General features: G+C 56.3%; 227 protein-coding genes, 2 tRNA genes, 1 other RNA gene, 4 pseudogenes and 1 riboswitch (1 of these 235 running past the window's edge). Of the genes and pseudogenes, 115 read left to right on the top strand and 119 right to left on the bottom strand.

Features of this window, described 5'->3' with window-relative positions; genetic code table 11:
- Positions 1–36: 36 nt before the first annotated feature.
- An RNA gene (gene rprA / locus DVA43_RS08095) (antisense sRNA RprA) lies at positions 37–147 on the bottom strand.
- A gap of 188 nt (positions 148–335) precedes the next feature.
- The gene (gene ydiK / locus DVA43_RS08090) at positions 336–1,448 is read right to left on the bottom strand and encodes an AI-2E family transporter YdiK (protein WP_114315220.1); all 1,113 of its coding nucleotides are present in this window, start codon (positions 1,446–1,448) and stop codon (positions 336–338) included.
- Positions 1,449–1,654: 206 nt separating this feature from the next.
- Between ydiK and DVA43_RS08085 the strand changes: the two genes are divergently transcribed.
- Together DVA43_RS08085 and menI are read left to right on the top strand one after the other, a co-directional pair.
- A complete protein-coding gene (locus DVA43_RS08085) occupies positions 1,655–4,711 on the top strand; it encodes an FAD-binding and (Fe-S)-binding domain-containing protein (RefSeq protein WP_114315219.1) in 3,057 nt (1,018 codons plus the stop codon).
- Positions 4,708–5,118, top strand: coding sequence for a 1,4-dihydroxy-2-naphthoyl-CoA hydrolase (gene menI, locus DVA43_RS08080; protein WP_103823867.1), 411 nt, complete (start codon positions 4,708–4,710; stop codon positions 5,116–5,118). Before DVA43_RS08085 ends, menI begins: the two co-directional genes overlap by 4 nt.
- Before the next feature lie 447 nt (positions 5,119–5,565).
- Here menI and DVA43_RS08075 read toward each other — a convergent pair whose 3' ends face one another.
- Both DVA43_RS08075 and DVA43_RS08070 read right to left on the bottom strand, forming a co-directional pair.
- Entirely contained in the window at positions 5,566–6,207 is a 642-nt protein-coding gene (locus tag DVA43_RS08075; protein WP_114315218.1) for a winged helix-turn-helix transcriptional regulator, read from the bottom strand.
- 85 nt (positions 6,208–6,292) lie between these two features.
- Positions 6,293–6,952 (bottom strand): helix-turn-helix domain-containing protein, encoded by a 660-nt coding sequence (locus DVA43_RS08070; protein ID WP_114315217.1) that lies wholly within the window; start codon positions 6,950–6,952, stop codon positions 6,293–6,295.
- Between the two features lie 503 nt (positions 6,953–7,455).
- Between DVA43_RS08070 and DVA43_RS08065 the strand changes: the two genes are divergently transcribed.
- From DVA43_RS08065 to DVA43_RS08005, 13 genes are all read left to right on the top strand, one after another.
- Positions 7,456–7,980 carry a fimbrial protein gene (locus tag DVA43_RS08065; protein ID WP_114315216.1) on the top strand — a complete coding sequence of 175 codons (525 nt, stop codon included), beginning with the start codon at positions 7,456–7,458 and terminating at the stop codon, positions 7,978–7,980.
- Between the two features lie 59 nt (positions 7,981–8,039).
- The gene (locus tag DVA43_RS08060; RefSeq protein ID WP_114315215.1) at positions 8,040–8,717 is read left to right on the top strand and encodes a molecular chaperone; all 678 of its coding nucleotides are present in this window, start codon (positions 8,040–8,042) and stop codon (positions 8,715–8,717) included.
- 42 nt (positions 8,718–8,759) lie between these two features.
- Positions 8,760–11,267: a fimbria/pilus outer membrane usher protein gene (locus DVA43_RS08055; RefSeq protein ID WP_114315214.1), complete on the top strand. Its 2,508-nt coding sequence runs from the start codon at positions 8,760–8,762 to the stop codon at positions 11,265–11,267.
- 24 nt (positions 11,268–11,291) lie between these two features.
- Complete coding sequence (locus tag DVA43_RS08050; protein WP_114315213.1) at positions 11,292–12,299, top strand: fimbrial protein; 1,008 nt, start codon at positions 11,292–11,294, stop codon at positions 12,297–12,299.
- 12 nt (positions 12,300–12,311) lie between these two features.
- Positions 12,312–12,824, top strand: a complete 513-nt coding sequence (locus DVA43_RS08045; RefSeq protein ID WP_114315212.1) for a fimbrial protein — start codon at positions 12,312–12,314, stop codon at positions 12,822–12,824.
- A gap of 22 nt (positions 12,825–12,846) precedes the next feature.
- Entirely contained in the window at positions 12,847–13,482 is a 636-nt protein-coding gene (locus DVA43_RS08040) for a helix-turn-helix transcriptional regulator (protein ID WP_114315211.1), read from the top strand.
- Positions 13,483–13,798: 316 nt separating this feature from the next.
- A complete protein-coding gene (gene sufA / locus DVA43_RS08035) occupies positions 13,799–14,167 on the top strand; it encodes a Fe-S cluster assembly scaffold SufA (RefSeq protein ID WP_039029102.1) in 369 nt (122 codons plus the stop codon).
- An 8-nt stretch (positions 14,168–14,175) separates the two neighbouring features.
- On the top strand, positions 14,176–15,663 hold the full coding sequence (sufB, locus tag DVA43_RS08030; RefSeq protein WP_114315210.1) for a Fe-S cluster assembly protein SufB: 1,488 nt from the start codon (positions 14,176–14,178) through the stop codon (positions 15,661–15,663).
- Between the two features lie 16 nt (positions 15,664–15,679).
- A complete protein-coding gene (sufC, locus tag DVA43_RS08025; RefSeq protein WP_039029104.1) occupies positions 15,680–16,426 on the top strand; it encodes a Fe-S cluster assembly ATPase SufC in 747 nt (248 codons plus the stop codon).
- Complete coding sequence (sufD, locus tag DVA43_RS08020; RefSeq protein ID WP_114315209.1) at positions 16,401–17,672, top strand: Fe-S cluster assembly protein SufD; 1,272 nt, start codon at positions 16,401–16,403, stop codon at positions 17,670–17,672. Before sufC ends, sufD begins: the two co-directional genes overlap by 26 nt.
- Complete coding sequence (sufS, locus tag DVA43_RS08015; protein ID WP_114315208.1) at positions 17,669–18,889, top strand: cysteine desulfurase SufS; 1,221 nt, start codon at positions 17,669–17,671, stop codon at positions 18,887–18,889. The genes sufD and sufS overlap by 4 nt, the downstream gene beginning before the upstream one ends.
- Before the next feature lie 14 nt (positions 18,890–18,903).
- Positions 18,904–19,320, top strand: coding sequence for a cysteine desulfuration protein SufE (gene sufE, locus DVA43_RS08010; RefSeq protein ID WP_103179326.1), 417 nt, complete (start codon positions 18,904–18,906; stop codon positions 19,318–19,320).
- 97 nt (positions 19,321–19,417) lie between these two features.
- Complete coding sequence (locus DVA43_RS08005; RefSeq protein WP_114315207.1) at positions 19,418–20,416, top strand: L,D-transpeptidase family protein; 999 nt, start codon at positions 19,418–19,420, stop codon at positions 20,414–20,416.
- 63 nt (positions 20,417–20,479) lie between these two features.
- Here the strand turns inward: DVA43_RS08005 and lpp are convergent, their stop codons facing one another.
- A complete protein-coding gene (gene lpp, locus DVA43_RS08000) occupies positions 20,480–20,716 on the bottom strand; it encodes a murein lipoprotein Lpp (RefSeq protein ID WP_001082307.1) in 237 nt (78 codons plus the stop codon).
- Positions 20,717–21,026: 310 nt separating this feature from the next.
- A complete protein-coding gene (pykF, locus tag DVA43_RS07995) occupies positions 21,027–22,448 on the bottom strand; it encodes a pyruvate kinase PykF (protein ID WP_103179328.1) in 1,422 nt (473 codons plus the stop codon).
- Positions 22,449–23,031: 583 nt separating this feature from the next.
- Between pykF and DVA43_RS07990 the strand changes: the two genes are divergently transcribed.
- From DVA43_RS07990 to fumD, 4 genes are all read left to right on the top strand, one after another.
- Positions 23,032–24,054, top strand: coding sequence for a methionine ABC transporter ATP-binding protein (locus DVA43_RS07990; protein ID WP_114315206.1), 1,023 nt, complete (start codon positions 23,032–23,034; stop codon positions 24,052–24,054).
- On the top strand, positions 24,047–24,715 hold the full coding sequence (locus tag DVA43_RS07985) for a methionine ABC transporter permease (RefSeq protein ID WP_103179330.1): 669 nt from the start codon (positions 24,047–24,049) through the stop codon (positions 24,713–24,715). Before DVA43_RS07990 ends, DVA43_RS07985 begins: the two co-directional genes overlap by 8 nt.
- Before the next feature lie 27 nt (positions 24,716–24,742).
- Positions 24,743–25,555, top strand: a complete 813-nt coding sequence (locus DVA43_RS07980; protein ID WP_039029111.1) for a MetQ/NlpA family ABC transporter substrate-binding protein — start codon at positions 24,743–24,745, stop codon at positions 25,553–25,555.
- Between the two features lie 104 nt (positions 25,556–25,659).
- Complete coding sequence (gene fumD / locus DVA43_RS07975; RefSeq protein WP_014831602.1) at positions 25,660–25,869, top strand: fumarate hydratase FumD; 210 nt, start codon at positions 25,660–25,662, stop codon at positions 25,867–25,869.
- Here the strand turns inward: fumD and DVA43_RS07970 are convergent.
- From DVA43_RS07970 to DVA43_RS07955, 4 genes are read right to left on the bottom strand one after another with little or no spacing between them, the layout of a single operon-like run.
- Complete coding sequence (locus DVA43_RS07970) at positions 25,850–26,536, bottom strand: ABC transporter permease subunit (RefSeq protein ID WP_114315205.1); 687 nt, start codon at positions 26,534–26,536, stop codon at positions 25,850–25,852. The two genes, fumD and DVA43_RS07970, sit on opposite strands and share 20 nt — an antisense overlap.
- Entirely contained in the window at positions 26,530–27,300 is a 771-nt protein-coding gene (locus DVA43_RS07965) for an amino acid ABC transporter permease (RefSeq protein WP_114315204.1), read from the bottom strand. Before DVA43_RS07965 ends, DVA43_RS07970 begins: the two co-directional genes overlap by 7 nt.
- Entirely contained in the window at positions 27,297–28,112 is an 816-nt protein-coding gene (locus tag DVA43_RS07960) for an amino acid ABC transporter ATP-binding protein (RefSeq protein ID WP_114315203.1), read from the bottom strand. Before DVA43_RS07960 ends, DVA43_RS07965 begins: the two co-directional genes overlap by 4 nt.
- Before the next feature lies 1 nt (position 28,113).
- Entirely contained in the window at positions 28,114–28,932 is an 819-nt protein-coding gene (locus tag DVA43_RS07955; protein ID WP_114315202.1) for an ABC transporter substrate-binding protein, read from the bottom strand.
- Positions 28,933–29,171: 239 nt separating this feature from the next.
- Here DVA43_RS07955 and DVA43_RS24700 point away from each other — a divergent pair, with 239 nt between their 5' ends.
- The 4 genes from DVA43_RS24700 (at position 29,172) to DVA43_RS07940 (ending at position 31,998) form a co-directional block, all read left to right on the top strand.
- Positions 29,172–29,333 (top strand): hypothetical protein, encoded by a 162-nt coding sequence (locus DVA43_RS24700; protein ID WP_168194653.1) that lies wholly within the window; start codon positions 29,172–29,174, stop codon positions 29,331–29,333.
- Between the two features lie 160 nt (positions 29,334–29,493).
- Positions 29,494–30,822 carry a sensor histidine kinase gene (locus tag DVA43_RS07950; RefSeq protein ID WP_114315201.1) on the top strand — a complete coding sequence of 443 codons (1,329 nt, stop codon included), beginning with the start codon at positions 29,494–29,496 and terminating at the stop codon, positions 30,820–30,822.
- Positions 30,815–31,426 carry a response regulator transcription factor gene (locus DVA43_RS07945; RefSeq protein ID WP_114315200.1) on the top strand — a complete coding sequence of 204 codons (612 nt, stop codon included), beginning with the start codon at positions 30,815–30,817 and terminating at the stop codon, positions 31,424–31,426. Before DVA43_RS07950 ends, DVA43_RS07945 begins: the two co-directional genes overlap by 8 nt.
- Positions 31,427–31,515: 89 nt before the next feature.
- Complete coding sequence (locus DVA43_RS07940; protein ID WP_114315199.1) at positions 31,516–31,998, top strand: heme-binding protein; 483 nt, start codon at positions 31,516–31,518, stop codon at positions 31,996–31,998.
- 117 nt (positions 31,999–32,115) lie between these two features.
- Here the strand turns inward: DVA43_RS07940 and DVA43_RS07935 are convergent, their stop codons facing one another.
- Positions 32,116–32,256, bottom strand: a complete 141-nt coding sequence (locus tag DVA43_RS07935) for a hypothetical protein (protein ID WP_032617828.1) — start codon at positions 32,254–32,256, stop codon at positions 32,116–32,118.
- Positions 32,257–32,384: 128 nt separating this feature from the next.
- On the opposite strand from DVA43_RS07935, the gene DVA43_RS07930 reads away from it, so the two are divergent.
- Together DVA43_RS07930 and DVA43_RS07925 are read left to right on the top strand one after the other, a co-directional pair.
- Positions 32,385–33,176, top strand: a complete 792-nt coding sequence (locus tag DVA43_RS07930) for an MBL fold metallo-hydrolase (protein ID WP_114315198.1) — start codon at positions 32,385–32,387, stop codon at positions 33,174–33,176.
- Positions 33,177–33,247: 71 nt separating this feature from the next.
- Positions 33,248–33,883, top strand: a complete 636-nt coding sequence (locus DVA43_RS07925; RefSeq protein ID WP_103823889.1) for a carbonic anhydrase — start codon at positions 33,248–33,250, stop codon at positions 33,881–33,883.
- A gap of 40 nt (positions 33,884–33,923) precedes the next feature.
- On the opposite strand, the gene DVA43_RS07920 is transcribed toward DVA43_RS07925, so the two are convergent.
- The 6 genes from DVA43_RS07920 to DVA43_RS07895 all read right to left on the bottom strand — a co-directional run bounded on the left by DVA43_RS07920 (position 33,924) and on the right by DVA43_RS07895 (position 40,015).
- Positions 33,924–35,090 carry a cupin gene (locus DVA43_RS07920; protein WP_114315197.1) on the bottom strand — a complete coding sequence of 389 codons (1,167 nt, stop codon included), beginning with the start codon at positions 35,088–35,090 and terminating at the stop codon, positions 33,924–33,926.
- An 11-nt stretch (positions 35,091–35,101) separates the two neighbouring features.
- Entirely contained in the window at positions 35,102–35,890 is a 789-nt protein-coding gene (locus tag DVA43_RS07915) for an HpcH/HpaI aldolase/citrate lyase family protein (protein WP_103823891.1), read from the bottom strand.
- Positions 35,883–36,599, bottom strand: a complete 717-nt coding sequence (locus DVA43_RS07910; RefSeq protein WP_246842289.1) for an alpha/beta fold hydrolase — start codon at positions 36,597–36,599, stop codon at positions 35,883–35,885. The genes DVA43_RS07915 and DVA43_RS07910 overlap by 8 nt, the downstream gene beginning before the upstream one ends.
- A gap of 11 nt (positions 36,600–36,610) precedes the next feature.
- The gene (locus DVA43_RS07905; protein ID WP_114315195.1) at positions 36,611–37,375 is read right to left on the bottom strand and encodes an SDR family NAD(P)-dependent oxidoreductase; all 765 of its coding nucleotides are present in this window, start codon (positions 37,373–37,375) and stop codon (positions 36,611–36,613) included.
- A 3-nt stretch (positions 37,376–37,378) separates the two neighbouring features.
- Positions 37,379–38,701: a histidinol dehydrogenase gene (hisD, locus tag DVA43_RS07900; protein ID WP_210406699.1), complete on the bottom strand. Its 1,323-nt coding sequence runs from the start codon at positions 38,699–38,701 to the stop codon at positions 37,379–37,381.
- 75 nt (positions 38,702–38,776) lie between these two features.
- The gene (locus tag DVA43_RS07895) at positions 38,777–40,015 is read right to left on the bottom strand and encodes an MFS transporter (RefSeq protein WP_114315194.1); all 1,239 of its coding nucleotides are present in this window, start codon (positions 40,013–40,015) and stop codon (positions 38,777–38,779) included.
- 330 nt (positions 40,016–40,345) lie between these two features.
- Here DVA43_RS07895 and DVA43_RS07890 point away from each other — a divergent pair, with 330 nt between their 5' ends.
- The 5 genes from DVA43_RS07890 (at position 40,346) to DVA43_RS07870 (ending at position 46,336) form a co-directional block, all read left to right on the top strand.
- Complete coding sequence (locus tag DVA43_RS07890; protein ID WP_114315193.1) at positions 40,346–41,416, top strand: LacI family DNA-binding transcriptional regulator; 1,071 nt, start codon at positions 40,346–40,348, stop codon at positions 41,414–41,416.
- On the top strand, positions 41,413–42,384 hold the full coding sequence (locus DVA43_RS07885) for a nuclear transport factor 2 family protein (RefSeq protein WP_114315192.1): 972 nt from the start codon (positions 41,413–41,415) through the stop codon (positions 42,382–42,384). The genes DVA43_RS07890 and DVA43_RS07885 overlap by 4 nt, the downstream gene beginning before the upstream one ends.
- Positions 42,385–42,514: 130 nt before the next feature.
- Positions 42,515–43,654 carry an ester cyclase gene (locus DVA43_RS07880; RefSeq protein WP_103823897.1) on the top strand — a complete coding sequence of 380 codons (1,140 nt, stop codon included), beginning with the start codon at positions 42,515–42,517 and terminating at the stop codon, positions 43,652–43,654.
- Complete coding sequence (gene hisD / locus DVA43_RS07875) at positions 43,654–44,964, top strand: histidinol dehydrogenase (protein ID WP_114315191.1); 1,311 nt, start codon at positions 43,654–43,656, stop codon at positions 44,962–44,964. Before DVA43_RS07880 ends, hisD (DVA43_RS07875) begins: the two co-directional genes overlap by 1 nt.
- Positions 44,965–45,022: 58 nt before the next feature.
- The gene (locus DVA43_RS07870; protein WP_114315190.1) at positions 45,023–46,336 is read left to right on the top strand and encodes an amidase family protein; all 1,314 of its coding nucleotides are present in this window, start codon (positions 45,023–45,025) and stop codon (positions 46,334–46,336) included.
- Here DVA43_RS07870 and DVA43_RS07865 read toward each other — a convergent pair.
- The 4 genes from DVA43_RS07865 to mdtK form a co-directional block, all read right to left on the bottom strand.
- Positions 46,323–47,933, bottom strand: coding sequence for an FAD-NAD(P)-binding protein (locus DVA43_RS07865; protein WP_114315189.1), 1,611 nt, complete (start codon positions 47,931–47,933; stop codon positions 46,323–46,325). The genes DVA43_RS07870 and DVA43_RS07865 overlap by 14 nt on opposite strands.
- A 149-nt stretch (positions 47,934–48,082) precedes the next feature.
- Positions 48,083–48,159, bottom strand: a tRNA-Val gene (locus tag DVA43_RS07860).
- A 4-nt stretch (positions 48,160–48,163) separates the two neighbouring features.
- Positions 48,164–48,240 (bottom strand) — tRNA-Val (locus DVA43_RS07855).
- Between the two features lie 151 nt (positions 48,241–48,391).
- Positions 48,392–49,765 (bottom strand): MdtK family multidrug efflux MATE transporter, encoded by a 1,374-nt coding sequence (gene mdtK / locus DVA43_RS07850; protein WP_103823931.1) that lies wholly within the window; start codon positions 49,763–49,765, stop codon positions 48,392–48,394.
- A 222-nt stretch (positions 49,766–49,987) separates the two neighbouring features.
- Between mdtK and DVA43_RS07845 the strand changes: the two genes are divergently transcribed.
- Complete coding sequence (locus tag DVA43_RS07845) at positions 49,988–50,632, top strand: riboflavin synthase subunit alpha (protein WP_114315188.1); 645 nt, start codon at positions 49,988–49,990, stop codon at positions 50,630–50,632.
- 32 nt (positions 50,633–50,664) lie between these two features.
- Here the strand turns inward: DVA43_RS07845 and cfa are convergent, their stop codons facing one another.
- Together cfa and punC are read right to left on the bottom strand one after the other, a co-directional pair.
- Entirely contained in the window at positions 50,665–51,813 is a 1,149-nt protein-coding gene (gene cfa / locus DVA43_RS07840) for a cyclopropane fatty acyl phospholipid synthase (protein WP_103823901.1), read from the bottom strand.
- Between the two features lie 280 nt (positions 51,814–52,093).
- Positions 52,094–53,290 carry a purine nucleoside transporter PunC gene (punC, locus tag DVA43_RS07835; RefSeq protein WP_114315187.1) on the bottom strand — a complete coding sequence of 399 codons (1,197 nt, stop codon included), beginning with the start codon at positions 53,288–53,290 and terminating at the stop codon, positions 52,094–52,096.
- Between the two features lie 115 nt (positions 53,291–53,405).
- On the opposite strand from punC, the gene punR reads away from it, so the two are divergent.
- Entirely contained in the window at positions 53,406–54,329 is a 924-nt protein-coding gene (gene punR / locus DVA43_RS07830) for a DNA-binding transcriptional activator PunR (protein WP_114315186.1), read from the top strand.
- 5 nt (positions 54,330–54,334) lie between these two features.
- On the opposite strand, the gene purR is transcribed toward punR, so the two are convergent.
- Positions 54,335–55,360 carry an HTH-type transcriptional repressor PurR gene (gene purR / locus DVA43_RS07825; protein ID WP_103179356.1) on the bottom strand — a complete coding sequence of 342 codons (1,026 nt, stop codon included), beginning with the start codon at positions 55,358–55,360 and terminating at the stop codon, positions 54,335–54,337.
- A gap of 296 nt (positions 55,361–55,656) precedes the next feature.
- On the opposite strand from purR, the gene DVA43_RS07815 reads away from it, so the two are divergent.
- Together DVA43_RS07815 and DVA43_RS07810 are read left to right on the top strand one after the other, a co-directional pair.
- Entirely contained in the window at positions 55,657–55,746 is a 90-nt protein-coding gene (locus tag DVA43_RS07815; RefSeq protein ID WP_103179357.1) for a YnhF family membrane protein, read from the top strand.
- A gap of 164 nt (positions 55,747–55,910) precedes the next feature.
- Complete coding sequence (locus DVA43_RS07810; protein ID WP_114315185.1) at positions 55,911–57,077, top strand: MFS transporter; 1,167 nt, start codon at positions 55,911–55,913, stop codon at positions 57,075–57,077.
- A gap of 38 nt (positions 57,078–57,115) precedes the next feature.
- On the opposite strand, the gene sodB is transcribed toward DVA43_RS07810, so the two are convergent.
- Both sodB and DVA43_RS07800 read right to left on the bottom strand, forming a co-directional pair.
- Entirely contained in the window at positions 57,116–57,697 is a 582-nt protein-coding gene (sodB, locus tag DVA43_RS07805) for a superoxide dismutase [Fe] (RefSeq protein ID WP_114315184.1), read from the bottom strand.
- A gap of 122 nt (positions 57,698–57,819) precedes the next feature.
- On the bottom strand, positions 57,820–58,662 hold the full coding sequence (locus tag DVA43_RS07800; RefSeq protein ID WP_114315183.1) for a C40 family peptidase: 843 nt from the start codon (positions 58,660–58,662) through the stop codon (positions 57,820–57,822).
- 336 nt (positions 58,663–58,998) lie between these two features.
- Here DVA43_RS07800 and grxD point away from each other — a divergent pair, with 336 nt between their 5' ends.
- Positions 58,999–59,346 carry a monothiol glutaredoxin 4 gene (gene grxD / locus DVA43_RS07795; protein ID WP_032617810.1) on the top strand — a complete coding sequence of 116 codons (348 nt, stop codon included), beginning with the start codon at positions 58,999–59,001 and terminating at the stop codon, positions 59,344–59,346.
- 44 nt (positions 59,347–59,390) lie between these two features.
- On the opposite strand, the gene rnt is transcribed toward grxD, so the two are convergent.
- The 5 genes from rnt to eptA form a co-directional block, all read right to left on the bottom strand.
- Positions 59,391–60,041 carry a ribonuclease T gene (rnt, locus tag DVA43_RS07790; RefSeq protein WP_114315182.1) on the bottom strand — a complete coding sequence of 217 codons (651 nt, stop codon included), beginning with the start codon at positions 60,039–60,041 and terminating at the stop codon, positions 59,391–59,393.
- 96 nt (positions 60,042–60,137) lie between these two features.
- A complete protein-coding gene (gene gloA / locus DVA43_RS07785) occupies positions 60,138–60,545 on the bottom strand; it encodes a lactoylglutathione lyase (RefSeq protein ID WP_103823907.1) in 408 nt (135 codons plus the stop codon).
- An 83-nt stretch (positions 60,546–60,628) separates the two neighbouring features.
- Complete coding sequence (locus tag DVA43_RS07780) at positions 60,629–61,726, bottom strand: alkene reductase (RefSeq protein WP_114315181.1); 1,098 nt, start codon at positions 61,724–61,726, stop codon at positions 60,629–60,631.
- A gap of 53 nt (positions 61,727–61,779) precedes the next feature.
- Positions 61,780–62,379, bottom strand: a complete 600-nt coding sequence (locus DVA43_RS07775) for a TetR/AcrR family transcriptional regulator (protein ID WP_114315180.1) — start codon at positions 62,377–62,379, stop codon at positions 61,780–61,782.
- Between the two features lie 38 nt (positions 62,380–62,417).
- A complete protein-coding gene (gene eptA, locus DVA43_RS07770; RefSeq protein ID WP_114315179.1) occupies positions 62,418–64,046 on the bottom strand; it encodes a phosphoethanolamine transferase EptA in 1,629 nt (542 codons plus the stop codon).
- A 147-nt stretch (positions 64,047–64,193) separates the two neighbouring features.
- Here eptA and DVA43_RS07765 point away from each other — a divergent pair, with 147 nt between their 5' ends.
- The 3 genes from DVA43_RS07765 (at position 64,194) to sodC (ending at position 65,978) form a co-directional block, all read left to right on the top strand.
- Entirely contained in the window at positions 64,194–64,433 is a 240-nt protein-coding gene (locus tag DVA43_RS07765) for a DUF1289 domain-containing protein (protein WP_103179366.1), read from the top strand.
- Positions 64,434–64,482: 49 nt separating this feature from the next.
- Positions 64,483–65,379 carry an aldo/keto reductase family oxidoreductase gene (locus DVA43_RS07760; protein WP_103823911.1) on the top strand — a complete coding sequence of 299 codons (897 nt, stop codon included), beginning with the start codon at positions 64,483–64,485 and terminating at the stop codon, positions 65,377–65,379.
- A gap of 80 nt (positions 65,380–65,459) precedes the next feature.
- The gene (sodC, locus tag DVA43_RS07755) at positions 65,460–65,978 is read left to right on the top strand and encodes a superoxide dismutase [Cu-Zn] SodC (protein WP_103179368.1); all 519 of its coding nucleotides are present in this window, start codon (positions 65,460–65,462) and stop codon (positions 65,976–65,978) included.
- Here the strand turns inward: sodC and DVA43_RS07750 are convergent.
- Genes DVA43_RS07750 through DVA43_RS07740 form a run of 3 tightly spaced genes read right to left on the bottom strand, consistent with a single transcriptional unit; the run spans position 65,957 to position 69,089 of the window.
- Positions 65,957–67,990, bottom strand: coding sequence for an FUSC family protein (locus DVA43_RS07750; RefSeq protein ID WP_114315178.1), 2,034 nt, complete (start codon positions 67,988–67,990; stop codon positions 65,957–65,959). The two genes, sodC and DVA43_RS07750, sit on opposite strands and share 22 nt — an antisense overlap.
- Positions 67,987–68,850: an HlyD family secretion protein gene (locus tag DVA43_RS07745; protein ID WP_210406706.1), complete on the bottom strand. Its 864-nt coding sequence runs from the start codon at positions 68,848–68,850 to the stop codon at positions 67,987–67,989. The genes DVA43_RS07750 and DVA43_RS07745 overlap by 4 nt, the downstream gene beginning before the upstream one ends.
- A 2-nt stretch (positions 68,851–68,852) precedes the next feature.
- A complete protein-coding gene (locus DVA43_RS07740) occupies positions 68,853–69,089 on the bottom strand; it encodes a DUF1656 domain-containing protein (protein ID WP_103823914.1) in 237 nt (78 codons plus the stop codon).
- Positions 69,090–69,276: 187 nt separating this feature from the next.
- On the opposite strand from DVA43_RS07740, the gene slyA reads away from it, so the two are divergent.
- A complete protein-coding gene (slyA, locus tag DVA43_RS07735) occupies positions 69,277–69,717 on the top strand; it encodes a transcriptional regulator SlyA (protein ID WP_114315176.1) in 441 nt (146 codons plus the stop codon).
- 36 nt (positions 69,718–69,753) lie between these two features.
- On the opposite strand, the gene DVA43_RS07730 is transcribed toward slyA, so the two are convergent.
- Together DVA43_RS07730 and slyB are read right to left on the bottom strand one after the other, a co-directional pair.
- Positions 69,754–71,112: a GGDEF domain-containing protein gene (locus DVA43_RS07730; RefSeq protein ID WP_114315175.1), complete on the bottom strand. Its 1,359-nt coding sequence runs from the start codon at positions 71,110–71,112 to the stop codon at positions 69,754–69,756.
- 186 nt (positions 71,113–71,298) lie between these two features.
- The gene (gene slyB / locus DVA43_RS07725; RefSeq protein ID WP_114315174.1) at positions 71,299–71,766 is read right to left on the bottom strand and encodes an outer membrane lipoprotein SlyB; all 468 of its coding nucleotides are present in this window, start codon (positions 71,764–71,766) and stop codon (positions 71,299–71,301) included.
- A gap of 285 nt (positions 71,767–72,051) precedes the next feature.
- Between slyB and anmK the strand changes: the two genes are divergently transcribed.
- From anmK to pdxY, 5 genes are all read left to right on the top strand, one after another.
- Positions 72,052–73,176: an anhydro-N-acetylmuramic acid kinase gene (gene anmK / locus DVA43_RS07720; protein ID WP_103824564.1), complete on the top strand. Its 1,125-nt coding sequence runs from the start codon at positions 72,052–72,054 to the stop codon at positions 73,174–73,176.
- 96 nt (positions 73,177–73,272) lie between these two features.
- Positions 73,273–73,596, top strand: coding sequence for a C-type lysozyme inhibitor (gene mliC / locus DVA43_RS07715; RefSeq protein ID WP_114315173.1), 324 nt, complete (start codon positions 73,273–73,275; stop codon positions 73,594–73,596).
- A 57-nt stretch (positions 73,597–73,653) separates the two neighbouring features.
- The gene (pdxH, locus tag DVA43_RS07710; protein WP_114315172.1) at positions 73,654–74,310 is read left to right on the top strand and encodes a pyridoxamine 5'-phosphate oxidase; all 657 of its coding nucleotides are present in this window, start codon (positions 73,654–73,656) and stop codon (positions 74,308–74,310) included.
- Positions 74,311–74,436: 126 nt separating this feature from the next.
- Positions 74,437–75,711, top strand: coding sequence for a tyrosine--tRNA ligase (tyrS, locus tag DVA43_RS07705; protein ID WP_103824561.1), 1,275 nt, complete (start codon positions 74,437–74,439; stop codon positions 75,709–75,711).
- Positions 75,712–75,774: 63 nt separating this feature from the next.
- Positions 75,775–76,635, top strand: a complete 861-nt coding sequence (gene pdxY, locus DVA43_RS07700; protein ID WP_103179379.1) for a pyridoxal kinase PdxY — start codon at positions 75,775–75,777, stop codon at positions 76,633–76,635.
- 89 nt (positions 76,636–76,724) lie between these two features.
- Here the strand turns inward: pdxY and gstA are convergent, their stop codons facing one another.
- The 12 genes from gstA to blr form a co-directional block, all read right to left on the bottom strand.
- Positions 76,725–77,330: a glutathione transferase GstA gene (gene gstA / locus DVA43_RS07695; RefSeq protein WP_114315171.1), complete on the bottom strand. Its 606-nt coding sequence runs from the start codon at positions 77,328–77,330 to the stop codon at positions 76,725–76,727.
- A gap of 108 nt (positions 77,331–77,438) precedes the next feature.
- On the bottom strand, positions 77,439–78,947 hold the full coding sequence (gene dtpA / locus DVA43_RS07690) for a dipeptide/tripeptide permease DtpA (RefSeq protein ID WP_103824578.1): 1,509 nt from the start codon (positions 78,945–78,947) through the stop codon (positions 77,439–77,441).
- 615 nt (positions 78,948–79,562) lie between these two features.
- A complete protein-coding gene (gene nth / locus DVA43_RS07685) occupies positions 79,563–80,198 on the bottom strand; it encodes an endonuclease III (RefSeq protein ID WP_103824558.1) in 636 nt (211 codons plus the stop codon).
- Positions 80,195–80,881 (bottom strand): electron transport complex subunit E, encoded by a 687-nt coding sequence (locus tag DVA43_RS07680; RefSeq protein ID WP_114315170.1) that lies wholly within the window; start codon positions 80,879–80,881, stop codon positions 80,195–80,197. The genes nth and DVA43_RS07680 overlap by 4 nt, the downstream gene beginning before the upstream one ends.
- Entirely contained in the window at positions 80,878–81,504 is a 627-nt protein-coding gene (gene rsxG / locus DVA43_RS07675; protein WP_114315169.1) for an electron transport complex subunit RsxG, read from the bottom strand. The genes DVA43_RS07680 and rsxG overlap by 4 nt, the downstream gene beginning before the upstream one ends.
- A gap of 10 nt (positions 81,505–81,514) precedes the next feature.
- Positions 81,515–82,567, bottom strand: a complete 1,053-nt coding sequence (gene rsxD, locus DVA43_RS07670) for an electron transport complex subunit RsxD (RefSeq protein ID WP_114315168.1) — start codon at positions 82,565–82,567, stop codon at positions 81,515–81,517.
- The gene (gene rsxC, locus DVA43_RS07665) at positions 82,568–84,781 is read right to left on the bottom strand and encodes an electron transport complex subunit RsxC (protein WP_114315167.1); all 2,214 of its coding nucleotides are present in this window, start codon (positions 84,779–84,781) and stop codon (positions 82,568–82,570) included. It abuts the gene before it with no gap.
- Positions 84,774–85,352, bottom strand: coding sequence for an electron transport complex subunit RsxB (rsxB, locus tag DVA43_RS07660; protein WP_114315166.1), 579 nt, complete (start codon positions 85,350–85,352; stop codon positions 84,774–84,776). Before rsxB ends, rsxC begins: the two co-directional genes overlap by 8 nt.
- Positions 85,352–85,933 (bottom strand): electron transport complex subunit RsxA, encoded by a 582-nt coding sequence (gene rsxA, locus DVA43_RS07655; protein WP_039029166.1) that lies wholly within the window; start codon positions 85,931–85,933, stop codon positions 85,352–85,354. Before rsxA ends, rsxB begins: the two co-directional genes overlap by 1 nt.
- A 76-nt stretch (positions 85,934–86,009) precedes the next feature.
- Positions 86,010–86,450, bottom strand: a complete 441-nt coding sequence (locus DVA43_RS07650) for a DUF2569 domain-containing protein (protein WP_103179388.1) — start codon at positions 86,448–86,450, stop codon at positions 86,010–86,012.
- 86 nt (positions 86,451–86,536) lie between these two features.
- Positions 86,537–86,752, bottom strand: a complete 216-nt coding sequence (gene ydgT, locus DVA43_RS07645; RefSeq protein WP_103179389.1) for a transcription modulator YdgT — start codon at positions 86,750–86,752, stop codon at positions 86,537–86,539.
- A gap of 202 nt (positions 86,753–86,954) precedes the next feature.
- Complete coding sequence (blr, locus tag DVA43_RS07640) at positions 86,955–87,125, bottom strand: division septum protein Blr (RefSeq protein WP_168194517.1); 171 nt, start codon at positions 87,123–87,125, stop codon at positions 86,955–86,957.
- A 233-nt stretch (positions 87,126–87,358) separates the two neighbouring features.
- Between blr and DVA43_RS07635 the strand changes: the two genes are divergently transcribed.
- Positions 87,359–88,399: an oxidoreductase gene (locus DVA43_RS07635; protein ID WP_103824550.1), complete on the top strand. Its 1,041-nt coding sequence runs from the start codon at positions 87,359–87,361 to the stop codon at positions 88,397–88,399.
- Positions 88,400–88,428: 29 nt separating this feature from the next.
- Here DVA43_RS07635 and add read toward each other — a convergent pair whose 3' ends face one another.
- The 3 genes from add to malX form a co-directional block, all read right to left on the bottom strand.
- Positions 88,429–89,430: an adenosine deaminase gene (add, locus tag DVA43_RS07630; protein WP_114315165.1), complete on the bottom strand. Its 1,002-nt coding sequence runs from the start codon at positions 89,428–89,430 to the stop codon at positions 88,429–88,431.
- 96 nt (positions 89,431–89,526) lie between these two features.
- On the bottom strand, positions 89,527–90,699 hold the full coding sequence (locus DVA43_RS07625) for a MalY/PatB family protein (RefSeq protein WP_114315164.1): 1,173 nt from the start codon (positions 90,697–90,699) through the stop codon (positions 89,527–89,529).
- Between the two features lie 47 nt (positions 90,700–90,746).
- A complete protein-coding gene (gene malX / locus DVA43_RS07620) occupies positions 90,747–92,339 on the bottom strand; it encodes a maltose/glucose-specific PTS transporter subunit IIBC (protein ID WP_114315163.1) in 1,593 nt (530 codons plus the stop codon).
- 178 nt (positions 92,340–92,517) lie between these two features.
- Between malX and DVA43_RS07615 the strand changes: the two genes are divergently transcribed.
- Positions 92,518–93,546: a Mal regulon transcriptional regulator MalI gene (locus DVA43_RS07615; RefSeq protein WP_103824546.1), complete on the top strand. Its 1,029-nt coding sequence runs from the start codon at positions 92,518–92,520 to the stop codon at positions 93,544–93,546.
- A gap of 2 nt (positions 93,547–93,548) precedes the next feature.
- Here the strand turns inward: DVA43_RS07615 and DVA43_RS07610 are convergent, their stop codons facing one another.
- Positions 93,549–94,445 carry a LysR family transcriptional regulator gene (locus tag DVA43_RS07610; RefSeq protein ID WP_114315162.1) on the bottom strand — a complete coding sequence of 299 codons (897 nt, stop codon included), beginning with the start codon at positions 94,443–94,445 and terminating at the stop codon, positions 93,549–93,551.
- A gap of 117 nt (positions 94,446–94,562) precedes the next feature.
- Here DVA43_RS07610 and DVA43_RS07605 point away from each other — a divergent pair, with 117 nt between their 5' ends.
- Together DVA43_RS07605 and DVA43_RS07600 are read left to right on the top strand one after the other, a co-directional pair.
- Positions 94,563–95,534, top strand: coding sequence for an MBL fold metallo-hydrolase (locus DVA43_RS07605; RefSeq protein ID WP_246842288.1), 972 nt, complete (start codon positions 94,563–94,565; stop codon positions 95,532–95,534).
- A 15-nt stretch (positions 95,535–95,549) separates the two neighbouring features.
- Positions 95,550–96,404: an alpha/beta fold hydrolase gene (locus DVA43_RS07600; protein ID WP_114315160.1), complete on the top strand. Its 855-nt coding sequence runs from the start codon at positions 95,550–95,552 to the stop codon at positions 96,402–96,404.
- Between the two features lie 39 nt (positions 96,405–96,443).
- Here DVA43_RS07600 and DVA43_RS07595 read toward each other — a convergent pair whose 3' ends face one another.
- Together DVA43_RS07595 and manA are read right to left on the bottom strand one after the other, a co-directional pair.
- Positions 96,444–97,997 (bottom strand): YdgA family protein, encoded by a 1,554-nt coding sequence (locus DVA43_RS07595; RefSeq protein ID WP_114315159.1) that lies wholly within the window; start codon positions 97,995–97,997, stop codon positions 96,444–96,446.
- A 98-nt stretch (positions 97,998–98,095) separates the two neighbouring features.
- Positions 98,096–99,271 (bottom strand): mannose-6-phosphate isomerase, encoded by a 1,176-nt coding sequence (gene manA, locus DVA43_RS07590; RefSeq protein WP_114315158.1) that lies wholly within the window; start codon positions 99,269–99,271, stop codon positions 98,096–98,098.
- A 199-nt stretch (positions 99,272–99,470) separates the two neighbouring features.
- Between manA and fumA the strand changes: the two genes are divergently transcribed.
- A complete protein-coding gene (gene fumA / locus DVA43_RS07585; RefSeq protein ID WP_103179401.1) occupies positions 99,471–101,117 on the top strand; it encodes a class I fumarate hydratase FumA in 1,647 nt (548 codons plus the stop codon).
- Positions 101,118–101,262: 145 nt separating this feature from the next.
- Complete coding sequence (fumC, locus tag DVA43_RS07580) at positions 101,263–102,657, top strand: class II fumarate hydratase (protein ID WP_114315157.1); 1,395 nt, start codon at positions 101,263–101,265, stop codon at positions 102,655–102,657.
- Here the strand turns inward: fumC and tus are convergent, their stop codons facing one another.
- From tus to rstA, 6 genes and pseudogenes are all read right to left on the bottom strand, one after another.
- Positions 102,658–103,587, bottom strand: coding sequence for a DNA replication terminus site-binding protein (gene tus, locus DVA43_RS07575; RefSeq protein WP_114315156.1), 930 nt, complete (start codon positions 103,585–103,587; stop codon positions 102,658–102,660).
- Positions 103,588–103,660: 73 nt separating this feature from the next.
- Positions 103,661–104,959, bottom strand: coding sequence for a two-component system sensor histidine kinase RstB (rstB, locus tag DVA43_RS07570; RefSeq protein ID WP_114315155.1), 1,299 nt, complete (start codon positions 104,957–104,959; stop codon positions 103,661–103,663).
- A 79-nt stretch (positions 104,960–105,038) separates the two neighbouring features.
- The gene (locus tag DVA43_RS07565) at positions 105,039–105,809 is read right to left on the bottom strand and encodes an ABC transporter ATP-binding protein (RefSeq protein WP_114315154.1); all 771 of its coding nucleotides are present in this window, start codon (positions 105,807–105,809) and stop codon (positions 105,039–105,041) included.
- Positions 105,806–106,849 carry an iron ABC transporter permease gene (locus DVA43_RS07560; protein WP_246842310.1) on the bottom strand — a complete coding sequence of 348 codons (1,044 nt, stop codon included), beginning with the start codon at positions 106,847–106,849 and terminating at the stop codon, positions 105,806–105,808. The genes DVA43_RS07565 and DVA43_RS07560 overlap by 4 nt, the downstream gene beginning before the upstream one ends.
- 5 nt (positions 106,850–106,854) lie before the next feature.
- A pseudogene (locus DVA43_RS07555) lies at positions 106,855–107,885 on the bottom strand (ABC transporter substrate-binding protein).
- An 88-nt stretch (positions 107,886–107,973) separates the two neighbouring features.
- Positions 107,974–108,690, bottom strand: a complete 717-nt coding sequence (rstA, locus tag DVA43_RS07550; RefSeq protein ID WP_114315152.1) for a two-component system response regulator RstA — start codon at positions 108,688–108,690, stop codon at positions 107,974–107,976.
- A 128-nt stretch (positions 108,691–108,818) separates the two neighbouring features.
- On the opposite strand from rstA, the gene DVA43_RS07545 reads away from it, so the two are divergent.
- Positions 108,819–109,154, top strand: a complete 336-nt coding sequence (locus tag DVA43_RS07545) for a GlpM family protein (RefSeq protein ID WP_103179408.1) — start codon at positions 108,819–108,821, stop codon at positions 109,152–109,154.
- Here the strand turns inward: DVA43_RS07545 and folM are convergent.
- The 3 genes from folM to ydgH all read right to left on the bottom strand — a co-directional run bounded on the left by folM (position 109,151) and on the right by ydgH (position 112,436).
- Positions 109,151–109,873, bottom strand: a complete 723-nt coding sequence (folM, locus tag DVA43_RS07540) for a dihydromonapterin reductase (protein ID WP_103179409.1) — start codon at positions 109,871–109,873, stop codon at positions 109,151–109,153. The two genes, DVA43_RS07545 and folM, sit on opposite strands and share 4 nt — an antisense overlap.
- A 39-nt stretch (positions 109,874–109,912) precedes the next feature.
- Positions 109,913–111,295, bottom strand: coding sequence for an amino acid permease (locus tag DVA43_RS07535; protein WP_114315151.1), 1,383 nt, complete (start codon positions 111,293–111,295; stop codon positions 109,913–109,915).
- A gap of 187 nt (positions 111,296–111,482) precedes the next feature.
- Entirely contained in the window at positions 111,483–112,436 is a 954-nt protein-coding gene (gene ydgH, locus DVA43_RS07530) for a DUF1471 family protein YdgH (RefSeq protein ID WP_114315150.1), read from the bottom strand.
- A gap of 536 nt (positions 112,437–112,972) precedes the next feature.
- On the opposite strand from ydgH, the gene pntA reads away from it, so the two are divergent.
- The 3 genes from pntA to DVA43_RS07515 all read left to right on the top strand — a co-directional run bounded on the left by pntA (position 112,973) and on the right by DVA43_RS07515 (position 117,129).
- A complete protein-coding gene (pntA, locus tag DVA43_RS07525; RefSeq protein WP_103179413.1) occupies positions 112,973–114,502 on the top strand; it encodes a Re/Si-specific NAD(P)(+) transhydrogenase subunit alpha in 1,530 nt (509 codons plus the stop codon).
- A 10-nt stretch (positions 114,503–114,512) separates the two neighbouring features.
- Positions 114,513–115,901: a Re/Si-specific NAD(P)(+) transhydrogenase subunit beta gene (gene pntB, locus DVA43_RS07520; protein ID WP_114315149.1), complete on the top strand. Its 1,389-nt coding sequence runs from the start codon at positions 114,513–114,515 to the stop codon at positions 115,899–115,901.
- A gap of 112 nt (positions 115,902–116,013) precedes the next feature.
- A complete protein-coding gene (locus DVA43_RS07515) occupies positions 116,014–117,129 on the top strand; it encodes a mechanosensitive ion channel family protein (protein ID WP_114315148.1) in 1,116 nt (371 codons plus the stop codon).
- 35 nt (positions 117,130–117,164) lie between these two features.
- Here DVA43_RS07515 and uspE read toward each other — a convergent pair whose 3' ends face one another.
- The 6 genes from uspE to DVA43_RS07485 all read right to left on the bottom strand — a co-directional run bounded on the left by uspE (position 117,165) and on the right by DVA43_RS07485 (position 124,036).
- Positions 117,165–118,115, bottom strand: coding sequence for a universal stress protein UspE (gene uspE, locus DVA43_RS07510; protein ID WP_114315147.1), 951 nt, complete (start codon positions 118,113–118,115; stop codon positions 117,165–117,167).
- Between the two features lie 137 nt (positions 118,116–118,252).
- The gene (fnr, locus tag DVA43_RS07505) at positions 118,253–119,005 is read right to left on the bottom strand and encodes a fumarate/nitrate reduction transcriptional regulator Fnr (protein ID WP_032617879.1); all 753 of its coding nucleotides are present in this window, start codon (positions 119,003–119,005) and stop codon (positions 118,253–118,255) included.
- Between the two features lie 184 nt (positions 119,006–119,189).
- Positions 119,190–119,705 (bottom strand): methylated-DNA--[protein]-cysteine S-methyltransferase, encoded by a 516-nt coding sequence (ogt, locus tag DVA43_RS07500; protein WP_103824528.1) that lies wholly within the window; start codon positions 119,703–119,705, stop codon positions 119,190–119,192.
- Positions 119,706–119,717: 12 nt separating this feature from the next.
- The gene (abgT, locus tag DVA43_RS07495; RefSeq protein WP_114315146.1) at positions 119,718–121,244 is read right to left on the bottom strand and encodes a p-aminobenzoyl-glutamate transporter; all 1,527 of its coding nucleotides are present in this window, start codon (positions 121,242–121,244) and stop codon (positions 119,718–119,720) included.
- A 36-nt stretch (positions 121,245–121,280) separates the two neighbouring features.
- A complete protein-coding gene (locus DVA43_RS07490; RefSeq protein ID WP_114315145.1) occupies positions 121,281–122,726 on the bottom strand; it encodes a M20 family metallopeptidase in 1,446 nt (481 codons plus the stop codon).
- Positions 122,726–124,036 (bottom strand): M20 family metallo-hydrolase, encoded by a 1,311-nt coding sequence (locus DVA43_RS07485; RefSeq protein ID WP_114315144.1) that lies wholly within the window; start codon positions 124,034–124,036, stop codon positions 122,726–122,728. Before DVA43_RS07485 ends, DVA43_RS07490 begins: the two co-directional genes overlap by 1 nt.
- 175 nt (positions 124,037–124,211) lie before the next feature.
- Here DVA43_RS07485 and DVA43_RS07480 point away from each other — a divergent pair, with 175 nt between their 5' ends.
- The 3 genes from DVA43_RS07480 to DVA43_RS07470 all read left to right on the top strand — a co-directional run bounded on the left by DVA43_RS07480 (position 124,212) and on the right by DVA43_RS07470 (position 126,989).
- Complete coding sequence (locus tag DVA43_RS07480) at positions 124,212–125,120, top strand: LysR family transcriptional regulator (RefSeq protein WP_114315143.1); 909 nt, start codon at positions 124,212–124,214, stop codon at positions 125,118–125,120.
- A 357-nt stretch (positions 125,121–125,477) separates the two neighbouring features.
- Complete coding sequence (smrA, locus tag DVA43_RS07475) at positions 125,478–126,041, top strand: DNA endonuclease SmrA (RefSeq protein ID WP_114315142.1); 564 nt, start codon at positions 125,478–125,480, stop codon at positions 126,039–126,041.
- Positions 126,042–126,044: 3 nt separating this feature from the next.
- Entirely contained in the window at positions 126,045–126,989 is a 945-nt protein-coding gene (locus tag DVA43_RS07470; protein WP_114315141.1) for a zinc-dependent alcohol dehydrogenase family protein, read from the top strand.
- 3 nt (positions 126,990–126,992) lie between these two features.
- On the opposite strand, the gene DVA43_RS07465 is transcribed toward DVA43_RS07470, so the two are convergent.
- Positions 126,993–128,030 carry an AI-2E family transporter gene (locus DVA43_RS07465; protein ID WP_114315140.1) on the bottom strand — a complete coding sequence of 346 codons (1,038 nt, stop codon included), beginning with the start codon at positions 128,028–128,030 and terminating at the stop codon, positions 126,993–126,995.
- A 420-nt stretch (positions 128,031–128,450) separates the two neighbouring features.
- Here DVA43_RS07465 and mdtJ point away from each other — a divergent pair, with 420 nt between their 5' ends.
- From mdtJ to DVA43_RS07450, 3 genes are all read left to right on the top strand, one after another.
- Positions 128,451–128,813 (top strand): multidrug/spermidine efflux SMR transporter subunit MdtJ, encoded by a 363-nt coding sequence (gene mdtJ, locus DVA43_RS07460; RefSeq protein WP_114315139.1) that lies wholly within the window; start codon positions 128,451–128,453, stop codon positions 128,811–128,813.
- A complete protein-coding gene (gene mdtI, locus DVA43_RS07455; protein ID WP_114315138.1) occupies positions 128,800–129,129 on the top strand; it encodes a multidrug/spermidine efflux SMR transporter subunit MdtI in 330 nt (109 codons plus the stop codon). The genes mdtJ and mdtI overlap by 14 nt, the downstream gene beginning before the upstream one ends.
- Positions 129,130–129,215: 86 nt before the next feature.
- Positions 129,216–131,378, top strand: a complete 2,163-nt coding sequence (locus DVA43_RS07450; protein ID WP_114315137.1) for an EAL domain-containing protein — start codon at positions 129,216–129,218, stop codon at positions 131,376–131,378.
- Between the two features lies 1 nt (position 131,379).
- Here the strand turns inward: DVA43_RS07450 and DVA43_RS07445 are convergent, their stop codons facing one another.
- From DVA43_RS07445 to DVA43_RS07430, 4 genes are all read right to left on the bottom strand, one after another.
- Entirely contained in the window at positions 131,380–132,201 is an 822-nt protein-coding gene (locus DVA43_RS07445; protein ID WP_114315136.1) for a serine protease, read from the bottom strand.
- 279 nt (positions 132,202–132,480) lie between these two features.
- Positions 132,481–132,795 carry an acid resistance repetitive basic protein Asr gene (gene asr, locus DVA43_RS07440; protein ID WP_114315135.1) on the bottom strand — a complete coding sequence of 105 codons (315 nt, stop codon included), beginning with the start codon at positions 132,793–132,795 and terminating at the stop codon, positions 132,481–132,483.
- A 150-nt stretch (positions 132,796–132,945) separates the two neighbouring features.
- Positions 132,946–134,430: a carboxypeptidase M32 gene (locus DVA43_RS07435; protein ID WP_114315134.1), complete on the bottom strand. Its 1,485-nt coding sequence runs from the start codon at positions 134,428–134,430 to the stop codon at positions 132,946–132,948.
- 73 nt (positions 134,431–134,503) lie between these two features.
- A complete protein-coding gene (locus tag DVA43_RS07430; RefSeq protein WP_114315133.1) occupies positions 134,504–135,757 on the bottom strand; it encodes an MFS transporter in 1,254 nt (417 codons plus the stop codon).
- Between the two features lie 122 nt (positions 135,758–135,879).
- Here DVA43_RS07430 and DVA43_RS07425 point away from each other — a divergent pair, with 122 nt between their 5' ends.
- From DVA43_RS07425 to bioD, 3 genes are all read left to right on the top strand, one after another.
- Complete coding sequence (locus tag DVA43_RS07425; RefSeq protein ID WP_114315132.1) at positions 135,880–136,779, top strand: LysR family transcriptional regulator; 900 nt, start codon at positions 135,880–135,882, stop codon at positions 136,777–136,779.
- Between the two features lie 127 nt (positions 136,780–136,906).
- A complete protein-coding gene (gene mlc, locus DVA43_RS07420) occupies positions 136,907–138,127 on the top strand; it encodes a sugar metabolism global transcriptional regulator Mlc (protein WP_114317096.1) in 1,221 nt (406 codons plus the stop codon).
- Between the two features lie 126 nt (positions 138,128–138,253).
- Positions 138,254–138,949, top strand: coding sequence for a dethiobiotin synthase (bioD, locus tag DVA43_RS07415; RefSeq protein ID WP_114315131.1), 696 nt, complete (start codon positions 138,254–138,256; stop codon positions 138,947–138,949).
- Here the strand turns inward: bioD and clcB are convergent.
- The 8 genes from clcB to DVA43_RS07375 form a co-directional block, all read right to left on the bottom strand.
- Positions 138,884–140,194 (bottom strand): voltage-gated ClC-type chloride channel ClcB, encoded by a 1,311-nt coding sequence (clcB, locus tag DVA43_RS07410; RefSeq protein ID WP_114315130.1) that lies wholly within the window; start codon positions 140,192–140,194, stop codon positions 138,884–138,886. The genes bioD and clcB overlap by 66 nt on opposite strands.
- Before the next feature lie 91 nt (positions 140,195–140,285).
- Entirely contained in the window at positions 140,286–141,434 is a 1,149-nt protein-coding gene (gene osmV / locus DVA43_RS07405) for an osmoprotectant ABC transporter ATP-binding protein OsmV (protein ID WP_103824510.1), read from the bottom strand.
- A complete protein-coding gene (gene osmW, locus DVA43_RS07400; protein WP_114315129.1) occupies positions 141,434–142,081 on the bottom strand; it encodes an osmoprotectant ABC transporter permease OsmW in 648 nt (215 codons plus the stop codon). Before osmW ends, osmV begins: the two co-directional genes overlap by 1 nt.
- A gap of 9 nt (positions 142,082–142,090) precedes the next feature.
- The gene (osmX, locus tag DVA43_RS07395; protein WP_114315128.1) at positions 142,091–142,990 is read right to left on the bottom strand and encodes an osmoprotectant ABC transporter substrate-binding protein OsmX; all 900 of its coding nucleotides are present in this window, start codon (positions 142,988–142,990) and stop codon (positions 142,091–142,093) included.
- 18 nt (positions 142,991–143,008) lie between these two features.
- Positions 143,009–143,719 carry an osmoprotectant ABC transporter permease OsmY gene (osmY, locus tag DVA43_RS07390; RefSeq protein WP_103824508.1) on the bottom strand — a complete coding sequence of 237 codons (711 nt, stop codon included), beginning with the start codon at positions 143,717–143,719 and terminating at the stop codon, positions 143,009–143,011.
- Between the two features lie 257 nt (positions 143,720–143,976).
- Positions 143,977–144,720 (bottom strand): YoaK family protein, encoded by a 744-nt coding sequence (locus DVA43_RS07385; RefSeq protein WP_114315127.1) that lies wholly within the window; start codon positions 144,718–144,720, stop codon positions 143,977–143,979.
- A gap of 167 nt (positions 144,721–144,887) precedes the next feature.
- Positions 144,888–145,511: a glutathione S-transferase family protein gene (locus DVA43_RS07380; RefSeq protein WP_114315126.1), complete on the bottom strand. Its 624-nt coding sequence runs from the start codon at positions 145,509–145,511 to the stop codon at positions 144,888–144,890.
- Positions 145,512–145,552: 41 nt separating this feature from the next.
- A complete protein-coding gene (locus DVA43_RS07375) occupies positions 145,553–146,554 on the bottom strand; it encodes a GlxA family transcriptional regulator (RefSeq protein ID WP_114315125.1) in 1,002 nt (333 codons plus the stop codon).
- 119 nt (positions 146,555–146,673) lie between these two features.
- Between DVA43_RS07375 and DVA43_RS07370 the strand changes: the two genes are divergently transcribed.
- Positions 146,674–147,315 (top strand): HD domain-containing protein, encoded by a 642-nt coding sequence (locus DVA43_RS07370; protein WP_114315124.1) that lies wholly within the window; start codon positions 146,674–146,676, stop codon positions 147,313–147,315.
- A 253-nt stretch (positions 147,316–147,568) separates the two neighbouring features.
- On the opposite strand, the gene DVA43_RS07365 is transcribed toward DVA43_RS07370, so the two are convergent.
- Entirely contained in the window at positions 147,569–148,480 is a 912-nt protein-coding gene (locus DVA43_RS07365; protein ID WP_114315123.1) for a LysR family transcriptional regulator, read from the bottom strand.
- 31 nt (positions 148,481–148,511) lie between these two features.
- Entirely contained in the window at positions 148,512–149,414 is a 903-nt protein-coding gene (locus tag DVA43_RS07360) for a LysR family transcriptional regulator (protein ID WP_114315122.1), read from the bottom strand.
- A gap of 290 nt (positions 149,415–149,704) precedes the next feature.
- On the opposite strand from DVA43_RS07360, the gene DVA43_RS07355 reads away from it, so the two are divergent.
- From DVA43_RS07355 to DVA43_RS07340, 4 genes are all read left to right on the top strand, one after another.
- Positions 149,705–150,727, top strand: coding sequence for an alpha/beta hydrolase (locus DVA43_RS07355; RefSeq protein ID WP_114315121.1), 1,023 nt, complete (start codon positions 149,705–149,707; stop codon positions 150,725–150,727).
- A 32-nt stretch (positions 150,728–150,759) separates the two neighbouring features.
- Positions 150,760–151,524 carry an SDR family NAD(P)-dependent oxidoreductase gene (locus tag DVA43_RS07350; RefSeq protein WP_114315120.1) on the top strand — a complete coding sequence of 255 codons (765 nt, stop codon included), beginning with the start codon at positions 150,760–150,762 and terminating at the stop codon, positions 151,522–151,524.
- 145 nt (positions 151,525–151,669) lie between these two features.
- Positions 151,670–151,966: a nitroreductase gene (locus DVA43_RS07345; RefSeq protein ID WP_114315119.1), complete on the top strand. Its 297-nt coding sequence runs from the start codon at positions 151,670–151,672 to the stop codon at positions 151,964–151,966.
- Positions 151,967–152,227: 261 nt separating this feature from the next.
- Positions 152,228–152,449, top strand: coding sequence for a hypothetical protein (locus DVA43_RS07340; protein WP_114315118.1), 222 nt, complete (start codon positions 152,228–152,230; stop codon positions 152,447–152,449).
- A 38-nt stretch (positions 152,450–152,487) separates the two neighbouring features.
- Here DVA43_RS07340 and rclA read toward each other — a convergent pair whose 3' ends face one another.
- From rclA to DVA43_RS07320, 4 genes are all read right to left on the bottom strand, one after another.
- Positions 152,488–153,813, bottom strand: coding sequence for a reactive chlorine resistance oxidoreductase RclA (gene rclA, locus DVA43_RS07335; RefSeq protein ID WP_114317095.1), 1,326 nt, complete (start codon positions 153,811–153,813; stop codon positions 152,488–152,490).
- A gap of 44 nt (positions 153,814–153,857) precedes the next feature.
- Positions 153,858–154,874: an NAD(P)-dependent alcohol dehydrogenase gene (locus DVA43_RS07330; protein WP_114317094.1), complete on the bottom strand. Its 1,017-nt coding sequence runs from the start codon at positions 154,872–154,874 to the stop codon at positions 153,858–153,860.
- A 79-nt stretch (positions 154,875–154,953) separates the two neighbouring features.
- Complete coding sequence (locus DVA43_RS07325) at positions 154,954–155,976, bottom strand: alpha/beta hydrolase (protein WP_114315117.1); 1,023 nt, start codon at positions 155,974–155,976, stop codon at positions 154,954–154,956.
- A gap of 71 nt (positions 155,977–156,047) precedes the next feature.
- A complete protein-coding gene (locus DVA43_RS07320; RefSeq protein ID WP_114315116.1) occupies positions 156,048–156,854 on the bottom strand; it encodes an SDR family oxidoreductase in 807 nt (268 codons plus the stop codon).
- Positions 156,855–157,132: 278 nt separating this feature from the next.
- Here DVA43_RS07320 and DVA43_RS07315 point away from each other — a divergent pair, with 278 nt between their 5' ends.
- The gene (locus DVA43_RS07315) at positions 157,133–158,083 is read left to right on the top strand and encodes a GlxA family transcriptional regulator (RefSeq protein WP_114315115.1); all 951 of its coding nucleotides are present in this window, start codon (positions 157,133–157,135) and stop codon (positions 158,081–158,083) included.
- Between the two features lie 3 nt (positions 158,084–158,086).
- Here the strand turns inward: DVA43_RS07315 and DVA43_RS07310 are convergent, their stop codons facing one another.
- Both DVA43_RS07310 and DVA43_RS07305 read right to left on the bottom strand, forming a co-directional pair.
- Positions 158,087–159,259, bottom strand: coding sequence for an MFS transporter (locus tag DVA43_RS07310; RefSeq protein ID WP_114315114.1), 1,173 nt, complete (start codon positions 159,257–159,259; stop codon positions 158,087–158,089).
- Between the two features lie 60 nt (positions 159,260–159,319).
- The gene (locus DVA43_RS07305; RefSeq protein ID WP_114315113.1) at positions 159,320–160,453 is read right to left on the bottom strand and encodes an alpha/beta hydrolase; all 1,134 of its coding nucleotides are present in this window, start codon (positions 160,451–160,453) and stop codon (positions 159,320–159,322) included.
- A 117-nt stretch (positions 160,454–160,570) separates the two neighbouring features.
- Here DVA43_RS07305 and DVA43_RS07300 point away from each other — a divergent pair, with 117 nt between their 5' ends.
- The 3 genes from DVA43_RS07300 to DVA43_RS07290 all read left to right on the top strand — a co-directional run bounded on the left by DVA43_RS07300 (position 160,571) and on the right by DVA43_RS07290 (position 163,187).
- A complete protein-coding gene (locus DVA43_RS07300; protein WP_103824494.1) occupies positions 160,571–161,455 on the top strand; it encodes a LysR family transcriptional regulator in 885 nt (294 codons plus the stop codon).
- Between the two features lie 353 nt (positions 161,456–161,808).
- A complete protein-coding gene (locus DVA43_RS07295) occupies positions 161,809–162,264 on the top strand; it encodes a hypothetical protein (RefSeq protein ID WP_114317093.1) in 456 nt (151 codons plus the stop codon).
- A 449-nt stretch (positions 162,265–162,713) separates the two neighbouring features.
- On the top strand, positions 162,714–163,187 hold the full coding sequence (locus tag DVA43_RS07290) for a hypothetical protein (protein WP_114315112.1): 474 nt from the start codon (positions 162,714–162,716) through the stop codon (positions 163,185–163,187).
- Between the two features lie 115 nt (positions 163,188–163,302).
- Here the strand turns inward: DVA43_RS07290 and DVA43_RS07285 are convergent, their stop codons facing one another.
- From DVA43_RS07285 to DVA43_RS07260, 6 genes are all read right to left on the bottom strand, one after another.
- Positions 163,303–163,542 carry a DinI family protein gene (locus DVA43_RS07285; protein ID WP_103179457.1) on the bottom strand — a complete coding sequence of 80 codons (240 nt, stop codon included), beginning with the start codon at positions 163,540–163,542 and terminating at the stop codon, positions 163,303–163,305.
- An 85-nt stretch (positions 163,543–163,627) separates the two neighbouring features.
- Positions 163,628–164,416 carry a phosphotransferase family protein gene (locus tag DVA43_RS07280; protein ID WP_114315111.1) on the bottom strand — a complete coding sequence of 263 codons (789 nt, stop codon included), beginning with the start codon at positions 164,414–164,416 and terminating at the stop codon, positions 163,628–163,630.
- Between the two features lie 97 nt (positions 164,417–164,513).
- The gene (locus DVA43_RS07275; protein ID WP_103824491.1) at positions 164,514–166,703 is read right to left on the bottom strand and encodes a TonB-dependent siderophore receptor; all 2,190 of its coding nucleotides are present in this window, start codon (positions 166,701–166,703) and stop codon (positions 164,514–164,516) included.
- A 325-nt stretch (positions 166,704–167,028) separates the two neighbouring features.
- Positions 167,029–168,231, bottom strand: a complete 1,203-nt coding sequence (locus DVA43_RS07270) for an MFS transporter (RefSeq protein WP_114315110.1) — start codon at positions 168,229–168,231, stop codon at positions 167,029–167,031.
- Between the two features lie 45 nt (positions 168,232–168,276).
- The gene (locus tag DVA43_RS07265) at positions 168,277–169,038 is read right to left on the bottom strand and encodes an SDR family oxidoreductase (RefSeq protein ID WP_114315109.1); all 762 of its coding nucleotides are present in this window, start codon (positions 169,036–169,038) and stop codon (positions 168,277–168,279) included.
- Between the two features lie 282 nt (positions 169,039–169,320).
- Positions 169,321–170,259, bottom strand: coding sequence for a GlxA family transcriptional regulator (locus DVA43_RS07260; RefSeq protein ID WP_114315108.1), 939 nt, complete (start codon positions 170,257–170,259; stop codon positions 169,321–169,323).
- Positions 170,260–170,320: 61 nt separating this feature from the next.
- Between DVA43_RS07260 and DVA43_RS07255 the strand changes: the two genes are divergently transcribed.
- Positions 170,321–170,464 carry a YdgH/BhsA/McbA-like domain containing protein gene (locus DVA43_RS07255; protein WP_114315107.1) on the top strand — a complete coding sequence of 48 codons (144 nt, stop codon included), beginning with the start codon at positions 170,321–170,323 and terminating at the stop codon, positions 170,462–170,464.
- A gap of 35 nt (positions 170,465–170,499) precedes the next feature.
- Here DVA43_RS07255 and DVA43_RS07250 read toward each other — a convergent pair whose 3' ends face one another.
- The 3 genes from DVA43_RS07250 to DVA43_RS07240 form a co-directional block, all read right to left on the bottom strand.
- A complete protein-coding gene (locus tag DVA43_RS07250; RefSeq protein ID WP_114315106.1) occupies positions 170,500–171,462 on the bottom strand; it encodes a LysR family transcriptional regulator in 963 nt (320 codons plus the stop codon).
- Complete coding sequence (locus DVA43_RS07245; RefSeq protein ID WP_114315105.1) at positions 171,459–171,770, bottom strand: hypothetical protein; 312 nt, start codon at positions 171,768–171,770, stop codon at positions 171,459–171,461. Before DVA43_RS07245 ends, DVA43_RS07250 begins: the two co-directional genes overlap by 4 nt.
- A gap of 251 nt (positions 171,771–172,021) precedes the next feature.
- Positions 172,022–172,558, bottom strand: coding sequence for a carboxymuconolactone decarboxylase family protein (locus tag DVA43_RS07240; protein ID WP_114315104.1), 537 nt, complete (start codon positions 172,556–172,558; stop codon positions 172,022–172,024).
- A 397-nt stretch (positions 172,559–172,955) separates the two neighbouring features.
- On the opposite strand from DVA43_RS07240, the gene DVA43_RS07235 reads away from it, so the two are divergent.
- The 8 genes from DVA43_RS07235 to atzF all read left to right on the top strand — a co-directional run bounded on the left by DVA43_RS07235 (position 172,956) and on the right by atzF (position 183,466).
- Complete coding sequence (locus tag DVA43_RS07235; RefSeq protein ID WP_114315103.1) at positions 172,956–173,546, top strand: DUF4142 domain-containing protein; 591 nt, start codon at positions 172,956–172,958, stop codon at positions 173,544–173,546.
- A gap of 194 nt (positions 173,547–173,740) precedes the next feature.
- Positions 173,741–173,839, top strand: a riboswitch (guanidine-I (ykkC/yxkD leader).
- Positions 173,840–173,895: 56 nt separating this feature from the next.
- Complete coding sequence (locus DVA43_RS07230; protein WP_114315102.1) at positions 173,896–174,954, top strand: putative urea ABC transporter substrate-binding protein; 1,059 nt, start codon at positions 173,896–173,898, stop codon at positions 174,952–174,954.
- Between the two features lie 17 nt (positions 174,955–174,971).
- Positions 174,972–175,787, top strand: a complete 816-nt coding sequence (locus DVA43_RS07225) for an ABC transporter permease (RefSeq protein WP_114315101.1) — start codon at positions 174,972–174,974, stop codon at positions 175,785–175,787.
- Positions 175,784–176,560: an ABC transporter ATP-binding protein gene (locus DVA43_RS07220; RefSeq protein ID WP_114315100.1), complete on the top strand. Its 777-nt coding sequence runs from the start codon at positions 175,784–175,786 to the stop codon at positions 176,558–176,560. The genes DVA43_RS07225 and DVA43_RS07220 overlap by 4 nt, the downstream gene beginning before the upstream one ends.
- Positions 176,561–176,564: 4 nt before the next feature.
- On the top strand, positions 176,565–177,272 hold the full coding sequence (locus tag DVA43_RS07215) for an urea amidolyase associated protein UAAP1 (protein ID WP_114315099.1): 708 nt from the start codon (positions 176,565–176,567) through the stop codon (positions 177,270–177,272).
- A gap of 8 nt (positions 177,273–177,280) precedes the next feature.
- Positions 177,281–177,916, top strand: coding sequence for an urea amidolyase associated protein UAAP2 (locus tag DVA43_RS07210; RefSeq protein ID WP_114315098.1), 636 nt, complete (start codon positions 177,281–177,283; stop codon positions 177,914–177,916).
- 151 nt (positions 177,917–178,067) lie between these two features.
- Positions 178,068–181,670, top strand: a complete 3,603-nt coding sequence (gene uca / locus DVA43_RS07205; RefSeq protein WP_114315097.1) for an urea carboxylase — start codon at positions 178,068–178,070, stop codon at positions 181,668–181,670.
- A complete protein-coding gene (gene atzF / locus DVA43_RS07200) occupies positions 181,667–183,466 on the top strand; it encodes an allophanate hydrolase (RefSeq protein ID WP_114315096.1) in 1,800 nt (599 codons plus the stop codon). The genes uca and atzF overlap by 4 nt, the downstream gene beginning before the upstream one ends.
- Positions 183,467–183,478: 12 nt before the next feature.
- On the opposite strand, the gene dmsD is transcribed toward atzF, so the two are convergent.
- Together dmsD and DVA43_RS07190 are read right to left on the bottom strand one after the other, a co-directional pair.
- Positions 183,479–184,093 carry a Tat proofreading chaperone DmsD gene (gene dmsD, locus DVA43_RS07195; RefSeq protein ID WP_114315095.1) on the bottom strand — a complete coding sequence of 205 codons (615 nt, stop codon included), beginning with the start codon at positions 184,091–184,093 and terminating at the stop codon, positions 183,479–183,481.
- Between the two features lie 35 nt (positions 184,094–184,128).
- Positions 184,129–185,154 (bottom strand): annotated as a pseudogene (locus tag DVA43_RS07190) (molybdopterin dinucleotide binding domain-containing protein); the annotation flags it as partial.
- Between the two features lie 309 nt (positions 185,155–185,463).
- Between DVA43_RS07190 and DVA43_RS07185 the strand changes: the two are divergent.
- The gene (locus DVA43_RS07185) at positions 185,464–186,804 is read left to right on the top strand and encodes a site-specific integrase (protein WP_114315093.1); all 1,341 of its coding nucleotides are present in this window, start codon (positions 185,464–185,466) and stop codon (positions 186,802–186,804) included.
- Between the two features lie 263 nt (positions 186,805–187,067).
- Positions 187,068–187,322: a hypothetical protein gene (locus tag DVA43_RS25315; RefSeq protein WP_168194651.1), complete on the top strand. Its 255-nt coding sequence runs from the start codon at positions 187,068–187,070 to the stop codon at positions 187,320–187,322.
- Positions 187,323–187,343: 21 nt separating this feature from the next.
- On the opposite strand, the gene DVA43_RS24695 is transcribed toward DVA43_RS25315, so the two are convergent.
- A complete protein-coding gene (locus tag DVA43_RS24695; RefSeq protein ID WP_168194650.1) occupies positions 187,344–187,505 on the bottom strand; it encodes a hypothetical protein in 162 nt (53 codons plus the stop codon).
- Positions 187,506–188,311: 806 nt separating this feature from the next.
- On the opposite strand from DVA43_RS24695, the gene DVA43_RS07175 reads away from it, so the two are divergent.
- Positions 188,312–188,575: a hypothetical protein gene (locus tag DVA43_RS07175; protein WP_114315091.1), complete on the top strand. Its 264-nt coding sequence runs from the start codon at positions 188,312–188,314 to the stop codon at positions 188,573–188,575.
- Here DVA43_RS07175 and DVA43_RS07170 read toward each other — a convergent pair.
- A protein-coding gene (locus tag DVA43_RS07170) for an IS3-like element ISSen4 family transposase (RefSeq protein WP_087451024.1) occupies positions 188,568–189,688 on the bottom strand; the annotation gives its coding sequence in 2 pieces (ribosomal slippage) (positions 188,568–189,430 and positions 189,430–189,688; 1,122 coding nt in all). The genes DVA43_RS07175 and DVA43_RS07170 overlap by 8 nt on opposite strands.
- Positions 189,689–189,758: 70 nt before the next feature.
- Between DVA43_RS07170 and DVA43_RS24885 the strand changes: the two genes are divergently transcribed.
- The 4 genes from DVA43_RS24885 (at position 189,759) to DVA43_RS07145 (ending at position 192,455) form a co-directional block, all read left to right on the top strand.
- Positions 189,759–190,292: a hypothetical protein gene (locus DVA43_RS24885; RefSeq protein ID WP_114315090.1), complete on the top strand. Its 534-nt coding sequence runs from the start codon at positions 189,759–189,761 to the stop codon at positions 190,290–190,292.
- 1 nt (position 190,293) lies between these two features.
- Entirely contained in the window at positions 190,294–190,566 is a 273-nt protein-coding gene (locus DVA43_RS07160) for a hypothetical protein (protein WP_114315089.1), read from the top strand.
- Between the two features lie 317 nt (positions 190,567–190,883).
- Entirely contained in the window at positions 190,884–191,393 is a 510-nt protein-coding gene (locus DVA43_RS07150) for a hypothetical protein (RefSeq protein ID WP_114315087.1), read from the top strand.
- A gap of 81 nt (positions 191,394–191,474) precedes the next feature.
- Positions 191,475–192,455, top strand: a complete 981-nt coding sequence (locus DVA43_RS07145) for a hypothetical protein (RefSeq protein ID WP_168194688.1) — start codon at positions 191,475–191,477, stop codon at positions 192,453–192,455.
- A 392-nt stretch (positions 192,456–192,847) separates the two neighbouring features.
- Here DVA43_RS07145 and DVA43_RS07140 read toward each other — a convergent pair.
- A pseudogene (locus DVA43_RS07140) lies at positions 192,848–194,263 on the bottom strand (molybdopterin-dependent oxidoreductase); the annotation flags it as partial.
- A 149-nt stretch (positions 194,264–194,412) separates the two neighbouring features.
- Complete coding sequence (locus tag DVA43_RS07135; protein WP_103824474.1) at positions 194,413–194,718, bottom strand: DUF1161 domain-containing protein; 306 nt, start codon at positions 194,716–194,718, stop codon at positions 194,413–194,415.
- A 123-nt stretch (positions 194,719–194,841) separates the two neighbouring features.
- Here DVA43_RS07135 and DVA43_RS07130 point away from each other — a divergent pair, with 123 nt between their 5' ends.
- Positions 194,842–195,534, top strand: coding sequence for a YnfC family lipoprotein (locus DVA43_RS07130; protein ID WP_168194687.1), 693 nt, complete (start codon positions 194,842–194,844; stop codon positions 195,532–195,534).
- A 38-nt stretch (positions 195,535–195,572) separates the two neighbouring features.
- Here the strand turns inward: DVA43_RS07130 and DVA43_RS07125 are convergent, their stop codons facing one another.
- Positions 195,573–195,902 carry a DUF1283 family protein gene (locus DVA43_RS07125; RefSeq protein ID WP_114315083.1) on the bottom strand — a complete coding sequence of 110 codons (330 nt, stop codon included), beginning with the start codon at positions 195,900–195,902 and terminating at the stop codon, positions 195,573–195,575.
- 149 nt (positions 195,903–196,051) lie between these two features.
- Here DVA43_RS07125 and DVA43_RS07120 point away from each other — a divergent pair, with 149 nt between their 5' ends.
- From DVA43_RS07120 to DVA43_RS07110, 3 genes are all read left to right on the top strand, one after another.
- Positions 196,052–196,378 (top strand): YnfA family protein, encoded by a 327-nt coding sequence (locus tag DVA43_RS07120; RefSeq protein WP_114315082.1) that lies wholly within the window; start codon positions 196,052–196,054, stop codon positions 196,376–196,378.
- A 109-nt stretch (positions 196,379–196,487) separates the two neighbouring features.
- The gene (gene rspA, locus DVA43_RS07115) at positions 196,488–197,702 is read left to right on the top strand and encodes a starvation-sensing protein RspA (RefSeq protein WP_103824472.1); all 1,215 of its coding nucleotides are present in this window, start codon (positions 196,488–196,490) and stop codon (positions 197,700–197,702) included.
- 11 nt (positions 197,703–197,713) lie between these two features.
- Entirely contained in the window at positions 197,714–198,730 is a 1,017-nt protein-coding gene (locus DVA43_RS07110) for a Zn-dependent oxidoreductase (RefSeq protein WP_114315081.1), read from the top strand.
- 187 nt (positions 198,731–198,917) lie between these two features.
- Here DVA43_RS07110 and DVA43_RS07105 read toward each other — a convergent pair whose 3' ends face one another.
- The 7 genes from DVA43_RS07105 to DVA43_RS24690 all read right to left on the bottom strand — a co-directional run bounded on the left by DVA43_RS07105 (position 198,918) and on the right by DVA43_RS24690 (position 206,130).
- Positions 198,918–200,201 carry a site-specific integrase gene (locus DVA43_RS07105; RefSeq protein WP_114315080.1) on the bottom strand — a complete coding sequence of 428 codons (1,284 nt, stop codon included), beginning with the start codon at positions 200,199–200,201 and terminating at the stop codon, positions 198,918–198,920.
- 32 nt (positions 200,202–200,233) lie between these two features.
- The gene (xisR, locus tag DVA43_RS07100; protein WP_032617963.1) at positions 200,234–200,485 is read right to left on the bottom strand and encodes an excisionase family protein; all 252 of its coding nucleotides are present in this window, start codon (positions 200,483–200,485) and stop codon (positions 200,234–200,236) included.
- 99 nt (positions 200,486–200,584) lie between these two features.
- A complete protein-coding gene (locus DVA43_RS07095; RefSeq protein WP_114315079.1) occupies positions 200,585–200,824 on the bottom strand; it encodes a DUF4060 family protein in 240 nt (79 codons plus the stop codon).
- Positions 200,811–201,458, bottom strand: coding sequence for a hypothetical protein (locus tag DVA43_RS07090; RefSeq protein ID WP_114315078.1), 648 nt, complete (start codon positions 201,456–201,458; stop codon positions 200,811–200,813). Before DVA43_RS07090 ends, DVA43_RS07095 begins: the two co-directional genes overlap by 14 nt.
- A gap of 34 nt (positions 201,459–201,492) precedes the next feature.
- Positions 201,493–202,536 carry a RecT family recombinase gene (locus DVA43_RS07085; RefSeq protein ID WP_114317092.1) on the bottom strand — a complete coding sequence of 348 codons (1,044 nt, stop codon included), beginning with the start codon at positions 202,534–202,536 and terminating at the stop codon, positions 201,493–201,495.
- Positions 202,537–202,550: 14 nt separating this feature from the next.
- Positions 202,551–205,829: a RecE family exodeoxyribonuclease gene (locus DVA43_RS07080; RefSeq protein WP_114315077.1), complete on the bottom strand. Its 3,279-nt coding sequence runs from the start codon at positions 205,827–205,829 to the stop codon at positions 202,551–202,553.
- 139 nt (positions 205,830–205,968) lie between these two features.
- Positions 205,969–206,130 carry a YdaE family protein gene (locus tag DVA43_RS24690; protein ID WP_168194649.1) on the bottom strand — a complete coding sequence of 54 codons (162 nt, stop codon included), beginning with the start codon at positions 206,128–206,130 and terminating at the stop codon, positions 205,969–205,971.
- A gap of 14 nt (positions 206,131–206,144) precedes the next feature.
- Here DVA43_RS24690 and DVA43_RS24685 point away from each other — a divergent pair, with 14 nt between their 5' ends.
- Entirely contained in the window at positions 206,145–206,513 is a 369-nt protein-coding gene (locus DVA43_RS24685; RefSeq protein WP_168194648.1) for a hypothetical protein, read from the top strand.
- Between the two features lie 289 nt (positions 206,514–206,802).
- Here DVA43_RS24685 and DVA43_RS07070 read toward each other — a convergent pair whose 3' ends face one another.
- The 3 genes from DVA43_RS07070 to DVA43_RS07060 form a co-directional block, all read right to left on the bottom strand.
- Complete coding sequence (locus DVA43_RS07070) at positions 206,803–207,465, bottom strand: DUF3037 domain-containing protein (protein ID WP_246842284.1); 663 nt, start codon at positions 207,463–207,465, stop codon at positions 206,803–206,805.
- 149 nt (positions 207,466–207,614) lie between these two features.
- Positions 207,615–208,735 (bottom strand): IS3-like element ISSen4 family transposase gene (locus DVA43_RS07065; protein ID WP_087451024.1). Its coding sequence is split into 2 segments (ribosomal slippage): positions 207,615–208,477 and positions 208,477–208,735, totalling 1,122 coding nucleotides; the frame shifts between segments, so codons are not numbered across the junction.
- Positions 208,736–208,966: 231 nt separating this feature from the next.
- Positions 208,967–209,359, bottom strand: a complete 393-nt coding sequence (locus tag DVA43_RS07060; RefSeq protein WP_114315074.1) for a helix-turn-helix domain-containing protein — start codon at positions 209,357–209,359, stop codon at positions 208,967–208,969.
- Positions 209,360–209,458: 99 nt separating this feature from the next.
- Between DVA43_RS07060 and DVA43_RS07055 the strand changes: the two genes are divergently transcribed.
- The 9 genes and pseudogenes from DVA43_RS07055 to DVA43_RS07015 all read left to right on the top strand — a co-directional run.
- Complete coding sequence (locus tag DVA43_RS07055; RefSeq protein WP_071687315.1) at positions 209,459–209,677, top strand: YdaS family helix-turn-helix protein; 219 nt, start codon at positions 209,459–209,461, stop codon at positions 209,675–209,677.
- 11 nt (positions 209,678–209,688) lie between these two features.
- The gene (locus DVA43_RS07050) at positions 209,689–210,243 is read left to right on the top strand and encodes a toxin YdaT family protein (RefSeq protein WP_114315073.1); all 555 of its coding nucleotides are present in this window, start codon (positions 209,689–209,691) and stop codon (positions 210,241–210,243) included.
- Between the two features lie 78 nt (positions 210,244–210,321).
- A complete protein-coding gene (locus tag DVA43_RS07045; RefSeq protein WP_114315072.1) occupies positions 210,322–211,305 on the top strand; it encodes a replication protein in 984 nt (327 codons plus the stop codon).
- 2 nt (positions 211,306–211,307) lie between these two features.
- The gene (locus DVA43_RS07040; RefSeq protein ID WP_114315071.1) at positions 211,308–212,084 is read left to right on the top strand and encodes an ATP-binding protein; all 777 of its coding nucleotides are present in this window, start codon (positions 211,308–211,310) and stop codon (positions 212,082–212,084) included.
- Positions 212,074–212,385 (top strand): hypothetical protein, encoded by a 312-nt coding sequence (locus DVA43_RS07035; RefSeq protein ID WP_114315070.1) that lies wholly within the window; start codon positions 212,074–212,076, stop codon positions 212,383–212,385. The genes DVA43_RS07040 and DVA43_RS07035 overlap by 11 nt, the downstream gene beginning before the upstream one ends.
- Positions 212,382–212,966 (top strand): hypothetical protein, encoded by a 585-nt coding sequence (locus DVA43_RS07030; protein WP_114315069.1) that lies wholly within the window; start codon positions 212,382–212,384, stop codon positions 212,964–212,966. Before DVA43_RS07035 ends, DVA43_RS07030 begins: the two co-directional genes overlap by 4 nt.
- A complete protein-coding gene (locus DVA43_RS07025) occupies positions 212,963–213,367 on the top strand; it encodes a hypothetical protein (protein WP_114315068.1) in 405 nt (134 codons plus the stop codon). Before DVA43_RS07030 ends, DVA43_RS07025 begins: the two co-directional genes overlap by 4 nt.
- A 29-nt stretch (positions 213,368–213,396) precedes the next feature.
- Entirely contained in the window at positions 213,397–213,774 is a 378-nt protein-coding gene (locus DVA43_RS07020; RefSeq protein ID WP_147271014.1) for an Insecticidal toxin complex protein tccz, read from the top strand.
- Positions 213,767–213,898, top strand: a pseudogene (locus DVA43_RS07015) (DNA polymerase III subunit theta); the annotation flags it as partial. The gene DVA43_RS07020 and the pseudogene DVA43_RS07015, both read left to right, overlap by 8 nt.
- An 85-nt stretch (positions 213,899–213,983) precedes the next feature.
- Here the strand turns inward: DVA43_RS07015 and DVA43_RS07010 are convergent.
- Both DVA43_RS07010 and DVA43_RS24470 read right to left on the bottom strand, forming a co-directional pair.
- Positions 213,984–214,469, bottom strand: coding sequence for a hypothetical protein (locus DVA43_RS07010; protein ID WP_114315065.1), 486 nt, complete (start codon positions 214,467–214,469; stop codon positions 213,984–213,986).
- Positions 214,470–214,751: 282 nt separating this feature from the next.
- Positions 214,752–215,039 (bottom strand): hypothetical protein, encoded by a 288-nt coding sequence (locus DVA43_RS24470; protein WP_147271013.1) that lies wholly within the window; start codon positions 215,037–215,039, stop codon positions 214,752–214,754.
- Between the two features lie 773 nt (positions 215,040–215,812).
- Here DVA43_RS24470 and DVA43_RS07005 point away from each other — a divergent pair.
- The 11 genes from DVA43_RS07005 (at position 215,813) to DVA43_RS06955 (ending at position 221,645) form a co-directional block, all read left to right on the top strand.
- Positions 215,813–216,052: a hypothetical protein gene (locus DVA43_RS07005; protein ID WP_039029266.1), complete on the top strand. Its 240-nt coding sequence runs from the start codon at positions 215,813–215,815 to the stop codon at positions 216,050–216,052.
- 34 nt (positions 216,053–216,086) lie between these two features.
- Positions 216,087–216,686, top strand: a complete 600-nt coding sequence (locus DVA43_RS07000) for a DUF1367 family protein (RefSeq protein WP_114315064.1) — start codon at positions 216,087–216,089, stop codon at positions 216,684–216,686.
- Positions 216,687–216,690: 4 nt separating this feature from the next.
- The gene (locus tag DVA43_RS25085) at positions 216,691–216,891 is read left to right on the top strand and encodes a hypothetical protein (protein WP_114315063.1); all 201 of its coding nucleotides are present in this window, start codon (positions 216,691–216,693) and stop codon (positions 216,889–216,891) included.
- Positions 216,892–216,893: 2 nt separating this feature from the next.
- Positions 216,894–217,499: a recombination protein NinG gene (locus DVA43_RS06990; RefSeq protein WP_114315062.1), complete on the top strand. Its 606-nt coding sequence runs from the start codon at positions 216,894–216,896 to the stop codon at positions 217,497–217,499.
- Entirely contained in the window at positions 217,496–217,636 is a 141-nt protein-coding gene (locus tag DVA43_RS06985; RefSeq protein WP_114315061.1) for a YlcG family protein, read from the top strand. The genes DVA43_RS06990 and DVA43_RS06985 overlap by 4 nt, the downstream gene beginning before the upstream one ends.
- Positions 217,633–218,415, top strand: a complete 783-nt coding sequence (locus tag DVA43_RS06980; protein WP_114315060.1) for an antitermination protein — start codon at positions 217,633–217,635, stop codon at positions 218,413–218,415. The genes DVA43_RS06985 and DVA43_RS06980 overlap by 4 nt, the downstream gene beginning before the upstream one ends.
- A 935-nt stretch (positions 218,416–219,350) precedes the next feature.
- On the top strand, positions 219,351–219,536 hold the full coding sequence (locus tag DVA43_RS06975) for a hypothetical protein (protein WP_103179507.1): 186 nt from the start codon (positions 219,351–219,353) through the stop codon (positions 219,534–219,536).
- Positions 219,537–219,697: 161 nt separating this feature from the next.
- Positions 219,698–220,021 carry a four-helix bundle copper-binding protein gene (locus DVA43_RS06970; protein ID WP_103179202.1) on the top strand — a complete coding sequence of 108 codons (324 nt, stop codon included), beginning with the start codon at positions 219,698–219,700 and terminating at the stop codon, positions 220,019–220,021.
- 533 nt (positions 220,022–220,554) lie between these two features.
- Positions 220,555–220,785 (top strand): class II holin family protein, encoded by a 231-nt coding sequence (locus tag DVA43_RS06965; RefSeq protein ID WP_051916132.1) that lies wholly within the window; start codon positions 220,555–220,557, stop codon positions 220,783–220,785.
- Position 220,786: 1 nt separating this feature from the next.
- Complete coding sequence (locus DVA43_RS06960) at positions 220,787–221,290, top strand: lysozyme (protein WP_114315059.1); 504 nt, start codon at positions 220,787–220,789, stop codon at positions 221,288–221,290.
- Between the two features lie 37 nt (positions 221,291–221,327).
- Entirely contained in the window at positions 221,328–221,645 is a 318-nt protein-coding gene (locus DVA43_RS06955; RefSeq protein ID WP_371414031.1) for a hypothetical protein, read from the top strand.
- Positions 221,646–221,800: 155 nt separating this feature from the next.
- Here the strand turns inward: DVA43_RS06955 and DVA43_RS06950 are convergent, their stop codons facing one another.
- Entirely contained in the window at positions 221,801–222,001 is a 201-nt protein-coding gene (locus tag DVA43_RS06950; RefSeq protein ID WP_114315057.1) for a glycogen synthesis protein GlgS, read from the bottom strand.
- A gap of 209 nt (positions 222,002–222,210) precedes the next feature.
- Between DVA43_RS06950 and DVA43_RS06945 the strand changes: the two genes are divergently transcribed.
- Together DVA43_RS06945 and DVA43_RS06940 are read left to right on the top strand one after the other, a co-directional pair.
- Positions 222,211–223,197, top strand: a complete 987-nt coding sequence (locus DVA43_RS06945) for a terminase small subunit (protein ID WP_114315056.1) — start codon at positions 222,211–222,213, stop codon at positions 223,195–223,197.
- A protein-coding gene (locus DVA43_RS06940) for a terminase large subunit domain-containing protein (RefSeq protein WP_114315055.1) crosses the window boundary here: on the top strand, positions 223,175–224,278 show its 5' portion. It continues 201 nt past the right edge of the window; 1,104 of the gene's 1,305 nt are visible here — the first part of the coding sequence; its start codon is at positions 223,175–223,177; its stop codon lies off the right edge, out of view. The genes DVA43_RS06945 and DVA43_RS06940 overlap by 23 nt, the downstream gene beginning before the upstream one ends.

The raw sequence follows: 224,278 nt of genomic DNA, 5'->3' as shown, positions 1-224,278 counted from the left end.
AATGCTGTCATTGCTGGTCTGATGGATGAAATCAGGATAAAAAAAAGCCCATCGTGGGAGATGGGCAAAGACTACACACAGCAATTCGTTGTTTCACTCAGGGGATTTCCATGCTTATAAATCAAGGTGTTGTTGATTCATAACCGTGACCTAATAGTAGGCATAGGGAATTTTTGCGTCGATCAGATTCGTCTCAATAGTTTAAGAAGCATGAAGAATTTATGAAGTAGATTGAAGGAATTACGAGCAGGAAAGGCTTTAGCAGCGCTTAAGGGAAATCAAATTGATAAGTGGTGCTTAATATTCTGGTGGGCGAACCCACCAGAACGGGAGCGTTACTTTTTGACCTCGTCCGTTTCGTTAAGGGCAGCAAGCAGCACATCAGGATCGGTTGGCGGCAGCGGGACCTCATGCACCCACGCGGAGAAGAGTCGCCAGGAGACGGCCAGCAGTACCGGTCCGATAAACAGGCCGATCATCCCAAACGCAATTAGCCCCCCGATAACGCCGGAGAGGATCAGAATCAACGGCAGGTCGGCACCCATGCGAATCAGAATCGGGCGGATGACGTTATCCATCGTGCCCACCACGCAGCTCCACACCAGCAGGAAGGTGCCCCAGGTGGTATCGCCGCTCCAGTAGAGCCAGACAATCGCCGGAACCAGAACCAGCAATGGCCCCAGCTGCATCAGGCAGGTTAACAGCATCAGCACCGTAAAGAGGGTGGCGTAAGGCACCCCGGCGATTGCCAGACCCACACCGCCCAGCACCGACTGCACCAGGGCCGTCACCACCACACCTAGCGCCACGGCACGCACGGCCTGCGCCGCCAGCAGCATCGCCGCGTCGCCGCGTGTCGAGGCCAGACGGGTGGCGAAATGGCGAACGCCCAGCGCTACCTGCTCGCCGCGCCAGTAGAGCAGGGCGCTGAACAGCAGCATCAGCACGCAATGGACCACAAAGCGGCCAAGATGCGCGGCGGTACCCACAAACCAGGTGGTGGTAGCGCCAATATAGGGCCGTACTTTCGCCATAATTGCGCTGCCGCCCATATCCAGCAGGTTATGCCAGCCGGCATAGAGCTTATCGCCAATCAGCGGGATATCGTTGAGCCAGGCCAGCTCCGGCAGCGTCATATCGCCGCTGGTGATGCTGGTAATGAGCGGGCCGCTGCCGTCAACCAGGCTATTGACCAGCAACGCGACAGGAATGACAAAGAGCAGGACCAGCAGTAACGTCATCACCAGCACCGCCAGCGTCCGGCGGCCAAACAGTAAGCGTTCAAGACGAATAAATAGCGGCCAGGTGGCGATAACCACCGTTCCTGCCCAGGCAAAACCGAGAATAAAGGGTTGAACAATCCATAGACACGCAATAATCATGATTGCCAGAAACAGCACCGACAGCAAAACTTGTGCGACGTCCCTGGGCTGGTGTCGATTGACCATAGATGAAATTTACCTTTTGAGAACACCGGCAAACCGGCGAGAACATAAAACCGCATCACTACAATCATTAGTGATTTCAGCCATTTTTAACAGGCAGATTCTGCCTGTAATTCTGTCGGGCGGATACGTTTAAAATGTGATACAAAATGTGAGACACAACGCAAACGATTATCTACAACTCTTAAGATTGGGCAGGGTCGACAGTAATGATCCCACAAATTTCTCAGGCACCCGGCGTCGTTCAGCTGGTGCTTAATTTTTTGCAGGCACTGGAGCAACAGGGTTTTACCGGCGATACCGCCACACGTTTTGCCGACCGGCTGACCATGGCGACCGACAACAGTATCTACCAGCTACTTCCCGATGCAGTCGTTTTTCCCCGTTCTACCGCTGATGTGGCACTCCTGGCCCGTGTGGCCTCTCAGGAGCGTTTCGCTTCGCTGATTTTCACCCCTCGCGGCGGCGGCACTGGCACCAACGGCCAGGCGCTTAACACGGGGATCGTCGTCGATATGTCCCGCTACATGAACCGCATCATCGAGATCAACCCGGAAGAGGGGTGGGTGCGGGTAGAAGCCGGGGTAATCAAGGATCAGCTCAATCAGTTTCTGAAACCTTACGGCTATTTTTTTGCCCCGGAGCTGTCGACCAGTAACCGCGCTACTCTCGGCGGGATGATCAATACCGACGCCTCAGGTCAGGGCTCGCTGGTCTACGGTAAAACCTCCGATCACGTTCTCGGCGTGCGGGCGGTACTGCTGGGCGGCGATATTCTTGATACCCAGCCTGTGCCGGTTCAGCTTGCCGAAACGCTCGGCAAGGACAACACCACCGCCGGGCGCATCTACCGCACCGTGCTGGAACGCTGCCGAGACAACCGCCAGCTGATTATTGATAAATTCCCGAAACTGAACCGCTTCCTGACCGGTTACGATCTGCGTCATGTCTTTAATGACGATCTCAGTCAGTTCGATTTAACCCGCATCCTCACTGGCTCAGAAGGGACGCTGGCCTTTATCACTGAGGCGCGTCTCGACATCACCCGCCTGCCAAAAGTGCGCCGCCTGGTGAATGTAAAGTACAACTCATTCGACTCTGCGCTGCGCAATGCGCCGTTTATGGTGGATGCCCGGGCGCTGTCTGTTGAGACCGTTGACTCAAAAGTGCTCAACCTGGCGCGGGAAGATATCGTCTGGCACTCGGTCAGCGAGCTTATCGCTGACGTGCCCGATAAAGAGATGCTGGGCCTGAACATCGTTGAGTTTGCCGGCGATGACGCAGCGCTTATCGAAAGCCAGGTTGCTGCCTTATGCCAGCGGCTGGACGAGCTGATCGCCCGGGGCGAAGGCGGAGTGATTGGCTGGCAGCTGTGTAACGATCTCGCTGGTATCGAACGTATCTATGCGATGCGTAAAAAAGCGGTGGGGTTGCTGGGCAACGCTAAAGGAGCTGCCAAGCCGATTCCGTTTGCTGAAGATACCTGCGTGCCGCCGGAGAACCTGGCGGACTATATCGTTGAGTTCCGCGCTCTGCTCGACAGCCACGGCCTGAGCTACGGCATGTTCGGCCATGTCGATGCCGGGGTGCTGCACGTACGCCCGGCGCTGGATATGTGCGATCCGCAGCAGGAGATCCTGATGAAACAGATCTCCGATGAGGTGGTGGCGCTCACCGCCAAATATGGCGGCCTGCTGTGGGGCGAGCACGGAAAAGGCTTCCGCGCAGAGTACAGCCCGGCCTTCTTTGGCGAACAGCTCTATGGCGAGCTGCGCAAAATCAAAGCGGCCTTTGACCCGGATAACCGCCTCAACCCCGGTAAAATCTGTCCGCCGGAGGGTGTTGACGCCCCGATGATGCAGGTGGATGCAGTCAAGCGCGGCACCTTTGACCGCCAGATCCCAATAGCCGTGCGCGCCTCCTGGCGCGGTGCGATGGAGTGTAACGGTAACGGCCTGTGCTTTAACTTCGATGCGAAAAGCCCGATGTGTCCGTCAATGAAGATCACCAGCAACCGCATCCACTCGCCGAAAGGACGTGCGACGCTGGTGCGCGAGTGGCTGCGTCTGCTGGCCGATCGCGGCGTGGATCCGCTGGCGCTGGAGAAAGAGCTGCCGGAGAGACGCGCCAGCCTGCGCACCCTTATCGCGCGCACTCGCAACAGCTGGCATGCGAGTAAAGGGGAGTACGACTTCTCCCACGAGGTGAAAGAGGCGATGTCGGGCTGCCTGGCCTGTAAAGCCTGCTCTACCCAGTGCCCGATTAAGATCGACGTGCCGGAGTTCCGCTCCCGCTTCCTGCAGCTCTATCACAGCCGTTATCTGCGCCCGATGCGCGATCACCTGGTCGCGACGGTGGAGAGTTATGCCCCGCTGATGGCCCGCGCGCCGCGCACCTTCAACTTCTTTATTAACCAGCCGCTGGTACGCAAACTTTCCGAGAAGCATATCGGCATGATCGACCTGCCGCTGCTCTCCACGCCCTCCCTGCAGCGTCAGATGGTCGGCCACCGCTCTGCCAACCTGACCCTTGAGCAGCTTGAGGCGCTGAGCGCGGAGCAAAAAGCGAAAACGGTGCTGGTGGTGCAGGATCCCTTTACCAGCTATTACGATGCCCAGGTGGTAGCGGACTTTATTCGTCTTGCCGAGCGGTTAGGATACCAGCCGGTGCTGCTGCCGTTTTCACCAAACGGCAAGGCGCAGCACATCAAAGGTTTCCTCAGCCGCTTTGCGAAAACCGCGCAAAAAACCTCGGACTTCCTTAACCGGGTGGCGCAGCTGGGTATGCCGATGGTCGGGGTCGATCCAGCGCTGGTGCTCTGCTATCGCGATGAGTACAAACAGACCCTTGGTGACAAGCGCGGCGACTTCCACGTCATGCTGGTACATGAGTGGCTGCCGACGATCCTCGATGCGCAACCCGCCCAGGAGACCAGCGGCGAGGCGTGGTATCTGTTCGGACACTGTACCGAAGTAACCGCATTGCCGGGCGCGCCAGCACAATGGGCGGCCATCTTCGCCCGTTTTGGCGCGAAGCTGGAGAGCGTCAGCGTTGGCTGTTGCGGCATGGCCGGAACCTACGGGCACGAGGTGGTGAACCATGCGAACTCGCTGGGGATCTATGAGCTCTCCTGGCACCAGGCGATGCAGCGCCTGCCGCGCAACCGCTGCCTGGCGACCGGCTACTCCTGCCGCAGCCAGGTCAAACGCGTCGAAGGCAACGGCGTACGCCATCCGCTGCAGGCCTTACTGGAGATTATGGGATGATCTGGAAACGTGCGGTGACGTTGCAGGCGTTAAACGCCATGAGTGACGGAAATATGGTGGGCTTGCTGGATATCCAGTTTACCCGCATCGGCGAGGATGAACTGGAGGCCACCATGCCGGTCGACAGCCGTACCCATCAGCCTTTTGGGCTGCTGCACGGTGGTGCGTCGGTGGTGCTGGCCGAAACCCTGGGCTCGGTGGCCGGCTACCTCTGTACCGAAGGAGAGCAGAAGGTGGTGGGGCTGGAGGTGAATGCCAACCATATTCGTTCCGTGCGCAGCGGCCGGGTACGCGGCGTCTGTCGCGCGTTGCATGCTGGCTCGCGCCATCAGGTATGGCAGATTGAGATCCTGGATGAGCAGAACCGTTTATGCTGTTCGTCGCGGCTGACTACCGCGGTGATATAAAGCGAAAGGCCGCAAATGCGGCCTTTTTTTCATTTTTTATCACCTTGAAATACCGACGTTTACTGGCGGGCCGCAAGAAATGTTAATTCGCGCACCCGGGTTTATGAGATTATTCCTATGCTCCTTCAAGAGCTAAGCCATATTGAGTGCCGGAGATAAGCGCCGGATGGAGCGAGAAGCCCTTAAGATTACCTCTGGTAGTCTTAAGGGCTTTCTTTTTTCCGCATTCAGTAATCGTTGTTAATGTCCTGCATAGCAGACAGGATAACCAGACCGGTAATGACGACGGCAACGATGGCGATGGTTACAAGTGCAATGAGCATTTCCCCTCCGTATGTTGCCCTTTTGCCGAAGCATAGCGCACACGGCGGCGATCGCCTCAGTCTTCCGACTGATATTCAGAATACGCCTACAAAAAGAGAACACCCTGCTGGTGGGCTGTTTTACCTAGTATCTGGCGGGGAGCTTGTTGATGCTAATTAGTCGACCCTCTTCCATTTCCACGTAACCACCAGCTTTCAGATCGGCCAGAATACGCATCACCCCGCTGCGCGAAAGCTGGGTTTTATCCCGGATGTACCTTTCAGCGGTGATCATGGCGCGAAAACTTTCGTCTTCGGCCATCAATTCCTGCAACTGCTGGCGAATTAACTCATACGCGGTGGGGGAGCCCACTGGCATAACGTGGTGATAGAGTCGGCTATAAACAAACATCAGGTGGCGGGAGACAACACTCCACAAATCTTTTTCTTTGCAGATGTCGTTAACTTTATCGGTCGCAAGCGTACCAATGACGCAAGGCTCAAGGGTTTTGAAGTAGTTGTCGAAGTAGATATCCGTCAGGTTTGCCAGACCCAAAATTGCCGGGCTGTTGGCGGTTGAAAGCAACATATCGTTGCTGCGGCGATAAATCGCCACGCTGCCCTCAATAATCAGATAAAAGACACCCTGACCATTGATACAAAGCTCGAACCGCTCTCCCCGTTGGGCGTGGTAAAAGGTCGCGTAGGGTTGCAGATGGGATACAAGCTCCTGCGCCCAGGGCGACCCACGCTGAGCCTGGCCGGGCGGCGTCGTTGGCGATGGCATAAAATGACCTGCTGGATGAGGCTGACGTAATGAGGGTTATTATAGTGCTTGTGCGCCCTCCTGGCTCCGCGTTATGGCTCCTCAATCAATATTTCAGCGGCAGATGATGAATATCAATCAGCACACCCCGCTGCATGGCGATATATCCCCCGGTTCGTAACTCCGACAGGATACGCATGATCCCGCTTCGGGACAGATAGGTCCGGCTTTTGATATAGGCTGCCGCGGTGGTGTTGAGCCGTACCGAGTCAGGCTCTTGTAACAGTTCGACTAACTGCAGACGAATAATGTCATACGCGGACATTTGCGATATCTGTGAACAGTGTTCATAGATTCGGGAAACCGTATAAATCAGCAGCCGCGAAAAGGGTTCCCATAACCCCTCATTGGCTACGATCTGATTAAATAAGGCCAGAGGCATGGGCGCCACCTCAACATCTTCCAGGGCTCTGGCGTATAAATGTTCCGAACATAGCTGGCTGCTGACGCCAATAATAAAAGGACCCGACTCAGAATTCAGCACCACGCCGTCGCCACGCCTATGCAGGGCTACGCTGCCACTTAATAACAGCCAGCACTGCCGTATCTCCCCCTCGTAATAGTGCACCACATCGCCTTTATTTATCGTCACGGTCTCGGTAAAGGGACGAAGATGGGCAATCAGTTTTTCTATATCTGCAAAAGGTTTAAACGCCAGCGAAGAGGTGGTGGGAGCGCCCTTTACCGCCGTCATTCGGGTATTCATCAGGTGACCTCATCTTACTGAAACTAACGGTGATTCTTAACCGGGCGCGATTATCGTAAAAACTATTGATGCTGGGAATATCAGTCGCGGGTCTAAAAATAGACTGGCCGTGGCTGTTTATGCTTAACGTTTTGATAAAAGTAGATTTTCTTGCTGAGTCTATTAATAGACCAGACGCTCAGACGGGGTATTCTATTCACTGAAGAACAAAAGTGAGAGCATCCCGGGTTGAATCTCTGCGTTGAAGGGCAGGCAAAAAAAAGAGTGGCGAAGTCTACAACTAGACCGAGAAATAATTTGAGTTCAGGAAAGTCTTTATATAAATTGCCACCATGTGAGTGAAATTTGACCAGGGCGCCTTATATAAAGTTACGATGGCACCTCTTTTACTCACAAAAAGGAACCAGCATAACGGGCATAAAAAAATAAAAGGTGATTCACACCTTATGGAATGCTTTTGCCCAAAAAATGGTGATGGTAAGTGTTATTAAGGACATAATTCTATGAAAAAGACTATTGTTGCGTTATCGGCTCTGGCTGCAGTCTGCACCTCTTCTGTCTTTGCGGCAGCGGGTACGGTTAACTTTGCCGGAAATATTCTGGATTCTGCCTGCGACGTTGATGTCGCTTCGCAAAACCAGACCGTAGTTATTGGCGATTTTTATAAATCTGAGTTTGCGGGTATGGGAGACCGAACCGCAGCAAAAGGCTTCGATATTATATTAAGAAATTGTCCAGATACCGTAACATCAGCAAAGGTTCGTTTTGACGGTACGCCGGATCTCGTTAACCCAAGTCTGCTGGCCATTAATACTACGGTTTCGGATGCGGCAACGGGCGTGGCAATTAATCTGATGTCAGCAGATAAAGTGGATCTGCCGCTGCATGGCGAGAATAACTATAACTATGAACTGACCAGCGACCAGGATAATACCCTGAAATTCTACGCGCAGTATATTTCGACAGCGTCAAGCGTGACGGCAGGTCCGGCAAACTCGGTCGCTAATTTCTCTGTTGTTTATAACTAATGACCTGACCGGACATCAGGTGGGGCCGGAACACGGCCCCGTTGTCACTGAGGTATGTAATGAAATTTGTTCACAAAATCCTGCTCGCCAGTCTTTTTATTGTGACGGGCGTTTCGGCTGCACAGGCAGGGATCGTTATTGGCGGAACACGGCTTATATTTGTCGGCAGCAAAAAAGAGGCCGCTATCAACGTCAATAATCCTGATAACTCACCTTATCTGGTTCAGTCGTGGATAGAGGGAGTGAGTGACAGTGCGCCGAAACCGCCTTTTATCATTACGCCACCTCTCTACCGGCTGGATAAAGGACAACAAAACGTTGAGCGGATTGTATTAACCGGGACACTGCCACAGGACCGCGAGAGTCTGTTCTGGCTGAATATCAAATCGATCCCCTCGGCAACGACCACCGAGAATTCGCTGCAAATTGCGGTGAAAACGCGAATTAAATTAATTTACCGTCCGGCAGGCTTAAAGCGCTCAACACCAGAGGAACAGGCGGATAAATTAATCTGGCGACGTAACGGCAATAAAATTGAGATCGTTAACCCCACTGATTATGTGATGAATTTTAATGAAATTACTGTTGGAGGTAAAAAAGTACCAGAGGCAACCTGGATATTGCCTCATGGACAAACGGCAATTTTCCTTCCCGCACAAACTATGGGCAGCGCCGTGGTCTTTAAATTGATTAATGATTTTGGCGGCACAGGGGACGCACATACAGCAAACCTGTGACCGCTAAAAGGTTGCAGGTGATATTCATGGAGCAGTATTAAGATGGAAATCAGCGGAAATAAAGCCACCTGGCTGGCAGGGGTTATTACCGTTGTCCTGGCCGGTGAGGTAAATAAAATTCAGGCGCGCGAATTTTTTAACCCCGAACTGATTGAACTCGATAATCCGGGGCTCGACAGAGCCGATCTGAATGGCTTTGAAACAGGTTCTCAGGCTGCGGGTGTTTATCATGTTGATATTGTTCTTGATGGGCAGCTGACGGACACCCAGGACGTTACGTTTCATAAGGTGACAGACAGTGAGGGTGAGTCGCGCCTTGAGCCCTGTCTCAGCGTCGACCAGTTGCGTCAATGGGGGGTTAAAACCGAGCGCTTTCCGGGGCTCAGCCAGCCAGGCTCGCCGTGCGCGCATCTGGCGGCTATCCCTCAGGCCAGCACCGATTTTCAGTTTGCCAGCCAGCACCTTGCCATCAGCGTTCCACAGGCCGCGCTGACGATACAGGCCAGAGGCTTTGTTCAGCCTGCGCTCTGGGATGAGGGGATCACCGCCGCCATGCTCAACTACTCGCTCAGCGGTGCAAGCATTATGAACAAAAACGGCGGCAGCGACAGTAGTCAGTACGCCAACCTGCGGCCGGGTTTGAATATCGGTCCGTGGCGATTGCGAAACTACATGACCTGGTCACGGGGCAGCGAAGGTCAGACGCAGTGGGATAACGTTTATACCTATGCCCGAAGGGGCATTGTTCCGCTGAAAGCCCAGCTGACGCTCGGGGACAGCGCGTCACCGGCAGATGTGTTTGACAGCATGCCTTTTCGCGGCGGACAACTGGCTTCAGACGATGACATGCGGCCGGATTCGCTCAGGGGCTATGCGCCGGTGGTGCGCGGAATTGCAAGGACCAACGCGCAGATCATTATTCGCCAGAACGGCTATCAGATTTACCAGAACTACATCGCACCGGGCGCCTTTGAAATTACCGATATGTACCCGACCGGCGGCGCAGGGGATCTCGAGGTCACTATTAAAGAGGCCGACGGCAGCGAACAGCATTTTACCGTGCCGTTTGCCTCACTCCCGGTATTGCAGCGTGAAGGGCAGCTGAAGTACGCCGTCACCGGCGGGCAGTATCGCTCATGGGATCATCGCGTGGATAAAACCCCGTTCAGCCAGTTCACCGGTATCTACGGTATTCCGTATGGCCTGACCCTGTACGGCGGATTTCAGGGGGCGAGTAAATACCAGTCGCTGGCCGCCGGAATGGGAAAAAATATGGGCGATTTCGGTGCCTTTTCGGCAGACATCACCCAGGCCTGGTCAACTCCGCAGGATCGCGCAAAATCGAACGGCCAGTCATGGCGGATGCGCTACAGCAAGAATTTTGTCAACAGCGGGACCCATTTTGCCATCGCGGGCTACCGCTACGCCATGCGGGGTTATTACGGGATGCAGGAGGTGCTGGACACCTATGGCAGCGACAGCGCGCTCAATGACAGGCGCCGTAATCGCGCCGAGTTAACCCTGAGCCAGACGCTTGGCAACCACCTGGGCTCGCTGATGTTAAGTGCCGTAAGGGAAGATTACTGGGATATCAGGCAACCAAAGATCTCATGGAGCCTGGGCTATAACAATTTCTGGCAGAGCGTCAGCTACGGTCTGACCTATACCCGGAGTAAAAGCGGCAGCTTCGGCACGCGTGGTGATGCCAAAGAGCAGATGGTGGCCTTGAATATCAGCGTTCCGCTGGGAGCCTTCCTGCCGCAAACCTGGGTGAATTACGGTATGAGCGCCAGTAAAAACAGCGGCACCACCCACAGCCTGGGGATGAACGGCACGGGGCTGGAAAACAATGCCCTGAGCTGGAATGTGCAGCAGGGTTACAGCACGGATAACGTCGGCTATACCGGCAATATAAACGGTGATTACAAAGGCACTTATGGTGAGGTGACGGCGGGTTACAGTTACGATCAGTACAGCGACCGGCTGAATTATGCCCTCCAGGGGAGCGTGGTCGCCCATGCTGACGGCGTGACCTTTTCTCAGACGCTCGGCGAAACCAACGTGCTGATAAAAGCGCCCGGCGCGGCAGGGATAGGGATACAAAACCAGTCCGGGACGAAAACCGATTACCGCGGTTATACCCTCTGCAGCAACATGACACCCTACCGGAAAAATGACGTTTCGTTGTTGACCGATACCCTGCCTGACGATGTTGAACTGGAACAGACGGTACAGACCGTGATCCCGACCCGGGGCGCGATTGTGCGCGCCAGCTATGTCGCCAGTGTCGGGCTGCGGATCCTGATGACGCTCACCCGGCAAAATGGTCAACCGGTGCCTTTCGGCGCTATCGCGACGGTGAACGGAGCGCAAAACACAGGTTTCATCGTGGGTGACGGCGGCCAGGTCTATTTAACCGGTTTGCAGCCAGATGTGAAATTAACGGTGAAGTGGGGCGAGGCGGCACAACAGCGTTGCCAGGCTCACTACACCCTTAATACCCAACAACCTCCCGGCGAGATAATTCGTGCGGATGTGGTTTGCCATTAATTGAATGATTGTGGATGACTCGACATGTCTATTATCAGGTGCCTGTTCATCCTGGCGGGAATACTCTTTCCACTGTATGGCTATGGATGTGATTACACCTATATCGGTGCCCCGTATAGCATTAATTACGGCAATATTATCGTTCAGCGCGATCTCCCGGTCGGGCAGGCGATCAGCAACGAAATTTATGGCTCGCTGGCGCTGACCTATAGCTGTACGCCAACGGGGAATGAAGGTTCAACCGCAGGCATGAAGAGCGGGGGACTGGCTTATGCGTTCACCACCGCCAACGGTCGCCGGGTATATCAAACCGGGTTGCCAGGCGTCGGGATCTCCGTGGGATATTATGAAAAAACCACCGCCGGGAGCGCCAGTTTTAATGGAACCACCTGGTTAGGGGCCGATCTTTTCAGCGCCTCCTGGAGCTCGAACGCCAATGAAGTACACGCCAGCAATTTCCAGCCGATTATTCAGTTCTGGAAAACTGGCGATATTACGTCGGGTTCTGTGAACGGATTACTGGCCTCCTTTGTCGCCTGGACAGAGCAATATCGGGGCGGCACGGCGGCACCGGATGTGCCCGTCTATGCCGGAACCGGCTCGATTACACAGGTAGCCTGCGCCATCACCACGCCAAATCTGGTATTCCTTCTTGGCGACGTGCCGGTAAGCCGTTTCGGCGATACGGTCGGCACCCTCCCTGAGGGGGGACAAAACACGCAAAACCTCGGCCTGAACTGCGACGCTGGGGCGAAAATTAACGTCACGCTGAACGGCATTCAGTACCCCGGACTCAGTAACAACAGCGTGCTGGCGTTAACCGGCCAAGGCTCGGCGGGCGTTGCCGACGGCGTGGGTATCCAGTTGCTTTATAACGGCGAGCCGCTGGTTTTAAACAGCACGATTGCCCTTAAACAGACGAGTGGCGGTCAGGAGAGTATGCCGATCGCCGCCCGTTACTATCAAACCAAAACCTCAGTAAGCACCGGAACCGCGAATGCCAGTGCCACCCTGATCCTCACCTATCAGTAAAAGGAACGATCGATGAGGCTGAATATTATCGGGATAGCGATCATCTGGTTGTACACCGCTGTAGCGTTGGCGACGGATGCGGTAAGCGTCTCAGTAAAAGGGAGAATTATCGCCTCTCCCTGTATTTTTAATGGCGGAAATTCAAGTGTGAACGTCAATTTGGGAAACATGCAGGCAAAGAATATGGCTACGCCGGCGTCATCCTCCACGCCTGTGCCTTTTTCGCTCAACTTCACCCAATGTCCGGCGGCTACCCAAAGCGTGACTGTCAGCTTAACCGGGACGGCAGATCCCGTGGCCGGAACGCACTATTACAGGAACAGCGGCACTGCCACAAATATCGCGCTGGGCATAATTGAAACCGGTACGGGGAATTTAAAAGGTCCGGGGAGCCGCATGACTCAAAATATTGGCGACGATCGTACTGCAACCATGAATTTGCAGGCCATTACCTATTCCGCTACCGGTGGCGTCACGCCTGGGACTATCAGCGTCGCCGTGGTCGCGACGCTGGAATACAACTGAACGAGTGAGGGAAATACCGACGATGGTCAACGTTCTTATTAATGAGACAGAGACACTTTACTGTTATGCGCTGAAAAAACTGATTGTCGATCTCTTCGGGACGCAATTCGGGTGTGAAATAGAGTTTATGACGGAATTTACCCGGGAGAATATTAGCAACGCCGATCTCATGGTGCTGTCACTCTGCCGGGGAGAGCCCTTTATCTGTACGCCAGAATTACTCGCGCGCAGGAAAGGGGTGATGATTGGTCTGGTCAATGGCGAACACTACAGTAAAGAGACATTACCGGCCTGTTTTCAGGAGATGGTTTTTGTATCGCGGGATGCGCCGCTGAGCGATTTTTATCGGGTATTCAGTTCGGCCTGGCACACCCTGCAGCGCCACGAAGAGATCAGGGTTAACCCCGTCTGCGCCGAGTGTCAGCACCGGACTTTATCTCCACGGCAGACCGTGATTATGGCGAGCCTGTACCAGGGGCTCTCGACGCCCGCTATTGCACAAAAGCTGAAGATCGACAGCAAAACGGTATATGCCCACAAGTATGATGTCATGCAAAAATTCCAGCTGGAGAGCGATCACCATCTGCAGGCATTGCTGACCCGAATGCGGGACAAAAATATGCAAATAAACCTGCTGCGTGAATGCCTGAAAGCCTGATTGTACCTGTGGCGCTCTGAAAGATGCCCGCCTGCGCGGGCGTCTTACCTGTCTGGCTATCCCAAAAATAGGCATTTTCTATACATATTTTAACTTTTGACCATTCCTACCGATTTCCTCCTGTAATTCTCAATATTATCAATCGATTAAACAATCTCCGTCAGGCCTGTTAAGCCCGTCATCAGGGTCTATGCTTAATAAAAGTATTCAAAAAGGGCGGTTAAGCCGAATGACCCTGCAAGTGAGGGGTTGAAGTGATAATCATTATCACTAACATGGTGTTATGCCCAAAGGGCGCAATACATGAGGTGGACTTATGGAACAGCATTCAGAAACGTTTGATCCAACAGATTTTGCATGGCGTGGATTATCGCTGACCCCTGCCGCAGCGGCGCACATTCGCGAGCTGGTGAGCAAACAGGCAGGTATGCTCGGCGTGCGGTTAGGGGTGAAACAGACGGGCTGCGCCGGTTTCGGCTATGTCCTCACCACCGTCAGCCAGCCGGAAAAAGACGATCTGGTTTTTGAACATGACGGCGCCCGGCTCTACGTGCCGCTCCAGGCGATGCCGTTCATTGACGGTACGGAAGTGGATTACGTGCGCGAAGGCTTAAACCAGTTATTCAAATTCAATAACCCGAAAGCCCAGAACGAATGCGGCTGCGGCGAAAGTTTTGGGGTATAGGCGGTATTATGTCTCGACATACTGAAGCAACTGACGACGTCAACACCTGGTCCGGCGGCCACATTAATTACAAAGAGGGCTTCTTCACCCAATTGCAGACCGACGAGCTGGCAAAAGGGATTAACGAAGAGGTCATTCGCGCGATTTCCGCCAAGCGTAACGAACCCGACTGGATGCTGGAGTTCCGGCTGAATGCGTTCAAGGCCTGGCTGGAGATGGAAGAGCCGCACTGGCTGAAGGCGCACTACGACAAGCTGAACTATCAGGATTACAGCTACTACTCTGCGCCGTCCTGCGGCAACTGTGACGACACCTGCGCCTCTGAGCCCGGTGCGGTACAGCAGACCGGGGCCAACACCTTTTTAAGCAAAGAGGTGGAAGAGGCGTTCGAACAGCTCGGTGTACCGGTGCGCGAAGGACGCGAGGTGGCGGTGGACGCCATCTTTGACTCCGTCTCGGTCGCCACCACCTACCGGGAAAAACTGGGCGAGCAGGGGATCATCTTCTGCTCCTTCGGGGAAGCTATCCACGATCACCCTGAGCTGGTGAAGAAGTATCTTGGCACCGTGGTGCCGGGCAACGATAACTTCTTTGCCGCCCTGAATGCGGCGGTGGCCTCCGACGGCACCTTTATCTACGTGCCGAAAGGCGTGCGCTGCCCGATGGAGCTCTCCACCTATTTCCGTATCAACGCCGAGAAAACCGGCCAGTTTGAACGCACCATCCTCGTCGCCGATGAGGGGAGCTACGTCAGCTATATCGAGGGCTGTTCCGCTCCGGTGCGCGACAGCTACCAGCTGCACGCGGCAGTGGTGGAGGTGATCATCCACAAAGACGCCGAGGTGAAATACTCGACGGTGCAGAACTGGTTCCCGGGGGATAACAACACCGGCGGCATCCTGAACTTCGTCACCAAGCGCGCCCTGTGCGAAGGCGAAAACAGTAAAATGTCGTGGACCCAGTCTGAGACCGGCTCCGCCATCACCTGGAAATATCCGAGCTGTATTCTGCGCGGGGATAACTCCATCGGCGAGTTCTACTCCGTGGCGCTGACCAGCGGGCATCAGCAGGCCGATACCGGCACCAAGATGATCCACATCGGCAAAAACACCCGGTCGACCATCATTTCGAAAGGGATCTCCGCAGGGCAGAGCCAGAACAGCTATCGCGGCTTAGTCAAAATCATGCCGACGGCCACCAACGCCCGTAACTTTACCCAGTGCGACTCCATGCTGATTGGCCCGGACTGCGGGGCGCATACCTTCCCGTATGTTGAGTGCCGTAACAACAGCGCCCAGCTGGAACACGAAGCGACAACCTCGCGGATTGGTGAAGATCAGCTCTTCTACTGCCTGCAGCGCGGCATCAGCGAAGAGGATGCCATCTCGATGATCGTGAACGGTTTCTGTAAGGATGTGTTCTCTGAACTGCCGCTGGAGTTTGCCGTGGAAGCACAAAAATTACTGGCGATTAGCCTTGAACACAGCGTCGGTTAAGGATTAAGGAAAGCACATGTTAAGCATTAAAGATTTACAGGTCAGTGTGGAAGATAAAGCGATCCTGCGCGGCCTGAGCCTTGAGGTTCGCCCGGGCGAAGTGCATGCGATTATGGGCCCTAACGGGTCGGGTAAAAGTACGCTGTCAGCGACTTTGGCCGGGCGCGAAGATTACGAAGTGGTCGGCGGTTCGGTCGACTTTAAAGGCAAAGATCTGCTGGAACTGTCGCCGGAAGAGAGAGCCGGGGAGGGCATTTTTATGGCCTTCCAGTACCCGGTAGAGATCCCGGGCGTCAGCAACCAGTTCTTCCTGCAGACCGCGCTGAATGCCGTGCGCAAATACCGCAGCGAAGAGGAGCTGGATCGCTTTGATTTCCAGGACCTGATGGAAGAGAAGATCCAGCTGCTGAAGATGCCGGAAGATCTGCTCACCCGCTCGGTCAACGTCGGTTTTTCCGGCGGGGAGAAGAAGCGCAACGACATTCTGCAGATGGCGGTGCTGGAGCCGGAGCTGTGCATCCTCGATGAAACCGACTCTGGGCTCGATATCGACGCCCTGAAGATCGTCGCCGACGGCGTTAACGCCCTGCGCGACGGCAAGCGGTCGTTCATCATCGTCACCCACTATCAGCGCATCCTTGATTACATCAAACCCGATTATGTGCATGTGCTTTATCAGGGGCGGATTGTGAAATCGGGTGATTTTACGCTGGTCAAACAGCTGGAGGAGCAGGGCTATGGCTGGCTTAGCGAACAGCAGTAACGCGCTGCAGCAGTGGCACCGCCTGTTTGAGGCGCAGGGCGGAACCCGCTCTGAACAGGCCCAGCAGCACCAGCAGCAGATGCTGCGCCTCGGGTTGCCGACGCGTAAGCACGAAAACTGGAAATATACCCCGCTGGAAGGGCTGCTTAACGGCGAGTTTGTTTCCCGGCCCGCCAGGGTAGAAGCGGCCGATCGGGATGCGCTGGCGCTCACCCTCGACGCCACGCGGCTGGTCTTTGTTGACGGACGTTTTAGTCCGGAACTGAGCGACAGCACCGACGGCAGCGGGTTTGATGTCGAAATCAATGACGAGCGGCAAAGCCTGGCGGCACCGGTTCAGCCGGAGCTGTTCCTGCATCTGACCGAAAGCCTGGCTCAGAGCGTGACGCATATCAGGGTGAAACGTGACCTACGGCCTTCTAAGCCGTTGCTCTTGTTACATATTACTCAGGGTCTGGCGGGTGAAGAAATCAATACTGCCCATTATCGTCACCATCTGGAACTGGCGCAGGGTGCAGAAGCAACCATCATTGAGCATTACGTGAGTCGCAATGAGATGCACCATTTCACCGGCTCGCGCCTGACCATGAACGTGGCGGCCAACGCCCGGCTGCACCATATCAAGCTGGCGTTCGAGAACCCTGCGAGCCACCACTTCGCCCATAATGACCTGCTGATGGCCGCCGATGCGACGGCATACAGCCACAGCTTCCTGCTGGGCGGGGCGGTACTGCGCCATAACACCAGCACCCAGCTGAATGGCGAAAATACGACCCTGCGCATCAACAGCCTGGCGATGCCGGTAAAATCTGAAGTGTGCGACACCCGTACCTGGCTTGAGCACAACAAGGGCTACTGCAACAGCCGCCAGCTGCATAAAACCATCGTCAGCGATAAAGGCCGGGCGGTCTTCAACGGGCTGATTAACGTGGCGCAGCACGCCATCAAAACCGACGGCCAGATGACCAACAACAATCTGCTGATGGGGCGACTGGCGGAGGTGGACACCAAACCGCAGCTGGAAATTTACGCCGATGATGTGAAGTGCAGCCACGGCGCCACTGTGGGGCGGATCGACGATGAGCAGATGTTCTATCTGCGCTCCCGCGGGATCGATAAGCAGGCGGCTGAGAAGATGATTATCTACGCCTTTGCCGCCGAACTGACCGAAGCCCTTGACGATGAAACGTTAAGACAGCAGGTGCTGGCGCGTATCGGCCAGCGTCTGCCTGGAGGTGTGGCATGATTTTCCCTGTAGAGAAAGTGCGGGCGGATTTTCCTGTCCTGACCCGTGAAGTAAACGGTCTGCCGCTTGCCTATCTCGACAGCGCCGCCAGCGCGCAAAAGCCCACGCAGGTGATCGAGGCCGAGGCAGAGTTTTACCGGCATGGTTACGCGGCGGTGCACAGGGGGATCCACACCCTAAGCGCCGAGGCGACGCAGCGGATGGAGAATGTCCGTACCCGCGCGGCAACATTTTTGAACGCCCGCTCTCCGGAGGAGCTGGTCTTTGTTCGCGGTACCACCGAAGGGATCAACCTGGTGGCCAACAGCTGGGGCAGCGCCGAAGTGCACGCGGGCGATAACATCATCATCAGCCAGATGGAGCACCATGCCAATATCGTGCCCTGGCAGATGCTGTGCGAGCGCGTCGGGGCGGAATTGCGGGTCATCCCCCTTAACGAGGACGGCACATTACAGCTTGAACAGCTGGATACCCTGCTGGATGAACGCACCCGGCTGGTGGCCATAACTCAGATCTCCAACGTGCTGGGTACCGAAAACCCGGTGGCGGAGATTATCGCCAAAGCCCACGTGGTAGGGGCGAAAGTGCTGATTGATGGCGCCCAGGCGGTGATGCACCATACGGTGGATGTCCAGGCGCTGGACTGCGACTTCTACGTCTTTTCCGGCCATAAGCTCTACGGGCCTACCGGTATCGGCGTGCTGTATGTCAAAGATGAGATTTTACAGGCGATGCCGCCGTGGGAAGGGGGCGGGTCGATGATCGCCACCGTCAGCCTGAGCGGAGGCACAACCTACGCCCGGGCGCCGTGGCGCTTTGAAGCGGGCACCCCGAACACCGGCGGCATTATCGGGCTGGGCGCGGCGATGGAGTATGTGTCAAACATCGGCCTTGATGCTATCGCCGAATATGAACAGATGCTGATGCGCTATGCTCTTGCGGAACTTGCCAGCGTGCCGGATCTTACGCTGTACGGCCCGGCGGACCGTCAGGGTGTTATTGCCTTTAACCTTGGCAAACACCACGCCTATGACGTGGGTAGTTTTCTCGATAACTACGGGGTGGCGGTGCGAACCGGACACCACTGCGCTATGCCGCTGATGGCGTTTTATCAGGTACCGGCGATGTGCCGCGCATCGCTGGTGATGTACAACACACTGGAAGAGGTCGACAGACTGGTGGCCGGGCTGAAGCGTATCCACCAGCTGCTGGGCTAAAAAGAGGGCAAGAGATGGCTGCATTGCCAGACAGAGATAAATTGCTGCGTAATTTTACGCGTTGCGCAAACTGGGAAGAGAAGTACCTCTACATCATTGAGCTGGGGCAGCGTCTGCCTGCCCTCAGCGAAAGCGACCACGTCCCGGAAAATAGTATTCAGGGGTGTCAGAGCCAGGTGTGGATAATAATGCACCAGAATGAAGCCGGGGTGATTGAATTAGCGGGCGACAGTGATGCGGCAATAGTCAAAGGCCTTATTGCCGTCGTGTTTATTTTATATCAGCAGATGTCCGCCCAGGATATTGTCGCTTTTGACGTCCGCCCGTGGTTTGAAAAAATGGCGCTCACTCAGCATTTAACCCCCTCCCGATCCCAGGGGCTTGAGGCGATGATCCGCGCAATCCGCTCCAAAGCCGCCAACATTAGCTAAACTATCAGGACAGCCCTCATTCTGCTCCGCGAGACGGCTCCCGCCTCGCGGATTTTTCAGCTTTCTGACGTTCTGTCAGTGAATAAGGAATCTCAGTATGAAGCGCGCGTCTTTATTAACTCTCATTCTTTTAGGTTCGCTCAGCGCGCTTAATAGCGCCCGGGCGGTGGATTATCCTTTGCCACCGGCTGGTAGTCGGTTAATCGGGCAAAATCAGACCTATGTTGTTCAGGAAGGTGATAATAACCTGCAGGCCATTGCGCGCCGGTTTAATACCGCTGCGCATTTAATACTCGAAGCCAATAATACCATCGCCCCGGTCTACCCGGCGCCGGGAACGGTGATCACCATTCCGTCGCAAATGTTGCTGCCGGATACCCCCCGGGAAGGGATTGTGGTGAATCTGGCGGAGCTGCGGCTCTACTTCTATCCGCCGGGTGAAAACAGCGTGCAGGTCTATCCACTGGGTATTGGACAGCTGGGGCTGGACACGCCGGTGACCACCACCCGCATCAGCCAGAAGATCCCGAATCCGACATGGACGCCAACTGCGGGCATCAGAGCGCGCTCGCTGGCCCAGGGGATCAAACTGCCGCCGGTAGTACCCGCAGGGCCAAATAACCCGTTAGGACGCTTTGCACTGCGTTTGGGCGTGGGTAACGGTGAATACCTGATCCATGGCACCAGCGCGCCGGACAGCGTGGGGTTGCGGGTCAGTTCCGGTTGTATGCGTATGAATGCGCCGGATATCAAAGCGCTCTTCGCCCAGACCTCTGTCGGCACACGGGTGCAGATCATCAATGAGCCGGTGAAGTTCTCAGTTGAGCCGGACGGTAAGCGCTACGTTGAAGTGCATCGCCCGCTGGCGACGATGGAAGGGGAGAATCCGCAAACGCTGGCGATTGCCCACTCCAGTGCGCTTGCATCCTTTATATCGCAGAGCGGCAGCGATAAGACATTGGTGAACAAAGCGTTGTCGCGTCGGGCGGGTATTCCGGTAGAGGTCTCGACAGGTGCCGGGGCGAATGTTAACAGTACCGGGCTCTCAGCGAAGAACACGCTTTCGCCGATGGGGCATGAACAGGCGATTCAGTAAAGTGAAATGCGGGGCAAAAAAAAATGGCGCACAATGTGCGCCATTTTATTAACACAGGTACTATTACTTACGGTATTTAGTAGCCTGGTTGTCCAGACGCTGGTTAGCGCGAGCTGCGTCGTCTTTAGCAGCCTGAACGTCGGAACGCATTGCGTTCACGTCGTTGCTCAGCTGGTCAACTTTAGCGTTCAGAGTCTGAACGTCAGAAGACAGCTGATCGATTTTAGCGTTGCTGGAGCAACCTGCCAGCAGAGTAGAACCCAGGATTACCGCGCCCAGTACCAGTTTAGTACGATTCATTATTAATACCCTCTAGATTGAGTTAATCTCCATGTAGCGTTACAAGTATTACACAAAGTTTTTTAGGTTGAGAATATTTTTTTGATGGGAATATGCCTATTTTTGATCGTTCGCTCAAAGAAGCACCTGTTTTGACTATTTCGAGGAAAATATTGTGTTAAAACAGACAATTTTCATCGGATTCATCTTAGAAAATGACCCCGTTAAATAGAAAAACCCGATTTGCTTTTTTAATAGATTTGGCTGATAGCGGAAATAAAAAAAGCGCCCCGAAGGACGCTTTTTATACAAACTAATTCGAACGAAATTATTACAGCACGTGAACAGAAGCGGTATTAGTGGTGCCGCTTGGAACCAGTGCACCAGAAACCATCACCACTACGTCGCCTTTCTGCGCCAGGCCACGTTCAACCAGCTGCAGGGCCACTTCTTTACCCAGACGGTAGAAATCGTCAGTAGAGGCGATCTCTTTTACCAGGTGTGGAACCACGCCTTTGCTCAGCACCAGCTGACGCGCAGTGGTTTCGTTGGTGGTCAGCGCCAGAATGGTGGCGTCCGGGAAGTATTTACGCACTGCACGAGCAGATTTACCGCCCTGGGTCGCAACCACAATCAGTGGCGCTTCCAGCTTTTCAGCTGTTTCTACTGCGCCACGGCATACGGCTTCGGTGATGCGCAGTTTACGGCTGTCGTTGTTGTAATCCAGACGGCTCTTCATCACGCGGTCGGTACGCTCACAGATGGTCGCCATGATGGAGACCGCTTCCAGAGGATATTTACCTTTAGCAGATTCGCCAGACAGCATTACCGCATCGGTACCGTCGAGGATGGCGTTCGCCACGTCGCCAGCTTCTGCGCGAGTAGGGCGTGGGTTTTTGATCATGGAGTCCAGCATCTGCGTTGCGGTGATAACCACTTTACGCGCGCGAACACACTTCTCGATCATCATCTTCTGCGCGAAGATTACTTCTTCAACCGGGATCTCAACGCCCAGGTCACCACGTGCAACCATGATGCCGTCAGAGGCTTCGAGGATTTCGTCGAAGTTGTTCAGGCCTTCCTGGTTTTCGATTTTGGAAATGATCTGAATGTTTTCGCCGCCGTGGGCTTTCAGGTGCTCACGGATTTCAACAACGTCAGAACGCTTACGGATAAAGGAAGCTGCAACGAAGTCAACGCCTTGCTCGCAACCGAAGATCAGGTCCTGTTTGTCTTTCTCAGCCAGTGCTGGCAGCGCGATGGAAACGCCTGGCAGGTTAACGCCTTTGTTTTCGCCCAGGTCGCCGTTGTTCAGCACTTTACAGATAACTTTGTTACCTTCGATAGCGGTGACTTCCATACCGATCAGGCCGTCGTCCACCAGAACGGTGTTACCGACGGACAGGTCGCTGGTGAAGCCTTCATAGGTCACAGCAACGATTTCACTGTTGCCGACAACAGACTTGTCTGTAGTGAAGGTGAAAGTCTGTCCCGCTTTCAGCGAAACGTCGTTGCCGCCTTCCAGTTTAATGGTACGAATTTCTGGACCTTTGGTATCCAGCAGGATTGCTGCTTTTTTACCGGTCTTGCTCATCACGTTGCGCAGGTTCTGGATGCGCTGGCCGTGTTCAGCATAGTCACCGTGAGAGAAGTTCAGACGCATCACGTTCATGCCGGCGTCCAGCATCTTGGTCAGCATCTCTTCAGATTCGGTTTTCGGGCCGATGGTGCAAACAATTTTCGTCTTTTTCATGACAGTCTTAGTCTTTAAGTTGAGAAGGATATGGAAATCTCGCTCCGTGGGCGCAGAGCCCTGGAGTCAAACCTGTGTTGCGAAATTTTTTATGGCACGCAGTAAGGATAGGTGACATCAATTGAGCGTGCAGAAGAATGTGTGCCTGTGTTTCAGCCCAGGAAGAGAGGTTAAGTTGTATGCGTTGTTTTTTGTAGTCCAAGCGCTGAAACCATTCATCAGAAGACAGGCGCGCATTATACGCTGAAAGATGCGCAAAAGGAAAATGAAAACAGCGTTTCAAAAATTATATATGCAGTTTTACAAAGGGTTGTTATCAATGCGTTAAGGTTGACTGCGTAGATGTTGCGCCCGCGAAAAACCTTCAGGCAAATGTCCCATTTTTATGCGTTTCGCCATAGCGACTTTTTAGCTATCGATTGCAGAAAATAAGCAAAGAGCCTTCTCCCCACGTGCCACGCCTCTTATCACTCAAAGTTATAAGATATTCGTTTTCATTCATTCAAAAGCTAATAACGGCTGTTTACTATCGTTTGGACATCCATACTGCTAAACCGCCACAGGCGAACGGATTACCCGAAGAATGATTGTACTCAGGAATATTTCGAAGATTTTTGACAACGGAAAAGTGGCGCTGACAGCCGTTGATAACGTGAACCTGACGATAGAGCAGGGGCAAATTTATGGAATTATTGGCTACAGCGGCGCGGGTAAAAGTACCTTAATCCGCCTGCTCAATGGTCTGGAAAAGCCGACTACCGGCAGCGTGACCATTAACGGACACGACATCTCCGCGGCGAAAGGTGAAACCCTGCGCCAGGCGCGGCTGAAAATCAGTATGGTGTTTCAGCACTTCAACCTGCTGTGGTCGCGCACAGTGAGCGAGAACATCGCCTTTTCAATGCAGATTGCCGGGGTGCCTAAAGCCAAAATCAAAGCCCGCGTGGCAGAACTGGTTGAGCTGGTGGGGCTGAAAGGCCGCGAACAGGCTTATCCGTCCCAGCTTAGCGGTGGGCAAAAGCAGCGCGTCGGCATTGCCCGCGCGCTGGCCAATAACCCGGACGTGCTGCTCTGTGACGAGGCCACCTCGGCGCTGGATCCCCAGACCACCGATCAGATCCTCGATCTGCTCCTCGACATCAACCGTCGTTTTAAGCTGACTATCGTGCTTATTACTCATGAGATGCACGTGGTGCGCAAAATCTGTGACCGTGTGGCGGTGATGGAAAACGGCAAAGTGGTGGAAGAGGGCGACGTGCTGCAGGTCTTTACTCATCCTCAGCAGCCGATTACGCAACAGTTTGTGCGTCAGGTCAGCCAGTACGTCGAAGACGAAACCTTTAACAGCGAGCTGGCAAACGAACTGGAAGGCACCGTTATTAAGCTGACCTTTACCGGCCATAGCACCCACAAGCCGGTCGTCGGGGAACTGACGCTGCGCTACGGCCTGCCGTTTAACATCCTGCACGGCAAAATGACACAAACCGCCCACGGTGTCTTCGGCCAGCTCTGGCTACACGTGGTGGCAACAGATGAACAACTGAACAATATCCTCGCCGATTTGCAGCACAGTGATATTGAAGGCGAGGTAATTAAACATGGCTGAGAATCTCTTCCCGCACCTGAAATGGGACCAGCTTTGGGCGGCCACCCTGGAGACGCTGTACATGACGGCACTCTCCGGCGTTGCGACTTTTGTGCTCGGGCTTGTCCTCGGTCTGGCGCTGTTTTTAACCGCCCGCGGTGGCATGTTCCATAACCGTACGGTCTACAGCGTCATTTCGATTGTGGTGAACGTCTTCCGCTCCATCCCGTTCATCATTCTGATTGTGCTGCTGATTCCCTTCACCAAAACCGTGGTGGGGACCATCCTCGGGGCCAACGCCGCACTGCCTGCGTTGATCGTCGGCGCCGCGCCGTTCTATGCCCGTCTGGTGGAGATCGCCCTGCGTGAAGTGGACAAAGGGGTGATCGAGGCGACGCGCTCAATGGGCGCCCGACTCAGCACTTTAATCTTTCGCGTTTTACTGCCGGAATCATCGCCTGCCCTGGTGTCAGGGATCACGGTGACGCTGATTGCCCTGGTGAGCTACAGCGCCATGGCGGGGGTGATTGGTGCCGGTGGTCTGGGAAATCTGGCTTACCTGGAAGGTTTCCAGCGCAACCATGGTGACGTCACGCTGGTGGCAACGGTGACCATTTTGATCATCGTTTTCATTATCCAGTTCTGCGGCGACATCATTACTTCCATTCTTGATAAAAGATAAACACAACAATACACAGGAACCATCATCATGAAAAAGACACTGACGTTGATCGCCGCAGCAACCCTGAGCGCCCTGAGCTTTGCCTCCTGGGCTGATACCCTGACCGTGGGGGCCTCCAACACCCCGCACGCCGAGATTCTGGAGCAGGCGAAGCCGATTCTGGCGAAACAGGGTATCGATCTGGAGATCAAACCGTTCCAGGACTACATCCTGCCGAACACCGCGCTGGCGGGTCGTGACATCGACGCCAACTACTTCCAGCACATTCCATACCTGAACAGCGTGCTGAAAGATCACGCCGGGGATAAAGAGTACGATTTCGTCAGCGCCGGGGCGATCCATATCGAGCCAATCGGTATCTACTCCAAAAAATACAAGTCGCTGAAAGATCTGCCGGAAGGCGGCAAAATTATCATGCGTGATGCGGTCTCTGAAGAGGGGCGTATTCTCTCTATCTTCGAGAAAGAGGGCGTGATCAAGCTGAAGCCGGGCATCGACAAAGTGACCGCGCGCATTAGCGACATCGTTGAGAACCCGAAAAAGCTGCAGTTCACCCCGAACGTCGAAGCCTCTCTGCTGCCGCAGATGTATAACAACGACGAGGGCGCGGCGGTTGTCATCAACGCCAACTACGCCATCGACGCCGGTCTGGACCCGGTTCACGACCCGATTGCGGTAGAGAGCGGTGAAAACAACCCGTACGCTAACATCATCACCGTTCACCGTGGCGATGAGAAGAAGAAGGATATCGTGGCGCTGGTGGACGTGCTGCACTCTAAAGAGATTCAGGACTGGATCCGCACCAAATACAAAGGCGCAGTGATCCCGGTTAACAACTGATTTATCCGTTTGATTTCAAAGCCCGGCGAGTCTCTCGTCGGGCTTTTTTGTATAACGGCGATGAATCTATTAAGCTGACATTTTAAGGCAACGGAGTGAAAGTCATGGGCAATGTAACCAAAGACGAAGCGCTGTATCAGGAGATGTGTCGCGTGGTAGGCAAAGTCGTTCTTGAGATGCGCGATTTGGGGCAGGAGCCGAAGCATATCGTTATCGCCGGGGTACTGCGCACCGCGCTGGCAAACCAGCGGGTGAAACGCAGCGAATTAACCACCCAGGCGATGGAAACCGTCGTTAAAGCGCTGGCCGGTTAAGCCGCCAGCGTTTCGCCAGCTGTTCAACGCCACAACACAGCAGGTAATAGACCACGCCAGTAAAAATAAAAATAGCCGCCGGGTAGATCTGCACCCGGTTGTTCACCTGGCCTGCCACGGTGGTCAGCTCCGGGACATTGACAATAAACGCCAGCGAGGTGTCCTTCAGCAGGCTGATAAAAATCCCCATCAGCGAAGGCAGGGTGTTGCGCAACGCCTGCGGCAGCAGGAGTAACCCCAGCGTTTGCAGCGCGCCAAACCCCTGGGCCTGCGCGGCTTCATATTGTCCTCCAGGCAACGCATTCAGCCCGGCCAGCACGGAGTGCATCACGGCGGCGGCAGTAAACCACGCCAGCGCCAGCGTAACGGTGAGCGCACCCGGCAGATCGCCGCCGGTCAGGAGCGGCAGCAGATACCACAGCCAGAAAATGACAAAAATCAGCGGGATCCCGCGGATAATCTCCGCCCACAGGAACAAGGTGTTGCGTATCGCCCCCGGAAACCGCCACGCCAGGCCCGCCAGCGCAATTCCTGCCGGGAACGCCAGCGCCGCGGCACCCAAAGCCATCAGGAGCGTCAACAGCACACCGCCGGGCTGCCCGGCCGCAGCCCGCCCCCAGAGCAGATAATCCAGGTTATCGGTAATGACAGTAAGTCCGGCTAGCATCTCTCTTCACTCCGGGTCGTCAGCGCGGCTTTACGCCGCCGTTCTGTTGAGGGGCCCAGTTTCGTCAGCAGGACGCCCATCGCCACGCCGGTAAGCAGGTACAGCACCGTGCCGATGCTGAAAGCCTCCAGCGCGTGGACGTTATAGCTCTCTGTCTGCCGCACCTGGTAGGTGAGCTCCGCAAAGCCGATGCCGCTCGCCAGCGATGAAAGCTTCATCAGATTGAGGTACTGACCCACTACCGGCTGCCAGGCGTTCGCCAGCCCCTGCGGCAGCAGGATGTACCGTAACAGCGGCCAGGGGGAAAAGCCCTGCGCCAGGGCGGCTTCCCGCTGCCCGGCGGAAACGGCACGTAGCCCGGCGGTGATCTCCTCGGTCAAAAAGGCCGAGGTAAAGACCCCCAGCCCCCAGGCGGAGCAGAGAAACTCTGGCGTAAACCACCAGACCGGACCCGGCAGCACTGACCAGCCATGATCGTCCATCACAAAGGTGCGAAACCCCTGCGGCAGCGCGTTCCAGGCGGCGAAATACCAGAACAGCAACTGCACCAGCAGGGGCGTATTGCGAAACAGCGACACCCACAGGGCGACGATATGCGCGCCGATGCGCCCCCCGGCGAGACGCAACCCCAGAGAGGCGAGAGTAATAAGGCTGGCGACCACCATCCCTGCCAGGGTCACCCACAGGGTGGTGAGAAAACCGGAGAGGATCCACTGCAAGGGCTGGCCGGTCAGCACCCCTTGCCAGTCGAGGTTCGGCATCACACCCCTCCCGGATGCAGCGGGTTCAGCACTTTCTGCAGAAAACGCTGGGTGCGCGGATGGGCAGGATGCTGGAAAAACTGCTCTGGCGGAGCCACCTCCAGAATGTGCCCGCCATCGATGAACACCACCCGGTCGGCAATCTCCCGGGCAAACTGCATCTCATGGGTGACCACAATCATGGTGATCCCGCTGTGGGCGAGGGCTTTCATCACCAGCAGGACTTCGCCAATCATCTCCGGATCGAGGGCCGAGGTGGGCTCGTCAAAAAGGATGATCTGCGGCGAGGAGGCCAGGGCCCGGGCGATCGCCACCCGCTGCTGCTGCCCACCGGATAAGGCTTCCGGATAGTGATCGGCTTTATCCGCCATCCCCACCTGCGCCAGCAGTGCATCGGCGCGGGAGTCGGCCTCTGCCGAATGCCAGCCATGGACGTGCCTCAGCGCCAGGGCGATGTTTTGTCGGGCCGTCAGATGGCTATAGAGATTAAACTGCTGGAAGACAAAACCGACCCGGCTGCGCAGCTGGCGCAACGCCTGGCGGGGGAGCTGGCGCGTCGATTTCCCGTCAATCAGGATGTCGCCGGAGGTGAGATCTTCCAGCTGGTTGATCAGGCGAATCAGCGTCGATTTACCGGAACCCGACGGGCCGAGAATAGCGACCACCTCACCGGGCGTCACGCTGAGGTTGATGCCTTTCAGCACCGGGCGATCGCCGTAGCGTTTCACCACTTCGCAAAAGGTGACGCTGGCCTGTTGCAGATGTGAAAAATCCGCGGCATGGGCCGCGGAGCGAGAGAATAAACCTGACAGCATATTACTGGACTTCTATTTTAAAGGCGCGAGGCTGCGGGGAGGGCGTCTGTGGACCAAACCAGGCATCGTAGATTTTTGCCGCGTCGCCGGTATTCTCCAGCTTCACCAGCTCATCATTCACCACCTTTAACAGTGCGGTTTCGCCTTTTTTCACTCCGACGCCAATCTCTTCTTTACTTAGCAGATCCGGGAGGATCTTAAAGTTGGCTTTATCCGGTGCCTGCGCCAGCAGACCTGCCAGAATGGTGCTGTCTTGGGTGATCGCCTGCACGTTGCCGTTGCGCAACGCCGTCAGCGCCAGCGGAATATCGTCATAAGAGAGCACGCGCGATTGCGGAAAACGCTGATGCAGCGCCTGCTCCCCGGTCGTTCCTTTCACCGCCCCGATACGCGCCTTGCTGTAGGCCTCCAGTTTATCCGCGCCCTTGGCCGGGACCAGGAACTGCTGCCCGGTCACGAAGTAGGGGGTCGAAAAGTCGATCACCTGTGCCCGTTCCGGGGTGATGGTGATATCTGCCACAATCAGATCCGCTTTCCCGGACTGCAGCAGCGGGATGCGGTTTGCCGGGTTAGTGGCGACCAGCTCCAGTTTTACCCCGAGTGATTTTGCCAGCGCTTTGGCGAAGTCGACGTCATAGCCGACGATCTCGTGGCTTTTCGCATCCACCGATCCAAACGGCGGATTGGCATCAAACGTTGCGACTTTCACCACACCCGCCGCCTTAATATCCGCCAGCTGGTCTGCCTGCGCCTGGGTGGAAACCATCCCGACAGCGGCCAGTAAAGCCAGTGCCAGCGTCCGTTTTGTGTGTATTGCCATAGGTTCCTCTGCTTCTGTTTTTATTTTGTCCCCATACGCTCCCATACCCGGCGCGGGTAGCCAAATGCCAATATTGTCTTTGCTTAACGAAAAAAAGCATGAGTGAACAGCGCGTTACCCATCAGTTAAAGCAGCGTTGCTTTTGCGCCTGGCGCAAATCCTCTGCCGGAATCGGCATTTCCACCGCCGACGGATTGCTGGTTTACTGCATTCAGGCTGAACACATGAGGAACAGGGCAATGGACACACTGATGAGTACGTTACGGCGGTTTTTTACCGCACGATCGGAAGAGAACAGCGCGCAGCGTATTATTGAATCCATTCTGCCTGTCGCCAGCCTCTATGGTGTGGATATCGCCAATATTGACCCGGAGTGGTTCCATGACCAAACGCCACGCTGAACACCGCCTGGTGCGGGAAACATACTGGAATGAGGTGTGCGATCTTCACCGCGCCCTCTGCCATTCTGGACGCTAACATCCAAAAATCGCCGCAAGTTTTGTCCACGGCTTAGCTTCCTGCTAAGGTCTCTGGCGTCTTTTTCCTGCGCCAGTTAAATGAATGAACAGCAAAAACTATCTACAACGAGGGCTCCTGATTTGGCTCACGCTCTGCCTGCTCAGCAGCGTGCTGCTGTATGCCGAGCAGATCCGCCGTCAGTACTGGGCACTCGACCGGGAATTTGCCACGGCGTTTACGGAGATCGGCGCGGTTCTCACCCAGAATGAGTCAGTGCTGCCGCTGTTGAATGGCGATGAAGATCTGGCGGCGCTGCGTAAAAAATTCCCGCAAATACTCGACCTGCAAACCACCTCTGGTCGCGCTCTCGACGCCGCCCGGGTGGAACCCCTGGCGGGCACGCAGTACTGGCTCTATAACCCCTGGCGACAGATACGGGTGCTGATTGACCCTTCGCCGGTTCTCACCGCCTGGCCCCGCTTTTCCCGCCTCACCCTGAATCTCTCCGGTGAGATGCCGCCACCGCCAACAGAGGCTTTCTGGCACTGGCAGCGACAGTTTTCTCAGCATACCCAGCCGTTTATTCTGCTGGCCGAGGCCCAACCGGCGTGGCTGAGCGTGGCGCTGCTGCCGTTTGTCCTGCTGTTTGCGGGCTGGGCTATTGTGGTGGCGGCAGGTGGCGTGATCCTCTGGCAACGTAAGCAGCGCCAGAACGCCGACCAGCGCGCCTGGTACTATCAACATGCCCGGCTCAATACCCTGGGGGAGATCACCGCGGGCATTGTGCATGAGATCAACCAGCCTCTCACGGCGGTGCAGACCTGGATCCAGGGGGCGCAGCGCCAGATGCGCCAGGATAACCCTGCGGCGGTTGCTCAGGCGCTGGGCTCGGCGCTGGTGCAAACCCAGCGCATTAGCGCGCTGCTGACCCGCTTTCGTGAGCACGTTACCCAGGAGGCTGTCACCTTAGGGGCGGTGGATCTGGCCGAGTGCTGGCGGCATGTCAGTAACCTGCTGGAGCATGAGCGCACCGCCAGTCCTGTTCGACTTACCCATGATTTCGCCGCCGATGCCCGCACGCTCTGCGCCGACCGGCTGTGGCTGGAACAGGTGCTGCATAACCTGCTCAGCAACGCTATTCAGGCCCAGCAGGAGCGCGCCGCGGGTTGGGTGCATATCCGCAGCCACCGCGAAGGCGAACGCATCCACATAGCGATCACCGACGGCGGCCCTGGCTTTACCCCGGAAGCACTCCACAACGCCTTTATGCCTTTTTATAGTGGGCGAGAGGGCGGCACGGGGCTGGGAATGACCTTAACGGAGTCGTTGGTCACCCGGATGAATGGCACGCTCGCTCTGGATAATGCCCCGGAGGGCGGGGCCAGGATCAGATTACAGTTTGCTCACCACGGGGGTCAGGTAAATGGATAACGTCATCTGGTTGATTGATGATGATGCGTCAGTCAGGGAGTCGCTGGTTTTTCTTTTCACAGGTATGAACTGGCATGTGGAGCCTTATGACAGTATTGCCGCGTTTACCGCGGCTCAGAGTGGGGAAAAATCCCTGACCGGCTGTCTGCTACTGGACATGCGCATGCCGGGCAAAGGTGGGCTCGCCTGGCTGGAGGAGGGCGCCTGGCCGTGGCCGCTGCTGCCGGTGATCCTCATGACCGGCCATGGCACCATTGATGCCTGCCGCCGCGCGTTTCACAATGGCGTGTTTGAATTTTTCACTAAGCCGCTGGATGCCGACACGCTGATTGAATCCATTACCGCCGCCCTCGCCGAGAGCCAGCGGCGCCTGGGCGTCTGGCAGGAGGCCACGCGGGTCCGAGCGCGGTTTGAACAGCTCACCACCCGGGAGCACGAGGTGCTGCTGGCGCTTATGGAAGGCAGCAGTAATAAAGAGGTCGCCGCCCGGCTGAATCTCTCCCCAAGGACAGTGGAAGCGCACCGGGCGGCGGTGTTCGTCAAGCTGGGCGTCTCAAGCCTGGTGCAGGCCATCCGGGAATACGACAAATTACAATCCGTATAACTACCAGGATCACCGCGTAGTCAACCGAATAACATTTCATCGCCCGCTTCGATACGCTGCAAGGGTTCCCACTTACAAGAGGATGTGCGATGAAAAAGTTAATGATGGCGGCAGTGTGTGTAGCAGGGATGGTCAGCGTATCGGCGCATGCACAGTCTGTAGCGCAAAAAAATCTCTCCCTGACTCAGGCGAATGCGTTAGCCAGTGCGGCGATCCAGGCCTGCATAGCAAAAAATTATCAGGTCAGCGTCACGGTGGTGGATCGCGCCGGGGTAGTAAAAGCGGTGCAGCGCACGGATAACGCCGGTCCGCACACCCTGAAAGCCAGCGAAATGAAAGCCTCTACTGCGCTCAGCACCAAAAATGCTTCGGGTAAAGTGATGGAGTCTGCGCAAAGCAACGCGGGCGCGCAGAACCTGCGCGATATCCCGGGCCTGCTGCTGCTGGCCGGTGGTTTGCCGGTCAAAGAAGGGGATGAGACGATCGGTGCCATCGGCATTGGCGGCGCGCCGGGTGGGCACCTGGATGAAGCCTGCGCGCAACAAGCCATTGATGGGCTGAAGAAGTCGTAAAAACGCCCTGCGGCGCTGCGCTTACGCGGCTCTGAGGGAAGGATGTTGTAGGCCGGGTAAGCGTAGCGCCACCCGGCATAAAACTAAAAACCCCGGCGCTAGGCCGGGGCTTTTTTATCAGATCTTGCAGGCGTCGCCGCAATCATCATCCGCCACGATCGCCTGGGCTTTTTTATCCGCATCTTCAAGGCGTTCAGCGTTACGTTCTTCGGCTTCGTCCAGCCCGTCAAACACCAGATTGTTGAGATCAATTTCCATCGTTTACCTGCTTTGTTCGGTTTTTGTTCCAGGTCGTATTATAGAGCAAAACAAAGTGAGGAGGCACCCCAGCGCACATAAGGATAATCCTTGCCATACTGATGACTCACCCGGACTCAGGAGGCGTTGTGATCGTCTTATGTAAAACCTGCGGCACGTCTTATGACGCCGACCGCGAACCGCAGCACTGTGCCATTTGCGAAGATGAGCGCCAGTATGTACCCACGACGGGCCAGGAGTGGCTTGATTTTTCCGCCCTGACCAACACGCACACTAACAAGTGGCAACAGCTTGAACCCGACTTATTGGGCATCAAAACCGTGCCCGCGTTTGCCATCAACCAGCGCGCGATCCTGCTGAAAACCGCGCAGGGTAATGTGCTGTGGGACTGCATCGCCAATCTCGATCCCGCTACCCAAGCGCTGGTGACCGCGCTGGGCGGGATCGACGCCATCGCCATCTCTCACCCGCACTACTACACCACCATGCAGGACTGGGCATCGGCATTTAATGCGCCAGTATATTTGCATGCCAGCGATCGGCAGTGGGTGATGCGGGACAGCCCGGCGCTGCGCTTCTGGGAGGGGGATTCGCTGGAGATCGCCCCTGGCGTGACGCTGCACCGACTGGGCGGCCATTTTGCCGGCGGAACGGTGCTGCACTGGCACCGCGACGGCGGTATTCTGCTGGCCGGAGATATTCTGCAGGTCACGCCGGGCAAAGATGCGGTGTCGTTTATGTGGAGCTACCCGAACATGCTGCCGCTCCCGGCAGGCGTCGTGGCTGAGATCGCCGCCCGGCTGGAAAAGGTTTCCTTCGAACGCCTCTACGGTGCCTTTGAAGGCCAGAACATTTCCGCGAACGCGCGGGCGATTGTCATGCGGTCGGTCCAGAAATATATTGCTTGTCTGAAGTCGTGACCGGTGGGTAAACTCAAAAAACCGTGATCTCGATCATGCCTGTAACAATCACAAAAAAATGAGACATTGCTATGCAACATATCATTGAAGGTTTTCTCAGCTTTCAAAAAGAAATTTTTCCGCAACGTAAAGACCTTTTCCGCAGTCTGGCCTCCAGCCAGAATCCCAAAGCGCTGTTCATCTCCTGTTCTGACAGCCGCCTGGTGCCGGAGTTAGTGACCCAGCAGGAGCCGGGACAGCTCTTTGTCATTCGCAATGCTGGCAACATCGTTCCGCCTTTCGGGCCGGAGCCGGGCGGTGTGTCCGCCACCATCGAATATGCGGTGGTCGCCCTGGGCGTGACCGATATCGTGATCTGCGGCCACTCTAACTGTGGCGCGATGAAGGCGATTGCCGACAACGCCAACCTCGAGCCGATGCCTGCCGTCTCTCACTGGCTGCGCTACTCCGATGCGGCGAAAGCGGTGGTGGAAAAGAAAACCTGGGAAACCCCGACCGACAAGGTCAACGCCATGGTGCAGGAGAACGTCTTCGCCCAGCTGAGCAACATCAAAACCCATCCTTCAGTGGCGGTCGGCCTGCGTAACAACGCTATTCGCCTGCACGGCTGGGTGTACGATATCGAAAGCGGCGAAATTCGCGCCCTGGATAAAGAGACGAAAACCTTCGTTTCGCTGTCCGATAATCCTGGCGTCTACTTCGAGTAACACGCCGCATTCAGGGCGGGGGATCCCGCCCTGATTCCGTTTACGGTAGCGCCTCAAGTTTCAGACCCGCGCGCTTCGCCGTTTCCGGCAGCAGATCCGCCGCCGTGACGTACCCGTCCGGATCCAGACAGCGGTTTGCCGCTCTCGCCTGTTGCAGTATCTCTTCATCCCAGTAAACGCGCTTACGCTGATCGCCTTCGGTGGTCAGAATGCACTCCATGTCGCCATCCAACGCGCGATAACGCCGCCAACTGTTCGCCGGAACCGAAATGACCGAACGCTCAGGGGCGACAATGCTCACCTCTTCGCCCTCTTTATTCCAGGTCACCTCTAGCGTGCCTTTAAAGACCATGATCACCTGCACGTCCGGGCAGAGGTGGCGACCCACCACATGCTCCGCGGCCAGGCGCAGCCACTCAACGGAAAAACCGTGCGGGTTAACGATAGCTGGCGCGGCGTGTTTATCCTGGCTGATACCAAAGCCGATCACCGGGGCGATCTCGCCGCCGTGGCCGGGCAGGACCGAATCGAGTAACCCCGCCGCCGACCAACGCCGATCATCTCCGGTCACCGCCCGCTGGCGCATCTCCTCTACGGAGTAGTGGCGCAGGGCGGCAATCTCTTCTGCAGGCAATGGCGCCAGCAGTCCTGCCGGTTCCGGGAGGGTATCGCCCGCATTTACGTCGATAAGCATGTTGTCTTTGCTCAGATAGAGGCCATACTCGCTGGCCGCGTTCAGAATCGACGGATGCCAGATAATCCCCCCGGTGTTATTCCCCCCGAGCACCGTGTAGACCATTCCGCTGGTCTCTTCTTTACTGACGTTGGTAAAGCCGCGGAAGATCCAAGTGGGAATGGAAAGAATGGCCGGGGCGCTGAACTCGGCTTCATTTTCCCCGTTGGCTCCCCAGCGAAAACGCCAGGTGCCCTCGTGAATCAAGAACACTTCGGCGGTGAAATGCAGATGAAGGTTATTGGTCACCCCTTTTGGCATCGCCGCGGCGCCGATATTAAAGCCGTGCGGTTCCGGAATATTGACCACCTGAGCGGAGGACTGGGTAACGCCCGGGCCAATAAAGGAGTAGTTCTGTTTCAGGTGGGAGCCGGGAAGCTTGCAGTCGATAAACGCCAGATTGCATGACACCATATCTTCAGGGGCAACCAGACGGCTGCGGGCCAGTTCGGGGCTAATGTGACGTGCTTTCATCTTTTCTCCTGTTAATAACCTGATGCGCCGGTAGTGGGGAGTGCATTGCCCCGCGCCAGGGCGATGGCTTCGCGTGAGGCGCGGCCAAGTTGCATGACATCGTTCGCCGGGGTGACAAACTGAAAACCTTCGCTAATGCGCCGGGCGGCAGCCTCACCCGAGGTGCAAAAGATCCCGGCGATTTTTTGCCACTGACGACACCGGCTGACGACCCGCTCAATGGCAGCCAGCATCTCAGGGTGACGCGATTCGGCGCTGGCGCTGCCGGTCAGGGTCAGCGACAGATCGTTCGGGCCGATAAAGACCCCGTCCAGCCCGTCGGTGGCGAGGATTGCATCCAGGTTCGCCAGCCCATCACGGGTTTCGATCATTGCCAGGGTCAATATTTCGTCGTTGGCGTGCTGCGGATAATCCGCGCCACCGTAGAGCAGCCCCCGGGCAGGGCCAAAGGAGCGGTTGCCCAGCGGCGGATAGCGGCAGGCGGCCACAAAGCGGCGGGCCTCTTCAGCCGTGGAGATCATCGGGCAGATAATGCCGTAGGCACCCGCATCCAGCATGCGCATGATCTGCGCCGGATCGTTATCCTGCACCCGCACCAGCGGTACCGCCGGGGTAGCGGAGAGGGCCTGCAGCATGGAGAGCGCGCTGGCGAAGTCAATCATGCCGTGCTGAAGATCGACGGTGACGGCATCAAAACCCTGATGGCCGGCGATCTCCGCGCTGTAGCCCGATGGGATGGCCAGCCAGCCGTTAATCACGGCGCTGCCGTCGGGCATTGCCTTGAGTCTGTTTTTACGCATCTAAACACTCCTGGATCCAGTGACGTAGCGGGTGAGCGACCTCATCCGGCGCTTCCAACAGGGTGAAATGCCCGGCTGAGGCGAGGGTGACAAGCGTCGCCTGAGGCGCACTCTCAATAACCCGCTGGTGGTGAGACGGCGTGCAGATGGGATCGTGCAGGCCGTTGATAACGACGATGGGGCAGGCAAGGGCCGGGAGCGCCCCGCGATTATCCCGCCGGGTAATGGCGATTTCGGTCTGCGTCGCCAGGGTATCGGGCCCGCATTCTCTGGCCATCTGGCAAATCAGATCGTGCAGGGCGGCATCCTGCGTGCGCGTTGGGGCAACGTATTTCGGCCACAGGCTGGCGGAGAGCCAGTTCGCCACACCCTGCTGTCGCGCTACGCGTACCGCCTCGCGTCGGGAAGCCGCATTTTCTGGCGCATCGGCAAGGGGATTGACCGACAGCAACGCCAGCCCGGCGACACGCTGTGGCGCGTCGGCGACCATCTGCAGGGCCACAATCGCCCCCAGCGAAAAGCCAGCCAGCAGGAAGTGTGGCGGCAGTTCGTGCAGCAGGTTTCGCGAGGCGTCTGCCGCCGACGTCGCGTCGGTCAGCGTAATGCCGATCACGTCAGAGAGATTGAGTCTGTCGAGCAGCGGCTGCCAGAGACGCGCGTTACAGAGCGTGCCGCTAATCAGCACCAGCGGCAGGGCGTGATTATCCACAATCTTACTCCTCAGGTTGCGGTCCAGCCGCCGTCGACCATCAGCGCGCTGCCGGTGATCATCGCTGCGGCGCCGGAAGCCAGGAACACCACCGGACCCATCACATCTTCGACGGTACCGGTGCGTCCGAGCTTGATATTCTCCAGCACGTAGTGGCGAAAGGCGGGGTCGGCCAGCGACGATGCGGTCAGCGCCGTCTCAATAAAGGTCGGGCAGAGGGTATTAACCCGGATCCCCGCCTCGCCAAGCTCCAGCGCCATGGCTTTGGTTAACCCTTCCAGCGCAAATTTCGACGCGCAGTAGACGCTGCGCTTAGGGCCGCCGACGTGCCCCATCTGGGAGGAGATGTGGATGATCGAGCCTGCTATTCGCTCCTCACGCATCCGGGCGGCGATCCGCTGGCTGACAAAAAAGGTCGCCCGCAGGTTGATCGCCATCACCGCATCAAAGTTCGCCTCGCTGACCGCCAGAAACGGTTCGTGGCGAGCCAGCCCGGCGCTGTTGACCAGAATGTCGAAGGCGGGCAGGGCTTCGGTGACGGCCTCCACCTGGGCGACATCGGTTATATCCAGCGCCACCGGACGCAGCAGCAGCCCGCGTTCGGCGGCGAGGGTGGCAGCCGCATCCAGCGCCTGGCGATCCCGGGCGGCAATCCACACCTCTGCGCCACTCTGCGCCAGGGCGACAGCGCAGGCGAATCCCAGTCCGCGGGAGCCGCCCGTCACCAGGGCCCGCTTTCCGTGCAGGCCGAAGGAGGGCATCTCAGGAAACGCCATGACTTACACCTTCTCTCTGATCGGCGCCGGGGTGGCGTAAGGCACCTCCACCTGGCCGTAGCGGCGGACGCGGATATTGGCCTGCTCAGCATGTCCGGCGAAGCCTTCCAGCAGCGAGAGGCGCGAGCAGTAGCTGCCGATCTCAGTGGTGGCTTCATCGCTGAGGACTTTCTGCCAGGTGCAGGTTTTCATGAATTTCCCCACCCACAGGCCGCCGGTGTAACGCGCCGCTTTTTGTGTGGGCAGTGTATGGTTGGTGCCGATCACCTTATCGCCATAGGCAACGTTGGTGCGTGGGCCGAGGAACAGGGCGCCGAAGTTAGTCATGTTGGCCAGGAACCAGTCGTCCCGGGCGGTCATGACCTGAACATGCTCAGAGGCGATGCGATCGGCTTCCGCGAGCATCTCTTCGTAGCTGTCGCAGACGATGATCTCCCCGTAATCGCGCCACGCCTGGCGGGCGATATCAGCGGTGGGCAGTTTTTCCAGCAGGCGATCGATCTCGCGCAGCGTCTCTTTGGCAAGGGCCATCGAGTTGGTCAGCAGAATCGCGGGGGTGGTCACACCGTGCTCGGCCTGTCCCAGCAGGTCAGTGGCGCACATTTCGGCGTCAACGGTCTCGTCGGCAATCACCAGTGTCTCCGTCGGACCGGCAAAGAGGTCAATCCCGACCCGGCCAAAGAGCTGGCGTTTGGCCTCCGCTACAAAGGCGTTACCGGGCCCGACCAGCATATCGACCGGCGAGAGCGAATCGGTGCCCAGCGCCATCGCGCCGATGGCCTGAATTCCCCCCAGCGCATAAATTTCCGTGGCGCCAGCCATTTTTTGCGCCGCGACGATTGCGGGTGCCGGTTCGCCGCCGAACGGCGGGGCGCAGCTTACGATACGGGAGCAGCCCGCCACGTTGGCCGTGATAATCGACATATGCGCCGAGGCCAACAGAGGATACTTTCCGCCCGGGACATAACACCCCACCGCATTAATGGGGATGTTTTTATGCCCGAGAATCACCCCCGGACGGGTTTCAATTTCCAGATCCCGCAGACATTCTTTTTGAGCGCGGGCGAAATTAAAGACCTGCTCCTGTGCAAATTCGATATCGTGAATATCCTGGCGGCTTAATTTATTGATGCAGGCATTAATTTCCGCGTCGCTCAGGCGATAATCCTGCCGATCATAGCGATCAAACTTAATGGATAATTCGCGAATAGCTTTATTACCGCGTTTTTCAATATCCGCCAGAATAAGCTCTACCGTTTCCCTTATTTGACGCTGCGCATCCTGACGTTCCTGAACCGGTTTACTGGTTTTAAGCATATAAGCCACAATCTCTTCCTCGCATAATTAAGATGACAACTGTCCTCCCGGCGGGCCGGGATAAATGTTTGGGTGATTAAAAAATTACTGGTCGCGCGCGGGCGCGAGTGGGGCGTTAAGGGATAATTCCGCAGACGGCGGCATTTTACGGCTATTCACCCAGCGCACGGAGAGCGGGGTGGCAATGGCCGCGATAACCGACAGGCCAGCAATAAAGAGATAGCCGGACGACAGATTAATGTGCTGCATCATCACGCCCATGATCACCGGCCCGGCAAACATCCCGCAGGAGTAGATGGTCTGGAACAGACCCATGCGCGTGGATTGCTCATCAGAGGTAGTATTGACCACGCTCAGGGACATAAAGGCCGCGAACGCCATCCCGAACGAGAAGCCCGCCAGCGCCTGTAACAGATAGATGACATACATATTGCTGGTGAAGGGGATGCCTAAGGTCGACACCACCTGCAGGACAATGCCCAGCACCGCCGTCTTCATCAGCCCAAGGCGCTGATAAAAGAGGCTGCTGCACAGGGCGATGGCGAGGGCGTAGAAGATCAGATGGATGTTGCTCAGCAGGGTTAAGATCCCGGCACGCCCGCCTAACTGCTCGGCATAGATCGGCGTCAGCGTATCGCGGGTAGCAAAAGGCACCAGGATAACGAGGGTCGCCAGGATACCGATCAGCCACACCGAACGGTCGGCCAACTGCAGGCGGGCACCGGCGATACAGGCTTTAAGCGTCGGGGCTTTGACCGGATCGTGTACATCCTGGATGCGGGTGGTGAGAAGCAGCGCCACCAGCGCCGAGACGCAGGAGACGAAAAATGCGATGTTGTTCTCAAAATAGTGAATCAACAGACCCCCAATGCAGTTGCCGAGAAACACCCCCAGCGGCCCTGCCAGCGCCAGAAAGGCCACCGCAGCAGGGGCATCTTTGCGGTCAAAATAGCGAATAAAGAGAATGTTGTAGAGCACCCAGGTGGCAGCGGTGACGCCGTCAGCCGCCTTCGCCAGATAGAGGGTGAGGGCGTTAGGCTCCAGCCACGCCAGCGGCCAGGCGATAATCGGCAGGACCAGCGCCCCCTGGATAAAGATTTTTCGACTCTTCACCACATCGGAAACAATCCCAAGCGGAAAGCGGATCAGCAGCGTGGCGAGGCCGCTGGCCCCCATGATGATCCCCATCACCTGCGGCTCCATCCCCTGGTTGATCATCATCGGTGCCAGGAACGCATCAATGCTGTGAATACAGATAAAAAACAATACGCTGATGATAAAAAAGAGCCGGGCTTCGGGTCGGCGTAACAGTGCTCGAAACATGGTTGTGAACCTCTTAAAACGTAATGGGTTAAAACCAGTCAAGTACAACGTTTACCGGCTCAATCCCTTTGGATACTGACCAGGCTGCCCGGTACAATTGACGGTGTGAATATTGCTCTGCATACGTATTCAAAAATTGAAGTTACGAAAAGGTTTCAAATTTGTAAAGGTCGTTTATCACCATTGTGAAAAAAATAATTTAGGCTGTTGCATACGCATGCAAACATGGTGTAAGTATAAAAAGTACCCGCTTCCTGCGGCGCGGTGACAGGGAATAGCCCTGCCACAAGTGCCGATGAGGGGAGTCACAGGGATAAGGAACTCACGGTAATGAAACGTAAGACTTTTACAGCGGTGACCTCTCAGCAGGTGGCGCAGCTGGCGGGAGTATCACAATCGGCGGTGTCCCGCACCTTCACGCCGGGGGCGAGCATCTCACCGGCAACGCGTGAGAAGGTGCTCAAGGCGGCGCGTGAGCTGGGCTATCGGCCTAACGCCATCGCCCGCTCGCTTAACACGGCCCGCTCGCGGATCATCGGCGTGGTGATCTCCTATTTTGATAACCAGTTTTACCCCCAGGTGCTTGAGGCGCTGGCGCAAAAGCTGGACACCCTTAACTATCACCTGCTGCTGTTTGTCGGCGATCGCGACGGGAATGTTGACCGGATTTTCGACCAGATCATGCAGTACCGGGTGGACGGCATCGTGCTGGCTTCGGTCACCCTGTCGCTTGACCTCTCCCAGGAGTGCCTTGCCGCCGGGATCCCGGTGGTGCTGTTTAACCGCAGCGAAGAGAGCGGGATGGCATCGAGCGTTAACAGCAATAACGAGGCGGCATCCCGCCAGATTGCCGAATTTTTACTGGCGGCAGGACATAAACGCTTTGCCTACGTAGGCGGGGTGGCGGACTCGTCCGTCAACATTGCCCGTCAGCGCGGGTATTTGCAGGCTTTGCAGGAGCAGGGCATTGATGATGTCCGGTTGGTGAACGGCAATTACGATGCCCAGGAGACAGCCCGTGCGGCCTATGCGCTCTTCTCTGCATCCCCCGCGCCGGACGCCATTTTTGTCGCCAATGACCATATGGCGGTGATCGTCATGGATGTGGCGCGCTACGAGTTTGGCCTGCGCATCCCTGAAGATGTCTCTATTGTGGGTTACGACGATATCGGCCCCTCCGGCTGGGCATCCTATGCATTAACTTCCGCGTCACAGCCCGTCGAGGCGATGGTCAGCGCCACGGTGGAGCTGCTGATGAAGCAGATCGACAGCGGTACGATCGAACCTGAACAAATTACCGTGCCGGGCAAACTGGTGGTACGCCACTCCGCGCGCCGACCGCATGCGGGGGCTATCGACGCCAAGGGTTATTACATGTTCCAGACGCAGGAGGACAAATGAGCAGATTGCCGGGCTTCAGCCCTCAGTTCGATTCTATCCAACAATTCATTCTCACCCTGACGCATGTGGTCTGGGAACAAAAGGATATCGGCCAGCTTGCCGACTTCTACGCTACGCCGGTGGTCTTTATCACCCCGGAAAAACAGCTAACCGATCTGCCGCAGTTTATGCGCCTGACCCTGGAGGCGATGCACAGCTTTCCCCAGCGCACCGTGCTGACCGAGGACATTCTGGCAACCGAGAATCCCGGCAATGAGTACTACGCCGCCCAGCGTACCATCGCCTGCATTCGCCATATGGGCGAAGGCTTCTTCGGCGCACCCAGCGGCAAAACCCTCTGGGTGCGCACCTGGGCCGACCGTATCTGTGCCGACGGCGCGGTGCGCCAGGAGTGGCTTTTGCAGGACAGAGCGGCGATTGTCGCTCAGCTCGGACTCAACGTGCAGGAATTTGCGCGCAATCTGGCGGGCATGCAGGAGCAGCTGGGTATTCCCCGGGCGACCGCCGAAACGCTGGACGCCCGCTGGGCGGGTGGCCCGGAAGGGGATGATGTCGAAGGGCCGATTGCCGGAGTAGTAGAGCGCTATCTCACCATGTGGGCGGGCGGTAACAGCGGCACCGTGCCGGGTCTGTATCATCCTGCCGCCACGCTCTATGCGCCGGGCCACTGCAGCGGCACGGGAGAGCAGGAGATTGCCGCGCTACTGTCGGGATACCGCGCCTCCTTTGCCGACAGCGAAGTGCAGCTGCACCACCTTATCGTGCGCCGGGACCCTGGCGAGCCGGTGCGCATTTCGCTGCGCTGGTCGCTCCTGACCTGGCACGACGGATATGGCAAGTTTGGCGTGCCGACCCGTAAGCCGGTATCGATCACCGGTATCAGTCAGCTTGAATTACGCGATGGTTTAATTATTCGCGAATATCTTGGTATTGATGAATTAGCTATCTGGTCGCAAATCGTCAATTAACCGGAGGTCCGCCTCCGCTATATTTCTTACCTGAACGTTTTTAAATCCGCCGCAATAAGTATTGCGGCTCCATTCTCCATCCATTCCGGGTGCGGGATCGTATTGTCTGAAAACAGAAGCAGGGGTTTATATGTCTTCAACTGAAGCAACAAATAAAGCACCAGCCGTACCTGAAAAAAATAATAAGCTCACCCGTGATGAACCGGTATTACAGGTTGAGCGTCGCGACTTTATTGATTTAGTGCCGGAGAAACGTCCGCGGGCGCAATCATTACGCGGGTTCGATGAGTGTTATACCGATATTGTCGATTATATTGTTCGCTGCACCCATAAAATATGGGATGAACGCGACGTAGGATTAATTTACACCCACTATACGCACAACTGCGTCTTATATAACGCGCTGGGTACTCTCTATACCCGCGAGCAGGTGGTGCAGGATACGCTGCAACGCCTGGTGGCTTTTCCGGAGCGCCGAGGCATGGCGACCCAGGTGATCTGGAACGGTAACGACGTGGACGGTTTTTACACCTCGCACCTGGTGACCGGCAGCGGGCGCCATACCCAGTTCAGCCACCTTGGCAAACCGACTAACCGAACGTTCGTCACCCGCACCGTGGCCGACTGCATGATCCACGAGAATAAGATCTATCGCGAGTGGGTGGTGAGCGACAACATGTCGCTGATGAAGCAGCTGGGACTGAACACCGATGAAATCGCCTTTAACATGGCGAAAGAGCAGTTCGACAAGGGCTTTCGCGTTACCGACATCGGTGAAAACGGCCGCATGCTGGGGCAGTATCCGCCGGAGATGGTCTGCGATGTCTCCATTGCCCATACCGACACCGAAGAGCAGTGCCTGCGCTGGATGCACGAAATCTATAACCGCCGGATGCTCGGCAAGATCAAAGAGGTCTACGCGCCGAACGTTCAGTGGCACGGCCCGCTGATGAAAGAACTGTACGGCACAGCGTCGGTGACCCACCAGACCCTGGCCCTGATCGGCATGATCCCTGACGGCGCCTGGCTGCCGCAGCACATCTGCTCCAACCCGTGCGACGAAGGCGGCACGAAGGTAGCGATACGCTGGATCATCGAGGGCCACCACCTGGGCTACGGCGAGCTGGGTAAACCGACCGGTAAACGTCTGTTCGTGATGGGGATGTCTCACTACCACATTATTAACGGCAAAATTGTCGACGAGTGGGTGCTTTACGATCACCTGGCGCTGCTGGCACAAATCAAACTGGGTCAAATGGAGGAAGCATAATGTCTGTACAGTCAATTGTTGATCAGGTGAGCTGGATCAAACGTCCCCAGGGGCAGGATGCGCAGGCCGACAAATCGTTAACCGACACGGTCGGTGGCATTATTGCGCGGGTAAAAGACGAGGGCGACGCGGCCCTGAGAGATTTCTCGCGGCAGTTTGATAAGGTGGTGCCCGCGCAGTTTGAAGTCACGGCCCAGGAGATTGAGACCGCGCTGCGCGAGATGGACCCGCAGACCCGCCGCGACAGCGAGTTTGCCATCGCCCAGGTCAGGCGCTTTGCCGAGGCTCAGCTTGCCACCATGCAGCCGCTGGAGGTGGAAACCCTGCCTGGCGTGCATCTGGGGCACCGGATTATTCCGGTTCAGACGGTGGGGTGTTATGTGCCGGGGGGCCGCTATCCGATCCTCTCCGCGCCGGTGATGTCCATCGTGCCCGCCACGGTTGCCGGATGCGAACAGATCATCGCCTGTCTGCCGCCCGCGGCGCACCCGTCGATGATTGCGGTCTGTCACCTGGCCGGGGCGCACCGGATCTTTAAAATTGGCGGCGCTCAGGCGGTGGCAGCCATGGCCTGGGGAACGGAGAGCGTACCGGCAGTGGATAAAATTGTCGGACCGGGCAACGCCTTTGTGAACGAGGCCAAGCGCCAGGTGTTTGGTAAAGTGGGGATTGACGCCCTGGCGGGGCCGAGCGAGATCTTCACCGTCGCCGACGACAGCGCCGATGCGCGCATCATTGCCGCCGATCTACTGGCGCAGGCCGAGCATGATGTCCACACTCGCGTCGGGCTGGCAACCACCAGCCGGGCGATCGCCGAGGGGGTACTGTCAGAAATTGAGCGCCAGCTGATGACGCTGCCTACCGCCGCGACCGCGGGGGAAGCCTGGCGTCGTCAGGGTGAAATCGTGGTCTGCGACAGCGAAGAGCAGCTGATCGCCTTTGCGGATCATATGGCGACCGAGCATCTGCAGGTCCATACCCGCGACCCGCACAGCACGGCGGCGAAAATCCGCAATTACGGCTCGCTGTTTATCGGCCAGAACGCCAGCGTGGTCTTCTCGGACAAATGTTGCGGCACCAACCACACCCTGCCAACCATGGCGGCAGCACGTTACACCGGCGGGCTGTGGGTGGGGGCTTACGTTAAAATCTGTACCCATCAGTGGATCGATGAGCAGGGCATCACGGCGATTGCGGAACCGGCCATTCGCCAGAGCCGTACCGAGGGGATGCAGGGGCACCGCCGCGCCGCGGAGATCCGTCTGCATCCGGAAGCGCTGGATGCCATCACCTCCGGGCTGCGGGACTGATTGCAACGGGAGGTCAGCGCGCTGCGCTGGCCTCCGGCATGACTGTGAAGAGGACGATATGCAAAAGAGTCGGTTGATTCCCCCCAGGGATGCCCCCGAAGAGATAGCCCGACGGCTGGCGATCATCGCCGGGCAGCCGCAGCTGAACGCAATCCTCGGCATCAATCCGGAGGCGCAGGCCCAGGCGCACATCTGCCAGTCGCTGCGGCGTCGCGGCCAGCTACTGGGGCCGCTGCACGGCGTACCGCTGATCGTCAAAGATAATATCGCCTGCGCCGGACTGCCGGTAACGGCAGGGTGTCAGGCCCTGGCCGCACTTCGGTCCACAGGGGATGCGCTGGTGGTGCGCCGTCTGCGGGCTGCCGGGGCGATAATTCTGGCCCGGGCCAATATGTCCGAGTTTGCCTTCGACGTCCGCTCCCGCAGCTCCCTTGGCGGCGATGTACATCATCCGCTTTTCCCAGGCATCACGGCAGGCGGCTCCAGCGGCGGCAGCGCGGCGGCGGTGGCGGCAGGGATGGCAGAGGGGGCGTTAGGAACCGATACCGGCGGCTCGATCCGCATCCCGTGCAGCTATACCGGGCTGGTGGGGTTAAGACCGCGGGTGCGCAGGGAGCAGATGGAGGGCATCGCGCCGCTCTCTCTCAGTAAAGACACGGTGGGGCCGATGGTACATAGCGTCCAGGATGCGGCCCTGCTGCACTGGATTATTCACGGCCAGACGCCACGGACCCTTGAACCCGTTTCGCTGAAAGGGGTGCGTTTTGGGGTGATCCGCACCCTGGAAGGGAGCGACTCACACCTGGGAGAGGTATGGCATGCCGCCCTCGCGCAGCTTGCGCGTCACGGCGCAACGCTTACGGAGATCGACCTGCCGATACTGCGCGACGTGGAGGGAGCAACCTGCCTGAGCCTGTTCGAATTTCGCGTGGGATTCGATGCCTGGTTAAAGCAGCATCCGGGGGCGCCGACGGATCTGCATGCGATTGTAGCATCCGGGCAATTTTTGCCGGAGTTTTTGCCGCTGCTGACCCGGATGCTCGCCTGCGACAAACTGAAAACCCCGGCGTGGCGCGCCGAAAGAGAGCTGCGGCGTCGGCTGCGCCACACTCTTGGGCAGGTAGCAGAGCAGGCGGGGGTCGACGCGTACCTTTACCCAACGGTGTGCCGTATACCCGACAGTCTGGAGAAGATGCCGCCCGGATGTGCACCTGAGCTGGCGGCCATCAGCGGTTGCGCCGCTATCACGCTTCCTTGCGGCAGAACGCGCAGCGGCTTTCCCGTGGGGCTTGAAATTCTCTCTCCCGTAGCCGATGAATCTCCGCTGCTGGCGTTGGCCGCCGCCTGCGAAACCGCCTTTACTCCGCCATAAACGGCAATCGCCTGCGTACGCGCGAGGCGGGCTGAACGGCGGCTTTCGCCATTGCTTCGCCGATCTCCGCGCAGGCCACCAGGCCCTGGACAAAGGGACGATCGTGCATCAGATAGGGCAGGGCGCCGAAGGCGATGCGCCCGCGCAGGTACTCCGGTGCCAGCAGGGTGTAATCGTCGCCGACGTCGGGGATATCTTCTCCCGCAGAGACAAGCTGTTCGCGCAGGGAAGGGAACGGCAGGTCTTTGCTTTTCAGCGCTTTTTGCCCGCGGGCATCGATAAAGGTATCAAAGATCCAGCGTTTACCCTTGGCGTGAATGACCGTCCGGTTCCCTTCTGCGGCCAGTTCATACTCATTGCCCAGCGCCTCGATGCTGATGATGCCCGCCTCGCGCAGGGCCAGCAGTCGGCGCACCGACCGTGAGGGGATCGCCGCATAATTGTCGATAAACACCCGCGCCAGCCCCGTTTTGAAACGTTCTCTGTCGGTCTCATCCAGGTAGGGCACAATCTTCTCCACGGCCTCATGCAGCCGCAACACGGTGTAGCGCCACGGCAACGTGCGGCGGTCCCGCTTGTTGCGCTCCACTTCATCCAGGTTAGAGACCGACCAGCGGAACGGGCCATGCTTCTGGCGGTCGGCAAACCAGGCGTCGCGGATGCTGTCGGCGGTGAGGGTGTCCAGAGCGATCGCCTTGCTCCACTGCGGGTCGGCTTGCTTCAGCTCTTCAACCATCAGCCTGAACACCCGATCGAGCAGGCCGGTGGTGCCCTGCTGGATCGCCGCCTCGATAGCCGTTTCCGTAACCACGGTTAACGGCTCGTAAGGGATAGGGCAGTAGAAATCGGCTTCGGGCAGGATGCCAGAGCGGGACATCAGCACAATCTTCAGCGCCTCGCTCTTGTCATCGAGCCGGTAGTGGATCTGCTCGTCATCGGTCTCAATGAATTTGCCATGCTGTACGGCGACGGCCATTGCCGCGTCCAGCCCGCTCAGGGAGGTACCTAAAATGCCCACCTTGCCCGCGCCGATACTGGCCTCCATCAGCCCGGACCAGGGGCTCGGGAAGAAGTCGCGTGGAGAGGTATCTTCGTCCGGCCAGACGTGGCCGGTGGCGATCACCGCCAGCTCGAACTGGTCAGGAGTGAGTTTGCCGTCGGTCCAGATGCTCACCCCCTCGGCGCTGGCCAGCAGATCGCTCACCTGACAGGACTCGTGGACGGTGATCTCGAAGCCCTGTTTTCGTGCCTGTGCGATGAGCGCCTGGAACTGGTCACGGAAATACTGGCCCAGCAGAATGCGCGGCAGGAACTGTCGGTCGTGCAGGGTGGATTTCTGCACGCCGTAGCGCGCAAGATGCGCCTCGCTCTGGGTGCGCAGCCACGCGAGGTAGGTGGAGAAAAGGGGCGGGATCTCAATGCTGGCGATGTTGGCCAGCATCATGCGCGAGTTATCTTCATCGCTATAGGGCATCCCGACGCCGGCCTCTTCAGCCTGTTCATAAACGGTGACGGAAAGCGGTGTATTCAGTTTCAGAAGAGAAAAGAGGGTATAGATCCCCGTGGGACCTGCTCCGACAATGGCAATTTTTTTCATTGTGTTTACCTGCTGTTTTTTTTACCGAATCCATGGGAAAAATGCTATGCAGGTTAAGTGTGGTAGAAAACGGGTGATGAGCAACTCAGAAACGAAGCGAAAGTGATAAATCAGAGAAGAAGAGGGATTGCACCATTTCAGAACTGAAATGGTGCGTCCGAGTGGACTCGAACCACCGACCCCCACCATGTCAAGGTGGTGCTCTAACCAACTGAGCTACGGACGCAGAATGGTGCGTTCAATTGGACTCGAACCAACGACCCCCACCATGTCAAGGTGGTGCTCTAACCAACTGAGCTATGAACGCATTGTTGTGTGTGACAACGGGGACGGATATTAGCGGCAGTGGTCGCATGAGGCAAGAGGCAAACCGCAATTTTCTTTCAGATTTCACGCGATTGCTCTATTCCCGCGCAAAATGAAGAGAAAGTAGCCGCCCGCAGGCGGCTGGCGGGTGATTAACGTGCAGCGCGTTGCAAAATCACGCTGGATGGCTGGCGCTGTAAAAAACGCATGCGCAGCATCATCATAACGGCGGCGGAGGTCAGACCGATGATAAAGCCCATCCAGAAACCGGCCGGGCCCATACGATCCACCACCAGATCGGTGAGCGCCAGAATATAGCCGCTCGGCAGACCCAGCACCCAGTAGGCGATAAAGGTGATAAAGAAGATCGACCGCGTATCTTTATAACCTCGCAGCACGCCGCTGCCGATCACCTGGATTGAATCGGAGAGTTGGTACACGGCCGCGAGCAGCATCAGATGGGAGGCCAGCAGCACCACTTCCGGGTTGTCGTTATAGAGCAGGGCGATCTGCTCGCGCAGCGTGACGGTGAACAGCGCGGTGCAGACGGCCATGCACATGCCTACGCCAATGCCGGTCCGGGCCGCGATTTGCGCATCCAGCGTAGAGCCCTGACCGAGGCGATAACCGACGCGAATGGTCACCGCGGCAGCAAGCGACAGCGGCAGAACGAACATCAGCGAGCTGAAGTTAAGGGCGATCTGGTGCCCGGCTACATCCACAATCCCCAGCGGGGAGACGAGCAGGGCGACCACCGCGAACAGCGTCACCTCGAAAAAGAGCGCCAGCGCGATAGGCAGGCCCAGCTGCACCAGACGTTTGACCACCTCCATGTCAGGCTGGCTGAAACCCGCTTTGTTACGGATATCACGCATGGAGCGGGCGCGCTTCACATAGGAGAGCATGCCGAAGAACATCACCCAGTAGACTGCCGCTGTGGCAACGCCGCAGCCGATGCCGCCCAGTTCAGGCATGCCGAAATGACCGTAAATAAAGATGTAGTTCACCGGAATATTGACCAGCAGGCCGATAAAGCCCATCACCATGCCCGGTTTGGTCTTCGCCAGACCTTCGCACTGATTACGCATCACCTGGAAGAATAAATAACCCGGCGTCCCCCAGAGAAGGGCGCGTAAATAGCCGACGGCTTTATCCGCCAGGGCCGGGTCAATATTGCGCATGGCGTGAATAATATAGCCCGCGTTCCATAGCACCAGCATGATCAACACCGAGACCAGACCGGCCAGCCAAAAGCCCTGGCGGATCTGATGGGCGATACGATCCCGCCGCCCGGAGCCGTTAAGCTGGGCAATCACTGGCGTCAAGGCCAGCAGCAGGCCGTGGCCGAAGAGAATAGCCGGTAGCCAGATAGAGGTACCGATGGCTACCGCGGCCATATCGGTGGCGCTGTAACCACCCGCCATAACCGTATCGACGAACCCCATTGAGGTCTGGGCGATTTGCGCGAGTATCACCGGGATTGCCAGAGCTAATAACTGACGCGCTTCACTCATGTACTTCTGCACGTGAACACCTTTGGTTTTGTTGTTATTTGAATGCAAAAAAAGCCGCTGCGAAAAACAGCAAGAAGAAGATGCGGGGAATTCCAGCTATTGTAGCGGGGATAAGCTAATTATCTAGTGAAAAAATCGCCAGAAAAGGTGGGTACTGGCAACCTCTATTTTCAACTGTTATTGTGGTGAGATTAAACGGTGTTAACACCGAAGGAACAAACAGGAGTCGTAAGCATGTTTACTGGTATTGTGCAGGGCACCGCGAAACTGGTGTCCATTGATGAAAAACCCAACTTCCGCACCCATGTCGTCGCCCTGCCGGATGAGATGCTTGATGGGCTGGAGACCGGGGCATCGGTTGCACACAACGGTTGTTGCCTGACGGTGACCGAAATTAACGGTAATCTCATCAGCTTCGATTTAATGAAAGAGACGCTGCGCATTACCAATTTGGGCGACCTGGTTGAGGGCGATATTGTTAACGTGGAGCGCGCCGCGAAATTCAGCGACGAAATTGGCGGGCATTTAATGTCAGGCCATATTATGACCACCGCGGAAATCGCCAAAATCCTCACCTCAGAAAATAATCGTCAAATCTGGTTCAAGGTGCAGGATCCGTCATTGATGAAGTACATCCTCTATAAAGGTTTTATTGGCGTGGATGGCATCAGTCTGACCGTCGGTGAAGTAACGCCTACCCGATTCTGCGTCCACCTGATCCCCGAGACGCTGCAGCGCACCACCCTCGGCAGCAAAAAGCTGGGTCACAGAGTGAATATCGAAATCGATCCGCAAACCCAGGCGGTGGTCGATACCGTAGAGCGCGTACTGGCGGCAAAAGAGGCCGCCGCTATCCAGCAGACGCTCAACGACGCATGATAAAAAAAGACCCCGGCAAGCCGGGGTCTTTTTTAGCGGGCCACCCGCAGGCCGTGCTCCACACCGCGGCTGAATACCACCTGCCACAGCTGAATATCACGGGCGCGAAACGCACCGGCACAGGCATTCAGATAGTAGCTGAACATCCGTTTAAATCGTTCAGAATAGTTGTCGGCGATCTCCGGCCAGCTGGCAATGAAGCGCTCATGCCAGGCCATCAGCGTGGTATCGTAATCAGCGCCAAAATTATGCCAGTCCTCCATCACAAAATGGGCTTCGCTGGCGTTGGCAATCTGGCGAACTGAGGGTAAACAGCCATTCGGAAAGATGTACTTGTCTATCCAGGGATCGACGCGATGGTCGGTTTTTCTCGAACCAATGGTATGCAGCAGGAACAGGCCATCCGGCTTCAGGTTACGATCCACCACCTCAAAATAGGTGTTGTAGTTTTTCGGCCCCACGTGCTCAAACATCCCCACCGAGACAATGCGGTCGAACTGATCGTTCAGATCGCGGTAATCCTGCAACAGGATAGTCACATCCAGCCCGGCGCAACGCGCCTGCGCCATGCGTTGCTGTTCCGCTGAAATGGTCACACCGACTACGCTCACGCCATAGTGCTGCGCCATAAACTCTGCCAGACCACCCCAGCCGCAGCCGATATCCAGTACCCGCATACCGGGCTGTAGCTGCAGTTTTTCGCAGATGAGGCGCAGTTTATCCTGCTGCGCCTGCTCAAGCGTGGTGGCCTCTTTCCAGTAACCGCAGGAGTACTGCATCGCCGGATCGAGCATGCGGCTGAACAGGTCGTTGCCAAGATCGTAATGCTCTTTGCCGACAATCCAGGCGCGCTTTTTACTTTGCAGGTTGAACAGGCGGGCAGTAGCAATGCGAAGGGTATCCTTCAGGTGGCTGGGCAGCTGTGATTCAAGACCCGCGCGCAACACCTTGTGGAAAAAGATGTCCAGCCGTTCGCACTCCCACCAGCCGTCCATATAGCTCTCGCCGAGACCCAGCGAGCCCTGCTTCAGGACGCGTTTAAAAAAATCGGGGTGTTTAATTTGTAGATCGGAGGATGCCGGGCCGTTGATGGTGATACCCGCGCGGCTCAGCAATTCATTGACTATCCGGAACCAGTCATCATTCCGGATGCTGACTTCTTCTATACACGATGAACTCATAGCTTCTCCATCACCTAATGTGATCAGAACCCATAAACAGCGTAGACGCTCTTTATGGAGAGTGAGAAATTTCACGGTGTGACCCGTGAGGCTAATATCCGACGTAGAACAGAGGAAGGGAGAGGACCCTTGCCGAAAGGCCATCCATGGTAAAACGGGAGCACTCCGGCTCCCGTTAACACTTAATATTTGTAGTATTTATCAGAACGCTTCAGTCAGTATAGGACTGATATCATGGTGATTCAACAGGATATTGTTAGCGCGCTAATTAACTCTCCTGTCAGGCGTGGGAAGATTCGGCCTGCGGGCGCTCATCCTGCTGGCCCGCGGGGAGATACTGCATCCGATAGCCAAGCGCAGCCAGCACGACGGTTGCGACCATTACGCTGGTGGTGGTGAGCAACGGGGTGGCAATCAGCCAGGAGACCAGCAGGCTGGCGAGGAAGCAGAGTCCCAGTTGCAGGGTGTTCTGCAGCGCCGCCGCGCTGCCGGTCGCCTGCGGGAAGGGACGCAGCGCCTGCGCCACGACGATAGGGTAGATGGCACCGTTCGCCACTGCCATCAGGCAGAAGGGGGCCAGCAGCGCCGCCAGGCTGACGCCCGGGATAAACCCGACCGCCCAGGTGCCGATCACGCTGACGGCAAACAGGCCCAGCAGCCACGGCAGCATTTGGTGACCCTGCCATTTTTGCAGCGCGGCGCGGCAGCCATAACCCCCAATCAGGAAGGCGATGGTCTGCGGCACATAGCTCAGGCCAATTACCGCCGGGCTGTAGCCCATCTCGTTGAGGATAAACGGCGAGCCGGTCAGCCAGGCGAAGAAGCTGGCAGAACAGGCAGCGTAGATCAGCACGTTACCGCGGTAGATGCGGGAGCGAAGCAGGGTAAAGAAGGTCACGCGGGAGGTTGGCTGCGCCTCTTTTACCGTCACTGGCTTCAGGAAAAAGGCCGGGATCATCAGCACCAGGGTAATGGCAAACAGCACCGCAAAAATGGCCTGCCAGCTGAAATGGGCGAGGATCCAGCTACCGAGCAGCGGTGCCAGCGCCGGCGACAAGCCAACCAGCGGCATGATGGTGGCGAAAATGCGGTTGGTTCGCGATGCCGGGTAGTAATCGGTCACCAGCGCCTGCCATGTCACCGCCGCGGCGCAGACGCCCACCGCCTGGATGAAGCGTAGCACCAGCAGCCAGGTGGCGTCGCGTACCCACAGCATGCCGAGGCAGCCGAATGCAAAGATGGCTAAGCCAGCCAGCAGCACCGGCTTGCGTCCGAAGCGATCAGACATCGGTCCCCAGAGCAGCTGCGCGAAGGCAAAACCGGCCAGGAAGAGGCTCAGGCTGGCGCTGATGGCGGCAGCCGGGGTTTGCAGATCCGCCTGCATGATGGCGAACGCAGGCAGATACATATCGGTGGCGAGAAAGCCCAGCACGCTCAGGCCGCCGAGCCAGACTAAAAATCCTTTCCCGGGTTGCATTGTTTTATTGTCCTTATGGATGCAGGTTTAGGTAGCCGCTGAGTGTAGGCAGTGCAATCCCGCTTGTGAAACGCTAATATTTGGCGGTTGCATTCAAATTTTTTGCAGGCAGAAAATGTGGTCAGAATATTCCCTTGAAGTGGTGGATGCCGTTGCGCGTAACGGCAGCTTCAGCGGCGCAGCGCAGGAGTTACATCGCGTCCCGTCAGCCATCAGCTATACGGTGCGTCAGCTTGAGGAGTGGCTGGCGGTGCCGCTGTTTGAACGGCGTCACCGTGATGTGGAGCTGACGCCTGCCGGGCTGTGGTTTCTGAAGGAGGGGCGCTCTGTTATCAAAAAAATGCAGATCACCCGCGAACAGTGTCAGCAGATCGCCAACGGCTGGCGCGGGCATATCTCCATTGCGGTGGATAACATTGTACGTCCCGAGCGCACCCGTCAGATGATTGTCGACTTTTATCGCCACTTCGCTGACGTTGAGCTGCGCGTCTCCCAGGAGGTCTTTAACGGTGTCTGGGATGCGCTGGCGGACGGCAGGGTGGAGATGGCGATCGGCGCGACCCAGGCGATACCGGTGGGGGGACGCTACGCGTTTCGCGATATGGGGATGCTAAGCTGGGTCTGCGTGGTGGCCAGCCACCATCCGCTGGCCGCGCTTCCCGGCCCGCTCAGCGATGACACTCTGCGCAACTGGCCGTCGCTGGTGCGGGAAGATACCTCCCGCTCGCTGCCGAAACGGATCACCTGGCTGCTGGATAACCAGCGGCGGATCGTCACCCCGGACTGGGAATCCTCTGCGACCTGCCTGTCTGCCGGGCTGTGCGTGGGGATGGTGCCGGTCCATTTTGCCCGGCCGTGGATAGACAGTGGCAAATGGGTGGCGCTGTCGCTGGAAAACCCCTTCCCGGATGCGGCCTGCTGCCTCACCTGGCAACAAAACGACATGTCACCGGCGCTGGCGTGGCTGCTGGATTATCTGGGGGACAGTGAAACGATGAACAGGGAGTGGCTGCGGGAGCCAGAGGTACTGGCTCCCTGAGCGGATCAACGGCGGTAGTCGCGGAACGGGCCATCGGCGACAGAGCGGCGTTCGATCAAACGCGGATGCACTTCAATAGACTGCGACTCTTCACGTTTGTTGACGATACGGTCGAGCAGCATGTTGAAGGCGGTCTCGCCCAGCGAATCTTTTGGCTGGTGGATGGTGGTCAGCGCCGGGGTGAAGAAACGGGCGTTGCGCACGTTATCATACCCGATCAGCGAAACGTCCTGCGGCACGCGCAGCCCCATCTCGTCAGCGGCACACAGGGCACCCATCGCCATCACATCCCCGCCGCAGAAAATAGCGGTTGGACGCGGCGTCTGGGAGAGGATCTGCTGCATGGCGCGATAGCCGGACTCCGGCTCAAAGTCGCCCTGGACGATCCAGTTTTCTGGCACCGTGATTAAGGCCTCTTCCATCGCTTTCATAAAACCGGCCAGACGACCGGCGCCGGTGTTGCGCTCCAGCGCCCCCGGGATGACGCCGATATCGCGATGACCGCGTTCGATCAGATAACGTCCGGCCATGTAGCCACCTTCAAAGGCGTTATCAATGACCGAGTCGGTGAAGTCGGCTTTCGCTTCGCCCCAGTCCATCACCACCATCGGAATGTTGCGATACTCTTCCAGCATCTTCAGCAGCGGCTCCGGATATTCCGAGCACATCACCAGCAGGCCGTCGACGCGCTTTTGCGCCATCATCGACAGATAGGCCCGCTGCTTCTCCAGGCTGTTCCAGGCGTTGCCGAGGATCAGGGTGTAACCTTTCTGGAAGCAGTTTTTCTCTACCGCTTCAATAATTTCTGCGAAGTAGGGGGCTTCGCTGCTGGTCGCCAGCAGGCCGATCGATTTGGTGTGGTTCACCTTCAGACTACGGGCGACGGCGCTCGGAGAATAGTGCAGCTCTTTGATCGCTGCCCAGACGTTGTTACGCGTCTCTTCCGCCACAAAGCGGGTTTTGTTAATAACATGTGATACGGTTGTAGTGGAAACGTTTGCGCGTTTCGCTACGTCTTTAATTGTTGCCATCAGATGTCACTCCAGACCATATCTTAAGCTCCTGAAAAACCAATAGGTAAACGTTTGCCTTCACTCGCCCTAATTGCGCAATTTGAATTGCGGTACGCCGGGAAAACGACACAGGACGTCAGGAGGGGGTCAATGGCCGGTACGCTAATAAATTTAGCGTGGAATTTTGGCTGATCTTGACCAAAAGGGGAAGAGTAAAAATCGATATCATTCTAAATCCAGCAAGATTTTTACCCTGAACTGTGCAAAAATGAGCAAGCTCACTCTTCGTAGGGTGATTAAAAGGAGAAAAATTGATGAGTACCGATCTTAAGTTTTCGCTGATTACCACCGTTATTGTTCTGGGTCTGATCGTTGCCAGCGGTCTGACGGCTGCGCTGCACTGATATTTGTGAGGGAGCTCATGCTCCCTCGTCTCCCTTCTGCTATTGTTACGCTTCCTGCAAAAATCTTTTGCCAAATTGTTAACTTCTCATTTTTTGTGATTGATGTCATGCTTTCGCCTTCATTGTTCTGTGTCGCCTGACGACACGGTATCCGGAGTTGAAGTATGAAAATCAATTTTCCGCTGCTGGCCCTGGCCATTGGCGCATTTGGCATCGGCACCACCGAGTTTTCTCCAATGGGACTGCTACCGGTTATCGCCCGGGGTGTGGATGTCTCTATTCCTGCTGCGGGCATGTTAATCAGTGCTTACGCTATCGGGGTAATGGTAGGAGCGCCGCTGATGACCTTGCTGCTTTCCCATCGCGGCCGTCGTAATGCGCTGATCTTCCTGATGGCGATTTTTACCGTCGGCAACGTGCTGTCGGCGCTCTCCCCGGATTACACCACCCTGATGCTGTCGCGTATTTTGACCAGCCTTAATCACGGCGCCTTCTTTGGCCTCGGGTCGGTGGTCGCCGCAAGCGTGGTGCCGAAGCATAAACAGGCCAGCGCCGTAGCAACCATGTTTATGGGGCTCACCATCGCCAATATTGGCGGCGTACCTGCCGCAACGTGGATGGGCGAAGCTATCGGCTGGCGGATGTCCTTCCTGGCGACGGCGCTTCTGGGCGTGGTCTCGATGGTCGCGCTCTTCTTCTCCCTCCCAGCGGGCGGCGCGGGCGAAAAGCCGGAGGTGCGCAAGGAGCTGGCAGTGCTGATGCGCCCGCAGGTGCTTTCCGCCTTGCTGACCACGGTGCTGGGCGCCGGAGCGATGTTCACCCTCTATACCTACATTGCGCCCGTTCTGCATGACATTAACCAGGCGACACCTGTTTTTGTTACCGCGATGCTGGTGCTGATTGGCGTCGGTTTCTCGCTCGGCAACTTCCTGGGCGGCAAGCTGGCGGACCGCTCCGTAAGCGGTACCCTGAAAGGCTTTTTAATGCTGCTGATCGCGATTATGTTGGCGATCCCGTGGCTGGCACGTAATGAAGTGGGGGCGGCGTTCGCGATGGTGGTTTGGGGGATGGCGACCTTTGCGGTGGTACCGCCGCTGCAAATGCGCGTGATGCGCGTGGCAAGCGATGCGCCAGGGTTGTCCTCTTCCGTCAATATTGGGGCGTTTAACCTGGGGAATGCGCTGGGTGCGGCGGCAGGTGGTGCGGTGATCTCCGGCGGGCTGGGGTACAGCTTTGTTCCGGTGATGGGGGCCATCATTGCCGCGCTGGGGCTTCTGCTGGTGCTAATGGCCGACAGAAAACAACCTGAACCGGTTTGCGCCGCCGAATAACACCAAAAAGCAGAAGGCCCGGCCTTCTGCTTTTTTCGTTATGCTGCGAAGTTCTTCGCAACAAATTCCCAGTTTACCAGCGCCCAAAAGTGCTCAAGGTAGTTCGGGCGCGCATTACGGTAATCGATGTAGTAAGCGTGTTCCCATACATCCACCGTTAACAGCGGGGTAGCGTTGCTGGTCAACGGCGTGCCCGCATTGGACGTGGAAACGATGGCCAGTTTCCCGTCCGCCTCTTTCACCAGCCAGGTCCAGCCCGCGCCAAAGTTTTTCACCGCGGCGTCGGTAAACTTCGCTTTAAATTCCGCAAAGCTGCCAAAGGTGGCGGTGATGGCGTCAGCCAGATCACCCGTCGGTTCGCCACCGGCCTGTGGCGCCAGGCAGTGCCAGTAGAAGGTGTGGTTCCACACCTGGGCGGCGTTATTGAAGATGCCGCCCTCAGAGCTACGCACGATCTCTTCCAGGGTTTTCCCTTCAAATGGGGTGCCGGCGATCAGGTTATTCAGGTTGGTGACATAGGTCTGGTGGTGTTTGCCGTAGTGATACTCCAGGGTTTCCGCAGAAATATGCGGGGCCAGGGCGTCTTTTGCATATGGTAATGCAGGTAATTCAAACGACATTGCTTCTCTCCTTATTATAGTGAACCATCCAATAACCATATTGAATGTAAGGATAGAGTAGCAAATTGAAAGACCCTACAAAAGAGGAACTTACCCCGCAGGCTTACCTACGGGGCAGGGGGTTAACGCAGCGTGCTGGGCTTCATCACGCGGCGAGCGCCAACGTAATGGCGCTGCCAGTAGTCTTCGCTCAGGGAGGTGATCTGAATATCCTGGCCGGTACGCGGCGACTGAATAAATTTGCCGTTGCCAACGTAGACACCAACGTGATCGGCGGTGCCGCGACCCTGGGTGCGGAAGAACACCAGATCGCCGCTTTCGAGCTCACCGCGATCCACCGGGGAGGCGTCACGCAGATGGTACATTTCGTTGGCGGTGCGCGGGATGCGGAACTTCACCAGATCTTTATAGGCGTAATAGACCAGACCACTGCAGTCGAAACCGGTACGCGGTGAGCTGCCGCCCCAGCGATACGGTTTACCAATCTGGCCCATCAGCTTATTTAACGCCGTTTTCTGCGCTTTTTGCACCCGGACTTTGTGCGCTTCGGCAAGGGTCGTGGTCTTGCTGGTTTTCACGCACTGCGCTTTACGTCCTTTACGGGATGTACATTTTTCTGTCACAACGCGGGAAGCGGTTTGAGTTGTACGGGGCGCGCTGCGGGAGGAATTTTTGCTTTTCTTACTGGAGGTGGCTGGCTGTGTTTTAGCGAGGCTGCTTTTTTTGCTGCTGCTCTTTTTACTGGCGGTGCTTTTTTTACTGGCGGTGCTTTTTTTGCTGGTGCTCTCTTTTTTCGTGGTTTTGCCGGTGCTGCTTTTTTTCTTCGGTTCGGTGGCTTTCGCCAGATGCGTTTTGTGGGCGGCAGAAGGCCGCGCCTGCTCTGAGGCATTTGCCACCGGCGTGAAGGTGAGAGATGAAAACAGCAAAGCACAGAGCGTGATCGAGAATTTATTTATTCGCGCCACTGGGCATTCCCCTGGTAATAGCTGGATATAAATTATCCTGCGTCTGATTTACAAAACTTGTCGATTCTAATCTATAAAAAGCCTCTGCGTTAATAAACTTTTTGCATCTAAAACTGCGTTTCGTTAGCAAGTGCAAAAAATCGGAATTTCAACCGGTTGATTTGTACATTCGCTGAGCAAAGCCGCAGGGGAGAGCGGGATAAGGTAGTTTTACAATGCAACTTTACGCCACGCGCGGTAAAATCATATACGTGACGAAAATGTTATTTTCCGTAGTCGGCCTGAAACGCTACAATGTCAGACTATTGCCGTAACAGAAGTAAAAGGAAGCAAGACATGAGCACTACTATTGAAAAAATTCAGCAGCAGATTGCTGAAAACCCGATCCTGCTGTACATGAAAGGTTCTCCGAAACTGCCTAGCTGTGGTTTCTCCGCTCAGGCGGTGCAGGCGCTCTCTGCCTGTGGCGAACGTTTTGCTTACGTTGATATTCTGCAGAACCCGGATATCCGCGCTGAGCTGCCAAAATACGCTAACTGGCCGACCTTCCCGCAGCTGTGGGTTGACGGTGAACTGGTTGGCGGTTGCGACATCCTGATTGAGATGTATCAGCGCGGCGAACTGCAGCAGCTGATCAAAGAGACGGCTGCGAAGTACAAATCTGAAGAGCCAGGCGCCGAGTAATCTTGCGCACGGTAAATAAAAAAGCGACCTTCCGGTCGCTTTTTTTATGCGTTGTTGCCAACATCTGGCAGCGGCCAGCCGCCGAGACGCTTCCAGCGGTTAACGATTTCGCAAAACAGTTCCGCCGTGCGTTCGGTATCGTACAGGGCGGAGTGCGCCTGTGTGCCGTCAAAATCGATACCGGCGGTAATACAGGCTTTCGACAGCACGGTTTGCCCCAGCGCAAGCCCGCTTAAGGCCGCGGTATCGAAGGTCACAAACGGGTGAAACGGATTACGTTTCAGCGACGCCCGCTCGGCGGCAGCCATCATAAAGCTGTGATCGAAGGTGGCATTGTGCGCCACCATGATTGCGCGATTACAGTTCTGCTCTTTCATGCCCTTGCGCACCATTTTAAAGATGGCATGCAGCGCGTCATATTCACTCACTGCCCCACGCAGCGGGTTATGCGGATCAATGCCATTAAATGCCAGCGCCTCAGGCTGCAGGTTCGCCCCTTCAAAAGGTTCAACATGAAAATGCAGCGTGGAATCCGGCAGCAAATTGCCCTGTTCATCCATCTTCAACGTGATGGCGGCAATTTCCAACAGCGCATCGGTTTTGGCGTTAAATCCAGCGGTTTCGACATCAATCACGACAGGATAAAAACCACGAAAACGGTCGCACAGACCGGTAAGTTGAGCGTTATCGGACATCTGGATCTCTTACAAGGGGAAAAAAGCAGTGCGTATTATGGCAAATTTTGAGGCGAGATGCAGTAAAACAACGGGCGCATGGCGCGCCCGTCAGGATCAGTTGCCCAGACCGCGACCGGCGTCTTTGGCTTCGATCAGTTCGATTTTATAACCGTCCGGATCTTCAACGAAGGCGATCACGGTGGTGCCGCCCTTAACCGGACCCGCTTCGCGGGTCACGTTGCCGCCATTGCTGCGGATACGCTCGCAGGCTTCTGCCGCGTTATCCACTTCCAGGGCGATATGGCCGTAGGCTGTGCCCAGCTCGTAGCTATCCACACCCCAGTTATAGGTGAGTTCGATAACCGCTTCGTCGCTCTCCGGGCCGTAACCGACAAAGGCCAGGGAGTATTTGTATTCCGGGTTTTCGCTGGTGCGCAGCAGGGTCATGCCCAGCACGTTGGTGTAGAAATCGATGGAACGTTGCAGATCGCCAACGCGCAGCATGGTGTGAAGTAGGCGCATATTATCCTCTTAGCTTTTATCATCTTGAACAGAAACGATGTTTTAGTATAGCGGCGAAGTGTCGCCGCTATCAATGCGAGGGCTTATAAAGAGGGGTAATCGGTGTAACCTTCCGCGCCGCCGCCGTAGAAGCTCTCCGGACGCTGCGGGTTCAGCTCGGCTTTGCGCTGCAGACGAGCCACCAGGTCCGGGTTGGCGATATAGGCGCGGCCAAAGGCCACGGCATCGATCAGCCCTTTGTTAATCAGATCTTCGGCTTTCTCCGGTGTATAAGCCCCGGCACCGATGATCACGCCCGGGAAGCGATCGCGCACTTTCTGACGGAAGGCGTCGGTGTATGGCTCGCCGCCAGCCCAGTCTGGCTCGGACATGTGCAGATAAGCGATGCCGCGTTTTGCCAGCTCTTCGATCAGATACAGCGCGTCGGCTTCTTCGTTCGGGCCGTTATCCACGTTCTGGAAAGAACCGATTGGCGAAACGCGAATACCAATACGATCCGCGCTCCACTCTGCAGAAACCGCATCAATCACCTCGAGCACCAGACGGGCGCGATTCTCAACGCTGCCGCCATACTGGTCAGTACGCTGGTTAGAGGAAGGCGACAGGAACTGGTGCAGCAGATAGCCGTGGGCCCCGTGCAGTTCAACCAGATCGAAACCGGCTTCGCGGGCATTGGCGACGGCCTGGCGGAAATCGTTCACGATCCCTGGGATCTCGTCCAGCTCCAGCGCACGTGGCGTGGTGGTGTCAACGCGAATGGCGTTGCCATTCTCATCGCGCAGGGAGGTGCGGGTGCCCGCATTGATCGCAGAGGCAGACACCGGCGCCTGGCCGCCAGGCTGGATGCTGCTGTGGGAGATACGGCCGGTGTGCCACAGCTGAACGGCGATGCGGCCATCTTCAGCATGCACGCCGTCGGTGATTTTCTTCCACGCCGCGATCTGCTCCGGGCTGTGCAGGCCAGGGGCGCCGGCATAACCTTTTGCCTGAGCAGAAATTTGCGTGGCTTCGGAGATGATCAGTCCTGCGCTCACGCGCTGGCGATAGTATTCGCCCATCAGCGGCGTCGGGATATCACCCGGCTCAATGCTGCGCAGGCGGGTGAGGGGCGCCATAAAGACACGGTTTGGTGCTTCGATCGCGCCCACCTTAAGCGGGGTAAACAATTTTTCAGCTGACATAAAGGCTCCTGAGTAGACCGGTCGTCTAGTAATTTGCGAAATAAAAACGCCTGTTAACTGCCAGGCGTAGCAATAATGGTTTTGACATGATCCAGGGCGCTTTCAAGCGGCAGCGCGCTGCGGGACATTTTGGCCTGCAGATTGGCCCCCAGCCACAGGGAGTAGAGCACCTGCGCCTGGGTGAGCGGTTCCCCGACGAAGGCCAGGGATTTCTCCTCGCGCCCCTTCGCCAGCGCCTGCGCCAGCAGGGTGATGACACCCGTGGCCCCTTTATCCATTGCCGTGCGCATATCTTCCGACAGATCGCACACTTCAGCAGAGAGTTTTACCGTCAGACAGCCGCTGATAATGCCCTGGGCACAGAACTGGGCCAGCGTCTCCTGATAATAAGCCAGAACACGATCGCGATAATTGCCCTGACCGCTGGCGAAATGGTTGGCCAGACGCTGATGGTAATCCGCGTAATGCCGCTCCAGCAGCGCCACGCCAAACGCCTCTTTTGAGCGGAAGTAGTGATAAAACGACCCCTTCGGCACATCGGCGGTTTTCAGCAGCTCGCTCAGACCCATCCCGGTGAACCCGCGGTGCATACAAAGACGCTCGCCGGTCGCAAGGAGATGTTCGCGTGTATCGTGTTCAGTGTGCTTATTCATGTCGACAATGTAATAGACCAATCGGTCTATTGCAAGCCTTACGTTCGACGACAGGCAGTAAGCAGGTCCATTTGCGGCTGATAAACGGAGGTGCGAATGTTCATCATCCCCAGCACCGTGGAGAAGAGATTATCCTGCGACACCGCCTCTTTCGCGGCCTGGTTACGCAGGCACTGCGCATCCACGCCAAAGTTCTTTTTATAGTCCTGCGAGAGCCAGAACATAAACGGAATGTGCGTCTGCTGCGAAGGCGCCAGCATGTACGGCGTACCGTGCAGGTAAAGACCGTTTTCCCCCAGCGATTCTCCGTGATCGGAGAGATAAACCAGCGCCGTGTTCATCGCCGCCTGACGCGCCTTCAGGGCGTCGATGGTTTTACTTACCACGCTGTCGGTATACAGGATGGTATTGTCATAAGTGTTCATCAGCGCCTGGTGATCGCAGTCCTGGATCTGGTTAGTGTCACAGGTCGGCGTAAATTTGCGGTACTGCGCCGGATAGCGCTGATAATAGGCCGGGCCGTGACTGCCCATCAGGTGGATCACCAGCACTGTATCCTGTTTTAGCCCATCCAGGGTCTCATTGAGACGATAGAGGTTAACGTCATCAATACAGGATTTATCCTTACAGAACTGATCCAGCTTCCACTGGGTCATGTCGGTATGCGGGATGCGATTACAGGCCCCTTTACAGCCGCCATCGTTATCCCGCCACAGCAGGTTTACCCCGGCGTGCGCCAGCACATCGAGCAACCCTTCCTGATGATGGGCCAGATCGGCATCATACTTTTTGCGCGGCATTCCTGAGAACATGCACGGCACGGAGACGGCAGTTTCCGTGCCGCAGGAGGAGGCCTGCGGGAAGTTGATCATCTCCTGCTTTTCCAGCTCAGGGTTAGTGTCACGCCCGTAACCGTTGAGGGAGTAGTTTTCAGCCCGGGACGCCTCGCCAATCACCAGCACCAGCACGGTTTTTTTCTGCTGCGCCAGCAGCACCGGGCCTTTACGCGCGTCTTCCCCGAGGTGGATGAGAGTCTGGTCGCCGGCAAACCAGCGCGCCTTGCTGTACTTGACGATGGCGCTGACGTAGTTTGCTGGCGTCACCATTTTGACGATGCCTTTGTTATTGCGAAACAGCGAGGCGTAGTCCTTATAAAAGAGCGCGGCCACCAGAAGGATCACCACCAGGCTGGCGAGGATGGCCGCCACGCGCATCAACAGCGTCTGCCACCACTTACCCGGACGAATACGAATCAGCGCCAGCACGGCGGCTGGCACCAGCCCGGCGATCGCCAGCCACAGCATCAGCTGCGGGGTGATGAGCGCCGTGGCCTCCTGAGAGTTGGTCTCGAAGACGTTAACCATCATATTCTGGTCAATCACCGCGCCGTAGGTAAACATGAACCAGGTCGCCGCCGCGCATCCCAGGGTGAGCAATACCAGCAGCGGTTTACGGATAAGTGGAATATTCAGAATGCTGAAGACAATGACCCAGCCGCAGAACAGCACCAGCGGCACGGTCAGGGCAAAAACAAAATCATGCAGCCGGACGGGGGCGATGACCTGCCAGCTACGGTGAATAAAAAGGGCGTTTAACAGGGTAAACAGGAGCGCGCAGCCCAGCGTGAATCGCGTGTCGTTACACTGTAACTTTTTTAACATCTGCATCATCGTCAACCAGCAAGAATAGTGATGAGGCGAGTATAGGGAGCGAAGATTAGTGAAACCTTAATGCCACAATTCTGTGGTTGACCTCTTGCGTAACCCCGGCTTAAGGTCTTCACTTTACTGAATCTTGGGTTTCGGGAGGTGCGTGTGGCTGAACAACTGGAGTTCTTTCCTGTCCAGAGCCCGTGCCGCGGTATTTGCCAGTCGGATGAGCGAGGGTTTTGTCGCGGCTGTATGCGCAGCCGGGAAGAGCGTTTTAACTGGCAATCAATGAGCGATGCCCAGAAACAGGAGATCCTGCGCCTGTGCCGTCAGCGTCTTTTGCGCAAATTGCGCGCAAACAAGCCCCCTGAAGCTGAAGAACCTCAGCAGCCCTCACTTTTTTAGCGTCACAAACGCGTATACTCTCCCCAGACTTTTTTTAAAGGAAATTGCTATGGTTCAGCGTATTACCCTTGCCCCGCAGGGCCCGGAGTTTTCTCGTTTTGTGATGGGCTACTGGCGTCTGATGGACTGGAACATGTCCGCCCAGGAGCTGGCCAGTTTTATTGAAGAGCATCTGGATCTGGGGATCACCACTGTCGATCACGCCGATATTTATGGCGGCTATCAGTGTGAAGCCGCCTTCGGCGAGGCGATGAAGCTCTCTCCCGCGCTGCGTGAGCGTATGGAGATCGTCACCAAATGCGGTATCGCCACCACGGCGAAAGCGGAGCATGCCCTCGGCCACTACATCACCGACCGCGACCACATTATTCGTAGTGCAGAACAGTCCCTCACGAATCTGGCGACCGATCGCCTTGACCTGCTGCTGATCCACCGTCCCGATCCGCTGATGGACGCCGATGAGGTTGCCGAAGCCTTCCTCGCCCTGCACCAGAGCGGCAAGGTGCGCCATTTTGGTGTCTCTAACTTTACGCCAGCCCAGTTTGCCCTGCTGCAGTCGCGTCTGCCGTTCACCCTGGCGACTAACCAGGTTGAAATTTCACCGGTTTATCAGCCGCTGCTGCTGGATGGTACCCTCGATCAGCTCCAGCAATTGCGTATTCGCCCGATGGCCTGGTCCTGCCTCGGCGGTGGGCGCCTGTTTAATGATGATGCTTTCCAGCCGCTGCGCGATGAGCTGGCGAAGGTAGCCCAGGAGCTGAATGCCGAAACCATCGAGCAGGTGGTCTATGCGTGGATTTTACGTCTGCCATCCCAGCCGCTGCCGATCATCGGTTCCGGCAAAATTGAGCGTGTACGTTCGGCGCTGGCAGCAGAGCAGCTGAACATGACCCGCCAGCAGTGGTTCCGCATCCGCAAAGCTGCGCTGGGTTACGACGTGCCGTAATTCTCTATTTGTCTGACTTTCCGGTTAAAACGTTGCCCCTGGTATAAACTTAAGGGGCAAAAAATAACCAAGGAGGTCATATGAAGCGATTTACTCTGGCAGCGTTGACGCTGGTGGTTTGTGCAGGTGCGCAGGCTGCCAGCGAAGAAGTAAAGATGAACCTCGTCACCTCTCAGGGGATCGGCCAGTCCATCGGGACAGTCACCATCACTGAAACCGATAAAGGCCTTGAGTTTTCCCCGGATCTTAAAGCCCTCCCTCCGGGCGAACACGGTTATCACGTCCACGCCAAAGGCTCCTGCGAACCGGCCATGAAAGATGGCAAACCGTCCGCCGCTGAGGCCGCGGGTGGACACCTCGATCCCCATAACACCGGCAAACATGAAGGGCCGGAGGGGATGGGCCACTTAGGCGATCTGCCAGCGCTGGTGGTCAATAATGACGGTAAAGCGACCGACCCGGTCGTTGCCCCGCGCCTCAAAAAGCTGGATGAGGTGAAAGGCAAAGCGCTGATGATTCATGTCGGCGGGGATAATATGTCGGATCACCCTAAACCTCTGGGCGGTGGCGGGGAGCGCTACGCCTGCGGGGTGATCTGATCGCTCAGGGTGCCCGGTGCGGGTGCCTGTTCCAGCTGGGATAGCGAGCAGTGCAGCCGCCAGATCATGGCTGCAAGCTCCTGTCCGGCGGGCTGTGGATGATGCGCCAGGGTGTCACAGATACGCTGAAGCTCATCCAGCGTGGCGGCCAGGGGACGCTGCTGTACGCCGCGTTCGCTCATAATGTCACGCAGCAGTGAGACGGCGACGTCGCGCACCCGGGCCAGCGGATCCGAGCGCGTCTCCCAGTCCCGTAACTGCCAGACGACATGGCTGCAGTTCAGCAGCACCACTCCCCAACGCAGCAGCCAGCGTCGCGCCAGTGCATCCTGACTGTTATTGAGCTGGTTCACATGGTGATAGACCAGCGATTCGTAGCCATTCTCGCTGAGCCGCGGCCTGCGGCTCAGCTGATCGACAAATCCGCGCCGCAACTCGCGAATGTGACGACGGCTCTTGCGCGCATCCGATCCCGGACGCAGCACCGCAAAGGCCAGCCACGTCAGCCCCACACCAAGAATTTTTGCCAGGTTGTCATTGAGAAAATCGGCAAAGTCATACACCGGCGGGTTGGTCACCGAAATAAATGAACCCATAAAGACAATAAGCTGGCCCCACAGACCGGCGAGGGCGGGCATCTGCTGCTTCAGCAGCTGCATGGTGGTCAGCAGCGGGAAGAGAAACAGCAGGAACAGCCAGAGGTCCGAGATCTGCACCATCAGGCCAAACTTGACCACAAAGCTGAAGAGCGAGAGCAGGATCAGGGTGCGCAGCAGCAGGGTGAGCGAGTTAAAGGGCGAAGCCGCCACCGAATAGAGCACGCTGCTGATCGCGGCCAGGGTCAGGGCCGCTCCCCCGGCTTCCCACTGGGCGGTAATGGTCCAGGCGCCCACCAGACTGAGAGCGCAGAAGGTGCGAAACCCGCTCCACAGCGCTTCCAGATTATCGGTATGCCGGGCCAGCGCCGGGCTGCGGGGAACGATAAACTCTGTTATTGGCGTCGCGGTTTCAACGGCTTTTATCCAGCGGCTGCTCTGTAGATAAAGCCGGCAGAAATAGCGTAGCCGCTGCCAGAAAGCACGATGGCGGTAATCCGCGTCGTTGCCTGGCCTCAGCGGAGCAAGGATCCGCGCCACGGTATAAAAATCGGCGTCAGGCCGGGCAAGGGTGGCGAGCAGCTGGTCAATGACCTCCCGGGTGTGGGCGGGCGGATTGGGCCAGTTCAGCAGCATGCGGCGAAGACTGGAGATGGCGCTGGTCATCCGAAGCTGCTGGTGGAGGAGATAATTGAGCAGGGCATTCTGGCGGCGAAAACGGTAGTGGCTCCAGAAAGCCTGAATGCGCAGCAGGTTCATGGTCAGGATCTGGGCGATAACCTTTTCGTGGGCCAGGCGAATGGCATCGTTACTGTCGGGCTGCCACAGCAGGCTGGCGTGCTCCAGCAGCCGGGTGTGCATGGTTTTCAGTGCGGTAATAAGGGCTTTGCCGTCGGAGGTGCTGGGCAGGATCATCATCATTACCCCGCCGCTAAGGATGCCAATAATGACCTCGCAGACGCGGGCCTGGGCGATATCCCACAGCTGGGTGGTGTCGAGAATATCAATGACCGGAAAGGCGATGATCGCCGCGGTGTATCCGGCCAGCTGGAAGGCATAGGCGACGTTATTGGTGAAATGGGCGCAGGCCCAGGTGCAGAGCGCCAGCCAGGCCGCCATGCTGAACAGAAATAGCCACGGGTCGTTGAGCGTATGACCGGCAATAATCAGCGCTGCGGTGGCACCGAGCAGGCTGCCCGCCACCCGGCCCAGACTTTTACTGATCACCCCGCCAACGGTCGGGAAGCTGACCACCGCCGCCGAGGTCATCGCCCAGTAGGGTTCGTCGAGGTTAAGACAGTAGGCGACAGTGAGGGCCAGGCACATCGCTATCCCGTTGCGCAGGGCGTAGCGCCACTGCGCCGGAGTCGCCTTTATCCATGGCAGGTTGCGCCAGGAGAAAGCGGGCAGGTTCACCGGGCGGTTCCCACAGAGACGGTGCAGGTCGTGCCGGAGACCAGCGTCAGGTCAGGCGGCAACTTGTCAAAACTGATGCGCACCGGGATGCGCTGCGCCAGCCTCACCCAGGGAATATTGGGTTTCACGTCGGGCACCAGTCCTGAATCGGTCTCCACGCTCTGATCGTAGATAGCCCGGCCAATACTCGATACGTGACCCTGTAACTTTTGCGAACTGCTGTAGAGTACGATCTGCGCCGGTGCGCCTTCGCGGATATGCCGGAGCTTGGTCTCTTCAAAATAGCCCACCACGTAAAAGGAGTGGCTGTCGACCAGGGCGAATACCGGCTGGCCGGTGGTGGCGTAATCGCCTACCCGGGTAGAGAGATTGGTGACCCAGCCGTCCACCGGGGCTTTAACCACCGTCTGAGTCAATTGCCACTGCGCCTGTTTTAGCGTGGCTTCAGCCACCGCTACGTTGGCCTGCATCGCCTTGACGTTGATATTGGCGGTATCCAGATCTTCAGCAGAAATATAGTTTCGCGACAGATGGCGACGTCGGTTTGCTTCGTTGTTCGCTTTCGCCAGATCGGACTGGGCTTTAGCCAGCTGCGCCTCGGCGTTGAGCACCGCAATATGGAAAGGGGTTTCATCAATTCTGAAGAGCACCTCTCCCGCATGGACAAACTGGTTATCCTTAATGTGCAGGGTGGTAATGGTGCCGGAGACCTGGGGCGTCACGCTGACCTGTTCGGCGCGCACCTTTCCATCCCGGGTCCAGGGGGAGTGCATATAATAATTCCATAGCCACCATCCGGCGATGATCGCCACGGCAAGAAGCAGTAATGATGAAAAATATTTGATTGTTTTCATAAGTATAGTCACCACACAATGAGCAGAACCAGTCCCAGGCAAACTGCAAGGACGAACAGCGAAAGATCCATCAGCATGGGGTGCCAGATTTCACCGGAATAGATCCAGTCGCGCAGCAAGCGGTGGGTGACAAGCCAGAGAATAAAACCCAGCATCACCGCTTTGAACAGAGGGGGAAAGTAAACCGAGGCACCTACTATCAGATCCTGAAGCGGTAACCCCGAGGCGTTAAGCGTGAACGTCACGTGCCGGTTCCTTTGCAAATGGGGAGTGGCCAAAAAGCGCGGCCGCATAACGCGCTGGGGCGTCACAACAAAGTGTAAATCAGACTCTCATCAAGGATGTATGCAGTATTGCATTTGTTTTGGCAATATAAATGCTGCACACTATTCTAAAATCAGTATAATAACTTAGCAAGCTAATTATAAGGAGATGAAATTGGAATCGCCACTAGGTTCTGATCTGGCAAGGTTAGTACGCATCTGGCGTGCTCTGATTGACCATCGCCTGAAACCTCTGGAATTGACACAGACGCATTGGGTCACGCTGCATAACATCCATCAGCTGCCACCCGACCAGTCACAGATCCAACTGGCAAAAGCGATTGGCATCGAGCAGCCATCACTGGTACGTACGCTCGATCAACTGGAAGAGAAGGGGCTGATCTCACGCCAGACCTGCGCCAGCGATCGTCGTGCCAAGCGGATTAAACTCACAGAGAAAGCCACCCCCATCATTACAGAGATGGAGGCGGTGATCAGCAAAACGCGCGGTGAGATCCTCTCCGGGATCACGCCCGCCGAACTGGAACAGCTGATCTCGCTGGTAGCCCGGCTAGAGCACAATATCAATGAGCTACAGTCCCGCGACTAACCTTTAAAAAAGCCTTGCGAACGCAAGGCTTTTTCTTTACTGGAACACGACCACCCGGTTACGCCCGCTCTCTTTCGCCTCGTACATCGCCTTATCTGCATGTTCGACGCACTCTTCAGCGCTGATTTTCCCTGTGGCGGTAAACACGCCCATACTGATGGTGATGGGCTCGGGAAGTTGTCCGTCAGAGCTGGCTTTATCGAAGCTGCTCAGTTTTAAGCGTATCCGCTCCGCAACCTGGCGCGCCGCTTCAGGGGGAGTATGGGTTAACAGCAGGACAAACTCTTCTCCTCCGATGCGCGCCGCAACGTCCTGTGGCCGGACGGAATCCTTCAGCAGCTGAGCGACAAACTGCAACACTTTATCCCCCTGCAGGTGCCCGTAGCAGTCGTTGATACGCTTAAAACGATCGAGATCGCTGACGATAACCGAGACCGGCTCCGTCGATTTTACCGTACGAAGGGCGTGGTTCAGGGCATCATAAAAATAGCTGCGGTTGTAGAGCCGTGTCAGCGGATCGCGAATGGAATTCTGGTAAGACTGTTGATACTTCAGATGCGATTCACGATAAAGATTAAATACGTCGTACAGCAGGACAAACATAATCAGCAGCGTGGCGACAGCCTCAAATAACCGTGCGCGATACCACGAGATATCTTCTGCCTGCCCGCCCAAAAACAACATGGCTAGCGTGGCGATATAACAGAGGCATATGAAATTACCGCCAATCCAGAACAGGTTGCGTACCCGCGTGGTACGCAGCAGCGCGGCTAATGCAATAACCCAGAGCGTGATGAGCGTAATGTTAATGGGCCGTTTCCACAGCAATAGATATTGCCGGGTTTCGTTGTCGACCAAATGTAATGATAATAACGCAACATTGCTGGAGTAGAGCCAGGCCAGTATCAATATCAGGGCCGTAAATATAAACATGCCTGTAATGACAGAAAGATGGAAAATCCGTGACAGCGGCCGGTTACGGATTGCATACAGCACAGCCGCAACGATAAACAGTACGCCCATCAACAGATGACGGAACGTAAAGTAAATCATGGCGTCGTTATAGTTAATGACACTGTACCGATAGATATCCAGCCACGCCGGGAAGCTGGAGAGCGTGCCTACCATCAACAGAGCGGAGCCGATAAAGGCGAATGCAAAGCACATCAGATATAAACGCATTCTGTCGCACCAGTATTTCATTACCATAAAACAGGCAATAAACAGGTGAAATACCAACAAAAATATGGTGAGCATGGGAAAAAGAAGCGGTGAAAATGATGCGGTCTTTTCAACCACTCCAAAAAAGAGAGAATGTAAGATCCCGATGACAATAAAGCAGCCCAAAAAGAACTGCACATACTTGTTCTTAATATAATGATTTATCGCAAGCATATATTTTTCAAATGAAGAGGAAAAAGGATTTGCGAATGATCTCATATGCGCAGATGGAATACTTTGCGCAGGAACAAGCAGTATGAAAATTAAATATAAGCGGCGTGAATGTATCTGGTGAATATATTTGTGGGGATGATGCTTAATGGAATAGGGCGTGGTGAGATGACCACGCCCATAAGGTTATTAACGAGGGGAGACGGTGACCTGGCTGCCGTTGCTGGCCAGTACCACACGTTGACCAGCAGCAAACCGGGTGTTGCCCTGTTTCTGGACCACCATAATGGTGCTGCCGTCATCCTTGCGGATCTCTAACTCAACGCCCTGAGATTTGTTCATCGCACCCTGGACGCCCTGACCCGCAACACCACCGGCTACGGCACCCGCCGCGGTTGCCAGGGAGCGACCTGTGCCGCCACCCACGGTGTTACCGAGGAAGCCACCCAGTACCGCACCGCCAAGTGCGCCGATCACGTTGTTCTCATCACCACCCTGAATCTGTACCGGGCGCGCGTTCACGATGGTGCCGTAAGTGACATTCTGAACCTGTTTCGCCTCAGAGGCACTGTAAACAACCCCGGAAAGGGAGTTGTCATTAACACAGCCAGCCAGAGTGAATCCAACCAGCGAAACGGCCAGTACACGTAAAATCATTTGAATCTCCTGTTCACCAAAAACGCTCGTTGAGCATCCGTTATGGCTAAATTATATGGCATCGGATGCCATAAATCCTATATTTGCTCAAACACAATCAGAATGGTACTCGATTCTCACTCAACCATAGCTATACAAGCGACGATGTCACCCTGCAGGCGATACGGATTATTCCTGGAATGACGCCCAGCAACAGCTATTGTTAAAAAGTATGAGTCCGCCGTAGCATTGATAATCGGTTTATGGTGGAGTGAGTTATCAGCCCAAACGGATTAAGGAAAACGGATGAAATCGGGTCGCTACATTGGCGTAATGTCAGGAACCAGTCTGGATGGTGTGGATGTCGTCCTGGCGGCAATAGACGAGAATATGGTTGCCCAGCAGGCAAGCCTTAGCTGGCCTATTCCCCAGGAGACGAAACAGGCGATCCTGAATATCTGTCAGGGCCAACAGCTGACGCTGTCGCAGCTGGGACAGCTTGATACGCAGCTCGGACGCCTGTTCGGCGATGCGGTGCTGGCGCTGATGAATCAGGAGAATCTGCGTCCGCAGGATGTGGTGGCGATCGGCTGTCACGGGCAAACCGTCTGGCATGAGCCTGGCGGCGACGCGCCGCATACCTTGCAGATAGGCGATAACAACCAGATCGTCGCCAAAACCGGGGTGACGGTGGTGGGGGATTTCCGCCGCCGCGACATGGCCCTCGGCGGGCAGGGTGCCCCGCTGGTTCCCGCGTTCCACCACGCCCTGCTGGCGCATCCGACGGAGCGCCGCATGGTGCTCAATATCGGCGGCATCGCCAATCTTTCTTTATTGATCCCAGGCCAGCCGGTACGCGGGTTCGACACCGGGCCGGGAAATATGCTGATGGACGCCTGGATCTGGCGTCAGGCGGGTAAAGCCTACGATAAAGACGCTCAGTGGGCCTGCAGCGGTAAAGTCATTATCCCGCTGCTGCAAAGCATGCTCTGCGATCCCTATTTTGCCGCACCGGCGCCGAAAAGCACCGGACGCGAATACTTCAACTACGGTTGGCTTGAGCGTCAGCTGGCGAACTTCCCGGGCCTGGCGCCTGAGGATGTACAGGCCACGCTGGCAGAGCTTACTGCCGTTTCGGTGTCGGAACAGGTGCTGTTGAGCGGGGGCTGCGAGCGGCTGCTGGTGTGCGGCGGTGGCAGCCGTAACCCACTGGTGATGACCCGTCTCGCCGGTCTGCTGCCGGGCACGGAGGTGACCACCACCGACAAGGCCGGGATCAGCGGCGATGACATGGAGGCGCTGGCCTTTGCCTGGCTGGCGTGGCGCACGGTGGCAGGCCTGCCGGGGAACTTACCCTCGGTAACCGGCGCGCGCGAAGCGAGCGTGTTAGGTGCTGTTTTTCCAGCGAATCCGCGGCAAAATCAGAGTTAACCGAATTTCACTTAAGCCTGGTGTGGGTGAGAATAGCCGAAAAAACGGGAGGGCCTTCGCGCCCTCCGGGACCAGGAAAGTCTTCGGAATTTACCCATGAAAAAACTGCTTCTTGTTTTTACTCCCTTTCTGCTGGCGAGCTGTAGCGTTTACAACCAGTTCGTCGAGCGCATGCAAACCGACACGCTGGCCTATCAGTGCGACGAAAAGCCCCTTACCGTTAAGCTCAACAATCCCCGTCAGGAAGTCAGTTTCGTGTACGACAATAAGCTGCTGACGCTGAAACAGGGAATGTCCGCCTCCGGGACCCGCTACAGCGACGGGGTTTATGTCTTCTGGTCGAAAGGCGACAGTGCAACGGTCTACAAGCGCGATCGCATTGTGCTGAACAATTGTCAGATCGAAAATCCGAAGCGTTGAGATTTTGCAGGGGGCGGCGCACAATAGCGTCACCCATTGTCAACGTCAGTTAACGCCATGCCAGATAACGACGAATTGCAGAAAATTGCGCACCTTAGGCGCGAATATACCAAAGGCGGCCTGCGTCGCCAGGATCTCCCCTCCGAGCCGCTGGTGCTATTTGAGCACTGGCTGAAACAGGCCTGTGAAGCACAACTGGCCGATCCCACCGCGATGGTGGTTGCCACCGTCGATGAAAATGGCCAACCCTACCAGCGCATCGTGCTACTCAAGCATTACGACGACAAAGGGCTGGTGTTCTACACCAACCTCGGCAGCCGTAAAGCGCAGCATCTGGAAAATAACCCGCGTATCAGTTTGCTCTTCCCGTGGCATATGCTGGAGCGCCAGGTGATGGTCACCGGTTCCGTTGAGCGTCTCTCTACCCTTGAAGTGGTGAAGTATTTCCACAGCCGTCCGCGCGACAGTCAGATTGGCGCCTGGGTCTCTAAACAGTCGAGCCGCATCTCTGCCCGCGGCGTGCTGGAGAGCAAGTTCCTTGAGTTGAAACAGAAATTCCAGCAGGGCGAAGTGCCACTGCCAAGTTTCTGGGGCGGCTTCCGCGTCTCCGTACAGCAGATGGAGTTCTGGCAGGGCGGTGAACATCGCCTCCACGACAGGTTTATCTACCAGCGCGATAACGGCGCGTGGAAAATCGATCGGCTGGCACCGTAATCCCCGAAATTTGTTCTCTTAAGCGCTGGCGCTACGTTGGTCAGCGCTTTATTCTATGTACCTTTCGCGTCTGGCGAAAAGTCGTGTACCGGCAAAGGTGCAGTCGTTTTATACATGGAGAATTTGATGGCAAGCAGTAACTTGATTAAACAATTGCAAGAGCGGGGGCTGGTAGCCCAGGTGACGGACGAGGAAGCGTTAGCAGAGCGACTGGCGCAAGGCCCGATCGCGCTCTATTGCGGCTTCGATCCTACCGCTGACAGCTTGCATTTGGGGCATCTGGTTCCTTTGTTATGCCTGAAACGCTTCCAGCTGGCTGGCCATAAGCCTGTGGCTCTGGTCGGTGGCGCAACGGGTCTGATTGGCGACCCAAGCTTCAAAGCCGCTGAGCGTAAACTGAATACGGCGGATACCGTAGAGGAGTGGGTCGCGAAAATTCGCAAACAGGTCGCGCCTTTCCTCGACTTTGACTGTGGTGAAAACTCCGCGATCGCTGCGAACAACTACGACTGGTTTGGCAGCATGAACGTGCTGACCTTCCTGCGTGATATCGGCAAGCACTTCTCCGTTAACCAGATGATCAACAAAGAAGCGGTGAAGCAGCGTCTGAACCGTGACGATCAGGGCATCTCCTTTACCGAGTTCTCCTACAACCTGCTGCAGGGGTATGACTTTGCCTGTCTGAACGAGCTGCACGGCGTGTCGCTGCAGATTGGCGGCTCCGATCAGTGGGGTAACATCACCTCCGGTATCGATCTGACCCGTCGTCTGCACCAGAATCAGGTCTTCGGTCTGACCGTTCCGCTGATCACCAAAGCCGACGGCACCAAGTTCGGTAAAACCGAAGGCGGCGCGGTATGGCTCGATCCGAAGAAGACCAGCCCGTACAAGTTCTACCAGTTCTGGATCAACACCGCAGACGCTGACGTTTATCGCTTCCTGAAGTTCTTCACCTTTATGGACATTGAAGAGATCAATGCTCTTGAAGAAGAAGACAAGAACAGCGGTAAAGCACCACGCGCCCAGTACGTGCTGGCCGATGAGGTCACGAAGCTGGTTCACGGCGAAGAGGGCTTAGCGGCGGCCAAGCGCATTACCGCCAGCCTGTTTAACGGCAACCTGAGCGATCTGAGCGAAGCAGACTTCGAACAGCTGGCGCAGGATGGCGTGCCGATGGTGGAGATGGACAAAGGTGCCGATCTGATGCAGGCCCTGGTCGACTCTGAGCTTCAGCCGTCCCGCGGCCAGGCGCGTAAAACCATCGCCTCCAACGCCATCACCATTAACGGTGAAAAACAGTCTGACGCGGAGTACGTCTTCGCTGACAGCGATCGCCTGTTTGGTCGTTATACCTTGCTGCGTCGCGGTAAAAAGAATTACTGTCTGGTTTGCTGGAAATAATCATAAAAGCACAGGGGCGTGGGAAACCACGCCCCTTTATTTTTTCAGGGTTGTGGTAAGAAAATGAAGAATATCCTCGCCATCCAGTCCCACGTTGTTTTTGGGCATGCTGGCAACAGCGCCGCAGAATTTCCGATGCGCCGTCTCGGGGCCAATGTCTGGCCATTAAATACCGTTCAGTTTTCCAACCATACGCAATACGGTAAATGGACCGGTTGCGTGATGCCGCCCGCTCATCTCACAGAGATTGTTCAGGGCATCGCTGATATCGACAAACTCAAAACCTGCGATGCCGTGCTGAGCGGTTATCTGGGGTCAGCCGAGCAGGGCGAGCATATTCTGGGCATTGTCCGCCAGGTGAAGGCGGCGAACCCGGCGGCGAAATACTTCTGCGATCCGGTGATGGGCCATCCGGAGAAAGGCTGTATCGTGGCCCCTGGCGTGGCGGAGTTTCACGTGCGTCACGCTTTACCGGCCAGCGACATCATTGCCCCAAACCTCATTGAACTGGAGATCCTCTGCGAACATCCGGTAAACAGCGTGGAGGAGGCCGTTGCGGCGTCCCGTGAACTGATTGCGATGGGGCCGGAAATCGTGCTGGTGAAACATCTGGCCCGCGCCGGAATCAGCCCGGATCGCTTTGAGATGCTGCTGGTGACCAAAGATGAAGCCTGGCACATCAGCCGTCCGCTGGTGGATTTTGGCAGCCGTCAGCCGGTGGGTGTGGGCGATGTGACCAGTGGTCTGCTGCTGGTGAAACTACTGCAGGGGGCAACGGTGCGTGATGCGCTTGAGCACGTCACGGCGGCGGTGTATGAAATTATGATCGCCACCAAAGCCCTGCAGGAGTACGAGTTGCAGGTGGTGGCGGCCCAGGATCGTATCGCGAAGCCAGAACACGTTTTCAGCGCGACCCAGCTATGACATCAATGCCCGGCGGCGCTGCGCTTGCCGGGCCTACAGAGCTCGTAGGCCGGGTAAGCGCCAGCGCCACCCGGCAATAAACCGCTCTCTTACTTCAACCCTTCCGCTTCCAGTGCTGCCGCTACGGCAGGACGCTCCGCCATACGCGCCATATAGGCGTCAATATGGCTTAATCCTTCCATGTTCAGCTTCACGGCCCGCGCCCAGCGCAGGACGGTAAACAGATACGCATCGGCAATGGTAAAGCGCTGCCCACAGATCCACTGATCGTCTTTCAGCGACGCGTTCACATACTGCAGTTTCTTCTCCAGCAGGGCGCGAACGGTCGGCTTGTACTCTTCCGGGGTGTCCGGGCGGAACAGCGGGGTAAAACCTTTGTGCAGTTCGGTGGCGATGTAGTTCATCCATTCAATGGTTTTATAGCGGGCGATAGTGCCGGCTGGCGCCAGCAACTGGCGATCCGCGACGCTGTCCGCCAGGTACTGCATAATGGCAACACCTTCGGTGAGCAGGGTACCATCTTCCAGCAGCAGGGCCGGAACCTGGCCTTTAGGATTCACCGCGAAAAAATCATCGCCGTTTTCCAGACGCTTTTGCATCAGATCAACACCGTTGAGGGTGAAGTCTTTACCGCTCTCGCGCAGCGTAATATGGGAGGCAAGAGAGCAGGCGCCTGGTTTATAGAACAGTTTCATCGGTCACTCCTGTTTACGTAGGTTTACCCTATGTTAGTGCGCCCCATAATAAAAAAAAAGCCGCTAACGCACAGTTAGCGGCTTGTATTCAGTCGTTTCCCGATGACATTACACGGCGGCGGTGCTGCTCGCTTTAGCGGTAGTGTCGTCGTCCTGAGTCATGCGGTTCAGTTTTGGTGCAGTCAGCATCATCAGCACAGCGATAACCGCAGTGGCAATACCAATCTGCAGGAACACATCACCATAGACATGCAGAGACTGCAGCGGATCGGTCACATCAGAAGGCACAGCCATCAGGTTGGCGATCTTACCGGCGATGATGGCAGCACCCGCAGTGGTCAGGAACCAGCTACCCATGATGAAGCCCATCAGGCGCTGTGGCACCAGCTGCGCAACCATCGCCAGGCCCAGACCGGAGATCATCAGCTCACCGATAGACTGCAGCGCGTAGCTCAGGATCAGCCAGTTCACGGAGACGATACCCGCGTCGCTGGCGAATTCCGCGCCCAGCGGCAGTACCAGGAAGGCACCAGAGCAGAGCACCATGCCCACCGCGAACTTGTGCGGCATTGGCAGGCGGTCGCCCATCTTGTTGTAGATGGCAGCCAGGATCGGGCTACCTACCATGATCCAGAACGGGTTCAGGGCCTGGAACTGCTCAGGCTCGAACGCGATACCCAGGATAGAGTGCTCAACGTTACGGATCGCGAAGAAGTTCAGAGACGTTGGCATCTGGCTGTACAGCACGAAGAAGACAATCGCTTCAACCATCAGAATGAAAGCAACCACCATCTTACGACGCGCTGCGCCCTGCATGGCAAAAGCTTCTTTGGCGAAGATGCAGACGATACCCAGCGCAACCACGCCCAGCACCGCACGTGCGATACCCTGGTTGTGCAGCAGCCAGGTGGCGATAGCAACCAGCACGACAACACCGACCAGCGTCGCCAGCAGTTTACCCATCTGTACTGGCGCAAAGTCAGGTTTTGAACCGTAATCTTTCACCCAGCTGCGGCAGAACAGGAAGTTCACCACGGTGATCAGCATACCGACGAAGCTCAGGGCAAACGCCACGCTCCAGCCGAATTTTGCTGCCAGCCACGGGGTCGCCAGCATGGAGAAGAAGGAACCGATGTTGATGGACATGTAGTACATGGTGAATGCACCGTCCAGACGCGGGTCATCTTTCTTATAGCAGGTAGAAAGCAGGGCAGACGGGTTCGCCTTGAACAGGCCGTTACCCACCGCGATGGTCGCCATACCCAGGTAAACCACGCCGGCATCGTGACCAGACCAGGCTACCAGACCATAACCGATCGCCAGAACGATGGCGCCCAGCAGAATGACACGTTTGGTTCCCAGCACTTTATCGCCCAGCCAGCCGCCAATTGCGACCAGACCGTAGACCAGAGCACTGAAAGAAGAGAACAGGGTGATGGAATCGGCTTCGGACATACCCAGTTGTTTCACCAGGTAAACCGCCATGATCCCTTGCAGACCGTAGTAACCAAAACGCTCCCACAGCTCAATAGAGAATATGAGATAGAACGATTTCGGTTGTTTGAAAGCGTTAAGACTTACGCTCTCTTCAGCTGGTTTATTGTTTGCAGTAGACACATATACCTCTTTTTTTACATCCCATATTAACGGGGGTGTTCATAGCGTGATGACCGTAGTCCATCCGCTTTATAGTTATAGTGGGAGGGGAAACGGCGGGTAATGTTCACTATCCTGACCCGTCTGGCAAGACGTTTGTAATAGTCTGTTACATTTAACTCCTGCCCTATAATGCGCCAGAAACCTAAATGTTATTTAGCGTTAAATTTTACCGTTTCGTTGAAACTGGTTTTTTTCACTGTCTTTCAGGAGAAAAAATCGCCATGTGGCGATATGTTCTGCTGTAAAAGGTGTTGGGCAGTGATATGGCCTATATTCTGAAAAATAACCGGACATATCTACGGGTGGGGAGGGGGTATTTCTTGATGCTGTAGTGCTTTAGTAGCCATTTTGACACATAAAATTAACAGTGTGTGAACAGGGTGATCGCGATCACATTTATATAGAAAATTTTGCTGACGAAAAAACAATTAACCTGTTTGATTGTTATATAGCCGCACAATGCACGAACCCTAAAGTTTAGCTCAGACAGAAAAACTGCAAAAGGTGAGCCTGGTAGATAGTCATGCTCGCTATAAGGATTTTGCGTTATGAAAAAACCGTCTGATGACGGTTTTAGTGGTCTGTTTTCTCTTTATATTCACAGAGATCTTCGATAATACAGGAGCCGCAGCGGGGTTTACGCGCAATGCAGGTATAGCGCCCGTGGAGGATCAACCAGTGATGGCAGTCGACCTTAAACTCCGCAGGAACCACTTTCAGCAGCTTATCTTCTACCTGCTCTACGTTTTTGCCGGGGGCGAAGTTCGTTCGGTTGCAGACGCGGAAGATATGGGTGTCCACGGCAATGGTCGGCCAGCCAAAGGCGGTATTCAGCACCACGTTAGCGGTTTTACGGCCCACGCCGGGCAGCGCTTCCAGCGCCGCGCGATCTTCCGGTACCTCACCGCCGTGCAGCTCTATCAGCATCCGGCAGGTCTTGATCACGTTCTCGGCTTTGCTGTTAAACAGGCCGATGGTCTTGATGTAGGACTTTACCCCTTCAACGCCAAGCTCCAGCATCGCCTGAGGCGTATTGGCGACAGGGTAGAGCTTCGCGGTGGCTTTATTGACGCTCACGTCGGTGGCCTGCGCGGAGAGCAATACCGCGATCAGCAGTTCAAACGGCGAGGTAAAATTCAGCTCAGTGGTCGGGTGCGGGTTATTCTCCCGCAGGCGCTGTAAAATGGTTAAACGTTTCTCTTTGTTCATGAGGCCTTCTCAGGGATCCCTTCCTCTACGCTGCGCGTGGCAGCGCGGCGTTTACGTTTCTCATCAATGAGGTATTTCACCGCCAGCATCATCCCCAGGCCAATAAACGCGCCAGGGGGCAGCATCGCCAGCAGGAACGGCGTATCGGTGTGGAACACTTCAATACGCAGGACTTTGGCCCAGCTGCCCAGCAGCGCATCTGCGCCATCGAACAGGGTACCGTTGCCAAGGATTTCACGCATGGCGCCCAGCACAAACATCGCCCCGGTTGCCCCCATACCGATGGCAAAGCCATCAAAAGCTGAAATCAGCGGATCGTTTTTCACCGCAAAGGCTTCGGCGCGGCCCACCACGATACAGTTGGTCACAATCAGCGGGATAAAAATCCCCAGCGACTGATAGAGGCCAAAGGCGTAGGCGTTGATCAGCATCTGCACGACGCTCACCACCGAGGCGATAATCATCACGTAGATCGGAATACGAATCTCTGAAGGCGTCCAGCGGCGCAGGGCAGAGATCGACAGGTTGGTCAGGATCAATACCAGGGTGGTGGCAAGGCCAAGGCCCAACGCGTTGGTCACGGTGGAGGTGACGGCCAGCAGCGGACACATCCCCAGCAGCTGTACCAGCGCGGAGTTGTTTTTCCACACCCCCTGAACAAAAACCTCTTTTACCTGGCTCATGAACGCTCCTCACAGGCGGGCAGATTGTTAAGTTGTGCAGGCAGCGATTGTGCGTAAACCCCCGCACGTTTAACGGCGTTCACTACCGCTCGTGGGGTGATGGTCGCACCGGTAAACTGATCGATATCACCGCCATCTTTTTTCACCGCGAACGCCGGATCGTCAATACCGTGGATCACTTTGCCCGCGAAATGCAAAATCCAGTCGCTTGAGCGGGTTTCGATCTTATCTCCAAGCCCTGGCGTTTCGTGATGCTCGGTCACGCGCGTACCCAGCACGGTGCCGGAAAAATCGGTGCCCACCAGCAGCCTGATAGCGCCGGAGTATCCATCCGGCGCGGTGGCTTCCATCACCACGCCGGTCGGTGTATCGCCTTTACGGGCGATAAAAATACGGTGGGTGCCTTTGCCAAGCGCTGGCGTCTGGACAAGATAACAGCTCTTCTGCAGATCGTTATCGTAGATATCTGCCGGGATCACCTGGTCAAACAGCGCTTTTTGCTGACGGGCCGCCTGTTCATCAATGGTGGATTTGGTTAAGCCGTTGACCAGCGCGGTCATGCCGGTGAGCACGGCGGCAAAGAGCGCCAGCGTCACGCCGTGTTTTTGCATCGTTTTTAACATGGCGAGATCCTTAGCGATGGCCGTACACGCGCGGACGCGTGTAGTAGTCGATGAGCGGAACGGTGATGTTCGCCAGCAGCACGGCAAAGGCCACGCCGTCCGGGTAACCGCCAAAGCTGCGGATCAGCCACACCAGCAGACCCGCCAGCGCACCAAAAATCAGGCGCCCACGGTTGGTGGTGGAGGCCGTTACCGGGTCGGTAAGAATAAAGAAGGCACCCAGCATGGTGGCGCCGGAAAGCAGATGGATCTGCGGTGACGCCAGCGACTCCGGCGAGAAGAACCAGCCCAGGCCGGAACAGACGGCAAGCGTTATCAGGAAGCTCACCGGGATATGCCAGCGGATCGCTTTCTGCCACAGCAGGAACAGGCCACCGGCCAGATACGCCAGGTTAACCCACTGCCAGCCCGCGCCTGCCAGCACACCGCTGTATATCGGATATTGCAGGATCTGCTCCACGCTATGACCGGCGTGCAGGGACGTTTTAAAGGTATCAAGCGGGGTCGCCTGGCTAATACCGTCGACGCCCATCCGCAGGGTGTTCATATCCGCGCCGCTGGCGGTATGGCCGGAGAAGATCACCTGCACGGCATCCATAAAGCCTGGCACCGTCGCGGCAATCTCATGCGGCGGCAGCCAGCTGGTCATCTGCACTGGGAAGGAGATCAGCAGCACCACATAGCCAATCATTGCCGGGTTAAACGGGTTATGCCCGAGGCCGCCATACAGCTGCTTGGCGATGATCACCGCGAACACGGTACCGAGCACCACCATCCACCACGGAGCGAACGGCGGAATACTGATGGCCAGCAGCAGGCCGGTGAGCAGGGCGGAATTGTCCGCCAGGATTTTGCCCACTGCGATTTTCCGCAGTTTAAGTACCAGCGCTTCGGCCGCCAGCGCGCTCACACAGCCAAGGATAATCTGCAGCAACGTACCCCAGCCGAAGAACCAGAGCTGTACGGCAATACCCGGCAGCGCGGCCAGGCAGACCAGCATCATAATGCGCGATGTCTTGCGCTGGTTATGGGTATAAGGGGAGCTTGCGATTCTGAAAACCATTTAATCCTCGTTAACTGCCTGCTGTGCGGCTCTCTTCGCCTGTACCCGCGCGATGGCGGCAGCCACTGCCGCTTTGCGTGGATCGTCATTGGCTGCCGGCTCTTCTTCCTGTTGCGCCGCCTTGCGCGCTTTTGCTCTGGCAATAGCGGCTTCGACCGCCGCTTTACGCGGGTCGACGGAGGCGGGTTCTTCCTGTTTTGCTTCCGGTGGCGCGGCTTTTCGGGCTTTGGCCCGGGCAATCGCCGCTTCGACGGCGGCTTTACGCGGGTCGACCGGAGCCTGTTCAACCTGAATATCGTCCTGCTGCGCCGCTTTGCGGGCTTTCGCGCGGGCAATTGCCGCTTCGACCGCCGCTTTACGCGGATCGACTGGCGCTGGCTCGCTCTGGTTCTCTTCCGGTGGCGCCGCTTTGCGGGCTTTTGCGCGGGCAATGGCCGCTTCGACCGCGGCTTTACGCGGATCCACCGGAGCAGGCTCGGCCTGAGTCTCTTGCGGTGGCGCGGCTTTGCGGGCTTTTGCGCGGGCAATCGCCGCTTCGACCGCCGCTTTACGCGGATCGGTTTCTGTTGATGCGGCAGCAGCCTGCGCTTTTTCCGCCTGACGGGCGCGGGCCTCTGCTTTGCGCGCTTCGCGGGCGGCAATCATCTCGCTGTTATCCGGGCGCTGACCCGCCGGGATCACCACATCTTCTGTCGCGGTGGCTTTCTTCTCACGCACACGCGCCAGGGCAGCATTAATGGCATCCTGGTCTTTCGCCGCAGGCTGAACTGCCGCTTTCTTATGGCGCTCTTCGCGGGCGGCTTTCTCGCGCTCAAGGCGCTGCTGGCGCGCTTCAAACCGTGCTTTGGCTTCGGCAGCGCGTTTCTCTTCCTGGGCGATGGCGTAAATTTCGGCTTTCTCGACACGGAAATACTGCACCAGCGGAATATTGCTCGGGCAGACCCAGGCGCAGGCACCACACTCAATGCAGTCGGCCAGGTTATGGGATTTCGCCTTATCGTGGATCTGCCCTTTGCTGTACCAGTAGAGCTGCTGAGGCAGCAGATCCGCCGGGCAGGCATCGGCACAGGCGCTGCAGCGAATGCAGCCTTTCTCTTCCTGCTTTTCGCCCATCTCGCTGACGGACGGGGCCAGCAGGCAGTTGGTGATTTTTACCACCGGGACATCCAGCCACGGCAGGGTAAAGCCCATCAGCGGCCCGCCCATAATCACCATTTGCTCGGCGCTCGGGCAGAACCCGGCCTGATCCAGCAGATGACGAACCGGCGTACCCAGACGCGCCCAGACGTTGCCGGGACGGCTAACCGATTCACCGGTAAGGGTAACGACGCGCTCGGTAAGCGGCTCGCCGTCAACAACCGCACGTTTAACGGCATAAGCGGTGCCGACGTTCTGCATCAGGACGCCAATGTCAGACGAACGACCGCCGTGCGGGACCTGCTTGCCGGTTAAAATCTGGGTCAGCTGCTTGGCGCCACCGGAGGGGTACTTGGTGGGGATAACGCGCAGGCTGATATCATGGCTGCCCGCCAGTACCGCACGCAGCATGGAGATGGCCTGCGGTTTGTTATCTTCAATGCCGATCAGCACTTCCTGCGGCTGCAGAATGTGCGCGAGGATGCGAATACCCTCGACGATCTGCGCGGCGCAGTCCTGCATCAGACGATCGTCCGCGGTGATGTACGGCTCGCACTCGGCGGCGTTGATAATCAGGGTTTTGATCTTGTTGCCGCCGCCCTGCAGTTTGTTGCCGGTCGGGAAGCCCGCGCCGCCCAGACCGGCGACGCCAGACTGGTGAATGCGTTCAATCAGCGCCTCGCGGCTGTGGCTGCGGTAGTCGCTCCAGCCGTCGCGCTCAATCCAGCGATCTTCGCCATCGGCGTCGATGATGACGCACAGCTCAGAGAGGGCGGAAGGGTGGGCAACGGTATGAGGCGCAATCGCCACCACGGTGCCGGAGGTCGGGGCATGCACAGGCAGCATACGTCCGCGTCCAAAGGTCAGCGGCTGGCCGCGTAACACGCTGTCGCCAGGTTTAACGCACAGCTCACCCTCAGCACCGATGTGCTGTTTAAGGGGGATAATAAAACGGTTGGCCAGCGAGATCTGGCGCAGCGGCGTGCCGCTGGACTGGGTTTTCATCTCTGGCGGATGAATACCGCCATCAAAATCCCAGATCTTCTCTTTTCTGAAGGCAGAAAATAACTTAAGCATGTTGTTCCACAGGAATAATGCGCACCGGAATGGTCTGAAGATCCCATTTCCAGCTATCGGTCGTGGTGGCTACCGGGCGTAACTCAATGCACTGGGTCGGGCAGGGGGCGACACAGAGGTTACAGCCGGTACACAGGTCTTCCATCACGGTATGCATGGCGCGCGTGGCGCCCACAATGGCATCTACCGGGCAGGCCTGAATACATTTGGTGCAGCCGATGCAGTTGGGCTCATCGATCACCGCCAGCATGCGCACCGGCTCCTGTGCGCTTTCATCACCATCGACCGGCTGAGGGTCGACGTTCAGCAGTCCGGCAATCTTCAGCATCACCGCTTCGCCGCCAGGCGCACAGCGGTTAATTTTTTCGCCGCCGTTGCCCACCGCCTCTGCGTAAGGGCGACAGCCAGGGTAGCCGCACTGCCCGCACTGGCTTTGCGGCAGCAGCTCATCAATTTTTTCGACAATCGGGTCATCCTCCACCGCGAAGCGGCGTGAGGCGTAACCGAGAATGATGCCAAACAGCAGCCCCAGAACACTGAGGGCAGCAATGGCAATCCAGATTGCATTCATTACAACTTCACCAGACCACTAAAGCCCATAAAGGCCAGAGACATAAGACCGGCGGTAACCAGCGCGATGGCGTTACCGCGAAACGGTGCCGGAATATCCGCCGCGACCAGGCGTTCGCGGATCGCCGCAAACAGCACCATCACCAGCGAGAAGCCGACCGCGGCGGAAAAGCCGTACAGTGCCGACTGCAGGAAATTGTGCCCAAGGTTAATGTTGAGCAACGCCACGCCGAGCACCGCACAGTTGGTGGTGATCAGCGGCAGGAAGATGCCGAGCAGGCGGTATAATGCCGGGCTGGTTTTACGCACCACCATTTCGGTGAACTGCACCACCACAGCGATAACAAGAATAAAGGCCAGCGTACGCAGATAGGTCAGGCCGAGGGGGATTAAAATCCAGGTATCCACCCACCAGGCGCAGATCGAGGCGAGGGTCAACACGAAGGTGGTGGCCAGCCCCATCCCCATTGCCGTTTCGAGCTTTTTGGATACGCCCATAAATGGGCACAGGCCAAGGAACTTCACGAGAACGAAGTTGTTTACCAGCACCGTGCCGACAAAGAGCAGTAAGTAATCGGTCATTATTCAGCCTGACATAAAAAAGCCGCCTATTATCGGATAAACCGGCGCAGGCGACAACAGGTTAACTGTAAGGTTATTACGGGTTCACAAAGGTGTTCTTTACGCGGGCCGAGCGCTTAAAGTACGGCACGAACAGCGCGGTCACCAGCAGTGGGAAGAGGAGTTGACGCACTGCCAGCGCATCGGAAACCGGCGAAAAGGCGAAGGCTTTCACGGCCAGCAAGACAGAGACCAGCAGCCAGATAATATAGTGCTTAGGCACGCTGCGGCGGCGTTTAAAAAACGCGATGGTCAGCCACAGCGTGTAGTACCACATGGCAATCGCAAAGGCGAAAGAAATAAACCACATAACGATAGCGGAGGTATTTTGCGCGCCCAGCGTTTTAAGTGCATGCGGCGTAATTAGTGCAGTGGAATAAAGTACCAGCGCCAGCGAGGCACTTAATAATGCAACCAGCAGCCAGGCGAGCGGAGCAAGTAACCAGCCGCCAATTTTTTCTCCAGCCGTTGTGGTCATGTTCTCTCCCGATAGTCAGCGAAAAGCGCGAACTGCAAATTAGCAGGGGCGAGAGTATATAACATTTCCGGGCAATGGGTACCCTTTTAGAGCACGTAACGCCACACCGACTTAGGCACTTCGCCAATGTTGAACAGGCGTCCGCCAGAGACCAGCTCAGCGCGGCGATGGTCAGCGGCGCGGTACATGCTGATAATATCCTGATTGTCACTCAGGGTGTAGTTCAGGTGGTCAAACAGCTTTTCCAGGCTTTCAAGGGAATTAATTTTGCGAAATTTTAATAAATAGTCCTGAACTGTCATTTTAATAATTTTCCATATAAGAGTGAGTAATGCCAAAGGAGTAATTCGGTCGAATAATAAACGGTTCAAATAAGACGTAAACGGTTTGCCAAAGCGCACCGGCAAAAATAAGACTTTTCTTGACTGATGAAATCAAGCGTCGGTCGACGCCTGGCGAAGAAGGTTAACGCTGTTCATGACGGCTGGCAATAAGCAACTGACATCATATGTCACTATTTTTGATGAGCGTATGAGGCTTGGCCTGGTTGACCGTATTTACCGGCTCAGGGGGCTGGTAGTTATCAATATGACTGGCAATGGCGAGCAGTATCACCGACACGCCCAGTACTATCCATCCCGCTAACTCGATAATGCGATTAATTATTGTCGTCATGATTCTTGGTAATGTTTTATCCATAAATACAGATCCAGAATTTTACAGCGCGATATGCCGCTGAGCAAGCGCTTTACATGGATGTTTTGCGATTGTATTCAGCGAGTTATAAAAGTTAATCAGAAATTACTGATTGCTTCTCTTGCTTTAGGGCAAGGTCCGCCAGATTAATCTATTGTGACGGGAGAGGAGATAGTGTGAAATATGCAGGTCAAAAGATGAGAGGCGATTTCATGAGCGACAAAATCCGTGTGGGATTAATAGGTTATGGTTATGCGAGTAAAACGTTTCATGCCCCGCTGATTGATGGCACCCCGGGGATGGAGCTGGCAGCAATTTCCAGCAGCGATGCGACGAAAGTCCATGCCGACTGGCCAACCGTGCCGGTGGTTTCTGAGCCGAAGCATCTGTTTAACGATCCCAATATCGATCTGATTGTTATCCCGACACCGAACGACACCCATTTCCCACTGGCAAAAGCGGCCCTTGAAGCGGGCAAGCATGTGGTGGTGGATAAACCCTTTACCGTGACACTGTCACAGGCGCGGGAACTGGACGCGCTGGCGAAAAGCCTGGGTAAACTGCTCTCCGTCTTCCACAACCGCCGCTGGGACAGCGACTTCCTCACCGTTAAAGCCCTCATTGCCGATGGCTCTCTGGGGGAAGTGGCATTCTTCGAATCACATTTCGACCGTTTCCGTCCGCAGGTGCGTAATCGCTGGCGTGAGCAGGCGGGTCCGGGCAGCGGCATCTGGTACGATCTGGCCCCACATCTGCTTGACCAGGCCGTTAACCTCTTTGGTCTGCCGGTGAGCCTGAACGTCGATCTGGCCCAGCTGCGCCCTGGCGCACAGGCCACGGACTACTTCCATGCGGTGTTGAGCTATCCGCAGCGGCGCGTGGTACTGCATGGCACCATGATGGCGGCGGCGGAATCTGCACGTTACATCGTGCATGGCTCCCGCGGCAGCTATGTGAAGTTCGGTCTCGATCCGCAGGAAGATCGTCTGAAAAACGGCGAACGTCTGCCGCAGGAAGACTGGGGCTATGACATGCGTGACGGCGTGCTGACCCGCGTGGAAGGGGAAGAGCGTGTGGAAGAGACCTGGCTGACGCTGCCGGGCAACTACCCGGCCTATTATGCCGGTATTCGCGATGCGCTGAACGGCGACGGGGAGAACCCGGTTCCGGCAAGCCAGGCGATTCAGATTATGGAACTGATTGAGCTGGGTATCGAGTCCGCGAAACATCGCGCGACCCTCTGTCTGGCCTGAAAAAAAGCCCGGCATTGCCGGGCTTTTTCTTATCCGCGTGCGACCTTGTCGCGCAGCGCCTGCTTCTCGGCAGGCGTTAAAAATGCCATCTCCAGACCATTGATCTGCGCCTGGCGAATCTGCTCGCGGCTCAGTCCGGCCTGCGGGGCGGCCACCGTGTATTCGTGAATAATATCGACTCCCTGAACTGCCGGATCGTCAGTGTTCAGCGAGGCCATTACCCCGTGCTCAAGGAAGGTTTTCAGCGGGTGGTGCGCCAGCGTCGCCACGGTGCTGGTCTGAATGTTGGAGGTCAGACAGGATTCGATCCCGATGCGTTGTGCCGCCAGGAAGTCCATCAGGGCGCGGTCTTCCACTGCCTTCACCCCGTGACCAATACGCTCGGCACCCAGCTCGCGGATCGCCTGCCAGATGCTCTCCGGGCCCGCCGCTTCACCGGCATGGACGGTGATGTGCCAGCCTGCGTCACGGGCGCGATTGAAGTGGGAAAGGAACAGACTGCCCGGGAAGCCCAGCTCGTCACCCGCCAGATCGACCGCAGTGATATGTTCCCGGTGAGCCAGCAGGGCTTCGAGTTCCTGAAGGCAGGCGGCTTCGCCAAAGGTACGGCTCATGATCCCAATCAGACGGGCTTCCACATTAAAGGCTTTACAGCCTTCGCGAACGCCAGCGATCACCGCCTCTACCACACCGTCAACCGGCAGGTTGTGGGACATCGCCATATAGCCCGGCGAGAAACGCAGTTCAACGTAATGCAGACCGTTGCGCGCGGCGTCCTCAATATTCTCGAAGGCAACGCGACGGCAGGCTTCCAGCGAGGCGAGGACTTTTACCCCCCAGTCGAGCTTGCTCAGGAAGCTGACCAAATCCGGTTCATTTTCTGTTACCTGCACATGCGGGATCAGCGACTCAAGGGTTTGTGCGGGCAGGGTTAAATTATACTGACGACCCAGGTCAAGGATGGTCTGGGCACGAATGTTGCCATCAAGGTGGCGATGAACGTCAGTTAACGGGAGGGTGGTATCAATCATGGTCGCACTCTTTATTAGGTAAAGTGCGACACATTATAAAAATAAAACGGAGCAAAAAGCTAATTGCGCAAAATAAATATCCGTTGCGCAATGCTATTACCGCAGGGCGTGAATCCCGGCAATCAGTCGTTCCACCCCTTGCTCCAGTTTACTGTGCGGGCAACCGGCATTGAGGCGGATAAAGCCGTTACCCTCTTCGCCATAGGTATATCCTGGCATAATCGCTACTTTTTGTTGCTCAATCAGCACGTTTTGCAGCTTTCGGTCGTCGATATTTAGCGGTCGCAGATCGATCCACGCCAGATAGGTCGCCTCTGGTGGCTGCCAGTTTAACGCGGGAAAGGCACCATTGAGCCTGTCGGCTACATAGTGCAAGTTGGCCTCCAGATAATTGCGCAGCGCATCCAGCCAGGCTTCACCCTGTTGGTAGGCGGCAATATGCGCTACCAGGGCAAGCACCGACGGCGAAGAGAGGCCGTCGCGCCCCTTTAGCGCCTGCAAATAGTCCATGCGGCTGGCTTCATCACCGATCAAACCGTATGCGCCGGTAAGGGTAGGAATATTAAAGCTCTTGGAGCCGGAGGTGAGAAGCGCCCATTTTCCCTGCGCCACTTCGCACCAGGGGATATGCTGATGGTTGCCCCATACCATATCCATATGAATTTCATCGCTTAACACCGCCACGCCGTGACGCGCACAGAGTTCAGCCATGGTCGCTAACTCGTTCTGGGTCCAGACCTTGCCGGTCGGGTTGTGCGGGCTACAGAGCAGCAGGATCTTGTTCTGCGGCTGTGCCAATATCGCTTCCAGTTCGGCCATATCGCACTGCCAGCCCGCCGCCGAGTGTTGCAGGCCGACGGAAACTACCTGACGGTCATTACCGGCAATGGCATTGTAGAACGCGTCGTAGGCCGGGGTGTGGATCACCACCCCGTCGCCTGCCTTGGACCACTGACGAATCAGCTCTGAGACCATATAGATCACCGAGGGGCCATAGACGATGGCGCTGGTATCGATGGAACTGTTAAAGCGCTGCCGGAACCAGTGCGCTACCGCCCCAAGGAATTCGTCGTTTTTCCAGCGGCTGTAGCCAAACACTCCGTGGCTGATGCGCGTTTGCAGGGCCTCGATGATGCAGGGCGCCGTGGCAAAATCCATGTCCGAGATGGTAAACGGCAGCAGATCGGCGGCGCCGAAGCGGTCAGCAACATAGTCCCATTGAGTACACCAGGTGCCGTGACGATCCACGACGGTGGAAAAATCAAACATAACGTCTCCTTAAAAGAGAACCCCCTCCTGGGGAGGGGGCTGGGGCATCAGGCTTCTACTGTTCGCATCAGGGTCGCCAGCTCATCTTTCACTGACTGTACCTGCGGGCCGATCACCACCTGCAAATTGTGCTGGTTGAGCTGAACCACGCCGATGGCGCGATTGGCCTTCAGGGCGTTGGTATCCACTTTGGACATATCCGCCACCGACAGGCGCAGACGGGTAATGCAGTTATCGAGAGAGGTGATGTTATCCGCACCGCCCAGCGCCGCCAGGATCGCTGGCGTATTGTAGCCGGATTTGCCGGTCACGCCCGCCACCGCCTGCTCCACGCTCGCCGCGCTCTCAATATCGCGTCCCGGCGTTTTCAGGTTAAAGCGGGTGATGGCGAAGCGGAAGATCCCGTAGTAGACCGCAAACCAGATCGCGGCCACCACCGGCACCAGATACCACTTGGTCGACAGGCCGTGCAGGATGCCGAACACCACAAAATCAATCACGTTGCCGTCGGTATTACCGATGGTGACACCCAGCACCGCCATGAGGGTAAAACCCAGGCCGGTCAGCACGGCGTGAATGAGATACAGCACCGGTGCCACGAACAGGAACAGGAACTCGATCGGTTCGGTGGTGCCGCCCACCACGCAGGCGATAACGCCGGAGATCAGCAGGCCTTTAATTTTATGACGGTTTTCCGGACGGGCGCAGTGGTACATCGCCAGCGCCGCACCCGGCAGGCCGCCGAGGAAGGCTGGCATTTTCCCCTGGGAGAGGAAGCGGGTCGCGCTCTCCGAGAAGCCGTGGGTGGTCGGGCAGCTTAACTGCGCCTGGAAGATGGTCAGCGCGCCGCTCACGGAGTGGCCGCAGACATCCATGGTGCCACCGGCTTCGGTGAAGCGGATCAGCGCCACCAGGATGTGTTGTAAGCCGAAAGGCAGCAGCAGACGCTCACCGGTACCGAAGATCATCGGACCAAAATCACCGGCGCTGTTGATAATACGGCCAATACCGGTAATGCCCATGGCAAATACTGGCCAAATCAGCGGAATGATCAGACCAAACAGGCCCATCACCACCAGGGTTACAATCGGCACAAAACGGGTGCCGCCGAAGAAGGCCAGCGCATCCGGCAGGCGGATATTGTGAAAACGTTCATGCAGCATCCAGATGATCACACCCGCGATCACGGCCCCGAGGATGCCGGTATCAATCGACTGAATACCAATTACACTCTGAATGTTGTTGGCTTTCAGCACCGCCGCGTCGGTGGTGGGCAGGATGCCCTTCGCAGTCAGCCAGAAGTTAACCGCCAGGTTCATCACCGCGTAGCCCACAAACCCGGCAAAGGCCGCCACGCCTTTGTTTTCGCGGGCCAGCCCCAGCGGGATGGCGATACAGAACATCACCGGCAGGAAGCTAAAGGCAAAGGAGCCGACCTTGCTCATCCAGATAAAGATCGCCTGCAGCACGGGGTTGCCGAGGAACGGGATCAGGGTGATAACATCGTGGCTGCTGAGCGAACTGCCGATACCCAGCATGATCCCACAGAAGGAGAGCAGAGCCACGGGCAGCATAAAGGTTTTACCCAGTTGCTGGAAAAACTCCCACAGCGAGATTTTTTGTGCTGCTTTCGCCGTCATGAAACGACTCCTTTATTGTTAAAATAGATTTACCTGCCTCAGTGCTGCGAGAAGATAAAACGTTTTATCAAAGTTTAGTGCGCGCTAAATCACATTCTCAGGCTTTGGCAGAGGGTATAAAGATAACGTATTGATAAAACGTTTTACCGATCTCATTATCAGGGAGACACCCCCACACATGGCTGTAGCGAAAAAAATTACCATTAACGACGTCGCGCTGGCGGCGGGTGTCTCCGTGAGCACGGTTTCACTGGTTCTGAGCGGGAAAGGGCGCATCTCCCCTGCGACGGGGCAGCGCGTCAACGAGGCGGTTGAGCAACTGGGATTTGTGCGTAACCGCCAGGCCTCGGCGCTGCGGGGTGGGCAAAGCGGGGTGATTGGCCTGATCGTCCGCGACCTGACCTCGCCGTTCTATGCCGAACTGACGGCGGGCCTGACGGAGGCGCTGGAAGCCCAGGGGCGGATGGTCTTTTTACTGCATGGCGGCCGGGAGGCGGATCAGCTGCTCCAGCGCCTCGATATGCTGCTGACGCAGGGGGTGGATGGGGTGATTGTTGCCGGGGCCTCCGGGGTAAGCAATGAACTGTGCGAGCGCGCGGCAGCCAAAGGGGTTCCGCTGGTGTTTGCCTCCCGCGCCAGCTATCTGGACGAAGCGGATACCCTGCGCCCGGACAACATGCAGGCGGCACAAATGCTGACCGAACATCTTATTCGCCGCGGCCATCAACGGATTGCCTGGCTGGGCGGTAAAAGCTCGTCGCTGACGCGCGCCGAACGGGTGGGCGGCTACTGCGCGACGCTGATCAAATATGGCCTGCCTTTCCACAGCGAGTGGGTGGTGGAGTGTGAATCCCGCCACAAGCAGGCGGCAGAGGCGATCGGCAACTTGCTGCGCGCCAGCCCCACTATCAGCGCCGTGATTTGCTATAACGATGTTATCGCCATGGGCGCCTGGTTCGGCTTAATCCGTGCCGGGCGCCAGAGCGGGGAAGGCGGGGTCGAAACCTTCTTTGGTCATCAGGTGGCGCTGGGCGCCTTTGCGGATGTGTCAGAGAACGCACTGGACGATCTGCCGATTGTCTGGGCCACCACCCCGGCGCGGGAAATGGGCTACACGCTGGCCGACCGTATTATGCAGCGGATCGATAAAGCCGACGTGCAGGCGGGGCATCAGATTGTATCGGCCCGCCTGGTGACGGTGAAATAACTTTACCCATGCGGCGTGAGCGGGTTACGCGCCAGCCGCGCCTCCAGTGCCTCGACAAACTTGCGCACCTTAAGCGGAATCAACCGCGACGTCGGGTAGACGGCCCAGACGGCCAGCGCTTCCGGCCTGGCATCCTCCAGCGCGATCCGCTTCACCAGGCCCTGCACAAAGGCGGGCTCGAGGTACCAGCGGGACAGGTTGGCAATGCCCATGCCGCCCAGGCACGCCTCAAAGATCGCCTCGATAGAATTCGCCGAAAACCGCCCCGATACTTTCTGTTTGCTTCGCTGTCCCCCCTGGTCGAACGCCCAGTGGGTGGTGTCAGTGGTGGTTAAGCAGCTGTGCGCCGCAAGATCGCTGAGCGTTTTCGGATAGCCATGCTCCGCCAGATACGCTGCGCTGGCGCAGAGGTCACGGGGGTTATCACAGAGGCGATGCGCCACCAGACGGTTGTCCCGCAGCGGGGCGATACGTAACGCCACGTCTATTCCTCTGCCGACAATATCAACCTGCTCATCGGTAGCGAGCAGATCGACCTGCAGGGCGGGATGCTGGCGCATAAAGTCGGGCAGCATCGGGGCGATGATTTTACGGCCAAACGCCGCCGAGGCGGTAATGCGAAGCCGCCCGGAAAGGGAGGCGCCATCAGGAAAGAGGTCGGCCAGGGCATTGGACTTATCTTCCAGCAGCGCCTGGGCATGGGGTAAAAAGACCTCGCCGTCGCTGGTGGGTGAAAGGGAGCGTGTGGTGCGATGCACCAGCCGTACGCCCAGCTCCGCTTCCAGATTATTCAGGCATCGCGAGGCCGCCATGGCGCTCATTGAGAGCCGCCGGGCGGCACCCGCCAGGCTTCCCGCTTTTATCGCTTCAACGAACACTTCCACATCGTCCAGTCTCATTATCTCGCATCCCGTTATACTGGCCTATCAAATTACACATCTACACTAATTGTCGTTATAGCGCCATAGTCACTCCACATCCTGATAAACAGTGAATTCGGAGTAAAGATGAAAAAGATGACAACGGTTCTAGCGCTCAGCGGCCTGATTTTGGCGGGCTCCGTCTGGGCAGACGCTCCCGCACAGGTGCGCCAGCAGGTGCCGGGTTATTACCGCCTGGCGGTGGGGCAATATGAGGTGACGGCGCTTTTCGATGGCTACAACGATCTCTCGCCGTCGCTGTTAAAAGGGCTCTCAGCCGACAAAATTCGCGACCTGCTGGCGCAGCATAAGATTGATGCCGAGCGCATGCCCACCTCCTTTAACGTCTTTCTGGTGAATACAGGAAAACATCTGGTGATGATAGACAGCGGGGCGGGCCACTGCGTGCCGCAAACCGCAGGGCAATTGATTCCCAACATGCAAGCCTCCGGATATCGTCCTGAGCAGGTTGATACCATCTTCCTGACCCACCTCCACCTTGACCACGTCTGCGGCCTGAGCGACGCCTCAGGTAAGGCGCTGTTCCCGAATGCCACCGTCTGGGTGCCGCAGGCGGAAGCTGACTACTGGCTGGATCCGGCGAAAGAGGCCAGCGCCCCCGCCAATGCAAAAGAGTATTTCGCTATCGCCCAACACGCCCTGGCCTCCTATAAAGCGGCGGGACGCCTGAAAACCTTCGTGCCGCCCGCCTCGCCGATCCCTGAAGTCCAGACGGCTTACGCACCCGGCCATACGCCCGGCAGCACGGTGTATCGTTTTGCCTCTGAGGGGAAAGGTATCAACTTTATCGGCGACCTGATTCACGCCCCTGCGGTGCAGTTCCCGCACCCGGAAGTATCGATTCGCTTTGACGTGGATGCGAAAAAAGCCACCTCATCACGTGGGCAGGAGTTCAACGCTCTGGCAAAAGATGGCGAATGGATGGCGGCAGCGCACCTGGCGTTCCCGGGCATCGGGCACATTACCGCCGACGCTCAGGGTTACAGCTGGAACCCGGCGATTTACGGCCCGTATCAACGTGCGGCCGACGTGCCACTGCTGAAATAAGACGAGGAGATCAGAATGAAAAGCTACACCGTAACAGCTAATGGCATCCGTCAGTTTGTGGTTGAAGAGGGGGAAGGCGCACCGGTGATCCTGCTCCACGGCTTCCCGGAAACGAACTACGCCTGGCGCTATCAGATCCCGGTTCTGTCTAAGCATTACCGGGTGATTGCTCCGGACTTGCGCGGGTACGGAGAAACGGATAAACCGGCCTCCGGCTACGATAAACGCACTATGGCGCGTGATATCCGCGAGCTGATGCGCGTCCTCGGCCTGAAGAAAGTGGTGCTGGTGGGGCACGACCGCGGCGCGCGTGTCGCCACCCGCTTTGCGAAAGATTATCCGGAGCTGGTGGATCGCCTGGTGGTGATGGATAACGTGCCCACGCGTATTGTGGCGCGCGATCTGAATGCCTCCATCGCCCGGGCGTACTGGTTCTTTCTGTTCCACCTGGTGCCCGATCTGCCGGAAGCCCTGATTGCCGGTCGGGAGCATATCTGGCTACGCCACTTCTTCTCGGACTGGACTTACGATCCTTCCACCATCATCGGCGAGGCGTTTGATACCTACGTCCGGGCCTATCAGGCACCCGGTGCCGTGCGGGGGGCGATGGCCGATTATCGCGCCAACGCGGATGATGTGGCGCAGGATCTGGCGGACGCAGAGGTTAAAATTGCCTGCCCGGTGATGTCGCTGTGGGGTAATGATTTTCACGCCGTGGGTAAGCTGTTTGATATGCAGAGCGTCTGGGCGGAAATGGCGGACGATCTGAGGGCGTATGGTATTGAAGAGTGCGGGCATCTGCCGCAGGAAGAGCAACCGGAGAAAGTGAACGCTCTGCTGATGGACTTCCTGACCGGCTGGAAAGGATGACTGGCAATAAAAAACCCCTCCGCAGAGGGGTTTTGCTGTTTACTGCTGAGGAACCGCAGGCGCTGGCGGAGCAGCCGGTGCTGGCGGAGCCGCAGGTTCATCCGGTACCGCCAGGTTCAGGGCCGGTACGCCAAACATGCCGACAAATTCCTCCAGCGGCATCTTCTGGCCATTCAGGGTCACCTGACCATTGCTGTACTGCAGGCTGGTGCCGATCACGTTATCTTCCACGGTGGTGATGCGGAACATCTGTCCCATCGCCGCCAGGCCTTTCACCTGCTGGCTGGCCAGCTTGCCGGCGTCATCTTCGTTATAGCCTTCCAGCTTCGCAATCTGGGTCATGAACTCGGTCGCCATGTCCATCGGGATGGTCAGCTTGCTCTCCAGCGATTTCACGCTGCGATCCACTTCCTGCGCCAGGGTCTGCGCTTCACCGGTGGCGGTGGCGGGATCCTTCATGAACAACGACAGGTTGAAGTTGGTTTCGCCTTTGCTGTTTTTCCAGCTCAGCGGCGCGATAGTCACCACCGGCTCGCCTTTGAGCAGGATCGGCAGATTACCGAAGAAGGCTTCCGCCGCTTTCTGCTGATAGAGCGCCGGATTGTTGGTCATCAGCTCTTTATCCGCCAGCAAGGCCTGGCTTTGAGCGCGATATTGCTGGCTGAACTGGTGCCATGCCTGACCGTCAATATTGCCGATCTTCAGGGTCAGCTTGCCGGTACCCAGATCCTGATTCTGCACTTTCAGGCTCTTCAGGTTGTAATCCAGCTGGCTATTGATGCTCTTGCCATCTTTAGACAGATCCGCGGTGGCTTTCAGATCTGTGCCTTCCAGCACCGCCATCTCTTTGCCTTCAATGGCGATAGCCATTTTATCGAGGGTCAGTTTCTGATCGCCGATGCGCTCGTCAAAACTGGTCAGACGGCTGTTGCCATCAATGCTCAGGTTATTAAAGGTCAGCTGGACTTTCTGATCGTACTCGTTCACCGCGTTGACCCGGCCGCTTGCCGCTTCACCTTTGAGCGAGACGTTTTTGCCGTCGCGATCGGCATCAAGCTGGAAGTTACCGCCGCTAAAGGCCACCTGCTCGTCGCCATTTTCATAATTCAGGGCTTTCAGGGCGATATCGGAACGGGTATCACCGGCATAGCTGATGCGCGTATTGACCTCAAAAGGCGACTCATTCTTCGCCAGATCGAACAGCGGCTTTGAGGCTTCGTTATTGACCAGCGTCGATTTGACCGAGGCCATGGAGGGGATGAGGTTGAAGGATTTCAGCTGGGCCAGCGGGAACGGACCGTGGTCGACATCTTCGTTCAGCACGAGGCTCTGTCCCGGTTGCAGCCACGGATTTGTGATTCCTGCTACCGGCTTAACGACCATCTGCAGATGGCTGCTCAACACGCCGCGCTGATAATCCTGATAGCTCAGCTCCAGCCCGGCTTCCGGCGCGGTACGCTTAAGTTCACTGTTCGCCTGGGCCACCATCTCACCCAGACGGCTCTCCAGCTGTTTCCCGGTGTACCAGGCCGCGCCCGTCCAGACCAGCCCTAATGCAACAATAACGCCTGCAGCTATAACCGATTTTTTCATCGTGATTATCCATAAAATGAAACCGAGCGGTGAAAACCGCCCGGTGAGGTCATAAGGTTAGCAATAGCTTAGCAAAAATTGTTAAAAAATTCAGCAGGTCACTGGAGCTTGTTGAATACCCGCGCCAGACGCCCAACGCCGCTGACGCTAACCGGGGAATCATTCGCGGCAATAAAGGCCGACTCACCAGGCTTCAGCACCAGGCGCTCCTCGCCCTTGCTCAGCACCGCTTCACCCTCAACGCAGAAGAGAATAGCCGCGCTCTGCTGGGCAATCCGGGTCTCTTCGCTGCTGAGATCGTGCAAGGAAAACGCAAAGTCTTCCACCGGGATGGGGAAGTCCAGCTCTGCGCCGTTTTTAACCGGCTGGGTGAGCAGTTCAGCTGCCGGTTTCGCGACGAATTTGACGTTGGCCACCAGTTCAGGGATGTCGATGTATTTCGGCGTCAGCCCCGCACGAAGTACGTTATCGGAGTTAGCCATTACCTCCAGCGCCACCCCTTGCAGGTAGGCATGCGGCGTTTCGGCAAACAGGAACATCGCTTCGCCCGGCTCCAGTTTCACCACGTTCAGCAGCAGTGGAGAGAAGAGGCCGCTGTCGTCCGGGTAAAATTCCGAAATCACGCGGATGGTCTCCCACGGCTCACCCTGCTGGCTGTTCAGGGCCGCTTTCAGCACCGCCAGCGCACGGGATTTTTCTTCGCCCTGCATATTAAGCAGGCTGGCGAAGAGGTGGCTCAGGCGATCGGCGTCCGGTTTTTCGAGGAAGTGGGCAATGGCGCTGTGCGCCCCGGCAACCGGCTGCAGCAGGGAAACGATCTCGGAGAACTCGCGGAAGGCGTTCATCGCCAGGAACGGCGTCAGGGCAAAGACCAGTTCCGGTTTGTGGTTCGGATCTTTATAGTTACGCTCGGCGGCGTTCAGCGGAATGCCTGCCGCGTTCTCTTTCGCAAAACCCGCTTCGGAGGCCTGCTTGTTCGGGTGAACCTGAATGGAGAGCGGCTGATCGGCGCAAAGTACCTTGAAGAGGAAAGGGAGTTCGCCAAAGCGTTCGGCGACGGCGCTGCCCAACAGCGTGGCTTTATCACCCTCGATAACGTCACGCAGGGAGCGTTCGCCATGGGCATCGGTAATTTTTGAGCTGCTCTTCGGGTGTGCCCCCATCCACAACTCTGCCATCGGCAGGTTGTCCGGGTTGGCGATACCGTAGAGATCCGTTAACGCAGTTTTACTTCCCCAGGCGTAGTTCTGCACTGAGTTGATGAGTTTTTGCATTATCAAGCCCTGTTTCATATGTGGAATTATCTGCCCGTATTAAAGCAATAAACCGTGCGGATGTAACCTGCGCGCGGAAAAAGTCGTACTAGTCTCAGTTTTTGTTAAAAAATTGTGTAGGATAGGCTGACTCGCTTTTAAGCAGGGCAGCGGAACATCTGCTCTAAATAAACAGACCGAAGCAGTAAGTGAGAGATCAATGTCGAATAAACCCTTCCATTACCAGGATCCTTTCCCGCTGGCCAAGGATCAGACCGAATATTACCTGTTAACCCGCGACCACGTTTCTGTCTCTGAGTTTGAAGGCCAGGAGATCCTGAAAGTTGACCCGCAGGCCCTGACCTTACTGGCGCAACAGGCGTTCCACGATGCCTCGTTCATGCTTCGCCCGGCGCATCAGCAGCAGGTGGCCGACATCCTCAGCGACCCGCAGGCCAGCGAAAACGACAAGTACGTCGCCCTGCAGTTCCTGCGTAACTCCGATATCGCGGCGAAAGGCATTCTGCCGACCTGCCAGGATACCGGCACCGCCATCATCATGGGCAAAAAAGGCCAGCGCGTCTGGACCGGTGGCGGCGACGAAGCGGCCCTGGCGCACGGCGTGTATAACACCTATATCGAAGACAACCTGCGCTATTCACAAAACGCCCCGCTGGATATGTATAAAGAGGTCAATACCGGCACCAACCTGCCGGCGCAAATCGACCTCTACAGCGTGGATGGCGACGAATACAAATTCCTCTGCATCGCCAAAGGCGGCGGTTCAGCGAACAAAACCTATCTCTATCAGGAGACCAAAGCGCTGCTCACGCCGGGCAAGCTGAAAAACTACCTGGTGGAGAAGATGCGTACTCTCGGCACCGCCGCCTGTCCGCCGTACCACATCGCCTTTGTGATCGGTGGCACCTCGGCGGAAAGCACCCTGAAAACCGTCAAGCTGGCCTCGACCAAATACTACGACAATCTGCCGACCGAAGGTAACGAGCACGGTCAGGCGTTCCGCGACGTTCAGCTTGAGCAGGAACTGCTGGTGGAAGCCCAGAACCTCGGCCTTGGCGCCCAGTTTGGCGGCAAATATTTCGCTCACGATATCCGCGTGATCCGCCTGCCGCGCCACGGCGCATCCTGCCCGGTGGGGATGGGCGTCTCCTGTTCGGCGGACCGCAACATTAAAGCGAAGATCAACCGCGACGGCATCTGGATCGAGAAACTGGAGAATAACCCAGGTAAGTACATTCCGGAAGCGCTGCGCAAAGCGGGCGAGGGTGAGGCGGTACGCGTCGACCTGAACCGTCCGATGAGTGAGATCCTGGCCCAGCTCTCTCAGTACCCGGTCTCCACCCGTCTGTCGCTGAACGGCACCATTATCGTGGGCCGCGATATCGCCCACGCGAAGCTGAAAGAGCGTCTGGATAATGGCGAAGGGCTGCCGCAGTACATTAAAGATCATCCGATCTACTACGCGGGCCCGGCCAAAACCCCGACCGGCTATGCCTCCGGCTCCTTAGGGCCAACCACCGCCGGGCGTATGGACTCCTACGTCGATCAGCTCCAGGCCAACGGCGGCAGCATGATCATGCTGGCGAAGGGCAACCGCAGCCAGCAGGTGACGGACGCCTGCCACAAGCACGGCGGCTTCTACCTCGGCAGCATCGGCGGCCCGGCCGCGGTACTGGCGCAGGGCAGCATCAAGAGCCTCGAGTGCGTGGAGTATCCGGAGCTGGGGATGGAAGCGATCTGGAAAATTGAAGTGGAAGACTTCCCGGCGTTTATCCTCGTGGATGACAAAGGCAACGACTTCTTCAAACAGATCCAGTCCTCCCAGTGTTCGGCCTGTGTGAAGTAGTTTGTGAACCTGCCGGGTGGCGCAGCGCCACCCGGCAAAGCCGGGCAAAAAGAGCGCACAAAGCGCCATACCCTTTTTCTTATCTCATCAATACTTGTTTCTTTGAGCTGTGAGCAATCCACTTCAGTGTTATCAAGGAGAAAGTATGACCACCTCACGCAGTGAGAAAGATTCGATGGGTGCCATCGACGTTCCTGAAGACAAACTCTGGGGCGCACAAACCCAGCGTTCGCTGGAACATTTCCGTATCTCCACTGAAAAGATGCCGGTCTCGTTGATCCAGGCCCTGGCGCTGACCAAACGCGCCGCGGCGAAGGTCAACCAGGATTTAGGCCTGCTCTCCGGGGAGAAAGCTAATGCGATCATCACCGCCGCCGATGAGGTGCTGGCGGGGAAACATCCCGATGAGTTCCCCCTCGCCATCTGGCAGACCGGCTCCGGTACCCAGAGCAATATGAACATGAATGAGGTGCTGGCGAACCGCGGCAGCGAACTGCTCGGCGGGGTGCGCGGCATGGAACGTAAGATCCACCCCAACGACGACGTCAACAAAAGCCAGAGCTCCAACGATGTCTTCCCGACGGCGATGCATGTGGCGGCGCTGATCGCCCTGCGCGAACAGCTTATCCCGCAGCTGAACGTGCTGAAGCAGACCCTCAATGACAAAGCCCAGGCTTTCGCCGATATCGTCAAAATTGGCCGTACCCATCTGCAGGATGCCACGCCCCTGACCCTTGGCCAGGAGATCTCTGGCTGGGTGGCGATGCTCGATCACAACCTGCGCCATATCGACCACAGCCTGCCACACCTGGCGGAGCTGGCGCTGGGTGGCACCGCAGTGGGCACCGGCCTCAACACCCATCCGGAATACGCGGTACGGGTGGCTGAAGAGCTGGCAAACATCACCGGGCAGCCGTTTGTCACGGCGCCGAATAAGTTCGAGGCGCTGGCGACCTGTGATGCCCTGGTGCATGCCCACGGGGCGCTGAAAGGGCTGGCGGCCTCGCTAATGAAAATCGCCAACGACGTGCGCTGGCTGGCTTCCGGGCCGCGCTGCGGCATCGGCGAAATCAGCATCCCGGAGAACGAGCCGGGCAGCTCCATTATGCCGGGTAAAGTCAACCCGACCCAGTGCGAAGCCATGACCATGCTCTGCTGTCAGGTGATGGGCAATGACGTGGCGGTGAACATGGGCGGGGCCTCGGGCAACTTTGAGCTGAACGTCTACCGTCCGATGGTGATCCATAACTTCCTCCAGTCGGTGCGTCTGCTGGCGGACGGGATGGAGAGCTTTAACGAGCACTGCGCGGTAGGCATTGAGCCGAATCGCGAGCGCATCTGCCAGCTGCTCAACGAGTCGTTAATGTTGGTGACGGCGCTCAATACCCATATCGGCTATGACAAGGCGGCGGAAATCGCCAAAAAAGCGCACAAGGAGGGGCTGACCCTGAAAGCCTCCGCCCTGGCGCTGGGGTATCTCACCGAGGCCGAGTTCGACAGCTGGGTCCGCCCGGAAGAGATGGTCGGCAGCCTGAAATAGTTACTCCGCCACGTACAGGTGCAGCCGCGGGATAATTAAGCGCAGCGGCTGTGCCTGCGGCTTATAACGGTGCTGAACGTTGTCGGCATCGTAATTGAGCAGTTCACCAATATCCGGGATCACTGCCCCCTGATCGGCGTCGTAAAGGGCGAGCAGCGGCGTCGGGCAGGCGTATTGCACCTGCTTTTGCTGCCCGGCATACCAGACGCGGGCGATTGGCTGCACTTTTACCGGCCGCTTGATCTTCAGCCGCGCCTGTGCAGGCAGAGAGTGAATGGCGGTATATTCTGCCTCCAGCCGCTCCACCCACTGATCCCGCGACCAGGGCGCTACGGCGCGCGGCGACTTGAGGCTTTTCTCCAGCATCGCCAGCACCTCATCGCGGGTGAAATTTTTGATGATGTGCTTATTGGCCCAGCCGAAGCGCAGGGTGGCGGGGTGGTTGATCACCGTTAACGTGCGATAGGCGTTGAGGGTAATCAAACCCGGCAACTGGTGATGCACCCACTCAAAGCGGGCGGCGGGGGCCAGGCCTGACTCCTCGGTGACGATTTTTTCAAACTCCGCTTTTAAGGCATTAATAGTCGCAATGCGGTCGGTGAGTTGTTCCCGATGCGCGGCGTCGCTCTGCAGGCAGATCACCCCCGGCAGGCGCACGGCGGCCTTGCTACTGCGATTCTCGGATTGCTGCTGGATAAAGAGATGACGATAGTGTTGCAGCGCCATCGTCAGCGCCTCCTGGCCGAGGTGCTGCTTCACCGTAATGGCGTTGAGCGGATCGTGCTCGGCGCCTTTGGCGACGTCCGGCAGGGAGAAGACGCGTCCGGCTAGCAGGCGACAGGCCTGTAGCTCAGGGGTTAACTGCGCCAGCTCGTGCTCCATCTGGCGAAAGGTTGTATTTAAGCGTTCGATAAGATCGTAAGTTGCCATAGCGCACCACATTAGTTACAACATACTTAGGTTATAGCACAGCACGCCGGGTCAGGCCAGCGTGCGGTTTAGGTCAGTCAGGGATGGGCAGGGCGATATGATGCCAGACGGGCCAGTTGAAGCAGAAACGGGCGCCGCCGAGGTCGCTGGCTTCGCAGCTGACGTCGCCCCCCAGCGCCTGGGCGATAGAGTGGACGATCGCCAGCCCCAGGCCGCAGCCGCCGGTGGCGCGGTCCCGGCTCGGGTCGAGTCGGACAAAAGGCTCAAATACCCGCTGGCGGGCCTCTGGCGCAATGCCCGGACCATCATCTTCCACCGACAAACTGGCGCGGCTGCCGTTCAGCGTCAATGCGATCCGCAGTTGGTTATCGCTGTAGCGCAAGGCGTTGTTGACCAGGTTATCCAGTACCCGCTCCATCAAACGCATATCCAGCGCGCCGTAATCACCCTCCACGCTGCTGATCAGCAACGTGCGCTGCGGGTTGACGCTCTGCACATCCTCCACGTAGCTGCGCAGCCATGCGGGCAGGTCCGGGGTGGTCAGCTTAAGTTCGTTCTGTGGACGGTCGAAGCGGGCGTAGGTCAGCAGCTCTTCTATCAGCGCCTCGAGCTGGCTGATATCGCGATTCAGCGCCTGCGACTCTGTTTCGGTCAGGTTTTCACTCATCTCCAGCCGGTAGCGCAACCGTACCAGGGGAGTGCGCAGCTCGTGGGCGATACCGTCGATCAGCTGTTTTTTGCTGGCGATCAGGGCGTTGATATTGTCAGCCATCTGGTTAAAGGCCACCCCCAGCCGCTCAAAGCTGGAGCCGCTGTCGAAGTGGATCCGTTCGGTCAGATGCCCGTCGCCAAAACGCTGGGCGGCGGCCTCGAGGCGCAGCATGTCCTGCCAGTGGGGGCGCATCCAGATAAACACCGGGAAGGCCAGCGAAATGGCGATAAAGGCCAGCAGGGCGATATCCAGCAGGCGCATCTGATGCAGGAAGTAGAGATAGGGCACAGGGCCGACCGCCAGGACGTAATGGCTACGTGGAATACGCTGAATAAAGGTGTACTGATCGTCCAGCGCCACGATATCGCCTTCGCGAAGCCGCTGCATGGTCGGGGCATCCAGGGTGTATTTCTTCAGCGGCTCAATGCGCAGTTTGAATGACAGGTTCAGATCCAGCTCTTTGATGGTGCGAGCCCAGTCGTGAGGGGGGATCTCACGCAGTTCGCTGCGCATCAGATAGAGCGAGCTTTTCATCAAATCATCCAGCGACTGTCTGCCCGCCCGCTCGGCGGTGAACTTATAGACCAGCCCAACCAGCATGGTCATCACCAGAAAGCAGACGAACAGCAGGAGGTAAAACTGCACAAACAGTTTTTTCATGAAATATCACCCAGCTACAACGCGTTAAAGAGGCTGCCCGAACGTAAGATTGACTCGCTAAGAACGGGCATCGCCTACTTTACGCAATGGGCTGCCGCATGGCATAGCGAATGTTGAAGGTTTTGCCTTGTTTCATGACGTCCGCTTGCACATGCCAGGCGTCTTCAATCAGAGCAGGGGTCAGCACCGCATCAGGCGGGCCGCTGGCTATCACGCTGCCGGATTTCAGCAGGACCAGCCGGTGGCAGTAGTTGGCGGCGAGATTCAAATCGTGCAGGGCCACCACCACCGTAATCGGTAGCTGCGTAATCAGCGTCATCAGCTCCAGCTGATACTCGATATCCAGATGGTTGGTCGGCTCATCGAGGATAAGCAGCCGTGGCTGCTGGGCCAGAGCGCGGGCGATCTGGCAGCGCTGTCGCTCTCCGCCGGAAAGCTGCCGCCACAGCCGGTGACGCAGCCCGGCAAGTTTCATCAGGCGGATAGCGTGCTCAACCGCCTGGTCATCCTTTTCACTCCAGCCAAAAAGCCCCCTGCGGTGCGGCGTGCGCCCCAGCCGGACAATCTGCTCCACGCAGAGATCGCCATCCACTCCGGCATGCTGGGGAACAAAGGCCAGCTGTTTGGCCCGATCTCTCACGGAGATTTTATTGAGCGGGGTGCCGTTCAGCTGAATATGGTGCGCATGACGGGGGAGTAACCCGGCCAGACAGCGCAGCAGGGTCGACTTTCCCGAGCCGTTCGGGCCTAACAGGCCGACAATTTCACCCGCCTCCAGTTGCAGACTGATGTTGTTCAGCACCTGGCGGGACTGGAAGGTGACCTGCAATCCGCTTAATGAAAGGGTCATACGTTTTTCTCCCGGCTGCGATAGAGCAGAACCACAAAGGCAGGCGCGCCGACTAACGCGGTGACCACGCCAATGGGCAGGACCTGATGGGTGATGAGCGTGCGGGAAACCACATCGGCGAGGATCATGAAATGACTCCCGACCAGGAAGGTCAGGGGGATTGAGCGGCGATGCCCGGGGCCGCACAGCATCCGGGTAACGTGCGGGATCACCAGCCCGACAAACCCCACCGCGCCAATGATACTGACCATTACCGCCGTCACCAGCGCGCAGGTGAGCAGCAGGATAATGCGCACCAGGGTGACCGGCACGCCGAGGGTAGTGGAGACCTCATCGCCAAAGGTGAAGGTATCCAGCGCTCGCGAAAAGGCGAAGATCACCATAAATCCGGCCAGCACGACCGCCAGAGCCAGAATGGCATCCGGCCAGCGAACCCCGCTCAGGCTGCCCAGCAGCCAGAACATCACGCTGCGGGACTGCTCGGCATTGGCGGAGGTGCTGACAATGTAGGCGGTCAGGGCGTTAAAGAGCTGCGTCCCGGCGATGCCCGCCAGCAATATCCGTGGCGGGCTGTCGGTCATGCCGTGGGTGATAAGCATGATAAGCCCGAACGCGCAGCAGGCGCCGATAAAGGCACCACCGCTGATGCCCAGCGTGCTGCCGCCAATCCCCAGCAACATCACACAGACGGCCCCCAGCGACGCACCGGAGGAGATCCCCAGCAGATAGGGCTCCGCCAGCGGGTTTCGCAGGATGGCCTGCATTACCAGGCCGCAAAGCGCCAGCCCCCCTCCGCTGGAGGCGGCCATCAGGGCCCGGCTCATGCGGTACTGCCAGACAATGCCTTCCTCAACCCGGGGCAGCACATAGCTACCCAGACCCAGACCGTTGAGAATGGCTTTACCTGCGTTCGCATACGACACCGGCATATCCCCGACGGTGGCAGCGAAAACCAGCATCAACGGCAGCGTCACTATCCCGACGGCCATCAGGCTATGCTGCCGCCAGCGCGGCAGTGTAAAGGGGGCGCGGAGAGTCATGATACTCATTGCTCAGCCCGGAACGTTGCCAGTTTTTCGCCGATCGCCTCAACGGCATCGACATTACGCAGGGAGGGGTTGAGTGACATTGCAGGTACCACCACGATCTGCCCCTTTTTCACGGCGGGGATGTTTCGGGTCACCGGATCGTCGTTTAAAAAGGCCTTTTTAACCGCCACATCATCCGCAGGGTAGAGACGGCGGGACATCTCAGCGATGACGATCACGTCAGGCTGCGCCTGGGCGATATGCTCCCAGGTTACGGCAGGCCATTCGTCATGGGAATCAATGATGTTTTTCAGCCCAAGCGTGTTGCTGATCCAGCCCGGCGCGCCGTAATCGCCAGCCACCCAGGGATCGCCTTTCAGACGGCTGCTGGAGAACCAGAACACCACTTTCAGGGGACGAGTCTGTTGCGCGGCAGCACGGGCCTGTGCCTGCTGAATACGCTGTTTCAGCGCCTCGTTAAGCGCCTTACCCTGCGGCTGAACGTCGAAAATGGTCGCCAGTTCATCGATTTCGCGTTCGATTTCGGCGATGGAAAACGGTGCGCTCCGCGCCCCGTCGCCGTTCGAGCTGTCGGTGACGCTTTTGCCGATGCAGTCGGCAGGGGAGATCCAGGTCGGGATGCCCAGTGTGGCGAACTGTTCCCGGGTGCCCGTTTCCCCCTGCGGCCCGATATGCCAGTGATACTGGGCCAGCACCAGATCAGGACGCTCCGCGGTGACCGCTTCAAAGGAAGGGGCGTTATCCGCCAGCTTTTTCAGCCCGTTACCCTGTTTTGCCAGCGCATCGGGCAGGGGGCCAAACCAGACTGAGGTTGCGCTGATCTTCTTTTCGAGCCCCAGCGCCAGCAGTAATTCCGTCTCGTGTTGCCCCACCGTCACCACCCGTTGCGGGGCCTGAGTAAAGGTCTCCTTGACCCCGCAGTTCTCTACCGTCAGCGGATAAACCGTGGCGGCGAATAGCGGCTGCACGAATAAAGTAAGGACAAAAGCCAGCGCCCTGTTTTGATTAAACACGTTCTCACCCTCATAAATGTTATGTTATAACATAATACATATTATGCAGGCAGGCGCAAAAGGTTAATCATCAGGAGTAAAAATGGGCGGCTGTCGCCCCTGCTATACGTCCCAGGCGTGGGGCGCGAAAAGGTAGCCTTTGTTACGCACGGTTTTAATGCGGAACGGCTCGGTAGCGTTATCCAGCAGCTTCTTGCGCAGGCGGGAGATGGCCACGTCCACGCTGCGGTCCAGGCCATCGTAGCTGACGCCGCGCAGGTTTTTCAGCAGCGCGTCCCGATCCATAATCTGTCCGGCATGGGTTGCCAGCTCCCACAGCAGATCGAAATCTGCCGTCGACAGCGCCACCTGCTCGCCGGAAAGCAGTACCTGACGATTAACCGGATCGATGGAGAGTGTGCCAAAACGCAGCGCCTTGTGTGGGGTGAGCTGCGGGGCCGGGGTGTCGCTGGATGCAGCAACGTGCTGGCGCAGATGCAGGCGCACGCGCGCCAGGAGTACAGCCGGTGGGGTGGTTTTCAGGATGTAGTCGTTTGCCCCCATCTCCAGGGACAAAATGTGGTTCATGTCGCTGTCGAGGGAAGTAAGCAGCACAATCGGCCCGTTCCAGCGGGCGCGCAGATCCCGGCACAGGGTCATGCCATCTTTACCCGGTAGCATAATATCCAGCAGCACCAGATCGGGTTTTTCTCGCGCCACCACCTCTTCTGCGTGGTCGCCGCGCGGTTCGACGATGACCTCAATATCATGTTTACCCAGATAAGCGGCGATCAACTGACCGACTTCGGGTTCATCCTCAACGTATACGATCTTGTTCATAGCAAGGCTGTGTCTGCGGAAAACGCCAACATACACCGCGCAACCTTAACCTTCCATTAATCATTCGCAAAATGTTGCCGTTCCGTTATGCTGCCCGACATTGTTATTGTCTTGTTAAGGGGAGAAGGATGGGGCTGGTAATAAAAGCGGCGTTAGGTGCGCTGGTGGTGTTACTGATTGGGGTACTGGCGAAAAGCAAAAATTATTACATTGCCGGATTGATTCCGCTGTTTCCCACTTTTGCCCTCATTGCCCACTATATCGTCGCTTCGGAGCGGGGTATTGAGGCGCTGCGGGCGACCATCGTGTTTGGCATGTGGTCGATTATTCCCTATTTTCTCTATCTGCTTTCGCTCTGGTACTTCACCGGCATGATGCGTTTGCCCCTGGCGCTGGGCGGGGCGGTACTCTGCTGGAGCCTCAGCGCCTGGGTGTTAATTTTCTGCTGGAGCCGCTTTCACTAACGTAAAGGACGTCCGCCATCCACGCCAAAGGATCGGCCCGTGACGTAGCAGCTGGTCAGAATATAGTCGATCAAATCAATCACCTCTTTTTCTCCCGGGGCGATTTTCATCAGGGACTTATTCAGCGCCTTCTGGCGATAGTCGGCATCGTCATGTTCGTTAAACATGATCAGCGACGGCGCGATGGCGTTGACTTTCACCTCCGGGGCCAGCTTGCGGGCAAACGAGCGGGTCATGTTATCCAGCGCGGCTTTGCTGGCGGCGTAAGCAATGTGCTTATCGCTGCCGCGCTCAACCACGTAGTCGGTAAAGTGGATGATGTCGCTGGCGGCATGGCCGTGGCCGCGCAACAACCCCTGCAGGGCGTGGTTGAGCAGGTAAGGGGCATGGACGTGGATTTGCAACATGCAGGAGAGCGTGTCGCTGAGCGAGTGCTCCGGGGATTCCGCCATCCATGCGCTGGCATTATGGATGATGGCGCGTAAGCCGGTGGTTTCCGCTTTTACCTGGTCGGCAAAGGCCAGAATGCCCTCGTCAGAGGAAAAATCCGCCTGAATACAGGTTGCACCCGCCTCGCACAGGGTCTCAATCGCCGGGTATTTTGTGCGATAGCTGACAATGACAGGCTGGTGAAGATTCAAGAAATGGTGGGCAAGCGCGAGGCCGATACGACGACCTCCGCCAGTAATCAGGATCGGGAGCGGTTTTGCCTGTCCCATCGTGTTCTCCTTATCCGTTCGACGATGGGACGCGGTTGCTTATCCCATCAACATCCACGTTGCCGGTAGTGCGGCAACCAGTAATAAGCCAATCAGCACGATTTCACGGCGCTTCAGCGCGTGCTGGAGCTGGTGCGTGCGACGGGCATAAATAAACACCAGCAGTCCCGGCGCATAGAGCACGACGGAGAGCAGCAGATGCATCGGTCCGGAGGCATACAGCAGCCATAAGCCGTAAATACAGGCGCCCATCCCCACGACGGTATGCATCGGTCGGGTAGCTATTTTTAACAAATATGCGCCCACCAGGAAATAGGGTACCAGAATCATCTCGGAGGCGATGGTTAACAACGTGTTATAGTCTGAACCTGTGAGCCAGATCAGCACCAGACAGATCTGCACGCTGATGTTGGTCAACCACAGCGACGCGGACGGCGCATTGTTTTTGTTCTGTTGCGCGAACAGACGCGGGAAAGCTTTATGGGTTGCGGCCAGGAACGGCACTTCGGCCGCCATAATGGTCCAGCTCAGATAGGCGCCGCATACGGAGACGATCAGACCGGCGGCAATCACCACCTCGCCCCAGGAACCCATCATTTTCACCATCAGGCCCGCCATCGAGGGGTTACGCATTTCCGCCAGTTCCGGACGCGCCACCACGCCCAGGGAGAGCAGGGTGACCAGCAGATAGACCCCTAATGCGGCCAGTACGGCCAGCAGCGTGGCGCGGCCAACATCGTGCTTATTACGCGCTCTGGCCGAGACAACCACCGCGCCTTCCACCCCGATAAAGACCCACAGGGTGATCAGCATGGTGTTTTTCACCTGCTCCCAGACCGGGACACCCAGCGCCACGCCGGAAAAGTCCATGCTGAAGAGATCGAGACGAAACGCAATAAATGCCAGCACGATGAAGAGCCCCAGCGGCACCAGCTTCGCAAGTGTTGCGACCAGGTTGATACTGGCCGCGGTCTGGACGCCGCGCAGTACCAGGAAATGCACGACCCACAGCAGCACCGAGGAGCCGACAATGGATTGCCAGGTATTGCCATCGCCAAACAGGCGCAGTTCAGGGGAGTCGGTAAAGAAACTGAGCGCAGAGAAGACGATCACCAGATAAGAGACGTTGGCGATCACCGCGCACAGCCAATAGCCCCAGGCGGAACAGAAACCCACCAGCTCACCAAAGCCTTCACGGGCGTAGGTAAAAATACCGCCGTCGAGGTCGGGACGAATGCGCGTCAGCAGCAGCATGGCAAAGGCCAGCAGCAGGATCCCGATGCCGGTGATCCCCCAGCCGATAAGCAGCGCAGACGGGCTGGCGACGGCCGCCATATTCTGCGGCAGACTGAATACACCTGCACCGAGCATGGAGCTTAAAACAAGCGCAGTCAAAGCGCTCAGGCCAAGTTTCTTTTCCATTGGCATCCTGTTTAAAAAGGGGTCGGTTCCAGAATAATTATTTCGTCGAAGCGCATAAAAATGGTGAATAACGCTAAGGCGCGGGATTTTACGGAGTGTTACGAGCGCATGCAATGAGGAAGGGCTGAATTGTGGCGGTAAAGCGAAAAAAAAGGCGGCATAACGCCGCCTGAGTGAACCCGGGTACTTATTTGTACAGGTCAGCGCTGATGGTCATGTTATTACCGCGCTCCTGCCACTGGCGGGTGATGTGGTAATACTTGGCCCCTTTCTTCGCCGCACGCTTCGCCACCTGGTAAGAAATTTCGGTCATGTTGCCGTAGTTACCGGTGAACTTGATGCTGTCGAACGGAATCATTTGCGCGGCAGTGGCGTTGTTCAGCTCTTCAATTTTGGTGCCGTCATTGAGCGTAACGCTGTAGCGACCACCTTTGGTGGTCTGGGTTTCGAAGAAACGGCCCACACCGGCAACGGAAGCGCCTGGTGCAGCGCTGGTCGCCACGCCCGGGATTTCCACTTTCTTCGCTTCTTCGCCGCCTTTGGCAATGGCTGCGCGGCCAGCATCAGAGTCAGCCGGGATGGCATCCGGACTCTGCAGGACACGTTTTTTCGCGTCTTTTTTATAGATGTAAGCAGTGATGCGCTGGTTGCCGCCCTGGTTAGCATCGATCTGGCGAACGATGTAGTAGGCGTCAGCCCCTTTCGCTTTTGCGGCTTTGGTGATGGCGTCGTTCACTTCCGGCTGGCTGCGGTAGAAGCCCTGAATGGTGACAGTATCATAAGGCTCAAGCAGAACGGCCTGATCTTTCGGCAGCTCCATCACGCCGTTAATCACACGGTTTTTCACCTCATCCGCTTTCGGGGCATCGGCTTTATAGAGTGCAACGGTGACGCGCTGGTTGCCGCTGCTGCCGTATTCGGAGTTATCCACGACGTAGAATGCGGCGGCGCCCTCTTTATCGGCACGTTTGGAGGCGGCATTAACTGCATCGCCAATTGCGTTAAAACGACCTACGATCGTAACGTGATCGTAAGGTTTCGTTGCAGCCGCTTGCTCCGGCGTTAACTCTGTCGCGGCATTGGCAGACAGAGCGGTCGCAGCAAGGAGTGCGGACGCCAGGAGAGTGTTCTTAAGCTTCATAAAAATAATCCTTCGCCTTACGCAAACCAGGTACTGGTGTAGTTGTTAATTTGAAAACGTTGACGATTATTGCATTTAACACCCTCTGCTGTCTGCGCCATTTTTTACAGCGCGCAGCAGGGGGGCGATCAATTTCCATAACCTTTAGAGATATGTTGAAAAAATACCCGTTTGACCACTAAAACTAATAAAGCATATAACTTTCACAAGTTGATTTAATGTTAATAAGTTGTTTCTAGCTGGCGCTATATCGTGTTTTTACCGCTTCGACTGAGCTAAACATCGGCCCTGGCGACGAAATAAAGGTAGATATGCCTGTCAGAGATGCAGATCACTTATTTTTGACAGTTAAAGGCATAAAAAGTGTTTTCTTGCTGTGGATCACAGGCGGTATTTTCAGTAGGTTATAGAAAGTTTGTTACTGTTTTATTTTCTGCGGATAGTCGTGAGCGGCAGGTTAACGCCTGTTGCTGTCGTTATATATCCGTGATGAATATTCGACAAACCATCATCAAAAACCGATGGAAGGGATTACTATGCGTATTGGGGTACCAAGAGAACGGTTTGCCAATGAAACCCGTGTAGCAGCGACACCAAAAACGGTGGAACAGCTCCTAAAACTGGGTTTTACCGTCGCGGTTGAAAGCGGCGCAGGCAAGCTGGCAAGTTTCGATGACGAGGCGTTTGTTCAGGCGGGCGCAGAGATTGTAGACGGCGCAAACGTCTGGCATTCGGATGTCATTCTGAAGGTCAATGCACCAGAAGAGGATGAAATCGCGCTGCTCAATCCGGGCACCACGCTGGTGAGCTTCGTCTGGCCAGCCCAGAACCCGGAACTGATGGAGAAGCTGGCGGCGCGCGGCGTCACCGTCATGGCGATGGACTCTGTGCCGCGTATCTCGCGTGCGCAGTCGCTGGATGCCCTGAGCTCTATGGCGAACATCGCCGGTTATCGCGCCATCGTCGAGGCGGCACATGAGTTTGGTCGCTTCTTTACCGGCCAGATCACCGCTGCGGGTAAAGTCCCACCCGCGAAAGTCATGGTGATTGGCGCAGGCGTTGCCGGTCTGGCCGCCATTGGTGCGGCGAACAGTCTCGGCGCGATCGTTCGTGCTTTTGATACCCGTCCGGAAGTAAAAGAACAGGTGCAGAGTATGGGCGCCGAGTTCCTGGAACTGGACTTCAAAGAAGAGGCGGGCAGCGGCGACGGCTACGCCAAAGTGATGTCCGAAGCCTTTATTAAAGCCGAGATGGCGCTGTTCGCCGCCCAGGCGAAAGAGGTGGACATCATTGTCACCACTGCGCTCATTCCGGGCAAACCGGCACCGAAACTGATCACCCGCGAAATGGTCGACTCCATGAAGGCCGGTAGCGTGATCGTCGATCTGGCCGCGCAAAACGGCGGTAACTGCGAATACACCGTTCCGGGTGTGGTCACCACCACCGCTAACGGCGTGAAGGTGATCGGCTATACCGATCTGCCGGGCCGCCTGCCAACCCAGTCCTCCCAGCTCTACGGCACCAACCTGGTGAACCTGCTGAAGCTGCTCTGCAAAGAGAAAGACGGCACGATCACCGTTGATTTCGAGGACGTCGTCGTGCGTGGCGTCACCGTGGTCCGCGAGGGTGAGATCACCTGGCCGGCACCGCCGATTCAGGTTTCCGCGCAGCCGCAGGCCGCCGCCAAGGCTGCCCCAGCCCCGAAAGAGCCTGAAAAACCCGCTTCGCCGTGGCGTAAGTACGCCTTGATGGCGCTGGCCATTATTCTCTTTGGCTGGCTGGCAGACGTGGCGCCGAAAGAGTTCCTCGGCCACTTCACCGTCTTTGCGCTCTCCTGCGTGGTGGGTTACTACGTGGTGTGGAACGTTTCCCATGCGCTGCATACGCCGCTGATGTCGGTTACCAACGCCATCTCCGGGATCATCGTGGTCGGAGCATTATTGCAGATTGGTCACGGCGGCTGGGTCAGTTTCCTGAGCTTTATCGCGGTACTGATCGCCAGTATCAATATTTTCGGTGGTTTCACCGTGACTCAGCGCATGCTGAAAATGTTTCGTAAGGGATAAGGGGTAACCTATGTCTGGAGGATTAGTTACCGCTGCATACATTGTTGCCGCGGTCCTGTTTATTTTCAGCCTCGCGGGGCTTTCAAAGCATGAAACGTCGCAGCAGGGCAATAACTTTGGTATCGCCGGGATGGCGATTGCGCTGATTGCCACGATTTTCGGACCGGACACCGGCAACGTCGCGTGGATCCTGGTGGCGATGATCATCGGTGGTGCGATTGGTATTCGTCTTGCCAAACGCGTTGAAATGACCGAGATGCCGGAACTGGTGGCGATCCTGCACAGTTTCGTCGGTCTGGCGGCGGTACTGGTTGGCTTTAACAGCTACCTCTATCACGAGCCGGGGATGGATCCGATTCTGGTCAATATTCACCTGACCGAAGTGTTCCTTGGCATCTTCATCGGGGCGGTGACCTTTACCGGTTCTATCGTGGCGTTCGGTAAGCTGCGCGGCAAAATCTCCTCTAAACCGCTGATGCTGCCAAACCGTCACAAGCTGAACCTCGCCGCGCTGGTGGTGTCGTTTCTGCTGATGGTAGTTTTCGTGCGCACCGACAGCGTGGGCTTGCAGGTACTGGCGCTGCTGGTGATGACTATCATCGCGCTGGCATTCGGCTGGCACCTGGTGGCCTCTATCGGGGGTGCCGATATGCCGGTGGTGGTTTCCATGCTGAACTCCTACTCCGGTTGGGCGGCGGCGGCGGCGGGCTTTATGCTGAGCAACGACCTGCTGATCGTCACCGGTGCGCTGGTGGGTTCCAGCGGTGCGATCCTCTCCTACATCATGTGTAAAGCGATGAACCGTTCGTTCATCAGCGTGATCGCCGGGGGCTTTGGTACCGACGGACAAACTTCCGGCGGTGACGAAGAGGTGGGTGAGCATCGTGAAATCAGCGCGGAAGAGACCGCTGACATGCTGAAAAACTCGCACACGGTTATCATCACCCCAGGCTACGGCATGGCGGTAGCGCAGGCGCAGTATCCGGTTGCGGAAATCACCGAACGTCTGCGTGCCCGCGGCATCAAGGTGCGCTTTGGTATTCACCCGGTTGCCGGGCGTCTGCCGGGCCACATGAACGTGCTGCTGGCAGAGGCGAAAGTGCCTTACGATATCGTGCTGGAGATGGATGAGATCAACGACGACTTCTCTGACACCGACACCGTGCTGGTTATCGGCGCCAACGACACCGTCAACCCGGCGGCACAGGACGATCCGAAGAGCCCGATCGCCGGTATGCCGGTTCTGGAAGTGTGGAAGGCGCAGAACGTTATCGTCTTTAAACGCTCCATGAACACCGGTTACGCAGGCGTCCAGAACCCGCTGTTCTTTAAAGAGAACACCCACATGCTGTTTGGCGATGCCAAGGCCAGCGTGGATGCGATCTTAAAAGCGCTGTAAGCCTCTCTTATCCACATTGATCAAACCGCCCAACAGGGCGGTTTTCTTATTTCTGCCGCCAATGTATTCCATCTGTCTATACTTTTAACTTTGTGTAAAGGGAGGAGAGATAATGCGGTTTTTGTCCCACTTCGATTTTCTGGCGCTCATGATGACCCCCACGTTCTGGATTGGCTTTGGTACCGTGGTGGTGGTGACGCTTCTGGTTTACTGGCTGTTGAAGCGCATCATCACCTTTGTACACAAGGGGATCACCAACTGGGGCGATAAGCATCCCACCACACGCCGGATGCAGCTGATCCTCACCGAGATGCTGAACAGAACCAGCCGGGTCATGCTCTTTGTGGTCGCTTTTCTTATCAGCCTGCGCTTCGTGGAACTTCCTGACCGCCTCTCCGGCACTCTCAGCCACGCCTGGTTCCTGGTGCTGGCGATTCAGGTGGCGCTGTGGATGGATCAGGGGGTAGTCTCCTGGCTACGACACGTGATGCTGGCGCCGGGAAGCCATAAAAATCCTGTGACGCTGGTGATCACCGGCCTGATCCTGCGGGCGATTGTCTGGTCAGTGATGCTGCTCTCTATTCTTGCCAATGCGGGCGTTAATATCACGGCGCTGGTTGCCAGCCTGGGGGTGGGGGGTATCGCCATTGCGCTGGCGGTGCAAACTATCCTGAGCGACGTCTTCGCTTCGCTATCGATAGGGTTCGATAAACCCTTTGAAATTGGCGATTTCGTGGTGTTTAACGACGTGGCCGGGACGGTGGAGCATATCGGTCTTAAAACGACGCGTATTCGCAGCCTGAGCGGGGAGCAGATTGTCTGCGGAAATGCGATCCTGCTTCAGCAAACGCTGCACAACTATAAGCGTATGCAGACGCGCCGTATCGTCTTTACCTTCGGCGTCGCCAGCGATACGCCGCCTGAGAAGCTGCGCATCATTGGCGATAACGTGAAAAAAATCATCACCGATATCGGCGAAACGCGTTTCGACCGTGCCCATCTGCTCGGTTTTGACAAAGACCGTCTCACCTTTGAGGTGGTGCATATCGTCAACACCGCGGATTACAACAAATACATGGATATCCAGCAGGAGATCAATATCCGTATCCTGGAGAGCCTGAATGAGGAGGGGGTAAAACTGGCCCTGCCGAGCATGGTGCTGCATGCGCCGTGGATGAAAGAGGGCGACAGCGCACAGCCTTCGACACAGCCCGCCACCGAGAGTTAGAAAAAAAGCCCGCCAATTGGCGGGCTTTTTTACATTTAGTCGTCTTCATCGTCGTCGAGTTCGACCGGGGTTTGGTACTGATCGGGCTTGATGACCAGGAGGTCACAGCGCAGATGGTCGATCACCTGTTCGGCGGTGTTGCCGAGGAAGGCGGCTGAAATACCGGTGCGGCCAATAGTGCCTAACACCACGATACCGGCCTGCAGATGCTCGGACAGGTCGGGGATCACCTCTTCAGGCAGCCCTTTTTCGACATGGGTCAGTTTTTCATCGATACCAAATTTTTGCCGCAGGGATTTCATCGCCAGCAGATGCTGGCCGCGGATGGCATCGTTATAAACGGTTGGGTCAAATTCCGGGAGTTCGATGGCAATGTTGATGGGCGTAACCGGATAGGCACCAACAAGGTGGACTTCGGTATGGTTGACCTTCTCGGCGAGATAGAGCGTCTCTTTGACCAGCTTCTCGTTGAGGGCGTTGTGGTAGTTCTCTTCGCTGGCAAGATTGACCGCCACCACCGCTTTACCGCCTTCCGGCCACGGCTGGTCTTTAACCATCCACACCGGGCACGGGCATTTACGCAGCAGGTGCCAGTCGGTCGGCGTGAAAATCACCGCTTCCAGCTTGTCGTGCTGGTGGGCCATTTTCAGGAGCAGATCGTGTTCGCCGCTCACCACTTCCTGGATGATGGCTTCAAACGGACGGTTATGCCACACCACCTTAATCTCAATGGGTACACCGGCATCAAGATAGAATTTTGCCTGTTCGCGGATCCAGGCCGTACGCTGGCTGATCACGCCCTGACGCATAGCGGTACGTTCGTCAGGCGACAGAAGGGTGGTCATTTCGTAAGAAAAGTCATATATCGGCAGAAACGCTTTGATTCTGCCACCAATCCGTTGATGTAAATAGACAGCTCGTCGTAACGCCGGTTGATCGTCCTGATTAGGATCGATGGCCACCAGCATGTTTTGATACTTTGCCATACAGGTCTCCTTACTACTGTCACCACAGTCTGTAAGTAAAAGAGTAACCTATATATATAAAATGAAACAGAGGGGAAGTTTTGCCAGATCAATAAATCAGTAAAATTACCGATCTGGCATACAGCAGTCAGATGAATTTATGCGACGTTACGCGAGTGGCCCGCCAGCACCGCCAGCGCTTCACCATTCTCAATGGTGATGTATTTACCTTTTACCGCCAGCATGCCGCTTTTCTGGAAACGACCCAGCAGACGGCTGATGGTTTCAACGGTCAGGCCCAGGTAGTTACCGATATCACCACGGGTCATGGTCAGACGGAACTCACGCGGTGAAAAACCACGTTCGGCGAAACGACGGGAGAGGTTATAGATAAACGCGGCCAGGCGTTCTTCTGCATTCTTTTTGGAAAGCAGCAGAATCATATCCTGATCGCCTTTGATCTCACCGCTCATCAGACGCATCATCTGCTGACGTAGGTTAGGCATTTTGCCTGACAGATCGTCCAGGGTTTCAAACGGGATTTCGCAAACCATTGAGGTTTCCAGCGCCTGGGCGAAGCTCGGATGGTTACCGGTGCCGATAGCGTCAAAGCCGACCAGGTCGCCCGCCAGGTGGAAGCCGGTGATCTGCTCGTCGCCCTGTTCGGTGATGGTATAGCTCTTGATGGTGCCAGAGCGGATAGCGTACAGCGACTTCAGTTCGTCTCCCGCTTTGAACAGCGTCTGCCCTTTCTGAATCGGCTTTTTACGCTCGATAATATTATCAAGCTGATCAAGCTCGTGCTCATTCAGGGTAAACGGGATACAGAGCTGGCTGATGCTGCAGTCCTGACAATGGATAGCACAACCGCCAGACTGAATGCGTCGAATAATTCGCTTTTCCGGGATCATAGGTATGCTCAAGCCTTAATTGATATTGGTCAATTTTAACATCTTTTTTGACCCTGCGTAAGCCTGGGGGAAACCATCAATAAGGACAAGGAGCGTGAATGTGTTAGCATCTTCTTGAAATTCCACAACTTGGTTGCGGATATTTCGACTAACTTAAGGAATATTAAGCACTAAAAGCCTGGAACTACAGCAGTAAATAGCCTTCATGACGCAGTAACCACTCTTTGCGCTGCACCCCGCCAGCATAGCCGGTGAGGGTGCCGTTACGTCCGATAACGCGATGGCAGGGCACCACAATACTGACCGGATTGGAGCCGTTTGCCGCCCCGACGGCACGCGCCGCGCCCGGGCGACCAAGCTGTGCGGCCAGCTGCCCATAATGCATCACCTGGCCGCAGGGAATGGAACGCAACGCCTGCCACACCTCACGCTGAAAAGGGGTGCCTGCGGTGGCGGTTGGCAGGGTGTCGATAATGCTGAGATCGCCCTCGAACCAGGCGGTGAGCTTTTCGCTCAGCCCGCCCGGATTACTGGCGCTAATACGCTCGTAGCCTTGCGCCCGGTAGTGGATATTCAGCAGCTCCACCATCCGGTTGCTGTGCTCCTCCCACTCAACGGCGCGCAGGTTGAATTGCTCATCGGCAATGACCCACAGCGGCCCGAGGGGCGTTGCAATTTTGTCTTCGAGTAATCTCAGCATCTGGCACATTCCTTAGTTCAGTCGCGGGTAGACCCCTGGCCCGATAGGCAGGCCGACAAGATACCACGCCACCAGCATCAGCAACCATACCCCTAAAAAGATAAGCGGATACGGCAGGACCAGCGAATAGTAGGTACCCAGTTTCGCCTCGGGCTTATAGCGCTGCAGGAAGCCTAAAAACAGCGGTACAAAGGGGGAGACCGGCGCCAGCGGGATCACCGATGAATCCGCCACGCGAAACAGGATCTGCGCAAACGCCGGATGGAACCCTAGCAGCATAAACATCGGCACGAAGATGGGGGCCAGAATCGACCAGATGGCCGAACCGCTGGCGATAAACATGCACAGCAGTGACGACAGCAGCGCCAGGCCCACAAACGCCGGCACGCCGCTCAGCCCGGCACTCTCCAGAATATCGGTCAGGCCCACCGCCATAAATTTGCCCATATTGCTCCAGTTAAACATGGCGACAAACTGCGCCAGCGGGAACACCATCACGATAAACCCGGCCATCTCCTTCATCGGCTCAATCATCAGCTGAGGCAGATCGCCCTGACGACGCACCTTGCCCGTGGCGATGCCGTAGGCCAGTGAGACGACAAAGAAGAAGAGAATGATCAGCGGCACAATACCTTTAATAAACGGCGAAGGCAGCACGGTATGCTTCACCGGATCGCGCAGGATGCCGCTTTCCGGCACCACCATCAGCGCGATGGCGGCGATAAACAGCAGCGACACCACCCCGGCCACCCGCAGCCCCCGGCGCTGCTCTGGCGTTAACGCTTCCAGCTTTTCATCGCTGCTGCCCTGCCATTTGCCGAGACGCGGCTCAACGATCTTATCGGTGATCAGCCCCCCGACAATCGTCAGCACAATCACCGAGCTGGCCATAAAGTACCAGTTGTCGATCACGCTGACGTGCATCGCAGCATCGATGGATTTTGCCGCTTCGGTGCTAATGCCCGAGAGCAGCACGTCGGTGGTGACGATCAGCAGATTGGCGGTAAAGCCACAGCCGACCCCGGCGATGGCTGCCAGCAGACCCGCCACCGGATGCCTTCCCACCGCAAGGAAGATCAGCGCTCCCATCGGGGGCATGATCACCAGCGCGGCATCCGATGAGATATGGCTGAAGAAAGCAATAAACAGCACCATATAGCTGGCGTAACGCGCGCTGACGTGGGAGGCCATCTTGACCATCAACGCAGGCAGCAGGCCGGAACGTTCAGCCAGACCCGCCCCCAGCACCAGCGCCAGGATGGCCCCCAGCGGTGCGAAGCCGCTGAAGTTTTTGACCACGTTCGGTAAAAACCAGTGCAGACCTTCAATGCTGAGCAGGTTCTTTACCGCCACCATGCTGCCGTCAGCCGGATTACGGGCGCTGACGTTAAAAGCTGACAAAACGGCGGTTGCGACCATCAAAATCACAATCAAATAGACAAATAGCAGGAAAGGATGGGGCACTTTATTGCCGATCCTTTCAACCCAACCATAGAGCTTGCCGGTAGGGGAATGCGAAGGTATGGATGACATACTCATGGGCGTTCCTCGGGAGTGTTGTGTTGTTGTGTTTTATTATTTTAAAGGTGACGGTGTCACGTTTTCTGGGATCGGGCAAACGTACGGTTTTTCAGTTATTTGTTGAGTAAACTCCTCGCGGCAGGCGGCCAGCAGCGCCGGATCCTGAAGAAGCGCCAGGGCGGTTGCGCCCATCACTTTACCCGCCAGCAGCATCCCTTTGTGGGCGATGGAGGTGCGGCCCTGGGCAACCAGCTGCCAGGTATGGAGCGGTGTGCCCACGGTAAAGCAGGGGCTGAAGCACTGGGCAACCGGCATTTTCCAGCTCACATCCCCCACGTCGGTGGAGCCCGCCAGCACGTTATCGGTGATGGCATAAGGAGCCACCTCGTCAATCAGCAGGGTCTGCTGATGGCGGCGGGCAAACGCTTTACCCGCTTCACCCCCGGTTGCGGCGATATTTTTCAGGCTGTTCTGCAGATCGTTGTCGCTCAGCGTGGCGCGGATCTCCGCCGCGAAGGCGCGCTCCTCGTCGCTCCACTCTGGCGTAGCGTAATGCTGAACGGCGCGGTACATGGCCGCCTCCAGCGTCCGGTTAGGCAGGTAGCTGGAACAGGCCTTTTCAAAGCGTCGCTCCACGGTGGTTTCGGTCATCAGCGCCGCGCCCTGGGCAATCTTTTCGATACGCTCATAGATCTGCTGCGCGTCGGCCATCTCCGGGGCGCGGATCAGATAGAGCACTTCCGCCTGCGCCTGCACCACGTTCGGGGAGATGCCGCCGGTATCGGTGATGGCGTAATGGACCCGGGCTTTTTCAATAATGTGTTCATTAAGGAAATTGGTGCCGGTAGTCATCAGGGTGACGGCATCCAGCGCGCTACGGCCAAGATGCGGGGAGTTGGCCGCATGGGCCGCGGTGCCGTGAAAACGCCATGCCACCTGGATGTTGGCCAGGGTGCTGACGTTAAACATGCCTGCGAACGCTTCGGGGTGCCAGGTAACGGCGGCATCCACATCGTCGAACAGCCCCTCGCGCACCATAAATGTTTTTCCCGATCCGCCTTCCTCGCCGGGGCAGCCGTAAAAGCGCACGGTACCGCTGCCGCCATGCTGCTCCAGCCAGCTTTTTACCGCCACCGCGGCCGCCAGCCCGGCGGTGCCGAGCAGGTTATGCCCGCAGCCGTGGCCGTTGGCCCCCGGGGTGTCGCTTTGCGGGGTGGCGCAGTGCGCCTGCTGGCTTAATCCTGCCAGGGCGTCATACTCACCGAGAATGGCAATAACCGGTTTCCCCTCGCCGTAGCTGGCAATAAAGGCGTTCGGTATGCCACCTGCCTCGCGGGACAGGGTAAAGCCCGTCTCTTCCAGGGCGCTGGCAAGCCGTTCGGCAGACCAGAACTCTTCGAAACGGGTTTCCGGGTGATCCCAGATCGCATCGGCAATGGCGGTAAACTGCTGCGCGCGGGTGTCGATGGCATCCTCAACAAAACGGTAAATTGACGACATTACACACCTCGCGTCCACGGAAAGTTAAGCGCGGTACGCGCCAGGGTTTCGATGGCAATCAACATCACCGTCTCATCGAAGTCGAATTTTTCGTTGTGATGTCCGGCGCTGAGGGTGGTGCCAAATACCATATAGGAGGCAAGCCCGCCGTTTTGCTGGACCCGGGCCATCATCAGGGTGGCATCTTCCGAGCCGGCAGGGGCTATCACCTTATCGATGGCCTGCTCAACGCCAGCCACCTGTTGCGCCTGCTCGCGTAAGTAGTTCACCCATGCCGGGGACGGCGTGCTGGAGGTGGCTGCACCCATCAGCCGCAACTCGCTGCTGACGCCATACATCGCCGCTGCACCGTCTATCACCGCTTTGGCGCGCGCAAAGACGTAGTTGTTAATCGCTTCGCTCTCGCCGCGGGTCTCTACTTTCAGCAGGGCGCTGGCGGGCACGACGTTACGGCCGCTGCCCGCCTGCATCACGCCGACGTTAACCCGCGACGCACCTTCGCTGTGCGGGGCGATGCTGTGCAGGCCAATCGCCGCCTGGGCAGCGGCCAGCAGGGCGTTGCGTCCCTCTTCAGGTTTGCCGCCCGCATGTGCCGCCACGCCGGTAAAGCGCACGTCGAATTTGGTGGTGGCCATAAAGTTATCGCTGCCGCAGATGACGGTGCCCGCAGGGACGCCAGTACCAATGTGGATGGCGGTGAAATAGTCCACGCCGTCGAGCGCGCCGGCTGCCACCATCGCCCGTGCGCCGCGGGTACCCTCTTCGGCAGGCTGGAAGATAAGTTTGATAGTGCCGTTGAGCTGCTCGCGGTACTGCATTAGCAGATGCGCCAGTCCAAGGCCAATGGTGGTATGCCCATCGTGGGCGCAGGCGTGCATCATGCCCCCGTTACAGGAGGCAAAACCTTCCCGGAAAGGTAGATGGTCGTTGTCGCGGGCTTCATCGAGATCCAGCGCGTCCATGTCCACGCGAAACGCCAGCGTCGGCCCGGGGCGGCCCGTTTGCAGCGTGGCGACAATACCGGTAAACCCGCCTTCGAAGGCGCCAAGCCATTTTTCAGGCGCGCCTTGCTGACGGGCGCGGGCAAAGGCTTCTGCCAGGATGGCATCGTCAGGCAGGCCCATCCGGCTGTCGGCATCGACCACATCCCGGCCCATCGCCAGGTCATAGCCCAGCTGATCCAGTATCTCTGCGACCTTTGCCGCGGTGCGGAACTCCACCCATCCGGATTCAGCAAAATGGTGAAAATCGCGTCGCCACGCGATGAGTTGGGGGGAGAGGGCCTTCAGGTCCTGCGCCAGTGTATGCATATCGTTTCCTGTCATCATTAGAATATGTGAACTGCTTCACACTGTGATAGTTTTTACTTATCACCAACCGTTTTTTCACAGATTTAACCGTTCGTGGCTTACCCTGGCACAATCAATTCCATTACAGTAGATGACAGTTTCTTTTCTCTGATAAACAACGGTTATCGGTGCCGACATGACATTTCAGGTTAAATTTCACCAGTTGCGGGCGTTTGTGGAAGTGGCAAAACAGGGAAGCATTCGGGGAGCCAGCCGGGTACTGAACCTGTCGCAACCGGCGCTGACCAAATCGATTAAAGAGCTGGAGGAGGGCATCGCGGCGCAGTTGTTCATCCGCCGCAGTAAAGGGGTGACCCTCACCGAGTGCGGAGAGAGTTTTTATCAGCATGCCAGTCTGATCCTCGAAGAGTTGCGCAGCGCCCAGGATGATATTCGTCAGCGACAGGGCCAGCAAGCGGGGCAGATTAATATTGGCATGGGCGCCAGTATTGCTCGTTTGCTAATGCCCGCGGTTATCACCCGCTTCCATCAGCAGCACCCCCAGGTCAAAGTGCGAATTATGGAGGGACAATTAGTTTCGATGATTAATGAATTACGTCAGGGCGAACTCGATTTCACCATAAATACCTATTATCAGGGGCCTTATGATCATGAATTTACGTTTGAAAAATTGTTTGAGAAACCGTTTGCGATATTTTGTCGCGAAGGTCATCCGGCGACTGGCGCTAAATCAATTAATGAGTTACTGAAATACAGCTGGACAATGCCAACACCCCGCGGCAGTTATTATAAGCAGCTGGAAGAGATGTTTTCTCATCGCGAACAGATCCCGCATATAGGCGTGGTATGTGAAACCTTTTCGTCAAGTATCAGCCTGGTGGCGCACAGTGATTTTCTTAGCATTTTGCCGCAGGAGTTAGGCTGCGACCCGCTGCTGGCGCAGCGTCTGGTCATGATCCCGGTTAAAGAACCTCTACCAAAAGCCACCTATTACCTCATTCAAAGAAGGGATTCACGACAAACGCCGTTGACTGCATCTTTAATCACACAATTCAGACGCCACGCCCGGCAGGTTATTTCTTAACCACATTAAGGTTAAAAAAATGGAGCCTGTCGACATCCAACAGACCCCACAGTACACACAGCATTGCTCCACATGCGACTCTGCTTATTGTTTCCATAGTGCAGATACCTTTGTATATATCATTTCCTGACAATAATACAGATAAGAAAGCGCCTGGTTTTTAAAAGTTTTACCTAAGTCATAAACTTTACCATTAATAAAAATAAACTTCAGGCAGGTTTAATTACCAATTAAAATAACTGTATTTATTATTATTTTCTTATCGGTTGTCTTTAGGCCGTGCAGACAGGGCAACGCCGCATTGAGCCAGGGTAAGGGGGGAGGTATAGTAGCCTGTCAGCTAAGCAGGAGGATGCCATGAACCCAGAAGATAAATCGCTTTTTCTCGATGCGATGGAGGATGTCCAGCCCCTCAAGCGCTGTGCTGAGGTCCACTGGCAGCCAGCGCGGACCACGCGCACCCGCCAGCCTGTGGATACTACCCAGCTTGATAACTTTCTGACCACCGGCTTTCTGGATGTGATCCCTCTGGCCGAGCAGCTGGCTTTCCATCGTGAAGGGGTACAACAGGGGGTTATCGACAAGCTGCGCTCGGGTAAATATCCGCGTCAGGCGAGCTTGACCTTGCTGCGCCAGCCCGTTGAGCAGTGCCGCCAGCAGCTTTACACCTTTATCCGTCAGGCGGAGCGTGACGGTCTGCGCAACCTGATTATCATTCATGGTAAAGGGCGCGACGACAATTCTCACGCCAACATCGTGCGCAGTTATCTGGCGCGCTGGTTAACGGAGTTTGAAGCGGTGCAGGCCTTTTGCGTCGCCCAGCCGCACCACGGCGGCAGCGGCGCCTGTTACGTCGCGCTGCGTAAATCAGGTGAAGCGAAGCAGGAAAACTTTGAGCGTCACGCCAAACGCAGCCGTTAGCGTATGGAAAACACCGCTTTATGCTATCGCCAGTTTGGTGAGCCTGAGACTGTTCTGCGGCGGGAAACGGCGATAAAAGCGCCGCTGCAGCCGGGATATCTTCGGGTGCAGATGCTGATGGCGCCGGTCAACGCGTCGGATCTGATCCCCATTACGGGCGCTTACCGCCATCGCATTACCCTGCCTGCCGTTGCCGGATACGAAGGCGTAGGGCGAGTGATTGCCGCGCCGGACAGCGCGGCGGCGCTTATCGGCAAGCGGGTTTTGCCCCTGCGCGGGGAAGGCACCTGGCAGCAGTATGTGGATTGCCCGGCGACGCTTGCGATCCCGGTTCCGGATACCATTCCTGACTCGCTGGCGGCGCGGGCGTTCATCAATCCGCTGGCGGCCTGGCTGATGCTCAGTCTCTATCCCCCACAGGGGAAACGGGTGCTGTTGACGGCCGCTGGTTCGGATTGCGCCATTTTGCTGGGGCAGTGGGCGCGGCGGCAGGGCGCAACCGAGGTTTATGGCATTCACCGCTCGGCGGTACACGCAGATCGGCTGCGGGCGATGGGGATTATCCCCGTTGCCCAGCACGAGCTAGACAGCGTGCGTGCCCTCGCTGCGGCCAGCGATATCGTCTATGACGCCACCGGCGGCGAGCTGGCGCTGGCAATCCTGGGGGCGATGGACAAAAGCGCCGCCTTTATCTGCTACGGTTTGCTCTCCGGTCAGCCCTTTGCATTACAGCGTCACTTTCCGTCGGTGCACTGGTTTCATATCCGCAACTATCTGGATGCGCTCGCACCTGAGGCGTGGCAGGCCACATTTCGCGATATCTGGTTATGGCTTGTCGCCAGCCATTACAGTGACACGACGCTACTGCCTTTTACCGACTGGCAGTCGGCGCTTGCCCATTACCGCCAGGCGGGACGAACCCGCAAGCCGGTGCTGGAGTTTGGCTAACCGTCACGTTTCCCGGCTCATATCGCTGAGCAGCAGGGCAATGCTTTTGCCGCCCTGAGTCTGCTCCAGCGCAATCTTCGCAATAATGGTCAGGGGCACCGACAGCAGCATGCCAACCGGACCCAACAGCCAGCCCCAGAAGATCAGCGACAAAAAGACCACCAGGGTGGAGAGACCCAGCCCGCGGCCCATCACGCGGGGCTCGAGGATATTGCCGAAGATCAGGTTCAACAGCAGATAGCCTGCCAGCAGCACCAGCGCAGCGTAAAAACCGCTGAAGACCAGCACCTGGGCAATAGGGGGAATGGCGGCCAGCACCGAACCGATGTTGGGTATATAGTTCAGCGCAAAGGCCAGCAGCGCCCAGACGAAGGCAAACCGTACTTCCAGCGCCGCCAACATCCCCCACACCACCAGCCCGGTCACCAGACTGATGGCGGTCTTCAGCACCAGATAGTGCGACACGCTGTCAAGGGCGCGCTGGATGGCAGCCATGCCTTCCACCGGCCGGGTCATCAGCGGCTGGAGTTTCGCTGGTAGCTGCGGCACCTCCAGCAGCATAAAGACCACGGTCAGCAGCAAAAGAAAAATGGAGGTCATGGCGCTGGAGAGCTGGGCCAGCAGGGCAGTTACCAGCGTCATGGCGGCATTGGGGTCAATATATTTCAGCAGCTCTTCCATCGACACTTCAATCCCGGCCCGCTGTAGCCAGGGTTCAAGATGCAGCAGCGGAACGGCCAGCGAGGTGCGATAGTGCGGCAGGGTGCGGGCCAGTTCATTCAGCGAGGTGCCAAGATAAGCCACCAGCAAAGCCATCAGCACCACGATAAGCAGGATCGGCAGGGTGATAGCCAGCACGCGTGGCAGACGAAGCCGCACCAGTCTTCGCACAACAGGCTGAAGCACCACGGCGATAAACAGCGCCAGGATAAAGGGCACGATAATATCCGCCGCGAAACGGATCCCGGTCAGTACAATCACCAGCATGCCAAGCATGATGACTATTTTTAATCCGTTGAGGGTAATAATGGGTTTCGCCATGCTGGCTCCTGATAATGTCCTTTATATTTATTCTAACGGTGCAGCACGTTTAATAAATTAACCAAACGCAAACGATGAGGGTAAAGAAATGAAAAAACTTTGAGTAAAATCCTGGCTTATGGTAGAAATCAGCTGTGTTTAACTACCGGAGACAATTTTCATCTGCAATGACGAGAAGCAACACCGCAGATAATTGTAATTTTATGGACAATCTGTTCAGTACCGTTTTATCAAAAATCACTCCCGCTCTGTTCTCCTCTTTTTGCCTTATGTCTGGCGAGCAACACTGGCGCAACGCGCTGTAGACCCTCTCTCTGCCTGAGCTGGCGCATTGCGTCCGGCTAATCTGTTACGTTTTTTTTATCCGGCTGCCGTTACTGGCGAGCCGCGAAGGATTATATTCTCAAGCAGGAGAAAAAGATGTTTTACTGGATCCTCTTAGGTCTTGCTATCGTTGCTGAAATAACCGGCACCCTCTCCATGAAATGGGCCAGCGTGACCGGCAGTCACAGCGGCTATATTTTAATGCTGTCGATGATTGCGCTGTCCTATATTTTCCTCAGTTTTGCGGTTAAAAAAATCGCCCTGGGCGTGGCCTATGCGTTATGGGAAGGTATTGGTATTTTGTTAATTACGTTGTTCAGCGTGATGCTGTTTGATGAGTCGCTTTCCCTGATGAAAATGGCCGGTCTGACGACGCTGGTGGCGGGCATCATATTAATTAAATCCGGCACCCGAAAACCGGCAAAACCGCGTGCGGAGGTGACCCATGCAGCAGTTTGAGTGGATCCATGCCGCCTGGTTAGGCTTTGCTATCGTGCTCGAAATTATTGCCAACGTTCTGCTCAAATTCTCAGACGGTTTTCGCCGCAAAACCTACGGCCTGCTGTCGATTGCCGCGGTACTGGGCGCCTTCAGCGCGCTGTCACAGGCGGTGAAGGGGATTGATCTGTCGGTTGCGTATGCCCTGTGGGGCGGGTTTGGTATTGCGGCAACGCTTGCCGCAGGCTGGATCCTCTTCGGACAGCGGTTGAATCAAAAAGGGTGGATTGGCCTGGTGCTCCTCCTCGCCGGAATGATCATGATAAAACTGGCCTGATAACGTCGCTGCCTGTCATTACAGGCAGCGAAATTTATCTCCTGTATTACGCTTAGACGGAGGGCATAAAAAAGGACGGTGACTGAATGCGTAACCCTTTAAGCTGGCATAAAATTCCTTCTGCCAGGACCTTGTTTGCCATGATCTTCATGGCAGGGGTCGGCTTAATTTTCTCTGTGGTCGCCTTGCTCTATCTCTCCCTCAACCTTATCAGCAGTAAAGCCAACGAAATCGACGAGCAGCGCACCGCGCTCTCGGTAGAGGGCGCGATTCAGACATCGGTGAACCGGGTCTGGTCGCTGGTGATTGATAACGCGGTCTGGGACGATGCCGTGCGGGAGGCCTATCGCCCGGCGCTCGACATCGACTGGCTCTACAACACCTGGGGCGCGGGCTATAAGGTGAATAATCTCTATGACGGCACCTTTGTACTCGACGAACGGTTTCGGGTGCTGTGGGGATCGTTCCAGGGCCAGCCCTTCGCTGAAAAAAACCTCGACTTCTTTGGCGACGGTTTAAAATCGCTCATCCTTATGCATACCAACGCCCTGCGCTCAGATAAAAATATCTACGCCGGGATCACCCGTACCCGGGCGGGGATAGCTTTTGTTGGTGTTGGCCTGATCCGCCCGACGATTGGCAGCCTGCGGGTGGGGGATAATACCCGTCGTTTTCTGGTGATCACCCGCCACATTAACCCACAAATCCTGCGCGATCTCGGGAATACGTTTCAGATCGACAACCTGACTTTTACGCCAGAGCGGGTGAGCGACGTCAGCGTGCCGCTAAAAAGCTCGTCCGGGGAAGTGCTGGGCTATCTCTCGTGGCAGCCGCGCCTGCCGGGGGCCGCAGCGGCGAAAGCGGCCTCCCTCGACATCACGCAGATCGTCTTGCTCACCGCGGCGCTGATTTTGCTGTTTATCCTCTTCAGCTGCGTGGGGCTGTATAAACTGGCGCGGGGGGAGACGCTGGCGCGATCGGTGGCGCGCACCGACTGGCTGAGTCATCTACCCAACCGCCGGGCGCTGATTGAAGAGCTGGAGCGGGTGAGCCAGCGCGGCGATACCGACCGTAAAAGCGTGGTGTTTATCGATCTCGACGGCTTTAAGGACGTCAATGATATCTATGGCCATGAGGTGGGCGACGCGCTGATCGTCATCATCGCGGGCGCGCTGCGCGACAATGTGCCCAAAGACGGCATGCTGGCCCGGATGGGCGGCGATGAGTTTGCCATGACTATCGGGGGCGACAACGCCGAAGCGCTCGCCTCGGCGTTTGCCGGCTTTGTGCTTGATTATCTCCACTCGCCCATCATTGTTGGTGAGCGTTCCATCCACATTGGCGCCAGTATCGGCATCGCCAGCGGCACGCTGGTGGAGTGCACCAGCACCGAGCTGTTCCGTCGCGCCGATATTGCTATGTACCACTCAAAAATTACCGGCAAGGGGCGGGTGACGCACTATGATGCCGAGCTGAACAACGTGCGCGAGCGTCGGCTGGCGATTGAGGGGCAGATCCGTCATGGTCTGGAACATAATGAGTTTGACGTCTGGTATCAGCCGATCATCGATGCCCGCAGCCAGAAAATGGTCGGCGTGGAAGCGCTGGTGCGCTGGCCGCGGCGTCCCCAGGGGCCACTGGCGCCGGATGAGTTTATTACCGTCGCCGAAACCAGCGGTCTGATTTATGGCCTGGGGCAGTTTGTCCTCAGCCGGGCCTGTCAGGACCTGGAGCCGTACACGGATTTGAAACTCTCGGTCAACATCTCCCCGGCGCAGTTTCGCGATCCCGAGTTTGAAGCCAAAGTGGAAGGTGCGCTGGCCCTCAGCCGCTTTCCCCCTACGCGCCTGCAGCTGGAAGTAACCGAAACCTACGTGCTGGAAAATCCCGAGCGGGCACGCTCAGCCATCAATAATCTTAAGGCGCAGGGTATTGCGGTGGCGCTGGACGATTTCGGTACCGGCTACTCCAGTATCGGCTATCTGCGCCGCTTTAACTTCAATACCATCAAGATAGATAAATCCCTGGCCGGGCTGGTGGATCATGACGAACAGGCCTCGGCGCTGGTGAGCGGTACGGTGCGCATTGCCACCGCGCTGGGGATGACGGTGGTCGCAGAAGGGGTGGAGAACGAAAAACAGATGAAGCTGCTGCGTCTGGCGGGCTGCGATCAGCTCCAGGGCTACTGGTACAGTCAGCCGATGCCGATAGAGGCGATTATGGCGCTACGCCAGCAGCGCCAGTGTTAAGTCACTCCTGAGCCAGCTCTGACAGCTTGTCGCGAAAACCGGTGATCGACAGGGCGCGGTTATCGGCCCGCCAGCGATCTTTCGCCGCCGGGGCCGAACTCTGAACGCCGATAAGCTGCCAGCCTGCGGCGGTATTCAGCATCAGCGGCGATCCGCTGTCGCCGGGCAGGGTATCACACTGATGGGACAGCACGCTATTTTGCGCCCAGCCGGTGACGATACAGTCCTGATGGGTGTACAGCACATCCAGATGATCTTCCGGATATCCCGCCTGGCTCACCTTGCGATCGGCCTCTTTCAGGGCGGCAGTCAGCTCCGCTTTATCCCCGGCAAACAGTGGTAGCGGGGTGATACCCGACGGCGGGTTGCGCAATACTACGAGACCAAAATCCCACGAGGCGGCAGAGGGCGGCACAATCCAGCCATCGCCGTCGGCTTTCAGCCGTCTGCCTAACGAGGCATCGACGCGGCCTTCAATGCCGTGGATCTCATAACGCCAGCTCCCCTTTTGCGAGATGAAGCGCAGGGCAACGGCCCTATCCGGTTTACCTTTCGGCGGCACCAGCAGACAGTGTCCGGCGGTCAGCGCCAGTCGAGGGGTGATGAGGGTGGCGGTACAGAGGTTTCCGCTGGCCGTCTCCAGCTGGCCAATGGCTTCCCACGGCGCGCGGGACGGATCGGCGACACGCGTGCGATCGTCATGACCAAAAAACAGCGTTTGAATTTCTTTGGCGTTCGCGGCCTCGTTGTCGCCATCGTCCGCATGACTTAATCCAGAAAAGAGAAAAAATGTTCCCAGCACAATCGCAACAGATTTACGCATATCACACTCTAAAGGGATTAATTATGATTATTAAATATGAACCCTGGTAATTAACTATAGACGGGACAGCGCGAAAGCGGGAGTAAAATCAGCGTACTACAGTCAGGAAATATAAAACACACCCGCGACAAGTGCGCATAAAATAAGCGTGACAAGAATTAACTCAAACCGATAGCGCTGCAACATAACGCCCTCCGGATAAAAAAACGGCGCTGCCACCTTGCCGGTACAGCGCCGATGACCAACGTGCCCGTCGCGGACACGTTAAGCTAAGCGGGCTTATGCAGCCGGTTTTGCGGTTGGAGCAGCAGCTTCGTGTTTCACTGCTTTTTTATGGTGTTTTTTCGCAGCCTGCGCTTTCTGGGCTACAGGTGCGGCCTCTTCTTTTTTCACAGCTTTCTTGTGGTGCTTTTTAGCCGTCTGCGCTTTTTGTACAGCGGCTTTTTTGTGTTTTTTATGCTGCACGGTTTTCGCCGCCAGAGCCGCGGTAGAGGTGGCAGCCGGAGCCGCGGAGTTGGCAACAGCGTCAGCGGCGAATGCAGCAGAAGAGAGACCCATAGCAGCGGCAACAACCAGAGCTAATACCTTTTTCATCATCTTACCCTCGAATTGGTTTTTTCATTTAACCCCACTGCGGGGCCGTTGAAAGAACTATATCCCTGAAATTTCGGGGCTTCCGTGAGTGATTGGTATCGGCGTGTAACCATATGTACAACGCCGGGTCGATGACCCGGCGTAGGGGGATTACAGATAGCGCGAGGTCAGATGATCGCGGAAGTAACGGCTGTTGAGATCTTCTCCGGTCGCCTGCTCAATCAGCTGGGCGGTGGTGAAGCGGCTGCCGTGCTGCCAGATGTTCTGGCGCAGCCAGTCGAACAGGGCGCTGGAATCCCCGGCGGCGATGGATGCGTCCAGCCCCGGTAGCGCGGTTTTGGCCGCACTGAACAGCTGCGCGGCGTACATGGCACCTAAGGTGTATGACGGGAAGTAGCCAAAGCCGCCGTCGGTCCAGTGGATATCCTGCATACAGCCGTTGCGGTAGTTATCTTTTGTTGATAAGCCCAGCCAGGCCTGCATCTTCTCATCCCACAGCGCCGGGATGTCCTCCACCTCGATTTCACCGTTGATCAGCGCCCGCTCAATTTCATAGCGCAGCACCACGTGTGCCGGATAGCTCACTTCGTCGGCATCCACGCGGATATAGCCAGGCTTCACCCGCTGGTTCCAGGCGACAAAATTCTCAGGTGTAAAGGCCGCCTGGGTGCCGAAACGCTCATGAACGGCCGGGAGCAGGTGGTTGAGGAACGCCTTGCTGCGTCCGAGCTGCATTTCAAAGAAGAGGCTCTGGGATTCGTGGATAGCGGTAGAACGCGCCAGGGCGATGGGCTGACCAAGCCAGTTGCGCGGCAGGTTCTGTTCATAGCGCGCATGGCCGGTTTCGTGGATCACGCCAAACAGGGCGCTCAGCAGTTCGTCTTCGTTGTAGCGGGTGGTGATGCGCACGTCTTCCGGCACGCCGCCACAAAATGGGTGAGCGCTGACGTCCAGACGGCCCGCGTTAAAGTCGAACCCAAGGCTCTTCATCGCCTCCAGCCCCAGCTCACGCTGAATGGCGGTCGGGAACGGGCCCTGCGGCGGCACGAAGGATTGCTGCGCCTGCTTCTCGACCACCTGCGCCAGCAGATCCGGCAGCCAGGTTTTGAGATCGCCAAACAGCTCGTCCAGCCGGGCGCTGGTCATGTCCGGCTCGAAGATATCCAGTAGCGCGTCGTAAGGGGTGCAGCCTTTGGCCTCGGCGCGCAGACGGGCCTCTTCCCGGCTCAGTTTCACCACCTCTTTCAGGTTGACGGCAAAACCCTGCCAGTCGTTCGCGGGACGTTGGGTGCGCCAGGCATGCTCGCATTTACTGCCCGCCAGCGATTTGGCTTCAACCAGCGATTCCGGCAGCAGCGCAGCCTGCTGATAGTGGCGTTTCATCTCTCGCAGGTTGGCCTGTTCAACGTCGTTAAGATCTTCGCTTTCGGCGTTATGCAGCCAGTCAGCCACGTTTTTATCGGTCAGGATTTGATGCTGCAGGACGCTCAGCTCTGCCAGCGCTTCACCCCGCGCGGCGCTGCCGCCTGCAGGCATCATAGTAAGCATGTCCCAGCCGGCGATGGCGGAGAGATGGGAGAAGCGGGAGAGACGCTGGAAGGTGCGGGTGAGTTGCTGATAGTTATTCTTTTCCATTAAGACCTCGTGTCTGCATCAACTGATAGCTAAAAGTACCATCAGGTTGGGCGAAACACGAGGTCACGTCACATTAATGCAATCGTTTGTGCAGATTAGCCCCCACCACCAGCGCCCCACATAACATCAGCGCAATAAACCCGCCTACGCCATTCCAGTCATACTGATGCCAGAACACGCCGCCGAGCGTCCCGGCGATGCTGGAGCCGAGATAGTAACTGAACAGATACAGCGACGAGGCCTGGCCCTTGGCGCGACGGGCGCGCGGGCCGATCCAACTACTGGCGACCGAGTGAGCGGCAAAGAAACCGGCGGAGAAGAGCAGCATCCCGGCGAAAATCACCCACAGGTTAGCGAGCAACGTCAGCAGAACCCCGGCCAGCATCACGCCGGTGGAAACGATCATTACCGGCCCACGCCCGAAGCGGGTGGTCATCGCCCCGGCTTTTGGGGAGCTCCATGTGCCGGTTAGGTAGGCCACCGAGAGCAGGCCCACCAGCGCCTGGCTCAGATGCCACGGCGAGAGCATCAGCCGGTAGCCGATATAGTTAAAGAGGGTGACAAACGAGCCCATCAGCAGAAAACCGGTGAGGAACAGCAGGGGCAGCCCCCGATCCCGCCAGTGCAGGCGGAAATTAATCAGCAGCGTTTTGGGCCGCAGCGCGGTGGGGCGAAAATGGCGCGACTCCGGCAGGATCTTCCAGAACATCAGCGCGGAGGCCAGGGCAAAGCAGCCGATTGCCGCCAGCGCTATTCGCCAGCTAAAGAAATCGGTAAAGACCCCGCTCAGCAACCGCCCGCTCATGCCACCGATGGAGTTACCGCTGATGTAGAGCCCCATCGAGAAGGCGACAAAGCTGGGGTGGATCTCCTCGCTGAGGTAAGTCATGCCCACCGCGGCCACGCCGCTGAGGGAAAGCCCGATCAGCGCGCGCATGATTAAAATCCCGTGCCAGCTGGTCATCATCGTCGACAGCAAGGTACAGACCGACGCCAGCAGAAGTGCGGTGACCATCACCGGCTTACGTCCGATAGCGTCCGAGAGCGGCCCGGTAAAGAGCAGACCGACCGCCAGCATCCCGGTCGAGATTGAGAGGGAAATACTGCTGCTGGCCGGGGAGACGCCAAACTCCTGGGATAGCACCGGCAGGATCGGCTGCACACAGTAGAGCAGGGCAAAGGTGGCTAGCCCCGCGGAGAAAAGAGCCAGCGTGACGCGCATAAACTGCGGGGTGCCGCGTTTGATAAACCGAACCGGTTGCGCGTTGTTGGGTGAGAGTTCGATATCATTGATTGGGGCGATATCAGCCGTTGTTGTACGACTCACGTAAGTTCCTTGCTTCAACATCCCCGTGATTTCTGGTGACGGGTATGACCACAGGGATCAGGGTAGGAAATTGTAAATATTCTGTCTAATATATTAATAATCTCAAATGATACTTTTAAAATATGAATATCGAACTGCGTCATCTGCGCTACTTTGTCGCCGTCGCGGAGGAGCTGCATTTTGGGCGCGCGGCGGCGCGGCTCAATATCTCTCAACCGCCTCTCAGCCAGCAAATCCAGGTTCTTGAGCAGCAGGTAGGCGCTCGCCTGCTGGCGCGCACCAACCGCAGCGTCGGGCTGACCCCCGCAGGGCGACAATTTCTGGCGGACAGCCGCCAGATCCTGAGCATGGTGGAAGAGGCAGCTGCCCGGGCAGAGCGCCTGCACCATGGCGAAACCGGCGAGCTACGCATCGGATTTACCTCCTCCGCGCCCTTTATCAGCGCCATCTCCCAAACGCTGTCGTCGTTTCGCCGCCTGTCGCCGGATGTGCATATCCAGACCCGAGAGATCAACACCCGGGAGCAGATTGTCCCCCTCAGCGAAGGCTCGCTCGATCTCGGCCTGATGCGTAACACTCAGTTGCCGGATACCCTGGCCTGGCAGCGGGTGCTGCGCGAACCGCTGCTGGCGATGATCCACCGGGATCATCCCCTGGCGGCAAGGCCTGAAATCTCGGTGACGGAGCTGGCGCAGGAGCCGTTTGTCTTTTTTGACCCGCACGTTGGCACCGGTCTGTACGACGACATCCTGGGATTACTGCGGCGCTATGGGGTAAACCCGGTGATTACCCAGGAGGTGGGCGAGGCGATGACCATTATCGGACTGGTGGCGGCGGGGCTGGGGGTATCGATCCTTCCGGCCTCGTTCAGACGGCTGCAGCTCCATGAGATGCGCTGGGTGGCGCTCGCCGAACCGGACGCGGTTTCAGAGATGTGGCTGGTATGGTCAAAACACCATGAACTCAGCGCGGCGGCACAGCGGTTCAAAGATCTGCTTATCAACGCGGCAATGGGTCGCTGACCGGCAAAAAAAGCGGGTAAAAATGTGCTGTAAATCACAAGGCTAAGTAAAAATTTGACGATTACTGTAGAAGTGCTTCACCATAGCCCACAGTTTATTTCGAAGCGCGAAAATAAGGGAGTACGTGGTGGTTGCTGATAGTCAGCCAGGGCATATCGATCAGATTAAGCAGACCAATGCAGGTGCAGTATATCGCCTGATTGATCAGCTTGGGCCGGTCTCGCGCATCGATCTTTCTCGGCTTGCGCAACTGGCGCCTGCCAGTATCACCAAGATTGTGCGTGAGATGCTCGAAGCTCACCTGGTGCAGGAAACAGAAATTCAGGAGCCGGGCAGTCGTGGCCGTCCGGCCGTTGGGTTGGTGGTGGAAACCGAAGCCTGGCACTACCTCTCATTGCGCATCAGCCGCGGTGAAATTTACCTTGCGCTGCGCGATCTCAGCAGCAAGCTGGTGGTAGAAGATCGGCTGCCGCTGGAGCTGCAAGCTGTCCAGCCGCTGGAAGTGCGGATCACCGCCCTGATCGACCAATTCTTCATTCATCATCAGCAGAAGCTGGAACGCCTCACCGCCATTGCCATCACCATGCCCGGTATCATTGATACGGAAAATGGAATTGTCCACCGGATGCCGTTCTACGACGACGTCAAAGAGATGCCGCTGGGTGAGGTGTTGAAAAATCACACCGGCGTGCCGGTCTATATTCAGCATGATATCAGCGCCTGGACGATGGCCGAGGCGCTGTTCGGCGCCTCTCGCGGCGCCCGGGACGTGATTCAGGTGGTGATCGACCACAACGTGGGGGCCGGGGTGATCACCGATGGCCGCCTGCTGCACGCGGGCAGCAGCAGCCTGGTGGAGATTGGGCATACCCAGGTCGATCCCTATGGCAAGCGCTGTTACTGCGGTAACCACGGCTGTCTGGAGACTATTGCCAGCGTTGACAGCGTGCTGGAGCTGGCCCAACTCCGGCTCGGCCAGTCGATGAGCTCCGCGCTACACGGCCAGCCCCTGACGGTCGAGTCGCTCTGCGCCGCTGCGCAGCAGGGCGATCTACTGGCAAAAGATATTATTACCGGCGTCGGCACCAACGTCGGGCGGATCATTGCCATTATGGTTAACCTGTTTAATCCGCAGAAAATCCTCATTGGCTCGCCCCTGAGCCAGGCATCGGATGTGCTCTTCCCGGCAATCGCCGACTCCATCCGCCAGCAGTCCTTGCCGGCCTACAGCAAGCACATCATGGTGGAAAGTACTCAGTTCACCAATCAGGGCACGATGGCCGGCGCGGCGCTGGTGAAGGATGCGATGTATAACGGCTCACTATTGATTCGTCTGTTGCAGGGTTAACTGTTTTTTTACAGTCTTACCAAAAATTGCGCTATCTCAAACCGGGCAGATAGCGCATGCCTTAGACTTCCTCCACTGAATTATTTCCTTCATTTATATTTTCAGAGCATAACGGTGGAGTAAGTGATGCTTAAGCGTTTCTTTGTAACGGGTACTGATACCTCCGTCGGCAAGACGGTGGTGTCCCGCGCCTTGCTGCAAGCCATGATGGCCAGCGGAAAGCGTGTTGCAGGGTACAAACCGGTAGCCAAAGGGAGTAAAGAGACGCCAGAGGGATTGCGCAATAAAGATGCGCTGGTGCTGCAAAGCGTCTCCTCTTTAGAACTTCCTTATCATGCCATTAATCCCATTGCGCTTAGCGAAGATGAGAGCAGCGTGGCGCACAGCGGGCTGGTGAATTACACCCTGTTATCGAACGGGCTTGCCAGCCTGAGCGAAAAAGTGGATCACGTGGTGGTCGAAGGGACCGGCGGCTGGCGCAGCCTGATGAACGATCTGCGCCCGCTGTCAGAATGGGTGGTGCAGGAGCAACTGCCGGTGCTGATGGTGGTCGGTATTCAGGAGGGCTGTATCAACCATGCCCTGCTGACCGCACAAGCTATCGCCAACGACGGCCTGCCGCTGGTAGGATGGGTAGCGAACCGCATCAATCCGGGCCTGGCGCACTATGCCGAAATTATTGATGTGTTAAGCAAAAAGCTGCCTGCACCGCTGGTGGGTGAACTGCCGTACCTGCCGCGCGCCGAACAGCGTGAGCTAGCGCAGTATATCGACCTCTCTGCTTTCGGCCGGGTGCTGACCGTAGATCGAATCATGGCGTAACGTTCGCGACAGCACGGACGCCACCACACAGGCAATCAGCAAACCGGGCAGCAGAACGTACTGCCCGGTCATTTCACAGACCATCAGCGCCGACATGATTGGCGCGTGCGTCGTGGCGGCGAGCAGCGTCGCCATCCCTGCCAGCCCCAGCAAAATCGCGGTTTCAGAGCCGGGCAACCACAGCATAAAGAGCTGGGCAAACAGCATGCCGGTCGCCATGCCGACAAACAGCGTTGGCGTAAAAACCCCACCTGGTGCGCCCGAGCCGCTGCTGGCCAGAACCGCCAGCAACTTGCAGATAAATACCCCCGCAATGACCGACAGCAGCGGCGGCGCCAGCAGGAACCCCTGTACCACGCTGTAGCCATTCCCCCAGACCTTAGGTGTCAGCAGCGACAGCAGACCAACGATGAGGCCACCCAGCGCAAGCTGCCACGGTGGAGAGAGCTTCAGGCGCAGAAACAGGGAATGGCTGAAGGCCATAAGCCACATCAGCGCCGGGCCACAGATGCCCGCCAGCAGGCCCATTCCCACAATCAATGAATAATCCACCCCGGTCAGCGTGTCGCTGAGGTGTACCTCATACAGCGTATTCGCGCCGGGGCTGAGCAGACGGGTGGTGAGCAGGGCGACCACGGCGGCAATTACTACCGGGCCGAGCGAGGCCAGCATCAGGGTGCCAAATAAGATCTCGGCGATGAACAGGCTTCCGGCTAACGGGGCATGGTAGGCGCTGGCCATCCCGGCGGCGGCACCGCAGGCAATCCACAGTTTCCATTCCGTTTTGGGGGTAAAGCGCTGGGCGAAAAAGGAGGCGGCGAGGGCGGCCAGCAGGATCATCGCCCCTTCCCGGCCAATGGCGCTGCCGCTGGCGACGACCAGCAGCGACGCCAGGGATTTGACCAGGCTGGCGGCGTAGTCAAACTGTCCGTCGCCTGTCTCCAGCGCCTCCATATAGTCGGTGGGGGCATGGGGCCGCTGGGCGGTCATTTTCTGCCATCCCCACAGCAGCAGCCCGGCAGCCAGCCCGCCGAGAGCAGGCGTCAGGACGCGTCGCCAGGGCGACAGGACGCTGGCGGCATTCACCAGACTGCCGCTTTCGTTACTCAGAAACAGCCACTCCAGTAAATAGAGAGCATGGCGGAACAGGGCCACGGCCAGTGCCGCCAGCACGCCGGTGACGCTGGCAATCAGCAACCGGCGAAACATCGCGCGGATGTCAGGGTAAGCATGGAGTCGATGCATGGGTTACGCGTAAATGGGGAAGATACAATATTTTGACGGGAAAACGCGGGGTTAGCAATGCGAAGAGCCGGGCAATGCCCGGCTTACAATATTAACTGTCGCTGTGAATATTCAGCGCCCGGCGCGTGCGGCCGGAGCTTAAGTATTCCGCAATATAGTCCTGAGAAATTTCGCCGTTATAGCGCCCCTCTTCATCGACAATCGGCATCCAGCTGGTGTTGCTCTCATACAGACGCGACAGCACCACGCGCAGGTTGTCCTCCGCTTTGCCGGTCATGCGGAACGGGTGGAGCAGATCGGCGCAGGTGCCGGTGGCATTGCGCGCTTCCCGGCGCTTCACAAAGCCCAGCGGTTTGCCGTTTTCATCCACCACGGTGACGGCGCGAATGTCGTTGTCGTCCATGATGGCGAAGGCTTCCGGCAGCGGCGTGGCTGGTCGCACGGTCAGGGTTGGCTGTTGATCCGTGACATCGCCCGCGGAGACCAGCAGCAGACGCTTCAGGGTGCGGTCCTGGCCAACGAACGAGCCGACAAATTCATTGGCCGGTTTCGCCAGCAGTTCGTCCGGGCTGGCGCACTGGACAATGCGCCCCTGGCGGAAGACGGCGATACGATCCCCCAGCTTCAGCGCCTCGTCGATGTCGTGGCTCACCAGCATCACCGTTTTTTTCAGCTTGCGCTGCATCTCAAGGAACTGGTTCTGGATCACCTCGCGGTTAATCGGGTCCACCGCACCGAAAGGCTCATCCATCAGCAGTACCGGAGGATCCGCTGCCAGGGCGCGGATCACGCCGATACGCTGCTGCTGACCGCCGGACATCTCCCGCGGGTAGCGGTTGAGGAACTTATGCGGATCCATTGCCACCATATCCATCAGCTCTTCGGCGCGGGTTTTACAGCGGGCTTTATCCCAGCCCAACATGCGCGGTACGACGGTGATGTTCTCTTCGATGGTCATGTTCGGGAACAGGCCAATCTGCTGGATCACGTAGCCGATGTTGCGGCGCAGGGTCACGGTGTCCATCTCGCTGGTGTCCTGGCCATTAATCTGGATGGTGCCGCTGCTCGGAGTAATCAGCCGGTTAATCATCTTCAGGGTGGTGGTTTTGCCGCAGCCGGACGGGCCGAGCAGGACGCACATCTCCCCTTCGGGCACGTTCAGGTTGACGTTATCTACGGCCTTAAAAGTCTGGCCGTGCTTCTGTGAAAATTGTTTGGTGAGGTTTTCCAGTTTTATCATTATCGAATCCCCTTTGGAGTCAGAACGATCTGCAGACGGTGCAGTAACCAGTCGAGCACAATCGCTAAAAGACAAATCATCAGCGCGCCGGCAATCAGCATACGAATATCACTCCCGCCGATGCCGTTTAGCAGCAGCAGGCCAAGCCCGCCCGCGCCGATGACGGCGGCAATGGCCATCACGCCGATATTCATTACGACCGCGGTGCGGATGCCGCCAAAAATCACCGGCAGCGCCATGGGAATTTCTACCCAGCGCAGGCGTTGCCAGAAGGTCATGCCGATGCCGCGACCCGCTTCGCGAAGGCCCGGTGGCAGGCTGTCGAGCGCGGTGTGGGTGTTACGCACAATCGGCAGCAGCGAGTAGAGAAAGACTGCGGTAATTGCGGGCAGGGCGCCAATACCCTGACCGATCATAGAAAAGAGTGGGATCATCAGGCCGAACAGAGCAATAGACGGGATGGTCAGCACGATGGTGGCAATCCCCAGCACCGGCGTCGCCAGCCATTTGTGACGGACAATCAGAATGCCCAGCGGAACGCCGATAATAATTGCCAAGCCCACCGCCAGCGCCACCAGCCACAGGTGCTGGAAGGTCAGGGTCATGATGTAACCCCAGTTCTCAAGGATGTAATGAATGGTATCCATAGCGCCTCCTTACAGCAGCTGCTTGCTACGCAGGAAATCACGGGCGACCTGCTGCGGTGACTGATGATCGATATCCACCTTCTTGTTCAGCTCGGTGATGACGTCGTTATTAAGCTGGGCGGAGAGGGTATTCAGCGCCTCTTCCAGCCCCGGGTTGGCTTCCAGCGTATCCTTGCGCACCACCGGGGTCACCGCGTAGCTCGGGAAGAAGCCTTTGTCATCTTCCAGCACCTTCAGGTCGAAACCTTTTACGCGTCCGTCAGTGGTGTAAACCAGCCCGGCATCGACAAAGCCGTCGCGCACCGCGTTATAGACCAGGCCGGGATCCATCTGGCGAATTTGCGGGCGATCAAGCTCCATGTTGTAGGCCGCCTGCAGCGGCTTCATGCCATCGCTGCGCCCGGAGAACTCCAGATCCAGACCCAGCATCCAGTTGTTATCCGGGTCGGTTTTGCGCACCTGCTCAATCTTCGCCACCAGCTCTGACATGGTGTTGATATTTTCAGCCTCGGCGCGCTTACGCTGCATGGCAAAGGCGTAGGTGTTGTTCATGTCAGCAGGTTTGAGCCACACCAGTCCGTGCTTCGCATCCAGGCGTTTCACCGTCTCGTAAGACTCCTCTGGCGACATGCGTTTATTGATGTGGTTAAAGATGATCAGCGAGGTGCCGGTGTACTCCCAGGTCATATCGATCTGCTTGTTGATCATCGCGTTGCGGGAAATGACGGTGGCAATGTTGGTCTGCGGCCTAACCTCAAACCCTTTCTTTTGCAGATACTGCACGGTCATCGCCGAGAGAATATGCTGTTCGGTAAAGCTCTTGGTCGCCAGGATCAGGGGCGCTGCGAGCGCCTGGCTGGTAAAGAGCGCGGCGGTACAGAGCGCCGCCAGGCCGGTAAACAGTCTCATAGAAGCTCCTTATTATTGTTATCGTGCGAGATGCGGGCTCATCAGACGGCCCAGCGCCGCCAGCAGCGTATCCAGAATCAGGGCGAACAGGGCGGTGGCCGCCGCACCCAGGATCAGCGTCGGGAAATCATTCAGGTAGATGCCGGGGAAAATCAGCTCGCCGTAGCTGCTGGCGCCAATCAGGAAGGCCAGCGGTGCGGTACCGACGTTAATGGCGGTGGCGATACGAATACCGGAGAGCATCACCGGCCAGGCGTTAGGCAGCTCCACCTGGCGCAGACGCTGCCATTTGGTCATCCCGATGCCGTTTGCCGCTTCCAGTAACGATGCCGGAACCGAGCACAGTCCGGCGTAGGTGTTACGCACAATCGGCAGCAGCGAGGCGAGGAACAGGGCGATAATGGCAGGCGTATCGCCGATGCCAATCACCACCATTGCCAGGGCCAGAACCGCCAGCGGCGGCAGGGTGTTGCCGACGTTAAAAATCTGCATGACGTATTCGGCGATACCACGCGCGGCCGGACGGCTCAGCAAGATACCGCTGGGGATACCGACCAGCAGGGCGAAGAACATGGATGAGAAGACTAAAATCAGATGCTGTTGCCCGAGATAGACCAGGTCAACCTGGCGCGCTTTGATCGTCTCCAGCCCAATTCCCCAGACGAGGAGGGCGACGACCACAATAATGGCGCCGACAAAAAGCAGCGAGCGTTTGAGTAATGGATGCATTGCAGTGTGTCTCCCTGTGCGCATGCGTTATAGCAACCACCGGTTGCCTGTTGTTATGCCATGTTTTGGCAGGGGTACTGGAGCTATAGCAAGGGTTTGGGAAGGGTTCCAGCGAAGCGGTATTATCTCTAACCTTATGAATATTGTGGGTATATGAGGTTAAGCCTTATGGGGTAAGGGCTGGATACTGGCAGGCAGAATAGTCTTAAAGATAATTTCATTAAGTGACACCGTCACTTAATGAAAAGTGGAGTCTGTTATTTGCTGAGCGCAGCACGGACCTTTCGCACGCGCAGCGAGGTGCTGATGATGGAGAAGGTGGCGACGAAAACCAGCATTACGCCCAGGGCCAGCATCGCAGTAAACCCAAACCACCTGAACAGGACCAGCCCGGCAATCCCTCCCGTGATAAACGAGAAAAGGGTGGTGAGATGGGTTGTCAGCTGGCTGGTTTGTGCGGCGGTATCTTTGGAGTAGTCGCGGCGTAGCATCGCCACCACCACGGAGGCCAGCGAAATGCCTGCGTCGGTTAACGTGCCGGTAATATGGGTGGAGCGTACCCGCCCGCCGGAAAGTTGAGTGGAGGTGGAATTATGAATACCCATCAGCCCGCAGAGAAAAACAATAATTTCCCGGTTAGTCGTGAAGGTATGAAAATAGATTTCATGCAGAGAGACGCCGGCCAGTAATAACCCTTCAATAAACAAAACCTGACAAAAAATGAGCCGCACATTGTGCATGATGCCCCATAAGACAATAATCCGCGCAATAATTGCCCCGGTTACAAACGACAAAATAATGGTGGCGAAGAAAATAATATCGTTCAGATCCGTTGAGGAAACTTCGCTGGAAAATTGTGAGGTATTACCTGTCATATGGGAAGGAAAGAAGCCGAAAGCCCCCAGCGCAATGGCATTCAGCAATCCTGCGGAGGTCGCCAGCCACAGGGCAAGACGACGATCCTCCTGATGGGTTCGTTCTTTCTTAAGTTTAATCAGCAAAGAATACCTCCGGTTTGAGCTTTGCCTGAATAATCAGGCTAGCAAAGCCTGGTCATGGATTGTCCAGGATAGTACTTAATTATTAAGGCACCGGAGGTGGGCGAGAATTAAGTAATTAAATAAAATAACCTTGATAACAAAGTGCTTATTTACCCGGTGCATTATGCTCAAAGCATGCCATTATTTCCGTGGCGCAAAAACGCCGGGCGCTGATTTAAACGTTCAAACCAGGCCTCGATAGCGGGCACCGGTGGATGCTCAAAAGGGGTCATCTTCCAGCGGTTCACCGACAGCCCCAGTACCACATCGGCCAGGGTAAAAATGTCGCCCGCCACCCATGCCCCGGTGCGTTGCAGCTGCTGCTCAAGGATCGCGATATGGTGGTTCCACTCTTTAATTCCTGCGGCAATTCGCGCCGGATCGTTAAAGTCCGGGTTTTTACGCCCCAGGGCCGGGAAAACATACCGCCAGGCGTTGTTAAATTCCGAAGCCTGCCAGTCCATCCAGCGTTCGACGTTAGCGCAGGCCTGCGGATCTGTCGGGAGAAGGTCGTCGCGCCCGGCCTTACGCGCCAGATAGCGGCAAATGGCATTGGATTCCCAGAGCACGAAATCATTGTCGATCAGCACCGGCACCATCGCATTCGGGTTCAGCGCGCGGAAGGCATCCGTTTCCGTTGAGGCAAAGCCGCTGCCGTAATCTTCCTGCAGATAGTCCAGACCTACTTCTTCACAGGTCCAGAGCACTTTGCGCACGTTAATGGAGGTGGTTTTGCCGAGGATTTTTAGCATGATGCAGGTGTCCTTTGTCGGGTGAGTTAACAACAGAGCCGTTATTCAGTGAGTTTAGGGCAAACTTTGGTGGGGAAGTCTTCCTGTTGGCCTACCATCTTCCGATAGGCGGCAGGCGTCATGCCTGTGAGTCGACTGAACACACGCCGCATGACATCCGGACCTGAGAAACCGCATTCTGCGGCTATTTTTTTCGCGGGCAGCTTCTCTTTTTCAATCAGCAAGCGCGCTTTCGACACACGTTCGCGCTCCAGCCATTGAGCCGGGGTCAAACCGATCTCCTGGCGAAATATACGCGTAAGGTGCCTCTCACTAAGGTTGATGTATTGCGCCAACATGGAAACCGAGCCAATCTCTTTAATATTCTGAATTGCCCAACGCTGAAGATCCTGGAGCGCTGAGCGCCCGTTCAGGGAAAGTTGGCTTCGTCTGACAAAGTGAGACTGATTAACAGGCCGACGAAAGAACATCACTAACTGATCCGCAACCTCGGCCGCAATTTCCCGACCCAGATCTTCTTCTACCAGCCTGAGTGCCAGATCGAGGCCGGATGTCACACCGGCGGCAGTACGCACCCTACCATCGGCGATAAACAGCGCATCGCTTTCCACAACTATTTCAGGATGTCTGATAGAAAGCAGTTCCGCACAATTCCAGTGGGTGGTGACCTGCTTACCGTTGAGTTTTCCGGTAAGCGCCAGCAGCAGCGCGCCAGTACATACGGATCCAAACCGCTCACTTTTTTCGCATAAGTCGGTAATACCCGCCAGGACATTGCTCTCTGGCGTATAACCAGACATACCTGGTGCGCCCGCAATGAGAAACGTATCAGGAACGAGTTCTGAAATATCCGTGAGTGAAAAATCTGCCGTAAGCCTGACGCCGGACGAGGCCTGTACAGCAGAGCCACTGACGGAAACGACATACAGACGGTAAAATTGACGTCCCAGGATTCTGTTAGCCTCAGCAAAAACATCTATAGGCCCGCCTACATCAAGCAACTGCACGCCCGGTACCGCCAGTATGGCTATGGTATGACTCATTTTCTTCTCCCGGCGTCTGAATAAATCCAGATGTCCATATTCGTCGTAAAAGTACGGTAGCAGACATGAATGATAAACCCTAATTTAGAGGCACACCATAGCCATCTAAGGAGTTATTCATGCGTTCTGCAATTAAAGGTATCAGCGTCCCGGACAGCCGTATGGCCAGAGAAGCCACGGAATTTATCAGGGACACCGAAACAGAGCTGCTGTTTAATCATTCAAGCCGGGTTTATTACTGGGCGGCCCTGGCCGGACAGGAAAGGGGCCTGAAAGTAGACAGTGAGCTGCTGTACATTGGCTGTATGTTCCATGACATTGGACTCACCCATGAGCATTGCAGCTGTGACAAACGTTTTGAAGTAGACGGTGCCAATGCAGCGCGTACCTTTCTGGAAGGATATGGTATCGCGCCTGCCGACATTGATAAGGTATGGACAGCCATTGCACTCCATACCACACCCGGCATACCTGAGTTCATGGCACCAGAAATAGCCCTGGTTACCGCAGGCGTGGAAATGGATGTGCTGGGAATCGATTATGAAAAATTCTCAGAAGAAGATATTAAAGCGGTTACGCAGCAGTATCCCCGTACGCCAACATTTAAAGAGGATATTATTCAGGCATTCTATGACGGTATAAAACACAAGCCGCAGACGACATTCGGTAACGTAAAGGCTGACGTTATTAAGGATAAAGAACCCGGTTTCACTCCTTTTAACTTCTGCAATATTATCCGGCAGTCACGCTGGCACGGCTGAACCGCCGCAACGCAAGCGCAGCAGTGAAATATCAGGGATGATCTTCAGCTTAAATATGGATGATGCCTTCACAGGCGGCGCATGACGTTTAGCTGAAGACGTCATGCGCCTTTTTGCGGCAGTTAACGGTTGGCGCATAGATAGATTGAGCCAGACCTATGCAGCTGTTTTTAGCGGGGGCAGATCTATCCGCTGCTCTGCCATGAACCCTGCCAGGGATAATTCCCGGGTCATCAGTCATTGAACGGTGGGTCTATGTAACATCCTGGACTGCTGGCTCGTATCGCAACGTCTCAATAATCATCGAGAGTGCTGGCAGGAGCTGGCGCTCGCTGGCGTAGAAAATGTGGAACCCCTGGCGCAGCGGGCACCACGCCTCAAGCACTGATCGAAGACGGCCCTGATCCAGCCAGGGGCGGGCGAGGCTTTCCGGTACAAAAGCCAGACCATATCCCGCCAGAGCTGCATCGAGCGCCGCATATACCGAGTTAAAGATCAAAGGGCCATCGACACGACAAGCCTCCAAGGTGTCACCCTTTTTGAGTTCCCAGGGGCTGATACCCTCTTTCATGGAGTAGCGGGTATTGATGCAGGCGTGTCGGGCCAAATCCTCCGGCGTGAGCGGCAGCTGTCTTGCAGAAAGATAATCAGGGGAGGCCACAATGACGTTTCGCCAGTCGGGTGAAACCCGCACGGAAGCCATATTTTTGCCGATCCTGTCGCCTGGCCTGATACCGGCGTCAAAGCGATCGGCAACAATATCGGTCAGGGCCGGATCGTTCGATACCTCCAGTTTAACGTCAGGATAGTACAGCAAAGCAGCGGAAAGGCGCGGCCAGACAAAGGTGTTCCAGGCGAAATCCGACGCCGTGATGCGGACCGTCCCGGCGATCTTGCTGCCCAGCTCGCTCAGGGAGGCCAGTTCCCCGGCAATGACATCGAAGCGGGGAGATACCCGCTCAAGCAAGCGCTGCCCGGCCTCGGTGGGAGAGACGCTGCGCGTGGTGCGGATCAGCAGTCGTAGCCCCAGCCGCGCCTCCAGATTACGGATGGTATGGCTTAACGCCGACTGGGAAACGCCCAGTTCGGCAGCAGCCCGGGTAAAACTGCGTTCCCGGGCAATAGTAATAAACGCCACAATATCCCTGAAGATTTCGCCTGACATATTCCGCCTCGGTTATGCGTGAAACACGCCGTTATGCCTGATTCTCATGGAAACGCAACGCTTCAACCATTAGCGTCATGGCCCGGGAATGCTGGCGCCGGTTAGGGTAATAGAGATGCAAGCCCGGCCAGAGCGGGCACCATGCTTCGAGTACCGACACCAGCTCGCCTGAATCCAGCCAGGGCTGAACCATATCCTGCGGCAGGTAGGCGAGCCCCAATCCTGCTTTTGCAGCTTCGAGAATGTCGTAAGCGTTATTACAGATGACGGGGCCGCCGATCCTGACGGAGAACTCACGCTGACCCTCGGTAAATTCCCAGTCGTAAAGGCCGCCATAAGTAGAGGTGCGCAGCCGAATGCATCTGTGCTGGTCGAGTGCCTCAGGCCGCACGGGGACTGGAAATCGCGTAAAATAGTCCGCCGATCCGACCACCGTATTCTTCACATCCGGACTGATACGCACGGAGATCATGTCCTGCGCCAGCTCCATGCCGAATCTGACACCGGCGTCATAGCCTCTGGCGGCAATATCGACGCTGGCATACTCGCTGATCAGCTCAACGGTGATATCGGGATACTGCTGCAAAAAGGGGGAGAGTTTAGGCCACAAAACCTGGCGAATGGCATAGTCAATGGCGGTGATGCGCAGGGTGCCGGTCGGCTTGTCCCGCAGATCGTTCAGCGATTCAAGCTCTTTCTCAATGTAGGCAAATTCGGGCACGATCCTGTCCACCAGATGTTGCCCCGCCATGGTCAGGGATACCCGACGCGTGCTACGCAGCAACACGCGTACGCCGAGCCGCTCCTCCAGACCGCGGATGCTGGCGCTCAGGGCGGGCTGGGTAACGCCCAGCTGCGCCGCTGCCCGGGTAAAACTCCCGGTTTGCGCTACCGCAATAAGCGCTAATAAATCGCTGAAACCCTCACGAGCCATTTCTTCCTCACACGGACGCGACACAGGAGATAAGTCAGGTTTAAAAACATTAATGAATTTTGCTTATAAATGCAAGAAACGGGCCGCGCTGGTCTGGGTTGACTACGTCAGGTATATTTATTTGCAAGCAAACAAGGATGGGAAGAAATAATTTCCGTCAGGCGTAATCAAGAAATAATTGAAAAGAAATTGAACGGCGCGGGTGGATATTTTTCATCACGCTGAAGGTTCACGAAATTACCATTAAAACAGATCAATCATGCTGATAGAAATATCGGACAGGAGGCGTTATGTCATTATCTAAAGTTTCATTATTGCTGGCATCATTATTTGTTGCCAACGCTGCATATTCTGAACAATCCCAGCCAACTACCGTTGCCGAAGGTATTAATGCCATGAACGCACAGAAAGTGTCGTTTCAGAATGGTGATGTCAAAATGGCGGCCAATCTCTACCTGCCGCCTGATTACGATAGCGCGAAAAAATACCCCGCCATCGTCGTTTCTCATCCTTGGGGCGGCGTAAAAGAACAGACCTCGGGTCTTTACGCCCAACAGCTGGCAAAGCGCGGATTTATTACTCTGGCCTATGATGCTTCTCACTACGGCGAAAGCGGCGGTTTGCCGCGTGACCTGGAAAACCCGGCAGACCGGGTACAGGATATTCGCAGTGCGATTGGCTACCTGAGCAGCCTGCCGCAGGTTGATGCCGCACGCATCGGGGCGCTGGGCGTCTGTGCTGGTGGCGGTTATACCCTCCACGAAGCGCAAACCGATCTGCGGGTGAAAGCGGTCGCCGGGGTCGTGACCTACGACATCGGAGATGCGACCCGGAACGGTATTGAGGGGGCGCCGGTCTCGGCTGCCGACAGGCTGAAATTACTGCAAAGCGTCGATGCGCAGTTAAATAAAGAGGCCGCCGGTGCCCCGCTGAAGGTTGAACAGCTCCTCCCGGCGCGGGATAGCTTCGATGCCAGTACGCCGAATTTTGTGCGGGAAGCGACGGAATATTATCTCACCCCGCGGGGCGCGCATCCGAATGCCCGAAACCGCTATGTCGTGACCAGCCCGGGGCTGCATATGGCCTATTACCCACTGGAGCATATGGAGAATATTTCTCCCCGGCCGGTATTATTAATTGCGGGCGAAAAAGCAGAAACTCGTAAATTTAGCCAGCAGGCTTTTGATAATGCAAAACAGCCGAAGGAATTAATGATCATCCCTGGCGCATCGCATTTTGATTTATATGACAAGCCGCAGTACGTCACTCCGGCGGTGGATAAACTCGCTGCGTTCTTCGGTAAACATCTTTGACAGCCAGCTTCTATTCAAACAGGAAAAATATTATGACCTATTCACTCAATAATAAAATTGCCTTAGTGACCGGAGCCGCTTCGGGTATTGGTCTCGCCACCGCCCAGGCCTATGCTGAGGCGGGTGCATCCGTCGTGCTGGCTGATATTAACGCCGGGGCGGTGACGCAGGCCGCTGAATCGCTGGTGGCTTCCGGCTATACCGCTAAAGCGGTGACCTGCAATGCAGCGGATCTGGATGACGTCGCCGCGATGGTGCAAGAGACCGTCGCGACCTTTGGCCGCCTCGATATCGCCTTCAACAACGCCGGGATCCAGAATGTGCTGGCAGAGATTGCGGATGCGACAGCAGAAGATTTCGACCGCGTCACGGCGGTCAACCTGCGCGGCGTCTGGGGCTGCATGAAGTACGAACTGCAGCAGATGCGTAAGCAGGGAAGCGGCGTGATCGTGAACTGCTCATCTATCGGCGGGATTGTGGGCGGTGCAGAACGCGCTAACTACCACGCCGCCAAGCATGGCGTGCTGGGCCTGACCAAAAGTGCTGCGCTCGAGTATGCCGCGCGCAACATTCGCGTTAACGCCGTCTGCCCGGGGCTTATCTGGACCCCGATGGTTGACGCCATGGTTGCCTCAGGCCAGAAAGAGGCGCTGGAGGCGATGGTGCAGGGCGTTCCTATGCAACGTCATGGCAGGGCTGAAGAAATTGCGGATGTGGTGCTTTGGCTCTCCAGCGATGCGTCATCCTACGTGACAGGCCAGTCCATATCCATTGATGGCGGCCTGACCATGCGTTAAGCCATCATCTGGCCAGATGCCAAAGCAGGCGCTGGCCGCTTCAAGCTTAAGAATGTCTTACTATTTCAGTGGTGCTGTATTCATTTATTATATTTGTTGCAATATGACCGATTTTTAAAGTTTCTAACCTTCTCGAGGGACAATAATGGAAAAAAATTTCACGCCAGAACAGATTGAAATGATCAATCGTATTGTCTTTGCACATATTGATCGGATGAACGAGAAAGCGGCTGAAATTGTTGAAGAAACAGAGAGAGCAGCACATCATGAACTTCAGGAGAACGGGATCGATATGACTGATTTCTCTCCTGCTAACAAGAGTTTTTTGATGGTTACGCTCATCCAGAACCTGATAGATCGTGTTCACGGCGGCGATATGACGGTTGCCCAAAGGTTGATTACGATGGAAGCCAAAAGGCTGAATGTCAGCGTAAATGAATAATGTCCACTTCAGGTAGATAGAGAGATTGCATGCCTGTTTCATTTAAAAAGGCATTCAATTATTCCTCTGACACCCACAGATGAGTAAAGTGAGCACGATAGGTACTGCATCCCAGCGCACTGAGCAGCACCACATCTGCCAGAGTGGCTTGCCGGATTTATAGCGTCATAAGCTCCCGTCCTGATGAAATTCACGATTCAGGCACTATACCTAAACAGCCAGTGATAAAGAGGCAGGCAAACATATTAAAGGATTATAAATATGCAGATTGTTTTTGTGCCCGCCTTAATCGTCGTCCTGATTGATAAAGAGCAGGAGCTGGGGCGAGCGTTAACACAGGAAGAGGTAGAGGCAATCCGCGATGGCGCTACGGCCATCCGGCTGCCGGACGAGGCGGCCAAGGACATGATCAGAGAGCGCGGCTACCGCGATATTGACCCAGAAAATGTCTGGCAAGAGTGGGTGGCGTATAAAGCAGGCTGACGCCATCACGTCAGGTCAGCCTGTCTGAGGGATAGCGCCTATTTCACCAGAGCAAACAGATCGTTCAGCGATTCGCTCATGGTGGGGTGGGTGAAGATCTGATCGCGCAGCACCGTGTACGGCAGCCCGGCATCCATGACCGTTTTTACGATGTTGATCACCTCATGCGAATCTGCAGCCAGTAACGACACGCCCAGTATCTGCTGAGTGTCATTATCGACCACGGCTTTCAACATTCCCCGGGTATCGTTGATAACGCGTGCCCGCGGGATCGCCGCCACCGGCAGTGACACCACCTGAATATTTTTTCCCTGCTCCCGCGCCTGCGCTTCCGTTAAGCCGATGCGCGACAGTGTAGGGGTCATAAATACCGAATAAGGGATATTCAGCCGATCGTCCGTGTTACGCGTCCCATTACCCAGCAGCTGATCGTGCACGATGCGGTAATCATCGAGGGAGACATAGGTAAACTGCGGCCCGCCGGTGACATCGCCCATCGCCCAGATGTGGTCTGTCGAGGTTTTCAGTCTCTTATCAACCTGGATGGCGCCGCGCGCGTCCGTTAAGACTCCGGCATTTTCCAGCTTCAGCGCCCCGGTCGCAGGACGGCGGCCAGTGGCGACCAGCAGGAGATCCATCTGGCGATCGCCCTGCGGGGTGTGCAGCGTAACGCCCTCACTGCTGCTGGTAACGGCGTCAACCGCCGCGTTCAGCTCTATTGTGACACCCTGATCCTGCAGGATAGTGGCGACCGCCGCGCTGATGTCGCTGTCTTCCCGCGCCAGAAATTGCGATGCGGTTTCAAACAGCGTGACTTTGCTGCCGAAACGCGCAAACATCGACGCAAATTCAACGCCAATATAGCCGCCACCCAAAATACCCAGACGCTCTGGCAGGCTGGATAAATTCAGAATGCCGGTGCTGTCAACAATGCGTGGCCCGGCGATCAACCCTTCAATCTGTGGGAAGCGGGCTTCAGCGCCGGTATTAATGAAAATACGGTCTGCACTGAGCGTGCGGATCGCCTCTCCTGACGTGATTTTCAACGTATGAGGATCAAGAAATTCCGCCTGCCCGTCGATGACATCCACTGACTCGAGATTCGCCAGATTGAGATAATTTTTTTCACGCAGGAATTCAACCACTGATGCTTTCCGCTGCGCAGCCTCAGTAAAGTCAGTGGCGGCCTGCGCATCATGTACCAGCGCTTTGGTGGGAATACAGCCGATGTTAATGCAGGTGCCGCCATACATGGTTTTCGATTTTTCCACGATCGCCACACGCCAGCCAGCGCGGCCCAGCGCCGCCGCCAGCGTTTTGCCCGCTTTACCAAATCCGATGATTGCTGCCTGATAATGGTTCATCTTACTCTCCGCGATAGAAGCGTTAACCGGGTTTTCGCCTCTGGCTACCATTCAACAGTGATTTTCCCGAAGTGCTTTCTGCCGGCCATGTGACTGAATGCTTCACCAACAGAAGCCAGACCTTCAAAACGGTCGGAGATGACGGGACGGATGCCGGTTTGATTCAGGGCTCTGACAAACTCCTGTTGCATACGATTGCTGCCGACCACCAGCCCCTGAAGACGGGCCTGTTTTGCCATTAGCATCGCGGTCGGTATAACGCCTTCCATACCCGTCAGGACGCCAATCAAAGCAATATGGCCTCCAATGCGCACTGCTTCTATCGACTGCGCCAGCGTACCCGGCCCGCCGAGTTCAATGACAACATCCGCACCGCGACCACCCGTGATCTCCCGGACCCTTTCTCCCCACTGCGGCGTTGAGCGATAATTGATGACGTGATCGGCTCCCAGCGCTTTTACCCGCGCCAGCTTCTCATCAGAAGAGGAGGTGACAATCACGTTCGCCCCCATACTTTTGGCTATCTGTAGAGCCGTAATCGACACGCCGCCGGTCCCTAACGTCAGGACCGTATCGCCCGCCTTTAATCCTGCATCAACGACCAGGGCTCGCCATGCCGTCAGGCCAGAGGTGGTCAGCGTGGCGGCTTCAGCATGACTCCATCCGGCAGGCGCAAGGGTAAAATGCGAGGCCGGGCGCACAACATATTCCGCGGCAAATCCCTGGGCGCCATCGCCTGGGGTCTGCCCGAAGTCACCGACTGACGCTATGACATCACCTTCTGTCCACTGAGGGAAAAAGGTGGATACCACCCTGTCGCCCGGTTTGAAATCAGTGACACCTTCGCCGGTCGCGTCTACCACGCCCGCGCCGTCAGCCATCAGGATGCGCCGATCGGCGGTCGGCACCTTGCCGCTGGCGACGAGTAAGTCGTGGAAGTTTAAAGAGGTGGCATGGATTGCCACGCGGATCTGGCCCGGACCAGGTTGTCCAGGATCGGGCAGATCGGTTAATGAAATATGATCGAGCCCACCGGGGGCGTTCAGCACTATCGCCTTCATAATATCGCTCCGAACAGAAGACGGTTCAGTCACCGTCATAACCGTAAATGAAGGCCAGCGACCCTGGCTGGCCACGGAATTACTGCAGATGGATTTTGAGCTGGGAAGCCGCCTGGTTGATTGCGGTTCTCACCGCTGGTTCTTCGCTCAGGGCATTCAACAGGCCATAGTCATGGATCAACCCGTTATAGCGCGTGACGGTAACCGGCACCCCCGCCTTATCGAGATTGCGCCCGAACGCTTCACCTTCATCACGCAGCACGTCCAGTTCGGCGGTCTGAATAAGGGTAGGCGGCAGCCCCTTGAGCTCTTCAGCTGTCGCGCGTAAAGGCGAGGCCAGAATCGTATTTCGCTCTTTATCCGAGGTGGTGTAGTTATCCCAGAACCATTTCATCATGTTCCGGGTAAGAAAATAGCCGTCAGCGAATTCATTATAGGAAGCGGTATCAAAGTGCGCGTCCGTTACCGGCCACAGCATGACGTTATAACGGATCGCTGGGGTGTTAAATTGTTTTGCCTGCAGCGCGACGGCAGCCACCATATTGCCACCGACGCTGTTTCCTGCCAGCGCCAGGCGTTTTCCGTCAACGCCGATTTCTGCGCCGTGTTCAGCCACCCATTTCGTGGCCTCATAAGCCTGCGTGATGGCAACAGGATAGTGGGATTCAGGCGAAGGATCGTAATTGACGAAAACAGCCGCCGCGCCCGAAGCGTTTACAAGATCCCGGACCAGTCGTTCATGTGTTGGATAGTCTCCCAGCACCCAGCCACCCCCGTGAAAAAACATGAACACAGGCAGCGTCTGCGTTCCGCTGTTTTCGGGCTTTACCACCGTCAGATTCAGGGGCTTGCCGAGAACGGTAATCGTTTTTTCGCTTACCTGCGCCGCTGGCAGTTTAGCCCCTTGCTGGGCTGAGACCAGCACCTGGCGCGCTTCCTGCGGGGTTAAGGCCTCCATCGGTTTTCCGCCGCTGCTGTTCAGTACCTTGAGAAATGAAGCCACCCCGGCAGTAGGCTCTGGCCTGTTTTGTACGGGCGCTGCCCATGCGGCGGTGACCTGCGTCGCTAATAACAGGGCACTGACACTCAGTTTCGTTTTCATTATTTTTTCCTGGGGAATAGTTGATGGTGAATATGCGATGAAAAATACTGATCACTCTGTTTCTTCAGGCATTACACCTTTGAAGAAGGCCGATAGCGCGCCGCAGGTACATTGTGAGAGAAGTCTTCAATGATCGCCTGACGCGCCTGCTCCCACTGCTGAAGACGGTTTTCGTCATGCAGCGAAGGGATAGTAATAAGCTCCCCGCGCTGGAACCCGACCAGCGCCGCATTAACCATATCTTCGGCCTGCATAACGATACCCGGGTCAAGTTGGCTCAGCGGGAGGCCTCCGTTATCCCAGAATGGCGTCGCCGTTGCGCTGGGCAGTACAGCCTGAACCTGAATACCTTTGCCAGCTAACTCCCGGTGCAGAGAGCGGGTGAATGCCAGAACATAGGCTTTACTGCCGCCATATACGCCATTCAGCACTTCAGGCGCGATACCCACAATGGAGCCAATATTGATGATGGCACCCCGGCCACGCTTAACGAAGCCGGGAACCACGGCGTAAGTCAGTCGGGTAAGGGCAATGACGTTCAGGTTGATCATGCTCGTCATCTGCTCAACGTTACTATCAACGAGCTGAGTATGGGTACCCATTCCCGCGTTATTCACCAGCAGCGTGATGCTCGCATCATTACGCAGCTTCTCCTCGAGGGCGGCCAGCTGCTGCGGATCGTTCAGGTCCGCCGCCACGACCTCCACGTTACGTTCGCTGTCGGCGGTGATATGGCTTGCCATCTGATTGAGCCGGTTATGATTGCGGGCAACAATGATCAGGTCGTAACCCATTCTTGCAAGCCGGGCAGCATACAGCGCGCCCATGCCGGTTGATGCACCTGTTACGACCGCCGTTCCTTTCACTGAATCACTCATTTAAATCACCTCGATAGGGTGTAAGGGATGAATTGAGATTACGTGAAGACGCCAGAGAGAAAATGACGTAAACGGGCACGATTTCGGACATTTTGCGTCGGTGTGTTTTAAATCCAGTAAAAACTGCGTCGCGCCAGGTAATTAACGTATTGCCTGATGAATCGTTTTTTTGGTAAATCTTCCGGGTGAGAAAATAATGACAACAGACGTCCAGCCAGGGGGCTGGGAGCCCACTATAGACAGGGTGATTAAGATTTTACTGAAGAAGGATTAATGACATGCATCGGGTAGGGCTCCTTATTTCCGACCAGTTCCAGTCTCTTGCGTTATCGACGCTGACAATTTTTGAATTTGCTAACCTGGTATTAGGCGAACCCTTCTACTACTGCACGGTATATTCAGAAAAGGGAGGAGAGGTGGCCTCGTCTTACGGGATAAATGTCATCACCCAGCCTCTGTCTGAAGAGAGCCAGGTTGATACCTGGCTTGTGGGTGGCGTACTCACCCCCGTCGCCTTACCGGCAACCGCGGGGGTGATACATTTTTTGCAAAATCATGCGTCCGGCGCGCGCCGTATTGCCGGAATTTGTACCGGTGCCTTCGTGCTGGCTCAGGCCGGGCTATTGCAGGAGAAACGCGCCACGACACACTGGGCTTATACCCACAGCCTGAAAGTCCTTCACCCCACCATACGAACCGAAGAGGACCTGATCTACATTATCGACGATCAGATCTGGACGTCGGCTGGCATGACCGCCGGGTTTGATATGGTCCTGGCGATGGTTGAAAAAGATCAGGGTACCGATGTTGCACGCAATATTGCCCACCGTATGGTCATGAATCAGCGCCGGACGGGAGGGCAGCGCCAGCATTCAGAGCTGCTTGCCATATCCCCTAAAAGCGACCGCCTGCAGCTGGCGATTGAGTATGTCCGGCAAAATCTGAGCAAAACGCTTACCGTTGAGCATCTTGCCCATGCTGTACATCTGAGTGCCCGTCAGCTCAATCGCCTGTTTTTAAATGAAACGGGTAAATCCCCGGCGCGGGTGATAGAACGATTGCGGCTTGAGGCTGCACGACTGATGATTGAGAAGAGCCGCTTACCGCTGGAGGTGATCGCCCGTGAGTCAGGCTTCCGGGACCGACGTCATATGCGCAATGTCTTTATGCGCGGATACGATATTCCACCGCAGTCGTTACGCACAGGGAAAGGCACGCTGGCCTCCTGATGTTCAGCGCTTACGTGCCGTGAAAAACGTCAGCACGACCGCGCTTAGCAGCAAAATAGCACTCATGCCAAAGGTGCTTTGCCAGCCAACGTTATCGAACACCATGCCACCCGCCGTGGAGCCCAGGGCGATAGAGAGCTGGATCACCGCCACCATCAGTCCACCGCCGGCCTCTGCATCCTCGGGCAGAGTACGGGCGAGCCACGTCCACCATCCCGTTGGCGCTGCGGTTGCCAGCAGACCCCAGAGACCCAACAGCAGGGCGACGATCCAGACGCTGTGCCCGGTCAGGATCAACACTCCGGCAATGATGGCCATCAGCAGGGGAATCGCCATTAACGTCTGGTAAAAGCGTGCATTTAAAAAGGCGGCGATAATCAGCGTGCCAACAAATCCCGCGATACCGATGGTAAGCAGGATCAGCGACAAGCCGGAGGCGCTGACCTGGGTGACGGTTTCGAGGAATGGGCGCACGTAGGTGAATAACGCGAACTGTCCCATAAAGAACAGGCCGCAGGCTAACAGGCCCACGCGCACCACAGGCTGGCGGAAAAGGCGCAATACCGTACCCTGTGCCGCCCGGTCATTCTCCATCTTCGGCAGGCTAAAGCACTGCCAGATGAACGCGATCATTGCCACCGGAACCAGGCACAGGAAGGCTCCGCGCCAGCCGATGGTGGTTCCGAGATAGCTGCCGAGCGGGGCGGCTACCACCGTTGCCAGGGCATTACCGCCGTTGAAAATCGCCAGCGCACGGGAGACCTGATGTTGCGGCACCAGGCGGATGGCCGTTGCGGCAGACATAGACCAGAAGCCACCGATGGCAATCCCGATCAGGGCGCGCCCGACCATATAGACCAGGTAGCTGGAGGCAAAGGCAATAAGCAGCCCGGACGCCGCCATCAGCGCCGTCATACCCAGCAGAAGCGTTTTACGGTTCATATTCCCGGCAATACGGGTCAGGCTCAGGCTGGTCAGGACCGCCAGCGCGCCGGAGATGGCAATCCCCTGGCCGGCCAGACCCTCGGTGACCCCTAAATCGCGGGCAATGGGCGTCAGCAGGCTGACCGGCATAAACTCCGAGGCAATCAGGACAAATACGCACAGGGTCATGGCAAAAATACCGCCCCAGTACGCGCGTTCGTTACTCTGTGTGGTTTGGCTCAGTGTGGACATAATCAGATTTCACGAAGGGGGAAAACAACGCCACCTGCCAGGGACAGGTGGCGGAGAGGATTACTTCAGGCTGGTTTTGAAGAACTGCTCAAACTGCGCAAACGGGATCTTACCGGCGACGTTGTCGTAGAGATCGACATGGTTAGCGCCCGGGACGACCACCAGCTCTTTCTGCTTGCTGCCGACGGCTTTGTAGGCATCTTCAGCAAAGTAGCGCGAGTGCGCCTTTTCACCAGTGACGATAAGTGTCGGGATGGTGATCTCTTTGGCATAGCTCAAAAGCGGCATGTTCATAAACGACAGTGGCATGGTCGCGGTCCATGCGCCGGTGGAGTTTACGGAGCGCTCGTGGAAACCACGCGGCACCCGGTAGTAATCAAAGAACTCTTTCAGTACCGGATGCGGATCGGCAGGTAACGCTTCCGGCAGAATACGATCAGCGGCGGTCGCTTTGCCGTTTTCGACATAAATATCATGTCCGGCATGGGCAAAGGTGCCGCTCTCTGCGTCTTTCCAGCGCTGCTCGTTCAGATACTCGAGAACAGCATGGCGATCGGCTGCCGAGTAGCGGTCTTTACCATCGCCCACGCCGTGGCCCATCGCCCGGCTCATGTCGTACATTACGCTGGTGGCGACCGCTTTCACGCGGGTGTCCATGGAGGCTGCGTTCAGCGCCATGCCGCCCCAGCCGCAGATGCCAAGGATACCGATGCGGTTACGATCCACCTCTTTTTGTAATCCGAGGAAGTCCACCGCGGCACTGAAATCTTCGGTGTTGATATCGGGAGAAGCGACGTTACGTGGCTGGCCGCCACTTTCGCCGGTGTAAGAGGGATCGAATGCCAGGGTGACAAAGCCCTTCTCCGCCAGGGTCTGGGCATAGAGGCCGCTGGACTGCTCTTTCACCGCGCCGAACGGTCCGCTGACCGCGATCGCCGCCAGCTTGCGATCGCCCCGGTCTTTCGGCAGATAGAGATCGCCCACGAGCGTAATGCCGTAGCGGGTCTGGAAGGTGACTTTACGGTGATCGACCTTTTTGCTTTCAGCAAAGGTTTTGTCCCATGTGGTGACCATCGATACCGGGGCGTTCGGATTGGTTGTCTCTGCATAACTCATGGTTGTTACTCCACTTAAAGAGGCGCATAGCAGCATTGCAGGCATGGCCGCTGACAGTTTTTGGGTGAATGTTTTCATAAGAGGTACCGGGCTGTGTTGTGATGTTGAGGCCAGTATAGTTAGCAGAAATAGTGATGATTAGAGGGCGAAAACTGCTAGGATTCATACCATATTGTTATAAATTGGTGGGGCATGATGGCGAAGCGGGAAAATTACAACGAACTGTATCTGTTTATGCAGGTGGCGCGAGAGGGCAGCTTTACCGCTGCCGCCCAGCGGCTGGGGCTGGCGCAGTCGGGGATCAGCCGCTCTGTTCGCGACCTGGAAGAGCGGCTGGGCGTGCAACTGCTGGTGCGCACCACGCGCAGACTCTCCCTGACCCAGGCGGGGGAGCAGCTTTATCAGGCGACAGAATCTGCCTTCGATGCTCTGGATACCGGGCTTGCCACACTGGCGCACTACCGCGAAACGCCTTCCGGGACGGTACGCATTAACGCCAGCCAGCATGCCATTGATAAATGTCTGTTGCCAAAGCTGGCGGTATTTAAGCAGCGTTACCCCGATATCCGCCTGGAGCTGATGAATGAGAGCCGCTTCGTCGACATCATTGCCGAACGATTCGATGCCGGGGTCCGGCTTGGGCCGGAGGTGGGGCAGGGGATGGTCGCGGTGCGCATTACGCCCGACATGGAGATGGCGGTGGTCGGTACTCCCGATCATTTGCGTCGCTACGGCTTTCCGCAAACGCCTGCGGATTTAGCGGCCCACCCCTGCATTGCCTACCAGTTTGCCGACGGCAGCCTTTACCAGTGGGAACTGGTTCAGGAGGGTAAGAGCGTCAGGCATCGTCCCGAGGGGCAGTGGGCTCTGTCCGACAGCTACATGGAAGCCGAGGCCGCCCGGCTGGGCCTGGGTCTGGCTTACGTGCCGGTTGAGCTGGTGGCAGATGATTTAGAACGCGGGACGCTGATTCGGGTGTTGCAGCGCTACAGCCTGCGCATGGACGGGCTCTTCCTCTATTATCCCCATCGCAACGTATCGCCCGCTTTAAGAGCGGTGATCGATACGCTGAGAATGTAGATTTCCAGGCCGGGGTTGCGAAGCGCCGCCGGCAAACCATTTCTGGAAGGCGCCTCGCAAACCCCAAATTAACCCTGTGTAATTCAGGATTAACTCTTTTCTTCACGTAATCAGGGCCGTAAAGTCTTTGCATTGCGGCATATCCGCAACCGGGCGTAGGAACCCGTGGGCATAAAGCGATCGTGTTTTGTCGCCACAGCGCATTCCCCTTTTAAAATCATGGTGGCGCTGGCGGAGCAGCTGTATGGCTGGCCGTTTTCTATGTGGGCGGTATTCCTACCTCCGTCAGCGCTACCCCCGAGCGTAGGAACTAACGGGTGGTTAACAAAACAACATATAGAGGAAGTTTTATGATGGCTACTGTTCCAACCCTGACTCATCTGCAGTCTGACGAAAGCGTTATTCAGCAACTTATTACCCACCCGGTGCCGGCCGATGCGGACCTTTTCGCAACCGTCGATCGTTGCGCCGCCCTGGTGAGCGTGCTGCTCGAAACCGATGATGCCGCAACCCGCGCTGCACTCTGTGAACGCCTGCTGCAAACCCTTCGTCAGCTGCGACACCTCAGTGACGCCGACCTTCCGCCGCACCTGATAGCCCAACTTATCGAAGGGGAAAAACTCGCCTCCTGCGTGCCGGACTGCTGGCAGGAGACCGCGATCCAGGTGGATTATGCTCTGGACCTGACGCAAGCGATTATGTGCGGAACCCTTCCTGCCAGCGTCGCGAAAGGGCTGACCGGTCTGCTGCACGATCTGGTCTGGTTGCTGGCTGCGTTTGTGAAAGAGCCCTATATTACGACGCACTGATTGCAGGCGATGTCTTAGGGGCTTGCCGCCCCTTTGATGACACTATTCAGCACTTCCCAAACGTTTATTACTGTGTCGAGCAATAACCCTAAAGTGCAGGCAAATAATGATTATGCGCGAAGTAAAGCGCGACACCTTATGAGGTTATTGTCCAGTCATCCATTACGGTTCTCCGATGCCGGGCAGGTAGCCAATGCTGAGCATAATGCTCTGGCACATAAGCTAACTAATCAGAGCTGATATCTCCAGGAAATCGGCTATATCAGGCCGTTCATCTATAATGACTATTGCAGTTGAAATTGCACAGGAAGCTGCACCCTGGTCAACACTCAGCTGAAAGCGTTCAAATAACGTGGCCATATAAATAAGTCAGTGAGGCCGAGAGGGACTGACTTGCCCCCAATAACACTTAAGAATTAATAAAATTCTGTTTATCCGGGAGATTGATAATGAAAATAACCAGGTTTGTATATTCCGCTTTAATTGGCGTTGTCGCCAGTTGCCGTTCTATGACGCCGATGGCGGCCCTCGCAGCAGCACGCCTTGCCAGGCGCGACACACCGGGGAGCCTCATGCTGTTGGACCGTCCGTTATTCAAATTTGGCGCGTTAGCGATGGGGGCAGGTGAGCTGTTTGGCGACAAGATGAAGTCAGCGCCAGACCGCACCGTGTTTTTGGGCTTGTCAGCGCGTGTGGCCAGTGCAGGAATTGCGGGCGCCGCGTTGGCACCCAAGGGAGAAGAAAAAACCGGGGCAGCAATCGCTATCTCTGCCGCTGTGCCACTTGCCTATGCCACACTTGCGGCACGCAAAAAAGCCATAGCAGAAATTGGGCAGACCAGAAGTGGCATAATTGAAGATACGCTCATCGTCGCTATCGGAGCAGCGGTTGTCTACTTCGCAACACGGCCAAAACGTCTTTAAACGTTCTCAATCTTAAAAGGTTTATAACCGGCAGGTCATAATGAAGGGGCCAGTAACGGCTTCTGGCACGAAGCGGTCTCCGGCACCTGCTATGATTATGCGCGGCTTTCTGAGCTTAATCGGCAACCAGCCACATATCGGCTTCTTCAAACATCTCTTCGAGCATACGGTTCAGCTTTTCCCGATCGCTTTTACTGGCATCGCTATTCAGACCGTTCGCCTGCATCGGCTTAACCTTTACCTCGGCATCCGGAAAGATCCGATGCACTCGCTTCGTCAGTTCAGCCAGGATGATCTCCCTGGCGCCCGGAAGCCCGGCAACATTTCGTTTGTCGTACACCAGTTCAACGAACATCACATACCCCTTATCAATACTGTTTTAATGTACAGCATTTTCACCGGGGTAATGATGCCTGTCAAGGTCGCCCGAATGACTGTATTCATAATCGTCGTGCGGTGTCCTCTAACCAGTCAGGAAGGTGTGATTGATACCAGGTTTGATACAAGGAGAACGCGCTCTTTTGCCGCTCGTAAAGTAACACAATGACTTCCGTGACAATCCATGCCTTAGCGATGGCAATTTCTCTCGTTAATTCATTGACACTATGGTGATACGTTAACGTGCAGTAGCGTTCAGCGAGGTCTGCATACGCGCGCATCGTCCCCATTCCCTTTATAAGTGGGGCAAGGTCGATAGCAGGAGTCCCTTTTCCAAACCGTTCCCAGTCGAACAGCACGACCCCACCATTTTCTCTTCTTCCCCAGTTACCCGCATTGCTGTCCCCTGAAATCAGACGGTGGCCGCTAAACAGCACATCACTACGCTGCTGAAATTGCTGAAGCTGCCGTGCGCTTTGTTCAGGTAACGCCAGCAGGATGAGCGCTTTTTCGAGCGCCCTTTCTGACCATGAGTGCGGGTGGTAGTGCCATGCGGTATTCACTGGATAACGGTGCAGACGTGCCAGCATCGTGAGAACCTCATCACTGGCGACATTAGACTGTTCAACCGGGTAAGGAATATACTCCATGCATAATTTGCGCAGGGTGGCATCGGCGGAAAAGAGCGCCGGGGTCGCAATGCCCACCTCGTTAAGCGCCGTGGCAGCGTTCTGATAGAAACCAAACTCCACCGCGCCAACAGGAGACTTTTCAATAACGGCCTGACCGCTATGGCTGACCGTTAGCGCCACGTTGGCGGCACCCATTCTGGATAAATCCCGTGCAGGCATACACGATCCTCTCAGCAGTAGCGGGTGGGTTGCTCAGGATCCAGAGTGTAACGTAAAAGGGCCGAACTGCCGCCCGCATTGCAGGCGGCATTTACTATCAGAACAGAACCGAGTAGTTCAGGCCAAAGGTACGGCCACGGCCTTTGTAGGTATAGAGGTTTTCAGCACCGTAGGTTGGGCTATACAGACCCGGTGCGCGCTGGCCCCATGCGGTGGTGTAATCTTCATCCAGCAGATTTTCGACGCTGAAGCTCAGCTTACCGACCGGCAGAAGATAACTGCCTAGGAAGTCCACGGTGTTATAACCATCGATCTTCTTACCGGCTTCATCAGACAGATCGAACGTCTGGGTGCTTTGCACACGCAACGTCCAGTCGCCCGGCGCCCAGGTGACCCATGCGCTCATTTTGGACGGGCTGGCGCTGTCTACCGTCAGCTTCTCCCATTTTCCGTCGACGCGGGTTTCCGATTTGATGACGTTGAAGTTTGTGCCGGTGCTCCACTCGCTGTCAGTGAAGAAATAGTCGATCTGGCCTTCAACACCGTAGATACGACGTTCGTCATCTTCAACGTTGATGGTCATGTCGCTTTTATTAATGTTGATGGTTTTGTCAGACAGAGAGTAATACCCGGCAATCTGCGTACGCAGGTTATCCCCGGTGTAACGCCAGCCCAGCTCGTAGGCATCAACCTTGATCCCATCGAGTTTTGAGTCGTTCACGTTCACGCTGTTGACCAGGCGATAATGGCCGTTCACCAGCTGATAGGTGCCGGAGCCGTAATATTTCGCCAGATCCGGGATCTCAAAGCCCTGGGAGAAGTTAAACCACAGCTGCTGGCGTTCGGTCAGATGACCCAGAATACCGGCGTTAAACAGCAGGTTGTTGTAATCCGTCTTGCCGCCCGGCACGGCGTCTGCGGAGGTCGCTCTGCCTGTGGCAATGGCCTGCTGCTGCGTGTAGCCAATAAAATCATCGACCTTGTTTTCCGTGTACTGATAGCGCACGCCACCGCTCAGGGTGATCGCGGAGAAGTCGTAGCTACTTTGCAGGAACGGGGCGAGGTTAGTGATGCTGTAGCCCGGATAGCGTCCTACGTTATAGGCATTATCCAGCTTCATTCCCCCGCTGGCCGCCGCTTTGTTGAGGTCGAAAAATTGCTGGTTGGCGTCGAAAGTTTCATGCTCGGCATCCACACCCCATGTCAGCGTCAACGCCTCCACCGGCTTGCTGTTGATGGTGAGCTTGCCGCCGTAGAAATCGGTTTTTTGCTGCGACGCGCCAATGCTGGTGACCCGACCGCCGGAAAGGGTAGGGAAGGGGTAATAGGTCAGGCTCTCATCGCGGTAGTAAATCTGGGCGAGCAGATCCTGGCCCCAGAAATCGGTATTGGAATATTGCAGGTTAATCAGGTGACGTTCGGTGCCGGGAATACGGTCGGAGTCGAGATTGTTTTTGTTATAGGCGTTGCCCGCGCCCGTTACTGCCGAGAAGTTCTCGCCCAGATAAAGGCCGTGCTTACCGTCAGATTCACTTTTGTAATACTGGGTGGTGAGCTGCAACTGCTGATGATCGTCGATATTCAGCGTGCCGGTGCCCATCACGTCCAGACGGTCAGAGTATTGCAAACCGGTCTGGGTGTTATCAATGATCACCTCATCGCCATTGCCATCGTACCAGCCGCCAAAGCGCTGATAAGCCACTGAAAGACGTCCGGAAGCGTTATCGTTACCACCGCTGACCGCCGCTGCGACGTTCTCGTCATTATCGTTATGGCTGTTAAAGCCCGTTTTCAGGCCGGTCTGGAACTCCACTTCCGTTTCCGGCTGGCCCTTTTTGGTCACGATATTGATTAAGCCGCCGGTGCTGCCACCGCCGTAGAGGGAGGTGGCGCCGGAAATGACTTCGATGCGGGAAATATTAAACGGATCGATAGAATCCAGCTGGCGGCTGTCGCTGCGCGAGGAGTTTAAACGCACGCCGTCCACCATCACCATCATGGATCGACCACGCATATTCATCCCGTAGTTGGTGCGCCCCTGGCTGCTGACGTCCATGCCGGGAATTAACTGCGCCAGCACCTCTTTGAGCTCCTTACCCCCCTGAACCTGCTGTTCAATTTCAGCCTGTTCCACAACCCAGGTGGTCTGTGCCATGTCGGCGATGCTGTGATTGGTACGGCTGGCAGCGACCACCAGCGTCTCATCTTTTTGTACTTCAGCAGAGGCATTGGCGGCCAATGTCATGAATAAACATGAACTTAGCGCGCGATAACTGTGCGATTTCATTATTGTGATCATCCTGATTTTTCAACGTGCCGGAGGCATGGACGCCCCGTAGCGCAAAAGCATCACCGCAGAGGTGATAGTGATTATCAAGATGATATGAATAATCATTTCAATGTAAACAGGTAATGTTAAAAATTGTTTCTATAATGGCATGATATTTATGGGGTTTTTGTAGATGAATGGAAGCTCGAACCCCTGCTTAAGTGGGGCAATATCAGAGGTTGACCCACGCGTGTCGCCGTCGTCACGACAGTAACCGCTTGCTATGGTGATGAATCATACCCGCCATTATCTGGAAGGGATCTCAGCATCGCTGATCCTGCGCTCAGGCTTCATTTTTACAGGGCTCAGCGATTACCACAGGTTTTCTGAGCTTTTCTGACAACAACAGGCTCATCAGCGCCAGCAAAATAAAGGAGATTGATATGCCGACCAGCCCGTAAAACCCCGCCAGGGGATAAACCCACGAGGCTACTGCCGAGCCAAAGCCGATGCCGCCGAACATAAAGGCGCTGGTCAGCGCCAGAGCGATACCACGGTGGCGGACAGACGACAGTTCAACGATCCTGCGTTGCTGACTGGGCCAGAGCAGATCGGTGGCAAAGGCCCAGACAACGAGCATCACCAGCAATACGCCCAACATTTTCGGCAGCAGGGCAATCAGCACGGTGTCTACAACCAGCAGCGTCATGCCCGCCATCAACAACCTTTCAGACGTGAAGCGCGCGGCGGCTCGGGTGACCCAGAGGTTGCCCAGCACGCCAGCGATGCCCAGTACCGCAAGCGCTGCGGAGAGAGCCTGTGTCCCGCCGGTGTAGGTATCGCGTATGAGCGGGGCGATGAACGAATAAAAGCTGTAAACGCCGGAGGTAATGAAAAACACTACCAGGAATGCCGTCAGGTATTTGCCTTGTGACAGGACGCTGACCATCTCAGTGAGACGGATGTGCGACCCTGCGCTCTCATCCGGCACTGTCAGGAGAATATTCAGCCCGCTCAGCAGACTTACCACGCCCACTAGGGCAAAAAGCGCTTTTGCTCCCCACAGGCTGGCAATCCACGCGGCGAGGGGAATACCGGCGAGGCTCGCCATCGATACCCCCAGCAGTACCATGCCGATCGCGCGACCGCGTTGCTCTTCATGAACCAGCTCTGCACCCAGCGCAACCAGCACCGGGCCGATAAATCCTGCCCCTGCGCCCATCAGTATGCGGGAGGCGAGGAGCGCATCGTAGGAGGGTGACAGCGCAAACGCGAAGGCGCCAGAACCAAAAAGCCCGATGCCCGTGAGCACCAGCTGACGGCGGCGCCAGTGACCAAACATCACCTGAACCTGCGGGGCTGCCAGGGCAAAGGTCAGGCCGAAAATACTCAGTAAGCGTGCGCTCTGTGCATCGGTCAGCTGCCAGGCGGCGGAAATAGCGGGCAGGCTGCCCGCGACAGTGAGCGCACCGGTCGCCTGGACAAAATAGGCGATGCTCAGCGCACGCAGGGCGCGGCGCTGGGAAGCGGTGATAACAGCGTTCATGATCCATCTCCGGAAAAGAACAGGGGCGCGAGGCCCCTGCAGAGCTTACTGAACAGGGATTGGGTTATCCGCGACCGACTGGTTGAACTGGTTCACCAGGGCATGTTCGTTTGCACCCGGGTTATCGCGCACAGGCAGCACACGATCGACGATAGCTTCAATGGTGTCTGTGCCGAGCTTGTCAAACGTCTCGCTGATGAATGCATCCAGCGGCACGGCGCGCGGGTCACCACTTTTGTAAATCAGATCCGTATCCACCCACGGCGGGGAAATTTCGATGACCTGTACGCTGGTGTCGCGCAGCAGGAAGCGCTGGGAAAGGGTGTAGGAGTGAATCGCGGCTTTCGTCGCTGAATAGAGCGCGTTGGTGGCCAGCGGCAGGAAGGCCAGCACCGAGCTGTTGTTGATCAATACGGCGTCCGGCTGCTGTTTGAGGTGTTCAATAAACGCCGCGCTGACGCGCACCGGCCCCAGAATGTTAGTGTTCAGCAGCGTAACCGCCTGGGCGTCATCCAGCTCGCCTGCCGCATTGTCAAACGGCATGATACCGGCGTTATTGATGACCACGTTCAGGGCCGGATAGCGCGTCAGCACCTGTTCTGCGGCGGCCTGAATGCTGTCGGCGCGGGTCACATCCAGCACCACATAATCCATGCCCGGACTGGCGGCGGTGACATCTTTCAGCAGCGCCTCCCGGCGCCCGGAGATGATCACCTGGTTACCCAGCTGATGGAATTTTTCTGCCATCGCGCGGCCAATGCCCGAGGTACCGCCGGTAATGAAGATAGTGTTATTGGTCAGTTTCATGGTCTTACTCCTTCGCAGAATCGTTAAGGGACGGAATGGTAATGCGTGGGTCGCGAGCAAATCCGATGAGCGCCATTGTCACAGCACGGCGTGGCGGTGGCGCGGACCAGGTGGGTGTGCTGCGTCATGTTGTTCACCTTGTCAGTTATCGGGTTGGTGAATACATATTACGCAGTCAGGCGCCGACGTGGCTGACGAGAAAGGTCGTGATTTCGGACATCATGATGGCCGGAGAGCGGCCATCATGCGTGGAGAGGGAGAGGAGCCAGAAAAAGAGGACGATCAGGCTTTGCCGGTACGCAGCGACTGGGGCGGAATGCCGTAACCCCGGATGAAGACCTCGCGCATATGGCGGCGATCGCGGAAGCCGGATTCACGGGCAATGACCTCCATCGACAGCTTGCTCTGCTCGATCAGCAGTCGGGCATTTTCCAGCCGCAGTCCTTCAATCGCTTTGGCTGGCGATTTTCCCGTTTCAGTGCGGAACAGGCGGCTGAGCTGCCGCGCGCTGACGTGGACCGCATCCGCAATGCTCTCGATGGTCAGGGGTTTGCTGAGGTTGTTACGCGCATACTCCAGGGCTGACTGCAGACGGTCGCTGCGGGGGGCGAGCATCAGCATCTCAGAGTGCTGCGTCTGCCCGCCGGAACGCCGATGGTGCATCACCAGCAGATGGGCCACGCTACGGGCCACCTCGGCACCCAGGTCTTTCTCAACCATGCCCAGCGCCATGTCCAGGCCGGCGGTAAGCCCCGCAGAGGTCCAGATATAATCGTCAATGATAAAGATGCGGTCCTCTTCGACGCGGGTAGTGGGATGCAGGGTCTTGAGACTCTGCGCGTGCACCCAGTGAGTGGTGGCGCGACGGTCAGATAACAGACCCGCCTGACCCAGCACGAACGCCCCGGTACAGATCCCCGCCACCCGTCTCGCCCGGGGGGCGTGCGTCTGCAGAAACTCAACGATACCCGGTGATGCTGGCAACTCCAGGGGCGTTAACACGCCCGCCACCAGCCAGGTATCAATCTCCATGTTGGCAGCGACTGGCTGGCTGTCAACGCCAAAGCCGTAAGAGGTTTTCACAGAGCCGCCGCGCTCTGAATAAACGTTACAATCATAAAAAGGTTCGCCAGCTACCTGGTTCGCAAACTCAAAGATACTCAGCGTGGACAATCCCAGAACCTGAAAATGATCGGAAATCAGTAAGCCTACCCGGTGCATCATTGTCTCCTGATACTCCTTTGACCAATACGTATCTGCGGTCACTCTGGAAGAAACCAGGATGAACACAGACGTTGACGGCGTGTTTCCGGATGATGCGGAAGCACACATTGCCCGCCAGGCACAGCAGGCGGGGGCAGAATATAAAATCACCGCAAGCGATAGCGGCAATCAGGTTGATATGACCGCAACGCTGTCAAAATAAGCCCAGTAAGGCCATTTCCCTGAAATGGCCTTTTATCAGGCGCTGTCCGCGGGTTGCGCATCCTGAGCACCCGGCAAAAAAGCAGGATGAGTGTGCATCAGCGCCGTGATAGCTTTGAGTTTTTCATGCAGCTGCGCATGTAGCTCGCGTATCGCAGGCGAGAACTGTTTACGGTGAGGGCAGATAAGGTTAAGTGGCACCGCCTCCCCAGGCTGATCCGGCAGCAACACCTCAAGCCGGCCTGCCAGCACGTCGGCGCTGACATCGATCCAGGATTTATAGGCAATACCCATTCCCGCCACGGCCCAGCGACGGGCAAGATCCGCATCGTCACACAGCATCCGGCTGCTCACCGTCAGCTGGCGTTTGCCGCCCCTTTCCGGGAAGGTCCATTTGTCATAAACATGACCGTTCAGCGTATAAAGCAGACAGTGATGCAGAGCCAGATCGTCGAGCTGTCGTGGGCGGCCCTTCTTATTCAGATAGGCGGGAGAGGCGACCAGCACGCGCCGGTTATCTTCCGCCAGAGGCAGCGCAACGTAGCTGCTGTTTTCCAGAAAGCCATAGCGGATAGCCACGTCCACCGGATCGCGAAACACATCGCTGACGTTATCGGACATGAATATGCGCAGCGATACTCCGGGATGCTTCTCGCAGAACGCGGTGATCACCGGCAGTAAAACGTTACGCCCGAGATCTGAGGGGACGGAAATTTTTAGCTCACCCTGGATTTCATTTTCTCCGCTCTGAAGTCGCTCCGCGCCCGCCTGAAGAATATTCAGCATCTCCTGCGCATAGGGCAGCCAGGCTTCCCCTTCGGCGGTGAGACGCAGGCTGCGGGTTGAGCGGGCAAACAGCCGTTTATTCAGATCCCGCTCAAGGCGATTGACCGCCGCGCTGACCTGGCCGGGGAGAATATCGGCTTCACGCGCGGCGCTGGAAAAACTGCCCAGCGCGGCGGAACGGACGAACAAGGTCACATCTTCAAGACGTATCATGCAGGCTCCAGAGTAGAAAAGGTTTTCAGTTCCACGCTGACAGAGGGCTTATCGTTAGCGGGCAGGGTAGACCAGATAATGTCAGCCATCACGTCGCGGTTCTCTCCGGCGTCCTCTTCAGAAATGTTAAGCCCTGGCTGCGCCACAATTGCGCTGCGGAAGTTGCGCACAAGGGTCAGCGCTTCGACAGGCTCGCGGGAGGCGTTAACCAGAAAACAGCCGTCAAAGGCGGGGTTGTTGAAGGGCGCAGCCAGCAGGAAGGCCTCATATTGTCCCAGCCATGCGGTTGTTTTTGCAGCAAAAACCAATCGTTTTAATATGCGTTCTGCGCATCAAAAAAGCCAGACTCCAGAAAATAAAAAAACCGATCGGTTTAAAATGCCTTGCTTGTTGAGCAAGGCCGCGCCGGGCCTGGCAAAACCTGTTGCAGGGGGCGCTCCCGCCACATCTTCGTTAACGAAAAAAGGCCCGGCGCTTCACGCACCGGGCCCGTTAAAAAGTAAAAAAATCAGGAGAGGCGCGGGGTTACGCTCTCCTGCGTCGCTGACGTTATGAACCCTCAGCTCACTTTGGGAAAATCGACGACGGTGTCGTTCACGCGGTTAACCATATTGGTAAACAGGATGGCGCTAACGGCACCGATAGTTTCCACGACCTGCTGCTCGCTGAATCCCGCCTGACGGAAGGTCTCGACGTGCTCAGCCGCCACGGTACCGCGGGATGAAACCAGGTACTGAACAAACTTCACCAGCGCATCAATGTGCGCATCCTCGCTGAAGCGGGCTTCGCGTAATTCATGCGTCTGATCGTCAGTGTATCCGGCCTTTTTTGCCATCAGCGTATGTGCCGCCAGGCAGTAGTCACAGCCAGACTCTTCGCTTACCGCCAGGTTAATGGCTTCCAGCTCACGCGCACTGAGACTCCCCTTATGCAGTGCGGCGTTCAGTTGCAGCATCTGGCCCAGTATTTCCGGGGAATGCGTGCCAATGGTCAGATAAGCATTCGGTACTTTACCCATGCTGCCTTTGATAGCGCTGAACAGCTGTGCGGTTTTACCGGTTGCTTCGCCTTCGGTGATGGCATGTAAGCGGCTCATCATTTGCTCCTGATTTCATTGCGGTAAGTGTCAGGTGACAGAACGCGAATTGTTTTGTCACGCCGGGTTCAGGAGCACACTACTGCGCCAGAAGAAGAGGAAAAAGACCGCAGCCGAATTAAGACTTTCTCTCGAGGAGGTTAAATGGAGCTGATTACAGGGTCATAAGCATTACGTTGCATCTTATCGTACACCGTCAGTAAGACCCCAGGCAGCTTGAGCCAGTAGCGTAATCGTTGCTATACACCCGTAAACCCGGCTGCGGTAAATATTCCCATTAAATCAGGGGGAGGAGAATCATCCCCTATACTGACAACTGCGGTTGTCATTTCCACAGGAGGCGACGCGCGGTTAATGACCTGACATCAATCTTACCTATGACCATCAGGAGAACTCTATGCAGAAACGTAATAACCTGAAAATGCTGCTGACCGCATCGGCAGTAGCCGCGATGTTCTGCACCGTCGGTGTGCAGGCCCAGTCGACAAGCGCCGCTCAGAGCAGCGCCACAAGCCAGACTGCAGCGGGCGAAAAGCTCAGCTCGGGTGACGAAAAAGCGTTGAAGGATATGGCCCAGGCCAATATCAATGAGGTTGCCGCCGCTAAAATCGCGCTGAGCAAGGCGCAGAGCAGCGACGTTAAAGCCTTCGCCCAGAAGATGGTCGACGACCACGGTAATGCCCTGACTAAAGTGCAGGGCGTCGCCGAGAAAAAAGGTGTGACACTGCCAACCGAGCCGGACGCGCAACATAAAGCGATGGCAGATAAGCTGGAAAAAGCGAGCGGCGACGACTTTGACAAGATGTATATGGAAAATGCCGGCACCAAGGATCATAAGATGGTGCTCTCTAAGCTGCAAAGTGACGCCAAAAACATCAAGGATCCCGATGTGAAGGCCCTGGCCGACGAGCACACCCCGGTGGTGGAGCAGCACCTCAAGTCAGCCGAGCAAATGATGATGGATTCAGATAAGAAAGATAACAAGTAACCCGATAGTCCGGAGGGCGCGGCTATTCAGCGCCCTCCAGGGCACCACCACAGTGCACCATCCCCGTACGCCCTCCCCAAAACGGTGAAGCCTGAGGCTTACAAAACGCCAACCTGTTAATAAACCTCATAAAAAATTTCTGGCACACCCTTTGCTTTAACCAATGTGAAAGGGCAGTGCACCACACAATCTGAAAAATAGCTGGCTAGGGTTCCGGTTCACGTATGTGGATGACTGGTCCAAGAGCTGGCGACCTCTGAGAGGTTACACGGCGGGACAAAAGCCCGGGAGACAGCAGCACCCACGGTGTCGCGCTGCCCCCTAATTTTGTGCCACTCAGAGGTCAAGCATGAAGAAAACGCCATTACTCCGCACCCTTGTATTGTCGCTGGCGATGCTGGTCAGTCTCCCCACCTTTGCCGCCGTCAAAAAAGAGTTCAACGTCTGCTGGACCATCTACGCCGGGTGGATGCCCTGGGGCACTATCAGCACCAGCAAAATCATCGATAAATGGGCCGATAAATACGGCATCAAGATCAACGTTGTACAGCTCAACGACTACATCGAATCCATCAACCAGTACACCGCCGGCCAGTTTGACGGCTGCACCATGACCAACATGGACGCCCTGACCATTCCGGCAGCGGGCGGCGTGGACACAACGGCGCTGATCCTCGGCAGCTACTCGGAAGGCAACGACGGCGTGGTAATGAAGGGCGAGGGCAAAACCCTCAATGAACTGAAAGGGATGAAAATCTACCTGCCGGAACTCTCCGTTTCCCACTATCTGCTGGTGCGCGGGCTGGAGAAGGCCGGGCTGGCAGAGAAAGATGTCACCGTGGTCAACACCTCGGATGCGGATATCGTCTCCGCCTTCGGGACCGACAGCGTGCAGGCCGCCGTCGCCTGGAATCCGCAGCTCTCCGTTATCAAAGGCACGCCAAAAACCACCGAGGTGTTCAGCTCCTCCCAGGTGCCGGGTGAGCTGATTGACATGATGGTGGTCAACAGCGAAACCCTGAAGGACAACCCGGCGCTGGGCAAAGCCCTTACCGGGGCGTGGTACGAGATGATGGGGTTGATGAAAGCCCAGAATGCGAACGCCCTGAATGCGATGGCGGCAGCGTCCGGCACCGATCTGACGGGCTATCAGGCGCAGTTGAAAACCACCCACCTGTTCTACACCCCGCAGGAGAACCTGGCGTTTGTCACCTCACCGGAGCTGGCAAAAACCATGCAGCGCGTGGCGGCGTTCTCCTTTGATAAAGGGCTGCTGGGTGAGGGGGCACAGAGCGCCGATTTCATCGGCATGCGTTTCCCGGGGGACGTTACTCAGGGCGATGCGGGCAACGTAAAGCTGCGCTTTGATGACAGCTTCGTGAAAATGGCCGCCGCAGGCCAGCTGTGATGACGGACGGAGTCTCCATGCGACAGATTAATCGCCATCCCTCCTCCGGCATGCGGCTGATGCTTGTGATGTTGCCGTTTGTCCTGCTGCTGGCGGCCTACTTTTTTGGCTCGGCGGTGCGGCTGGACGCCAACCCACACGACAAGCTGCTGCCCGGCCTGCAACAGATGCTGGATGCGATCTCCCGGATGGCCTTCACCCCGGACAAGCGCAGCGGCGAGTACCTGTTCTGGGTCGATACCCTGGTGAGTCTGGCCCGGCTGCTGGTGGGGCTGGCGATTGCGTCGCTTATTGGCCTCTGCATTGGCGTGACCGCAGGGGTCTTTCCCATGTGGCGCGCCTCGCTCTCGCCGCTGATGACGGTGCTGTCGATGATCCCGCCTCTGGCGATTCTGCCGGTGCTGTTTATCGTCTTCGGCCTGGATGAGCTGTCGAAAATAATGCTGATTGTAATCGGCATTACCCCGATGCTGGCCCGGGATCTGGAGCATCGCGCCTGTGAAATCCCCCCGGAAATTCTGATCAAAGCCCAGACGCTGGGGGCCAACAGCTGGACGCTGGTGTTGCGGGTAGTACTGCCGCAGCTGCTCTCGCGCCTGCTCACCTCCCTGCGCCTGCTGCTGGGTTCCGCGTGGTTATTCCTTATCTCAGCGGAGGCCATCTCTTCGACTGCCGGGCTGGGATACCGCATTTTCCTCGTGCGCCGCTATATGGCCATGGATGTGATTATCCCTTACGTCCTGTGGATCACGCTGCTGGCCTGGCTGATGGATCTCGCCCTGCGCCAGCTGCACAAGCGCTGTTTCCCGTGGGCAGAAGGAGGCAAAGCATGAGTTTTATTACCATCGACAATATCTGGCAGGAGTATGGCGACCACGTGGTGCTGGAGCGCCTGAATCTGCAGATCAAAGAGGGCGAGTTCTGCTCAATGGTCGGCGCGTCCGGCTGTGGGAAATCGACCTTTCTGCGCCTGCTCCTCGGCCAGGAAAAACCGAGCCGGGGCACTATCACCCTCGACGGTAAACGCCTGGTCGCCGAGCCGGACAGTCACCGGGGCGTGGTGTTCCAGCGTTACTCCGTCTTTCCGCACCTCAGTGTGCTGGATAACGTCGCTATCGGCCTCGAACTGCCGCAATCTCCGCTACTCGGACGGCTGTTTGGTGCGAAAAAACGCGCTGCCCGGGAACAGGCGGCAGAGATGCTGAAAAAAGTGGGGCTTGGCCATGCGCTGGATAAATACCCGGCGCAGCTCTCCGGCGGGATGCAGCAGCGCCTCGCCATCGCCCAGGCATTCATTATGCAGCCCCGCGTCCTGCTGCTGGATGAGCCCTTTGGCGCGCTCGATCCGGGCATCCGCAAAGAGATGCATGCGCTGCTGCTGCAGCTGTGGGGCGAAACCCGCATGACGGTCTTTATGGTCACCCACGATCTCTCCGAAGGTTTCAACCTCGGCACCCGCCTGCTGGTATTCGACAAAGTGCGCCTCGATCCGCAGGCCCCGAATGCCTACGGGGCGCGCATTACCTACGATATTCCGCTCAACGAGACACGGCTCTCCAGCCTGAGCGGTTCAACTCCCGACAACGTTTATGCCTTAAGGGGTTAACGCTATGACGACTTTACGTGAAGAGATCCTGCCGGGCGGCGGTCACCTCTCCTTTGTGCTTAAGCGCGGGCAGATCCTGCGCATGACCGACCCCGACGGCGGGGCGAACGTCAGCCTGATGTTGCTCAACGCCCATGAGAAGAGCGAGCGCCTGAACCTGCCGGATACCCTGAAAGGCCAGCACACCGCGCGCTTGACCGCCGGGCACTGCTTCTACTCCGACATGGGCCGCGTCCTGGCGGGCATCATTGCCGATACCTGCGGCTGGCACGACCCGTTTGGCGGCGTACTCAACGCCGCCGAAGCCACCGAGAAATATGGCCAGGGGCGCTATCAGGAGCTGCGCAACGGCTTCTTCCGCAACGGCACCGACAACCTGCTGGTGGAGATGGGCAAATGGGATCTCAACCTCGAAGATCTGCTGATGGTGGTCAACTTCTTCAGCAAAGTCACCGTCGACGATCACGGCCAGTTCAGCTTCCACAGCGGCCATTCACAGCCAGGCAGCTACGTGGAGCTGTTCGCCCCGATGGACACCCTGGTGGTGATGACTGCGCTGCAACATCCGATGGATCCGTCCAGAGAGTACGCTCCGCGTCCGATGCAGCTGAGCTGGCGACAGGCGGAAGATGAAGAAGCGGCGATAAACGCGCTGCTGACGCGTCCGGAAAACGGTCGCGCCATCACCAACACCCAACTTTTCGCCCTGTAAGGAGCCTGATGATGACCGTAGCCAGCGAAAAAGAGGCGCAACACGCCAGCTTCCGCCATGTGATCCCGGCGGGGGAGCCCTACCTGTTTGAAGTGAAAAAAGGCCAGACCCTGCGCCTGCTGGATCTGGAGGGCAATCAGGCGGTGGATACGCTGTTCTATAACGCCGATAACCCGCGGGAGCGCTACGATGCCCAGCGCACCCTGCGCCGGCAGAACAACGCGTATCTGACCACCGGGAGCGTGCTCTACTCCAACCTCGGCAACCCGCTGCTGACCATCGTGGCGGATACCTGCGGACGGCACGACACTCTCGGCGGCGCCTGCGCCCAGGAGAGCAATACCGTGCGTTACGCCCTCGACAAGCGCCATATGCACAGCTGCCGGGATAACTTCCTCTGTGCCTGTCTGCACGATGGCCGCCTGCAAAAGCGCGATATCGGGGCCAACATTAACTTCTTTATGAACGTGCCGGTAACCCCGGAGGGCGGGCTGACCTTTGCCGACGGCATCTCCGCGCCGGGGAAATATGTTGAGCTGAAGGCAGAGTGCAACGTCATCGTGCTGATCTCCAACTGCCCGCAGCTGAACAACCCCTGCAATGGCTGGAACCCGACCCCTGCGGAGGTGCTGATATGGAACTGACGCCGACACGCTGGCAGCGCCTGCGCCAGACGATCTATCGCCTGTTTGAACTGCGTGCCGGACGGATCCTGCCGTAAATCTTTTTCCCCGTGGACGACCATGCGGTGAGCCAGTTTCCGGCGGGACGACCCGCCACCATTGAGTCTGAACTATGTTGACGAAACTCCTGATTGCCAACCGCGGGGCGATTGCCTGCCGCATCCTGCGCACGCTGCGCGCCATGAAGATCGGCGGCGTGGCGGTCTATTCCGAGGCGGATATCAGCAGCCTGCATATCCGCGAGGCCGACGAAGCCCTGAGCCTTGGCGACGGCCCGGCGGCCAATACCTATCTGGTCAGCGAAAAAATCATCGCCGCGGCGAAAGCGACCGGTGCTCAGGCGATCCATCCGGGCTACGGTTTTCTCTCGGAGAACGCCGCCTTTGCCGAGGCCTGCGAAGCGGCGGGCATTGCTTTTGTCGGCCCTACACCGGAGCAGCTGCGCCTCTTTGGCCTGAAACATACTGCCCGCGCCCTGGCGAAAGAACATGGCGTACCGATGCTGGAAGGCACCGGACTGCTGGCGGATGTGAACGCGGCGCTGGAGGCAGCGGAGCAGGTTGGCTACCCGGTGATGCTGAAAAGCACCGCCGGCGGGGGCGGGATCGGGATGCGTGTCTGCTATACCCCGGCGGAATTCTTCGAAGCCTTCGACGCGGTGGTGCGGCTGGGGAAAAACAACTTCAGCGACGCAGGTGTCTTTATCGAGAAATACATCGAGCGGGCGCGTCATCTGGAAGTGCAGCTCTTCGGCGACGGCAAGGGGGAGGTGATCGCCCTCGGCGTGCGCGACTGCTCGGTACAGCGGCGTAACCAGAAGGTGCTGGAGGAGACCCCGGCGCCCAACCTGCCAGAGGGCATGGCGGATGCGCTGTGTGAGGCGGCCATTAAGCTGGGTAAAGCGGTCAACTACCGCAGCGCAGGCACGGTGGAGTTCGTCTACGACAGCGACGCCGCCCGGTTCTACTTCCTTGAAGTGAATACCCGGCTGCAGGTGGAGCATGGCGTCACCGAGCAGGTGTGGGGTGTCGATCTGGTGCGCTGGATGATTGAACTGGCGGCAGGAATTCTGCCTCCGCTGGCGGCTCTGCGTGATGGCCTGACTCCTGCGGGCCACGCCATCCAGGCGCGGGTTTATGCCGAAGATCCGGGCCGTCAGTTCCAGCCATCGCCCGGCCTGCTTACCGAAGTGGTTTTTCCGGAAGATAACCGCCGCACGCTGCGCATCGACAGCTGGGTGGAATCGGGCTGCGAAGTCCCGCCCTTTTTTGACCCGATGCTGGCAAAAATTATCGCCTGGCAGCCAACACGCGAGGCGGCGATTCAGACCCTTCACGCGGCGCTGGGTGAGACGCGTCTCTACGGCGTGGAAACCAACCGTAGCTACCTGCAGCAGATTTTAACCTTCACACCGTTCGCCAGCGGCGAGCCCTGGACCCGCTGCCTGGAAGGGCTGGACTACCACGCCGCCACGCTTGAGGTACTCAGCGCCGGGACGCAAACCACGGTGCAGGACTACCCGGGGCGCGTGGGCTACTGGGCCGTTGGCGTTCCCCCCTCCGGGCCGATGGACAGTCGCGCGCTGCGTCTTGGCAACCGGCTGCTCGGCAACGACGAAGGGGCCGCCGGGCTGGAGATCACCCTCAGCGGCCCGACGCTGAAATTCAACTGCGATGCGCAACTGGCAGTGACCGGGGCGGAGATCGCCCTTACCCTGGATGGCGAACCCCTTGAGACCAACCGGGTCTACCGGGTGCAGAGCGGCATGACCCTGCGGATGGGGGATATTCGCGGCGACGGCGTGCGCAGCTATCTCTGCCTGCGCGGCGGATTTAACGTGCCGGACTATCTCGGCAGCAAAAGCACCTTTACCCTGGGTCAGTTTGGCGGCCACGCCGGGCGCGCGCTGCGTACCGGCGACGTGCTGCACATTTCGCCCTTAACCGCCCCATGCCCGGCGCAGACGCTGCCCCCGGCGCTCTGCACCACGCTTGAGCCTGTGCGTACCCTGCGGGTGATCTATGGCCCGCATGGCGCGCCGGAGTATTTCACCCCGGCTTACATGACCACCTTCTTCGCCACCGACTGGGAAGTGCACTTCAACTCCAGCCGCACCGGGGTGCGCCTGATCGGACCTAAGCCTGAGTGGGTGCGCGAGAGCGGCGGCGAAGCGGGACTGCATCCGTCGAACATCCACGACAACCCCTATGCTATCGGCGCGGTGGACTTTACCGGGGATATGCCGGTGATCCTCGGCCCGGATGGTCCAAGCCTGGGCGGGTTTGTCTGCCCGGTCACCATCATCGAAGCCGATCTGCATGCCATCGGGCAGCTAAAAGCGGGGGACAAGGTGCGCTTTGTTCCCGTGGATATCGCCACCGCCCGGCAGCTTGCCCAGGCGCAGGCGGCCCAGATCGCCAGCCTGCATCCGCTGGACGTGGCGTGGCAGCCCTCCGAACCCGCCTCGCCGGTGGTGCTGGAGCAGGGGCAGGCTGATAAACGGCTGGTAGCGCGGCTCTCCGGCGATACCCATCTGCTGCTGGAGATTGGCGATCCCGAGCTGGATCTGGTCCTGCGTTTTCGCGCCCACGCCCTGATGCAGGCTCTGGAGGCGCGGGCGCTGGATGGGGTTATCGACCTGACGCCAGGCATCCGCTCCCTGCAAATTCACTACCAGCCGGAGGCGCTGAGCCTGGCGAGCCTGCTGGATACCGTGGCCGGGCTGTGGCAGGCGGTGTGTGAACAAGATGCGCTTGAGGTGCCGTCGCGCATCGTCTGGCTGCCGCTCTCCTGGGATGATCCGGCCTGCCAGAAAGCCATCGACAAGTATATGACCACCGTGCGCCGGGATGCGCCCTGGTGTCCAAGCAACCTGGAGTTTATCCGTCGCATTAACGATCTGGCGAACGTCGATGAGGTCTACAAAACGGTGTTTGACGCCAGCTATCTGGTGATGGGGCTGGGGGATGTCTATCTCGGCGCCCCGGTGGCGACCCCGCTCGATCCGCGTCATCGTCTGGTCACCACCAAGTACAACCCGGCCCGCACCTGGACGGCGGAAAACTCGGTGGGGATCGGCGGAGCCTATCTCTGCGTCTACGGCATGGAGGGGCCGGGCGGATATCAGTTTGTCGGGCGCACCTTGCAGATGTGGAGCCGTTATCACGCCGTAGAGGATTTCGGCGGCAAGCCCTGGCTGTTGCGCTTCTTCGACCAGATCCGCTTCTATCCGGTCTCTGCTGAGGAGCTGCTCACCATCCGGCGCGATTTCCCGCTGGGGCGCTATCCGCTGCGCATTGAGCACACCAGCCTGAAGCTGGCGGAGTATCAGCAGTTTCTCGCCGACGAAGCGCAGGAAATTGACGCGTTTCGCGCCCATCAGCAGGGAGCCTTTAACGCCGAGCGCGAGCGCTGGATTGCCAACGGCCAGGCGCATTTCGACAGCAGCGATGTGCTGGCGGATGAGGGCGATGATGCCCCGCTGCAGCCGGGTCAGGCGGGCATCGACAGCCCGGTTTCCGGCAACCTGTGGCAGGTGAGCGTGGAGGTGGGCAAAGCGGTCCGCGAGGGGGATGTGCTGGTGGTGCTGGAGTCGATGAAGATGGAGATCCCGCTCCTTGCCACCCAGGATGGGATTGTCAGTCAGGTGCGCGTTCAGCCGGGCTCCCCGGTACGGGCGGGTCAGTGTGTGGTGGTCCTGGAGAAAACAGTATGAAGCATCCCTTTGATTTACGTCTCGATGTACTGACGCAGGCCTACCGCGAAGGCCGCCTCACCCCGCGGGAGGTGATTAACACCCTGCGCGAGCGGGCGCTGGCGCTAAACCCTGAGTTCAACGCCTTTATTTATCTGCTCACGCCCGAGGAGCTGGAGCCGTATCTGTCGGCGCTTGAGGGCCACTCTCCGCAAACGCTGCCCCTCTACGGCGTGCCGTTTGCCATTAAAGACAATATCGATCTGGCGGGCATCGTCACCACCGCCGCCTGCCCGGCGTTTGCATACCGGGCTGAGCAGGATGCCACTATCGTCGGCCAGCTGATCGCCCTGGGGGCAATCCCGCTGGGGAAAACCAATCTCGACCAGTTCGCTACCGGCTTAAACGGCACACGCTCGCCGTATGGCGCGTGTCGTAATAGCGTCAACGCGGATTATCCATCCGGGGGCTCCAGCGCGGGGTCGTCGCTGGCGGTGGCGCTGGGGATGGCGAGTTTTGCCCTCGGCACCGACACCGCCGGGAGCGGGCGCGTTCCGGCATCGCTCAACAACCTGGTCGGGCTTAAGGCCACCAAAGGGTTAATCTCCACTGCCGGGGTAGTGCGTGCCTGCCGCACCCTGGACTGCGTGACCTTCTTTACCGCCACGGCGGAAGAGGCGAGCCAGCTGCTGGCACTGACGGCGGTGAAAGATCCGCGCGACGACTACAGCCGCGCCAATCCAGCCTGGAACGGCGCCCAGGCATTTGGTCTGCCTGAGGCCGGGTTCCGCTTCGGCGTACCGGATCGGCTGGAATTCCTTGGTTGCACCGAGAGCGAAGCGCTCTATCACGCCGCAAAAGCGCGGTTGATAGCCCTCGGCGGCGTGCCGGTGACCATCGACTTTTCGCCGTTTCAGGCAGCGGCGACGCTGCTTTATAACGGCCCGTGGGTGGCGGAGCGCTATCACGTGGCGGGGAAACTGATTGAGCAGCAACCGGATGCAGTACTGCCGGTGATCCGCGATGTGCTAAGCAAAGCGCCCGGTACCGATGCGGTCGCGGCCTTTGACGCGCAGTATCAGCTTCAGCATTTCAAACGCCTGTGCGATGAGGTCATGGCGACCCTTGACTGCGTGCTCACGCCCACCTATCCACGCCCGGTGACGCTGGCCGAGCTGGCGGAGGAGCCGGTAAAGCGCAATTCCGAGCTGGGGGTTTATACCAACTTTATGAATCTGCTGGATTATGCCGCCGTGGCGGTGCCTGCCGGGTTCATGGCGAATGGCCTGCCGTCAGGCGTGACGCTGTTTGGCCGGGCCTTTACCGACCAGTATCTGTTGAGCCTTGCCGGGGCGTTACAACGTCACCAGAATCTGCCGCTACCCGGCGATCGTGCGTTACAGGCGACGGCACCCCTGACCACGGCCAGCCACGATCGCCTGCCGGTGGTGGTGTGTGGGGCGCATCTGGACGGCCTGGCGCTGAATTACCAGCTTCGCCAGCGCGGGGGAACCTTGCGCGAAACCACCCGCAGCGCGCCGCATTATCGCCTGTTTGCCCTCGCCGACGGGAAACGGCCCGGCATGGTGCGCGACCGCGAACAGGGGGCAGCAATTGCCGTGGAAGTGTGGGAGCTGCCCCATGCCGAGGTGGGATCGTTTCTGGCGGGCATTCCGGCGCCACTGGGACTCGGGAAAGTAGAGCTGGAGGACGGGCGCTGGTTAACCGGGTTTATCTGTGAGGAGTACGGCCTGCAGGGGGCACAGGATATTACCGCTTTCGGGGGCTGGAGAGCCTGGCTTACTCATCAGAAGTAAGCCAGGAGAGGGTTAACGGTAGAGCGGTTTTTCGGAGACCGAGGTCAGCAAGCCGGATTGCCACTCTGCCAGCGTCAGCTGTGCCAGTTTGCCCAGCGCACGGTAGAACGGGTGGCCTGCGTTTTCGATAAACACGGAAAGAAAGCGCGTGCTCCAGGGCAGCAGATGCCAGGCCAGCAGCTGGTCGCGCTCTGCATCCCGACCCGTTTCTGCCAGCCATGCCGCCATCAGCAACAGGGTGCCAACGTGATCTTCCGGCTCGTTGTTTGCCATCTCAAACACAATGCCGTTTTCCCGCATCCACTGGCGCAGCGCCAGGGTGGAATCCCCGAACAGTACGCTCTCGCGATCCAGCCAGACCGAGCCCCACGGCGGCGCGGGCAGCGCCCACGGGCCCAGAAACAGCCGCTGCCAGGCGGTACGCAAGGGTTCATCGGCAGGCTGGCGAAGTTCGTCGGCAATGGGGGCCAACAGGGACTCATCCAGCGGCCAGTCCTGCTGCCAGTCGTTGTGGGTTAAGGCCGTGACCAGCGGCGCGGCTTCGGGGCTATCCGGAGCGTAGTAAAACAGCGCGCCCAACACTCGGGCAGTAAAGGCAAACGACTCTCTCATGACTTCATCCTTCATTTGCGCGGGTTGCCCCGCGCTGAAACATTAATTGGCTACGCCTTTTCAATTTGCACCAGATTGGTGTGCTGCGGATTGCCCTTCGCCAGGGGGGATGGGCGATGGGTGGTCAGCGTGTTAATACAGGAGCCGTGGTCAATGCGATCCCCGGTCATGTTGGCATCGTGCCATGCTCCCTGGCCCATCGCGCTGACGCCCGGCATAATGCGCGGCGTCACTTTCGCCGGAATGCGCAACTCACCGCGGGCATTATAAACCCGCACCATGTCGCCGTTTTTGATCCCGCGCGACGCAGCGTCCACCGGATTGAGCCACACCTCCTGACGGCAGGCGGCCTGCAGCACATCGACGTTGCCATAGCTGGAGTGGGTGCGGGCCTTGAAGTGGAAGCCAAACAGCTGCAGCGGAAACTGGCTGCGGTCAGGATCGTCCCAGCCTTCGAAGGTGGAGGCGTAGACCGGCAGCGGGCTGATGGTTTCATCCTTCTCCAGCTGCCAGGTGCGGGCAATATCGGCCAGCCTGCTGGAGTAGATCTCGATTTTGCCTGACGGCGTTTTAAGCGGATTAGCGACCGGATCGTCGCGGAATTTTTTGTAGGCGACGAAATGCCCGTTCGGATCTTTACGCTTGTAGATGCCCATCGCTTTTAATTCCTCGTAAGAGGGAAGCTGCGGATCTTTCGCCACCATCTTCGCGTAGAGGTACTGCAACCATTCGGCCTGGGTCCGGCCTTCGGTAAAGCGCTGATAGACGTTCGGGCCGAGGCGCTTCGCCACCTCGCTCATGATCCAGTAGATGGGCTTGCGTTCGAATTTTGGCGCGGTCACCGGCTGGAGGAAGATGAGATAACCCATGTTCCCGGCATAGTCGTTGGGAATGATGTCCTCCTGCTCGACCGTCATCAGATCCGGCAGCAGCAGATCGGCATATTTCGCCGAAGAGGTCATAAAATTGTCAATCACCACAATCATTTCGCATTTACTTTCGTCCTGCAAAATGTCGTGGGTTTTATTGATGTCCGAATGCTGGTTAATGAGGGTGTTACCGGCATAGTTCCAGATGGACTCCATTGTCAGACGGATGGACGGACTTGAAGTAGTTGACTTAACGCTACTTAAGGTCCTGATATGACTGACATTAACCATGATAATACTGTATATCCATCCAGTTCTTTCTCTGGGTCTCCCTATCTGTATAAGCAAGTCTACACCTCAAGTCCTGACACAAGGCTGACACAAATCAAGGAGCTGGCAGTCCCTCAGATAGTCCGCAGGGCCAATGGTCGATATACTATCCGCTTCAGACTCAAGGGAAAGACCATCTCGTTTCTTTCAGTATCGACCCGCAGCACAGACAGGAGAGTCGCTATCATGCGTCAGAGAGAGCTAGCCGCCACAGCTAAGGCATTCATGCTGGATAAACCTGAAGTCTCGCTACAGGAGCTTAAAGAGCACCTGAGGTCTATGGCTGAGCAGTTCCTGACAGACGCTAGTGATGATTATTGGAATGGGCTTGAGGTCGCTACTCTGGTCGACGAGAAGTCGAACCTGAAGGAGCTAGCCGCTACGCAAGCCTTGAGTCTTGACCAACAGAAGGGCATACGGCTTGCGCTGGAAGTCCTGACCGCAGCACAGCAGAGAGTCGACACTGGTGATACCTCTGGTCTATTGGCTGTGATTGATAATAACCCTATAAATCACTCAACTATAAGCGACGCTACGTCAATTCTGAGTAACGAGCAGGGGGATAGACCAGAAGTATTCACACAGGAGCGCCAACCTGAGGCTGCTATCTGTAGTTTTTCTGAGCTTGTATCCTCACTGCTGGCTGAGAAGGTCCAGACCCTGAAGTCATCCAGTTACAAGGACCTCTCGTCCTCACTGAATACCGTCTCCCGGTTCCTGACTTCCAGCATGGACCTGATGTCCCGCTCTGAGTGGCTGGCTGTGAGAGACGCTATGCTGGCTGCTGAGGTGAGACCATCGACGATTAACAAGCTGCTGACAAAAGCTAAGATGTGTCTTGATTACGGTCTGATGAATGGACAGCTAGAAGGTCGCAACCCGATAGAGCGGCTGAAGCTGACCAAGGATATCGACTCCAAGCGTAGAGCATTCACTGACGAGGAGCTGGGTAGACTTCTGGTCCGGGTAGAGGCTGAGTATCAATTCACACGACACACCGCTCACACGACCTCTGAGGCTCGTAGATGGGCGACACTGGTATCTGTGGTCACTGGCGCTCGGTCTGCTGAGGTCTGCCACCTGACAAAACGTGACATTGTCACATTAGATAACGGTGCTGTGTGTATCGACATCAACGAGAACGGGGACGGGAAGTCGGTGAAGAATAAACATTCCGTCCGACTTGTACCGTTGACCAGCGGTGCCTATGGGTTCGACCTGAAGTCCTTCCAGCAGTGGGTTGACCAGCAGCCTGAAGAAGGTCCTCTCTTCGGGATGACACCGAGCGCCTACTCAAGCTGGTTTAACTCAAGGGTGTTGACTGAGGCCCTGCCAGACGCTGATAACGTCTCACTTCATAGCCTGAGGCATTGGCTGGCGACCCGCATGAAAGAGCGTGGAGTCAATCTGGTGGACGCTCAGGGCATCCTTGGCCATAGCTCGCAGTCAATCACTTTTGACCTGTACGGGAAGGGACACGCTGTGGGACGTCTGGCTGATGCGCTAAAGGTGAGCCTCTGTGACTAACTGTCACATAGTCACTAGACGTCATTTAGACGGTTAAGCTGACCGATAGTCGAGGGTACTCTGTAGCTAAAAACTCTATAGTCATTGTCGTTCAAAATGACCGATAGTCGACTGTAACGCCTTTTTAATCAAAGACTTAAAACGTCTCGACGTAAAGTTTACGTCAAGTCTAAAGGACTCGCCGGGGCTAAGCTGGACGTCATCATCGTCAGCAAGCTGACATTGGTCATCCAGACTTTGAGCTGCTGTTCGTAGCGAGCCAAGTGGCTGCGGCTGCTGGTCTGAATGCTCAGGCCGTTACCGATACGGTGAAGCGTACTACTGGGCAGGGCTGCATCACCCTCAAAGACTTAAAGGTCCTGCCACTATCAATTAATCTCATTGATAGTCTGACCGATAGTAAAGGCCGCAAGATGAGCCACTTGGCAAGGCTGTTCGACGAGCCTACAGTCTACAAGATGTTGCTGCGCGGTCATGCTCCTCAGTCCGAGCCTTTCCGCAAGTGGCTAGCTTGCTAGCGTGGGTTACTGGGGAGGTCCTTAGTCTTTTGTTGTAAGGCTGGTTAGCTGATTTTTCAGCTTTTCATTTTCTGCCGATAGCTGCCAGTTGTTCCATTCAAGCTTTTCTATCCTCTTTGTCTGGGACCATATCTGCCCAAGTAAAGCCAGCAGGATGACACCCAATCCAATTATTTCGACCATGATGGACTCGCTTAGTGTTTGAAATAAAAGTCATCTTAGCTCTCTCTACATGATGCGTTACCCTCTGTCAAGTAAATCATCTGCCCTTACTACAGGGGGACTAAACTATCACTATAGGGAACACGGGCAGACACTGAACCTCTATCAACCAGCAATGGGGGGTAGGGGGGCAGACCATAGATGCCGACCTAAAGTTAAGACTTAAAGCTACAGACTTCAGTTATTACTTTAAGCTCCCACTTCAGTTCATTCTTATGATTGTGGTAACACAATTCATATAACTACCTATAGTCCAGACTCCAGCAACTATGGGTCTTCCTGCCACCAGTCTTCAACCTCAAGTCTTGGGACCTTGTACACAGTAGGTCGGCTTCCGGCTGAGGACTGGATATATGACCAGTTGTCAGGACTAAACTATCACTGTTAGGAGACTAGCCTCCGCCTCTGGGTCGCTAGCAAGCTAGCTGTCTGATGCGTCAGAACATGCGGTCTGGTCCCGACATTAAGTATCTCTCCTCTTTATATCAAGGCCAGCAGACAGCCTCTGTCAGACCCCAGCTCGTGAGCGTTCTTTAGTTCGTACCGTGGACAGCATCCACAGTCATGACTTAAGTCTATCACCGCTCACCAACTGGACGTCTGACATGCTGTCTTGCACCTTTATCATCACAGGTCCTCACACGACCTTATCATCACCTCAAGTCTTTCTGTATGTCTCCTGTTGCCTGTGAGTCTCCCTTTACGTGGGGGCTTGAGTAGGCTTACAGGGTGTGACTTCAGGAGGCATAACAAAAGGAGTACACGTAATGAATCAACAACCATTAATGAAGCATGAGGTCGTTCTTCCGGTAATCGTTGACGGCTACCACTGGACCTGTAATCAGGACCGCATGTGGAACCTGAACGAGCTGCATAAGACGCTTGAGCTTCCGCCTGCTAAGGAGCCGGGTCAGTGGCGTAGCTCTCTAAAAGACAAGCTCGTTAAAGATGCAAATTTGCATGTTTTAGCAGGACGCTCCGGTGGCACACTGGCTGACCTGCCCCCACGATTAGATACAACACTCAGTTAGTAACGTCGGAATCTTCATTCTCAGAATGACCCTTTCTCCAGCCCGCTGCAAATTCAGACGGTGTCTGATAATTCAGCGTGGAGTGCGGGCGGCATTCGTTATAATCCTGCCGCCAGTCATTAATAATTTTCCTAGCATGAACGATATCGCTGAACCAGTGCTCATTCAAACATTCATCGCGAAATCGTCCGTTAAAGCTCTCAATAAATCCGTTCTGCGTTGGCTTGCCCGGCTGGATTAAGCGCAACTCAACACCATGCTCAAAGGCCCATTGATCCAGTGCACGGCAAGTGAACTCCGGCCCCTGGTCAGTTCTTATCGTCGCCGGATAGCCTCGAAACAGTGCAATGCTGTCCAGAATACGCGTGACCTGAACGCCTGAAATCCCAAAGGCAACAGTGACCGTCAGGCATTCCTTTGTGAAATCATCGACGCAGGTAAGACACTTGATCCTGCGACCGGTGGAAAGTGCGTCCATGACGAAATCCATCGACCAGGTCAGATTGGGCGCCGCCGGACGGAGCAGCGGCAGACGTTCTGTTGCCAGCCCTTTACGACGTCTTCTGCGTTTTACGCCCAGGCCACTGAGGTGATAAAGCCGGTACACGCGCTTATGATTAACATGAAGCCCTTCACGGCGCAGCAACTGCCAAATACGACGGTAGCCAAAACGCCTGCGCTCCAGTGCCAGCTCAGTGATGCGCCCTGATAAATGCGCATCAGCAGCCGGACGGTGAGCCTCATAGCGGCAGGTCGACAGGGATAAACCTGTAAGCCTGCAGGCACGACGTTGCGACAGACCGGTCGCATCACACATCAACATCACGGCTTCCCGCTTCTGGTCTGTCGTCAGTACTTTCGCCCAAGAGCCACCTGAAGCGCCTCTTTATCCAGCATGGCTTCGGCAAGCAGCTTCTTGAGTCTGGCGTTCTCTTCCTCAAGCGACTTCAGGCGCTTAACTTCAGGCACCTCCATACCGCCATACTTCTTACGCCAGGTGTAAAACGTGGCATCGGAAATGGCATGCTTGCGGCAGAGTTCACGGGCGGGTACCCCAGCTTCGGCTTCGCGGAGAATACTGATGATCTGTTCGTCGGAAAAACGCTTCTTCATGGGGATGTCCTCATGTGGCTTATGAAGACATTACTAACATCGGGGTGTACTAATCAACGGGGAGCAGGTCATGGCTACTGAGGAAGCGGCTATTGCCTATGCGATGTGGGTCTCTGACGATTTCTACCTTAAGGTCATCCGTGCTTTCATCGCTTTACGTAACGACAAAGTGTCAGAAGCTAAGGCGCTGGCGCAGGACTCCAAGGAGCTTAAGGGCCTCAAGCCAATAGCCCGTAACTGGCTGGAAAAGCTGGATAACCCGAAGCAGGGCCAGACCCTGACAGAGTGTCTTAAGAATCTGGACTTCAGGTTAGGAACCAAACAGGTTTCAGCTAAGGCCCTCAATGGCGTGCTGAAGTCGGGACGTATAGCTAATCCCTTTTACAGTCGCAAGATTGATGGTCGGGGACAGCCTGTATTTGACATCTCGTCAGGTGGATGGATGACCAGCTTCAATCCGAAGGGTCTGGAGAATGGCTATTACCGCCTTCAGGCTAACCACTACAACGGTCAGGAGGGGCTTAAGGTCCTCACCAAGGGCTACGAGTGGCTGAAGTCCAACAAGGTCGAGCTGGTTCGTCTGTGCGCTAAGGGAGGACTCTGATATGTACGCAGATGACACAAAGCAGCAGCGGCTTACTGATGCGTTGATTATTCAGCATATAGAGCAACTCCGTATGGTCGCTGACCGTTTCTACCGAGACGACCCGGCGTTACATGCAATCGTGCTGGCGGACTTCCTGTCCAAGGTTCACGAGGAGCTGTGTCTGAGAGCAGACGATAAGCTGGAGCTATCCCTGCCTGAGGGTCTGCCTGACTTCCGAGCGCCTGTGACCAGTGCCTATGATGTCGACGATTGGCCTGAGGAGGGATTCTAAGATGGACTCTAAACCGATGATTGACCCACGCACCAAGACCGGACGTTTGACTCTCCGTTACCGTGGTCTGCCTACAAGCCTCCTCCTGAAGGAGCTAGGTCTGGACCCTGAAGATAAGGGCCGAGAGTACCGGACCAGAGACGACCTAATCGCTGAGCTGGTCGCTATGAAGTTAGCCGCCTAATCACCAATCCTATTTAAACCTTTTGAGATGACCGATGCGGGGAGACCGTAGGCCCAACCATGCCTGCGAGACCGATAGTCTCAACGCTGTGAGCTTTCTAGCGAGCAGCTAACACTCAAGAGGAGTATTTACTATGTCTAGCAAAGCTAGTGCGTTATTCAATAACCACGACTGGAAGCTGTCAGTCACCGACATCAATCTCTATGAAAACACCGTGAGTCTGGACGGTCAGTCCTATCCGCTGTCGCTCGCTATTAAGACCCTCATTCCGGGCTACCTGTCAGGCCTGCCGTCTACCAGCCGCGAGGCGATGGAGTTACTGGAAGCTCTGGCTGATGCTGGCGTGACCATTGGTAACTTCTTCAGTAATGACCTGATGACCGCCTACCAACGCCGCCAGATGAATAAGCGTGTCGAGGCTGAGCGTATCGCTAAAGAGCTGGCGTCTCAGAAAGACCGTACCCGCGAAATGTTCATGACCGAAGACGAATGGCAGAAAGAGCTACAGCGCCGTGAACAGGTCAAAGCTGAACGCCGGACCTATGGTGAGAACTTCCGCAGTTCTACCCATTCCGCTGGTCGCTCCCGTGCCGCTATTGTCGCTGACCTTGAGTCAGGCGGTAACTGGATGGACAGCCTGTAAAACACACAGTCCCTGACCCGATGTTAGGGACTCCTCAGTTTTGAGGATTTACAGTATTTAAACTAATTTAGGAGATTGATTATTATGACGATTAAAGACGCTTTCCAGTTCGGTATTGAGCCAGTACGTATCACCGACACCGACAACATTCAGGTCAATGAAGGTCTGCCTACTAACGCTGACCCGCAGGTCTATGCCCTCCAGTTAGCTAAGACGGTTAAGGCTATGCTGAACGGTGTACTTAAAGACGCTCAGGAAAACATTCCGTTCCCTGTAGAAGTCCTGCCGACCCGTAACAGCTTACCGACGCCAATCATTGCTCACACTCTGGCTGACCGCTCTGTGGTCGTTCCTGTCCGTGGCGGTAAGGCTCCCGCTGTAGTCACCGCTGCTGCTGGTAGCGAAATTACTGTTGAACCTATCGAGAAGGCTATTCTCGTCAGCCATCAGGCGAAGCTGTGGGACTCCAAATCCTCCACTGGTTTCACTGTTGGTACGCTCCAGCAGGATGCGCTGAACATCTGCGAGAATGTGGTCCGTACAATCAACGCTAAAATGGTCGATGTATTACTGACCTCTAAGCTGTTGAAGACCGTGGATTATCCGAAGCTGACCGGGAGTCTCCTGCCACGAGCAGAGGCTATCGTAGACGCTTTGTTCGAGAGCACCGAGTCCGCTTATGGCTCTGAAGTGTCCAGCTACGGCATCCTCGCTCATGAGTCCCATATGTCCGCTCTTTCCCGCCTAGCCTTGAAGAATGGCTTTGGTGGTGAGGAGGCAGTCAAGGACATGCTGGGTACAGACATCGCGTATTACAACGGTGTAGACCGGGGCTTGTTCATGATGGCTAAGCACTTCACCTGTCTGTCCTTTGGCTGTCTGCGTCATGATGGTGAACATATCACCGTGGTCCTTTCGCGTGATGGTAACAGCCAGTCTCATGACCTTGAAATCTTAGGTAAAGTCTTTGTGGTTGCTGAAGCTGCTACGACCATCAAGATGAAGACGGGTAGTGCTACTGCGGTGTTACCAGTGGTTAAGTGCCTGAGCTTTACCAAGTAACTAACTATTGGTCAGACTTCCGTAACTGGATGTCTGGCCTTTATCTAATGTTATGTTATCACATATCAAATAAGGAGGACCTAATGGACCTACACAAAGTCTATCTCGTGGTCTTCCTGATGAAGCTGGCTCTGGTAGGCGTGCTGATGGTCGCTCGTGGCTCTAACGAGTAACTGGCCTAAAGTCCGATGAGTTTTGACTGAAAAATGTGAGACACCATCTAATACAATGAGCCTGACGATTTACCCCGTAGGCCCTACCTGTGGTCTATGACTCCGGGTGACTGCTAGCTTGCTAGCGCGGTCTATGACACAAGGCTGACACAAAGACTGACACAAGGGCTTGACTCAATGCAGGACCTCAGGTGTAATGCGGTCTCGCTTCAAGTCCTTGAAGTTCCAGATGAACTTGATCGGCACGTCGAGCTTATCCTTGCCGCGCACTCCGTCGCGGGTGGCGGTCATCTCCGGCCCGCGGGCGATGGCGTCGGTCCAGCTGAAGCAGGAGATCTGCGTTTTGACCGGGTTCTCCGGCAGCGGCATCCGCTCAATGGTGATGGTGTAAGTGGATTCACGCGCGCCGCTGTTGCCGCCGTTAATACCGACGTTGCCAGTCAGGATAGGGAGCATGGCGATGGCGCGGGAGGTGAGCTCGCCGTTGGCCTGGCGCTGCGGCCCCCAGCCCTGGCAGATGTAGGCCGGTTTCGCGGTGCCAATTTCCCGGGCCAGCTTAATGATGCGATCGGCGGGAATGCCGGTGATGCGCGAGGCCCACTCCGGGGTTTTGGCGGTGGCATCATCACCCTGGCCCAGAATATAAGCCTTGTAATGACCATTCGCGGGCGCGCCTTCCGGCAGCGTAGTTTCGTCGTAACCGACGCAATATTTATCGAGGAAGGGCTGGTCGACGAGGTTTTCGTTAATCAGCACCCAGGCGATGCCCGCCACCAGCGCGGCATCCGTTCCCGGCCGAATCGGGATCCACTCATCTTCACGCCCGGCGGCGGTGTCGGTGTAACGAGGATCGATGACGATCATGCGCGCATTCGAGCGTTCGCGCGCCTGTTCAAGGTAATAGGTGATCCCGCCGCCGCTCATGCGCGTTTCCGCCGGGTTATTACCAAACATCACCACCAGCTTGCTGTTTTCGATATCCGAGGTGCTGTTGCCCTCGTTGCTGCCGTAGGTGTAGGGCATCGCACAGGCGATCTGCGCGGTACTGTAAGTCCCGTAATGGCTCAAAAAGCCGCCGTAGCAGTTCATCAATCGGGCCACAAGCGAGGCGTAAGGTGATGAGCGGGTGATGTTACCGCCGACAATACCGGAAGAGTAATTAATGTAGACCGCTTCGTTGCCGTATTTACCCACCACGTTGCGCAGGCTGGTGGTGAGCAGATCCAGGGCTTCATCCCAGGAGATGCGTTCAAACTTCCCTTCACCGCGTTTGCCCACGCGTTTCATGGGATAGTTCAGGCGATCGGGATGGTTGATGCGTCGACGAATCGAGCGTCCGCGCAGGCAGGCGCGCACCTGATGGTTGCCATAGGTGTCGTCGCCGGTGTTGTCTGTTTCAACCCAGTACACTTCATCGTCACGCACGTGCAGCCGCAGCGCGCAGCGGCTGCCGCAGTTGACCGAACAGGCGCCCCAGACCACTTTATCTGCGCGTGCCTGCTGCACTGCCGCGGCTGCGGGACGTAAACCAAAGGGTAATGACAGGCCGCCCGCGGCAAGCGCAAGGGATCCGATGGCGGTCGATTTGACGAGGGTACGGCGGCTGATCCCGCCGCTATGCTCACTATCTGACATGACTCACTCCATTACGTTCGTCGTTTGAAAACTGATTTCAGCCGTGATGACGATCGGGCTAATGGAGGGGAGTGTTACCCATTAAGTAGGGGGTGGTATTAATGTATATCAAAACAAACGAAATTCCCCCGCGCTAACGGGGGGAATATTCACTGCGGCTCGCGAGGTGCAGGGGCCTGATTGCCGCCTCCGCTTACCGGATAGTTGCCGCTGCTGGTGCGGGTATAGAGGATTTTAAGAGTGTCATTGGCGCAGTGGCCTACCACTTCGGCGTCAGGTTTGTCGGCCTGATCGTTCGGCACGATGTTCAGCATAAAGCCGCTCTCCGGCACGCCGTTATTGATGATCCGCTGCTGAATATCGCTTTTGATGCGCTCGCAATTATCGGGTGCCGCCAGCGCGGCCGGGGCAATGCCCGCCAGCAAAAGTGCAGTAATCCAGGGTAACCGTTTCATATCTGCCTCCTTACGACTGTGTATGACTATAATAGTAGCAGGGATAGTGTAAACGTTTGTATTTGCTACACTGCCCGGGATCCTCTTCTGCTATTGGTAGGTCATGTGAATAAACACGCGCTTATGGTTGTCCTGGCGGCTCTGTTGACGGGGTGTGATAACTCCGCCGCGCCGCTGTCGTTTACGCCAGAGATGGCCAGTTTTTCTAACGAATTTGATTTTGATCCCTTGCGCGGGCCGGTGAAAGATTTCAGCCAGACGCTGTTCAATGATAAAGGGGAAGTGGCCAAGCGCGTCAGCGGCACGCTCTCTACGGAGGGCTGCTTCGACAGCCTGGAGCTGCACGATCTGGAGGCGAACACCGGCATCGCCCTGGTGCTGGACGCCAACTACTATCTGGATGCGCAAACCCAGCAGAAAAAGCTGCGGCTACAGGGCAAATGCCAGCTGGCGGAACTGCCCGCATCGGGAATTTCATGGGATACCGATGACAACGGTTTTATCGTCAGCGCCCACGGCAAAGATATGGAAGTGAACTATCGCTACGATGCAGATGGTTATCCACTCGGTAAAACCACCGTCTCCGGGGAGCAGCAGCTCTCCATTACGGCCACACCGGCGGCGGACAAGCGTAAGAAACTGGACTACACCTCGGTCAGCCAGCTAAACGATAAGCGGCTGGGCAAGGTGAAGCAGACCTGCGATTACGATCGTCACGACAACCCGGTGGCGTGCGAGCTGGTGGTTACCGATGAGAGCGTGAAGCCGGCGGTGTCGCGCAAGTACACCATCAAAAACACGATTGAGTACTACTAAGCACCGCGCAAGAGCCTGCACGGTGCTTAAGGGAACAATCAGGGGGCCAGGGCACGGCCAGTGCGGCGGTCAAGGCAGCGCAGGGTGTTGGGCTCCCAGTAGGCGTTCATATTGGCGCTCTGCTGGCATTTATCCCGGGCGTCAAAAGCGACGTCTTCTTTATCCCACTCTTTTTCCACGCGGCTGTTCACCTTATGGCGCAGGCTGCGGGTATCGTTCCACTGCTCTTTATCCATGGCGGCATTTTGACGGCTCTGGGCGCTGTCGCCAGATTCAATAATCAGTTTGCTGGTGTTGGCGGATACTGGCGCGATGAAAACAGCAGCCAGCAGGGCAGCCAGGCAGAGGCGTGTGCTCATTTTACGCATAGCGATTTCCTTGTAGACGGTGGACATTCGATAATTCCACCGGAGTTGTTACATCAGTCCATTTTGAGGGCATACCCACATCAGGCGTGTGGAAGGGTTCCTTTCACATTCAGGTATGATACCTCATCACACATCAGACAACGTTAAATATGTTTAAAACAACTTTGCTCTTTTTTGTCACCGCATTGTGCGAAATTCTCGGCTGTTTTCTGCCCTGGCTCTGGCTGAAGAAAGGCGCTTCGATACTGCTGTTGATTCCCGCGGGCGTGGCACTGGCGCTGTTTGTCTGGCTGCTCACGCTACATCCCGCGGCAAGCGGGCGCGTCTATGCCGCTTATGGTGGGGTCTACGTCTGCACGGCGCTGTTGTGGTTGCGGGTGGTCGATGGCGTGAAGCTAAGCCTCTACGACTGGGCCGGAGCGCTGGTGGCGCTGTGCGGCATGCTGATTATCGTGGCAGGCTGGGGGCGCGCCTGAGCGCCCAATCTGTGATCCAGCGAAGGTTTTTTAAACTTCATACTTGTATGGTAGTAGGGTAATTGCGTAGATTTCCGGCATCACAGTAAAAGATGTAAGGAACCGGAAAATGAAGATTGTAGGGGCTGAAGTATTTGTCACCTGTCCAGGGCGTAACTTTGTCACGCTGAAAATCACTACCGACGAGGGAATTGTCGGCCTGGGTGACGCCACCCTTAATGGCCGCGAGCTTTCCGTCGCGTCATACCTGAAAGATCATCTCTGCCCGCAGCTGATTGGCCGTGATGCCCACCGTATCGAAGATATCTGGCAGTTCTTCTATAAAGGCGCCTACTGGCGTCGCGGTCCGGTCACCATGTCGGCGATCTCCGCTATCGATATGGCGTTGTGGGACATCAAAGCCAAAGCCGCCAATATGCCGCTGTACCAGTTGCTGGGTGGCGCCTCCCGTGAAGGGGTGATGGTCTACTGCCACACCACTGGTCACACCATTGACGATGTGCTGGAAGATTACGCCCGCCATAAAGAGATGGGATTCAAGGCCATCCGCGTACAGTGCGGTGTGCCGGGAATGAAAACCACCTACGGCATGTCTAAAGGGAAAGGGCTGGCCTATGAGCCTGCCACCAAAGGCAACTGGCCGGAAGAGCAGCTCTGGTCAACGGAAAAGTACCTCGATTTTACGCCAAAACTGTTTGACGCCGTGCGTAACAAATTTGGTTTCAATGAACACCTGCTTCACGACATGCACCACCGCCTGACGCCGATCGAAGCCGCGCGTTTCGGTAAGAGCATTGAGCAGTACCGCATGTTCTGGATGGAAGACCCGACCCCGGCAGAGAACCAGGAGTGCTTCCGCCTGATCCGTCAGCACACCGTGACGCCGATTGCGGTGGGCGAAGTGTTCAACAGCATCTGGGATTGCAAACAGCTGATCGAAGAGCAGCTGATCGACTACATCCGCACCACCATCACCCACGCGGGCGGCATTACCGGAATGCGTCGAATCGCCGATTTCGCCTCTCTCTACCAGGTACGCACCGGCTCACACGGCCCGTCGGATCTGTCGCCAGTTTGCCACGCGGCTGCGCTGCACTTCGACCTGTGGGTACCAAACTTTGGTGTACAGGAGTACATGGGCTATTCCGAGCAGATGCTGGAGGTCTTCAACATCAACTGGACCTTTGAAGATGGCTACATGCATCCGGGCGATAAACCGGGCCTGGGCATCGAGTTTGATGAAAAACTGGCGGCGAAATATCCCTACGATCCCGCTTACCTGCCTGTTGCTCGTCTTGAAGACGGCACGCTGTGGAACTGGTAAAGGAGCAAAAAATGAAAAGTATCGTTATTCAACAACCGAATTCGCTGGTGATCGAAGAGCGTTCGCTACCCGCGCCTGCACCAGGCGAAGTGCGCGTCAAAGTGAAGCTGGCCGGGATCTGCGGTTCCGACAGCCATATCTATCGCGGCCACAACCCGTTCGCCAAATATCCCCGTGTGATCGGCCATGAGTTCTTTGGCGTCATCGATGCCGTCGGCGAGGGCGTCGACACCGCACGCCTGGGCCAGCGCGTCTCGGTTGACCCGGTGATCAGCTGCGGCCACTGCTACCCGTGCTCGGTCGGCAAACCGAACGTCTGCACCTCGCTGGTGGTGCTGGGCGTGCATCGTGACGGCGGCTTCAGCGAATACGCCGTGGTACCGGCTAAAAATGCCTGGGTCATTCCGGATGCCGTCAGCGATGAACATGCGGTGATGGTTGAGCCATTCACCATCGCGGCCAACGTCACCGGCCACGCCAGCCCGACAGAGCAGGATGTGGCGCTCATTTACGGCGCTGGTCCGATGGGGCTGGTCACCGTCCAGGCGCTGAAGGGCGTCTACAAGGTGAAACAGGTCATTGTGGTCGATCGCATCGACGAGCGTCTGGCGATGGCCCAGCGCAGCGGGGCGGACTGGGTCATCAACAATGGCAACCAGTCTCTGCAGGCGGTGCTGGAAGAGAAGGGCGTTAAACCGACGCTGATTATTGATGCGGCCTGTCACCCTTCTATTTTGCAGGAAGCGGTCAATCTGGCTTCGCCGGGCGCGCGCATTGTGCTCATGGGCTTCTCCAGCGAACCGAGCCAGGTTGCGCAGCAGGGGATCACCGGTAAAGAGCTTTCCATTTTCTCGTCACGTCTGAACGCCAATAAATTCCCGGTGGTCATCGACTGGCTGGAGAAAGGGCTTATCGACCCTGACAAACTGATTACTCATCGCTTTGAGTATCAAGACGTTAAAGACGCCATTGAACTGTTTGAGAAAGACCAGCGGCAGTGCTGCAAGGTATTACTGACGTTCTCTTAATAATAATACTGAATGCGGTTTAGCGGTACGCATCTTACCCTTTCGAGATAGCCAATATGACTCAACTACAACATGAAAGATCCACATCTGACCTGATAAAAGCCGCCGTATCCGGTTGGCTGGGTACCGCGTTAGAGTTCATGGATTTTCAGCGCTAAGAGGGGTATGTCTAGGATATATAAAGATATTATGCAGCAGTCCTGTCACTGTGGGGCATGGTTGGGGCAAAGTCGCTTAATTTTGAACTCAACATGGCGATCTGGTCCAGGTTGTTTTCCTCCATCCACTTCCCGTAAACCTGAAATACCATCTGGGCATCGGCATGCCCCATCTGGTTAGCAATGAAGTTCGGGTTTGCTCCTGCAGAAAGGGACCAGCACGCATAAGTGTGTCTCGACTGATACGATTTCCGGTGGCGAAGCCCGGCTCTTTTCATCGCCGCATCCCACGAGTTCCCTATTGAGTTGATGGAGAAGTGCTTGCCGTAATTCCCGGCCCTGGCTGTCAGTGACGGCAGGAAGACAAACGTGCACTTATTGAACTCTTTCTTTCCATACTCCCTGAGCTTAACAGATACGTTATGCTCCTGAGAGAGGCGGGTCATTTCATACTGGCTTTTGAAGGCCTCGAGTGCAGGCTCGATCAGGTGCACAACCCGGTTAGTGCCGGCATTGGTTTTCGGCAGCGTGAAGATCCCTTTCTGCGTCAGGCTTCTTCTGACGGTGATTGTTCCCGCTTTCAAGTCCACATCCTCCCAGGCAAGTCCGCACAGTTCACCCGGCCGCAATCCGGTGTAAACGGCGATAGCCCACAGATTCTTGCTCTGCTGATGGTGGCAGGCGTCAATCAGGCGAGGGAACTCTTCTCGGGTGATGGGGTCAGGATCCGGACGGGACTCTCGCAGAGGTGCCACACCGTTCATTGGTGACTTTGAAATGTAGCCATTTTCAACCGCAAACTGGAAGATACCGAACAACACGGTCATGTAGTTGTTCACAGTAACTGCGGATCGTCCTCTCTTGGCAGTTTTATGTCCCTGCTTCATGACCTGGAAACCGGTCAGCAATTCCTTACGGACTTCCAGCATGCTCTCTTTGGTGATTGAGGAGAGAAGGGTGCCAGGCCCAATAATAGCCATGACATTTGCAATGACTCGCCCATAAGTGTTGAGCGATGATTCAGCCACCTCCATCTCCTTCAGTGCAAGCCATCTCGCGGACAGCTCCCCGATTGTTACCTCTTGCCTCGCCTCCCCGAACCGCGCCAGGTTCTGGGAGGAGGGGAACTGCTGGGCATAGTTGAAGGTTCCGGTTTTGATGGCATAGCAGATCGACGTCCGTAACTCGCCGGCCACTTTTCTGTTTTTGGGGGTGTCAGCCACCCCCAGGCTTTCACGCACTCTGACCCCTTTGTAGATGAACCACAGCCTTAGCGTGCCGCCGTGGTTTTCCACTCCTGTTGGGTATTTCATAACGATTCCTCGTTGGTTGATGGTCAGAGTATTTAAGCAGATTGTCGCCGCGGTTTCGCTGAGGCCTGACGCTCAATCCAGCGGTCGATCTCATCCAGGTTGTAAAAACACGGGCTGTTATCCCACGGGCTACAGTCAAAAGAGACGTGTTTGTATTCCTTCCCCTCCAGAAAAGTCTTCTCACGCGCCTTCTTTAGCGTCCCCTTTTTAATCCCCTTCAGGGCTATCAACTGCTCCTCAGACACCCATTTCCCGGGCGATACCATCATGATTACTTCGCTCATACCTTTCTCCACTCAAACTTAATGCCGGGGCGAATTGGCTATTTCTCCGCACCCGGCACAGCCTTCAGCTGTTTTAGGTTGCCCGGTGATATTTCGATATCAGGCGACCTGCCCGGGTAAGGATCGCAGGCGGCGCATGCCGGTCATTGCCGTGGCCACGTAGCTCGCCTTACGGTTCACTACCTCCACCCAGACCTTCACGCCTTCCACCCGCACCGTGTACGTCTCTTTCATCCGGCTGCGCCCGTAGTTGCCGTAGCGCTCCTGATGGGCCGCCAGGGCGATGTCGCATGCCTGGCGCGCCAGCGGTGACTGTGTGCTGCGGTTAATCAGTTTCATGGTCATCACCTTCGATACGCTTAAACTCGATCACCCAGACCCAGGGGTTGGCCTGCCAGCTGTCGTTGCCGTAGATGTTTTTCCAAAGGCTACGGAAGCCAAGGAAGTGCTTATCACCAATGACACAACATTCAGTCGGTGCGCCCTCAGCTTTCGCATCTTCTTCACTGATGCTGTTCAGCCGCTCGACCCGCACATCGGTAATCTCCAGCAGAATCCGGCTGGCACAGCGCGGCATGTGAATGCTGGGTGTCCAGCGGATCTCCTCAGCTGGTGGCACGTTCTCGTAATGCGAAGGAACATGCGCAGGGTAATTCGCCCGGTAGAGCTTCAGATCCGGCGCCCCGGCACCTGCTTCCGCCCATGTCTCGCGCACCCAGATGCGATCGCCGACGCCACCGTATGGGCAAGAAAACGGCTTTGAGCGTGCTTTAATTCCTCGGGCGTCGTCTTGAGACCAAAAATACATTCCGATCTCATTGGCTATGGATGACTCAATAATGCGTCGTAAGCCAAACTCGGGAGTGTCTGGCTGGACCTTCATAATCCGTCGGGTCTGCATCTTCCGGCCATCCAGGAGAGCACGCACCATCTCAGCGTTGAAAATCATTCCGCGTTCTGTAATTTTCGTCATGTCGTTACCGGGAGGGCGAACCCTCCCGCCTCCCTTAGGCCACGTATTCCGGTTTCATATCTGCCAGGGTGATGCTGAACTTATCGTGCAGCTCCTCACTCAGGTGGCGCTTCGCCGTTGCCAGCAGGCGTTCAGCTTCCGCGAACCGCTCAGTAGCACCCGGCTCGCCAGGCTGCGGAAGGGAATTAATAGCTGCGTCAACAGCATTGTGGTGCTTCACCAGGTGATAACGGCGCGTCGCCTTATTCTTCAGCTCCGTGAAAAGGGTGGTTCCGAGAGCGGCTTTCGAGTCGTTGATTTCATTGCCGACGCTGGTGGCTTCATCGAGTGTTTCTGCCTTCTCAATGCGATCCCGGAACTCATCGGCCAAGGCATCGATATTGGCGGCCGATTCCTGCGCGCTGTGAGTGGCAGTTACGGTGTCACCTTTGATATCAGCCAGGCTGACGCGCTGGGCGGGGGCCGGGTTGATCTCTTTCTCGGTGCGTAGCTCGACTTCATCAGGGCTGTAGACGCCGAGGATGACCTCAGGGCAGTACAGACGCGCCCAGTACTTCACCGCGAGGTAGGCTATCTGCTGCTTGGGTGCCGTTTTCCACAGCGGCGAGTTCCGGGTGGTGATATCAGCCAGGTAGATGTTCTCACCCCAGGTGATATCGGTTTCGCCGCGCAGGACAGCGCCAACCCGGACAAACAGGCCCAGCTCATCGCGGCCGTCTTTCTTACCGGCGATCTTTTCCCAATCGCCGCCATATTCGTAATGGAAGCGGCCCACGATGGCGCTGGAACTGGAGATAACCGCGTTAACCAGCTGCGCTTCGTAACCCAGCACACCGTTGACCAGGTGCGTTTTCTGCGCGACGGCGTAGGGGTTCATGCCCCACTGCATAGCCTGCATAACGATCGCCATACAGTCGGCAGGTTTCCCCGCCAGGTGCTTCGGTACGGTCACAGCAGACTGCGCCATCAGCTCAGCAAAGGCGGTCAGCTGGCCGAGTGCCTGCACGTTGAATACTGCGTTGCTGGCTGAGATGGTGTTCGGAGTCTGCTCAGCAGCGATGATGTTGGTGTTTTGCATGGTCATTCTCTCCATTAAGCCAGGCGCAGCGCTTCAAGGCGGCGCAGGTCGAAGTCGTTCAGTTCGTCGGTGTAGTCTTCGGTGATCGGCGCTGGCCACTCGCCAGTGTCGAACGCGTTTGCGATGCGGTTCATCGTCTGGCGATACTCCAGCATCCCCAGCTCAATCAGCTCTTCGCTGGTCTCTACGATGGCGATCCAGTGATAACCCTCGTCTTTGTTGACGAAAATCCAGAAGAACTGGTCCAGTGCAGCGGTCTGCATGTACATGGCCGCGCTGAGGTGATAATCGCGGTCGATGATTTCACGGTGCAGTCGGGCGCGCAGGCCAGACTGCTTCACGTTCCACATGCTGATGGTTTTCAGGTCGGCTCCGACCCGTACACCGTCGATGTCGATTTCCAGATCCGGGCGCACTCGGATTTCCAGCCCGGTCTCTTCGTCGATGCCGAAATAGCTCGTCTCGACAGCGCGATCAGGGTGCAGCAGCAGTTTTCCTGCGGTCGGGTGCTCGTGCAGCGCTTTCTGAATGGCCAGCGCCGTTTCCATCTGTTGGTGGGTCACCAGAATCTTGTCGTCCGGGTTGTCGCGCCATGCATCCAGCAGTTCGTCAGCGAATACCGCTTCTGGCTTCACGGACTTCACCGCCTGGATCATCTCCGCTTTGGTTCCGGACACTTTCAGCGGTGCCGGTTTCTGCGCTTCCTGCGCCACCAGGTCAGGATTGATGATCGCCAGCTGCTCCAGCAGCGAGTCGCGGCTGCCGCTGGTTTTCACCGGCGCGGGCAGGGTGGCGTTGTACTCTTTGATGCAGGCCTTCATCGCGACAGCGGTCTGCTTCTGGTCTGCCTCGATACGCTGAAACTCAGCTGGCAGCGTCATATAACTCTGCGCTGTTTCTTCCAGGCTCCCGCCCATCGGCACCTGCGCGGGCAGGGTGGCGTTGTGCTCTTCCAGCAGCGCTTTAATATCGTCAGCACTCAGCGGCGCCGGCAGGCTGGCGTTGTGTTCATCGATAAAGGCGCGTAGGGTCGCCGCGGTGGTAAAGGCCCCTTCCGGGATCACCGGCTCCACGCTGAACTCTTCATCGAGGTTTTCCGGCTGCAGCGCCAGCGCATGCACCAGGTTCCCCATATCCAGCACTTTGGAGCCTTCACGCGGGATGGTCTTGGCGACGTGCCGCGCGTTGAAGTACATCAGGCTGACGCGCGCATCTTTCACCTGAGTGCTGCTGATCCCGTTCGCTGCGTGATAAACGTTATTCGGCAGGCCTTCATAGCGGCCCGGTTCGAAGTACGCTGGGTATTCCGGGGCGCTGGCGGTTTCCTCCGGCGCTTCGGTGGTTACTTCCGGCGCAGTGGCGTTCGCCAGCTCCGGCGCCGCGGCGGCCAGCACCTCAGCCGCGTTCAGGGAAGCTGTTTGCGGATCAGCTGCATCAGTGCTTTCGCCTGGTGGAACCGCGTCAACACTTTCTCTTTCCGCCGGGTCAGTCGTTTCCATCTGCACATCGCTGGTGGTCTCCTCATTAACCGGTGAACGGTCATCATTTTCTGTTTGTTTTTCGTTCATCAGGCCTTCGATGGAGAACATGCCGCCGCCGAGGTTCGCGACCTGCGGCTGGCTGGTGGCGGCGTTCGCCCACTTCGGCAGGGTATGCATTTCAACTTCACTCTCATCAGCGAGCTGTTGCTCGCCCGCCTCTGCCCATTTCGGCAGTGGATGCTCTTCGGCAGTTTGGGGTTCTTCTGGTTGTGCGGCCGGGAGAGGCAGCAATTCAGTTGCAGCATTGAATTCAGCTGTCATCGTCTGGTTCACGAATTCTAGATGCGCAACCGGCGTCAGGTGGATATTCTCCGGCGCGATACGCACCAGGTTGAAGATGGCCGCGCGGTTGACTGCCAGAACGCCGGGCTGGTTGCGCAGGATTTTGCTCCATGATTTCCATGGCTCTTCTTTGCTCGCGACAATCTCCTTGGCGCGGCGGTGAATGCTGCCCGGGATTTCCAGATGGTTGAAATCCATCGGCAGCAGGGCGCAGGCGATTTCCAGATCGAGGGTGTCCAGGTTGTGGTGTGCGCCTTCGCCACGGTCAGTTATATACCCGCCGTCGGCATTGGTGCCTGCGTCAGTGCGCTGTACATGGTTAATGCGATTGCCGGCGGCCCATTCGCGTGTCAGGATGCCGCGGTCAATATATGGAGTGGCTACCCAGGCCTTTGTGAACTGCAAAAGCAGGCCCAGCTCATGGCGCTTTTCCATGCTGAACACTTTGCGAATGGCGTTCGTGTAGCGCCAAAGGTCTTTGGTGTCGAAAGCTTTAACTTCCGGAAAATTTTCAGCAGCGAGCAGAAGATCCTGGACATAACCATTATCCGTATCTATTTCCAGCGCGTGCAGCTCCGCATTATCGCTGCGGGTGATGTGATGGCGCAGTTCGTCTACGGTCAGTTGGGCAAGCAGCTGTTTGCGGAATGGCATTTTGCAAACGGGGTAGTGGGCACCACCATCATCGTGCTCGCTGATTTTCAGGCCATGCTCATACAGAGATTTTGGGGTCTCATCCTTGGCCGGAAGCTTTCCATTCTTCCAGTCCTCAACCAGCTGGTTGCGGTCATCGGCTTTAATCCAGGCTGACATGAAGGCGGCCATCTGCGCAGATTCGTGCACTTTGTCCTGTGGGAAAACGTCTTTGACGGCCTGCACCAGTTTCCACTCAGCATGCAGACTGAGTTCGCCAATATCAGCAACGTCATTTTTGGCCTGCAGCAGGGTCTGGAAGTAAGCATTTCCCTCATCAGTCGCCAGTTCGTTGGCAACGATTTGCTGCTCCTTGCTAATCTCCGAAAGGTATTTGTCACCCAACAGATGGACGGCGAAGCGGACTGCTGGGGTGCGATTTTCCAGCAGGGAGGTTTTGCTGGCGTCTGCGGTATCAGTGGAGGTTACCGGCGAGGCAGGCTGTTCCGCATCGCTGGTGGTCGCCGGGGTAGGGGTGGCTTCGCCCTGAGACGCGGCGCCGGGGATCACGTTCCAGGTGCGCTGGTCATCGGCCAGGGTGTAGCGCTCGCACCAGGTGTAATCGATGGTGCTTTCTTCCGGCAGGTCATTGAACACCGGGAAGTCGGTACGTACAGGCTTGGCGTAGTCTTTACCGCGGCCAGTTTCGATGCCAGCCTCCTCCAGCTCAACATCGAGCGTCAGGGCGGCGCGTGCTTCGCTTTTCGCAGTGAACCAAATCACTGCATCTTGCTTGCCGGATTTCTGAGTGGCCTTAACCACGTAGAAAAATTCCATGTCAGATCCTCATTTTTGGATGTAAGATCCCCGGGCCAGAGATAGCGCCCATTGGGTGAGTTTTTGGTTTTGGTAAAAATTCCGGTGTAACTTTGGTCGGTGGCACCGGACGTAGACCCCGCCTTGCGCGGGTTTTACGTTAGGCTTCGTGGGCCATCTGGTCGTACGAAGCGCAACGCTTGGAGCAATAATCGAGTTCTTCGCGTGCCAGCTGGGCGCCGCGGATGAAGAGCAGTACGTTTTTAACTTGCTTGCCTTGCTCGATTGGTTTGCGGCAGTACGCGCATTTCTTCTCTTGCATGACTCCCTCCGTTAATGGCTAAGGCCATTCCCCACGCCATTCAGAAAAACTTCGACCAGCAGATCGGTGGTGTAAGTGCGCTCAATACCACGATGCAGGTAGAGCTTTCCGCGCTTATTGGCGGATGCCGTCCAGGTGCCGTCTTTGTGCTTAACGAGCATGCCGGGCAGAACTGCGCCGCGGTTGACCGTCTGGGTGCCATAGTGTTGATGAACCATGATGATTCCCTCTTTTTTGCCCTTGTCGCCAGGCTGGCGGAACGTTTCTTTAACCTGATGCGCGTTAATCACTCCACCTCATCCGACTATTCCTATGCCGTCGGCGGCTACTTCGTGGGCTCCATGCTTGGGTGGTTCGTGGTGCGTCTTGGTGAGACAGATTAAACACAATGTTTAAACTCATGTCAACTAAATGAGTAATATCAGATAAACAAAAAGTTTAATGTCAGGTCGCTTGAGAGAGAAACTGTGAGTTGCAGGCAAAAAAAACCCGACGCTAAGGTCGGGATCGGGGAGTTCGGAGTAGTGGCTTGGGGTGGCGCTGGTGAGTAAAGGGGTATAAAAAACCCGGCTCGGTGGCCGGGTACTGAAGGTGCTCGTTACATTTCTAAATTAAGAGTGGTGCTGTTGCACAAAGTCACGAAAAGCCTAGTTTGGTAACGAGGTTAGGATATTAGTGGGAGTGGATACCTCTTCCAGCTGCATCCATCATATGTTCAAAATATGCCGACATATCACTATTACTTAGCAGGTTGTACATTTTATCGGCATAATTATCTACCATATTAATTTGTTGCGCATACTTCCTTTCTTGAGAAGGGTCTGCTGCATATACTAGGAATGTTTGAACTTCGTTGCACCAAACAGTTTTAGCCTTATTCATAGTGATTGCTTTAACCGCAGTATCACCAAGCTTCTGTTTAAAGTTAGTGCTTCTAAAATCAAGGGTTTCTGTTAAGTGATATATTCCATTTTTCAGAAGGAGTTCCGCATACAAACCCTCTTCTTCCGACAATGGGAAACCCTGAACCACTTTATGATCATGTATTTCGTTAACATTCTTACCCATTATCCCAAAACGTTCAAACTCATCTTTAAGTTCAGTAATAATACGTTTTTGACTAACAGTGGATCGTTTCTTTGATTTAATAGGCGTTATATATAGCCTGTTAATTTCTTTGATTTGTTCATCATATTCATAAGCATTTTCCGCAGCGAATGTTCCGATGGGCGAAAGAGTTATACTTCCCTGGAAGAATGCAGTGGCCTGTTCTAAGGTCAGGCAGTCAGTAAGCATTTTTTCTATCTGAGTTTTTAGTTCATCGAGATTTTGCATGGAGTAGTCACTGGTGACTGCCTTTATCTTACTGAATGACTCGAGAACGCGAACATCCGCAACTCCATGTGGGGATGTTATAGCAAATCCTATATTAATGGACTCAGCCCTGACAGGATTTGACCTGCCCCCACGATTAGATACAACACTCAGTTAGTAACGTCGGAATCTTCATTCTCAGAATGACCCTTTCTCCAGCCCGCTGCAAATTCAGACGGTGTCTGATAATTCAGCGTGGAGTGCGGGCGGCATTCGTTATAATCCTGCCGCCAGTCATTAATAATTTTCCTAGCATGAACGATATCGCTGAACCAGTGCTCATTCAAACATTCATCGCGAAATCGTCCGTTAAAGCTCTCAATAAATCCGTTCTGCGTTGGCTTGCCCGGCTGGATTAAGCGCAACTCAACACCATGCTCAAAGGCCCATTGATCCAGTGCACGGCAAGTGAACTCCGGCCCCTGGTCAGTTCTTATCGTCGCCGGATAGCCTCGAAACAGTGCAATGCTGTCCAGAATACGCGTGACCTGAACGCCTGAAATCCCAAAGGCAACAGTGACCGTCAGGCATTCCTTTGTGAAATCATCGACGCAGGTAAGACACTTGATCCTGCGACCGGTGGAAAGTGCGTCCATGACGAAATCCATCGACCAGGTCAGATTGGGCGCCGCCGGACGGAGCAGCGGCAGACGTTCTGTTGCCAGCCCTTTACGACGTCTTCTGCGTTTTACGCCCAGGCCACTGAGGTGATAAAGCCGGTACACGCGCTTATGATTAACATGAAGCCCTTCACGGCGCAGCAACTGCCAAATACGACGGTAGCCAAAACGCCTGCGCTCCAGTGCCAGCTCAGTGATGCGCCCTGATAAATGCGCATCAGCAGCCGGACGGTGAGCCTCATAGCGGCAGGTCGACAGGGATAAACCTGTAAGCCTGCAGGCACGACGTTGCGACAGACCGGTCGCATCACACATCAACATCACGGCTTCCCGCTTCTGGTCTGTCGTCAGTACTTTCGCCCAAGAGCCACCTGAAGCGCCTCTTTATCCAGCATGGCTTCGGCAAGCAGCTTCTTGAGTCTGGCGTTCTCTTCCTCAAGCGACTTCAGGCGCTTAACTTCAGGCACCTCCATACCGCCATACTTCTTACGCCAGGTGTAAAACGTGGCATCGGAAATGGCATGCTTGCGGCAGAGTTCACGGGCGGGTACCCCAGCTTCGGCTTCGCGGAGAATACTGATGATCTGTTCGTCGGAAAAACGCTTCTTCATGGGGATGTCCTCATGTGGCTTATGAAGACATTACTAACATCGGGGTGTACTAATCAACGGGGAGCAGGTCACAGTTATCAAAGGCGGCCAGTTTTTCGCCTGACGCGCTGTGTGTTTCTTAGCAAGTGCCTAAAATATGGCAATCGTGTTTTGCAGCTTTTTACTTTACCACCCGATTTTTTAGTGCCTCTTTATCATTCTTTTGCCAAGAGATTTTATGGTGAAAAGTGTTCATTCCTTCGGCGTTCTAATCCTTCCCTTCATGTACTTCTCATATAGCTCATCCAGCTCTTTCAAGCGAATAGCAAAGATGCGGAGCATGTTCTGTTGCTCTTCCTCAGGCAGTTGGCGGTAGAGTTCCAGCAGGCGTTGTTCGTCCGGCTTGAGCCCGTCTTTCTCGCTAACTTCTTGGCCAAGAATCCACTCAAGGCTAACCCCAAGCGCATCCGCCAGCTTTATGGCTGAACTTTTCCCAATCGTCCCACGAACGAACCAGTTATTGACCGACTGAGCACTGACGCCACAAATGCGGGCCATGTCTGACTTGGTCAAATTCTTAAGCTCAAGGATCTCATTAAGTCTTTGAACTTGTGGGTGGTTAATCTGATGAGTTTTTTCTTTCATGGACGAATTCTAAACCAAAAGTTTATTAGCTCAATATTCAAAATGTTGACTTATACATAAACATTTTGTTTAATTGAGCCGTTGCCACTGGAGCTAATTATGAAAGCTATTGATAAAGCCATTACCAAAGCAGGAACCGCCACCCGCTTAGCCGAATTACTAACCGTAAGCGCCATGACTGTCAGCCATTGGCGGAATCGCTATCGAGGTGTCGTTCCTGCAGATCGCGTCCTGCAAATTTATGCAGTCACCGGCGTCACTCCCCATGAACTCCGCCCTGATCTCTACCCAAACCCCACTGATGGTTTACCTAAGTAGGAGCACTAAAAATGCAAACACTTTCTTTTCAACAGAATAACAGAGCACCGACAAAGCGCCTGATATTCCAGTATCACTCCAGCGAAGAGACAACTGGTAACGTTGACCATCGTAATTTATGCGCAGCTGTCCGCGCCTGGGCAGCAGACGAGGGGCGCCTGGTCGTTGCACTGCACATCAAGGAAATGGCGGAGGAGATGATGATTGAAGGCATTGATCTCAACATTCAGCCGGGCGTTTGGAACGTGAAGATGTTTCGTTGGTTAGACAACAAGGAGAACTCGGCAGCATACCGGGCGAACGTCGAACTGCTGGCGCCGGCGATTATCTCGGCGCTGCCCTTGGCATATCGCGATCGCGTCGTTCAGCTCGATGATGTTGCGCTTCGGATCGCTAAAACGGTGAAAGAGGACGCTGAGGCTATACAGGCTGTCATTCTCAAGGCGCCAAAGCAGGTTCGGCTGAAAGAGATCAGCGAAAAGATTGTCGCCAGTTTCTACCTGGATGGCCCGGACTCTGTGGCGCCATTGATGGCCATGGTTACAACGATGCTGGGGGCTGTATGACGGGTTCTAAAAAGGCGAAAGCCGCGGTGCTCGAACACCAGCGGCTTTCTGGTGCAAATACGGTAGGTAATTGCGGAGATCAGTATGTCAAATACCGCTGAAATATTCAAATTCCCCACTCAGGAGGGGAAGCAGGAGAGTCGCATGGCTGAACTGGAGAACGGCTATTTGCGTTTAGCCAACCAGATTCAGGATGCCCTGTGTATCGTTGAGCTATCAGGCCGCGAATTCCGCGTTCTGAACGCTATTGTCCGTCTGACCTATGGCTGGTCCAAAAAGTCGGACAGGATCGCCAACAGCCTCATCGCAGACAAAACGGCGCTGAAAGTGAAGCATGTTTCTGAAGCCGTGCTGAATTTGGCTTACCGGAACATCATCATCCTGCGTCGGATTGGGCAAACCAGATACATAGGGATCAACACCAATCTGGATAAATGGGCTTACGCAAAGCCAAATTGCACAAGATGCCCGGCGGCTTTCCCGGCTGCTGAAGCTGTCACATGGGTTGTCTCGATCCCTGAAGTCAGTCTTTACAATCCCCAAAAACAGGGATGGTTATCCCCGAAAACAGGGACGGCTATCCCTGAAAACGGGGATGGCAAAAATACCCCTCAAACCATCCCTGAAAACGGGGATGGTTATCCCCGAAAACAGGGAAAGGTATCCCCGAAAACAGGGAACACCAAAGACATTCTTCCAAAGACAAATATAAATACAGATCTAACCCCCTCTAATCCCCCAAGGGGGAAGGTGAAGTTTGACCCGCTGAGCATACCGGTTCCTGAATGGCTGGATGCATCGTCCTGGAGTGAGTGGGTCGCCTATCGCCAGCAGTCTGGCAAAGCCATCAAAACCGAGATGACCGTTACCAAGGCGTTCAGCTTGCTGAAACAGTGTCTGGACGAAGGTCACGATCCGGTAGCCGTAATCAATGCCAGTATCGCCAACGGGTACCAGGGACTGTTCAAGCCAAAATTCGGCCTGAGCAGCCGCAATGCGGGGCGGGATGTTAATCACATATCCAAGCCAGACAAGAAAATCCCAACGGGTTTCAGGGGGTAGCGATGAAAAGCTTAATCGGAACTGGCAGCGCACTTGAGCGCCTGAAGAAGTTCATCCCGGCCAGCGTACAGCCGAAATTTAACAGCGTCGAAGAGTGGCAGGCATGGCAGGAAGCTGAGGCGCGCAAGCGTTCTGAGGAGATCGACAAGCAGAACCAGCGTACGCGCTCGGAGAAGATTTTTGGCCGCGCAGGCATCCAGGCTCTGCACCGCAGCTGCTCGTTCGCAAACTACCAAGTGTCGAGCCCGGAGCAGCGCCAGGCGTACAGCATGGCGAAGAGCTACGCGCAGAACTTTGGGGGTGGCGGGTTCGCAAGCTTCGTATTCAGCGGCGCGCCGGGGACCGGAAAGAACCACCTGGCGGCGGCGATCGGTAACTACCTGCTGGCCGCTGGCCACTCCGTTCTGGTGGTGACCATCCCTGACCTGATGCTCCGAGTACGCGAGTGCTACGACGACGGTCAGTCCGAATCGTCGCTGCTGAACGACCTCTGCAATGTCGACCTGCTGGTGCTGGACGAGGTGGGGATTCAGCGCGGCTCTAGCGGTGAGAAGGTGATCATCAATCAGGTCATCGACCGCCGTCTTTCCGCCATGAAGCCAGTAGGCATCCTGAGCAACCTGAATTACGACGAGCTGGTGGCTACCCTCGGCGCGCGGGTCATCGATCGTCTGCGGATGGACTCGGGCGTCTGGGTCAATTTCGACTGGGCAAGTTATCGCGGGAACGTGTCACACCTGCGTGCCGTGGGTGGCCAGGGGGCTACAGATGGCAAGTAACAACCTCTGGGCAATCATCCGCGCTATCCAGCACGGCGGCGAGATCACCCCGCGTCAGGTTCGCCGGCTGCTGGGGTGCGACAGCAAAAAGGCCTGTCGCCTGCTGGAGCATCTCGTTTCTGCTGGTGCTGTGAAGAATATCGGCCAGCGCCGCCACCCGGTCTACGTCATGCAGCCGGGCGGAGAGATGCGCATTAAGCCACTGCCGGTGATGCGCCATAAACCCAGCATCGCAGACGTATGCCGCCAGAACTGGCAGGGCTATCAGATCCACAAAATTATCGGGAGTGCACGGGCATGAGTGATTCACTGAACAACAAAGAGCTGGTGGCTGTGGGCCATCAATTTGCGAAGGCGATGAGCAGCGACACGCCGATCATCGACATTGCGAAGATGCTGACTCGTCTGGCCGAACGTCTGGACTGCACCACCGCGGCGCTGCATGCCACGCAAGCCCAGCGCGATCAACTGGCTGCGGAGAACGCGGCGCTTAAGTCGAACCTGATGTTTTGGGATGCTGAAGACCCAGAGGCCCCATATGACACTCCGGAGGAGATTGCTGAGGCATGTACGCTCGACTACAACGACGAGTTCATTGTGCAGGTTGCCAACCGGCTACCGAACCGCACCTATCGTGTGTGCGAAAGCCGGGAGCATGAATGCAAGGTTGAACTGGTAGCAGGCGGTGAAGTTAAAACCCCAGCCACCGACGCCTTCTTGGCTGAAATGCGATCACGTGGCCTGGATGAAATGGCGATCGCATATCGAAAATTTGCAAGCGAGGATGGGTGTTCCTGCAACATGCAAAGCAGTTACAACCTGACTGCTGAGCGAGCCGAAAGCTATGCAGCCTACGTTCGTCGCCAAGGAGCAACCCTATGACCATCAACAAAGCCTTTACTCCGACCGGACTGGGCGGCGATCACCCGGCCAACGGCCCGCTTAGTGTCGAGCGCCTGATCCGCGTTCGTGATGAACTGGCGTCATCGCTGGAGTATGCGGAAGGGAGCAATCGAGATCGCATGATTGCCGATGCGGTAAAGGCGATCCACGAGTTGCTGGCTCTGCGGTCAGTTCCGTTAATGCCTGATGGTTGGGCGGCTGTGCCGGTTGAGCCGACAGAAGACATGGTGATTGCTGGTTTCGAGGCAGAGCTACGTGAGGAGTTCCGCGATCCAGAAGCGTGGGAGGCATTCGAGGCTATGAGTGGCTGCGAGCAGGCAGCGCACCAGGCTAAGTTGTGCTGGTCTGCGATGATTGCAGCAGCACCTCAGCAGGTGTGATGTATAATCCTCTTCAATATGGAGGGGATATGAAATTAAAGGTATGTATTTTGATATCAGCAGCGCTTGTCTCCGTGAGTGCGAGCGCTGCACGCAGTGGCTTGGAATTTGCTGTAAACGGGAAAAATTACGCATTCATGCCTGATTGCATAAAGGAAATTAATTATACGGGAAAGGATGAGGGAGAAAGTTTATCCATCAACTTTACCGATTATTGTGCGAATAGGATTCGATCCATTTCTAAGGAAAATATGGGTGGCATGATGGATGTTTCATATTTAGGAAACGTTTTATTTAGTGGCCCAATCTTAACACAGATTAGCGATGGGTTTCGTTTCTCGACAGAGCGCACTTCAAGGGTTGTCTTGGGACGTATTCTGAATGATTACGAAGTAATCGATGATTAATCACAACATTGCAGAAAAACCACAGGAAGACTTCGACAAGGGGAACATTGACCTTGCAGCTTCCGTAGTTGCGTACAAAGAGCGCCTGAACATGCCGGTGATCGTTGAGGCGCTGGTGCGGGAAAATTTGCCGGAGCTATGTCAGTCAAAACAAATTGCACCTGGCCTATAATCCCCTCAATGCTGAGGGGATTATATTAGTAATCAGATTATTTTTTTGTTTCCCTTTTTGGAAAGGGAAGCTTCAAATATTCCATGTCATAGTTAATTTCTACTTCATTGACCCATTTCCACCACTTATCTCTATAATCAGCAGCAAAACAGTGCTCTTCAGCATCCTGAAGGTTATCTAATAATTCTTCACTCAGTTCAGGGTGTATTTTAATGAAATCGTTGAGGTTTTTTTCAAAAATACAAGAACGAATAACCATGCAATAGAATACTTTTCGCATTTCTGCTAATTGTGCCTCATATGCTTTAATTTTTTCTTGATATTGAGATTCCATAGCATTTTTTTGTCTTCTCAGCTTCGAAAGAGCGGCATTCGCGTCCAAACGCTGAGTCTGTAAATCAAGTTCGTGAGCTAGTTTTTCTTTATGAGCAGCCTCGCTTGCTCTGTGTGCGTCTCTATCCCTTTGCGCGGCATCGAAGTCGTGGTTAAAAAATGGATTATTACCTTTTCCCCAGAAACCCATAAACATATCCTCAAGTTAATGTGCGTGAACCCGCCGAGACTGTCAGTCTCATCCTCCCAAAATCAGAGTTATATGGCAACCGAAGCGACCTCCTTTCGCTGACGCGCTGGTATGTGCAAACCTGCGGGAGATGTGCGGGCAGCGGGAGAGGGCTGCTTAAAAAACATGCTAACAAAAGTACTTATTGAGGACAGGCTTAAAGCAACAGGAGCTGGCATGATCCAATGTCGGCTTGAAAATGCCGGGATAATTCCCGGCGTAGTATGTGAGGCGATACGTGTTTTAAGCCGAAATCATCACTTGATAAGCAACAAACAGGCAAATACCAATAATTACAATGGCTGCAATCACATTGAAAATTATTTCACCAGTAGTGGCTGGCAGCTTCTTCCCACCATATACATTCCCGCCCCCGTGGTTGTCTTGATATGGATTGCTTGGTGGTGATGGATGTCTGTAAGTGGTGGGGTTGGGAGTAAAATCAAACCTAATCTTGGATCGCTCTTCCTCTTCACAGTGAGGGCAATGGTGATTAGTAATAGTTCTGAAACATTTTGAGCAGGTAGCCATAGAAACACCTTTTAAGGGAGTGGAACAACAATAGAACCTTCTACTTCATCTTTTTTTAGTTTTTATTTAATTCCCTGTTTTGCTTAGCTTCTGTTTGCCTTCCTTAGGCGTAACTTTAAATTTTACAAAAGTATCTGGGCCTTTCAATCCTCATTTTTAGTGGTGGTTTAGTCGCCTCGGGCCGTAAACAGATCATAAAAGCGATATAGGGATTCCCATATCGACAGCCAGGGCCTCCCCGGAGGCCTTTTTCTCGCCTGAATAACCACCCCGGCGCACCCGATCGATAATACCGATCGATACCAGAATATTGAACTATGAAATCGATTAGATAATAGCCACAGCACAGCAACAAATTATCAACCTGACATTAAGTGTCAGCGTCGCAATATACCCTCAGGTCCAGGCCTGCTCTACGTTTATCAGGGTTGAGGGTTTTCTAATCAGATATTTACCCCAGTACTTTTAGCCCCGACTAAGTGTTAAAAATAACGGTCAGTTTTTACATGGAAGTAGCGTAAAAATTTATTCAAATCAATGAGATGAATGGACTTGCACAGACATGCATTTCATGTGCATACTTAAGCCAAACGGATAATTACTGTTTATATATACAGTGTTTTGTTGTATGGTTTAAGTGCTACAGAAAAAAATGAATTTTTCTTCCGGCGAACCTATTAGGAAATTTGCGCCATTTGTTATTTTGGCTCTGTGGAGTGGAGTTCTCCCCGCCGGGAGAGGGTATTTGGTGATAGCAAAGTGAGGAGGTCGATGTGAAAGAAAAGCAGGAGCAGGGTGACTGGTACGACATTATCAGGCGTTCAGACGGCAAGCTTATTGGTTCAATGCCGTTTGAAAGCCGATGTCTCGTTTACACCAGGAATGGCATGGTGTCGTGCCGCCCGCTGCTGGAGGATGAAGGGATTTTTAATCTTTCTTCCGGAACCCGTTTTCTTCGCCGCCTCGGCTACCACGTCAATCAACCCTCTGATATTATGATATCAACGGACTGAACACCCGTTGACCTGATGCGCCACGGAGAACACCATGGCGCAGTTACAACTCATCAAGAATTCTGCAGGAACCCTGATCCCCGCCTCGCCGGAGACCAGCGAATTACTGCAATCAAAAATCAAGCTCGGCGCCGTGCTGGTGGCCGACTTCAAACAGGTCCGTAACCCGGCCTTCCATCGTCGTTTCTTTGCTCTGCTGAATCTTGGCTTCGAATACTGGGAGCCAACCGGCGGCGCTATCTCCTCCAACGAACGCAAGCTGGTGACCGGTTACGCGAACTTCCTGGCATCATTCGGCGGGAGCGAAGCCGCGCTGCTGGATGCTGCTGAGCAGTATCTTAAGCAGGTGGGCAGCCGCCGCATCACCAATGGCATCAGTCTGTGCAAATCCTTCGACGCCTACCGCGCCTGGGTAACCATCGAATCCGGGCACTACGACACAATTCAACTGCCTGACGGCACCCTCCGGAAGCATCCCCGCAGCATTGCCTTTGCCAATATGGACGAGACCGAGTTTCACCAGCTCTACAAAGCCGCGCTCGATGTTCTCTGGCGATGGATATTGTCGCGCGCATTCAGGGATCAGCGCGAGGCTGAGAACGCCGCTGCGCAGCTGCTGAGCTTCGGGAGCTGATCAGATGGCTAAATCATGGTTCCACTACACCGAATGCACAACCGAGCAGGCCGAGGAACTTCAGCGGCAGTACCAGCGCCGGGGCGTAGCCGTAACGCGCAGCCTCAATCCTGGCTACCAAACATGGACCGTCAGCGTAGAGCGGCAGGAGGTGAAGTACCTCGAGCCCACGCCGCGTACGTTCCGCCAAAAGGTCTGGGGGTGAGCATGGCTAAGAAACCCCGCCGCAAGTGCGCAAACCAGAGCTGCCGTGAGTGGTTCCACCCGGCCCGTGACGGACAGGTGGTCTGTTGTTACGAGTGCGCCACCGCCGTTGCCAAAGCGCAGACTGCGAAGACCCGGGCCGAGGCTCAGCGTGCTGATAAGAAGCGCCAGCGTGAAGAGGAGAAGGCGCAGCGTGCGCGGCAGGCTGAACGTCGCCAGGCAGTGAAGCCGTTAAGTTATTTCCGCGACCAGGCACAGCAGTCTTTCAACGAGTTCATCCGGTACCGGGATCGGCATCAGCCATGCATCAGTTGCGATCGATACCATGACGGGCAATACCACGCAGGACACTTCCGCACTACCGGCGCTAACCCGGAGCTGCGCTTCAACGAGGACAATTGCCATAAGCAGTGTTCGGCCTGCAATAACCACCTCTCCGGCAACCTGACGGCATACCGCCCGGCGCTGATCGCCAAAATCGGCCAGGCCCGCTTTGACGTCCTGATGGGCCCGCATGAATTACCGAAATGGAAGCGCGACGACTACATCCGGATCCGCGATGAGTACCGCGCAAAGCTCAAAAAACTAAAACAGCAGGTGGCTGCATGAAACCAGAACTAATCGAATCTCTTCGCATGCGCTGGTCGCGCCTCCGTATTTATCGCCGCCCCGGAACGGTGCTGGTGGACTACCGCATTCTTCGCAACTTTATTCGCATTTACCAGATGGCAGGAGCCGCAGCATGAACCTCGAAAACACCGTGAAATACCACTTCGCAAAATCCACGATGATCAGCGACTCCCCGCGCGCCACTGCATCAGATGCACTGACCTGTACAGATATCATGGCTGCCATGGGCATGACGCAGGAACGCGCCGCCATGGGGTACAGCGCTTTCCTCGGAAAGATGGGGATCAGCAATAACGACAGGGAGCGGGCGATCGCGCTGTTGGCCGATTACGCGCTGAGCAAATGCGATAAGGTCGCCGCGCTGCGCAAGCTGGATGCCGCGGTTAAGCCGCTGGTGGTGCGCCAGCTGGCCGCCTTCGCTTTCGAGGATTATTCCCGTAGCGCCGCCAGCGTTAAGCAGTGCGATTGCTGCGCGGGGCAGGGGTTCATTGAGGCTGATGTTTTCACCAATAAATACCGCAAGCCGGAAGGTAAGATGATCGTGGCCGGCATGGTGAAGGTTCAAGAGACCGTTAAAGTGCTGTGCAAAAAATGCAATGGCGCAGGTCAGGTCAGCGCAGCATGCAGTGACTGCCGGGGGCGCGGTAAAGCGGTAAATCAGAAACTGACTGAGAAGCAGGGCATGCCGGTCCTGGCCGACTGCAAGCGCTGCGGCGGGCGTGGCTATGAGCGGATCCCTTCAACTGAGGCATATGCGGCTGTTTGCCAGATTACCGATGCGATCTCTGTTGCTACTTGGGAAAAGTCGGTTAAGCGGTTCTACGACCAGCTGATCACTAAATTCGACATTGAAGAGGCGTGGGCAGAGGCGCAGCTGAAACAGATAACGCGATAGCGCTCACGGAAATAGCTTACGTTTCAAGCGAGGGCTATTTACTTTTCCGGAATCTGTGTTAATTTCTTACTAACGATGGGCTTTATATGTCCAGAGTTAAAAATCCTGAACCTCGCTATGGCGGGGTTTTTTATTATTAAGTAACTTGTAAGTTAAATGTATCTTTTAAGGCGCAAGCAACGTAGAGTGCCCGGGTGGTGAATCCCCCTCAGCGGTGGGGCGGCTAGGCAAAACGAGTCGGGTTTGTAAACGCGGTTCTGTGGTCTAGCACAGGGTCACCGGGAGGCACCCGGCACCACGACCTCCGTATCATCTCTTCCCAGGGCTGTCGATTGGCGGCCTTTTTGTTTTACATGATTCTGGTCTTCATAGTATCGCCGGTCTTTTTCGTTCATACCGAATAAATAAAAAGATAAAGTTAGCTTTATCGCAGGAAAGCGATTAGGCTGCGCCTGTGGTGAATCCCCCTAAGCGGTGGGGCGACTAGACTGGGAGGTGAATGACGCGATTCTGTGGTCTAGCATAGAGTCACCGGGAGGCACCCGGCACTACAGTTCCATTACCACAGTTTTTAAGGCTGCCGATTGGCAGCCTTTTTGTTTTACCTGACCCTAACCAGCACAGCACTGCTGGTCTTTTTGTTCATACTGAATAAATATACAGATATAAATAGCTTTATGGCAGGAAGAAGACTAGGCTGTGCCTGTGATGAATCCCCCTATGCGGCGGGGCGACTAGACTGGCAGGTGAGTAGAACGCGGTTCTGTGGTCTGGCGCAGAGTCACCGGGAGGCACCCGGCATCACACCCACTCATGCACTTCTTTGTCCGGCCCTGATGTAAGTTATGTGGCGCACAGCAAGCCTGGATTCCGGTTTACATATCAGATAATGTCATCTTGATGAGTTCTGTCAGAGCTTGCAGAGGACAATGATTATGGAGGAAGGATTTTACTGGATACAGCACCAAGGGAAGGTCCAGGTTGCCTACTACACCCACGGAGAAACCGAAGACCTTGAAACGGGTAAGACCGTAACCGGTATCTGGCACCTGACGCAGGGGGATCCCATTTGTGATAATGGTGAAGCAGAAGTTCTGGAAGGTCCTCTTACACCATCATGAGATCGTTAGTCGTTTCGGAATTTGATGAAGGTAGTCGTTATTCGAATGCGTTCCCTGTAATTACAATTTAGGCGAATTTGGAATAACGCTCCTATTAACTGGCATCATCGCACTCCTGTAACCAGACTTAGTTTTCTGCTTACGACTGAAAGGAGCGAAATATGCCAATTAACCATGCTGAATGCATCGAGGCCTGCTACAAATGCGCGGCTGCCTGTGATTATTGTGCTGCTTCATGTCTGAAAGAAGAACAAGTGGATATGATGCGTGAGTGCATAAGACTCGATATGCAGTGCGCGAATATTTGTCGGCTCGCAGCGCAATTTATGACCTTTGATAGTGAATTTGCCAAATCGCTATGCCGTGTCTGCGCAGAAGTCTGTCAGAAATGCGGTGAAGAATGTGGGAAGCACGAAGCAGAACATTGTCAGAAATGCTCTGAAGCTTGCCTTCGTTGCGCAGAAGCGTGCCGCTCGATGGCTTAATGGAACTTGCTTCCAGTTTTCTGTTTGAGCATCGACACTTTAGAATTCTGACAAACTTTTGCTATTGTTAAGAGTCAGGTGAATCCCCCTGTGCGGCGGGGCAATCCAGTTAACTGCTAAGTGCAGATATGCTTGCGGCTCGTATAACTGGTAACGAGTTACCGGGAGGCAACCGGCACTTATCTTAGTATCCATACCTGATTTTAAATTTTGCCTGCTTGTAATAGCAGGCTTTTTTATATGCGCTTCGTTAGTAGTGCTATTATTAAATCGTGAACCAGGCCATAACCATCAACCGGACATCCTGACCGGTAAATGACGCTGCTCGACACGGCTGTTATACAGATGATGGCCTGGTATCATGCCTACCTACTTAGATTAAAAACTCAGTTTGGCCTGCTGAATAAGCGGGCCTTTTTTTTATCTCAGGCTTCCGGAACCCCCATCAAAGGTCTTGTCATTAATTCATCCGGAGAGCCTGAGCCCTACCCACATAACACCCGCATCCAAGCGAGGTGAGAGAAATGTCCCGTATGAGCAAACTTGTCACCGGAGTCGCCCTCGGCACCTCAGGAGGAACCATCCTGAACGGCGTCCTCACTAAACTGAGCCCTGACGAATGGAGCGCCATCGGCGTACTGGCTGGTATTGCCGGGATAATCGTTACAGGGCTCATTAACTGGTACTTCAAACGCAAGGTCGCCAATGCGCAGGTTAAGGCGCTGGAGAAATATGGCCCGGCGGTAAAAGTTGGAGAAGACTGATATGCCGATGACCAGTAGCTTTCGCAATAAACTGATCGCAGCAGCTGGTGGCGGTGCAATGCTGATAGCCTCGCTGTTTCTCGGTGGGAAGGATGGCGTTGAAGGACGTAAGTATGAAGCCTATAAAGACGTCGCCGGGGTGTGGACTGTCTGCGACGGCCATACAGGACGGGATATTGTCCTCGGGAAAAAGTATACCGATCGTGAATGTGACCAGATGCTGTGGAAAGATCTGCAGCCAGCAAAGCGCACGGTAGATAACCTGGTCAAAGTACCACTGGGCGAATATCAGCGCGCCGCGCTCTACAGCTTCGTCTTTAACGTTGGTTCTGATGCGTTCTCGAAGTCCACTCTGCTGCGTAAGCTGAACAAAGGTGATCACGACGGCGCGTGTGAAGAGATGCGGCGCTGGGTTTACGCTGGTGGTATGAAGTGGAAAGGCCTCCAGAACCGGCGAGAGATGGAGCGATCCATGTGCCTGGCGGAGAGCAGTAATGACCTTTAGCATACGAACGATTCTGTTGATCGCCCTCGTGGCCGTAATGCTGATAGGTAGCTATGGCGAGCTACGTTACCGGAATGGCTGGTACGCCCACTCCGACCATATCAACGTGCTGGCTGCCGATAAGCGCGCCAAAGCAGAGAAGGCGATTCAGCCTGTTGAGCAGAAGGCCGCTAAGGCCAGCGACGAAGGCAGGATCATCTACCGAACCATAACCCGCGATGTGGTGAAATATGTCCAGGATCCGAATCGTACCGTTTGTGATTTTGATGATGAGTCTGTCCGGCTGCGGCAACAGGCTATCGATGCTGCCAACTCCATCAGCGGATTTGATGCAGGAGCCGTGCAGGGGAAGTAACGCTGGCGCCAACAGCGACGAAGATCTGCAGGCTGATATTGAAACCGCCCAATGCCTGCGTCAGCTGCGGCTCAACACGTATCGCTGGCAGGCCTGGTATAAAGTGTTACTTTAAAGTGAGTGCCGGGCAGCTGACACCACCCGGCCCGTGCTTACTACTGCAGTTCCTTTTCTTTTAGCTGTTCAACGTAAAAGTCATAACGTTGAAGGAACCACAGCCGGCAGTCTTCATCCATGTTGCCGGTTAATGCATCCGTGCAGAGATGTCGGCCTTGCAAGTGCATCCGGGCAAAGCTTGAGGCAAGAAAATCTAAATCCCGGGAAGACACGACACCATTCTCACTTACTAACTGCATACATTCCTCCTCTGTTTGATGAAACAAAAAGAAAAATGCGGTTGTTACAAGTATGGCTCAAAAAATCGTACTCGTGGTTCTGAAGATGTGCATCGCTACGTTCAGACAGTAGCCATTACAAAGCTCATCTGCTGGTGGGCTTGATAATGGTTATCCCCTTGAGCGGATAAACCAAAAATACACCCTATAGGGGATAAATGGAGTGACCAATGGCAAAACCGGACTGGGGCGTGCTTCAGCAACGGTTCCTGTCCGATCATGCCGAAACCGGCGTATCACCGAAGGAGTGGTGTGAAGCGCAGGGACTAAACTACGCGACCGCACGTCGATATCTCAAAAAGCCAACTGCGCAAAATGCGCAAAAAACTGCGCAGAAGAAAATGCGCACTGCGCAGAAAGAACAAAGCGCAGAAGAGCTGGTGGACATACAGCTAAGCACGAAGGTAAAGCGCTTCATTGCTGAATACCTTAAGGACAATAACGCCACCGCCGCCGCTGCACGTGCTGGTTATAGTGACCCAAACTACGGTCGTCAGCTCATAACGAATCCTAACGTTGCGCAGGTCATTGCGCAGCAGCAAAAAGCCTCCATTGAGCGCAGTCTCGGCAGTGCCGATGAAGTCCTTGCCCAAATGTGGCAACTCGCCACGTTCGACGCCAATCAGCTCTCACAATATCGTCGCGGCGCCTGCCGCTATTGCTGGGGCTTCGGTCATCACTACCAATGGCGCGATGCGGTTGAGTTCGACGAAGCTCTCGCAAAGGCTGAAGGCAACGAACGAGCAAAACTCCCGGAAGACCCTGGAGGTTATGGCTATGACCACAATCGCGAGCCTAACCCTGAATGCCCACGCTGCAATGGCGACGGAATAGGACAACCATACTTCGCTGACACCCGAAAACTTCCTCCTGATGCGGCCCTGGCTTACTCCGGCGTGAAGCTGGGCAAGAATGGCGTTGAGATAACGGCTATTAGCCGTGAGCGTATGTATGAAGCAGTGATGAAGCGCCTGGGCCTGGCCGATAGCGAATTTGCGCAGCGACTGCAGCAGATTGAAATTGAGCGCCGGCAGCTGGAGGTGGAGAAACTGCGGAAAGAGCTGGCGACCGATCCTGATGATGATGTTCCTGCACCAGTTGCAATCAACATTAACGTGGTAGACGCGAGGGTTCGTGATGATAGCGCCGACGCTTAACGTTCCCCAGGCGCGTTTCCTCGCTATGCCGCATAAGTTTAAGGCCTACGTTGCCGGGTTCGGTTCCGGTAAGACGTGGGTTGGCTGCGGCGGCATCTGCAAGGGGATGTGGGAGTTTCCCAAGATCAACCAGGGCTACTTCGCGCCGACCTATCCGCAGATCCGTGACATCTTCTATCCGACAGTGGAAGAGGTGGCCTTCGACTGGGGGATGAACGTCAAAATCAACGAGGGAAACAAAGAGGTTCACTTCTACGCCGGACGCCAGTATCGCGGTACGACGATTTGCCGCTCAATGGAGAAACCTGGATCTATCGTCGGCTTTAAAATCGGCAACGCGATGGTTGATGAGCTGGACGTTATGGCTGCCGCTAAAGCGCAGCAGGCATGGCGAAAAATCATCGCTCGTATGCGTTACAAGGTTGACGGCCTGCGTAACGGCATCGATGTGACCACCACGCCGGAGGGGTTTAAATTCGTCTATCAGCAGTTTGTTAAAGCCGTGCGGGATAAGCCTGAGCTGGCTACGCTGTATGGGCTGATTCAGGCCTCAACGTTCGATAATGAGGCTAATCTTCCGCACGATTACATCCCGTCGCTGATGGACTCCTATCCGCCAGAACTGATTAAGGCGTACTTGCGTGGGAAATTCACCAACCTGACCAGCGGCACCATCTATCACCAGTTCGATCGCCAGCTTAATGGCTGTACCGATGAGGAACAGGCAGGCGAGCCGCTGTATATCGGCATGGATTTCAACGTCGGGAAGATGGCAGCCATCGTGCATGTGCTGCGCGACGGAGAGCCACGGGCTGTTCGTGAGCTGGTGAAGGTCTACGATACCCCGGCGATGATTAAGCGTATCCAGGAAGAGTTCTGGCGCTATGAGGGCGGTCGTTATGTCTCTTCTCGCCAGATTTACATATACCCCGATGCTTCCGGTGATTCGCGCAAATCGAACAATGCCAGCGCCACGGATATCGCGCAGCTTAAACAGGCTGGTTTCAGCGTGGTGGTGAACGCCGCCAACCCGCCGGTGAAGGATCGCATTAACTCCATGAACGCGATGTTCTGCAACGGC

The organism is Leclercia sp. W6, from assembly GCF_003336345.1.
GTDB lineage: Bacteria > Pseudomonadota > Gammaproteobacteria > Enterobacterales > Enterobacteriaceae > Enterobacter.
The sequence above is the reverse complement of the archived record's forward strand: the minus strand, read 5'-3'. Positions and strand labels throughout refer to the sequence as shown.

What these genes read in the sequence shown, in the direction of transcription:
- ydiK (WP_114315220.1), bottom strand. Translation starts at nt 1,448, where the DNA reads ATGGTCAATCGACACCAGCCCAGGGACGTCGCACAAGTTTTGCTGTCG.
- DVA43_RS08085 (WP_114315219.1), top strand. Translation starts at nt 1,655, where the DNA reads ATGATCCCACAAATTTCTCAGGCACCCGGCGTCGTTCAGCTGGTGCTT.
- menI (WP_103823867.1), top strand. Translation starts at nt 4,708, where the DNA reads ATGATCTGGAAACGTGCGGTGACGTTGCAGGCGTTAAACGCCATGAGT.
- DVA43_RS08075 (WP_114315218.1), bottom strand. Translation starts at nt 6,207, where the DNA reads ATGCCATCGCCAACGACGCCGCCCGGCCAGGCTCAGCGTGGGTCGCCC.
- DVA43_RS08070 (WP_114315217.1), bottom strand. Translation starts at nt 6,952, where the DNA reads ATGAATACCCGAATGACGGCGGTAAAGGGCGCTCCCACCACCTCTTCG.
- DVA43_RS08065 (WP_114315216.1), top strand. Translation starts at nt 7,456, where the DNA reads ATGAAAAAGACTATTGTTGCGTTATCGGCTCTGGCTGCAGTCTGCACC.
- DVA43_RS08060 (WP_114315215.1), top strand. Translation starts at nt 8,040, where the DNA reads ATGAAATTTGTTCACAAAATCCTGCTCGCCAGTCTTTTTATTGTGACG.
- DVA43_RS08055 (WP_114315214.1), top strand. Translation starts at nt 8,760, where the DNA reads ATGGAAATCAGCGGAAATAAAGCCACCTGGCTGGCAGGGGTTATTACC.
- DVA43_RS08050 (WP_114315213.1), top strand. Translation starts at nt 11,292, where the DNA reads ATGTCTATTATCAGGTGCCTGTTCATCCTGGCGGGAATACTCTTTCCA.
- DVA43_RS08045 (WP_114315212.1), top strand. Translation starts at nt 12,312, where the DNA reads ATGAGGCTGAATATTATCGGGATAGCGATCATCTGGTTGTACACCGCT.
- DVA43_RS08040 (WP_114315211.1), top strand. Translation starts at nt 12,847, where the DNA reads ATGGTCAACGTTCTTATTAATGAGACAGAGACACTTTACTGTTATGCG.
- sufA (WP_039029102.1), top strand. Translation starts at nt 13,799, where the DNA reads ATGGAACAGCATTCAGAAACGTTTGATCCAACAGATTTTGCATGGCGT.
- sufB (WP_114315210.1), top strand. Translation starts at nt 14,176, where the DNA reads ATGTCTCGACATACTGAAGCAACTGACGACGTCAACACCTGGTCCGGC.
- sufC (WP_039029104.1), top strand. Translation starts at nt 15,680, where the DNA reads ATGTTAAGCATTAAAGATTTACAGGTCAGTGTGGAAGATAAAGCGATC.
- sufD (WP_114315209.1), top strand. Translation starts at nt 16,401, where the DNA reads ATGGCTGGCTTAGCGAACAGCAGTAACGCGCTGCAGCAGTGGCACCGC.
- sufS (WP_114315208.1), top strand. Translation starts at nt 17,669, where the DNA reads ATGATTTTCCCTGTAGAGAAAGTGCGGGCGGATTTTCCTGTCCTGACC.
- sufE (WP_103179326.1), top strand. Translation starts at nt 18,904, where the DNA reads ATGGCTGCATTGCCAGACAGAGATAAATTGCTGCGTAATTTTACGCGT.
- DVA43_RS08005 (WP_114315207.1), top strand. Translation starts at nt 19,418, where the DNA reads ATGAAGCGCGCGTCTTTATTAACTCTCATTCTTTTAGGTTCGCTCAGC.
- lpp (WP_001082307.1), bottom strand. Translation starts at nt 20,716, where the DNA reads ATGAATCGTACTAAACTGGTACTGGGCGCGGTAATCCTGGGTTCTACT.
- pykF (WP_103179328.1), bottom strand. Translation starts at nt 22,448, where the DNA reads ATGAAAAAGACGAAAATTGTTTGCACCATCGGCCCGAAAACCGAATCT.
- DVA43_RS07990 (WP_114315206.1), top strand. Translation starts at nt 23,032, where the DNA reads ATGATTGTACTCAGGAATATTTCGAAGATTTTTGACAACGGAAAAGTG.
- DVA43_RS07985 (WP_103179330.1), top strand. Translation starts at nt 24,047, where the DNA reads ATGGCTGAGAATCTCTTCCCGCACCTGAAATGGGACCAGCTTTGGGCG.
- DVA43_RS07980 (WP_039029111.1), top strand. Translation starts at nt 24,743, where the DNA reads ATGAAAAAGACACTGACGTTGATCGCCGCAGCAACCCTGAGCGCCCTG.
- fumD (WP_014831602.1), top strand. Translation starts at nt 25,660, where the DNA reads ATGGGCAATGTAACCAAAGACGAAGCGCTGTATCAGGAGATGTGTCGC.
- DVA43_RS07970 (WP_114315205.1), bottom strand. Translation starts at nt 26,536, where the DNA reads ATGCTAGCCGGACTTACTGTCATTACCGATAACCTGGATTATCTGCTC.
- DVA43_RS07960 (WP_114315203.1), bottom strand. Translation starts at nt 28,112, where the DNA reads ATGCTGTCAGGTTTATTCTCTCGCTCCGCGGCCCATGCCGCGGATTTT.
- DVA43_RS07955 (WP_114315202.1), bottom strand. Translation starts at nt 28,932, where the DNA reads ATGGCAATACACACAAAACGGACGCTGGCACTGGCTTTACTGGCCGCT.
- DVA43_RS24700 (WP_168194653.1), top strand. Translation starts at nt 29,172, where the DNA reads ATGGACACACTGATGAGTACGTTACGGCGGTTTTTTACCGCACGATCG.
- DVA43_RS07950 (WP_114315201.1), top strand. Translation starts at nt 29,494, where the DNA reads ATGAACAGCAAAAACTATCTACAACGAGGGCTCCTGATTTGGCTCACG.
- DVA43_RS07945 (WP_114315200.1), top strand. Translation starts at nt 30,815, where the DNA reads ATGGATAACGTCATCTGGTTGATTGATGATGATGCGTCAGTCAGGGAG.
- DVA43_RS07940 (WP_114315199.1), top strand. Translation starts at nt 31,516, where the DNA reads ATGAAAAAGTTAATGATGGCGGCAGTGTGTGTAGCAGGGATGGTCAGC.
- DVA43_RS07935 (WP_032617828.1), bottom strand. Translation starts at nt 32,256, where the DNA reads ATGGAAATTGATCTCAACAATCTGGTGTTTGACGGGCTGGACGAAGCC.
- DVA43_RS07925 (WP_103823889.1), top strand. Translation starts at nt 33,248, where the DNA reads ATGCAACATATCATTGAAGGTTTTCTCAGCTTTCAAAAAGAAATTTTT.
- DVA43_RS07920 (WP_114315197.1), bottom strand. Translation starts at nt 35,090, where the DNA reads ATGAAAGCACGTCACATTAGCCCCGAACTGGCCCGCAGCCGTCTGGTT.
- DVA43_RS07915 (WP_103823891.1), bottom strand. Translation starts at nt 35,890, where the DNA reads ATGCGTAAAAACAGACTCAAGGCAATGCCCGACGGCAGCGCCGTGATT.
- DVA43_RS07905 (WP_114315195.1), bottom strand. Translation starts at nt 37,375, where the DNA reads ATGGCGTTTCCTGAGATGCCCTCCTTCGGCCTGCACGGAAAGCGGGCC.
- DVA43_RS07895 (WP_114315194.1), bottom strand. Translation starts at nt 40,015, where the DNA reads ATGTTTCGAGCACTGTTACGCCGACCCGAAGCCCGGCTCTTTTTTATC.
- DVA43_RS07890 (WP_114315193.1), top strand. Translation starts at nt 40,346, where the DNA reads ATGAAACGTAAGACTTTTACAGCGGTGACCTCTCAGCAGGTGGCGCAG.
- DVA43_RS07885 (WP_114315192.1), top strand. Translation starts at nt 41,413, where the DNA reads ATGAGCAGATTGCCGGGCTTCAGCCCTCAGTTCGATTCTATCCAACAA.
- DVA43_RS07880 (WP_103823897.1), top strand. Translation starts at nt 42,515, where the DNA reads ATGTCTTCAACTGAAGCAACAAATAAAGCACCAGCCGTACCTGAAAAA.
- hisD (WP_114315191.1), top strand. Translation starts at nt 43,654, where the DNA reads ATGTCTGTACAGTCAATTGTTGATCAGGTGAGCTGGATCAAACGTCCC.
- DVA43_RS07870 (WP_114315190.1), top strand. Translation starts at nt 45,023, where the DNA reads ATGCAAAAGAGTCGGTTGATTCCCCCCAGGGATGCCCCCGAAGAGATA.
- DVA43_RS07865 (WP_114315189.1), bottom strand. Translation starts at nt 47,933, where the DNA reads ATGAAAAAAATTGCCATTGTCGGAGCAGGTCCCACGGGGATCTATACC.
- DVA43_RS07845 (WP_114315188.1), top strand. Translation starts at nt 49,988, where the DNA reads ATGTTTACTGGTATTGTGCAGGGCACCGCGAAACTGGTGTCCATTGAT.
- cfa (WP_103823901.1), bottom strand. Translation starts at nt 51,813, where the DNA reads ATGAGTTCATCGTGTATAGAAGAAGTCAGCATCCGGAATGATGACTGG.
- punC (WP_114315187.1), bottom strand. Translation starts at nt 53,290, where the DNA reads ATGCAACCCGGGAAAGGATTTTTAGTCTGGCTCGGCGGCCTGAGCGTG.
- punR (WP_114315186.1), top strand. Translation starts at nt 53,406, where the DNA reads ATGTGGTCAGAATATTCCCTTGAAGTGGTGGATGCCGTTGCGCGTAAC.
- purR (WP_103179356.1), bottom strand. Translation starts at nt 55,360, where the DNA reads ATGGCAACAATTAAAGACGTAGCGAAACGCGCAAACGTTTCCACTACA.
- DVA43_RS07815 (WP_103179357.1), top strand. Translation starts at nt 55,657, where the DNA reads ATGAGTACCGATCTTAAGTTTTCGCTGATTACCACCGTTATTGTTCTG.
- DVA43_RS07810 (WP_114315185.1), top strand. Translation starts at nt 55,911, where the DNA reads ATGAAAATCAATTTTCCGCTGCTGGCCCTGGCCATTGGCGCATTTGGC.
- sodB (WP_114315184.1), bottom strand. Translation starts at nt 57,697, where the DNA reads ATGTCGTTTGAATTACCTGCATTACCATATGCAAAAGACGCCCTGGCC.
- grxD (WP_032617810.1), top strand. Translation starts at nt 58,999, where the DNA reads ATGAGCACTACTATTGAAAAAATTCAGCAGCAGATTGCTGAAAACCCG.
- rnt (WP_114315182.1), bottom strand. Translation starts at nt 60,041, where the DNA reads ATGTCCGATAACGCTCAACTTACCGGTCTGTGCGACCGTTTTCGTGGT.
- gloA (WP_103823907.1), bottom strand. Translation starts at nt 60,545, where the DNA reads ATGCGCCTACTTCACACCATGCTGCGCGTTGGCGATCTGCAACGTTCC.
- DVA43_RS07780 (WP_114315181.1), bottom strand. Translation starts at nt 61,726, where the DNA reads ATGTCAGCTGAAAAATTGTTTACCCCGCTTAAGGTGGGCGCGATCGAA.
- DVA43_RS07775 (WP_114315180.1), bottom strand. Translation starts at nt 62,379, where the DNA reads ATGAATAAGCACACTGAACACGATACACGCGAACATCTCCTTGCGACC.
- eptA (WP_114315179.1), bottom strand. Translation starts at nt 64,046, where the DNA reads ATGCAGATGTTAAAAAAGTTACAGTGTAACGACACGCGATTCACGCTG.
- DVA43_RS07760 (WP_103823911.1), top strand. Translation starts at nt 64,483, where the DNA reads ATGGTTCAGCGTATTACCCTTGCCCCGCAGGGCCCGGAGTTTTCTCGT.
- sodC (WP_103179368.1), top strand. Translation starts at nt 65,460, where the DNA reads ATGAAGCGATTTACTCTGGCAGCGTTGACGCTGGTGGTTTGTGCAGGT.
- slyA (WP_114315176.1), top strand. Translation starts at nt 69,277, where the DNA reads ATGAAATTGGAATCGCCACTAGGTTCTGATCTGGCAAGGTTAGTACGC.
- DVA43_RS07730 (WP_114315175.1), bottom strand. Translation starts at nt 71,112, where the DNA reads ATGCTTGCGATAAATCATTATATTAAGAACAAGTATGTGCAGTTCTTT.
- slyB (WP_114315174.1), bottom strand. Translation starts at nt 71,766, where the DNA reads ATGATTTTACGTGTACTGGCCGTTTCGCTGGTTGGATTCACTCTGGCT.
- anmK (WP_103824564.1), top strand. Translation starts at nt 72,052, where the DNA reads ATGAAATCGGGTCGCTACATTGGCGTAATGTCAGGAACCAGTCTGGAT.
- mliC (WP_114315173.1), top strand. Translation starts at nt 73,273, where the DNA reads ATGAAAAAACTGCTTCTTGTTTTTACTCCCTTTCTGCTGGCGAGCTGT.
- pdxH (WP_114315172.1), top strand. Translation starts at nt 73,654, where the DNA reads ATGCCAGATAACGACGAATTGCAGAAAATTGCGCACCTTAGGCGCGAA.
- tyrS (WP_103824561.1), top strand. Translation starts at nt 74,437, where the DNA reads ATGGCAAGCAGTAACTTGATTAAACAATTGCAAGAGCGGGGGCTGGTA.
- pdxY (WP_103179379.1), top strand. Translation starts at nt 75,775, where the DNA reads ATGAAGAATATCCTCGCCATCCAGTCCCACGTTGTTTTTGGGCATGCT.
- gstA (WP_114315171.1), bottom strand. Translation starts at nt 77,330, where the DNA reads ATGAAACTGTTCTATAAACCAGGCGCCTGCTCTCTTGCCTCCCATATT.
- nth (WP_103824558.1), bottom strand. Translation starts at nt 80,198, where the DNA reads ATGAACAAAGAGAAACGTTTAACCATTTTACAGCGCCTGCGGGAGAAT.
- DVA43_RS07680 (WP_114315170.1), bottom strand. Translation starts at nt 80,881, where the DNA reads ATGAGCCAGGTAAAAGAGGTTTTTGTTCAGGGGGTGTGGAAAAACAAC.
- rsxG (WP_114315169.1), bottom strand. Translation starts at nt 81,504, where the DNA reads ATGTTAAAAACGATGCAAAAACACGGCGTGACGCTGGCGCTCTTTGCC.
- rsxD (WP_114315168.1), bottom strand. Translation starts at nt 82,567, where the DNA reads ATGGTTTTCAGAATCGCAAGCTCCCCTTATACCCATAACCAGCGCAAG.
- rsxC (WP_114315167.1), bottom strand. Translation starts at nt 84,781, where the DNA reads ATGCTTAAGTTATTTTCTGCCTTCAGAAAAGAGAAGATCTGGGATTTT.
- rsxB (WP_114315166.1), bottom strand. Translation starts at nt 85,352, where the DNA reads ATGAATGCAATCTGGATTGCCATTGCTGCCCTCAGTGTTCTGGGGCTG.
- rsxA (WP_039029166.1), bottom strand. Translation starts at nt 85,933, where the DNA reads ATGACCGATTACTTACTGCTCTTTGTCGGCACGGTGCTGGTAAACAAC.
- DVA43_RS07650 (WP_103179388.1), bottom strand. Translation starts at nt 86,450, where the DNA reads ATGACCACAACGGCTGGAGAAAAAATTGGCGGCTGGTTACTTGCTCCG.
- ydgT (WP_103179389.1), bottom strand. Translation starts at nt 86,752, where the DNA reads ATGACAGTTCAGGACTATTTATTAAAATTTCGCAAAATTAATTCCCTT.
- blr (WP_168194517.1), bottom strand. Translation starts at nt 87,125, where the DNA reads ATGACGACAATAATTAATCGCATTATCGAGTTAGCGGGATGGATAGTA.
- DVA43_RS07635 (WP_103824550.1), top strand. Translation starts at nt 87,359, where the DNA reads ATGAGCGACAAAATCCGTGTGGGATTAATAGGTTATGGTTATGCGAGT.
- add (WP_114315165.1), bottom strand. Translation starts at nt 89,430, where the DNA reads ATGATTGATACCACCCTCCCGTTAACTGACGTTCATCGCCACCTTGAT.
- DVA43_RS07625 (WP_114315164.1), bottom strand. Translation starts at nt 90,699, where the DNA reads ATGTTTGATTTTTCCACCGTCGTGGATCGTCACGGCACCTGGTGTACT.
- malX (WP_114315163.1), bottom strand. Translation starts at nt 92,339, where the DNA reads ATGACGGCGAAAGCAGCACAAAAAATCTCGCTGTGGGAGTTTTTCCAG.
- DVA43_RS07615 (WP_103824546.1), top strand. Translation starts at nt 92,518, where the DNA reads ATGGCTGTAGCGAAAAAAATTACCATTAACGACGTCGCGCTGGCGGCG.
- DVA43_RS07610 (WP_114315162.1), bottom strand. Translation starts at nt 94,445, where the DNA reads ATGAGACTGGACGATGTGGAAGTGTTCGTTGAAGCGATAAAAGCGGGA.
- DVA43_RS07605 (WP_246842288.1), top strand. Translation starts at nt 94,563, where the DNA reads ATGACAACGGTTCTAGCGCTCAGCGGCCTGATTTTGGCGGGCTCCGTC.
- DVA43_RS07600 (WP_114315160.1), top strand. Translation starts at nt 95,550, where the DNA reads ATGAAAAGCTACACCGTAACAGCTAATGGCATCCGTCAGTTTGTGGTT.
- DVA43_RS07595 (WP_114315159.1), bottom strand. Translation starts at nt 97,997, where the DNA reads ATGAAAAAATCGGTTATAGCTGCAGGCGTTATTGTTGCATTAGGGCTG.
- manA (WP_114315158.1), bottom strand. Translation starts at nt 99,271, where the DNA reads ATGCAAAAACTCATCAACTCAGTGCAGAACTACGCCTGGGGAAGTAAA.
- fumA (WP_103179401.1), top strand. Translation starts at nt 99,471, where the DNA reads ATGTCGAATAAACCCTTCCATTACCAGGATCCTTTCCCGCTGGCCAAG.
- fumC (WP_114315157.1), top strand. Translation starts at nt 101,263, where the DNA reads ATGACCACCTCACGCAGTGAGAAAGATTCGATGGGTGCCATCGACGTT.
- tus (WP_114315156.1), bottom strand. Translation starts at nt 103,587, where the DNA reads ATGGCAACTTACGATCTTATCGAACGCTTAAATACAACCTTTCGCCAG.
- rstB (WP_114315155.1), bottom strand. Translation starts at nt 104,959, where the DNA reads ATGAAAAAACTGTTTGTGCAGTTTTACCTCCTGCTGTTCGTCTGCTTT.
- DVA43_RS07565 (WP_114315154.1), bottom strand. Translation starts at nt 105,809, where the DNA reads ATGACCCTTTCATTAAGCGGATTGCAGGTCACCTTCCAGTCCCGCCAG.
- DVA43_RS07560 (WP_246842310.1), bottom strand. Translation starts at nt 106,849, where the DNA reads ATGACTCTCCGCGCCCCCTTTACACTGCCGCGCTGGCGGCAGCATAGC.
- rstA (WP_114315152.1), bottom strand. Translation starts at nt 108,690, where the DNA reads ATGAACAAGATCGTATACGTTGAGGATGAACCCGAAGTCGGTCAGTTG.
- DVA43_RS07545 (WP_103179408.1), top strand. Translation starts at nt 108,819, where the DNA reads ATGGGGCTGGTAATAAAAGCGGCGTTAGGTGCGCTGGTGGTGTTACTG.
- folM (WP_103179409.1), bottom strand. Translation starts at nt 109,873, where the DNA reads ATGGGACAGGCAAAACCGCTCCCGATCCTGATTACTGGCGGAGGTCGT.
- DVA43_RS07535 (WP_114315151.1), bottom strand. Translation starts at nt 111,295, where the DNA reads ATGGAAAAGAAACTTGGCCTGAGCGCTTTGACTGCGCTTGTTTTAAGC.
- ydgH (WP_114315150.1), bottom strand. Translation starts at nt 112,436, where the DNA reads ATGAAGCTTAAGAACACTCTCCTGGCGTCCGCACTCCTTGCTGCGACC.
- pntA (WP_103179413.1), top strand. Translation starts at nt 112,973, where the DNA reads ATGCGTATTGGGGTACCAAGAGAACGGTTTGCCAATGAAACCCGTGTA.
- pntB (WP_114315149.1), top strand. Translation starts at nt 114,513, where the DNA reads ATGTCTGGAGGATTAGTTACCGCTGCATACATTGTTGCCGCGGTCCTG.
- DVA43_RS07515 (WP_114315148.1), top strand. Translation starts at nt 116,014, where the DNA reads ATGCGGTTTTTGTCCCACTTCGATTTTCTGGCGCTCATGATGACCCCC.
- uspE (WP_114315147.1), bottom strand. Translation starts at nt 118,115, where the DNA reads ATGGCAAAGTATCAAAACATGCTGGTGGCCATCGATCCTAATCAGGAC.
- fnr (WP_032617879.1), bottom strand. Translation starts at nt 119,005, where the DNA reads ATGATCCCGGAAAAGCGAATTATTCGACGCATTCAGTCTGGCGGTTGT.
- ogt (WP_103824528.1), bottom strand. Translation starts at nt 119,705, where the DNA reads ATGCTGAGATTACTCGAAGACAAAATTGCAACGCCCCTCGGGCCGCTG.
- abgT (WP_114315146.1), bottom strand. Translation starts at nt 121,244, where the DNA reads ATGAGTATGTCATCCATACCTTCGCATTCCCCTACCGGCAAGCTCTAT.
- DVA43_RS07490 (WP_114315145.1), bottom strand. Translation starts at nt 122,726, where the DNA reads ATGTCGTCAATTTACCGTTTTGTTGAGGATGCCATCGACACCCGCGCG.
- DVA43_RS07485 (WP_114315144.1), bottom strand. Translation starts at nt 124,036, where the DNA reads ATGCATACACTGGCGCAGGACCTGAAGGCCCTCTCCCCCCAACTCATC.
- DVA43_RS07480 (WP_114315143.1), top strand. Translation starts at nt 124,212, where the DNA reads ATGACATTTCAGGTTAAATTTCACCAGTTGCGGGCGTTTGTGGAAGTG.
- smrA (WP_114315142.1), top strand. Translation starts at nt 125,478, where the DNA reads ATGAACCCAGAAGATAAATCGCTTTTTCTCGATGCGATGGAGGATGTC.
- DVA43_RS07470 (WP_114315141.1), top strand. Translation starts at nt 126,045, where the DNA reads ATGGAAAACACCGCTTTATGCTATCGCCAGTTTGGTGAGCCTGAGACT.
- DVA43_RS07465 (WP_114315140.1), bottom strand. Translation starts at nt 128,030, where the DNA reads ATGGCGAAACCCATTATTACCCTCAACGGATTAAAAATAGTCATCATG.
- mdtJ (WP_114315139.1), top strand. Translation starts at nt 128,451, where the DNA reads ATGTTTTACTGGATCCTCTTAGGTCTTGCTATCGTTGCTGAAATAACC.
- mdtI (WP_114315138.1), top strand. Translation starts at nt 128,800, where the DNA reads ATGCAGCAGTTTGAGTGGATCCATGCCGCCTGGTTAGGCTTTGCTATC.
- DVA43_RS07450 (WP_114315137.1), top strand. Translation starts at nt 129,216, where the DNA reads ATGCGTAACCCTTTAAGCTGGCATAAAATTCCTTCTGCCAGGACCTTG.
- DVA43_RS07445 (WP_114315136.1), bottom strand. Translation starts at nt 132,201, where the DNA reads ATGCGTAAATCTGTTGCGATTGTGCTGGGAACATTTTTTCTCTTTTCT.
- asr (WP_114315135.1), bottom strand. Translation starts at nt 132,795, where the DNA reads ATGAAAAAGGTATTAGCTCTGGTTGTTGCCGCTGCTATGGGTCTCTCT.
- DVA43_RS07435 (WP_114315134.1), bottom strand. Translation starts at nt 134,430, where the DNA reads ATGGAAAAGAATAACTATCAGCAACTCACCCGCACCTTCCAGCGTCTC.
- DVA43_RS07425 (WP_114315132.1), top strand. Translation starts at nt 135,880, where the DNA reads ATGAATATCGAACTGCGTCATCTGCGCTACTTTGTCGCCGTCGCGGAG.
- bioD (WP_114315131.1), top strand. Translation starts at nt 138,254, where the DNA reads ATGCTTAAGCGTTTCTTTGTAACGGGTACTGATACCTCCGTCGGCAAG.
- clcB (WP_114315130.1), bottom strand. Translation starts at nt 140,194, where the DNA reads ATGCATCGACTCCATGCTTACCCTGACATCCGCGCGATGTTTCGCCGG.
- osmV (WP_103824510.1), bottom strand. Translation starts at nt 141,434, where the DNA reads ATGATAAAACTGGAAAACCTCACCAAACAATTTTCACAGAAGCACGGC.
- osmW (WP_114315129.1), bottom strand. Translation starts at nt 142,081, where the DNA reads ATGGATACCATTCATTACATCCTTGAGAACTGGGGTTACATCATGACC.
- osmX (WP_114315128.1), bottom strand. Translation starts at nt 142,990, where the DNA reads ATGAGACTGTTTACCGGCCTGGCGGCGCTCTGTACCGCCGCGCTCTTT.
- osmY (WP_103824508.1), bottom strand. Translation starts at nt 143,719, where the DNA reads ATGCATCCATTACTCAAACGCTCGCTGCTTTTTGTCGGCGCCATTATT.
- DVA43_RS07380 (WP_114315126.1), bottom strand. Translation starts at nt 145,511, where the DNA reads ATGCTAAAAATCCTCGGCAAAACCACCTCCATTAACGTGCGCAAAGTG.
- DVA43_RS07375 (WP_114315125.1), bottom strand. Translation starts at nt 146,554, where the DNA reads ATGAGTCATACCATAGCCATACTGGCGGTACCGGGCGTGCAGTTGCTT.
- DVA43_RS07370 (WP_114315124.1), top strand. Translation starts at nt 146,674, where the DNA reads ATGCGTTCTGCAATTAAAGGTATCAGCGTCCCGGACAGCCGTATGGCC.
- DVA43_RS07365 (WP_114315123.1), bottom strand. Translation starts at nt 148,480, where the DNA reads ATGTCAGGCGAAATCTTCAGGGATATTGTGGCGTTTATTACTATTGCC.
- DVA43_RS07360 (WP_114315122.1), bottom strand. Translation starts at nt 149,414, where the DNA reads ATGGCTCGTGAGGGTTTCAGCGATTTATTAGCGCTTATTGCGGTAGCG.
- DVA43_RS07355 (WP_114315121.1), top strand. Translation starts at nt 149,705, where the DNA reads ATGTCATTATCTAAAGTTTCATTATTGCTGGCATCATTATTTGTTGCC.
- DVA43_RS07350 (WP_114315120.1), top strand. Translation starts at nt 150,760, where the DNA reads ATGACCTATTCACTCAATAATAAAATTGCCTTAGTGACCGGAGCCGCT.
- DVA43_RS07345 (WP_114315119.1), top strand. Translation starts at nt 151,670, where the DNA reads ATGGAAAAAAATTTCACGCCAGAACAGATTGAAATGATCAATCGTATT.
- DVA43_RS07340 (WP_114315118.1), top strand. Translation starts at nt 152,228, where the DNA reads ATGCAGATTGTTTTTGTGCCCGCCTTAATCGTCGTCCTGATTGATAAA.
- rclA (WP_114317095.1), bottom strand. Translation starts at nt 153,813, where the DNA reads ATGAACCATTATCAGGCAGCAATCATCGGATTTGGTAAAGCGGGCAAA.
- DVA43_RS07330 (WP_114317094.1), bottom strand. Translation starts at nt 154,874, where the DNA reads ATGAAGGCGATAGTGCTGAACGCCCCCGGTGGGCTCGATCATATTTCA.
- DVA43_RS07325 (WP_114315117.1), bottom strand. Translation starts at nt 155,976, where the DNA reads ATGAAAACGAAACTGAGTGTCAGTGCCCTGTTATTAGCGACGCAGGTC.
- DVA43_RS07320 (WP_114315116.1), bottom strand. Translation starts at nt 156,854, where the DNA reads ATGAGTGATTCAGTGAAAGGAACGGCGGTCGTAACAGGTGCATCAACC.
- DVA43_RS07315 (WP_114315115.1), top strand. Translation starts at nt 157,133, where the DNA reads ATGCATCGGGTAGGGCTCCTTATTTCCGACCAGTTCCAGTCTCTTGCG.
- DVA43_RS07310 (WP_114315114.1), bottom strand. Translation starts at nt 159,259, where the DNA reads ATGTCCACACTGAGCCAAACCACACAGAGTAACGAACGCGCGTACTGG.
- DVA43_RS07305 (WP_114315113.1), bottom strand. Translation starts at nt 160,453, where the DNA reads ATGAAAACATTCACCCAAAAACTGTCAGCGGCCATGCCTGCAATGCTG.
- DVA43_RS07300 (WP_103824494.1), top strand. Translation starts at nt 160,571, where the DNA reads ATGGCGAAGCGGGAAAATTACAACGAACTGTATCTGTTTATGCAGGTG.
- DVA43_RS07295 (WP_114317093.1), top strand. Translation starts at nt 161,809, where the DNA reads ATGGCTACTGTTCCAACCCTGACTCATCTGCAGTCTGACGAAAGCGTT.
- DVA43_RS07290 (WP_114315112.1), top strand. Translation starts at nt 162,714, where the DNA reads ATGAAAATAACCAGGTTTGTATATTCCGCTTTAATTGGCGTTGTCGCC.
- DVA43_RS07285 (WP_103179457.1), bottom strand. Translation starts at nt 163,542, where the DNA reads ATGTTCGTTGAACTGGTGTACGACAAACGAAATGTTGCCGGGCTTCCG.
- DVA43_RS07280 (WP_114315111.1), bottom strand. Translation starts at nt 164,416, where the DNA reads ATGCCTGCACGGGATTTATCCAGAATGGGTGCCGCCAACGTGGCGCTA.
- DVA43_RS07275 (WP_103824491.1), bottom strand. Translation starts at nt 166,703, where the DNA reads ATGAAATCGCACAGTTATCGCGCGCTAAGTTCATGTTTATTCATGACA.
- DVA43_RS07270 (WP_114315110.1), bottom strand. Translation starts at nt 168,231, where the DNA reads ATGAACGCTGTTATCACCGCTTCCCAGCGCCGCGCCCTGCGTGCGCTG.
- DVA43_RS07265 (WP_114315109.1), bottom strand. Translation starts at nt 169,038, where the DNA reads ATGAAACTGACCAATAACACTATCTTCATTACCGGCGGTACCTCGGGC.
- DVA43_RS07260 (WP_114315108.1), bottom strand. Translation starts at nt 170,259, where the DNA reads ATGCACCGGGTAGGCTTACTGATTTCCGATCATTTTCAGGTTCTGGGA.
- DVA43_RS07255 (WP_114315107.1), top strand. Translation starts at nt 170,321, where the DNA reads ATGAACACAGACGTTGACGGCGTGTTTCCGGATGATGCGGAAGCACAC.
- DVA43_RS07250 (WP_114315106.1), bottom strand. Translation starts at nt 171,462, where the DNA reads ATGATACGTCTTGAAGATGTGACCTTGTTCGTCCGTTCCGCCGCGCTG.
- DVA43_RS07240 (WP_114315104.1), bottom strand. Translation starts at nt 172,558, where the DNA reads ATGAGCCGCTTACATGCCATCACCGAAGGCGAAGCAACCGGTAAAACC.
- DVA43_RS07235 (WP_114315103.1), top strand. Translation starts at nt 172,956, where the DNA reads ATGCAGAAACGTAATAACCTGAAAATGCTGCTGACCGCATCGGCAGTA.
- DVA43_RS07230 (WP_114315102.1), top strand. Translation starts at nt 173,896, where the DNA reads ATGAAGAAAACGCCATTACTCCGCACCCTTGTATTGTCGCTGGCGATG.
- DVA43_RS07225 (WP_114315101.1), top strand. Translation starts at nt 174,972, where the DNA reads ATGCGACAGATTAATCGCCATCCCTCCTCCGGCATGCGGCTGATGCTT.
- DVA43_RS07220 (WP_114315100.1), top strand. Translation starts at nt 175,784, where the DNA reads ATGAGTTTTATTACCATCGACAATATCTGGCAGGAGTATGGCGACCAC.
- DVA43_RS07215 (WP_114315099.1), top strand. Translation starts at nt 176,565, where the DNA reads ATGACGACTTTACGTGAAGAGATCCTGCCGGGCGGCGGTCACCTCTCC.
- DVA43_RS07210 (WP_114315098.1), top strand. Translation starts at nt 177,281, where the DNA reads ATGATGACCGTAGCCAGCGAAAAAGAGGCGCAACACGCCAGCTTCCGC.
- uca (WP_114315097.1), top strand. Translation starts at nt 178,068, where the DNA reads ATGTTGACGAAACTCCTGATTGCCAACCGCGGGGCGATTGCCTGCCGC.
- atzF (WP_114315096.1), top strand. Translation starts at nt 181,667, where the DNA reads ATGAAGCATCCCTTTGATTTACGTCTCGATGTACTGACGCAGGCCTAC.
- dmsD (WP_114315095.1), bottom strand. Translation starts at nt 184,093, where the DNA reads ATGAAGGATGAAGTCATGAGAGAGTCGTTTGCCTTTACTGCCCGAGTG.
- DVA43_RS07185 (WP_114315093.1), top strand. Translation starts at nt 185,464, where the DNA reads ATGCGTCAGAGAGAGCTAGCCGCCACAGCTAAGGCATTCATGCTGGAT.
- DVA43_RS24695 (WP_168194650.1), bottom strand. Translation starts at nt 187,505, where the DNA reads ATGGTCGAAATAATTGGATTGGGTGTCATCCTGCTGGCTTTACTTGGG.
- DVA43_RS07175 (WP_114315091.1), top strand. Translation starts at nt 188,312, where the DNA reads ATGAATCAACAACCATTAATGAAGCATGAGGTCGTTCTTCCGGTAATC.
- DVA43_RS24885 (WP_114315090.1), top strand. Translation starts at nt 189,759, where the DNA reads ATGGCTACTGAGGAAGCGGCTATTGCCTATGCGATGTGGGTCTCTGAC.
- DVA43_RS07160 (WP_114315089.1), top strand. Translation starts at nt 190,294, where the DNA reads ATGTACGCAGATGACACAAAGCAGCAGCGGCTTACTGATGCGTTGATT.
- DVA43_RS07150 (WP_114315087.1), top strand. Translation starts at nt 190,884, where the DNA reads ATGTCTAGCAAAGCTAGTGCGTTATTCAATAACCACGACTGGAAGCTG.
- DVA43_RS07135 (WP_103824474.1), bottom strand. Translation starts at nt 194,718, where the DNA reads ATGAAACGGTTACCCTGGATTACTGCACTTTTGCTGGCGGGCATTGCC.
- DVA43_RS07130 (WP_168194687.1), top strand. Translation starts at nt 194,842, where the DNA reads ATGGTTGTCCTGGCGGCTCTGTTGACGGGGTGTGATAACTCCGCCGCG.
- DVA43_RS07125 (WP_114315083.1), bottom strand. Translation starts at nt 195,902, where the DNA reads ATGCGTAAAATGAGCACACGCCTCTGCCTGGCTGCCCTGCTGGCTGCT.
- DVA43_RS07120 (WP_114315082.1), top strand. Translation starts at nt 196,052, where the DNA reads ATGTTTAAAACAACTTTGCTCTTTTTTGTCACCGCATTGTGCGAAATT.
- rspA (WP_103824472.1), top strand. Translation starts at nt 196,488, where the DNA reads ATGAAGATTGTAGGGGCTGAAGTATTTGTCACCTGTCCAGGGCGTAAC.
- DVA43_RS07110 (WP_114315081.1), top strand. Translation starts at nt 197,714, where the DNA reads ATGAAAAGTATCGTTATTCAACAACCGAATTCGCTGGTGATCGAAGAG.
- DVA43_RS07105 (WP_114315080.1), bottom strand. Translation starts at nt 200,201, where the DNA reads ATGAAATACCCAACAGGAGTGGAAAACCACGGCGGCACGCTAAGGCTG.
- xisR (WP_032617963.1), bottom strand. Translation starts at nt 200,485, where the DNA reads ATGAGCGAAGTAATCATGATGGTATCGCCCGGGAAATGGGTGTCTGAG.
- DVA43_RS07095 (WP_114315079.1), bottom strand. Translation starts at nt 200,824, where the DNA reads ATGAAACTGATTAACCGCAGCACACAGTCACCGCTGGCGCGCCAGGCA.
- DVA43_RS07090 (WP_114315078.1), bottom strand. Translation starts at nt 201,458, where the DNA reads ATGACGAAAATTACAGAACGCGGAATGATTTTCAACGCTGAGATGGTG.
- DVA43_RS07085 (WP_114317092.1), bottom strand. Translation starts at nt 202,536, where the DNA reads ATGCAAAACACCAACATCATCGCTGCTGAGCAGACTCCGAACACCATC.
- DVA43_RS07080 (WP_114315077.1), bottom strand. Translation starts at nt 205,829, where the DNA reads ATGGAATTTTTCTACGTGGTTAAGGCCACTCAGAAATCCGGCAAGCAA.
- DVA43_RS24690 (WP_168194649.1), bottom strand. Translation starts at nt 206,130, where the DNA reads ATGCAAGAGAAGAAATGCGCGTACTGCCGCAAACCAATCGAGCAAGGC.
- DVA43_RS24685 (WP_168194648.1), top strand. Translation starts at nt 206,145, where the DNA reads ATGGCTAAGGCCATTCCCCACGCCATTCAGAAAAACTTCGACCAGCAG.
- DVA43_RS07070 (WP_246842284.1), bottom strand. Translation starts at nt 207,465, where the DNA reads ATGCAAAATCTCGATGAACTAAAAACTCAGATAGAAAAAATGCTTACT.
- DVA43_RS07060 (WP_114315074.1), bottom strand. Translation starts at nt 209,359, where the DNA reads ATGAAAGAAAAAACTCATCAGATTAACCACCCACAAGTTCAAAGACTT.
- DVA43_RS07055 (WP_071687315.1), top strand. Translation starts at nt 209,459, where the DNA reads ATGAAAGCTATTGATAAAGCCATTACCAAAGCAGGAACCGCCACCCGC.
- DVA43_RS07050 (WP_114315073.1), top strand. Translation starts at nt 209,689, where the DNA reads ATGCAAACACTTTCTTTTCAACAGAATAACAGAGCACCGACAAAGCGC.
- DVA43_RS07040 (WP_114315071.1), top strand. Translation starts at nt 211,308, where the DNA reads ATGAAAAGCTTAATCGGAACTGGCAGCGCACTTGAGCGCCTGAAGAAG.
- DVA43_RS07035 (WP_114315070.1), top strand. Translation starts at nt 212,074, where the DNA reads ATGGCAAGTAACAACCTCTGGGCAATCATCCGCGCTATCCAGCACGGC.
- DVA43_RS07030 (WP_114315069.1), top strand. Translation starts at nt 212,382, where the DNA reads ATGAGTGATTCACTGAACAACAAAGAGCTGGTGGCTGTGGGCCATCAA.
- DVA43_RS07025 (WP_114315068.1), top strand. Translation starts at nt 212,963, where the DNA reads ATGACCATCAACAAAGCCTTTACTCCGACCGGACTGGGCGGCGATCAC.
- DVA43_RS07020 (WP_147271014.1), top strand. Translation starts at nt 213,397, where the DNA reads ATGAAATTAAAGGTATGTATTTTGATATCAGCAGCGCTTGTCTCCGTG.
- DVA43_RS07010 (WP_114315065.1), bottom strand. Translation starts at nt 214,469, where the DNA reads ATGGGTTTCTGGGGAAAAGGTAATAATCCATTTTTTAACCACGACTTC.
- DVA43_RS24470 (WP_147271013.1), bottom strand. Translation starts at nt 215,039, where the DNA reads ATGGCTACCTGCTCAAAATGTTTCAGAACTATTACTAATCACCATTGC.
- DVA43_RS07000 (WP_114315064.1), top strand. Translation starts at nt 216,087, where the DNA reads ATGGCGCAGTTACAACTCATCAAGAATTCTGCAGGAACCCTGATCCCC.
- DVA43_RS25085 (WP_114315063.1), top strand. Translation starts at nt 216,691, where the DNA reads ATGGCTAAATCATGGTTCCACTACACCGAATGCACAACCGAGCAGGCC.
- DVA43_RS06990 (WP_114315062.1), top strand. Translation starts at nt 216,894, where the DNA reads ATGGCTAAGAAACCCCGCCGCAAGTGCGCAAACCAGAGCTGCCGTGAG.
- DVA43_RS06985 (WP_114315061.1), top strand. Translation starts at nt 217,496, where the DNA reads ATGAAACCAGAACTAATCGAATCTCTTCGCATGCGCTGGTCGCGCCTC.
- DVA43_RS06980 (WP_114315060.1), top strand. Translation starts at nt 217,633, where the DNA reads ATGAACCTCGAAAACACCGTGAAATACCACTTCGCAAAATCCACGATG.
- DVA43_RS06975 (WP_103179507.1), top strand. Translation starts at nt 219,351, where the DNA reads ATGGAGGAAGGATTTTACTGGATACAGCACCAAGGGAAGGTCCAGGTT.
- DVA43_RS06970 (WP_103179202.1), top strand. Translation starts at nt 219,698, where the DNA reads ATGCCAATTAACCATGCTGAATGCATCGAGGCCTGCTACAAATGCGCG.
- DVA43_RS06965 (WP_051916132.1), top strand. Translation starts at nt 220,555, where the DNA reads ATGAGCAAACTTGTCACCGGAGTCGCCCTCGGCACCTCAGGAGGAACC.
- DVA43_RS06960 (WP_114315059.1), top strand. Translation starts at nt 220,787, where the DNA reads ATGCCGATGACCAGTAGCTTTCGCAATAAACTGATCGCAGCAGCTGGT.
- DVA43_RS06955 (WP_371414031.1), top strand. Translation starts at nt 221,328, where the DNA reads ATGCTGATAGGTAGCTATGGCGAGCTACGTTACCGGAATGGCTGGTAC.
- DVA43_RS06950 (WP_114315057.1), bottom strand. Translation starts at nt 222,001, where the DNA reads ATGCAGTTAGTAAGTGAGAATGGTGTCGTGTCTTCCCGGGATTTAGAT.
- DVA43_RS06945 (WP_114315056.1), top strand. Translation starts at nt 222,211, where the DNA reads ATGGCAAAACCGGACTGGGGCGTGCTTCAGCAACGGTTCCTGTCCGAT.